A 230,686-nucleotide genomic window follows, 5' to 3' on the forward strand; every position below is an offset into this window, starting at 1 on the left:
CTTTGTTCACACCGTTAATTTTCGCAATGCCGTCAGCATCTTTCAATACATAATTTTCACGTTTAACAGCATCTTCTTTCAGAACAGCTTTACTGAATTTGATTTCAGCAATGAATCTTCCAGTATCAGTGTTTTGAGTAAGACTAGATGTCACAACCGTTGGACGAGTTGTATCCAGTGTTGGAGTAACTTTTGCATCAATATCCGCAGAGTTGTCGCTGTAGTCCTTAACTCCGGAAATGTGGATAGTATTTTCTGTGTAACCCAATGGTTGAGCAAATTCCAATGTCACTTTGTTGTCGTTAATTGTAATTTTGCTTGCTTTCACAGAAGAAACATTCGCGTAAGCGCCAGAAACGCTCTTGATTGTTTCGTCAAATTCAACGGTTACTTTTTTCAAATCATAAGATTTAGCAGATACAAATTTTGGAGCTTCAGTATCTTTAGTTACCGTAAATTCTTTAGCAACAGGAGCAATTGCAAGACCAGAGAAGTCTCTCACGTTGCTCACACGAAGTGTGTGGTTGCCTTCAGACATGTTAGTTACCACAATTGCAGTATCTGGGTAAGAGTATTTTACAGTTGCAGCGATTGCTTGATCGTCAATACGGAAGTTCGTAGAGATCATATCTTCTGGTTTAACCGGCTCGCTGAATTTAACTTTGAATGCTTGTGTGCCCAGACCTTTAACTTCTGTAACTTCCGGAGCTTTTACGTCAAGCGGAGTGAATTCCACTTTTTGCGTAATTGTTCTTGTACCTACTGAACCCTTCACATTGCTAACTTGTACGAAGGTTTTCTTTTGGTTTGTAAGAGTGCTGTCTTTGTCAAGCAAGATTGTTGCAGTCTTCTTGTCTTCGGAAACCGTTACGCTATCGATCGCTTTTCCATCAACAATATAGTTGTTAATGTTCTCAGCGGAAGCAGGATCAACAGTTCCGTCGAAAGTTACTACAACTTGCTTCAAGTTGGAAGCTTCAACAGTCGAAACTTTTGTAGCTTCATCAACTTTCCAAGTCACTTTTGTAGTGATTTTTTGTTTAGCTGCATTTTCGAATGTAACTTCAGTTTCTTTGTTAGGCTCAAGAGCTTTTTCCAAAGTTACTTTTACGACTTCACCAGTGTTCAGGGTGAATTCGATGTCTTTACCATTTTCAGCTACTTTGTAAGAAGCAACCGACAGGTTCAGGAATTGGTCAGCAGCGTAAGAAGCGTAAACCAATTGTTCGCGAGTAGCGTTACCTTGGAAGTTCCAATCTTTAGAGATCAGACCTTTATCGATTGCTACTTGTACATAACCTTTAGCCCATCCGGACGCTTTGTTGTCGCCTGCTTCTGGAGCTTCGATTTTCAAAGCGCGAACAAGTGCAGTAGCCATTTCTTCAACAGTTACTTTACCGTTGTAGTTGAAGATTCCTTTTTCTTTGTCTTGACCTTCCATAACACCTGCAGCAGTTACTGCTTCAATGAAAGGGAATGCCCAGTTCTTTTTGTCATAACCTTTGTCCTTGTAAGAAGGCGTAGCGTCTGGAAGTTCTTTCAGTCCGAGCAATTTAGTCAGGACTTTCGCGAACTCAGCGCGAGTCATGTCTCTTTCCAAGTGTGCTTGTTTGTCTGGGTAGCCGTTGAATACACCTTTAGCTGCCAGAGCGTCGAATTTTTGTTGCGGAGTTACTGCGGAATCACCGAATGCTACAGAAGCAAACATAGAGAATGCCATTGCTGTAGACAGAGCGACTGTCAAAATTTTCTTCATAACCTTTTGTTCTCCTCCTTGAACTTTCATCACATTAGAGTTTTCTTTAAATGGGTAGCTCGTGTTACTCATATTGTCGTGCACCCCCTTTCCCGAGTTGAGCAGAGTTTCATATAAATGATGTCTGTGACGAGATCACAGAAACTGGTAAACTTGGAATACGACAAAAAAAGAGTAGATTCCTAATCCTACCTAAGTATTATACAATGGGGTCAAGATGTCGTAAAGAACATTTTTCTAATTTATAGACATTTTTCTTGTACAGGTCATCTTTGGTACGCCCATCGTAATTGACTCTACATCTTAGACGCACGAGTTTCTAAAAAGTTGCACCTTTTTTTAAAAAATTTCAATTTTGTTACCCGACTTTCTCATTATAACGAAAATAATGACTTGTACAAGAAATATATGCCATCTCAGGATGATCTGCCCGTCCCTTATTATATGGCAAGAAAAAAGAACGCCCGCAGGCGTTCTTGGATGTAAGTATAATAGTTACAAAAACTTAACGGATTTTCATAGCCAGTTCAATGATCTGGGCACGCATTTCAGGACTCGTATTCAAGTTCTGGTACATTTGCTCAATCGGCTGTTTGTTCTCGCGGTATGTTTTCTCGTGTTTGATCGTCGAATGGGACCACTCGATCAATTGGTTTTCGGAAAGAGTCAGTTCATTAAAGGCATCATGAAAGCCCGTCTCCATAACAAGGCCTTCCATGACTTCTTGAGTAATCTCTCTCGTCTTGCGAGTCAGCTCAATTTTCTTCTCCAATGTGCTGGCCTTATTCTCAAATTTGGTTTTTGCACGCAAATAGTCCAATTGAGCTTTGGAATAGATCGGTTTCATAAGATAGCCTTCACCCTTCAAATTATAAATTGTATTCTACGCCATTGTATCCTAAAGATCGACAAATTACAAAGATATGTAATTGGAAATTAAAAAAGGTCCACTTTAGTTAACGGTAAAAGTAAGATTATCCCTGGCCTTCGACTGCTTAAACAAGTGCCTGTATTAAATCAAAAACAGGACTTAGTTTTACTATCCTAATATTCAGAAATATTTACGATAACGTCCCGAAAATAATAATAATTTATGCCAAAAAGAAAATACTATAACAAATATTTACATAGAAATTGTTTACATATTTTATACTTATATGGTATATTTCGAGTATGGTTGGCCAACCACCGTTAAGAGAAGAATTATTTGACATCTTATGTTTCACTTTTCAAATTAAACAGGATTGCTAAGTCCTAGTAAAATTGGAGGTTTGAACATGAAGAGATCAAGGAAATTCTTTGCATCAGTGGCATTGGCTGCTTGTTTGACGGTATTCAGTGCTTCTAATTCGGCATTTGCAGCTTACGGTTGGGGCGACACAATGGAAACCGCGCAAGTGATGTACTCAAACGTTCAGCAATCCCCTTACTATAGTGCGACAATCCCTTTACATGGTATGGATGATAACGACTACTATCTCGTTGATAACACACAAGGATCTTCCGGGTTCACATACACTGTCATTGTAACTCCACCGGAAAATTTCGATATTGCTCTTGGAATTGTTCAGATGAGAGAAGATGGTTCAATTACCTATCTTGATTTTCTCAATGGCAATGGCAGAGGATATCCTGAAGCTATTAGCGCGTACATTCCAGCAGGCGAGAAAGTCTATTTCCGGGTGCTTGATAACGGCATTAATAATTACGATAAACCGTATACGATTCAGTTCACAAAAACAAGTTAATATTAATGCAAAAAGGAGAGCCTCTGCTTTATTAGCAGAGGCTTCTCTCTATTCTTGAACAAATCCATTCCTTAGCTCAAGTTTTTAGGGAATACTTTGGTGCCTTTTTTGAGCAGTTCTACGGCAATTTTACCCGCTTCGGCGCGAGTCATGTTTGCTTTCGGATTAAAGTTGTATTGCGGTTTCTTTTGTCCCGGCTGGGTCACTGGCGATCCGGCCATGATTTTGGCTTTGGTGACAGCCTGAATCGAGGACAAGGCGTATACGTCTATTTTGCCGGAATCCAGGAATGACTTCGCCAAGGCGTCTTTCAGCTTCTGATCGGTAGGAGCAAGCTTCAGTTTAAGCGCTCTGGCGATCATAACCGCCGCCTGTTCTCTTGTAAGCGGTTGGTCCGGAGCAAACACCCCGTCCGTCAGTCCCGTTACAATGCCGGCTCTGGCCGCCGTTTCAATATGTTCGTAATCCCATGTCGCCGAACGGGCTGTCGGCACGAGATCGACAAAGGTGTTCTTATCGTCGTAATTCAGAGGCAGGTTGAGCCCTTTAACCAGCAGCGTCGCAAATTCGCCTCTTGTCGTTTGGTCGTCGGCCCCGAATTGCTCGAAGCGGAGATTATTCATGAAACCTTTGGAATAAAGAGCGTTCAGGATATTCCGTGCCCAAGCATGGTTGGTCACATCGGAGTAACCGCGGCTCATTTTCATAACCGTATAATAACCAAACTGATCAAATGGAACCGTGATGGTGTGATTCTTCGCATCCGCTTCCCCGCCGATGTTCTCCCATTCGCGTTTCGCGTTATAACGGAAAACCGTAATCGTATATCCGGCTTCATCCACGACGCTCGGGTTGTAAGACAGCGTCAGCGTTCCCCGCTGCGATGGGGTGACTTTCCGTTCGGCAGGAATGGTCGGATCACCGAACAGTCCAGAAACGGAATATGGCGGAAGTCCATTGGTAGCCGGTGAATATGGCGTCGTTGTTTCGCCCATGCCGCCGCTGATCCAATAAACGTTCGACACGCGTACAAAGTTATTCGTATTTCCGGTAGAACCGAATCTCAACATGTATTCGTCCGGAATGGACCAGGTCGGCTGCCCGCTGTCTTCGCCCGTACCCGGGAAGCCGATAATGTTGCCGTAGTCGTTGCGGCGTTCCACGATACCGTTCACCGGATCGGCGATACCGAACAGCAGCTTCGTTTCCGGATAATATTTTTTAAGTCCCCGGATATCGGTGCTTTGCATCACAGTTCCTTTCGGGAAGCTTAATTGAACCGCTTTGTTGAATACCGTATATTTATTGGCTACTTTCGGCGCCATATATTCGGCATCGACGTCAACGATACCGCTGTAATAAACCTCGATGGTATCCGTATTCGTAACTTTGCCTCTAGTAATCGTAATTTTAATTTTATTGGATTTGTCCTGTTTCAGTCCGACATAATCCAATACGAAACGGTGTTCTCCAAGATCGGTGCGTTTCTTGGCCTCTTCTTTGTCAATTTTCACCGAGTCGGCTCCCTCAGCTTCAATATCGAAGTGCAGGAAGTTTTTGGTGACCACGTATTTGCCGCCAACCGTAGGCTGCGGGGAAATAATTCTGTACGCACTTTCTTCACGTACCAGTTCCAGCTTCTGACTGGTCTTAGCACCAGTTTCATTAATGAGTTCCAGCGTATATACATATGTGCCCGGCATATTGGACGTAAAATCCTGGATCCGCATCACAAAATCTTTCCGGCTGCCGGCAAATTCATACGTATATCTCTGATTATTATCCGCAAACGTGACTTTTTCATTTTCAGTAAAGTTTGCTGGGATGTCTACTGAAAGAATGTTTTTGGTGCCGAGGTTCAGGTTGGCCTTAACGGCGCCGCTGCCTCGGAGCACGATATCGTATGTTTTCAGACTAGTTTTGAACTGAGTGTCCTTATACACGAAATCAGGCGTCAAGTTGAAGATTTTGGCCAGCTGTTCGTTCTTATCGTCAAAGTCGCGCGCAGGGAACGCAGGGCGGTCTTTGCCAAGCGCCGGCTGGAACTTCATGATCGTGGATACGTTCTGATCCAGAATGTAAATGCGCAGTTCTTTTTTGATTTCACGGGTTTGGCCTTTGTCGTCTTTGGTAGTACCTAACAGGACGATCCGGTTCTCACCGTATACGAGCGGACCTTTCTTCGCATCGACCACAGGTGCTTGATTGAAGTTGCCTTGGCCGTCAAGCCATGAATTATCGGATGTAATTTTGGTGCCGTTCACGTAAAGCGAAGCCGTAAAATACGGGCTCTTCAGGTCGAAGTCAATGTATTGACCTTTAATCGGGAATGTGTTGGTGCCGCTTGAATCCATTTTGTAAGATTGTCCGTCGGTCAAATTGGATACATAGATGTAGCTCTTGGACGCAAAGGAAATAACGGCGTCCTTATATGCGCTGGAACCTTCGTAATTAAAACGGACAGTCTGGTTCCCGTTCTGGAAGTCGCTGATTTTATAAATGTATTTCGTATCCGATACTTTGGAAACATAACTTATCGCGATCGACTTTGTTCCCAAAGGCAGATATTGGGCTTGCAGTCTGGCTGGATCGCTTGGGGTGCTGTTGGTTGATACCAGGATATAAAAATCACTGGAGTTTACCTTGGCCCCGTTCAAAGGTTCGCCTGCAGGCACTTCGCCTGTGCCCGTATATCCGGTCAAATATTTCAGATCCGTAATGACGGTTTTGCCTTGCATGTACTGAAATTCGATTTTTTTGGCGATCGTTTTTGTGCCATAAGTGATAGACAAGTTATGCGTTTGATTCAACGAAATATCACCGTTGGCTTCTTTATTGAAAGTAAGCGGATCAACAGAGAATGTCACCAGGCGGTAAGATGGCGTATTCTGCGAAACGGAAGGAATGAAAATTTCCTGTCCCGGCGTTTTGTTGATTTTTGCTCCATCCAGCTTGATATCCTTATAATATTGCAATCCTGGTGCAGGGCTGCTGTTCATCTGCACGTTTGCGCTGCCTTCAAAAGGGCTTCCGCTGTCCGGAACAAGCAATTGCACATAGAGCCTGCCGCTGTCTTTGTTTTCGGTAAACACAGGCACTTCATTCAGCAAGCTCTGGCCGTTATCGGCAGAGTCCGCCAAATACATGCTTACAATCGGACTTTTCTCATCATAATAATAGAGCTGATAATTGAAGGTCAGGGAATCGGATGAATTCTGCACAACCAGCTTCAGATCATTGATACCCGGTTTCAGCTGAAGCTGCGGCGTAAAGAAGGTTCCGTCCTGCAGCAGCGTCGTTGCCAGTGCCGAACCGCCGTTGGCTGCAATGGTTACTTTCGTTGCATTCTGGGCTTTACCTTCAATCGTGATCTGCTGAACCGGCACAACGATTTGCGCGCCTTCGTTCAGATTCAGCTTGTCCGAACCGCCATGCACCGTAAGCTTCTCTACAAAAGGAACGGTATCAAACAATACATAAAAGGTTTCGGAGCGCTCGTTAAACCCTTGAGAGCCTGTAAACGTAATTTTGTTAACCCCTTGATACAAGGTCAAGTTGGCTTTAAAACGGTTATCCGGACGTTCCATGTCCAGCGTAATCACCCCTGGAGTGACGTGCGTAGGACTTGCAACCCATTGGCCGTTATCCCAGTTGAGCTGCTGCACGTTAACGCCCAAGGTAGATCCGGTTACTTTGGTGTATGTACCCGTAACGGCCAGTTGGGAATCCTGTACTTGATACAGCTTCTCGCGCGAAATAAAGGCTGGACTGCTGCTGTTGGTTTCCTCTTGTTTTAATGCTACTGTATTTCGAATGCCGCTGATGTCAGGTGTAAAATAACTCGTTTGCGCGTCGGGCAATGTATCGGCATATGCTACAGAGGCTATGCTTTGCGGCATGACGGATACAACAAGCGCCATTAAAACCATCCATATGAATGATTTCTTCATTCGTTGCATGCGTTTATCTCTCCTTTTTGACCATGTTATTTTCTTTATCGGTTTCAGCACTTTGATTTTGAAGAAGATTTAATAAAAAACCCCCTCTTCAGGGTTACTTTTTTTCCCTTTTATTGAAGATAAAAAAAAGCATCCGCCATTCCTAAGAATGACGAATGCTCTATTTTAGATAGAAACGAAAGTATAATAGCTAAATCTTTTTGGAGATTATTTCGAACTGCGCTCCGCGCTGACTTTCATTCGAAGCCTTGCTATCAAATCCAGAATCGGACGTTTCGTCTTGCCGACAAGACCGATGACCTCGGCGCCGATCTGCATGAAAAACATCATGACGCAGATGACGACGAAAGTGACCCAATTCGCTTCATACATCGCGGCGGAAGACTGAATGACAGCCAGTACGCCGAAAAATGCGGCAATGCCGTATACGATGAGAACAGACTGGCGGTGGCTGAAGCCAATTTCCCGCAGGCAGTGATGCAGGTGGCCTTTGTCCGGAGCAAAGATCGGTTTCTTCTGGATCCAGCGCCGCACAATGGCAAAGAATGTATCCGACAGCGGTACGCCGATAATAATCAGCGGTGTAATAAACGATACGATTGCGATCTGCTTAAATCCGAGCATCGACAGCATCGCCAGGCTGAAGCCCAAGAACAGCGAGCCCGTATCGCCCATAAAGATCTGCGCCGGGTGGAAGTTAAAGAACAGGAATCCGACGACCCCTCCCAGCAGAAGCAAGCACAACAGGGCGACTGTGAGGTTGCCCATCAGTAGGGCCATGACCAGGATCGTTCCGATCGCGATACCCGAGACGCCTGCTGCCAATCCATCCAGACCGTCAATCAGATTGATGGCGTTCGTGACGCCGACAATCCAGAAGATCGTAAGCGGGATGGCAATCCAGCTTTCGAGTGACGAATAGGTATTATTAAAAGGTATATTTACAAAATCAACAGTGATGTCAAAGCCGAAAACAACGATACATGCGGCGACGATTTGTCCGAGCAGCTTCACCTTAGCCGATAACTCAAAGCGGTCATCCAAAGCGCCGATCAGCACGATCACCGACCCGCCAAGCAAAAAGGCCTTGATAAAGTTTGCATCTCGCATGGAAAACAGATCCCATACAAATGGCAGAACTGCAAACATGGACAGCATGAATGCCAGATATATCGCCAGACCGCCTAGCCGCGGCATAATTTTGGTATGCACTTTACGAGCGTTCGGGACGTCGACTGCTCCGATTTTAATCGCCAATTTCTTCACCAGCGGCGTTAGCAGCAGTGCCAAGGCTAATGACACAATACATCCGATGATGGCTATCATTAACATTTGTACGTTCAACCCCCATTTTCTTCACCGGATTGAATTATACTCTCATCAAAAAAATAAAACCAATCCTGTTTTTCAGCAAAAAATCGGGTTTTTGCGGTTCAATATAGGCTTTTATCTCGGTTTTGTCACGTTTTCTTTATCCCGCAGCACTTTTAAGGCGAATTTCGGCAGCGCAAGCATTCTTGCTGCCCGCGTCGGCTGCGTCAGCAGGCGATAAAGCCATTCCGCACGCAGCTTTTGGAACAGCTTCGGCGCTCGTTTCGTTTTGCCCGAAATGACGTCAAAGCTTCCGCCGACCCCCATCATCAATGGGACGCCAAGTTCCTTTTTATGCTGGGCAATCCACGGTTCCTGGGTATCCGCTCCGCGCGCAACGAACAGCATGTCCGGAGCCGCCTCGCGGATTTGGGCGATCACTTCCGCATCCTGGTCGGACTTGAAATATCCGTCACGGTATCCCGTGATTTCAACGCCCGGATATTGCAAATGCAACCGCTCTGCGGCCGCCTGAATCACTTCCGGCGTCGAGCCGAGCAAAAACACCTTCCAATGATAGTTTTCTCCGACTCGCATAAGTTCATGTAAAAGGTCGAATCCGGCGACGCGCTCCTGCACGGGCGTTCCCACTTTGGAGGCGGCCCAGACCACGCCGGTACCGTCAGGGACGAGAAGTTCCGCATTTTTCATCACCCGCATGTAATCCGGCTCTTCCAGAGCTTTCATCACCATGATCGGATTCGCCGTAATCACCTGAAAAGGCCTGTGCTCCTCCGACTCGATCACTTGGGTCAAATACTTGACTGTGTCTTCCATCCCCCATTTGCATACCTGCAAACCATAGATGGAGACCGTAGGCACTTGTTCAAATTGGTTCACGGTGTCAATCCCCTTATCCATTACTGCTCAAAAAATCAATAATATGCCGCGCAGGCTCCTGCGCTTCCTGTTTCAGCTTATCGATGCGCGGTCTGGCGGTTTCCTTCCAAGCCTCGGCCCCTGCCAGCAGACGCGAAATTTCCGCCGCTAGCGCCCCGGGATCGACCATGCTGCTGGTTCCGACCGGTATGATATCCAGCCTGTCCAGAAAATGATCGATCTTCGGATCGTAGGAAACGCCGATGAGCGGAACGATCTGATTCGCGGCATAAATCAAGCTGTGCAGTCGCATGCCGATCACCAGATCGCAGCGTCCTACCTCTGCCAGCATCTGTCGCGGATGAACCGCCTCCCTGCATACCGACACCTTGCATCCTTGCGCGCTGAGATCGCCAAGATTTTGAATGATTTCTTGCGAAGCCTTTTCATCATCCGGAAAATGAAACGGCAGGAATCTCAAATGCACGGGCTGCTTTTGGCATACTTTGCGGAGCCCTTCGGCGATCCCCTGCAGCTCCCTGCGCTCCTTATCCCAATATCGTACGGAAATGCCGATTACAGGCAGTCCGGGTTCGGACGATTCATGCATATACGGCGTATTTTCCTCATCAGGAGTAAGGCCCATGACCGGATCGGGTACGACCTGAATACGGCCACTCTGCAGTCCCATGCTTTGCAGCAGCTCCGCGGACTGGATGTCCCGGACTGAAATATATTCGCATTTTTTGAACGTGTTTTTGATCAAAGGATAGAACAGCTTCCGGTTCACGGGACCGATTCCCTGGGAATATACAAACACGGGTTTGCGCAGCCACTGCGCCAGCTTGATGACGCCCAGATAATACGGGATGGTCTTCGTGCCGGTGGCATCCTGCAATAAACTGCCACCGCCGCTGATCAGGCCGCTGCTCTCTTTGAGCGCCTGCTTTACTTCGCCAATTTTCATCCGGTGAACCGCCTGCACGGCGTACGTGGAGGCGGTCCATTCCGGATCAATGGAAAGCACGACGGGATTGATCCGAACGCCCGCCTGCTTGCCCTGCTGTTCCAGAGCCGTCAAGATGGACTGGAGCACAGCCTCATCGCCGCTGTTTTTAAAACCGTAATATCCCGAGATGACTATTGTCTTCTGAGGCGAGGTGACCATTTTTTCCAACACCCTTCAGCAATTTGCCATACGCCGATTGCGATCAGGCCGAGAATAAATCCGATTCCGAGACCAAGCAGGTCGCGGGCCAGGGAGATTTTCATCGGCGAGTGGATATGGGCAAAGGTATCCACCATCGAAAGTTGTCCGATCACGGCGAAAATCATGACATAGATCGCGTTCCGATACTTCACGGACAGGAACAGTCCAAGCAGGAACAACGGATGAGCGATAATTTCCTTATTGCGCGGACGCACATGGAACGTGTTCTCCAGGAATGGGCGAATGACCATTTCAATCGAGCTGACTTTGCCGCCGTTGCCTGTACGGCTCAGATAATAATATCCGACGCCGGCAACCGCTACGGCTGCGATAACCCACAGCAGCGTGATTGGCGTTTTGAACAGCTTGCCCATTTGCTGAAGCGGACGTCCGCCGCGGTACAATACGACAAACACGGCAATCAGCATGATTGGAGCCGCATGCAGCAGGCTTACGCCGCGGAACTGGCTCAATACCAGGCTGTACGTAATATTGTTCAGCAGTGCGACCACGAATGGAATAGCTGCCATGGAGATGATTGATGTCTTGATAAACAGCACAATCGAAAGCGAAACTCGCCGTCCCACCGCCATTTCGGGATCCTCGGCATTAACCGCATTGATTTTGCGTATCGCCAGAATCATCGCTATGGTCGGAGCACTGATGGCGACGATCAGAGCCAGCGCCTGTTCAAACAGCGTTGCCTTGAGTACGTACAAGCCCGCGCTGCCAATAAGGCCAAGCACAAAAGCCGGCACGGTCAGCGACGGAATGAAGAACGAAATCATCAAGGCGATAAAGGCAACTCCGCCCAGCACGACAACCATTTTAAAGTAACGCTGCAGCGAAGAATCATGAATATGGAAAGCTTCGGCACGGCCCATTGTAAAGCCGTTTTTCTCCATTTGCTTCACCGCATTGCCCGGCTTTTCCAGGCTCTTGATGATATTATCGATCGAATCGGTCACCATGGCCTTGGACGTGCTTTTGCTTGCCGATGTATTGATATAAATCATCCGGATGTTCCGGTCTTTCGTTGCCAGAGCAAACCGGTCCGCAATCGTATCCTCATCCAGCGCCTGGGCGTCTTTATCGCTAAGGGAATACAGACGGACCACATTATAATGGATGTAATACGAAAGCTTAGCCAGGCCGGCCTGAGGTTTCTTCGTATTTTCGATTGCCGCAATGCCGATGCCATGCTGGTTCAGCAGATTGGCGAAACTTTGCAGGCTCTGCTTCTTGGCGTTGTCGTTAAAGCCTTTAACCGAATCGCCCTCGAACAAAATGCGCTTAACGTCATTGGCTTCATAATAAGCAAGCAGCTTATCCATCGCTTCCTGATCATAAGGAAGGCTGTCCGACATCCGCGGAACGACGTGGAATCCTTTGCTGTGAAGCATTTCGAACGCAATCGGGTCCGGCTGCATCGGTTTCAGCGCGGCATCCTCCGGCGAGGTTTCCACAATCAGGCCTTTTTGTTTATGAAACTCCCAAGGCTTCACGTTGATGCCCAAACTCTTGAACGTATCTTCAATGAGAGGCGTCAACCGGCCCGCATTCTCTTCATTGGTAAACAGAATGTAAGTGAAATTCTCGTTCGTCGGAACAACGCTTTGCGTCATTTGCGCAATATCTTGGGCGTTATACACCATCAGCCGCCGGCTTTTCTTGAAATCATCCAGCGTGCTTTCAAACATCGCCATGCTGGTGATTCCAGCCGCCTTCAACTTATCCAACTGCTCGTCCAAAAATTGTTCCGGATGCGCCTGGTAAGAAGCAACCTCCGCTAAGCCGCGATAGTTGAACACGAGCTCCACATTGTTTGATGATGATTCCGTTTGGTATCGGTCGTACGCGACTGGAAGGGCGGCGATGATGCCCACAATGACCAGGATCCACAGCCACTTGCGCGATGCCGTGCCCCAATGCTGCCATTTTTGATGCACGAAAAGTACCTCCTCATAATAACTCCGCCCAAGCCGCCGCGTCTGTGCGGCGGCTTACACGGATATCCATCTCTCTGGTGATTCTAGATAAGTTGAACCAATGATTGTACGGATGAAGGCAGCCGGGTGGTTCATTTCTAACGAAACGTGATATCGCTATTTGCAACAAAAAGGGCTTTTTGAAATTTTAACGAAACAGGGGATCGCTATTAAGCTAAAAAAGTGCCCGTAAGCCTCATTTTACCCCTAATAACGATCTGTAGTTTCGTTAGATTTCATTTGCTCTTGTTTTTGAGACATTAGCGCTCTATAGTTTCGTTAGAGATGAGATACATCTTTAGAGAGCTTCCAGCTGCGCAAGAAATCATTTCCCCCAGACTCAATCTTCGGAAACGGATTTCTGTTGAAGATTGAACCCTCTTCCTTTTCCTTATCCGTTTCTTTTAGTTCAACTTATATAGGCTAGGCGTCAACGCGCGCCATGACTTCTGCCGCAAGCTTATCGATGCGCTCCTCAGCGTCCTGCAGCGAATTGCCGCGAACGGCAAAATAAACTTTAATCTTCGGTTCCGTCCCCGATGGGCGCAGGCAGAACCATGAGCCGTCATTCAGCATATATTTCAGCACATTTTCCTGCGGCAAGCCGTCAAGCCCTTTGGAATAGTCGAGAACCTCCGTCACGGCTGCGCCCGCAATCTTTTGCGGCGGATTCTCGCGCCAATCGGCCATTTTCGCCTGAATTTGGGCCAGGCCGTCTTTGCCTTTCAATGTGCGGGATTCCAGTTTTTCACGGAAATATCCGAACTCCGCGTACAATTCCTGGAGCACGTTATACAGCGTTTTGCCCTGCGCTTTGTAATAAGCGCCAGCCTCGCAGATCAGAAGCGAAGCAAGCACCGCATCTTTGTCGCGGGCATAGTTTCCGGCCAGATAACCATAACTTTCCTCGTAACCGAACAAATATGTATATTTGCCCGTCTGTTCGAATTCAGTCATTTTCTCGCCGATATATTTAAAGCCAGTGAGCGTATTGAAAATTTCCGCTCCATAGTGACGGGCAATGACCGCTCCCATTTCGCTCGTAACGATCGTTTTGATCACCGCTCCGTTGTCCGGCAGTTTGCCCTGCTCTTGGAGCTGGCTAAGCAAATAATGAATCATGACGGCGCCGGACTGGTTGCCGGAAAGCACTTCATATTCACCCGCATCATTCAGCACAACCGCGCCCATCCGGTCACAGTCCGGGTCGGTGCCGACCAGAATGTCAGCTCCTACCTCTTTGCCAAGCTTCATCGCCAGGGTGAATGCTTCACGTTCCTCAGGGTTAGGCGACTTTACGGTCGAGAATTCGGCATCCGGCTGCTCCTGCTCCGCAACAACATGGACGTTGGTAAAACCAACTTTGTTCAGTACGTTCCGTACAGGGATGTTGCCCGTTCCATGCAGCGGGGTATACACGATTTTAAAATCTTTACCCAGCTCGGAAGTTATCTTTTCCCGGTTGACGCTTACCCCGGCGACCGTTTCCGCGAAAGCTTCGTCTTCGGCATCGCCAAGCCATACCAAAAGTCCCTCTGCTTCCGCCTCGGACTGCTCAAGACGTTTGACGGACGCAAAAGAATCGATCTCCTGGATATATTGAATGACTTGTTCCGCCTGATGCGGCACAAGCTGTCCGCCTTCGGCGTTGTAAACCTTGTAGCCGTTATATTCCGGCGGGTTATGGCTTGCCGTAATGACAATGCCTCCGGTTGCGTTCAGATGACGCACGCTGAATGAAAGCTGCGGCGTTGTACGCAGGGATGGAAACAGCTTGGCCGTAATCCCGTTGCCTGCAAGCACAAGCGCGGCTTCAAGCGCAAATTCCGGTGAAAAATGCCGCGAATCATGGGCGATGACTACCGAAGGTTTCCCTGCTGCCTGGCCATGCTGCTCCAATATGTAGCGTGCAAAACCTTGCGTTGCTCTGCCGACGGTATAACGATTGATCCGGTTGCTGCCGGCGCCGATGACGCCGCGGAGCCCTCCCGTCCCAAATTCTAAATCTTTATAAAAACGTTCCTCCAATTCCTGAGGTTGTTCCTGCAGTTCTTGAAGCTCCCGTTTCGTCTCGTCATCAATCAAAGGATCGGAAAGCCAGCGTTGTACATTCTCTGCTGCTGTTTTGCTAAGCTCTGCCATACTCTTTCCCCTTTCCCCGTCTAAGCTGACGGCATCGATTATTAAAATTTAGGATGGGTCGGATAACGCAAACATGATTTCGCCTTCGGCGACAACCTTGTCGTCGACCTTGGCAACCGCATGCCCTTTGCCTATGCTTCCTTTTAACCGGGTAATCTCCACTTCCAAACGAAGCGTATCGCCAGGCACGACCTGGCCTCTGAAACGGAAGCCGTCAATTCCGGCCAAAAAGCCGATTTTGCCTTTATTGCTTTCCACTTGCAGCATGGCTGCGGCTCCGACCTGAGCCAATGCTTCGGTAATCAGAACACCCGGCATCACCGGATACTCCGGAAAATGTCCAATAAAAAACGGCTCGTTGATCGTCACGTTTTTAATGCCGACCGCACGCTTGCCGACCTCCATCTCCACAATCCGGTCCACCAGCAAAAACGGAGGGCGGTGCGGGATAATATCCTGAATCTCTTTTACGTTAAGCACAACAGCAAATCTCCTTCCAAATTAGGCATGATTTAAATGGCATCCTCCAGGCCGTCCACTTGGTGGATGGAGTAGGCGGATGTCTTCAAGGCAGCATTGCCTTTCTGAAGATTTAAGAAAGTATAGGCTTCAGGGATCTCACATCCTCATATCACAAGAAAAACATCCGCTAAATGCGGTCTGATTCTTATCATATGTTGAACAAGAGGCTAACTGACTGCCTTTTTGCATAAAAGCATGAATATACGGAAAAAACTATACGTATCCTTCATTATCTGCAGAAGTGAAGGTTCAGATAAGGGGCTCTTCTCCGCCAGCCGGATTCCTTCGTGGGTATCGGCCCGGACGGGGCCCTTTTGGCTTACTCAAGTCCCCCATCATTATACATTTTCCGAGTAAAAAAAGAAAACTCCCGCGCGTTAACGAAGGAGTTTTTGTCACTCTGTTGCTAAAAACCGGCCTTTTTGAACTCGCCCTTTTACGGAGCGAAAACCAGGTCAATGACATGCTGCCATGTCTTCCAATCAAACACTTCGGACAAGCTCTGCTTGCCGATGATCACATATCCGCAGATCATTCCGCCGGCCAAAGCGAGCACCAAGAACAGCGGAATCATCCAGCGCATGACAACTCTCCAACGCGCCGTTTTTCTTCTGGCAGGCTCCATCCAGTCGTCCTGATCGGCACCCGGCTGGCCGGATGCCTCTTTCCCGTTCCGGACTCTCGCCAATTGGTCCGACGGCTTTTTCGTATCATTCATAAACGCTTCCACCTAACCCCGCATATTGTTGGCCAGGTTCATCATCGTATCGCTGGAAGCGATCGCCCGCGCAGCCAGCTGATACGCACGCTGCATCTGCATCATGTCCGTAATTTGGCCCATATAATCCGCATTGGATTGCTCCAGATAACCGGAACGAATCGAGGTATCTTTCGGAAGTCCGCCCCCTGGGGGCACTTCAAACACTTGAGCTTCCGTCATGCTGGCCGGAACGACAAACAGATTGCCGTCCATCTGCTGCAGCGCATTCTCGCGGAGCGGCTTAAGCACTTTAAGCGTCGCCGCTTCCGAAATCACGCCTTTTCGATCCACCAGGACTTTGCCGTCAGCATCAATCGCAACCTTGCCATTTTTCGGCGCTTTGATGTGTTCATTATTCTCGTCAAGCACAAAATAACCTTGATTGTTTACAAGTACCATCGAATTAGGGTCGCTTGGATCCGGAACAAAATGGAACGCCCCTTCGCGGGTATATGCAATCCTACCGCCCGCTTCGACCGCGAACATCCCGCTTCCTTCAATAGCGAGGTCCGTCGGCTGGTTCGTTTGTTCCAGCGGGCCCTGCGTCATGTCGCGGAAGACATCTCCTGTGCGAACGCCATATCCGGTCGTATAGCCCGGCGGGGAGAATCTTCCCGGCTGCTTGAAATCTTTCGGCTGCTGCATCACCGAAGTCAGCGTATCCTCAAAGGAAGTATTCTTTTGCTTGTATCCCACCGTATCCACATTTGCGATATTGTCAGCGATGATATCCAGCTTCCGCTGAATGCCGTTCATGGACACCATGGCGCTGATCATGGAGTTATTCATCATAAACCTCCTTTAGGCCTCATATCCGGGTTTTAAACCTTGCCGACTTCGTTGACGGCTTTATCCAAGCTTTTATCGTAAAATTGAATCACTTTCTGGTTTGCTTCATAAGCACGGAGCGCCATATTCATGTCTACCACGACGTCGGACGGATTCACGTTCGAAGTCTCGATATAGTTCTGACGCACTTCCACGCGGTCTGTCCCGCCCATGGCGCGTACGCCGGCTCCCCGCGGATCATCGATCCGGAATACGCCTTCGCCGTCACGCACCATTTGGTAAGGCTGAGCAACGACGGACACACCCAAACGGGCGCCGCGAGCCCCGGTATCCGGGTTCCGAATATATCCCTGTTCGTCAACTTTAAGGCTGTCAACCGGTCCTGTCAATACAATCGGCCGATTATTGCTGTCTAATACTTGGTAGCCGGTGGATGTCAGCAGCCGGCCGGTCGTATCAACCTTGAAGCTGCCGTCTTTGGTATAGCGGATTTGCCCATCCTGTCCCTGCACCGTAAAGAAGGCCTCAGGTTTGTAGATCGCATCGCCGTTTGCGCTTATGTATTTACCCGAGCCGTCAAACTTAATAGGTTGACCGGTTGCCGGATCGTTCATCTCCATATCGGATACAAGCGCGAAATCTGTCGGTTTGGCGCTCTCCGTCACAACGCCCTGTTTGTAAATGGATAGAGCTTCTTCCGCAAACACCCCCGTGCTCAGCTTGCCGATCCTCGGCTCAGGAACTTCGCTGTTCCCGCCGACCATCCTCAGCAGCATTTCCGGAAAAGAACGGGCCACGCTGTTCACCTGCTTATACCCCGGGGTATTTACGTTAGCCAGGTTCTGCACCGCGGTGTCATGCCGGCTTTCCTGCGTCATCATGCCCGCAGCCGCCGTATAAAGTCCTCTGATCATTTGAGTGGGAGCCCCCTTTTTAATCCATTCGGTTCGTAATTATATTGTATTTATCGGCGACTCAGATCGATTTCTTAACGACTTTATCCAAATTATCCAGCATGATGCCCGTACCCTTCACGACGCAGTGCATCGGATCTTCCGCAATCAGCACCGGCACGCGCAGTTCCTCGGAAAGGAGCTCGTCCAATCCGTGCAAAAGCGCTCCTCCACCCGTCAAAATAACGCCGCGGTCGATAATGTCCGCCGACAATTCCGGCGGTGTCCGTTCCAAAACCGACTTGGCTGCCGCAACGATCGAGGAGACCGGCTCCCACAAGGCTTCCTGGATCTCGGCAGATGAAATCGTAACCGTCTGCGGCAGTCCCGATACCATGTCGCGGCCGCGGATATCGATCTCATCCTGGCGTCCTCCTGGACGTACCGTGCCGACTTTGATTTTGATATCCTCGGAGGTGCGCTCACCGATCAGAAGCTTGTATTTATTTTTGATAAATTTGATAATCGACTCGTCAAACTTGTCCCCCGCCATTTTAATGGAAGAGGCGGTTACGATGTCGCCCATGGAAAGCACGGCCACATCGGTTGTACCGCCGCCGATATCAACGACCATATTGCCGCTTGGTTCAAAAATATCCATGCCGGCGCCAATGGCCGCCGCCTTTGGTTCTTCCTCCAGAAATACGTCTTTAGCCCCACTGCGCTCGGCAGCCTCGCGAATCGCCTTCTGCTCCACCGATGTAATATTGGTAGGCGCGCAGATCAAAATACGGGGACGGCTGCTCCAAGTGCGGCCGCCAACACGGCTGATAAAATATTTCAGCATCGCTTCCGTAATAGCAAAATCCGCAATGACGCCATCCCGCAGCGGACGGATCGCCACAATATGCCCCGGCGTACGTCCTACCATTCTGCGGGCTTCTTCACCGACAGCAAGTACTTTCTTCGTGTCGCTTTCAATTGTAACTACGGAAGGTTCGTCAAGAACGACACCTTTCCCTTTCACATGAATAAGAACATTAGCCGTACCCAGATCAATTCCAATATCCTTGCCAAACATCATGAAAAGAGCCCCCAAAGTCATATTTTATGGTAAAAGAGTCCCTGGCTTAACAAAAAGTCCCTTTTCGACAAGATGCAGCAGAATGATGTATATAGGGAATCAGGGATCACATTTTTCGACCTCATACCATCTTTTAACATATCATACTTCAGGGGACGGATTCAATGGTTTAAAGCATCGGGCGATTTTAGGAATTATGATTTGGCAGATGCCACAGCTTCGCGTTTTTTCGACTTTTTGTATTTGATTTTGGTGGCTTCTCCTCCCCGCAGATGACGGATCGATTTATGATATTCGAGTATGTGCTTGACCTGGTCAGCCAGATCAGGATTGATTTCAGGCAAACGTTCGGTCAAGTCCTTATGCACTGTGCTTTTGGATACGCCAAATTCTTTGGCAATTGTCCGGACCGTGTGCTTTGTCTCCACGATACAACGGCCAATTTTAATGGTTCGTTCCTTGATGTAATCGTGCACGCTCCCGCCTCCCTACTGTGGATAGTTTGGTACATTATATGAGGGGCGTGCCTATATATTCGCGCTTTCAGGACCTGACAAGCTCCATAAGGCCCATTTATTTTCGCAAGACGTAAAATAACCCCACAAAGTGGAGCCTATGCTTCGATGCTTATTCCAAATACTTTGCGGGGACCCCCAAAAAACTTATAAATTCTATACTGCCAAAAAACCGCCAAGCCTGACGCCATTTTATAAACTTTATTCCTGATGCCTATCGGGGTTTCTGAACACGAAATAACCCCACAAAAAGTATCGGAAAGAAGTAAGGGCGCCCTTCAAAGAGGGGCGCTTTTGCGGAGCAAAAGTACGGAGAGTACCGGAAAGAAGTAAGGGCGCCTGAAGGGTGCTTTTGCGAAGCAAAAGTACTGAGTGACGTGTGGCCTTCGAAGTTTACTCCGATTACTTTGCGGGGACCCCCAAAAAACTTATAAATTCTGAAATCGCGAAAAAAGCAGGGATTCCCCTGCCTTTTTCATGGTTTATTTATTTTTTGGGAAGCAGCTTTTCCGGATTAACCTGAGTTCCCTTTTCAATCACTTCAAAGTGCAAATGGTTGCCAAGATCCTTCTCAATTTCATTGCGTCCAGCTGTCCCGATTGTATCCCCCTGCTTCACCGTATCGCCCTCTTTCACTTTTGCGTCGGAAAGGGATTGATATACGGTTTTCACATTGTTGTCATGCGTAATTTCAATGACCGTCCCTGTCAGAGGAGGGTTGAGTTCGACCCGGCTGACCTTGCCTGAGAGTGCGGCCTTGACGTCAAACGCCTTGTCATCCTCGCGACCTAAGTCCACGCCGACATTCGGGCTAAACGTGTCATTGTACTGCACCATGGCTGCCTGCTGGTTTTCGGCACTTTCATTCTCATCAAAGAAAGGCTTCACGACTTTGACTTCTTTGGCGTCGGCCACAGGCCATGCCATGTCTTTCACGGTTGCGGTTACTTCCTGGGCTTTCGGCTCTTTGGCGGTTTCCTTATCGATTTTTCCTGTGGCAGGTACCGATGCGGTTTCCGTCACTTTAGTAGGGTCATGTGCGAGTCTCTTCTGGCTGACATCCTGGTAGACCCAAACTAAGGTTAGTATAATTGCTGCTGCGGCCACATAAGCTGCCGGGTACACCCACCGTTTGGACAACAGCTTCTTCCATGCAGATGGCTGGCTTACCAGCTCTCCCTGTGATTTTTTAGGAGTTTCTCCATGGTTTTGATTACTTTTGTTTTGTTCATTCATATGGTTATCACCTCAGTAATCATTGTTACCGGGGCATAACCTTTTATACGTATCTCTTATATTATTTTTCAAAAAAATATTTTGGATAGTACTCTCTTTTGAACCTCTCATGACTAAAGTCACGAGATTCTTGGGAAGAGAGCATACTTGATCGATCGTGGCATACACGACAATCAGCGGTTTCTCTTATTTACCAAGCTATCCCCGTAGTACCTACGGTTCTTTGTGTCTGGTCTATGATAGAGCTTGTATTCTCAATCCTTCAACCAAGATATTTTTGCTCGCATTGATATCACGGTCGTGATGGGTATGACAAATGGGGCAAGTCCATTCCCGAATGTGGAGCGGTTTCTTTCCATCTAGGTGTCCACATTCAGAACAAATCTGGCTTGAGGGAAACCATGGATCTACCTTTACAATTTGACGACCGTACCAGTCGGCTTTGTATTGTAACTTTTCTACAAAACTAGACCAGGATACATCAGAGATGCTTTTCGCTAATTTACGATTACGCAACATACCTTTTGTGTTTAAGTCCTCTATACAGATCACATCGTGGTTTTTGATGATTTCTGTACTTAACTTATTTACTGTACATGCCAAAATTCACTGTAATGAAATGTAAAAAGAGACATCCTTGATTCTCTCTGTGTAAAATAGAAGTGCGACCAACCACTCTACGCAGAGGAGAACAAGAAATGTCTCATACGTATACGTTAACACAGCATCGCAATTGGTACAATATCTTTCGGCAATGGAAACTCCCGTTGTATTTTTCCAAATCTGTAATGAGTCACATCACTCACTTTGTAGATGGCATGTTGTCATCTGGATTTACAGGTACCTTAACAGACATACATCGTGAAAGCTTGCACCATCGGGATCGCAGAAGCTTAAGCCATTTTTTATCCCATGGGAAGTGGGATGAACAGTTCCTGAAGGACATCGTACGTAATATCGCCTATCAGCAAGTCAAATTCAGCGCCAAACACAATAACAGTCCGATCTTTGTCCTCGTAGATGATACGGTGTGTGAAAAAACCAAACCTTCGTCACAGGCGGTTGACTCGATCCAGGGATCAGCCTTTCACCACTCTCATCTCAAGGGCAAGAAGGTCTATGGTCATGCTGTAGTGGAAGCCATGCTTCGGGCGGGTGATGTCGTATATCCTTTTGCAACAGAACGTTATGAATCCAAAAGCAAGAGCAAGATTGATCTGGTTTGTGACATGATTCGGCAAGTGCCCAGGTCTCATCACCCTACGTACGTATTAATGGACTCGTGGTATCCTTCAGCCTCTGTTCTTCAGGTGAGTAGCGAGCAAGGATTCCATGTCATTAGTGGTCTGAAGACCAATCGCATCATTTACCCCCAAGGGATTCGCCAATCCATTAAAGAATTTGCTTCGTTTATTTCGAAGTCTGATACCGATCTCGTGACCATCGGAGTAGACTCTTATCGCGTTTATCGATACGAAGGAAAGCTCAATTTGCTGGATAATGGAGTCGTTCTTTTCTGCTGGAAAGAAGGAGAAGAACTGAACCCAAAGCAAGTAAAAGCTTTTCTAAGTACAGATGTTTCTCTAACCAACAAGCAAATTCTGAGCTATTACAGCAAGCGATGGTCGATTGAAACGTATTTTCGAGCGGCGAAGGTCCACCTCGGCTTGGATCGATATCAGGTTCGATCTACGAAAGCGATCGATCGCTACTGGGCGCTGCTATCTTTTGTTTCGATGTGCTGCATTTACAGCGGTCAGGGCAATCTTTTGGATGGATTGCACCAATATCGACGAGAAAAAAAGCAACATTGGATTGAGTATGTCTATAAACAAGCTCTATCCGGAGTAGCTCTCGCTCAAATTCAAACACAGCTTAGAGCTGCATAGGGATACTGTCAGCTTTTTTGAATTTACAATTTCTTGAAGTGTTTATTGGCATGTACAGTTATTTAGAAAATCGGTACGTTGATTCATCACTTTTTCGTGGAGTCTAGCGACTTTTCGCTTTTGTTTTTGGTAGTTCTCTGCTTGAAAAAGGTCGATTCCCTTCTTTTTAGCCAGGAAGGCACGACGTGACAACTTGCGCTGTTCTCGTTTCAGTTTCTTTTCCATCTGGGCAGTGAATCTATGGTTATCTTTCTTCTGACTATCCGATAGAATTGCAAAATCTGTGATACCTAAGTCAATACCAATCGCGGAATTCACTTTCGGTAGTTCATCGATTTCTTCCTCACACAGGATGGAGACGAAGAATTTTCCACTCGCATTTTTACGAAGGGTAGCGTTAAGTATACGTCCTTTCGGTTCTCGGCTTTTAGCCAACTTTACGAATCCGAGTTTAGGTAGCTTCACGTAGCTTTCTTTGATTTCAATGCTTTGATTCACGTTCTTCGTAGTATAGCTTTGAACGGGATTCTTTTTACTTTTGAATTGAGGCCTTTTATTTTGTTTTTTGAAAAAACGAGAAAAAGAATCCGCTAAGTTTAAAAGAGAGGATTGGAGTGCGATGCTATCGACTTCTTTCAACCAACAAGTCTCAACGTCCTCCTTCATTTTGGGAAGCATAGCAGAACAAGAAGGGTAAGATAGACCTTTTCCTGTATTTGAATAAGCTGTATTCCACATATTTAGAAAGTGATTGTAGACAAATCTGGAACAACCGATAGTTTTAGCGATTAATATTTGCTGTTCTTGATTTGGATAGATCCGAAACTTATAAGCTTTATGTCGAAGCATGGCATTCACCTCACTTCTTATTATTTTTAAGCTTAACATACGTCAGTTGATTAACATAGCTAAAGCTATACCTCAACTGAAGCCGATTCATCTGCATGACTAAAGTCACGAGTATTCTCGGCTAATTGATAAAAGTTGAAGCAATGATTATGAACGGGAAGGAGGCAGCCGGGTGTAATGTTCTTTCGATCGCTGCCCGTTCCCAGATTTCTATGATTTGAACCTGATCTATGGTAGAAATCCGCTCACAAAGCATGCGCTTACGATGCTATATAAGTTGAACCAATGATTTGCACGGATGTAGGTAGCCGGGTGTAATGTTCTTTCGATCGCTGCCCGCTCCCAGATTTCTTTGATTTATACTTTCATGGTTGAAATCCGCTCACAAAGCATATGCTTACGATGCTAGCTTTCCTTCGGAAAGCTTTTAGGCGAACTCCTCGCTTCTCCGTAAATCTTTCTCCTAGGTGCAATATTCTAAAATGGTTCTCCATTAGAATATTGAACCCTTTTGCCTATCCCCTATGCTTTTCTTTAGTTCAACTTATATAGCTTTCCTGCGGAAAGCTTCTAGACGAACGCAGCACAGGCTTCCGACGCAGCTTTTTACCAAAAAGCTTTTAGCTTCTCCGTAAATCTCTCCCCTAGGTACAACATTCTAAAATGTTCCTCTTTCGAATATTGAACCCTCTTGCCTATCCCTTTTCATTTTCTATTGTTCAACTTATATAGATATAAAGGAGCTTGGAGGGTCCTGCACCCTTATGTCGCAAGAGGAACTTTCACTAAACGCGGTCTGGCTGGGCTCATTTCACTTGCTCTTCGATCTTCTATCGTCTTTCGTTCAACCTTCTATCTACTGCGGTTTTCTGCGTTTTTCCGTTTTCCTAGTAGCTTGGCAGATATCAATAAACAGATTCTTAAATAAAATCTTTCTATAAAATGCAGCAAAGAGTGAACTTTTTTTAAGGCATATGCGTCCAACTAATAGGAGGAATAATTGTCTCTTTGAGCTTAGGTCGCTGAAAACACGAGATTCTAAAGTTTTACTGCAATGTTGAGGGGTTTCGGACTCTCTCCACATCACTTCTTTTTAGTTGAAGGAAATTTTCGAATCAGCAATGCTGCGAGAATGTCTTTAACGCTTGTGATGATTATGGTTAGCAACACTTTAATATCATATTCTATGACAGTACATGCATGGTACTCTGAAGACTGTACATATTATCTATTATTTTGATTTCCGTCATGACTTTAAGCCAATCATAAGATTACGGATATATACATTGTCTTGTGATAAGAATTGCTTTAGCTAAGGATCTTGCAAAATCGATTCCAAGCGCCTGGTCTCTTTTGGGATATTCAAAATCCTCACTTCAGAAAATCCGAAGCTTTCGAAAATTGGACGCCGGTATAGTAATGTTTCAGAATCTGGGTTGCGGTATAACCTTCTTTGGCCATACCTTCCGCTCCCCACTGACTCATGCCTACGCCATGTCCATAACCATAGGTTGTAATCAAAACATCGCTGCCGGAAGTCTTCCAGCTGAATACACTGGAGCGGAGACCCAGCTTCTCCCTGATCTCCCGTCCGCTGAATTTCATGCCGCCGATAGAGATTTCCTTAATCCGGTGCCCTGCTGTTGTTGAGAGAATTTGAATGAAAGGCTGATGTTCGCCCGTCGCCGCTGCCGGAACCGCTTGCCCGGCTAATCCAAGCTTGGTCAAAAAGGCTTCCCGGCTCATCTTGACCGTCTCTTCATATCCCGGAGCCTGCTTGTCCCAAGGGCTGGACACGCTGCGCAAATACGGAATCTTTTGATTCCAGTAATCCTCCGAGTTTTCGGTATAACCGTTGCCGCTAGAGAAAAAGGATGCGGTGATCGGTTTGCCTTGATAGGTCATAATCGTATTGCGGCTTTCTTCCACGGCCCGTTTCAGCTTAGCCAGTTCAGCTGTTTTGCTTTTCCACTGCTTTTCGAGCTGTTCCTTGGAAATGTAAGCTTGATGGTTAACCGTATCCGTTACATCTGCCTGCTTGTCGGGAACACCGCTGCGGTCCCCGTCGGCGATCCGGCGCATGATGAAGGTCCGTGCAGCTACCGCCTGGGCTTTTAATGCTTCGAGATCAAACTTGGCCGGCATTTCGGCCGCAAGCACGCCGACGACGTAATCTTCGAGCGGCAGCGTCTCCACTTTACCCGTCTTCGACAGATAGACGGACACCTCCGGCTGTGTGAACACCTGGGGCACAGCCGGGGTTGCCGGCGCGGGCGCGGGTACGGGCGCCGGCGCCGGATCAGGCCGCTGGTGCGTCGTCACCACCAGCGCCGGGATCAGCAGCGCCAAGGCGAGCAGCCCCCCCGCCCATACGGCGGCGGGGGGCTGCCTGCGGGCGCTGCCCGGGCCCTGCGGCCGCCAGGCCTTGCGGCGGCCGCTCACGGCGGACGGCGCGGCCCATGGCCGCCGCCCGGGAGCGGGCCGGGCGCCTGCTGGCGCGCCCGGCTGCGGATGCCGGAGCGCTTCGCGCGGCTCCGGCGGCTCTGGCGCAGCGGCCTGCGGCGGCTGCGCGGCCCCGCCCGGCAGCACGCTTAGGCGCTGCCGGCTCTCTATCGGGCCGGGGTTCCGGCCCGGTGAGGTCCCGTCGGCCGGGCTATGCTGCCGGCCGGACTTTGCTTCCGCTTGTACGTCCGGTTGATCTATGGAAATATTCGGCTCCGCCGCTTCATTTCTTTGTGCAACCGATACCTTGATTTGCGTTCGCGGGTCGTTCATATTCTTTCAACCTCCATTGGTTCTTGATCATCCGTTTTGCTGATAGAGTTTGTTCGGTGAACCGCCGTCAATGGCAAGCCTCAAAACCGTACGTTGAAAGCTGTGCAGCGATTTCGGTTCCATATCGAGTGCCAGGGTGACGCTTCTAGCTCCCCTGTCTCTCTTTGCCGATATTTATAGTTATGAGCTTTTTGCAGATGATAGAACCGCTTTTTAAGAGAAAAGAAAGATTCATATGAATGGCCACGCCGCGCCAATTGGACTGCAATCATTATATAGACAAGAGATTCCTCGTGTATTTCTTGCAGCGCCGTTAGGAAATATCGATCGATACCTTCTCCGGTTTATACCGTCAGCTGGATGTAGATCTGCGCTTTCGTTGCCAAAACGGTCATCTTAATCGGGAAGCTCCAACAGTGGCAGCGTTGGCAGCGCTAAGCTGTCATTTAATCGACACTCTCCGTTTTTGCGGAAATGACGAAAAAGGATCTATATACGAACTAAGAAAAAAACAACTAAGGAAAAAAAACGAACAAAAGAAAAGAATAAGGAATAGGCGAGAGCGATCCATATTCAAAAGAAGAACCATTTTATAATTTTGAACCTGGGGGAAAGATTTACGGAAGCTGTAGCTTTTTTTGAAAAAAGCATCATCGATGGAAAACATGCCGCAATCTGCAGTGCTGCTATCCATCCTTATAAGGAGAAACAGCCGAAACGTAAAACCATGCAAAACTTTAAGGGACACAGCGGCCGCTATAGAGTCCAATTTCGACCATTTTGATTTCTAACGGACACAGATGCAGCTATTTTGAAAAAAATCTCCTTTTCGCGGTATTTCGGAGCAAATAAGCGCTGTGGTGACCGTTACATTTTTAAAATGGCTGTTTTAAGCCACTTAGCGGCCGTGATGTCCGTTAGAAGTTGTGCGCAGATCCCGCGAGCAGTGTGGTGTTGTATAACGGGGGCTCGCTACTAGAAGTTCCACGCAGATCCCTGCGAGCGGTGTGACGTTGCTTGACGGAGGCTCGCCACTAGAAGTTGCGCGCTGATCCCTGCGAGCAGTGTGGCGTTGTTTGACGGAGGCTCGCCTCTTAGACGTTGTGCGCAGATCCCGCGAGCAGTGTGGCGTTGTATAACGGGGGCTCGCTACTAGAAGTTCCACGCAGGTCCCTTCGAGTGGTGTGACGTTTGACGGAGGCTCGCCACTAGAAGTTGTGCGCTGCTCCCTGCGAGCGGTGTGGCGTTGTTTGACGGAGGCTCGCCTCTTAGACGTTGTGCGCAGATCTCGCGAGCAGTGTGGCGTTGTATAACGGGGGCTCGCTACTAGAAGTTCCACGCAGATCCCTGCGAGCGGTGTAGTGTTATATGACGGGGGTTCGCCATTTTCCAGTCCTTATTCGGCGGTATTCGCAATAAGAAAAACGTCTATCGACGTACTTTCAGGTAGACAGACCGCTTTTAACAGATATCTTTCTTGCGATATCAGGATGCCCCTCCCCGAAGGTTACGCTGTCTGATATCTTAAACAAAAAGAGCTGCCTCAGGTCAGATGACCTTTGAAGGCAGCTCTCTCGCTACTCGCTATATCGAACTCTGTTACAGTCCATGTTCTTACTCATTCCGGCACAATGTTATGAAAAAACAGAAAATGTAATGCAATCAACCGTTATACCCAAGTCGGCTGAATGTTGAATAACGGAACCTCTTCTTCCACTTCCATCTTTTTCTTGGTTGTCTCCAATGCCTTTTCTTCGATGGAGACACGCCATATATCGGCGCCAAGCGCAGAAAGTTTCTCTGCCAAATCCACGTAACCGCGATCGATATGATGGACTCCGCTTACTTCAGTCGTACCTTCGGAAACGAGGCCTGCAAGAATCAGCGCCGCACCAGCGCGCAAATCCGTTGCGCAAACTTTGGCGCCCTTCAGGTTGGCTCCTCCCGTGACAATCGCCGAACGTCCTTCAACCTTGATTTCCGCATTCATGAGTTGGAACTCATCAACATGCATAAAACGATTTTCGAATACCGTTTCGGTTACAACACTCGTCCCTTCCGATTTCAACAACAGCGCCATCATTTGCGACTGCATATCGGTAGGAAAGCCAGGGTAAGGAAGGGTTTTGATATCCACTGCCTTCAGTGGATGATTCGCTGTCACGCGAATGCCGTTTTCATCCGGCTCAACCGTGACACCCATTTCTTCCATCTTGGAGATGACTGGTGCAAGATGGTCCGCAATCGCACCTTCCACATAAACGTCTCCGCCGGTAATTGCAGCAGCTACCATAAATGTGCCTGCTTCAATCCGGTCCGGGATGACCGTATGCTCGGTTCCGTGCAGCTTCTCAACACCTTCAATGCGAATTACGCCGGTACCTGCGCCGCGAACCTTAGCGCCCATCCCGTTCAGGTAGTTGGCCAAATCGACAATTTCCGGCTCTTTCGCCGCATTTTCGATCACGGTCGTTCCTTCAGCCAAAGTGGCAGCCATCATAATATTTTCAGTAGCACCTACGCTGGCTACATCCAAATAGATTTTAGCCCCGCGCAATCTGCCATTAATTTTCGCTTCAATATAGCCTTGTCCAAGACTGATCTCGGCCCCCAATGCTTCGAAGCCTTTCAAATGTTGGTCGATCGGTCTGGTTCCAATTGCGCATCCTCCGGGCAAAGAAATTCGTGTATGCCCCATTCTCGCAAGCAGCGGACCCATCACAAGAAAAGAAGCGCGCATTTTTCGCACCCATTCATAAGGTGCTTCGCAAGAGGAAATAGCTTGGGCATTGACCCTCATTACATTATTTTCATATGTAATGCCTGCACCTATGGATTCCAACACTTTGCTGATTGTAATTACATCGTCAAGAGGAGGTGCGTCGACAATGACGCTTACTCCTTCTTCCCCAAGAAGAGAGGCAGCGATGATCGGAAGAACTGAATTTTTTGCTCCGCTGACTTTCACGCTTCCGGTCAGTTTATTGCCACCGCGGACGATAAATTTGCTCATCATGATTCCCTCCGCGTTCATTTTTTTCCACAAATTCTTTATTTTCAAGAATTACATTCTGAATTCCCTAACCTTCATCTTAACACCGACCAATTCACAGATACAAGCGTTTTTTAGCGAATGAGGCCCAGAACACAATTTTAACTAAGTCTAAAGACCTACTACTAATTTCAGCCGGGTTTTTTTAATGAATACGGAGGGATTCTGATTTGTACCGATTCTGCTGTGTTAGTCTCTCGGCAGCCGTTCAGTAGGTATTTTCCAAGCATTAAAATCTTGTTGTATTCATTGTTGACATAAAAAAATGTTATTATTCGACAAACATATCGTTGGTTCGACAAACCTGTCAAAACAAAAATCTAACTGACTTATACCCAAATCAGCCCGCGTTAAAACATATACTTGATCATTTGGCTCCAATTCAAATAGTCCAGCAGAAATCTCGCAACGAAGTGCCCCAATATGATGGCCAGCAGCAAATGGAGAAGCTTGCCTTGAGCACTCTTCGGAAAGCGGATAAACAAATCCAGCTTCAAATTTTGCAGTGCCCACCAAGATAGGCCAATACAGATCAGAGAGACAATAATCGAAATCAAACCGTTGACGCCTAAACTGCCAACCAACTGATTACCGAAGTTTGAATCCACCTATGACGCCCCCATCCTTATTAGCCTTAAAAGAATAATTCAAAAAGTCCGCTTTTGATAAGAAAAACGTCTATCGATGTACTTTCTAGGAAGACAGACCGCACTTAGCGGTACTTTTTCTTGCGATATAAGGATGTGAGATCCCCGTAGTTTATACTTTCTTATATCTTAAGAAAAACGTCTATCGATGTACTTTCTAAGAAGACAGACCGCATATAGCGGATGTTTTTCTTGCGATATAGAATTCCATCAGCGTAGCTAGAACTTGTAAATTCTATATCTAACACGAAGCGAATCAGGAAACCACCCGACATCGAATCTTGAATTCAGCTGGGCCTAAGCAGATGCTTTCGAAGTATGTTTCCTTCGGAAATATTTTAGGTATTCACACCTGATTGCAGGCAGATGCTTCCGAAGGGGTTTCTTCGAAAACGTGTAGCTCCGCTCCTCAGTCCCTAGCTTCATCCAACTAAAGCGCGCGCAGCTCCCAGCGCGCGGTGCTTCGCTACATGACGGCGGTCGATTGAACCACGTTTTGAAAAACCGCGATTCGGAAGCATAGGCTTCGGTGCTGAAAGCCGACCTTTTTGAACTTCCCATAAAAATATTCCCAGGACCTATTATATAATACTTGGCTTCGCACTAGGAAATCCAGCTTCAAATTTGTTAATTTTAATTTTTTTTAAAAAAAGCGCTTACTTCCTGGCGATTGAACTATAATTTCCTCGGAAATATTTCCTTTTTTTGCGCTGTAGCCAAATGATCCAGCTTGTTTCGACAATTTCCTTAAGGTTTCGTCGTCCATAGAATATGCTGAATTTCAATAAAACAGCCCGTCTCCATCATAGAGAGACGGGCTGCACGGCTTATTTATTGCTGCTGTAAACCTTGATTCGGTTCATGGCTTTTTTCAGAGACAGTTCCGCGCGGCGGAAATCAATCTCATCCTGTTTGTCTTTGAATGCAAGACGACGTTCTGCGCGTTCTTTGGCTGCTTCAGCCCGCTGCAAATCGATTTCTTCCGCTGCTTCGGCGCTTTCCGCGAGTACAACAACTTTGTCCTTGCGGACTTCTACAAAACCGCCATTGACCGCGATATAGCTGGTTTTTTTGGCAGTTTTGATCGCAAGCGGAGCGACCTGAAGCGGGGTAACCATAGGAATGTGTCCCGGCAGGATTCCGAGTTCGCCTTCCACACCCCGAACCGTCAGGCTTTCTACCTCTCCGGAATAAGCCAAGTGATCCGGCGTCACGATTTCCAATAAAAAGGTACTCACTTTCATCCCTCCTGAACAGCTCGCATCGGAAGCTCAAAGCTTCCCTCTGCAGGACTTATTCCAGTGTTTTTGCTTTTTCTACGGCCTCTTCAATCGTTCCTACGAACAGGAACGCTGCTTCAGGAAGATCATCATGTTTACCCTCGAGGATTTCTTTGAAACTACGGATCGTTTCTTTGACAGGTACATACGTACCCGGCATGCCGTTAAATGCTTCCGCAACGTGGAACGGTTGAGACAAGAAACGTTCCACTTTACGCGCACGCGCAACGATCATTTTGTCGTCTTCACTCAGTTCATCCATACCGAGGATCGCGATAATATCTTGAAGCTCGTTATAGCGCGCAAGCAGCTGCTTAACGCCTTGAGCTACATTATAATGCTCTTCGCCGACGATTTCCGGCGCCAGGATACGCGAGCTTGATGCGAGCGGATCCACCGCTGGGTAAATACCTTTTTCAGAGATTTTACGCTCCAAGTTCGTTGTCGCATCCAAGTGGGCAAACGTTGTTGCCGGAGCCGGGTCAGTATAGTCATCCGCAGGTACGTAGATCGCTTGGATCGACGTTACGGAACCTTTTTTCGTGGAAGTGATACGCTCTTGCAGTTGGCCCATTTCCGTTGCCAGTGTAGGTTGGTAACCTACCGCGGAAGGCATGCGGCCGAGCAAGGCGGATACTTCGGAACCCGCTTGGGTAAATCGGAAAATGTTGTCGATAAAGAGCAGCACGTCTTTGCCTTCTTGATCACGGAAATATTCAGCCATGGTGAGGCCTGTCAGCGCAACGCGAAGACGCGCGCCTGGCGGCTCGTTCATTTGTCCGAATACCATCGCTGTTTTCGAGATAACGCCGGAATCGCTCATTTCATGGTACAAGTCATTACCTTCACGGGTACGTTCACCAACGCCCGCAAATACGGAAATACCGCCATGTTCTTGTGCGATATTGTTAATAAGCTCCTGGATTGCAACGGTTTTGCCTACACCGGCGCCTCCGAACAATCCGATTTTACCACCTTTTTGGTAAGGGGCCAACAGGTCGATAACCTTAATTCCTGTCTCCAGCATTTCAGCTTGAGTGGACAGTTCATCATATTTAGGGGCCGTGCGATGAATTGGGCTAGTGACTTCAGTAGTTACTTCGCCTGCTTCGTCAATTGGCTCACCGAGTACGTTAAATACGCGGCCAAGTGTAATTGGACCTACCGGTACGGTGATTGGAGCGCCAAGATCGACGGCTTCCATACCGCGAACCAGTCCATCTGTGGAGGACATGGCAATACAACGTACAATGTTGTCACCCAGATGGTTTGATGCTTCCAGGGTCAGGTTGATTTGGCGTCCGCCTGCGACCGAACCCTCAATTTTGATCGCATTGTAGATTTCCGGCAGTTGACCTCGTTCGAACTCGATGTCGACAACCGCACCCATAATGCTGACTACGCGTCCTTTGTTCATCTTTTTTTGTTCCCTCCTACAAGTCTGCTTATATGCAAACCTTCATCGTAAGCTGCAAGTAGCTTTAGGCCATATTCCGTTCATGGTTATTCCATACAAAATAAAACTTCGTTTTATTGTTGAGCGCTGGCTCCAGCCACAATCTCCGTAATCTCCTGAGTAATGGCTGCCTGACGTGCACGGTTATAGGTAAGCGTCAATTCGTTGATAATCTTGGTCGCATTTTTCGTCGCCGAGCCCATCGCCGTCATTTTCGCTCCAAGCTCACTCGCCTTGCCGTCCAGCAATGCGCCAAAAATCAAAGTTTCCGCATATCTCGGCAGAAGCGCCTCAAGCACGACTTCCGGAGACGGCTCGTACTCATAACTTGCCGTTACGCCGGTTGCTTTGCTTTCCACGTTTTCCATCGGCAGAAGCTGATCCACTTCAGGAATTTGAGTCAGTGCGTTCACGAAACGGTTGTAACAAATAAACAGCTCGTCGATCTGAGAGTCTTCAAACTGACGTACCGCTGCATAAGCGATGGATTTGATATCCGAGAAAGAAGGCGTATCGGAAAGATCCGTAACCTCCTGAACAACCGGCATCTCCCGGCGGCGGAAGTAATCACGGCCTTTGCGTCCGATGATGAAAATGACGTATTCGTCGGAAGACTTGTGCTTCTCTTTGATCGTCGCCATCACTTTCTTTAAGATGTTGGCATTGTATCCGCCGCAAAGACCGCGATCTGAGGTAATCACCAGATAACCGGTCTTTTTCACGGGGCGTTTCTCAAACATCGGATGGCTGATGCCTGTCGTACCGGAAGCGATGCTGGACACCACTTCTTTCAGCTTATCAGAGTAAGGACGGGCATGCTGTGCCATCTCCTGGGCTTTTCTGAGCTTGGAGGCAGCGACCATTTCCATCGCTTTCGTGATTTGCTTCGTACCTTGAATACTCTTGATCTGACGTTTAATTTCACGCAATCCTCTTGCCATGTTTTCACCACCTTCAAGCTTTGGCAAAGCCAAAGCTGACTTCGTAAGCATGAGCTAAACTTTGGCAGAGCCAAAGTTACTTCGTAAGCATTCGCTTAGCTTTGACTGAAAGCCAAAGCTGCCTTCGTAAGCATAGGCTTAAACTTTGGCAGAGCCAAAGTTACTTTGTAAGGCCCGTATATTCTTGAAAAAGATGAACCCGAGCCTTGCGGCCCGGTTCATTCTTATTGACTTACGCCATTACAGCAAAGCCTCTTTTAAATTTCGCGATAGCCTCTTTCAAAGCTTCTTCATTTTCAGCAACCAAATCTTTGGTATCGCGAATGGAAGCCAGAATTTCCGGATGGTTCGTATCCAGGAATCCGAGGAATTCTTTTTCGAAACGGCGGATATCGCCTACCGGAATGTCGTCCAGATGGCCTTTAACTGCCGTGTACAAGCTCGCAACCTGCTGCTCAACCTTGAGCGGCTGGTTAACCCCTTGCTTCAGAATTTCCATCAGTCTTGCACCGCGGTTGAGGCGGGCAAGCGTGGATTTATCCAGATCGGAACCGAACTGGGAGAACGCTTGAAGTTCGCGATATTGGGCAAGGTCGAGCTTCATACCGCCGGCAACTTTTTTCATAGCTTTAATTTGAGCGGAGCCGCCTACACGGGATACGGAAATACCCACGTTGATCGCCGGACGTTGACCGGCATAGAACAACTCGGACTCCAGGAAGATCTGACCATCCGTAATCGAAATTACGTTGGTCGGAATATATGCGGATACGTCGGATGCTTGCGTCTCGATGAACGGCAGTGCGGTCAAGGAACCGCCGCCAAGCGCATCGCTCAGCTTCGCTGCGCGTTCCAGCAAGCGGGAATGCAGGTAGAATACGTCACCAGGATAAGCTTCGCGGCCTGGAGGACGTTTCAGCAGCAAGGAAAGTTCGCGGTATGCCGCTGCTTGTTTAGACAAGTCATCATAGATGATCAGGGCATGCTCGCCTTTGTACATGAAATATTCACCCATTGCACAGCCCGCGTATGGAGCGATGTACAAGAGCGGAGACGGCTCGGAAGCCGATGCGGTAACGACGATGGTGTATTCCAAAGCGCCATGACGGCGAAGGTTTTCTACCACGTGCGCAACCGTCGATTGCTTCTGGCCGATTGCTACATAGATACATTTCACGCCATTGCCTTTTTGGTTAATGATCGTGTCGATTGCGATTTGCGTTTTACCTGTTTGGCGGTCACCGATAATGAGCTCGCGTTGTCCGCGGCCGATCGGTACCATCGCGTCAATCGCTTTAATACCTGTTTGCATCGGTTCATGAACCGATTTGCGTTCGATAACGCCCGGTGCGTTATTTTCTACGGGACGGAATTCGGTTGATTCAATCGGGCCTTTGCCATCCAGCGGCTGACCCAGCGGGTTAACGACACGGCCGAGCAAGGCTTCCCCTACAGGAACCTGCATGATGCGTCCGGTACGTTTTACTTGATCGCCTTCCTTGATTTCAGTGTAAGGGCCGAGGATTACGACACCTACATTGCTTTCTTCCAAGTTCAGCGCCAGGCCTACGACACCATTGGAGAACTCTACGAGCTCACCGGCCATGACGTTGTCGATGCCGTGAACGCGGGCAATACCGTCGCTAACTTGAATAACGGTACCAACTTCGGATACCTCGATCTCTGATTTATATTGTTCAATTTGACTTTTAATCAGCGTACTGATTTCTTCAGGTCTGATACTCAAGTGTCTTCACCCCTATCTACTGTGCTCGTCTATTAAAAGACTGTTCAAGCCGTTCCAGCTTCCCTGCCAAACTTCCGTCATACAGCTTGTCGCCGATCATGACTTTGATGCCGCCGAGCAGGCTCTTATCAACCACGTTATTCACGCGAATTTTCTTGTTAGCCAAAACTCCAAATTGTGCAGCAACGATTTCCCGTTCCTGCTCACTCAGCGGATAAGTGGAGTACACCGTAGCATCCGCAATTCCAAGGCTTTCGCCTTCGATCCGAATATAGCTATCCAGAAGATCTGAAAGGAGATCAGCTCTGCCCCGCTCAATGAGCAGTTCAATCGTATTCACGACCGGCTGGGATACTTTACCTTGAAGGGCTTTCTTCAGCACATCCACTTTCACGGAGACGGAAATGTTAGGCGCGGAGATAAACTTCTGTACATCGTCGCTTTGAAGAGCCTCTACGACGCTTTTCAGCTCCTGCTCGACTTCCAGTGTTTTCTGCTGCTGCGCAGCCACTTCAAACAGCGCCTTTGCATAACGCTTGGCTGCTAGTGTTTCCCGGCTCATGGTCTGCCTCCTACCTCTTTAAGGTATTTGTCCACGAGCTCTTCCTGCGCGCTGTCGCTGCTTACTTCCTTCTCAAGCAGCTTGGAAGCGATCTTCACGGAGACGGCGCCAACTTCGTCGCGCAGCTCCTGAACCGCTTTTTTCTTCTCATTAGCGATATCGCGGACAGCTTCTTCTTTAAGGCGCGTTGCTTCTTCTCTTGCTTCAGCCATTAACTGATCAGCCTGTTTGCCGCTCGTTTTCTTGGACTGTTCGATAATTTCGTATGCTTCCTTGCGAGCGGCTTCGAGGGCTTGCTTCTGCTCCTCTACGTAAGCGACTGCCTGCTCGCGGGTTTGCGAAGCTTCGTTCATCTGCTGCATCACCAGCTCACGGCGTTTCTCCATGACGGAAAAAAGCGGTCCGAAAGCATATTTGTTGAGAAGCAGATAGAGAATCACGAATGCAATGATCGCGAGTACAAAAGACGCGTAGTTAATACTCAAATCTAGTCACTCCTTTCCGGTGCACGTACACTGCCGTTCACTCTCGCTTCCTACAGATTAAAATCTGGCGACTAAAAAGAAGGCGTGGATGGCCGTGGCCCTCCCCGCCAAACCCTGCATGGTATTATGCGCCTGCGTAGAACAGGAACGCGAGTACGACACCGATGATTGGAATGGCTTCGACCAGACCGACACCGATAAACATTGTTGTTTGCAGAGATGATTTCGCTTCCGGCTGACGGGCGATACCTTCAACCGTTTTACTGATGATCATACCGTTACCAAAACCTGCGCCAAGCGCGGCCAGACCTACTACGATGGCTGCTGCCAAATATGCCATAACTCCCATTTGTAAATCCTCCTTAGAGATTGTTTAGTTGTATGAATTTATGATTAGTTAAGAGTGAAGCCTAACTCCAAGCTTAACTTTGAACCTAATGATCTTCATGCGATTCCGTCAATTGTGAAATATAAACCATGGTCAGTATCGTAAATACGAAGGCTTGGATGGCTCCTATGAAAACACTGAAGCCCTGCCATACAACCAGCCCGAGTATCGATGCAACCCAGCCCACGGCACCTAACGCGCCCAATTTCAGCAGAACGGAGATCAGAACCTCGCCCGCAAAAATGTTGCCGAATAGACGCATGCCCTGCGTGAGCAATTTGGCTAATTGCTCCATAAGATTGATCGGGAAGAAGAACCAGTAAGGCTGAAAATAATGTTTGAAGTAACTCTTCGTATTTTTCGTCATTCCGAGGAAATGCGACAGCACGAATACTATAAGCGCGAGCGCCATCGTGACGGAAGCGTCAGCTGTCGGTGATTTCCACCATGCCACGCCCACTTCCTCAATTCCCGGTTTGTCGGCAAATTCCTTCGTCACGGAGACAATCTCCTTGCCGAAGATATGGGCATGCTCCGGACTATGGTAGTCGGTAACGATGCCGAACGGCAAACCAAGCATGTTTGCTACGAAGATAAACATGATGAACGTAAGGCCGAGAGACAGGAAGTGTTTCCCTTTCTTCCAATCCATCGTGCTTGTAATCAAACCCTGCACGAATTCAACTGCCCATTCCATGAAGTTTTGCATCTTGCCAGGATTTTCGACCGACAAATTTCGAGTTGCCAGCTTGGCAATCACAAACACGATAACGCAAGTCACAATGAGCATCAGGATAATGGAAAGGTCAAATTCAATGCCGCCCAATTCTATAATCGGCGATTTATGCATATGTTTCTCACCCCTTTCTCAGTTGACAATCTACTCTTGTTTACGAGAGAATCGAATTCCTATGAATAAGAGAAGGAACTGCGACAAGACCAGGGTAGACGCAACGGCGTACAAATTGAACTTATCCGGCTTTTGGTACGCAAGTACGATCGCCAGCACGCTCACCGCTGCACGGGTCATGAACCCTATGTTCACCATTTTGCTTTCTCCGCTCAACGCTTGATCTGTTACTTTCCGTACTTTGTAGCTTAGATAAAAGCTGTTGAGCAGACTGACGCATGCGCCCAGCGCCATGCCCAGCGCAATGCTGCGGTATTCCGGGAAGAAAGCAGCCCCCATAAAGCAAAGGGCAATGAAATAAAGTGTGGTTCTGGTCAATACCCTCCGGTATTTCCATAATTCATTCATCACTTTCCCCCATTACTGCCTTGGTAATCATAAAAACGCTTACGCCACCGATAAGAAGCCCGAGAAGCACGCCGAAGGCGATCCAAAGCCCGGAACCTCCCCAGATCTTGTCCAGCCAGGAGCCTAAATAAAAGCCCCCCAAAGTACATGCTGCCAGATCTATTCCGATTGCGCTTACAAGCCCCATATATTTCATAGGTCTCGCAGCGTTTTTATTGGTTTTTTGTGGCTTTTCAGGTTTACTCATTGTAAGTCCACCCTCATAATCCCAGTTAATTTTACTGAATCCAACAAGAGTTTGTCAATTGAGCAAATCCATATCATTTCAGCCTGAAAATATGAAAAAAATCATAGCAGGGCGCCTTAATTCCGTTAAAACCGTACAGTTTAACTGTATGCTCTGCGTTTCGCTCCAAGAATATGGGGCGGTATTAATTTGTGAACATTTTGTGAAATTGCTCCGGAGCGTCTTCTCTAATCCCAAAATGATGCAAAATCGCCTGGACAATCCGTTGCGACGCTTTGCCGTCACCATATGGATTAGCCGCCTTGCTCATCGAATCGTAAAGCGTCTGATCCGTCAGCAATGCTCTGGTTCGCTCGTAAACATTTTGCTCATCCGTTCCTACCAATTCGAGTATGCCTGCATCAATACCTTCCGGACGTTCGGTCGTATCGCGGAGCACGAGCACGGGGACACCAAATGAAGGGGCTTCCTCCTGAAGTCCACCCGAGTCTGTCAAAATCAGGTGGGTGTGCGGGTAGAAATTATGCAAATCCACCACATCCAACGGATCGATCAGCTTGATTCTCGGATGTCCGCCAAGAACGGCATGCGCCGGTTCCTTGACTGCTGGGCTTGGATGCACCGGATAAACGATGGCGATATCCTCAAATTCATCGGCAATTCGTTTGACCGCCCGGAAAATATTCATATGCGGCTCGCCTTGGGATTCACGGCGGTGCGCTGTCATGAGAATGAGCTTTTTGCCGGCCGCCCACTCCAGCACCGGGTGTTGGTAGTCGGGCTGTACCGTATATTGAAACACATCCGTTACGGTGTTGCCTGTGACATATATTCTTGATTCATTTTTGTTCTCTTTTCTCAGGTTGCCCGCAGACCACTGCGTAGGGGCAAAATGAAGGTCGGCCAAAACGCCTGTAAGCTGGCGATTCATCTCTTCCGGATAAGGCGAAAGCTTATTCCAGGTCCGGAGACCCGCTTCCACATGACCCACCTGGATTTGCTGCAGGAAAGACGCGTAGCTTGCCAGGAAAGTCGTCAGCGTATCGCCATGCACAAGCACGATATCCGGCTTCGCCTCTTGAAGCACGGGCTCTAACCCTTCCAGCACGCGAATGGTAATTTCATTCAATGTTTGACGGTCCTTCATGACATCCAGATCATAGTCCGGTTTGATTTTAAATACTTCGAGAACCTGATCAAGCATTTGGCGGTGTTGGGCGGTAACGCAGACCACCGATTCGATATGTTCCGGATGTTTTTCGAGCTCCAGAATGAGCGGGGCCATCTTGATGGCCTCCGGACGGACGCCGAAGATGGTCATTACTTTTATTTTTGACATAAAATACAACCCTCTTTTCGCTTACTTGGTTCCGTACAAACGGTCTCCCGCATCGCCAAGGCCTGGTACGATATACCCATGGTCGTCCAATTTTTCATCGAGCGCGGCAACGTAAATATCCACATCGGGATGAGCTTCCTGAACGGCCTTGACACCTTCCGGCGCGGCAATCAGATTCATCATTTTAATTTGGGTACAGCCCCGTTTTTTCAAAACGTCAATCGCTGCAATCGCGGATCCGCCCGTCGCGAGCATCGGATCGATCACGATCAATTCACGTTCGGTTACGTCTGTGGGCAGCTTTGTATAATATTCCACAGGCTGCAGCGTTTCCGGATCGCGGAACAAGCCGACATGGCCTACCTTAGCTGCAGGAATCAGTTTTAAAACGCCGTCAAGCATGCCAAGACCCGCACGCAGGATCGGAATCAGTCCAAGCATACGTCCGGCGAGAACTTTGCCGTCCATTTCGGCGACAGGTGTTTGAACTTTTACAGTTTCAAGCGGAATCTCGCGCGTAATCTCATAAGCCATTAAAGAAGCAACTTCATCAACAAGTTCACGAAAATCCTTTGTGTTTGTTTGTACATCACGGATAAAAGTCAGCTTGTGTTGAATCAAGGGGTGATCGCAAATCACCAATTTTCCCATTGTTTTGTCCCTCCGGTAATTGTAAGTCTTGAGTAGCTGCCAGTGCCGGTTTGCGCTTACGTAAATACGTGCAGGTAGCATCCATTTCATAATGGATTCATTCGAGTATTTGAAGCCGGATATATCAATTCCAAATCGTTTCCGATCCATATCCAGCCTGAATCCAGGCAACCAACGACATTATGAAATGGATTCAGTGCACAAATCTTTTATATTATATCATTCCCTTAAATGAAATTGCACCTTGGCCCAATATGTTTTATTTTCGCCATAATCCGGAGATATCTAAACCTTTTCAGGCCCATAAACCGTTGGAGAATACCTGCCGTTTGAGCAAATCGCATCCAGCCCTGCGCACTTACTTGTTGACCTAAAAACCGAAGAAAAGAAAAACGTCTATCGATTATATTTCTAAAAAGACAGACCGCTTTTAGCGGAAGCTTTTCATGCGATTTTAGAATGCTGAAGCTCCGCTTAAAACTTATAGATTCTATAATCTAACCAAAAGAGCTGCCCCCGGCCAACCGACCTTAGAGACAGCTCCTCTTTCCTATATAAAGAACAGGATCAATTAGGCATATCAAAAAAAGTGAATCAGAATTGCATGGAAAATGCCCGTCATTACGCTATCAGACTAATCGAATGCTCTATTCTTTTTTGATCGCGCCTTAATAGTTCAGTTCCGGGTACAGCGGATATTGATCCGTCAATTCCTTCACCATCGCGGCAGCCTTTGAAAGCACAGTGTCGTCTTTAGGCTGTTTCAGCGTCATGGCGATGATCTTGCCAATCTTCACCATCGCGGCTTCATCCATGCCACGCGAGGTTACGGCCGGCGTACCGATCCGGATTCCGCTGGTTACGAACGGGCTGGTCGGATCAAATGGAATCGCATTTTTATTAACCGTAATGCCGATGGAATCGAGAACCTTCTCGGCGTCTTTACCCGTGATGTTGACGCTGCGGGTATCCACCAGCATCAAGTGGTTGTCCGTTCCGCCGGAAACCAGGTTCAGTCCTTCGCTAACAAGCGTTTCAGCCAGTACTTTGGCGTTTTTCACGATATTTCCGGCATAGGTCTTGAAGGAAGGATCAAGGGCTTCGCCAAGCGCCACGGCTTTCGATGCAATCACATGCATGAGCGGTCCGCCTTGGGTGCCCGGGAATACCGCCTTGTCGATCGCTTGCGCCCACGGTTGTTTGCACAGAATCAAGCCGCCGCGCGGACCGCGCAATGTTTTATGCGTTGTGGTCGTGACGAAATGGGCATGCGGCACAGGGCTTGGATGAAGGCCTGCGGCAACCAGACCCGCAATATGAGCCATATCGACCATAAACAGCGCCCCCACATCATTCGCGATGGAAGCTAAGGCTTCGAAATCAATGATGCGCGGATACGCACTGGCGCCGGCTACGATCATGCGCGGACGATGTTTGAAAGCCGCTTTGCGGACTTCATCGTAATCGATCAGGAAGCTGTCTTCCTGCACGCCATAGGCCACGAAATTGTACAAAAGGCCGGAAGCGTTGACAGGGCTGCCGTGAGTCAGATGGCCGCCATGGGCAAGATTCATGCCCAGCACTGTATCGCCGGGTTTAATGGCCGCAAGATATACAGCCATGTTCGCTTGTGCGCCGGAATGCGGCTGAACGTTGGCATGCTCTGCTCCAAACAGCTCCTTAGCCCGGTCGCGGGCGATCGTTTCTACGATATCGACGCGTTCGCAGCCGCCGTAGTAACGTTTGCCAGGATAACCTTCCGCATATTTATTCGTGAGGACAGAGCCCATTGCTTCCATAACCGCTTCGCTGACGATATTCTCCGAAGCGATCAGTTCGATATTGTTCCGCTGGCGTTTCAGCTCCAAATCCATGGCATCCAATACAGCCGGGTCTTTCTTACGCAATTGATCCATCATTCCTTGTTCCTCCCTTAGGTTATCTGTTCTTGTACGATTAATCGCAAAGATGAGCATCGCCCTCTTTCGGCTGCACATCCAGCGTATAGACCGCCCGCTCTCCGCCGATCAGCTTCGGCCGGGTAAAAGCAGCATTGACGCGTGCCTTTCCAATATAACGTACCTGCGTCCGGTAAGGAACGGCCACACGCCGCAAATGCATGCCGATCAGCGTCTCCCCGATATCGATCCCCGCATCCGCTTCGATCGTTTCGGCGAGGCAAGGTTCCTTCATGGCACGGTAAGCGCCGCTGGCCATGGAACCCCCGGCTTTGGGAATCGGCACGGCCGCCACTTCGGTCAGACGCAGTCTGTTCAGCAAGGACCGTTCCATCACCAATGCGCGGTTCAAGTGTTCGCAGCACTGATAGGCTACCTCAAAACCAAATTCGTCCTGAACCTCGCGGATTCCTGCCAGCAGCTCATTTGCCACTTCAATCGCACCCGAGGTGCCGATCCGATGCCCGGCCACCTCGCTGGTACTGGTTCCGACAACGACAACCTTGCCCGGCCCGAGCCCCGCATGCTTGGCTAACTCACGTAAAACGCTTGATGCCTGCTCCCTGATTGACACTCCCGATGCAATGCGTTGTTCAGAATTTTCCATGGCGAATACCTCCTTATTGCTGCAGATAGCGGCTTTCGATCGCCTTGATCTTGTTGACGCGTCCGATATGCCGCTCGCCTTCGCTAAATGGCGTACCGATCCAAATTTGTGTTATCTCCCGGGCAAGGCCAGGCCCGATGACCCGTTCGCCCATCGCCAACACATTCGAGTCGTTATGCTCTCTGGTTGCTTTCGCCGAAAATGTATCATGAACAAGCGCGCAGCGGATGCCTGGTACTTTGTTGGCGGCGATGCTCATGCCGATGCCGGTACCGCAAATCAGAATGCCGCGATCAGCTTCACCCGTGACAACCTGCTCGCATACAGGCAGGGCGTAGTCGGGATAATCCACGGAATCAGCGCAGCTGCATCCCACATCCACAACCTCATGTCCCATTTCCTGAATGACGGCGATGATGTCTTCTTTTAAACGTACTCCCGCGTGGTCTGTTCCGACAGCAATCTTCATCTTTTGAAAAACCTCCCTGAATTTCGTGCTTTTGTGATTTCTCATACCATTATACCCTATTTTGAAGTCACAAGACGAAAATCCCCCGGCAAGAAGAATCTTTCTGAATCCTTCCCGCATGCTTGGCGGAGACCCGCTCAAAATACAAAAAAGAGCAGTCCGCGGATATCCGCAGAATTGCTCTTTTGCCCAGGCGACCGGCCGTATATTCCGATGCTCCATCGTGGTTGATCCACATTTGTCGCCAGTTACACCGGAACCGAAGTTTTTCACAATCATCATAAAGCATTCGCTGCCGAAATGCAACGGCTGCGAGGCGAAAGAACGCTTCATTTTTCAACTTCCTGCTTTCACCGGCGGGTAAGCAAAGAAAAAGTTACTCTTCATTCCATTTATCCAACAAACGTTCAATGGCCGTGCGGATTTCCGCCGCCGCCATATCGTAATCCTCGCGGGTGCCGCCGAAGGGGTCCGATATATCAAAGCTCGGGATACGCTGCTGAATTTCAATCAGACTTTCCCGTTCCTCATCGCTCAAATCCTGTCCAAGGGACCGCTTAACCTCCCAGGTCGCATACAGGCCGTCCAGCTCCTTGAGATCATTCAGCACACCCGGATCGTTCTCGGCATATTCCTTCAGCGTAAACACTTTGCCCGCTGCCTCCGGAAAACTCCGGATCACATGCTGCTTATGCCCCTGAGTCAGCGTGAGAATCAAATCGGACCAACGCACCGCTTCCTGGCTTAAAGCTTTGGATGTCAAACATTCATCGATATGATGATCCCGCAAAACCGCTTCCGCATGCCGGGACATCGGCATCCCGTCCATGGCGGCAACACCGGCTGAACGCGCCTCCACCCCGAGCCCGCGTTCCTTCGCCATTTTGCGGAGAAGAGCTTCCGCCATCGGGCTGCGGCACGTGTTCCCTGTACACACAAACAAAATATGCTTCACGCTTTACGCACCTCCCGGATTATTCTTTGGCGTTTATTGTATCAGAAGATAAATGCGAGGCCAAATGCCAGCAGGATCGCACCTCCCAGCGCCTCCCCGTAATCGCCCAAATTGCGGCCGGCCCTCCGCCCAAGCAAAAGCCCAAGCACCGACATGAGTCCACCAAAGAAACCAAAAGCAAGCACGGTCAGAACCAAATTGCTCCGGAACATGCCTAAGGAAACCCCAACGGAAAAAGAATCCACGCTCACGCTTAAGGCAAATAAAATCATCCCCGGCAGCGAACGGTGGTCGATCATGCGGATTTCCCCGCCTTTAAACGAATTCCATACCATATGAATCCCGAGCAGGATCAACAGCCCTCCCGCGGCGTACGTTGTCACCTGTCCCAGCAGGGAGCTGACATAATGACCGGTAAACATGCCTAAAAGCGGCATAACGATATGGAAAATTCCAATCAGCAGACTGATCTTCAGCACATGCAGCAAACGGATTCCCTTCATGCCGATCCCGATGCCCAGAGAAAATGCGTCCATTCCCAAAGCAGCGGCCATAATCAAAATCGCAATCAGCTGCCCCAAATCGGCAGATGTCTCAAGCATTTGAACGCCCCCAAGTCCGTTAGGTTCTTGTACAAACATATGCGGACAAGAGGACAAACATGACTTGTACATGCGGTCAAGCTTTGGATGTGCGGCATGCATGGCGTGCCGTTACCACCGAACGGTGAGAAGACAAGCATGGACTTGCACATCAGGTAAAGTTAACGCGCCTGACTTTCGAGACGAATCACGGTTTGACCCGCGGCTTTGCGGAGCCGGTTCATAATCGCTGCCCCAAGGCCGTCCTCCGGGCAAGCCTCAGCCAAAATAAAATCGATATGCTCCTCATCCATGCGCCGCAGGGCAGCATACAGCCGGTGCGCGGCCGTGCCCAAATCGGACAGGCTGCCGAGGGTTTCGACGCAATCGGCATGATAGCGGCTGATATGCTCGTCAAATGCGAGCACACCCGTCCGTTCCCCGCGTGCCTCTGCTTCCTGCAAACTGCGGCTGATCCAATCGGATACCTCAGCGGCTGATTCCCCGGCAACGATGCTCAGCGTGCCTTGCGGCGCATAATGGGTATATTTCATCCCTGGCGCCCGGGGAGCCGGAATATCCCCGCTCCCAGCTTCCGCCATCAGCGCAGGGTCCATTTTTACGGGGGCTCCGGCAACCTGCGCCAACTGCTCCAACGTCACCCCGCCGGGGCGCAATACGGTAACGCTCCCATCATCCAACACCTGGACGACTGTCGATTCCAGGCCAACGCCCGTCGCGCCGCCATCGACGATACCGTCAATGGAACCGGCCAGATCCTCCAGCACATGGCTGGCGAGCGTGGGGCTTGGACGCCCGGAACGGTTCGCGCTCGGAGCCGCTACCGGGCAGCCGGATGCCTCGATCAAGGCAAGCGCCACCGGATGGTCCGGCATGCGGATGCCTACGGTATCAAGCCCTGCCGTTACGCGATGTGACAGTACGCCCGGCTTAACCGGCAGCACAACCGTCAGCGGACCAGGCCAGAAAGCATCCATTAGCTTTCGAGCTGCAGGATTTACCTGCTTAACCAGCCCATCCAGTTGGGAAACCTCGGATATATGTACAATAAGCGGATTATCCGACGGTCTCCCTTTGGCTGCAAATACCGCTTCAACCGCCGATGTCAAACGCGCGTCCGCGCCGAGGCCGTAGACGGTTTCGGTCGGAAACGCGATCACACCGCCGCCGCGAAGCGCATCCGCAGCTTCCTTCAGCCCTTCTCTCAATTTGCCCGGATCGGCCATCATCTCCGGATCGATCCGCCAGTATGGAGTGGATGGCCGGTCCGTCCCGTTTTCATTGTGTGTAAGCGCCATTTCTATCCCGTCTTTCTATCGATTAATGATCCGCATATTCGAAGAACCTTCTTCAAACACACGATAACCTGAGATGTCATTATCAAGAATGAGAAAAGCCAGCATGCAGCAATATACCGCGTTCTGGCTGTGCCTCAGCGTGTTCGTAAACCGTTCGAAAAGCTGCTTTACATATGTTTTTATACGCTTTGAACAGCAGCAACTCGCAATAACAAAAATTCCTGCGTTTATGCAACTATTTCGAGTTTTTTTATTGAAATTTGAATAAATTCCTGCAAAAGTGCATCTTTTCATCAGGTATTCTGCCAATTCGGCTTGCAAAACCGGAAATACTTGCACTTTTGCATGCTTTTCATTTAGAGCAGGAAAATTCCGGGAAAAAGATGCAGTTTTGCAAGTTTTTAAGTTACTTGATTTTGTCCTGCCGGTTTTCACATCCACTTAACAGCCGCTATTTCGCAATTACCTGCTTTAAAGCCACTTAACTTCGAACTACTACTATTTCGCAACTACCGGATTTTAAAGCCACTTAACTTCGGACAACTACTATTTCGCAATTACCGGATTTTAAAGCCACTTAACTTCGGACAACTACTATTTCGCAATTACCTGCTTTAAAGCCACTTAACTTCGAACTACTACTATTCCGCAATTACCTGCTTTAAAGCCACTTAACTTCGAACTACTACTATTCCGCAATTACCTGTTTTAAAGCCTCTTAACTTCGGACAACTACTATTCCGCAATTAGCGGATGTTAGTCTGCTTTATTTTCAAATACTGGCTTTCTAGCGATAGATTTAACCAGCCGCTGTATTTCCAATCACCCGATTTTTCAACTAATGTATTTCCAACCTACTTTATTTCCAGCCGCCTTGTTTCCAACCGCCTTGTTTCCAACCGCCATATTTCCAAATTGACCCATTTTAAACTATATAAGTTAAACCAATGATTTTGCACGGATAAGGGCAGCCGGTTGAAATGTTCTTTCGATCGCTGTTGCTCCCAGATTTCATTGATTTAAACTCATTCATGGTCGAAATCCGCTCACAAAGCATACTCCTACGATGCTAGCTTTCCTGTGAAAAAGCTTTTAGCCGAACGACTCGCTTCTCCCTAGATCTTTCTCCCTCTTGCCTATTTCTTATCCTTTTATTTTGTTCAACTTATTGTAGACGCCGGTCCATTAATTTCTTCAAGATTTTATTCAAACATTGCATTTACATAATCAACAATTTAACTAACAATTTATACACAGTTCTAGTTTTCTATCTATCGCAAGCAATTCCGCCAAAATCCTGATCTCTTTCACAACTCCGCTCACTCCCCCTAAAACAGGGATTTAAACCAACCGATGATCCCCTCAAACAGATCCCAAAGGAAAAACCGCACTTCCGGTTCGGAAGCCTTGGCCGGCGTCAATCCTTCAGCCCCTGGCGTCTGACCTTTCGCTTTTGCCGGGCTGTATGCCGTTTGTTCCTGGGGCCCCGAAATCAACCGCGAAGCATGAGCTTCACTTTTTGGGGTGTTTTTAGCCTGAACGTTCTTCCTCGTTGCCTTGCCTGCCTCTGCATCGCCCTTCCCCTTACCTGTCTCTGCCTTGGCCGCTGCAGGCTCTGCCACAGCATCGCCGCTGCCTGCATCGATAAAGCAAAGCGGCGGGAACAGCACACACCACCAGTTTTGGCCCTTACCTGCGCCAAGCGTAATCCGCAGCGCTTCATAGTTTCCTGCCGGATACAAGGTGCCGCCGTATAATTTCGTCGGGAACGGAACAACCCCCAGCTCCACCTGATAATCGTAACCGATGCCCTTCTTCTCGAGTTCTTTTCCTACCAAATCATTTAATTCCGGAAGATGGCGGCGAATCGTCTCGCGCGCATCATCCAGACTTTGCGGATTTTCCAGGTCCTGAACCCAGCTGTTCATCTGATCGACTACCCTATCCCGGATTTGGCGCTTGACAAGCTGATCATCGGGATTATCGGAATTCGCCAAAATGCGAAGACGGATGGAATCCTGCGGAATCGGTCCCCCGGCTACAGCCGCGTCCGTTTTTTGAGCTTCCCAGGTCATTGCCAACATAAACATTATACAAAAAATAATGGCGGTATTCTTTACCAAAGACCGGAGACGGTCTTGCTTTTGCTGATCTTGAAACATGCCGTTTCAGCCCCCTCTATCGAATCCTTCTATGATACTGACCAGTATGTCCGGATCTGATAGAGTTTAAACCTTGCGGTTTCTATGAAACTAGCATAATCAACGAAACGGACCGTTCCTCCAGCATCTCGTTAAAAGATCCGGCGAACGGTCCCTGTTCATATTTTCAAAAAATCAGGCTTAAGCCTCTTTGGTCTTGGCTGATGTCATCTTGGATGCCGTCGGCACGATAATATCATCGCTAACTTCATGGCCGTGAACGCGCACGCTCAAGGCGACCCCAATGCTTGCCACATTGATAATAAGCGAGGTGCCGCCGTAGCTGATAAAAGGCAGCGTAATCCCGGTCAGCGGCATCAGCCCGATAAAGGCGCCGATATTTTCAAAAATCTGATAGAGCATCATCGACACGATCCCGACAATAAGCAAAGGCCCGGCTCGGTCTCGGCACTCCAGACAGATCAAGATCATGCGGTGGATCAAAATGAAATACAGCAGCAGCACGACAGATGCGCCGACAAAACCGAATTCCTCGGCAATTTCCACAAAAATGGAGTCGGAATACGTATATGGAACGCGGCCCGATTGCACCGATGAGCCCTTCATGTAACCTTCGCCCATCATGCCGCCGGAGGCGATCGCCAGTTTGGCGTTTTTCGTATGGTACGAGGCCTTTGGCGTCGCTTTGTCCGGAACCAGCCAAGGGTCGAGCCGTTCGGTCCAGTGCTCCCGGCCGATGCTTTTCATAAAGTTCTCGATATTATCGTGAAAATGGATATACGAGAAAATGCCGCCTACGGCAACGGCCCCCAATATGATTAAGGCAAGAAAAGCATGCAGGAACTTAATATTGCCAACCCACAATAAACCAAGCAGGATCAATACATAACTGAGCGCATTCCCGAGGTCATTCTGGATCATAACAAGCGCAAAGGGAATAAACGTCAACCCGCCGATCGGCAGCACATCCCTCCATAAGGATAGCTTGGCCTTGGGCCTTTTCATCAACAAGTACGTCAAGAAAATGATCAGTATGAGCTTAAACAGCTCGGCAGGCTGAAGACTGAAGCTCCCGATCTGAAACCAGCCTTGGGCCCCGTTGACGTCCGATCCGAAGAAATTGACCGCGATCAGCAGCGCAATCCCGAACAAATAGATATACAGCGCGTATTTGATGAGCCATTTATAATCCAATAGAATGAGCCCAAAAAAGATCACAAAGGCCAATATATAGAAATATAGCATTTTGATGTGGGAGCCTTCGAACTTGGTTCCCATCGTCACGCTGTATATTGCCATAATACTGATGCCCATAAAAATAAAAAGTATGAACACGATGACATAATCCACTTTTTTCAGCTTCTGAAGCATGTGCTATCCCCCTGTAGCAGGGCCTCTACGCCCTATCTTGCCTTGATGCCTATTAAACTCACCTGTCTATTGTATAGGAATAGCAGTACCATATTCAATTCCTGATAAATCCTTTACGAATGCGCTGCAAGGTTTTTCCAAACCAACTTCCTTGAACAGGCTGCCCGGGAAGCGGAAACGCCTCCTCTTCTTCCTGGCCGTGGATCCGGATGCTCATCACGATGCCGACGCTCATCATATTGATGAGCAGCGAGGTTCCCCCATAACTGATGAAAGGAAGCGTGATGCCTGTCAGCGGCATCAGCCCGATAAAGGCGCCGATATTGATGAAAATCTGATAGACGAACATGGAAATAATCCCCGTAATCAGATAGGGTCCCGCCCTGTCGCGGCAGTCAGCCGCAATCAGGATCATCCGGTGAATAAGAATGAAATAAAGCAAGAGCAGCACCGAAGAGCCGATAAATCCGTACTCCTCCGCAATTTGCACGAATATGGAATCGGCATAAGCCAGCGGAACCCGTTCGGACTGAATCGTCGTCCCTTTCATGTACCCCTTGCCTTCAATACCGCCTGAGCCGATGGCCAGCAGCGCGTTATAAGTCTGCCAGCTGACGTCGCGGGAAGCAAGGTCGGGCACAAGCCATGGATCAAAACGAGCGATCCAGTGTTTTTTGCCGAGTTTCTCGCCGATAAACTCGACCGCCTTGTCATGATAATGGATATATGCCTGAATACCGCTGAATATAGCGGCAAAGGCGATGGCCAGAGCAATAAAGGCTTGGGTGTACTTGATGTTGCCGATCCAAAGCAGCCCTGCCAGAATGACCATGTAACTGAGCGCATTGCCCAGGTCGTTTTGCGCCATTACGAGCAGCCACGGCACAAACGTCACGATGCCCAGCGGCACGACGTCGCGCCAAAAGAGCAGCTTGCTGCGCCTCTTTCGCAGCAGCATAGCAGAAATGAAAATAATGAGGAACAGTTTAAACAGCTCCGCAGGCTGCAAACTCAATCCGCCCGGAAGCGTCATCCATCCTCTTGCCCCGTAATACTCATTGCCGACGAACAAGACCAGTACCAGCAGCGCAAGACCAAAAAGATAGATGTACAATGCATACTTGATCAGCAGCTTATAGCTGACCAAGGAGAAACCCAAAAACGCGACAAAACCGACAACATAATAAATAGCCATACGCTGCGCATAATGCCCGATTTTTTCCCTGCCTACAGTCACGCTGTAAATGGAAAACAGACTGATGGCCATTAGCGCCAGCAAGACCAATATGATCGACATATCCATTCGTTTGAATTTCTGCAGCATGCCCCGTCCTCCAATTGATTTCGGGATTCAAAGCGATCAACCCCGACCTTGAATACCTCTATTGTAATTTAAACCGGAAGCAAAGGAAAATTACCGCGTTACGTTAGAGATGCCAAGTACATGGCGCTCGATGCCAGCCAGGTCCGGGACGATGACAATCTCGTCCCAATGGCCCGCCGCGCGCAGGAGTGCTGCCACATCCTGCGCCTGCCCCTGCCCGAGCTCAAAGGCGATGAGCCGGGGCGGGGCCTGGAGCAGCGCCAGCTGCTCCATCATGATGCGGTACGGCGCGAGGCCGTCTGTACCGCCATCCAGTGCTGTGCGCGGCTCATGGTCGCGCACCTCCCGCTGCAGGCCGGCAATGTCGGCCGCAGGGATGTACGGCGGGTTGGACACCACGATGTCCAACCGCTCGCCCGCAAACGGCTCGAGCAGGTTGCCTTCGCGGAAGGCAACCTGGGCGCCGTTTGCGGCGGCGTTGCGCGCGGCCACTTGCAGCGCGCCAGCCGAGATGTCGCTGGCGCGGACATGCCAGCGCGGGGCCTGCAGCGCCAGCGTGACCGCGATGGCGCCGCTGCCTGTGCCGATGTCGGCGCACGCGAGCGGACGCTCGGCGCCGTCATCGCAGGTGGCGCCGCCGCTTGGCGCGGCGCCCTGCGGCCACAGCCGTTTGGCCTGCGTCAGCACGGCCTCCACGAGCAGCTCCGTTTCCGGCCGCGGAATCAGCACGGCCGGCGTTACCTCAAACGGGATGCCGTAGAATTCCTGCATCCCGATAATGTATTGCGCCGGCTCCCCGGCGCCGCGGCGCGAAACCGCCCGCTCCCATGCCTCACGCCGTTCGGCGGGAAATTGCTCGGGCAGTGCCATGTAATAGGCAGCCCCTTCAAGCTGCAGCACATGCTCAAGCAGCAGCTGGGCGCTGCGCTGCGGCTCCGTCACGCCGCACGCGCTTAAAAAAGAGGAAGCCTCTACATAGGCTTCCCGTATCGTTAGCTTTGGCGTCATCACGAATGTGGTTTCTTGCAAAGCATTATTCCCCTTTTTCCATCAATTCCGCCTGCTCGGCAATATTCAGCGCGGAGATGATTTCCTCGATTTCACCGTTCATCACTTGATCGAGTTTATGCAGCGTCAGGCCGATGCGGTGATCCGTTACCCGGCTTTGCGGGAAATTATAGGTGCGGATCCGCTCGCTTCGGTCTCCCGTACCGACTTTGCTTTTGCGCTCGCCGGCATATTTCGCTTCTTCTTCCTGGCGTTTCATATCGAAGATACGGGCGCGCAGCACCTGCAGCGCCTTTTCTTTGTTCGAGTTTTGCGATTTGCCGTCCTGACAGGTTGCAACGATTCCCGTCGGAATATGCGTAACCCGCACGGCGGATTTGGTCGTGTTGACGGATTGTCCGCCCGCGCCGCTGGAACAGAAGGTATCCACGCGGATATCCTTGTCTAGAATTTCGATATCGATATCCTCAACCTCCGGCATAACAGCTACCGTGGAAGTCGACGTATGGATCCGTCCGCCTGATTCCGTCGTCGGAATACGCTGTACGCGATGCGCGCCGCTTTCGTATTTCATCTTGCTGTAAGCGCCGCGTCCGTTGATCATGAAGATCACTTCCTTGAAGCCGCCGAGATCATTGGTATTGGCATCCATCAGCTCGACCCGCCAGCCTTGACTGTCGGCATAACGGGTGTACATGCGGTACAAATCGGACGCAAACAACGCCGCTTCATCGCCGCCGGCCGCGCCGCGGATTTCCACGATCACGTTTTTGTCATCATTCGGATCTTTCGGAAGCAATAGAATGCGGATGCGCTCTTCCAGCTCCGCCCGGCGGGCGGAAAGCTCCTCGATTTCCATTTTCACCATTTCGCGCATTTCGTCATCCAGTTTTTCGCCCTGCATGATTTTGGCTGCTTCCAGCTCTTCCGTTACAGTTTTATATTCATTGTAAGCCTCATAGGCGGGCTGTAAATCTGATTGTTCTTTGGAATATTCCCGAAGTCGCTTGCTGTCATTTACAACATCTGGATCACACAGCAGCTCGCTCAGTTTTTCATAGCGGTCTGCCAAGGCTTGCAATCGGTCCAACAAGGGGGTTCACCTCTCCTGTTTTTTATTATATCGAACCCCGCAAAGTAATCGGAATAAGCTTCAGAGGCCATTACGTCACTTTGTGGGGTTATTTTAAGTGCTTTCAGTAATGAATGAAGAAAACGCCGTTCATCCCTTTCATTAAACCATGGACAGACGACTTTTTATTATACCATGAAACATATATATTTACCAGTTATCAATTGGGTGAGAAAATGTTCTTAGTCGCCTTATTGACTTCATGATCCAGGCACAGGATATTTATTATTGCTTTTAGATAAAGGCCCCGATTTTATAAAAATAACTGCATCTGTGTCCGTTATAAATCATAATGCTCGAAATTGACCTTCATACCGGCCGCTGTGTCTGTTAGAGAATCACAGTGGGTAATTACCTCAATAGCATTCGCTGTACCCATTAGAAACCATGATGGTGAAATTCCCTCAATAGCGGCCGCTATGTCTGTTGGAGGCTAAGTGCTTGCCCCCATTATGGTCATTTAGCAGTGAACAAGAGTTCCAATTAGATTTTACCCGCACCTAACGGACACCATGGACGCTAATTGGCCCAAAACAGCCATTTTCAAATTCTAACGGACACCACAGCGCTTAATAGCTGCAATTTGTCGTCCAAAATGGTGTTTTTCACGAAATAGCTGCAACTGTGTCCGTTAGAAATCATAATGGTCGAAAATCCCCTCAATAACGTCCGCTGTGTCCGTTAGAAATCATAATGGCCGAAACGGTGTCCGTAGAAATCATAATGTTAGAAATTAATCTTTATAACGGCCGCTGTGTCCCTTAAAGTTAGAATAGTGATATGATCAAATTGTTTCTTGAAAGTCGCTTTTTTTTTTTGCAAAATTCATACTTAAGAAAATCATAGAGTATCGCACTTATTCAGACGCTTATTAAGCGCGAATATCCATGCTTCTTTGATTGCCCAAAAAATTTTCAAAAAAAGTTTGCAGGGGTCGAAAGTTATGCGGCGTCAAACCTAATGTAACAGGAGGAGGGGGAGAAGACTGGAAGAGTTGCAATGGGTCCGGGCCGTCAAGGCCGGCCATCAGGAAGCTTATAAATTTCTGGTGCAGCGATACCAAAATATGGTGTATCATGTGTGCCTCAAAATAACATCCGATGACGTATCGGCCAAAGACTTGTCGCAGGACATCTTTATGAAGGCTTATTCGGCGCTCCCCGCCTTCCGCGAAGATTCCTCCTTCTCGACTTGGCTTTACCAGATCGCCGTCCGCAAATGTCTCGACTGGAAACGCGCGCAGCAGCGCGAGCAGGCGCGGCGGAGTCCGGGAGAGGTGAGTGAAAACGATTGGGTCACAAATGAAACGCCGGAACAAATTGTGTTATCCGATGAACGGAGCCGAAGGCTCCGAAGGATCGTCGATGAACTGGGTGAACCATATCGGTCGGCCGTTCAGATGTATTATTTTGAACAATGTTCTTATCAGGAAATTGCCGAGCGGCGCGGGGTCACCCTTAAAACCGTGGAATCCCAGCTATACCGTGCAAGGGCGATGATGCGGAAGAAAGGAGAGGAATTACGATGAAATGTGAATTAATCCAATATCAACTTGGGGCTTACACCGCAGGAGAACTGCCGCCCGAATCCTCCCTTTATATCAAGCAGCATCTGCTTGTCTGTCCTGCCTGCCAAGCATGGCACAAGGAATTGCAAGAGCTGTCCGGCATCTGGCAACAGCCTGAAACCGACTCTAATTTTCCCGATATGACCGCGGATATCATGAATGAAATCCGGCAGATGCCGCCTCTATATACGCGTGAGGTTTCGCGCCTCAAACCAAGGAATTCCCGCAAGTCTATGATCGCCCATTTCGGGCTTGCAGCATGTCTGGCGTTCTGCCTGTTCCAGTTCGGCGTATTCGAACATTTGAGCTCTGGCATTTCACAGGCAACGCAAAAGTTTTCATATTCAGTGAATCATTTATTTAAGGAGGGTAATCGATGATTAAGAAAAGAAGATGGCTTACGTTTTTGCTCGCGATGATTCCCGGGCTCGGCCACCTGTACCTCGGTTTTACCAAACAAGGGCTGCAAATCATGATCGGCGCCTGCACCAGTATTATTTTAATTTCGTCCATCCCCATGATTTTCTCTTTTGCGCTGGCCATTCTCTGGTGCTACCAGTTGTTCGATGCGCTGCAAAAAGCCGCTTGGATGAAAGCCGCAACCCTTGAACATGAACGCATGATGATGAATCAGGATACGTTCGGGTATCCCTGGACGATGCAGGATTTGATGGCTGCCGGCGGATATCCGCGCGATAATCAGCTGAATCCGTTCTGGACCGGCGTAGGCTGCGTCATTGTAGGCGGCATGGTGCTGCTTATGACCGTCTTCCCGGGGTTTTGGGACTGGCTGATGCATGAAAATGCAGCAAGCATTCTGCTGGCCCTCGTATTAATCGGGTACGGCCTAACGCTTCTGTTCAAAAAAAATGATCGAAAAGGAAATGAAATTTTATGAACACTCCCGACAACCATCCCCAGCCGACCATCAAAGTCGGCAGGTGGACCTCCGCCATCGGCCTGATCGGCATCGGCGTGATTATCTTACTGCAATTTAATCATGTTTTATCGTTTAATTCCTTGAAATATGTATGGCCTGTACTGCTCATCCTGCTTGGCGTCGAAGTTGTGATCGCCAACATCATCTACTCCAATAGAAAGGTCCGGCTGGGCGGCTTCAGCGTAACCATAATGATTATCCTTCTGCTCGTCAGCGCGGCCCAGACTATGATTCCAAACTTGGGCACTTTGTTTAACCAAGGATACGTAAGCTCGGTTCACGGTGCAACAGAGATCGGCAGCAATATCAAACGCGTTGAAATTGTCGTGGATCATGGAAAAGTCGACGTGACCGGTTCGGACAATGCCAAGGTAGCGTATGACGGCAAGTTCCGCTTCCATGACGCCTACAACCAGAAAGACGCGGACCGCATGATTGAAGAAAGATGGAAGGTTAATACGGAGGGTGATACGCTTGTCCTTTCGCTGAATGATAATTCGGTTTCATTTATTAACATCGGATTCGGCATCGGGGAGGAGTATTTGAATGTTGAGGTCCCCAAAACGCTTGAAGTCGAAGTGCACACCAAAGACAACTCGATTAAAGGCAGAGAAATTGCTGCCGGGTTTACGGCCGTGACCACCAATGCTTCCATCACTTTGGAGCAAATTGAAGGCAGTGCCGCCGCAACAACAACCAATGCTTCCATCACTTTGGAGCAGATTAAAGGCAATGCTTCAGCATCAACGACCAATGGATCCGTACGCGCGTCCGATATCGGCGGATCTGCACAGCTTAAATCATCCAATGGCTCCATCACAGTGAATCAGATCGCTGGCGGATTAACAGCCAAAACGACGAACGGTTCCATCAAGGGCGTATCCGCTATTGGCGGCGATTGGAACTGCACCACTTCAAACGGCAGCTACTCACTGAACATTCCGGAGAATACCAGTGCCGAAATCAAAGCCCGCACAACCAATTCGTCCATCAAAGGCGATATACCTTGGAACCTTGAAGACGGCGACGAACGGGGTCACGCCAAGATTGGCGACGGTACTCACAAGATTGAGCTGGCCACCACCAACGGAAGCATTAAAGTGAATTACGGAGACAAAGAATAAGCCTTGGGTTGGAATGAAGTGCTGCCGCTAACGGCAGCGCTTTTTATTTTTGGCTGAATCAATTCATAAGCAATTTGAAGAAAAAGAAAAATTCACAAAGTGGATGATGGGAAAATCGCAAAATAAAAGAAATTCTATCGATGCACCTTCTAAGGAGCCAGACCGCATTTAGCGGTAATTTCTCTTGCGATTATAGAACGCTTAAGCTCCGCTTAAAACTAACAATTCTATAATCTTAAGAAAAATTCTATCGATGCACCTTCTAAGAAGCCGGATCGCGGTTAGCGGTAATTTTTTTGCGATATCGGGACCCGTTTACCGGAAGGTTATACATTCTGATATCTAAAGAAAAAATCTGCATCAAGATTCAATATCTTGATAACCCGATTTTTGCTAATAAGGCCGGCTTGCAAAATCGCTCCTACGATGCTGATTCGTTTTTTTCCTGAACTCCTCTCCTGCTCGTTTATTCATCGACCAATTCCAATAAATAGTCGGTATATTCCTCCTCGCTCATTTTCGAAATCGCAGCAACCAGCTTATCCTGGGCTTGTTCGGCCGGCAGCTGCTCATAATCGGCTTTCTTTATCTTAGCCATCCGCGCCCGATATTCAGGCGTGCTGTTCTGCTCAATATATTGAATGACCTGCTGCAAAGGCATTTTCTTGAGCGTCCAGATACTGATGTCATGACTCAACTGATACTCCCCCTTTAACTTATAAACACCGCTTCTCCTATAGTGTCCGATCGCCAATGCACCCATTCCATGTTGTCAGCGTCATCGTCACCGCAGCTCTGATTATCGCAAGCATTCGCTTAGATTCAAGGCAGGCAATCACTTATTAAATCATGCCGGTTGATATAGAATATAGGATTGATCTTGAAGCGAATAGCTTGGATGGGTGGTAATGCGAATATTTCTGAAGTCAACATGGAAGGGAAAGAGTGCAAAAGTGCGGTTTTTCTTGATAAAATGGCTTCACTTGTAGGAAACGCTTGCAAATCTGCAGGCTTTTTCGTCGATTTAGGCTAAAAGCGAAGATCCCTCTTAAATACTTGCACTTTCGCAACAATGATCCTCGTTTTTCAAAGGCGTATCAAAAATAAATGTACAATAAATCAATTTCATAATGAAAAATATTAAGGGTATTTCAACAGCGGCATTAATGAAATGGATTCTTGAATTCGCTTTTTGGTTTTAGCAAAATCCTACATGACAAAAATGATTGGCTGATCGGCTGTTCCATCTGAAAAGTTGCAAAAGTACATCTATTTTAGCGTTCCAGGCAATGATGGCCAGAAAGCTTGCAAAAATACATCTTTTCCCCAGCTTTTAGGCATAAACAGACGATTCATGGTCAAATGGATGTACTTTCGCAACAATTTTCCATTTCACGCTATGAAATGCCTGAAAAGGATGCACTTTCGCAACATTTTCCTGATCACATGATGACCTGTCTGAAAAAGCTTGCGTCCTGAATCAATTTTATAATCGATCTATATCCCTCCACCCCAAAATGCCGCCTGTCCAGCTCCCTGCCGAAAAGCGAAAAAAAGCCGCCCCTATTGCGGGCTGCACCTCATTGCCAATCACATGACTAACAATCGGGTGCAGCGCACTGTTGGGACAGCCCTTAAAGTCCATCTCTAGTATTACACGTTAAAACGGAAATGCATTACATCCCCGTCAGCGACGACGTATTCTTTGCCCTCCAGGCGAAGCTGACCGCGCTCTTTGGCTGCGTTCATGCTGCCTGCGGCCAATAGATCATCATAAGAAACGACCTCGGCGCGGATAAAACCACGCTCGAAATCCGTATGGATGACGCCCGCCGCCTGCGGCGCTTTGGTCCCCTTGCGGATCGTCCATGCACGCACTTCCTGAACGCCTGCCGTGAAGTACGTATACAAGCCAAGCAGACGGTAGGCCGCTTTAATGAGGCGATTCAAGCCGGATTCCTCCAGACCCATCTCCTCCAGGAACATAGCTTTGTCTTCCCCTTCAAGCTCGGCGATTTCCGCCTCAACCTTGGCGCTGATCGGCACAACCTCGGCATTCTCCGCCGCGGCAAATTCTCTGACCTGCTGCACGTACGGATTGTTGTCCGCATCGGCTACTCCGTCTTCACTGAGGTTGGCCGCATAAAGAACCGGCTTCAGCGTAAGCAGATGCAAGTCGCGCACGATAGCTTTCTCGTCATCGGACAGCTCCACGCTGCGCGCAGGCTGATCGTTGTACAGCGCTTCTTTTACACGCTCAAGCACGGCCACTTCCTGCTCGTATTGCTTGTTGCCGCCCTTCATGTTTTTGCGGGCGCGTTCGATCCGTTTGTCGACGCTCTCCAGATCGGCCAGGATCAGCTCCAGATTGATGGTCTGGATGTCGCTGACAGGATTAACCTTGCCGTCGACATGGGTAATATTTTCGTCTTCAAAACATCTGACCACATGCACGATGGCGTCCACTTCACGGATATGGGCCAAAAATTTGTTGCCCAGCCCTTCGCCTTTGCTTGCGCCGCGCACGAGGCCGGCGATATCTACGAACTCAAAAGCGGTCGGAACCGTTTTGTTAGGCTGTACAAGCTCTGTCAGCTTGTCCAGACGCTCATCCGGTACTTCCACCACGCCTACATTCGGGTCAATCGTACAAAACGGATAGTTGGCGGATTCCGCACCCGCCTGCGTAATCGCATTAAACAAAGTGGATTTGCCGACGTTCGGCAGTCCCACGATACCTGCTTTCAAAGCCATGGATGATGACACTCCTATTTCTTATTAGAATGGGCTTGCACGCCTGAATTGAATCTATCAATAAAATGGATGTTTTTGCACCGAAAGGCACAATCCTCTCAATCCTACCCATTATATATTAGAACCTTGGGGGCATCAAGATAAGAGCAGGGTCACCCATCAGCCGGATCAACGGCTTTAAGAGGGTGTTCAAAAAGTCCGCTTTTGATCACGAAGTGAATTAGGAAGCAAGCTCGGCATCGAATCTTGAATTCAGCCGGGCCTTCCGGTGCTCACGTACCCCAATGTACGCTCCGCTCCTCAGTCCCTATCTTCATTCAACTGAAGCGTTTTGAAAAAACGCACATCGGAAGCATAAGCTTCGGTGCTGAAAACCGACCTTTTTGAACACGCACTTTAAGGCGGGCAAACGGTCCATCCCGTAAAATCGCGGCTCTCCCCAAAGATTCAATCTGCCAGCATCGGCTCCGGACTACACCATGTTCCGCGCCAATCGCGTGGTTCCCCGAAGTGCCGCGATATCTGCCGCTCCGATGCCGAACATGGCCGTGCGAAGCTCGAATTCCACCTGCTCTAGAGCGGCATGCAGCGCTCCCTCAGATTCCACCGCCGGTCCCAGCACGCTGCGGCCAAATCCGGCCAGATCGGCTCCGAGCGCCAGCACTTTGGCAGCGTCCACGCCGCCCTTCAGACCCCCGCTGCCAATTAAACCGGCTTGCCGGGACACCTTTCGCACTTCAACGATGCACTCCGCCGTCGGGATGCCCCAGCCGGCAAAAGCCTCCGCCGCTGCCCGCCGTACCGCATCCTTATTCCGGAACTTCTCGACCTGGCTCCACGAGGTGCCCCCGGCTCCGGCCACATCTATAAAATCCACTCCGGCCTGCAGCAGCCGTGATGCGGTCTCGCCGTCAATCCCCCAACCGACCTCTTTGACGCCGACCGGAACATGCATCTGCTTGCACACCTGTTCGATCCGTGACAACAAACCGCCAAAATCGGTATTGCCTTCAGGCTGAAATACCTCCTGCAGTCCGTTCAAGTGAAGTACCAGCATGTTGGCTCCGGCGATTTCGACCGCGCGGCGGCATTCATCCGCTCCAAAGCCGTAGTTGAGCTGAACCGCACCCAAATTGGCGATGACCGGAATCGTCGGGGCATGCTTGCGTACATGAAAGGTATCCGCCAGCTCTTCCCGTTCTACGGCCGCCCGGATTGAACCTACGCCCAAGGCCCAGCCGCGCTCCTCGGCAACCGCCGCCAGCCGTTCATTGATCAATCCCGTCGCTTTGCTTCCGCCCGTCATTGAGCTGATAAGCAGCGGAGTGCGTACTGGGATGTCCAAAAAAGATGTTTTCAGCGAGATCCCATTAAAATCCGTCTCCGGCAGCGCGTTATGCCGGAAACGGTATCTTTCCAGCCCGGACGTAATCCCCACGCCACCCACTTCTTCATTCAAACAAAGCCGCACATGTTCCATTTTCCGTTCACCCGTTGGCGCTTCCGGCAGAAGCGATCGGTTTCCGGCAATTTTTCCGTCCATTACGTGACCCCTTTCCACACTAATTCCGGTTTATCAAACCAACCTATTTAAGAACAAACATCCGTCCAATAATCTTAAAAACATATTATACCTTATATGCATCGATATATTCACCTACAAGTCTGCCCGCAAGCGTCACAAGCGGCGTGCTGCCGCCGAAATAACCGATCCCGCCGACAAACCAGAGCCCCTCCACATCCTTGCTGCGGTGGCCCGGACGAAAAAAAGTTTGCCTTAGCGAATTGTAGGATATGCCATAAGCGGACCCTTTATAGGCCAGCGTGTCGGCCGCAATATTCTGCGGGGTGTAAAGCTCCACAACATCGTATTTATCAATATCGGTTAGTCCATAGTTTTGGAGATCGGACAAGATGTTTTCACCGTATGATTTCGCTTCCTTCTCCCAGTCGGTCAAGGGAGTCAGATACGGCACTTTGGCTGAAATATACAGGTTGCTGCTGCCTTCCGGAGCCAGTCCCTTTTCGGAATAGCCCGAATAGCAAACATACAAAGCGGGATGACGCGGAGGCTGCCCGTACTCGAAAATCTCCTGAAATTCCCTGGTATAAGATTCCGGAAAAAAGATCGTATGATGCAGCAGCTTGCTGTATTGACGGGGTACGCCGGCGAGCAAAACAAAGCTTGAATGCGAAAGCTTGTAACTTCTGATTTTGTCGTCGCGCATGGAAGGACGGTCCTTCTCGTCGAGCAAATCCCGGTTCATCGTCAGCAGGTCGCCGGCCGCAATCACCGTATCGGTCCCGTAAAATCCGCTGTCGCTCTCAACCCCGGCTACTCTGCCTTTACGAACTGCAATATGCTTTGCTTCCGATCCGGTTATGATCTCCACTCCGAGCTCCAACGCAAGCCTGACCATCGCTTCGACTATCGAATACGTTCCCCCGCGAACTCCGTGAACCCCCATCCGGGCCTCCACGTGACCAAGCAGGGCAAATATGGATGGCGACTGCTGCGGCGAGGAGCCGGCAACCGTCGAATATCGGCTGAGCATGGCCAGCGTATTGGGATGATTGAAATACCGCCGAAGCAGGCTCTGCAAGGAAGTCGCCGGCCTGGCTCGCAGAAAATTGCGCAGCATCGCCGGATTTGCCCTTTCCTTCCAGTTTGAAAGCAAGCGGTTCATGAAATGCTCCTCTGACAGCTGATACAGCTCGGCGGATTCCCGCAGGAAACTTTCATATTGAAGTGCATCGGTCGGACTGAAGGTCGATATTTGATCTTTCATTTTTTCGGCGTCCCTGCTCATGTCCACAACGGATCCGTCTGCAAAAATATTCCTTGATCGCGGTTCCAGTTCGTATAATCCGATATAATCCTCCAGGTCTGCCCCCGCCTTTTCGAAGAGGCTGCGGAACATATGCGGCATCGTAATCGAACTGAGGCCACGGTCGAACGTATATCCTTCCCTTTGGATGCGCTGCAGCTTCCCGCCCGGCGCTTGCTGGCGTTCAAGCACTTTAACCTTCCAGCCTTTGGAAGCAAGGATAATTGCACAAGCCAATCCGCCAAACCCCGCACCGATCACAACGGCTTGATGTCTCATGTATACCGCCCGCCTTTCCTAACCAAGGTTCGTTCCCCCGTCTGTTATACAATCGCTCCAAATGCCCGCAAACAAACCAACCAACAAAACACATTAACCAGATAATACCAGTCATAAAGGAAAGCGTAAATACAAAAAGACACATACATACGGCAAAAAGGCGCTCCGCACAAAGCAGAACGCCTTTTGACCGTATCCGTTATTTCTTACGAACGATGATTGCATCCAATGATTGCGGCAAACCATATCATAGGCCGGGCGCGGGCCCTGCTACAAAAGCGGGGACATTAGGCGGGCCAGCGATTCCAGAAAACGCTCGGATATCTTTTTCTTCATAACCTTGTCCATCATAATCTGCTTCGCGTAGCTGAGATCACGCTCGAAATCAGCCATGATCCGCTGAACGCTGTCGGTCTGCACCAAAAGCGCGTTAACCTCGAAATTCAGGTGAAAGCTGCGCATGTCCATATTGGCCGTGCCGATCGTCGCTACTTCCCCATCAATAACCAGCAGTTTGGAATGCAGGAAGCCTTTTTCGTATTCGTAAATTTTGACGCCCACATCCAAAAGCGCCGGAAAATAGGAATGGGATGCCAGAAACGGCAGCCATTTATCCGGTTTGGCAGGGAACAAAATACGGACATCCAGGCCCGACATGGCGGCAACGCGCAGCGAGGTCAAAATATCTTCGTCAGGTATGAAGTAAGGCGTAGCCAACCAGACCGATTTTTGCGCGGAAGTAATCATGGAGAAAAAAATATTTTTGAGCACGCGGCGGTCATTATCGGGTCCGCTTGGGATAATCTGCACGGCGCCGTTGTTATGCCCGGACCTAAGCGGCGATAGATATTCGGCTTCCGTTACCTTTTCGTCTGTCATATAATGCCAATCCTGCAGAAAAATGGTTTGCAGCGTTCTGACGGCCTCTCCCCTGACGGACATATGCGTGTCGCGCCAAAATCCGTACGTGGAGCTGCGGCTCAAATACTCATCCCCTACGTTCAGGCCGCCGATGAAACCGACGTTTCCGTCAATGACCACGATTTTACGATGATTGCGAAAATTTACCCTGGACAGAAAAAACGCCTTGGAGCTTCCGTAAGCGGCCACTTTCACTCCCGCATTCGACATTTCCTGCAAAAAGGATTTAGGCAGCTGCATGCTGCCCCAGGCATCGTACATAAAACGAACGTGAACGCCTGCCCTGGCCTTCTCGATCAAAATTTGCTGAATCCGTGAACCGATATCGTCGGCGCGGTAGATATAATATTCCATATGAATATGATGCCTGGCCTTTTGCAGCTCATGCAGCAGCGTGGAAAAGGTCTCCTGCCCGTTGGTCAGGATTTTGGTTTCGCTCGAAAACGAAATGGGCGTCCGCGCAAGCCTTTGCGACAAGCGCATCAACTGCTGCTGCGTCGGACTGTATTCCGATAGTCCCTGCTGACCGCGCGCACTCTCCTCTTCCAGCTTTTCGTAAATCTTCGAATCCTGCTCGGCTTTTTTATCGAACTTGCGGCGCTTGAAATAGTTTTGTCCGAACAAAAGATAAAAAAACAGCCCCACGACCGGCACCAGCGCAAGCAATAAAATCCAGGCCATGGTTGAGGAAGGGTTCCTGTTTTCCATAAATATCATAAAACCAAGCGATACGACGGTCATCGTAGAGAAAATACTGACGATCGTACCTGCGGTTTTGCCGAAAAAGCCGAAGCCGAAATAATACAATGCAAATGATAAAGCTGCCACCAATACAGTCAGTATTGCTTTTCTCATATCTTCCCTCACTTTTATATCGCTTTGATCGCAAAGGTTATGCATATTCAGCTAGCAAGCTATATTCTACATGAACAAACCCAATCTTCCTATAGATTACCGGCAAAAAAACAGCATTTGATAAAATTTCAAGTAAGATCCTGACGAAAAAAACAGAAAAAAGCAGAAACTTTTAAAATCCCATTTCAAAAGTTCTGTTTCGTAGCCCTTGACAGGAAAATCATTTCGTGAAAAAATATTACCTAACGAACGTTAGTTAGTTAAGTGGAGGCGATGATATGAATGCAAAACGCTCGCTTTTGGATACCGCGCTTACCCATTTTGCACGCGAAGGTTATGAAGGAGCTTCCCTGCAAAAAATAGCTGAGGACGTCGGGATTAAAAAACCTTCCATATACGCTCATTTCAAAGGGAAAGATGATCTGTTCCTCTGTTCGCTGAAAAATGCCCTGAAAGAAGAAAAACGGCGGATTGTCCGCTATTTCTTCAGCCGGAGAAACCTGCCGCTGGAAAAAAGCCTTTTCGAGATGCTGGAATTTCTGCAAGAGGAATATACCCGCAGCAGCGAAAGCAAATTCGTGCTCCGGATGTCCTTTTTCCCGCCTTCTGCCCTCTATGATGAGGTCATGGAGCTCATCCTGCCATTCATTGATTCCATGGAAAGACGAGTGATCCAATTAATGGAGCAGGCTCAGGCGGAGGGATCGGTAACCATCTGCGATCCGGAGGATGCCGCGGTTGCTTATATGACGCTTACGGACGGCATTCTTGTAGAGATGGTATACGGAGGGGTTGCGAGTTCGAAGCGGCGGCTGAAGGCAGCCTGGCCTATTTTCTGGGCCGGGGTTCAAGCTTCCAAATGATATGAAGAGTAAAGAAACGCTTCATTGTTTCATTCTTTGCACATAGGCGCGATCAAGTAAAATGAGCAGCTATTTTCTTGATCGTCCTAACATACCGCGTTTTGGGCGCGGAATTTTTAAATGGCGATATCGTAGATAGGGGGTCAAAAGCACACCCCGATATCGCTTTAAGGAGGAGAACATCATGAACCGGCATTGGTTATTAGTTGTACTGAGCGGCGCCGTGGAAGTGTTATGGGTAACCGGCCTCAAGCATTCTACTCACATCTGGGAATGGCTGCTCACGGCACTTGCGATAGCGATAAGCTTTTATCTCATTATTAATGCCTCGAAGCATCTCCCTGTGGGCACGGTTTACGCGGTCTTCACAGGTCTTGGAACAGCCGGCACGGTGCTGACGGAAATGATCGTTTTCGGCGAACCGTTCAGTTGGTTGAAGACACTGCTTATTCTCGTGCTGCTCGCAGGCGTTATCGGACTGAAACTGATCACGGGGCAAGAAGCGGCAGACACCAAGAAGGGAGCGGATGCGTAATGGCTTGGGCAGCAGTTGTGCTTGCAGGAATATGTGAAGTGATCGGCGTCATCGCCATCAAAGGGGTCACGCAAAAGAAAGGCTGGACCGCTTACGCGATGCTGTTCGCATCGTTTGCCGGAAGCTTCGCGCTCCTGTCCTACGCCATGAATACCCTGGCGATGGGAACGGCGTATGCGGTGTGGACCGGGATTGGAACGGTCGGAAGCACGCTAACCGGCATGTTTCTGTTCGGGGAACCGAAGGAATGGCGCCGTTTATTGTTTATCTCCATGATTCTCGGTTCGGCCGTAGGTCTGAAATTAATTTCGTAATTCATGTCACAAAATCAGAGTCTATTTTGTCTTCCTTATGTGAAAATAAAGGAGGACTGATTATAATGACACTAAGATTTAATTACCGGGCTGTAAGCCCCCATGTATATCAAGCAATGGTCAATCTGCAAAAAGCCGACTCGGCAAGCTCGATCGATCCGGTGCTGCGCGAGCTGATCAAAATCCGCGTATCCCAGATCAACGGCTGTTCATTTTGCCTTGATATGCACGCCAAGGATCTGCTCAAACTCGGCGATTATCAGGATCATATTCTGCTGCTGAACGTTTGGCGGGAAGCGCCCCTCTATTCCGGCCGCGAGCGGGCGGCTTTGGAACTGGCTGAAGCGGTGACGCGCATTTCTGAACAAGGCGTGTCGGAAGCGGTGTACAAACGCGTCAGGGAACATTATGATGAAAATGAATACATGGAACTTATTTTGGCCGTCAATACGATAAACAGCTGGAACCGGATCGCGATTTCGACAGGAATGTTCCCGGGATGCTTTTCATGAATTAAGCCGCTCCCGCCAAACGCCCGGCGATTCCTTTTAAAATAACCCCACAAATAGTATCGGAAAGAAGTGAGGGCGCCTCTCGCAGAGGGGCGCTTTTGCGAAGCAAAAGTACGGAGTGACATGCAGCCTTCGAAGCTTGTTCCGATTACTTTGCGGGCCCCGGAAGTTTAATAGGCGGAACCCCTGACCTTTCAATAGGTACAGGGGTTCTTGCCGCTCAAGTAGACAGCAAGGGAGGATTTCACGATGACGGAAGCCGTACATTTCGAATCGCTATACCGCACCTACCGTTCATACGCCTTGTCCATCGCTTACCGTATGCTGGGCTTGTATACGGATGCCGAAGACGTCGTTCAGGATCTGTTTGCCGAACTTGCGCTGAAGGATACGGCGGAAATTCGGAACATGAAGTCCTATATCGCCAAGTCTGTGACGAACCGCTGCCTGAATTTGCTTCATTCCGCGCAGAAGAAGCGCGAGGAATATATCGGCCAGTGGCTGCCCGAACCTGTAGCAGGCGCAGCCGGGCTGCCCGAGCTTGCCGCAGAGCAAAAGGATACTTTATCCTATGCCTACCTCTTGATGCTGGAGCGTCTGACGCCCACGGAACGGGCGGTTTTCCTGCTGCGGGAAGTGTTTGAATACGACTATGGGCAAATCGCGGACATAACGGACAAGACGGAAGCCAACTGCCGCAAAATTTACAGCCGGGCCAAAAAGCAGCTGCAGGGAAGTGAACTCCCCGCATCACCGGTTAGCAATGAACGGCAAAAGGCGGTAATTACGCGGTTTGCGGATGCTTTTCTTCATTATGATCCGAATACGCTGCTTGAATTGCTCGCCGAAGATGCCGTGTTTATCTCTGATGGCGGAGGCGTGGTGCGTACGGCCATCCATCCGATTTCCGGTCGCGAACGCATCATCAGACTGTTGACCTCGCCGAAAGCTTACCGCGATATGCGCAGCTGGAAGATTCAAATGTCCGAGCTTAACGGCGAAATCAGCCTTTTGTTCATCGACGGAACCGAGGTCAAATCCATCTTCTGTTTCCGCATGACGGACGCGGGCGACCGTTTGCAGGATATCTATAATCTCAAAAATCCCCTGAAGCTGGAACATTTGCAACCCATCATCTTTTGATTCGTATGTAATTTAAAAGCCAACCGTACCGCCTGCTTTTGGCGGTTTTTTCATTTCCGCTCCCTCGCATCCTTACATATCATCCCACGAAAAAACGAGACTGGCGGCGTGGATTTGAATCCACCCTCCTGTTTGTAATATAATCATTCTGACTACACGGTCAAAATGAGAACCGAAGCGTTCAGAAAGGAGTGAATGTATATTTGTCTGAGAAACTAGCGGACAAAAAGAAGCAAATTTTGAAGACTGCCCTGCAGCTGTTTTCCACCAAAGGAATCTCGTCCACCTCCATGCAGGAAATCGCCGAATATTGCGGGATGTCCAAAGGGAGCCTTTATCTCCACTTCAAGTCGAAAGAAGAGTTGGAACAAAGCATCTATCTGTACTGTGAAGGAATGATCCGCGATAGCGTCATGCAGGTGGAGCAGGAGCATCTTCTGACTCCCAAAGAACAGCTTCACAAGCAGGTGGAAGTTCTTCTGAACCGGCTGGAGGAATTGCGTGAATTCGCCATCATGCAGCTGCATGACCAGCATATGGGCGGCAAGAAACCCGCTATATCTCAATGCTTGCGCGAGAAGCACATCCATGCTTTCAATTGGTTCCATCATAAATTGGTCCAGATTTACGGTGAGGACATTTCCCCTTATACGATGGATCTGACGATGTTTATGACCGGAATGCTCACCGGATATATCCGCGCGCTGATGATTCCCGGGCTGCCTTTGAATGTGCACCGGATGGCGGAGCATCTGATCCATCTGCTGGATGACGTGGCTGCAAGCACGCTTCGTGATCAGAGGGAACCGCTCGTGTCGATGCAGGTGTGGTCGAAATGGGTGGAACAATTTATGGTGAACCCCGACAAGCCGCGGCATCCGCTGATGGTGACCAAACAGATGAAAGATCAGTTGAAAGACATCGCTATGGATGAATCCAGCCGGGAATTTGCTCTCGAGTCCATTCAGATTGTAGAAAAAGAGCTGCTTGAACTCGAACCGCGTAAAGCCATACTCGTCGGGATGATGAGCAATCTGGAACAAATTCAGGAGCTCGCTCCGCTGAGCGGGGAACTGAAGGACATCTACCAGCTTTATTTATCCTCAAGACCCGACCGTACATGAACGTTTTATTCAGTAATGCTGCATCAATCGCTGTTGGAAAGACATAAGGAGAGGAGTAGAAACCTGCGAAATGAAGGGAATCATTAATTTCTCGCTAAACAATAAGTTTGCCATCTGGATTTTGACGATTATCATCGCGGTAGCCGGACTCTATAGCGGCCTGTCGATGAAGGAAGAAACGATTCCGAATATTAACGTGCCGTTTCTAAATGTAACGGCGGTTTATCCAGGCGCGGCGCCCGAAGGCGTTGTACAGGACGTCACCGTTCCGCTTGAGCAGCGGCTGCGCAATGTGGATGGCGTAAAGACCGTCACCTCCACTTCCATGGAGAATGCCTCGAACATCGCCATGGAGTTTGACTATGGCACGGACCTGGATCAGGCGACCGCAGCAGTCCGTGAGGCGCTTAATGAGGTCAAGCTGCCCGATGAAGTGCAGAAACCTACCATATCGAAATTCAGCATGAGTTCTTTTCCCGTCGTCTCCCTGAGTGCGTCGGATGATTCCAATGATCTGGAGAAGCTGACCAAAAATATTGAAACCCAGGTTGAACCCGCTTTGGAAAAAATCCCTGGTGTTGCTTCCATATCTACTTCGGGCCAATTCGTAAAGGAAGTTCAGCTGAAATTCAATCAAGAAAAAATGGCCAAGCTCGGGCTTTCCGAAGATACCGTCAAAGGGATCGTACAAGGCTCTTCCATCCGTGCCCCACTGGGGCTGTTCACATTGGACCAGTCCTCGAAAGCCGTCGTGGTGGATGGCAATATCATCACCATGGATGATTTGAAAAACCTGGCGATTCCCGTGATCCCTAGTTCGGGCGGAGCCGGAGCTCAGGGCCAAGGGGCGGCAAACCCGGCCGGCCAAGCAAACGGAACGGGAGCGGCCGCTCCGGGAACAGCACAAAACCCTGGTTCCCAAGGAACGGCAAACGGCGCGGCGATGCAAGGACATCCGACGCAAGCCGTCCCTGCTGGCATCTCGACCGTTAAACTGAGCGACATTGCGGATATCCAAGTAATCGGCAAGGCGGAATCCGTATCCCGCACGAATGGCAAAACATCGGTCGGCATGCAGATCATCAAAGACAACGATGCCAATACCGTCGATGTCGTCAACGCCGTGAAAGAAAAAGCCAAAGAGCTCGAAGGCGAGTTCAAAGGCATGCACCTGACCATCATGCTCGACCAAGGCAAACCGATTGAGGACGCCGTATCCACCATGATGAGCAAAGCGGTATTCGGCGCATTGTTCGCCGTTCTTATCATCCTGATTTTCTTGAGAAACATCCGTTCCACGATTATCTCGGTTCTGTCCATCCCGCTCTCCCTGCTGATGGCGCTGCTGATCCTGTGGAGAATGGATATCACTTTGAACATGATGACGCTGGGCGCGATGACCGTAGCGATTGGACGCGTCGTCGACGACTCCATCGTCGTTATCGAGAATATTTACCGGCGGATGACCAGCGGCAGCGAAAAACTGCGCGGCCGCGAGCTGGTACGCGAAGCGACCCGCGAGATGTTCGTTCCGATCATGTCTTCGACAATCGTGACGATCGCCGTCTTCCTGCCGCTTGCTTTCGTCAGCGGTATGGTCGGCGAACTGTTTATGCCGTTTGCGCTTACGATGGTCTTCGCCCTGCTGGCTTCCCTGCTGGTGGCGATTACCCTGGTGCCGATGCTTGCGCATTCCCTGTTCAAGAAAGGCATCAAAACCAAATCAGCGAACAAGCATGACCATGACAAACCGGGCAAAATGGCTCGCGGTTATCAGCGCATCTTGAACTGGGCCTTGTCCCACAAGCTGATCGCTTTCGGACTGGCTGTCATCCTGCTCGTGGGCAGTTTATTCCTGACGCCGCTCATCGGTACCAGCTTCATGCCGGAGCAAAAAGATAAATACGTGATGATCACCTATACTCCGGAACCGGGCGCCCAGCTTGAAACCGTTGAGAAACGTGCGTTGGATGCCGAAAAATATATTCTCGAGCAGCCGGACCTGGATAAAATGCAATATTCCATCGGAGGAAGCGGCAACCCAATGGGCGGCGGATCCACCAACTCTGGACTGTTCTATCTGCAATATAAGAATGACACCAAAAACTTTGAAGATGTGAAGAAAAACCTGATCGAAGGACTGAAAAAACAGGTCTCCAAGGGCGAATGGACTACGATGGACATGACTGGCGGCATGGGCGGAAGCTCGCTCAGCATCAGCGTCTTCGGCAACAGTCTGGATGACATCAAACCGGTATCCGACCAGGTTCTGAAACTGGTTGAAGCCGATACGAAAAATTTCGAAAAAGCCAAAACAAGCCTGTCCAAAGCCTATGATCAATACACCATCGTCGCCGACCAGCAAAAACTGAGCTCGATGGGACTGACTGCCGGGCAAATCGCGATGAAACTCAGCCCTGTCAGAGAACGTCCGGTTTTGACCGAGATCAAGGTCGAAGACAAGAAATACAAAGTATTTATTGAAACGGACAGCAAAGAGTACAAGAGCATCGACGATATTTCCAATGAAACGGTGGCTTCCCCGCTGGGCATGAACGTGCCGATCAAGGATGTAGCGACCGTGGAAAAAGGCTCCTCTCCGGATACAATTACCCGTACGGACGGCAAAATGGTCGTTAACGTAACCGCGAATATTTTGACGAACAATGTGGGCAAAGCTTCCTCCGATTTGCAGAAGGAAATTGACAAAATCAATCTTCCTGACGGGGTGGAAGTGAAATTCGGAGGTACAACCCAACAAATTAACGATACCTTTACGCAGCTCGGTCTGGCTATGGCGGCAGCCATTGCGATCGTGTACTTCGTACTCGTCGTTACTTTTGGCGGCGGCCTGGCTCCGTTTGCGATCCTGTTCTCCCTGCCGTTCACGATCATCGGCGCTCTCGTCGGATTGTGGATTGGCGGAGAAACGCTGAACGTATCCTCTCTCATGGGTGCGCTCATGCTGATCGGTATCGTCGTAACGAATGCGATCGTTCTGATCGACCGCGTCATTCACAAGGAACGCGAAGGTATGTCGACGCGCGAAGCGCTGCTTGAAGCAGGCGCTACCCGCCTCCGTCCGATTCTGATGACCGCTCTGGCAACGATCGGGGCTCTGCTCCCGCTGGTTTCCGGCCTGGAAAACAGCGCCGGCATCATTTCCAGGGGTCTCGGCATTACCGTCATCGGCGGTCTGATCAGTTCCACGCTGCTGACGCTTGTGATCGTACCGGTCGTGTACGAATTCCTGATGAAATTCCGCAAACCTAAAGCGTCGGAAGAATAAGCTTCAGGCAAGCAGAAACAACAAAGACGCGCCCTATCCTCTATGCGAGGAAGGGACGCGTCTTTGTTACGTTCTGGCTGTTGCATTCGGACTTTTGCAAATCCCCAAATTAAGTGAGTTTGCGCATGATCCATTCAACCGGCCCGCGCGTCCATTTTTTTCTCCACCAATAAGAGAAGATCACCGCAAGCAGAAAATAACCGCAGCCATAAGCAATGGCGAAAGCCAAACTCCCGTTATCCAGTACCTTCACCGTCTCAAGCAGCCCTAATCCAATCAGCACATGTCCTAGATAATGCGATAAGGATAGCTGCCCGGTGTGGATAAATCCTCTTGTAATTCTGGATTCCCCGCTGCGCTCCACAATCATGAAGCTGAGCATGATAACCGCCACCGCCGAACAAGTCGATGACAGCACGTAAAGCATGGTGGGCGGCATCGGTTTTGTAGAAAATAAATAGTGGGCCGAATTCGCATCAAGCACCGGGAAGCTCCATTGGATCAGTCCCCATGACAGAAGTTCAAAAACTATCGTCCCTAAGACCGCAAATAACAGTATTTTTTTATGGTTGCCGCTGTACAGCCATTTTTGCCGGCCCATCCACATCCCTATCAGAAAAAAACATGCCCAAGGGAAAACCGGGTGAAAGCCGTTAAACAGCAGATTGCGGATAAATCCTGAAACCGTCCAAAATCCAGTATATTCATGAAAGGTCGGGTTCCAGCCTTGACCATAGTTAAACGATATTTGCATAACCTGCGCCGCAAGCAGGGTAATGACGGACATCACCAGAAACACCCGATCGGGCGCAACAATCAGCACCGATGCGACAAGCATAAAAAATGCGTAATAATGAAGAATGTCCGCGCTCCAGCCCGTCAACAAAAGGAGGACGCCTGCAACGAATAAAAAGGCCGCTCGCTTATATAAAGTTTTCCGCTGCAAACAGATGACTTCCCGATCCATGGAGTTTCTTGCTTTAGCGGTCATCAACGATACGCCAATGCCTGCAAGCACAACGAATAAGGCGGAAGCTCTGCCTTCAAAAATCCCGGAAAACATGCGCAGCAAGTATGATCCAGAACCGTCAGCACCCATGGCCAGTTTGTAATTCACCATAATCATGCCGAAAATAGCCCAAGCGCGGGCATAATCCAGAGCGGTTATTCTCTGTTTGGACATGTTCATGGGACGCGGTCTCCCTTGATCAAACTAAGCACGGTTACTTTCCATATGTCTTCATAACGGCATTCAAAACCATAACTCATAAAATTGTCCATTCCGTCCATAATCATGGTCAACATCTCCGCCCGGACCATAACATCTTGTTCCGGCAATACACCAAGGTCGACTCCATGCTGCAGAAGTTCCGCAAAACCCTTCGTGTAACCTTCCAAAATTTCAATCAGCATGCGCATGTATTTGGGTTCCCGGTATCCTAATGCATGGTACTGGTTCATGATCTGCAAATAATTCTGGTCCTGATGCCCAATCATATTCAAACCATCTTCAATAAACCGCTGCTCAAAATTTCCTTTCGTATATTGCCGCTTGTCAAAAAACCGGCTGAAATCAATGCCCCGACAAATTTCTTCAAACAATACATCGATCAACGCTTCCTTGGAGGCAAAATGATAATACAAAGCCGGCTTGGATATTCCCAATTCCTTGGCGATCATCGACATGCTTGTTTTTTCAAAACCATGCTCCGCAAATAACCGATAGCTGGTTTCGAGAATGACTTCATATGTCATTTTTTTATTCATATTCATATTAATCAACTCCCTTACTTACCGGTCGGTAAGTAGATCATACAAGAACTTAATTTTCTTTTCAAGAGCTTTTTATAACATTTGAATGATCGCAGCATCCTTTTCCCCAAAAAAAAAGCGAACGTCCTTATAGACATTCGCTTTATCTGTAAGTCAATTTCATAATGGATTTGAATCGAGTGGTTGAACCTAGATATTGGATCAAACGGCAATTGGCATTATGAAATTGATCTTTATTTAAGCCAATTCTCTCCGTAACACGCGGAGCATCTTCAGATCATATGGAATAAATTCCTCCAGGATGCGACTGATTTCCCGATACAGCGGGGTGCGGGCCAGAGCCGACAATTCCTTGGCCAGCTGCGGCGACCATTGGAGCAGATGATTTTCCAAAAAATCAATCTGCGTATCCAGCCACATGAGCTGGCAATCCGGCAAATCCCGCGTTTGATCCATAAATTCTCCGGCCACCGCTATAAACTCCAGCTCGATCGAGAGATGGTCGTCCTTTTCGCTGTCCAACTTGTTGAAGACAATACCGCAACCTTCGTATACAGCACGGATTTGCTGCATGCATCGCTGCCCGCTGCGCAAATCGGTGGAACGGTATACACTCTCACGGACGCTTGGAAGCAGGGCATCGGGCCCGGCAAACAGCCGTTCATATTCCTCCGTCTCACTCCGGCATACCTCATACAGCTCGCAAGGTTCCAGCTCTCCAAAATATTGCTGCAGCCTTCTTCCCCCTTCGGTAAGCACCATTTCCTCACGCAAAGCAACCTGGCGCTGCCACGGCGCGATCAGCGACAAACTCGGCGGATTCCCTAAAAAGTCGATCAAAAACTGGTATACCCAGCTCCTGCCTTGGAGCCATCGGGCCCCTTCCACAGTCTCCAGCAACGATGCCAATGTTGTCGTCATAGCTGAATCCTCCTTTATCAAGGTCCATAACATAAGCGTCTTCACCCTTATAACCCATTAAAGATGTTGTTCAAAAAGTCCGCTTTTAAAAGTGAATCAGGGAGCTGGCTCGACATCGAATCTTGAATTCAGCCGGGGCTTCCGGTACCGTCCTTTTTGAACTCGCACTTAACGAAAAGTTATCCTTCGTTTTGATCTATATACAGACAAGATAGCGCTTTCTTACTCCTAATTTCACCATACCCTAAAATAATCGGTTGATATGTGATATTATTCACATCAAAATGCGGAATCACACTTTTATTTTAAATTTTAATTGAATGTTCATAAACCGGACCATTTCCGTATCTCGTTCAGCCTAAGCGGGGTTGAATCAACAACCCCCCGCCTCTCCATCGCCCTGTTTCTCAACGGCTGTCCGGTAATCCTCCGGGCGGTTCATGTTAAAAAATACATGGCCCGCATCAATCCCCGTCTCTTGCAGCAACGTCTCTTCCGCAATGTAGCGAACACGAAGCATGTTCAGCCAGTCCGTCATCCGCAACCTGCCGGCATGCAAAGCATCCTCCAGCTCAGGTAGAGCGCTGATGTGATATGCGGCCAGCAGCGGCTGCGCCCTTCCATCCTCCAGAGGAATCACGGCTTGAACATTTTCTTCCTCAGCGTGAAGCCTTTCCTCTTCCGCTACAATTTTCCGCAAAAAGAGAAACAGCTCCGGTGAAACAAAAGGCATATCGCAAGCCGCAACGATGATCCATGGCGTTTTGACCGCATGCAGCGCCGCATGGATGCCGGATAACGGCCCCTGTCCAGGAAACCGGTCGCAGGCGATCTCCCGGCCTAACTCACGGTAGGCATCCGCAGTATGCTCATTGGCCGCAATCAGAATGTCCTGAACCGCTGCCGACATGGCGCCGATAATGGTCTCGATCACTTTTTCCCGGCCGACGGCAAGCAGCGCTTTATTCGCTCCCATCCGCCTTGACTGCCCGCCTGCCAACACGACGCCTGTGATTAAGGTCTCCATCATCCAATCCCTTCCTTTGTTTTCAATAATTAAATGTGAGTGTTCACAAACTTGAGCCATTTGCTGTTTAAAAAATACGTAACTGGTTATTTTATCAATTATTGGTTTGTATCCCTTTTCAACACATGATAAAGTGGGGATGGCGGCTTCTCTTAGGCCTCCGTCGATTTGCATTCGGTCGGAAAGGAATGTGCAACGTGCAAGATCATGTGAAAAAACAGTCCAAGCTGATGCCGCTCAAGGCTTTTAATTTTTTGATCTACGGGACTATGGTGATCTTCACCAGCTTTTTTCAATTATACCTGCAGGATGCTGGCATGAACAAATTCGAAATCGGCACCCTGATGGCGCTCGGCCCGTTGGTGTCGCTTTTGGCCAATCCGTTTTGGACCATTTGGAGTGACCGGCTGCAAAATACAAGGCGCATCCTGCTCGTCATGATGACCGGAACTTTGCTTCTCATCCAATTTGTGTTCCATGCGGGCACCTATAATATGGTTTACCTGGCGACGATCCTCTTTTTCTTTTTCCAAAGTCCTTTGTTCGCTCAGAGCAACACGCTGACTTTGGGGTATGTCGCGGATCAGCCGCAAAAATTCGGAACCTTCCGAAATTGGGGATCCATCGGTTGGGCAGTCGTCGCGGTTTCCGCCGGACTCCTCATTGACCAGATCGGCATTTCCCGGCTGTCGCTGCTTGTGACCGCCATTCTGCTCCTGGCTATGGGTACGGTTCTGCTGCTCCCTTCGCGGAAAATGCCTTCGGCAACACCGCCGATCCGCCTGAGAGGTTTCACCCACTTTGCCATTAACCGTTATTTCGTTGCTTTTATTTTACTTGGCATCCTGGTCTCAGTCCCCAATGTCATGAATAATACGTTCATGTCGCTGTATATTACAGAACTTGGCGGTTCGAAAACGATGGTCGGATTTGCCGTATTCCTGTCGTCTTTCCTTGAGATCGCCGTGCTGGTTCTCTTCCACCGTTTCCTGAAGCGATCCCTTGCCACGCTGATCGGATGTCTGGCCTTGGTGAGCATCCTTTTCTGCATCCGGTGGCTGCTGATGGCGGAAGCTTCGAATCCGCTTGAAATTGCGCTAATTCAGATCATGCACTGCATCACCTTTGGCGGATACTTCTTTGTCGGCACCCAGGTCGTCAGCCAGCTGGTACCTCCCGTGCACCGCGCATCGGCGCAGTCCTTGTTCACGCTGACCTGGAGCGGCATCTCCGCAGTCGCCGGCAGCCTGGCAGGCGGATGGCTGTACCAGAACTTCGGCGGTGCGACCATGTATAACATGGGCTTCCTGCTTGCCTTGTTCGGAGCCATCGGCTTTGGGGCCATGTGGTATTGGATCCGCGTGCAGGGGCATCATCCCAAAACAGATGTGATCGAAGAGGAAACCGAGGATTTATAAGAAAAACGTCTATCGATGTATTTTCTAAGAAGACAGACCGCATTTTGCGGATGTTTTTCTTGCGATTATAGAATTACTTAAGCTTCGCTTAAAACTTATACATTCTATAATCTAAAGACGCCTAGATTCCTGAACTTAAACGAAACATTATAAAAGCCAGCTCGCGAGAGAAATCTCTGCGGACTGGCTTTTATGGTTCATTGAAATTGTTCAGACCCCTAAGTTATTTTATTTAGGCAGCTTGAACGAGCTCTTCATCGATACGATCAAATTAAAGACCGGCTCTCCCGGCTTGGAATATTTCGGATCCACATTGAAATAGCCGTGACGGAAAAATTGGAATTTATCCTGCGGATTGGCTTCCTTCATCCCGGGTTCTACAAATCCTTGAAGCACTTCCAGGGAGTTCGGGTTGATTTCATCCAGGAATGATTTTTCGACCTTTTCCGTTTCTGCCGCTTCCAAGTTCTCTAGAGCTTGTTCAGCTTCATCTTCCTTAGGTTTGATCAGCGGTTCGTACATGCGGAACTCCGCCGGAACGGCATGGGTTGCTTCCACCCAATGGATCGTACCCTTAACCTTGCGTCCAGTAAAGCCCGAGCCGCTTTTGGTTTCAGGATCGTAAGTACAATGGATTTCAGTCACATTCCCGTTTTCATCCTTGACAAAATCATTGCACTTGATGAAATACGCATTCTTCAAACGCACTTCATTGCCTGGGAACAGGCGGAAATATTTGCTTGGCGGATCTTCCATAAAATCGTCCTGCTCGATGTAAATCTCGCGCGAGAACGGAATTTGGCGGCTGCCCATTTCCGGATTTTCCGTGTTATTTTCAGCTTCGAGCCATTCTATTTGGCCTTCCGGATAATTTGTGATAACTACCTTGAGCGGTCTCAGCACGGCCATCGTACGCGGCGCCTTCAGCTTCAGATCCTCGCGGACAAAATGCTCCAGCATTTGGAGGTCGACAAGGCCCTGGCTTTTGGAAATGCCCGTTTCGTAAACGAAGCTGCGGATCGCTTCCGGCGTGTAGCCGCGGCGGCGAAGTCCGGAGATCGTCGGCATGCGCGGATCGTCCCAGCCATCGACGATGTTCTCGTCCACAAGCAGCTTCAGTTTCCGTTTGCTGGTAAGCGTCTGCGATACATTAAGGCGTCCGAACTCATATTGATGCGGCGTGCTTTCCATTTCGCATTCGGCGATAACCCAATCATAGAACGGGCGTTGATCTTCAAATTCGAGCGAGCAAAGGGAGTGCGTGATGTCTTCGATCGCATCTTCGATCGGATGGGCAAAAGCATACATCGGATAAATGCACCACTTGTCCCCCGTATTGTGGTGGGTCGCATGGGAAATCCGGTAAATGACCGGATCGCGCAAATTGATATTCGGCGAAGCCATGTCGATCTTGGCACGGAGCACCTTTTCCCCGTCTTTGAATTCGCCTGCGCGCATTTTGCGGAACAGCTCCAGATTTTCCTCCACGCTGCGCTCGCGGTACGGGCTGTTTTGTCCCGGTTCGGTCAGCGTGCCGCGCGTTTCGCGGATTTGATCGGCGCTTTGGTCATCCACGTAGGCTTTTCCTTTTTGGATCAACAGTTCGGCGCGCTTGTACATTTCGTCAAAATAATCGGAAGCAAAACGTTTTTCGGCCCATTCATAGCCGAGCCACTTCACGTCTTCTTCAATCGATTTAACGAATTCCACATCTTCTTTTATCGGGTTTGTATCGTCAAAGCGGAGGTTCGTCATTCCGCCGAATTCCTGAGCAAGCGTAAAATTAATCCAGATGGCCTTGGCATGTCCGATATGCAAATAACCGTTGGGCTCCGGTGGAAAGCGGGTTATCACTTTCTGGACCTTGCCGGACTCCAGGTCATCTGTAATTACGTTTTTAATGAAGTTGGAGGGTGTGCTTGGTTTCTCCAATGTAATCAACCTTTCATCCTGAATTATTCCGCCTTGTCCTAATATAGAAGAAAGACGCAGTTTCCTGCAGCACTTGAATCAATTTCATATTGATTTCCTCTACATCTATTTTATAAGCGTGTTTCATTTAAATATACCTGTAATGTCCAGATAGTTCAATGATTCGACTATTTCTGCTTTGACTGCGGCTATGGATTAAGGTAGCATGGTAACGATAACCAAAAGCGCGGCAAACCGCATCTACTCATCCTGCACAGAAAGAAGGTTGAAATCATATGTTTACATATCCTCTGGACGATCATATTGAACTGAAGCCGCTCGCGCTGCAGCACGCCCGCCCTTTGTTTCTGCTGACCGACTCTTCCCGCGATACGCTGCGCCAGTGGCTCCCCTGGGTCGATTCCATTACGGAATTGGAACACACGGCTAATTTTGTCAAGAATGCTATAAAGCATGGAGCCGAAAACGGGGCCATTACCGCAGGTATTTGGGTGCATGGAGAAATTGCAGGCGTAATCAGCTTTCACGAGATCAATTGGCATAACCGCTCGGTTGGCATCGGCTATTGGCTGGGCGACAAGTTTGTCGGTCAAGGCATTATGAGCAGCGCTTGCCGCGCTTTCGTCGATTACGCGCTCATGGAACTGGATCTGAACAGGGTCGAAATCCGCTGTGCCACCGGCAATGAACGAAGCCGTGCCATTCCGGAAAGACTGGGCTTCGTTCTCGAAGGCATCGTGCGCGAAAGTGCGCTGCTGCCGCAAGGTTATGTCAATCTTGCAGTCTATGGCATGCTGCAGAGCGAATGGAAGCTGATGCGGTAAATGCAGACGGAAAAAGCCGCCCTTAGACCGGATCGATCCGGCGGGCGGCTTTTGGTGGGAGAGCAGCCGCCTGGCAGCCGCACCATAAGCATAAAACCTTTATATAATGGCTGTGATGCTCATTCCTCCCGCAATTTTTTAAATCTCATCATACCGGAAGAGCCGGCCGGTTTCAAAAAAACTTCACAGCGCTTCAACCAATCCGCCGTCAATCATAAGCATGCTGCCGGTAATGTACGAATTGGCTCCAGAGAGCAAAAACGCAACTGCCTTGGCAAATTCTTCGGGCTGTCCATAACGCCCAAGCGGTATCTCCTTTTGCGACAGTTCCCGAAACTGTTCGACTGTAATGCCCTGTTCCTTAGCCCTGTTCTCGTCCAATTTTCGGATACGGTCGGTGGCTATACGGCCCGGCGCAACGGAATTCACAAGAATGCCATATTGGGCCAGTTCCTGCGACAGCGTTTTGGTCATGCCTGCCACGCCCGTCCGGAACGTATTGGATAATATGAGACCGGGAATCGGCTGCTTGATCGAGGTTGACGTTACGTTAACGATATGTCCGCCTTTTTCTTTCATATGCGGCAGTGCACAGCGAATGGTGCGCACATAGCTGAGCAAATTGAGCCGGAACGCATTTTCCCAATCTTCATCCGTAAAAGACTCAAACGTGCCCGAAGGCGGACCGCCTCCATTATTGACCAAAATGTCTATTTGTCCGAACGTGTCGGCCGTATATCTTATCAATCCTTCGACTTCATGGGGAATGGTTATGTCGGCTGCGTAATATTCAACCTCCCCGCTGCCCAGCTTGACCAATTCCTGCTGTACTGACCTCAGCTTGTCGTCACTGCGGCTGCTGAGCATCACATCCGCCCCCTCCTTGACAAGCTCTGCGGCAATCGCCTTGCCGAGACCCTGGCTTGAAGCCATAACGAGCGCCTTTTTGCCCTGAAGCTGCAAATCCATAATACAACCCCTTTTCTGCAAGATTTTAGGAGAATGCCTATGAATCTTTTAAATGAAATTCCCCCTTTTTTCAGGCAGGCTCAATACTGAAATAAGCGAGTTGGCCGCTACGGTTACGGAGCGTTCTTCCGATCGCTGTTGTCTTCAAATTTCTTTAATTAACTTTCCAAAATGGTAGAAATCCGGAGACAAAGGCGAACGCTATCGCTTCTTCAGATCGATTCCGTCCCCTTCGCTACTTTCGCTTCTTTTTAAATACTGAACCTCTTTTCCAAGATAAAGAAGCTTATTCCCTGCCGATCGCGGCCGGGATAAACACCCTATGGCCGGTTTAGGGTGCAAAACAGTGGAGCCTATGCTTCGATGCCTATTCCAAATCCTTTGCGGGGACCCGAAAAAACTAAGGACCTCCACTTCGTGAAAGTCCAATCTATTTACTCTATTCATTTAAGCATATATCTGTTAACCAAAAATATCAAATTCAGGTTATTTATCCAGGAAATAAGCCATCCATATCGCATCCACATATCTGTCCTCGATCCAGAACTCCCGGAGCAGACGTCCCTCCTCTACGAACCCGCAGGTCCTGTAAAACTGAAGAGCCCCTGTGTTGGTCGAGAGCACGCGCAGCCTAAGCTTGAGCTTTCCCTGCCGCATGGCCCAGATTTTGGCTTCACTCAACAATCGGGTACCAATCCCCCTGCGCTGATAGGCCGGATGAACGGCAATATGGATCTCGTATACATGATCATTGCCTGCAATCCCTGTCGGATAGCGAAAACCGACATATCCGCATACGATCCCGTCAACCTCTGCCACCAGCTGCGAAGCCGGCGGACAGTGCTGGAGAAAATCCTCCCTGGACGGCCAGCACACCGGCTCAGGAGCCGTCCGTTCCGTCCATACCAGCGCATCGATATCCATCAGGGTCTGGGCATCTTTCATTTGGGAAAGCCTGATAATAAGCGTCTGCTGTTGAAGCTTCATGGCCCTAACACCTTCTTTTTCAAATCAAGATTTGCAGCATTTTTCGTATGAAGCCGGTCCGGAATTACTGCCATGCAATATTCAACCTTCGACCGACCCGCTGAACGACTGTCCCACCGCTTTATGGCGCAGCGCATGAATGACGAAGGAGGAAACGGCCAGCACCGCAATCGCGATGGACAGCCAGGCCACTGGAACAAGCCCGCCATGATCATATAGTATGCCCATGAAATAAGGGCCGATCATGCGGCCAAGCGCAGCCATGCCGCCTGTTAGTCCGATATAAAAAGGAGCGGCCCTGTACGCATGATCCGAAATATAGGCAGGGATCGCCGGTGATATGAGCATTTCCCCCAAGGTGGCAAGCACCATGGCAAATATCAGGCCGGGATAACTTGGCAGCAGTAGAATCACAATGTAAGCGAGCAGATAAAAGACGGCGCTAGCCGTCATTTGCGCCGAAGATTCCTTGGCGAACCAGCGTTTGATCAAGGCAGTCACCGGCTGGGCGACGAAGATAAGTATCCCGTTCAGCGTCCACAGGAAACCATAAGCCCGTTTCGGCAATCCTTCGGAGATGATATGCGGCGAAACCCCCGTATTCCAGATCGAGTTGCCGAACCACAGAAACAGGGAACCCAAACCGAGAAACAAATAGATCCTCGTATTGCCAAGCAGTGCGGGAATGCTTTCCTTGGCCCCTTCTTTGGTTTTTTTCTGCAAATGGACGGGACCCTCTTGTTTGTCCAGACGATTCAAATAATTCAGGAAGAACAGCGCGAATACAGCTGAGGTAACGCCATTCAGCACAAAGGTCAAATGATAGGAGACATCTGCCAGAAATCCGCTGAGCGCGGTGCCAAGCGCCACTCCGATGTTGTTGGCTACATAAATCACATTAAACAGCTCGCCGCGCCGGTCGGCAAAACGAAAACCGACGAAGGCTTGAATCGCAGGCATGGAAACGGCATTAAAAAGGCCGATCAGCCCCATCACGACCATATAAACAATCCAATAGGAACTGATAAAAGGCAAAGTAAACAACCCAAGCGCATTCAGCCCAAGCGAGCCGACGATCAGTCTTTTAACTCCTACGCGGTGGTACAGCGCCCCTCCCAGCAGTTGGCCGATAATGCCGCCGAAAGCTTGGATCATGACCACGAGCCCGGCATCGGCCATGCTTCTTCCGAGCTCATCGAACACATACATCGTGGTCAGCGGCCACATCAGCGATCCGCCGGCGGAATTGATCAGGCTCGCAGCAAGAAAGATTTTGACTTCCTTCGGGTAGGACTGCAAAAATTTCATATATTTTTCTCCTGTGGTGTATCAAAATTATGCGATCATTCGATTCGAAAGGTCATGCCCGGATCGTATCCGGACATGACCTAAACCGTTCCCCGGCATCTGCCGATATAAAAGATCACCTGGAATCAGTATCCGTCATATATAAGGTTTTCGGCAATGCCGCTCACTGACGCTTTACCTGGACAGCGGTCGAAAAGAACGTAGCCCCGCCGCCCATATCGGACAGCCGGTCAGCCGTCAAGGCATTGGCACGCTGTTTGCGTCCTTGGCCTTCCCACCATAACCCTTGGCTGATCACCGTTCCTGGAAGCATCTTGTCGGTCACTACCGCTTTCAGCTCCAACTTCCCGCGCTTGTTGTACACCACCACGCTGTCGCCGTCGCCGATTCCGCGCTCTGCGGCATCCTGCGGATGGATTTGCAGCTGGGGTTCCTTCTCCAGCCGCTGGTGTTTCTCCACATTGGCGAATGTGGAGTTCAAAAAATTATGGTTAGGCGGCGAAATGAACATAAGCGGATAAGGCTCATCCTTGCCCGGACGATGATTTCCGTCATATCCTTCCTGCAGCGGAACATATTCCGGAAGCGGCGGAAGTCCGGCTGCCTTCATGGCTTCTGAATACAATTCGATTTTGCCTGACGGCGTGGGCAGCCGGTCCAGATAGGATGCTTGCGGCGTCATGTCCAGCTTCACGAAACGCTGCTCCTTCAGCGCCGGAAGCGTTACGCCGTTCAGATACGGATTCTCCGGATAATTCAGCGCCCGGGCGATCATCTCTTCCTCCGTTTCCATGAAAGCTTCCTCGTCCAGCCCCATGGCGCGTCCTAACATCGCAAACAGCTCGACATTGCCTTTGGCTTCGCCGATCTTCCCAATCACCGGCTCCTGCAGCTGCACATAATGATGCCAATACGATGCATACAGATCGGTCGTCTCGAACGATGAAGCCGCTGGCAGTACGATATCCGCGTATTTGGCCGTATCGGTCATGAACAGATCATGCACTACCGTAAACAGGTCCTCCCGCGCAAAACCTGCCTGAACCCGCTCCGTATCCGGCGCAACGACAAGAGGGTTGCTGCAATACACGAACACGGCTTTAATCGGCTGCTCCTGCATATGCAGCGCTTCCCCGATCCGGTTCATATTGATCGAGCGCGCCTCGGGATTCGGCCGCAATTCCGGCCGTTCCAAATAGTCGCTGTCCATGGCGCCGTAACCGCCGTTCGTTTTCACCGCGCCGCCGCCTTGTTTTAACCACTGCCCCGTCAAAGCCGGCAGGCAGGCGATGCTGCGGACGTTCATGCCTCCGTTGTCGTGATGCTGAAGCCCGTTGCCGATCGCGATATAAGAAACGGAAGCTTCACCGTACATGCGTGCCAGCTTCTCGATGTCTTCCTCCGGCACGCCCGTAATAGCCGCAACATGGGCGGGCGTATAACTCTTCACATGTTCGCGCAGCTCTTCATAGCCTACGGTATACCGTTTCAGGAAGACTTCGTCCGTCCAACCGTCGCGGAACAGAACATGCATCACGCCAAGCGCCAGCGCCGTATCCGTTCCGGGGTAAAGCGGAATGAACCAGTCGGCCCATTGGGCGGTGCGATTTTTATGCACATCGATCACGACCACCTTTGCGCCGCGTTTACGGGCTTTCTCGGCAATGACCACCTGATGCATATTCGTACTGATCAAGTTTCCGCCCCAGACGATGATCAAATCTGCATATTCCGTATCTTCCGGGGAGGTGCCTCCCTTGAAGCCCATCGTATATTTCCAGCCGGCGTTTCCGGCAGCATTGCAGATCTTTTGATCCAGCCGGCTTGCGCCAAGCGCATTAAAAAAGCGCCGGTCCATGCCGTCTACGCTGAGGATGCCCATATTGCCGTAGAAGCTGTAAGGCAGGATGCACTCCGATCCGTATTCGGCGATCAGTTCCCGATACCGGCTTGCAATTTCGCTGACAGCCTCATCCCAGGATATGCGCTCAAACTGCCCGGAACCTTTCGGCCCCGTCCGTTTCAGCGGATAACGAATCCGGTCTTTATGATAAATCCGCTCGGTCATGTTGCGGACCTTGTTGCATATAGCCCCCTGCGTGATCGGATGATCCGGATTACCGGTCACCTTTACGATCTTCCCTTCTTCTTTATGCAGCAGCAGGCCGCATGTGTCGGGACAATCCAGCGGGCATACCGCCGGGAATACGCCGTTTTTCTCTTCGATCATTCCCGCTCTCCCTCCTCTGAAGTAACAAATTGCCTATCTCTCTACTCTCAATCTTAATCCGGGAATGTGAAATGCGCAAAAGGAAAAACGGGCAAACAGCGTTTCAGCCTTCCCGCATGAGGGTAACCATAGTATGAGAGCATCAGACATGGAACCACTTTTCGTTCCTCCCAGACTATGCCGTAACCATAGAACACTCCCAAAAAAATTCGCCATCTAAAGTTCGTTCCCCCCGGGCTTTAGAATGGCGAATTTTGTTTTAAATTTTTTTTGGACCAACCCTTCCGCCCGACCCCCAAAAAAAACCAGCCGCCCCCTTCTTTCGGAAACAGCTGGTTTTGATATGATGCTTTAGTGTTCGTTTACGCTTGCTTGCGCAGTGCTTCGGCTTTTTGTCCCCCGATCCGTTGATCGGCGGCAGGTGCTTCCCCCGTCTTCCGCAAATAAGCCACCCAATATGCGCCGGCCACAAATATTGCGCCTCCGACCATATTTCCAAGCAACACCGGCACAAAATTCATGAAATAATCGCCCCATGTAAAATGGCCCGCAAAAATCGCCGCCGGAATAAGGAACATATTAGCGACCACGTGCTGAAAACCGATAGCGACAAAAGCCATCGTCGGGAACCAAATGCCCAAAATTTTGCCGCTCATGCTGTCCGAGCCGTAACACAGCCATACAGCCAGCGCTACCAGCCAGTTGCAGCCAATCCCCGAAACGAAGGCTTGCAGGAAACTGTCATCCAGCTTATGACCGGCCATATCCACCAGTTTATCAAGATAAGGTCCACTCTCCGTCAGCCCGGTCACATGCCCGAAGAAGTAAGCCACAAACAACGCCCCAGCAAAATTGGCCACGAGAACCAGCGCCCAGTTGCGGAGCAGTTCGGAAACCTTTATCCTTTTCGCCATCCAGGCCAGCGCCACTGCCATCATATTGCCCGTCAGCAGCTCGCCGCCTGCCAGAAGAACCAAAACCAGCCCTACGGGAAAAAGCGCCGCCCCTACAAAGCCTGCAAATGAGCCCCATTCCTTGGGCGCGCTCGCAATCACGCGGATATCAAGCAAAAAACCGAGCGCGATAAACGCGCCGGCCAAAAAGCCAAGCACCAAAACCGTCAGCGCCGGATTATGGGCCTTTTTGGCCCCCGTTTCGACAGTAAGCTCCGCAATTTGCCCAGGTTTGTAAACAGCCATGTCATCCCTCTCCTTTATTTGCTCATAGAACCAATTTCATAATGGATTTAAATCGAATGGTTGAACCTTGATATCGAATCATCTAATCCATATCGGTCTATATTTAGCATGATTCCATACCGAATTGGCATTATGAAATTGATTACTTTTGAAACAGATTATTTTAAATTTTGACAAATCAGTTTTTAACAAATCGAGCATTCCAATCCCTCATCGGTCAATTCCATTGTAATGAAAATCGGCTTTCATTCATGTGAAAACAATCACTAGATGAGGAAGAGAAGAGAATTTTTACTTAAAATGATCGCAGAAACACCCCTTGATATCTTCGGGCAAATAGACAAAAAAAAGCTTTTACCTCCGCGGAAACGGAAGTAAAAGCGGTATCTAAATATCAGCTAACGGAACTGAGCAATGCTATTGCCGCTGAAGCATGATTCTAGTCACCAACGCAGCACCCGTTTTCTGCTAACCCATGAAATACGAGTCCGAATCGGCATCTGATTTCCGCTAACGAAACTGAGCAACGCTATTGCCGCTGAATCGAAGTCAAATGAAATCTAACGAAACTACGAATCGTTATTCGGCTGAAATTTGGCTTCACCACGTCTTTTTCGGCTAATAGCGATATCGAGTTTCGTTAGAATGCGTAGATGCTTGATTTTGCCTAAATAACGATTGCAGGTTTCATTAGGATACAGTCTCGATAGAGTGTAGCCTCTGGGTTGCAGCAGCATACGAATATCTAAACGATTTGCACCTTTTCCCGTCGCGCGTAAAGAACGATTGGTCGCCCTCACCCCGCATCCCGATGAAATTCAGTATGCGAGTTTCACCCCAAGATCATTCAGGAAGCAGACTTCCCGCGTTAGAAATCCAAATCCGGCTTAAAGAAACGTCTTAAAATAAACCGGATATCCGTCCGTCATCGTCAATGCTCATATGCACGGCGGCAGGAGACTTCGGAAGTCCCGGCATCGTCATGATATTTCCGGTATGGACCACGACAAAACCCGCTCCCGCGGATAGCGAGATCTCCCGCACCTGAACTTTGAAGCCTTCAGGGGCTCCAAGCAGCTTCGGCTGATCCGAGAAGGAATATTGTGTTTTGGCCATGCATACAGGGACATTGCCGTATCCAAGCTGCTCGATATCCTTCAGGCTTCGCAGGGCTGCCGGAGAATAACTCACCTCTGCCCCGCGGTAGATCTCACGGACGATGGTTTCGATTTTGGTGCGGATATCCGTATCAAGCGCATACAGCGGACGATAGTTGGACGATTCCTTCTCCAGCAGATCTGTTAATGCTTTTGCCAGCTCCAGACCGCCTGCGCTGCCTTCCGCCCATACATTAGATACTGCTGCCGGAACATTCATCGCGCGGCACTCGGCCAACACCCGCTCCACCTCTTCGGGCAAATCGTCGGCAAAATGGTTAATCGCCACTACGGCCGGTACGCCGAACTTCTTCAGATTCTCCACATGTCTCTTCATGTTGGACAAGCCGTCTTCCAGCGCCTTCATGCCCGTCTCACGCAGCCGGTCTTTGGCCATCCCGCCGTTATACTTGAGCGCCTTGACGGTCACCACCAGTACTGCGGCTGCAGGACTCAGGCCAGCCTGACGGCATTTGATATCCAAAAACTTCTCGGCTCCGAGATCAGCGCCAAAACCAGCCTCCGTCACAACAATCTCCCCAAGTTTCAGGGCGAGGCGCGTTCCGAGCACGCTGCTGCAGCCATGGGCAATATTGGCGAAAGGACCACCGTGAACGATAACCGGGGTGCCTTCAAGCGTCTGGACGAGATTAGGTTTGATTGCGTCCTTCAGCAGAATCGTCATCGCTTCGACAGCGTCAAGCTGTGCAGCCGTTACGGCCTCTCCATCCTGATTGTAGCCGGTAATGATCCGGCCAAGGCGCTCCTTCAAGTCGCCGAGACCCGTACTCAGACAGAGAATGGCCATAACCTCCGAGGCAGTCGTAATCAGGAAGCCGCCTTCGCGTACGGCGCCGTTACCGTCGCCAAGCCCTGTTACGATGCTGCGCAGACTGCGGTCATTCATGTCCATTGCCCGTTTCCAGACGATCCGCTGCGGATTCAGCCGCAGGACATTGCCCTGATGGATATGGTTGTCGATCATGGCCGCCAGCAGGTTATGGGCTGAGGTAATGGCGTGAAGATCTCCCGTAAAATGCAAATTGATATCTTCCGCCGGAACAATTTGCGCTTTGCCGCTACCCGTCGCTCCGCCTTTCATGCCAAAGCACGGACCGAGCGAAGGTTCGCGCAAGGCGGCGACCGTCCGGTGCCCGGCCGCGTTTAACGCCTGCGCAAGACCGATGGTGGTCAGCGTTTTGCCCTCCCCGGCCGGGGTTGGGTTCATTGCGGTCACCAGTACCAGCTTGCCGTCCTGGCGCGTACGCACGCGTTCCCACAATGAAGGGCTGAGCTTCGCTTTGTATCGGCCGTATAATTCCAGTTCCTCTTCTTCGATCCCGGCTAATGCCGCAACTTCCAAGATTGGTTTCATGACCTGATCGTACCTCCTATGTACTATAGTTCAAATCCCTAATTGCCCGGGGTGCCCGCCGAAAAAAGAGCCTGCCTCTTGCGGGCAGACCCCTATGACTTGTTTCCAAAGATGTTATATTCATGATTGCCAATGTTGCGGCAGCTGTTCAATCGCGTCTATCATGGCTTCCGGGTGATTCCCACAGCTTTCTGGCCAGCCGCCGAAATGACGGTTGAAACGCAAATAGACAGACGTTTTGCTTCCCCACCTTTCTTTTAGTGCGTGTTCAAAAAGGACGGTTTTCAGCACCGAGAAGGTTGAATGAAGCTAGGGACTGAGGAGCGGAGCGTACGTTTAGGTACGTGAGCACCGAAGGCCCGGCTGAATTCAAGATTCGATGCCGAATCCACTTCTTGATTCACTTCGTGTTAGATATAGAATTTATTCGTTATCAGCAGTGCTGATGAAATTCTATATCGCAAGAAAACCTACCGTGAATCGCGGTCGCTCATCCTTGATTGGCCTCGATTGGTTTTCTTATCAAAAGTGAACTTTTTGAACAACCTCTTTTAGCAAATCATTTATCTGCCCCTGTGCTTGGCTTTGGCTTTCCGGACGGCGATTTCACGCTTTCTGGCAGCCAGCGCCTCGCGCTGCTCCTTACCGAGACGGGATCGTTCTTGCTTGCGTTTTTCAAGCTCCAGCCTCATGGCTTCCTGGCTTGCGCTGCTGACTCCGCGGGATCTGGTTTCCCGGGCGGCCAATCGGGCCAGCCTTTTCGGATTGACAGCCTTGCGCGGAGCTTTGTTAGCGGTTACGCCGACGGACAGCCTCTCCACCAGCGCAGGCAGCTCCTGCAGGACAAATTCCCAAACCTGCTGAAGCGAAGGCTCTGCGCCGAAAGTATGCTTACCTGCCATTACCTTGCCCCCGCTTTCCACTTCAACGACTCCGACCCAATAAGGTTCATCAAAAAATACGGTTAATTTCATGGTGGTTCTCCCCTCTATTTTAACATCGGAGCGTTGGACATCCCGAGGGGGAAGGCTACTGACATGAATCGGTTTGGGGCATTTCGCCGCTTCATGCGTCCGGACTACCAACCGGACCGTGTTTTTACGTTCCACTATCATCATACACGAGTGAAAAACAAGTGCAAGCCGCCATTTATTTTGTTCACGCCTTATTCGAAAGTACGTTAGGCTGTTCCTTCATTGCCCACATGGTTCTTTGCACCGCGCCCGGCTTGAGATTTCCGGACCGGCGAATGCCAAATAACCGGAGGATGCCTTGAAGGCTCCTTCCGGTTATCACTTTCATTCTATTTCCGTCCCGATCTGCCGCCCCGGCGTCCGCCGGATTGGGCTCCGCGCCCGCTGCGGCCTTGACCGCGGCTGCTGCCTTCGGCTCCGCGTCCTGCCCCGCCGCGCGCATCTCCCTTGCGGGAAGACGAGCGTGACCCTTTATCCTCGCTGCGGGATTGCCTTTGGCCGGGCGGCTTGTCTCCGGCCCCTTGGCCGCGGCGACCGCCGGGTGACGGCCGCTGCTGACCGCGCCGGCGATCCGGTTCCTTCCGCCCGCCTCTGCCCGGGCTGACAGCGGAGGCTCTTGATGCGCCCGCCTCCACGATTTCGCCGTCTTTCTCATACCGCCGGCGTTCAATCGTATGATTGATGCCCTGCTCAATGCGCTGCAGCTCGCCTTTGTCCCGGGGCGATACCAGTGTAATCGCCATTCCTTTTCCTCCGGCACGGCCTGTCCGGCCGATGCGGTGGATATAGCTGTCAACTTCATGCGGGATATCGTAGTTGAAGACATGGGTCACGCCTTCAACGTCCAGTCCCCGCGCCGCTACATCCGTGGCTACCAACAGCTGGAGCTTCGCCTCTCGAAACCGTTTCATGACCTGCTCCCGCTTCGCTTGCGACAAATCTCCATGCAGTTCATCCGAAGCGTATCCCTGCTCCAGCAGCGCGGAGTTTAGCGTCGAAGCCCGCCGCTTGGTACGGCAGAAAATAATGGCCAGAAACGGCCGATAGGTCTCAATCATGGACACCAGCGCCTGCTGCTTGGTCCGGTCTGTCACCTCGACCGCCAGCTGGCGGATATGCTGCAGCGGCACCGGCGACTTCTCCGCTTTGACGGTCACGTCCACAGCATCGCGGGTGTAAAAGGAAGCCAACCGCTTGATTTCGGCCGGCATCGTCGCGGAGTACAGCAGCGTCTGCCGTTTGTGGGGCAGCGCCTGAATCAGCGCTTCAACTTCGTCCAGGAAGCCCATATGCAGCATCTGATCCGCTTCGTCAAGCACCAGCGTCTTCACGCCGCCAAGCTCAAGGGTGCCCCGCCGTAAATGGTCGTTCAACCGGCCCGGCGTACCGATGATCAGATGGCGCCCGCCCTCCAGCTTGCGCAGCTGCTTGTCTACATCCTGGCCTCCGTATACGGCCAATATCCGGATCTCCGTTCCCCGGGCAAGCTTCCGCGCCTCCTCGGTAATTTGCAGCGCCAGCTCGCGTGTCGGCGCAATGATCAGGGCCTGCGGATAAGCGCGGGCCGGATCCAGCTTTTGCATGATCGGCAGCAGGAAAGCGAGCGTTTTCCCGCTTCCTGTCCGCGCACGGGCAATCACGTCTTGGCCCGCCAACAGCAGCGGAATCGTCTCCATCTGTACCGGCGTAGGCACGGCGATGCCGTTCTCCCTAAGTGCCGCCACCCATTGATCCTGTAAGCCAAGCTCTATAAAATTTGGCAATCCATCCACCTCTAGTCTCAATATTCATCTCAGGATTTTGCAAAATCCTCATCTCTTCAAAACTTTCCCGACTTAAAAATAGAGTATAGCAGCCACACCACCATCAAAAATGCGACGCCAAATCCGATAGCTATGACCGGGAAATGCCATAGAATCGAGGATTGGCGGTTCATCGAGGAGCCGATGATCAGCCCCACCATGATGATGCTGAAGGCCAGCAGCACAATGCTGAACGACAGCCTGTTGCTGATCTGGTCCAGCTTGCGCATCAAAGATTCCATCTCGGGAACACTGATTTCCACCTTCAGCTTGCCTTTGCTGATCAGCGCGGACAGCTGTCTCGTTTGGGCGGGAATATCCAGCAGCGCTTCGGCCAGGCTGGCCGCGCCGCCGAGCAGCTTGCCGCGCAGGCGGCGGGCGCTGAACCGCTCCCTGGCAAGCTTGCGTCCGAAAGGCTCGGCCATATCGATAATGCTGAGCGAGGGATCAAGCTTCTGAATGACGCCTTCCATCGTCAGCAGCGCTTTGCCGAGCAGCGTCAAATCGGGAGGCATCACGATGGCATGACGCTGGGCAACGCCAAACAAATCATTAAGCGCCTTGCCGATGCCGATTTCAGAAAACGGAATATCATAATACTCGTCGCGTAAAATACCCAGATCCTTGCGCAAAGAGTCCATATCATTGTCTTCCGGCAGCAAGCCAAGGCGCAAAATGGCCCGGACCATGCTGTCGGTATTTTTACGCATAAGTGCGATAATGAGTTCGGATAAATGATGTTTCATGTCTTCACTAAGTCGCCCGACCATGCCGAAATCCAGAAAAGCCAAGCTGCCGTCTTTCCGGACCAATAAGTTTCCGGGGTGCGGATCGGCATGAAAAAAACCCTCGATAAACATCTGATGCAGCATGGCATTCACAAACCGCTTGGCGATAAGCTGCAGATCAAAACCGCTCTCTTCCAGCTGCTCCGACTGGCTTAGGGTCACGCCCTCCACGTATTCCATCGTCATGACACGCGAAGAGGTATACTGCCAGTGGATTTGCGGGATAAAAATATGCGCGTCGTTTTGAAACTGCAGCGCGATTTTCTCCGTATTGCGTCCTTCCCGGCTGTAGTCCATTTCCGCCAGCAGGGATTTGGAGAATTCCTCTACAAGTCGGACCATTTGATAACGTCGGGCCCATTCCCATCGCTTTTCCGCCAGCACCATCAGGTTCCGCAAGATGCCCAGATCCCGCGTAATGGTCTGCAGCGCGCCGGGACGTTGAATTTTCACTGCTACTTCTTCACCGGACTTCAGCCTGCCTAGATGAACCTGTCCAATAGAGGCGGCCGCCACCGGTATGTCATCAAACCGTTCGAAAATCTCTTCGACCGGCATATCCAGCTCTTCTGCCAAAATGCTTCGCGCAGCCTCCGACGGAAACGGAGGAACCTGGTCCTGCAGCTTCACCAGCTCTTGGATGATGGAATCCGGCAGCAAATCCGAGCGCGTGCTGGCAAGCTGCCCCAGCTTCACAAACGTCGGGCCGAGATCCTCAAGAACAAGCCGGATGCGCTCTCCAAGCGTCTTGGTTTCCGGTGACTCATGTTTAACCCAGCGCCGGGGCATGGACAGCAGCTGGAACAGTCCCAATTCCTCCACCATGTAGCCAAAGCCATGACGCATGAGCGCCATGGCGATCTCCCGGTAGCGGCCGGTATGTCTGATACGCACCGCCATATTATTGATTATCCGTTTCGGCGTTTATTACCCCGCCGGTTTCCTCGAGTTCGGCAATCCGCTTTTCCAATGCGGCTATACGCTGTTCCAGGCTGGCCACATCGTTTTCGGAAGGTACATGAAGCTCTGTTAAAATCCGCTGGATTTGCTCGCGCAAATAATCCTTGAATTGGGATTTCTCTTCTTCGCCGCGCTCGACAAGCCGTTCAATCAGCTCCTTGGATTCCGTAGGCGCAAGTTCTCCTCGTTTGACCAGCTCTTCAACCGTTTTTTCGATCTTCTCCTTGCTGACTATCGTAAGACCCCATCCTAACGAAATTGCCTTTTTCAACAGATCACTCATGTTTTATTCCCTCCCAAACGATATTTCCCTTATTATACCCTGAAATCTTTGCCAATATGAACAGACGGAATCAGCTTGGCAAATGTGCCGCCCATGCAGCAGCCTGCAGAATCAGCTTGCGGACCTGCGGGTGCAGGAACGTGGGCTCATGGTGTCCGGGCATGAAGTATACGACCCGGCCCAGCCCGTATTCATGTTTCCAGGCTGCCGGATGCCAAGTATCGCCCAGCTTGTATTCCAGCAGCACCTCCTTCTCCGTAAATGGGTCGAACTCGATTTGGTAAGGTTCTTCGTCCAGCTCGAACGGTTCGACGCCGGCCGTGATCGCATCCTCCCCTTTCGTGCGGAAAGAAAGCGTCTGGATCGGCGGATGCCCATTAAAACGGCCGCCCAACAATTGGGCCAGTTCGAAGCGGCGGTTCCCCAGCGATAATCCGTTATGGAGGACAAGCAAGCCGCCCCCCTGGCTTACATAAGACAGCAGCCCGGAAGTTTGCTGCCTGGACACTTGATCGTCCCAAAGATCGAAATAACATATGCACAGATCAAAGGGCTTCAGATGTTCCAGCAACAACAGGTTTTTATTTTCGCTGCACTGTACCGAAATCACTTCGTTTAATATATGGCTGACTTGAGCATCCACCCCTTGCAGAGGATGGAATTTCGGATGAGTGTAGTCACCAAGCAAAATGCTTTTTTTATTGTACAAGGCTTATTCCTCCTTCTATTGCACACTGTCCGTGATTTTCTATTTTGTATCATTCCACATTTTTCAAATGATTAAAAAGGCTGGGTAGACCGCTTTTTAACGGAAGCTTTTCTTGCGATTATAGAATGCTTAAGCTCCGCTTTAAAACTTATACATTCTATAATCTAAAGAAAAAGGGATGCCGCTCTTCTTCGCATCCCTCATGAAGCAAACAACAAAACGATTTATCCAAAGATAATTTCAATTTCATATATTCGCGGACTGAAAATATCGCGCCAGCTCGACGATCATGCTGCCCATCCGCTCGTCTTCCGGCGGATACACCACGCGCGTGATGCCTTCCTCCAGCAGTGCCTGAGCGGTTATTTTACCGACGGCCGCAGCGACTACAGGGCCCTGGAAGGCCAGAACCATATCCTCCAGTTTGCCCTTGCTGCGTGCATATTCCGCCAGATTCCGAATTTGCGGAGCGCTCGTGAACGCAGCCGCATCAATCGCTTGTTGGAGAATGTCATCCAACAGCCGTTCAAGCTGCTCGGCTTCTGGAGGAATATGCCGATACGGCAGAACCCGGCGTACAAGGGCACCCTGCTCCTGCAGCCAAGCCTCCAGCTTGGGTGCGGGATCCCCGTGCAACTGCAGCACCGCTTCCTTGCCTTGAAGATGATGTTCCGCCAAACCGCGGATCAGGCCGGATGTACTGCCGTCGTCATCGCGCACGAGCGGTTCCAGTCCTCTTTTGCGAAGGCTGTTAACGGTTTTGTAGCCTCGAGCGGCTACATGGGATTGCCGCAGGGCTTGCAGCAAATCATGCTCCGCATTCATGCCGGCCGCTACGCCGAATAAAGCATCCAGCCCCATGCCCGTTGTCAGAATGGTCCATGCCGGAGGGCTCGCCATCCATTCCTCCAAACTTTTACGCGTCTCCACATCGTCCAGGAACACGGTCCCCTGCGCCGGACGGATCAGTGCCGTCCCTCCCATTTTCTCCACGATTTTGGCCATGTCTTCCGCTTTGCGCGGGCCTGTCAACGCAATTGTCTTACCCGTCAATCGATATGCCAACCTCGCACCTCCTTAATGATGAAGCAGATCTGTTTTGAACAGTATACTTGACCACGCCGAAGGAGTAAAAGTTATTTTCACATCGTTGCGCCGGCTCTTTTGGATAGCCGATGTCTTTTGCGCTGATTGTAAAGGTATTGAACCACAAAATAAGAAGCCACGCCAAGCACAAGCCCAAACACGGACATTCCAATCAAAACATCGAGCCCTCCCTGCAGCAAATGCTTGAAAATCGTGAAATCGCCATGCATCAGATTGCGCCAGGCATGTTCATGCATTGGCACGGCGATCATCCTTTTTGGAAATAACCATTCTCCAATTTTTTTGGCAAAAGGTAAAAGAATGATCGGCAAGAACGTCAGTTTACCAATCACATTGCCGATAATAGCGGCTGGAAGCGAACCTCCGGAAAGCCTTACGGCAGGATAAAAAACAAGGTATACGAGCGATCCGGTCGATATGACGACCATTTCCAGACCGAAGCCGACCGCAAAGCCTAGCGATACCTTTCTTGCTCCCCCAGGCGAGCGAAACAGCTTGATCATGTTAAACTTGATTTTTCGGGAAAACTTGTGAAACAAATTATATTTTTTCTTTTTCAAAGTAATCACCCTTCATAGCCCAAAACGACGCTAGGCCGCATGGGGAGCCGTATCATCCTGGCCGCCCTTAAGCACATTGTATCATTTTCGGGCCGCTTTTTCTAAGCGAACATTACCCAGATGTCCCGTTCTCTTCGGGTCTTTCACAGGACGGTGGATAGCAAATATCAAGAGCGGCAGAACGAGAATAAAAAAGAGGGCGATCAGCGTCCATTCCTTATTGAAATTAAACAGTTCAATGGAACTGGAATAGAACCACAAAGCGCAGCTGAAGGCGAACAGGCCGATCGGGGCGGCCATCATTTTTCCGGATAACGACGGCAGGATCATTTTCATTCCGTAGCAAATGATGTACAGGCTGATCGAAAGGTTAAGCAGCACCCCCGGAAACCACAAGGCAACCACGATCAGGTCAAAACGGTCCAGAAAATCGGTAATCCGCAGCTGGCGCACCAACTCGTATGTCGGATACATCATCCTTCCCGATACCTCAACCCCGAGCAGAAGAATGATCATAATGACCAGACCAGCCAAAATACCGGCGGCGATCAGCATGGAATAAAAGCCGTATTTGAATTTGTAATCCTTGCTGGAGAAAATAAACGGGAGAATGATCATCTGTCCCAAATAAGCAACGGAAATCCAGCTCCCTTCAAAAGTCTTCTCCCAATTGACATGCAATAAAGGCCTCATTAGACCGAAATTGAAATCCCGGAATACGATAATCGGCATCAAGGCGAACACGATGATAATGATCGGTCCGTACAGCTCCGTAATGCCTAGCACCGTCTTCGCCCCGCCCCTGGCGATATAGATGACGGTCGCTGTAATGCAAAGCGCGATAATAAGGGATGGAGTAATCGGAAGCAGCACGACATTAGTAAAATCGGATATGATGCGGATATCGCGCACGAGAACCATAAAGTAAAACAGAATATACAGTACGACGATGACTTTCCCGATGAACGGAAAACGGCTTGTCAGCGACTGGAACAGGTCCTGGCCGGGAAAACGCAAGGAGCTTCTGGTCAGCAGGAACAGCATGAGCAGAACCAGGGCGCCGGACAGCAGATAGCAAATAAAGGCATGCTGATGCGCCCTGGTGATAAGCTGGCTCGGCACATTCAACATTGTCGTATTAATGACATACATGATCCCAAGCAGCACGATTTGGCGCGAGGTAATTTTTTGCATGGCAGGCGTTTCTCCTTATCTGACAGGATATTCTTAAAGTGCGTGTTCAAAAAGGCCGGTTTTCAGCACCGGAGCTGCTTCCGATGTGCGTTTTTTCAAAACGCTTCAGTTGAACGAAGATAGGGACGGGGACCCCAAAAGACTTTAATTTTTAAAAAGGCACCAACGGGCTCAGCCATTTCTGCAGCCAAGCCGAAGCATATACAACATGGTTAATCTGCAAGGTGTAGACGAAAACCCCCATGCCCGCAAGCAGGAATACGTACGTAAACCAGCGGTTTATTTTGGGAAGATCGCGGATCACCTTATAATCCACAAGCAGAATGATGGCCGCCGCCACAATGTAAAAGATCCAAATTTGGCTCATTGCTCCAGCTCCTTGTCTTTTCTGCCGAACGGCTTGCTTACAGCTCCGATGTTTTCTACATGCAGATTGGTGTTAATCACAACCTTGACGTTTGGATACAGCTCATACCAACGATTCTTGAACCGATCCCAGGCACGCGGATTATTTTGGCGGATCGTGCGGCCAAAGCCAAAAACATCCGAGCGATAATGCTCCTGAATCTGACGGAGACCGGAACGGATTTGCCCGATCATTTCCTTGCTTGCTTGCCGCTCCAGCTTTTTCATATGCTGCTCGTTGCCGAGATCATAGTCCGAATTATTTTCAATCACGGCCCCCTTGGCCAAAATATTCATGTGCATTGTAATATCATCGCCTTGAATGAAGGGTTTGAACGTAACCAGATTTTCCGTAAACAAGATGGTAATATGCCCTGTCCCGGTAGGGCTGGGCACTACCACATCCGAAGTGGTTGCTTGCTTCAACCCCAAAGTGACCATTTTCACTTCCGGGCCTTTCAGGACGCCTACAAGCTCGTCATTCTTAAACAGCGCCAAACCGGTAATTTGGATGTTTTTCTTGTCATTTTTGTCTCCTAAATCCTTTGGCACCGCCTCCTGCAGCGAAATATACGGCAGGGAAACGTCGACTCCTTCCGTGAGCATGTCATTGGCGAGATATTTGAGCGTAACCGGTTTTTTCGCGAACTTGACCATCAGTTCCCGAATCATCTCGCTGGGGAACTGCTCCATTGGCGCGCTAGCGTTAATGATTTTATAAGCCGGACCCGACGTTATAGCCACCAGGGTAGAAAGCCGGTTTTGCGGAATGCGGGCAAACTGGTCAAGCATCGGGCCGATTCCCCCTTTGGCAAACTCCTCGCCGATCAGCAGCGTGCGGCTGTGGGCAAACGAAAGTTTTCTGGAGTTTCCAGCCTGTACCTCAAAATTGGATCTGTGGAGCGTAATCCCGGTCTTGGATTCCAGATAATACTTTTTATTTCCCGCCGTTCCGCCGCCTCCGCCCTGACTCCCGCTTCCGCCCAGATTGCCGGGAAGCGCGATTTGCAGCGTGCTCCGGTACAAACCGCCTTCTTTATCCACACAGGAGCCGATGACAAACGCCATGTCGTTAATCTCGGTGCGGTCCCAGCAGCCGGTAAGCCCTATCGACACGCACAGCAGCAAACCTGCGGTATAAAACCTTTTCATCTGTGCATCACCATACCTTGTCGGAGGCGGGTGTGCCGTTGATTTCCGGCTTTTCCCGCTCCTGATTTTTCTTCGACAGCCAGGATGGCCGTCTGCCCATTTTCCACCACGGAGTCCGGACGAAAATATCCTTATGGTCCTGCTCATGGAACGGACTGACTCCCGACATGTACGGAACGCCAAAAGAAGTCAGCTGCGTCACGTGAACCAGAATCCATGTAATGCCAACGATGATGCCGAACAGACCGAGTACGCCAGCCAGCAGCATCAACGGAAACCGCAGCAGACGTATCGTAATCGCCAGATTATAATGCGGGATGGTAAAGGAGGCGATGCCGGTCATCGAAACGATAATCACCATCGGCGCCGAGACAATCCCCGCCTGAACGGCTGCTTGGCCGATCACGAGCGCCCCGAGAATGCTGACAGCCTGACCTACCGTCTTTGGCAGACGCACGCCCGCCTCCCGCAGCGCTTCAAAGGAGATCTCCATCATTAACGCTTCCACCAGCGCAGGGAAAGGAATGGCTTCCCGCGCCGCGGCGATGCTCAGCACAAGAGTGGTCGGCAGCATGTCCTGGTGAAAGGTCGTCACCGCAATATAAAGAGAGGGCAGAAACAAGGCCAAAAACAAAAAGCCATACCGGATCCATCGGATAAAATTCGTTATAAAATACCGCTCGTAGTAGTCTTCTCCTGCCTGCATCAACTGAAAAAAAGTCACGGGTGCAATCAGGACGAAAGGCGTCCCATCAACAAAGATGGCGCATCTTCCTTCAAGAAGCTGGGCAGCGACACTGTCGGGACGCTCCGTATACATCATTTGCGGGAACGGCGAATAGGGATGGTCCTCGATAAACTCTTCGATATAACCCGATTCGAGTATACCGTCGATTTTGATATCTTTGAGACGCTCTTTCACATCATTGACCATTTTAGGATCGGCAAGCCCTTCAATATAAGAAACGACGATATCTGTTTTGGTATTCGCCCCAAGGACCATGCTGTACATCTTAAGATTCGGCGTCTTGATCTTGAAGCGGAGAAGCGCCGTATTGACGCGAAGCATTTCGGTAAAACCTTCACGCGGTCCGCGGATGACAGATTCCGTTTCGGGCTCCTGTACCATACGCCGGATGCCGGCTTTAATGTTAAAAAGCTGCACCTCGTCCAGGCCATCCACAAACACCGCCACACTGGAATTCAAAATGCCTTCGACCGCATCGATCCACTTTGATGCACTCTTGACCTGGGACAGAGAAATACGGGTATTTTCCAGCGGTTCCAGATCAGATGCCTCCACTTGCTCGGGTGGGTCGGCATTTTGCATTCGCACATACGCTTCGATAATCGGCTCCAGTATATGGGAATCAAGTTCAAGGGACATGACGATTCCCTCAACATAAACGATAAAAGCACGAATACCCGGAGCGATTTCGATCGAGCGGTAAATCATGTCCGAGCAGTCTCTAAAAATCGTTTTCAGCGTCTGGACATTCTGATCCAGACTTTTTTGGATATTCAGCTTCTCCCACGGCGGAGAAGGAAGCCCGAGCGGTATGCCGGACGGCAGCGCTGCAGGTGTGCTGCCTGAATTCAGTTTACGTCTCCTCATTATGCTTACCCCCTCGTATTCCGGCTTTCTTTCTCTGGATCAGTCACGCCATAGCTTGTGCCAAAATTGGATAAATTATGTGATGATGGGCCAGATAAAACTAAAATAACCCCACAAAGTGACGCATGGCCTTCGAAGCTTATTCCGATTACTTTGCGGGGAACCCGGAAGGAAGTTAAAAAAGAAGCGGCCAGGCCATATCAAGGCCTGCCCGCTTCTTTTGGAGTCATGAAGATCTTATATCGATGTTATATTTTAAATTTGTCCACCAGTTCCTGCAGCTTCTCAGCCAGCCTGCTTAGATGCTCCGCCGATGAAGCAACCTCTTCGATGGATGCAAGCTGCTCCTGGGCGGAAGCCGACACAGACTGTGTATTGTCTGCCGCAATTTCCGACAGGCTCCGGATATGGCGAATGGATTCGACTGCGTTTTCCCCATTTCGCGCCAGCTCCTGGGAAGCTTCCGCCGCAGAATGGATGCCTTCCGCCGCTCCCTGAACAGCCTCGCGAATGCGGGTAAAGGATTTGCCTGTAAACTCCGCAGCTTCCATTCCCTCAAACACCCTGCCTTTGGCATCGCCCATCGCGCCAAGCACCCGCTGCATCTCTTCATACATGCCTCTTACCAATTCTTCAATCCGCCTTGCAGAATGTCCGGACTGCTCCGCCAATTTTCGCACTTCGACCGCCACGACGGCAAAACCTTTACCATGCTCTCCGGCACGCGCCGCCTCGATGGAGGCGTTAAGCGCAAGCAGATGCGTTTGCTTGGCGATGTCCGCCATCAAGGTGACGATTTCGCCGATCTGACCGGCACGTTTGTTCATGTTCGCGACCGTATGGTCCAAATCGCTGACGGTCGTATGTATTTCCTGAATTTTATCCGTAACGCCCACAACGGCCGCATAACCCTCTTCCGCCGAAACGGATGTATGCGACATTTTGGTCGAAGCATCCTCCATATGGCTGCGGATGTTTTCCGATTGCATAGACATGACATCCATGCTTTCCATGCTCTTCTCGACGCTGCGCAGCTGCTGATCGCTTCCGGCCGCTACTTCCTGTATAGCCTCGGTCACGGTCTCAATGGCTTTTGTCGTCTGATCGGCGCCTGCCGACAATCCTTTCGCAGACTGGCTGACCTGAGCAGTGATTTCCTGCACGTTTACAATCATCGTACGCAGGCTGTCGACCATCGCTTGAAAATGGCGGCTCAAGTTTCCGATCTCATCCCTGCTTGATGTATCGATATCCTCTCTTAAATCTCCCTGGCTGATCCGCTCCGTCGCTTTCGTCAATCTGTCGATCGGACGGATAATCGACCGGATATTGAGGAAGATGATCACAAGTGCCGCCAGAATGGAAATGACCATCACAATCGACACCGCGTTTCGGATACCCGCTGCCGAAGCTTCAATTTCGTCCTCATACATCGAACCGGCAATTTTCCAGCCCGTCAGCTTATTGGTCGAAAAAGCCATTCGCTTGGCCGCATTCTCGAATCTGTATGAAAACCGGCCTTCGGAGCTCTCGTAAAGTGGTTCCAGATAATCGCCTTCCGCTTTCTGCCCCGTATATTTCGGATGCACGACATAATTTTTAGCCTGATCAGTTATGAAGATGTAACCCTTGGTCCCAAGCTTCATGTTTGTCAGCGTTCTAATTGTATCAAGGTTCAGTTCGATAGAGAGAACGCCTTTACCGGAGGGGATGGTTTGCGAAATAGAAACCGCCATTTTCCCGTTGGCTGCCTTAAATACCGGAGAAATGGTCGGCGTCTTGCCCTGTTTGAGCGCCCGGATATACCAGTCCTGCTTCGTAACGTCATATTGCTCCGGCAAAGGATCTCTGGAAGCGCGCACAAAATATCCGCCATCGATGCCGACGATGACGTCTTTGACATCTTTATGCAGTTCCATATATTGATCCAACTGCGCCTTAAGCTCCCCGCTTTTGCCGAGAGGATCATTGACAGCACGCTCTACATAAGGCTGCTTCAGCAAATAGGCTATATCATCCATTTTCGCCTGAATATTTTGGGTCACGATATTGTCAGCCGATTTGGTGCTTTCCAGCGCGCTGTTCATCATATCCTCGGCATTTGCTTTTTTTGCCGATTGATAGGACAACATGCCGATCATAATGCTGGGTACAAGCAAAACGATGAGATACGTGAGCAATAACTTTCTTTTAATGGTCATTGTAAATCGTTTCACAAAGGCATTTTCCTTTCCGCTTATTGAAACTGCGGTCCTGGGACCCAAATATTTTACGGTGGAACATAGTAGTATAAAGGCAATCGTTCTTAGAACATCGGAATATTGCACTATTTCTTCTACTAATATCCATTTACAAAATATTCTATCATTATCCGTAACATAGGCAAAGAGGCCCAGGCCTTGAAACATAATTTTTTCTTTGAAATTATGCCAAGATTTTTAACGCACGACCTATTTTTTTGAATTCCATCCCTCTAAACGACAAAAAGGACAACCCAATGAACTCTGGGCCGTCCTTATTCTATTTCTGCATCGCTTGATAAATTCGTCCGCTGAGCCCGGCCAATTCATCTCTGACTTTGGTCATTTCCGAAATTTTATAGTCAACCAGCTTCAGCTGTTTTTCCACCGCTTCGGCCATACGATCCAGCTCTGCCTGGCGCAGGGCTTCATCCGAAGATGAGGAGGCGTTGCTGCGGTGCTTTATGACCTGATCGTGAATCTGCAGAAATTCCTGAATTTCCTGCAGCGAAAAACCAAGCACTTTTTTGGCCAGAACGATATTTTTCAGCTGCTGCACGTCTTCTTCCGTATATAATCGAATGCCGCCATCGGACCGCTCCGGCGATTTCATCAGGCCGATCTCTTCATAATACCGGATCGAACGCTTCGTCAGCCCCGTCTCTTTGGCAACATCATCGATTTTAAGCCAATCCATTGCCTGTCTCCCCCTATATTGTCAAAAGGTATACCTTAAGTATATCCTTCCCCGGAAGCGAAAGCCAATGCCTTGTACTCAGGACCGAGCTTCCTCGGCTGAAATTTTGCCGATCATCCCGTTTTCCAAGAAACCTTTGTTTCTTTTTAAGGGCAAGTGGAAATAAATAGAATGAAATACTTTGAGGAGGATATGCCATGAAACCATCTGATCCCGTTTCCCGATCACTGCCGCAGTTTCCCGAGTCGTTGTGGAGAGCCACGACGGAGTTGCCCTCCTTCCCGCCGCTGACCGAAGATATTGAGGTTGATACCGCGATTGTCGGGGGAGGCATCACCGGCATCACGACCGCCTATCTACTGGCACGCCAAGGCTGCAAGGTTGCGCTGCTTGAGGCGGGGAGCATTCTGAACGGCACGACCGGGCATACCACCGCCAAGATTTCTGCTCAGCATGGTTTGATTTATGACGAGCTCTTGAATCATTTTGGCGAGGAACAAGCAAAGATGTATTACGAGGCCAACACGGAAGCCAAGAACTTTATTCAAAGGACGGTATCCGAGCTCAGCATCGAATGCGACCTTCAACCGGAAAGCGCCTATTTGTACATGGAAACCGATAAAAAGCTGCAGAAGCTGCAAAAAGAATTCGATGCCTACATCAAACTGGGCATTCCCGGACAATGGAGGGATAAACTTCCGATTCCGCTGGCCGTTAGCGGAGCGATCGAAATGCCAGGGCAAGGCCAGTTCCATCCGCTGCATTATTTGAAGCAGTTGGTGAGCGAAATGGTCAAAGCCGGGGTTCGCCTCTACGAAAATACGACAATCGCCTCCCTGGACAAAGACGGCCCGCTCAAGTTAACGACCTATCGCGGCAAACATAAAGTACGCTGCAGCCACGTCGTTTCGGCTTCCCATTTTCCATTCGTCGACGGCCCCCGCCTGTATTTCTCGCGGCTGCATGCGGTTCGTTCGTATGCCGTGGCGATCCGGCCGGAAACTCCTTTTGCAGGCGGAACGTATCTGAGCGCGGATGAACCTAAACGTTCGCTGCGCTCGGCAAACTGGAACGGCGAGGAGGTCGTCATCGCCGGGGGGGAAAACCACAAGACCGGCCAAAGCCAGTGCACCCATAACCATTATGAGGAGTTGGAGCATTTCGGCAGCAAGTTGTTCGGAAACAACGGCATCCCGTTCCGCTGGTCCGCTCAGGATCTCGTTACACTGGACAAGGTGCCGTATATCGGGCAAATCACGGCTGCGGACAAGGGCATTTACGTAGCGACCGGTTTTAACAAGTGGGGCATGACTCACGGCACGTTATCGGGTATGATGCTGTCCGATCATATTTTGGGAAAAGACAATCCATATACGCTGCTGTATACTCCTTCCCGCTTTAAAGCCGATCCGTCCATCAAAACTTTCGTCGTGCAAAATGCCGACGTGGCCAAACATCTTGTTGCAGGCAAAGTCGGCCTCGTTCAGCGCAAAGCCGAAGATCTGCAGCCTGATGAAGGCGGCGTAGTCACGCATAACGGCAAACGTGCCGGGGCTTACCGGGATGCCAAAGGCAATTTGTATTTGGTCGATACGACGTGCACCCATATGGGCTGCGAAGTAGAGTGGAACGAGGGGGAACGCAGCTGGGATTGCCCATGTCACGGCTCCCGGTTCAGCTACGAGGGGAACGTGCTTACAGGTCCGGCGAAAAAGCCGCTTGAGATATTGGATTCGCACGAGTAACTTGTCTCATCGCGGTCAAGGCGGAAACGATGCCATTCTCGGCGGATCACAGCTAAACCAACACAAGCTTTCTGTCAGCCCGCTTAAACGCTGCAGAGCAACCGCAGAAAGATGTAAAAGCGTCCCTGATGCCTGTATAGACAAGCTTCAGAGACGCTTTTTCATATTTTTAGGGTCAACTGTAAATCAGGTCCCACTGCTTAAATAAATGATAGAAATGCAGCAAGTTAGTAGTAGTCAGTGCTTAACGGGATATATCGTTAATCTCCGATCTTTTCAGAAAATTAGGAAAGACCAGCGTATTGTCGTAAGAGTGATGGAAAATATGCGTCGTGGCCGGCGATATCGGCGGTATAAGCCAATTCCAGTACCCGGTCAGCGGACGCCCGCATTCGGCCTCCCGCTGTTCAAACAGCTTGAATTGCGCGGCCGCGGTATGATGATCGACGATGCTCACGCCTGCTTGCTTATAGGAATGCAGGACGGCAACGTTCATTTCAACCAGCGCGCGATCACGCCATAACGTCGTTTCGCTTGCGGTTGAAAGCCCCATCAGCTCGGCGACATGCGGAAGAGCATTATAACGGTTTTCGTCCGCGAAATTGCGGGCGCCGATCTCCGTCGCCATATACCAGCCGTTAAACGGGGCGGCCGTGTAGCGGATGCCGCCAATGACGAGCAACATATCCGAAATGATCGGTACCGCGTACCATCGCAGCCCCAGATCCCCGAACGACGGATAATCGGGATGCGTCAGCGGTACCTCCAGCACCAGCTCGTCCGGAATATTGAAGAGAACCGGGTCGCTATCGCCGGATTGAATCAGAAGCGGCAGCACGTCGAAATCCGTTCTGTTTCCGTTCCAGCCCATATCCAAACAGGTTTTCGTAAACGTAACGGAAGCGGGATCGCCGATGATTCCGCTTTCCGTTTCATAACCCGCATAGCGAATCAGCTGATGGTTCCAAATGCGGACCCCTTCACTGTTTGGACCTGGGGGCTTAAATACCGAAATGGTCGGAATGATTTTGCCGCCGTTCGTCGCTGATTCGATATGGTTCAATAGCGACGCATAGATGTCTTCGGGATGCTCCAAATGCCGCTGATCCCGCACGACCATCGAATCCCAGAACAACCTCCCGATGCAGCGGTTGCTGTTGCGCCAAGCCATTTTGGCTCCATGCTCCAGCTCCTCGAAGGTATGCTCATACGTTCCGCCCTGGTCAATTTCCTGACGGATTTCCTCCAGCCGGGCGCATGTCTCCTGTTCCGTTTTTCCCAGCTCCGTATAACATGTTTTTATATAATCTTCCGCTTCCTGAAGCAGAATATCTCGTGCTTTCATCGGTCCATCACCTCATCTGGGTTGTGAAGCTATAATTTCATATTATAGCCATAAATAGGGGCGCCGGGCCGCGTCAAACTTGATATCTTCGTGAACCCTGCTTTTATATTTCTATCTGATTTCCGTATGCGCGGCCGATTCTTGAACCTCAGCATGCTTCGATGGCCAGAAAGCCCAGGACCCAAGCAGCGTGGTGATTGCCGGAACCAGGAAAGGCCGGACGATGAAGGTATCCAGCAGCACGCCTACGGCCGTAATAATGCCGAACTGGACCAGAACCTGGATCGGCAGCGATGCAAGCACTGCAAATGTCCCCGCCAATATCAGACCTGCTGACGTAATCACGGAACCCGTCTCGCCTACGCCTTCCTTGATCGCCTGCTTGAAAGGCATCTCTTTTTTCTTTTTCCAAATGCTTGAGATCATAAAGATGTTGTAATCTTCCCCTAGAGCCACCAGGAATACGAAAGAATATAGCGGAATCGCACCCTGGATTGCGTCTGCTCCAAGCCCGTAATGGATGATGATCCAGCCGAGGCCAAGCGCCGAGAAATAAGATAAAATGACGGTCAGCACCAAATAAACGGTAGCTGTGACCGAACGCAGATATACGAGCAGCAGCAGCGTGATCATGCCGATCACCACCGGAATGATGACGAGCGTATCCCGGTCGCCGGTTGCTCTCGTGTCATATTGGATGGCGGTTTGGCCGCCGATCCATACCTTATCCTCAGGCGACGCGATCCCCGCTTCCCGCAGGGACTGCTCGGCGGCTTCGCGCAGCTTCGGTATCGAATCTATCGCCTCGGTCGAATATGGATTCATCTCAAGTTCCATATCGTAAGCGAGAATATCGGAATTTTGCCCGCCCTTTTGCGGCTTGGAAACTTTATCGATATAGGGAAGCTCTGCAAGTTTGGCCCCAAGCGCATCCGCATGGCTTCCCGCCTCCGCCATCAGTTTAACCGGAGCCAGTACTCCCGGGGAAAACTGTTTGCCGATCATGTCATATCCTTCCCTAGATTCCATGCTTTTCGGAAAAGAAGACATGATATCGTAAGTGAATTTTACCTGACCGGAAAATGAAGCGAGCCCTCCAAGCACGACCAGCGTCACGATGACAATCATCCAAGGCCGGGCAATAACCAATCTGCCGATAAAGCTTTCTTTTTGTGGTTTCGGTTGATAATACTTTTTGCCTTTGCGGCCGGCACGTTCCTCTTCCATTGCCGGCGTGCGCGGGATAAACGGAAAAAACGATACGCGTCCGAAAATGGCCAGCAGCGCCGGTACAAGCGTTAAGCTTGCAACCACCATGACCAGGATCGATACGCTGAACGGAACGGCAAAACGATGATGGGCTCCGTACCGGGCCAGCAGCAGCGCAAGCAGCGACAGCACCACCGTAAACCCGCTCATGGCAATGGCCCCCGAGGTTTCGGTAATAGCCTGCAGCAGCGCCTTGCCTTTGCTTTCTTCCTCTCTCAGCAAATGCCGGAAATGGGAGACAAGGAAGAGGCAGTAGTCCGTGCCTGCACCAAACAGCAGCACCGTCATGATGGATATGGCCTGCGAATCAACGGTGATCCAGCCTTTTGCCGCCATCAGGCCAAGCAGCGGGCTGATCGCGCCGTAAGCGAATCCGACGGCAACGAGCGGAATCAAAGCCAGAATCGGCGAGCGGTAAATAAGCAGCAGAATCACCAGCACAAGAATAACGGTAGCCATCATCAGTTTGAAATCGGCATTCTTGAACAAGCCCACCGCATCGATGGAAATGCCGACAGGACCTGTCACCCGGGCGCTCAGTTCGCTTCCGGAGGTTTGGCTTGCCGCAAAGGGATCACTGCCGAACTCCCGGGCGGCCTGATTCTTCAGCTGTTGTACGCCCTCCTTCAGATGATCGCTGGCGACGTCGCTTCTAAACAATACCGGGGTTACCAGCGTGCTTTGGTCCTGGGAGAGTTGCGCGCGCAATGCCTGCACAGGCATTTTATCAAAAGGAGGGACGCTGTCCTGATACGGAACCGGCATGGTCGCCCATCCCCCAAACAACTTCTGTACATGTTGGAGATCCTCGTCTTGCAGTCCGCCCTCGCGGTGCCAAACCAATAACGCCGGGACCGATCCGCTGCCGAATTGCTCCTTCGCCACTTTTGCGGCCTGAACCGATGGCTGGTCGTCCGGTAAATTTGCGGCATTGTTTTGAACCTCCTTGTTGACCATCGGCCACATTGCGCTGAGAACGCCCACGATGAGAACCCAGGTCGCCAGCGTAACCCACTTGCTTCGCTTTCCGGCAACAAAACGCCCCCATCCTTGTTCATGTTCCATAACTCTCCTCCTCACCCGTACCCCGGCATGCATGGTATAGTATATGTATTGTTTTGCAATGCTTAAATCAAGATGTGATCAACTTCACGCAGATTAATTATATATACCGGAAGGTTAATTATCAAACATATATTTTAATTCATGGAGGAATATTCATGACGAATTCACCGATGAAACCCAAAACTACCCGCCCTCCAGGCAGGCCGAAACGGCAGGCCAACGAACAAGCGACAAACCTTTTCATTCTGAAAACGGCATCCGATCTATTTATGGAATACGGCTATGAACCGGTAACCTTGCAGCAAATCGCCAAGGTATGCGGGGTAACCAAAGCTTCTATATATTATCACTTCGAAAATAAAGCCCAGCTATTTACGGCAGCCGTCACAGCCATGATGGAAAAAGCCAAAACGACCTCACAGCAGATTATACAGCAGGAGGACATGCCGCTGTACGACCGGTTAGTGATGCTTGCCGAGCGAAAATTGCGGTTTCCGCATGGTGATTTTGAGGCGATTCTGCGCAAAGCTTCCGATTCTCTCTCCAAAGAACAGCTCAAAAGCATCCGCGAAAGCGAGGAAAGCATATACAAAGTGCTGACCGTCAGCCTGACGGAAGCGATCGAAAAAGAAGAGATTCGTCCGCTGCATCCGCTGCTGATGGCGCATACGCTGGCATCAATGCTCATGTTGGGCAACCGGGAGATTGCCAAAGAGATTGCGCCCTCTTCAAAAGAGCTTGCGCATACGATCGTCGATATGTTCTGGAACGGTGTCGGACTTCGTACGGAACAACAAACCGGCGGGCCAGGGACAATATAACCCGCGGACCATCTGACAGCCGCCTGCGGTTTTCCACGCGAGTCGCCATTTCTTGCACTGTCTGCAAGTCCTATAACCGTCCAGGTCTGAACCTTTGCCTCCTTCCATGCATAGGGTATAAAAGCCCAATACCGTTGTAAGGAGGTTTACCACCTTGATGCCATACGAGTTCTATTACCGTCCCTCCACCAATCCGGATGCCGCATTGGCAGGAGACCTGATTAAAGCGATCAATGGCGAATACAGCGCGATCATTTGCTATGATCAGCTTGCAAAGCTCGCCCCTGCCGGGGAAGCCAGAAGCCGCATCCTTGAAATCCGGAAGGACGAAATCAAGCATCTGCATTTTTTCCAGCAGGAATATACGCGCGTGACCGGCCAAACGCATCAGCCCGTTCAGACGGAGGCCTGCCCTGAAGACTATAAAGCAGGACTTGTATCTTCTTTTAAAGATGAACAAGAAACCGTTGACTTTTACTTGGGTTTATCGGACCGCGCTCAGGACCCCCGCTTGAAAGAGCAGCTTCGCCGCATTGCCATGGATGAACAGAATCATGCCGTTTGGTTTCTGTATTTGATGAGCAACCAGTAAGAAAAAGGGCTTCCCGCTTGGGAAGCCCTTTGTTTGCCCATCTCCTGGCCGGTTCTGCGCAGGTTATGGCAGCATGGCTGCATATTTTCCGTATACAAAAGCGGTTTTGCCTTGATAAACCACCTTGAGCCAGCCATAAGGCGCGGTGCCGATCACGTCCAGCACGGTTCCTTTTGGCACGGAGCCCACGATCTTCGCTTTCTCGGAAGCGCCCGCGCGAACGTTCAGGTAGTCGGCCGTAATCTTGGCCTGCTTGACCGCCGGTTTGGCTGGGGTTACAGGCTTCGCAGGCTGCGTTACCTCCGGTTTGCCCGTTGCTGCAGGCTTGTCGGTTGCGGGCTTGTTTGGCGTTTCCGGTTTTTCGGCAGGCGCCGGTTCGGTTACCTCCGGTTTGGACGCTGCTTTCACCGCGGCATTCAACTTGTGATACAGCTCGCCGGTGGTCTTGGCATCCGCCAGCAGCGCAGGATCCACGCCCGCTTTTTCAGCCAGCTTGGCTGCGTCCTCGGCAGTGACCGGATCCAAAATGTTGATCGAGGCAATGTTAGTGTACTTGCCGTCTTCGGTCGTTGGAACGCTCAGAATGCCTGCATTCATCAGGTCCACCACATCGGCGCGTTCCTTGGATGCAGTATCCACGCCGATAATCTTCCAGTTGTTTTGGACTTTGGCCTCGTATTGGCCCTTCATGACGTCCTTCAGGTACGCAATCGCCCGGTTGCGGATCGTTCCGCCGGTCTCGCCAAAGGCGCTTTCGGCCTTGGAGGACCACAGCTTCTCGAACTTGCGGCCTTCGAGCGCGCCGCCTTTGGCCACGAGAGCGTCCATGCGGTAGGAGTTCATTCCCAGGGTCAGCGTTTCATTCATTTGGATCGGCGTGCCGTCCATATGGCGCAGGTTGACGATGCGGCTGCCGTATGGCTTGGACAGATCGATTTCGTATTTCACGCCGCCGAAGAAATCGTCGGTGCTGTACTTCGACGATCTGCGCTTCGGATCGAAGCTGACCGTCACGTCGCCCGGACGGGTGCTGTTGAAATAGCCCGCAGACCATTCCATGTAATCCTTCAGGTCCTTACCCGTCACCTTATAGTTGGTGATTTCGCCGAGGGCGTATTGGTAGTTGTAAGCAATATCCTTTTTACGGATCGGGCCAACGTCGAGCTTGGCCTTATCATTGTCGATCTGGTGCGCGACGACGTCGGCCTTGCTGTAATGAAGCATCACTTCGCTGAAGAAATCCGAGAGCGGGGTTTCCTGAATCTGCACGGCAGGAATGCCCTTGATCTCATTGTCCGGAACCATGTTGGTTTTCCCCACCAATTGGCCGACGACGATGTTGGCGTCCTTGCGGGCGAATTCATGATACGGCTGCAGCTTTTTTTCCAGATCCGGATCGGAAACGGCCGGCGTGCCGTCCGCTCCCTTGACCGGGATGGCGGTGGCGACCTTGTCCTTCAGCACCATTTTGCCATCCTGCTTCACGAACGTCAGATCGATGCGCGAAACATGCGTGCCGTACTTGTCCGGCTCTCCGATCAGGACGCCGTTGACGGTCTCGCTTTTGATGAGCTTATGCATATGTCCGGCAAATATCGCCGTCAGCTGCGGCACTTCATTGGCGATGTCCGCCACGCCGGTGCCCGGCAGCGCATTTTCGTTTTCCAGCCCCATATGCATGAGGCCGATCATCACGTCGGCTTTGCCTTCCAGCTCCTTTACGGCCTTCTTCGTTTCGTCGATCGGGTTTTTAACTACCAGGCCGTTCAGGTGATCCGTATCCTTCTCGAAATCGGTGATCAGCGGGGTCGTCATCCCGATGATCCCCACCTTGATGCCGCCTTTTTCCACGACGGTCGTTGCAGGAAGAAAACGTTCGCCGTTTTCTTTGTACACGTTGCCCGCCAGCTTGACCGAATGGAATTGATCGGTGATTTTGTTGAACGTATCGATGCCAAAATTGAATTCATGATTGCCCATGGCCCAAGCATCGTAGCCCATCTCGTTCATCGCGACCATCATCGGCGACTGCGGCTGGTCATTGAACAGCTCCGCGGAGTTGTCCTGAATCACGTCGCCCGCATCAAGCAAAATAGTGTTCGGATTCTCGGCGCGAACCTGCTTGATCAGCGTATACAGCTGCGTGAAGCTTCCGTTCGTGTTCGCTGTGTCCATCGCGTAGTCCCATGGCATAAAACGGCCGTGCACGTCGGAGGTGGCCAGCAGCGTGATATGCGTTTCCTTGTCGTCTGCGGCTTTGGCGCTTGCAGGCTGGAGGGTTGCGGCTCCGGATACCGTCAATGCAGCGGCGAGAGCAAGTCCCGTCAACTTTCTAAAGCTTTTCATCATGTGATTTCTTTTCCCCTTTTAAGCCATATGTAATGCTTGTTTTTGGAAAATGGTAACGCTGCCATAGCTTTTCCAAAGGCCTATTGTAATCTAAAAAATTCTATCCGTAAACCTTCATTCGCACAAAACAACCCTAAAAAAAAGTATTGGAAAGAAGTCCGACGCCTCTCAAAGAAGGGCGCTTGGGTGGAGTAAAAGTACTGAGTGGGGCCTATGCTTCGATGCTTATTCCAAATACTGCGGGGGCAAAAAAATTCCATAATAATCGAGTAGGAGGGGGTGACGAACCCCCGTCCTCTCACACCACCGTACATGCGGGTCCGCATACGGCGGTTCCAAAAGGTTAACAAAGTTCCAAATAACGAGAAAGCAGACTTTTCAGCCCTTTCGCTTCCCAATAGGATGTCGGAAGGGCGTTATTCATGTTTCGGGACATTTCCCAAGCTCCTCTGCGGGAGTTGGCCATGATGAAAGTGGCCCAGTCTGGCACGCCCAAGGCCCGGAGTTCTCGGATACGCGTACGTACTCGCTTCCATTGTTTCCATAGGCACATGCGCAATCTTCTTCGGATCCATTTGTCCAATCTCTCGTAGTGTTTCTGGGCTGAGGCCAGACGAAAGTAGCCCAGCCAACCCATCAGATAGCGATTGAGACGAGCAATCCTCTCTTCCATCGCTATCGGGCGGGTGCGGCTTGTGAGCTCCCGGATCTTCTCCTTCAATCGGTGTATCGTCTTGGGGGCTAGTCGAATCGTAGCCTTCTTGTTCGACAGAAAACTAAAGCCAAGAAACTTACGGTTCCATGGCCGGTCCACCGCGCTCTTCTCCCGATTCACTTTCAGTTTTAGCTTTCCTTCTACATAGCGTGTCACCGACTCCATCACACGCTCTCCTGCTCGTTTACTCGCGACGAAGATATTACAGTCGTCCGCGTAGCGGACAAACCGCAATCCTCTCCGGTGAAGCTCTCGATCCAGATCGTCCAGCAGGATGTTGGCCAAGAGTGGACTGAGCGGACCACCTTGCGGCGTTCCTTCCTCGGTCTTTTGGCAAACTCCGTTTTCCATCGCTCCGGCACTCAGGTAAGCTCGGATCAGCTTCAACACTCGCTTGTCCTTCACCTTCCGTGCCACCTTGGCCATGAGCATATCATGATTCACCTGGTCAAAGAACTTCTCCAGGTCCAGATCTACGACCCATCTTCGGCCGCTTTGGATATAGTGCTGCGCTTGCTTCACTGCGTCATGAGCCCGCTTTCCGGATCTAAAGCCGTAGCTGTACCACGAAAAGTGAGCATCAAACATCGGATTCATCACTTGTAGAAGCGCTTGCTGGAGGAAGCGGTCCATTACGGTCGGGATACCGAGCAGCCGTACGCCGCCTCCGGGTTTGGGGATTTCCACCCGTTTGACTGGCGCCGGCCGGTAGGTTCCCGCCAGAAGTTCGGCTTTCACCGTTTCCCAGTGAGTTTTCAGGTAAGCTTGTAGCTCGGCTACCGTTACACCGTCCACACCAGGACCTCCTCCGTTTTGGACCACCCGCTTGTAAGCGAGCCGAAGGTTATCTCCTTCGAGCATGTTCTCCAGCAGGTCGTTTTGGTCTTCGCGAGAGGAAGGGGCGACTTGTGCCGGTGAAGAGCTCGGCGCTCCAACATACCCTTGCGGCTTCACCGCTTCTCTCTGCTGGAAGCTCCCTTGCGGGATATTCGGCTGTCTTCGCTTTTCACTCGAACGCATCGGTTTCCTCTCTCCTTTCGGTTCGGCCCTTCCGTTTTCCGGTGTCCCGTACTCGCGTACTATGGCCTCTGCTGACTCCTGCGGGTTCAGCACAGCCGGAAGGCTGTGGTTACGAAGTGACTTCGCATTTTTTTCTCCCGCAGGTCTCCCCAGATAAGAACGTCATATTTCCGCCCGCGACCACTGGAGTTTACAGGAATAGCCTTTGGCGGCTTGGGATTTCGTTGTGTGAAGGCAACTCATCCGGCTATCCCTGCCTCGAATCCAGTTCGTGTACCTTGGCCCGTGCTTTTGCCTCCGGCTTCCTTCAGATTCTGCCTCGCGACAGACACCCTTGCCCTTGGCTAACGGTAGGCGCTCGCCAGCCCCCGTTCAGGACTTTCACCCTAGAGATGACGCCCATGCTGGGCGTACTTAAAAAAACAAGGACGCTGCCCCGACACGGGGACGTCCTTGTTTATAGGCCGGCTGATTGCCGCATTCTGCTTCTTTCCTTGCTGCACGCGGTTTATCCCGCCTCCTGCACGTTCCCCCCAGTAAACTGGCTGTTGTACAGATCGGCATAGAAACCGCCTTCGGCCAGCAATTCTTCATGCGTACCCTGTTCAATGACGCTGCCGTTATTCATGACCAAAATCAAATCGGCATCACGAATCGTGGACAAGCGATGCGCAATGACAAAGCTGGTTCGACCTTTCATCAGCCCGTTCATCGCTTTTTGGATGTAAATCTCCGTCCGTGTATCCACGCTGCTTGTCGCTTCATCGAGGATCAGGATGGCCGGATCGGCCAAAATCGCCCGGGCAATGGTAAGCAGCTGCTTTTGCCCCTGCGAAATATTCGAAGCTTCTTCATTCAGTACGGTGTTGTAACCATCGGGCAGGGTGCGGATGAAATGATCCGCATGTGCGGCCTTCGCTGCCTGGATGACTTCCTCATCGGTAACACCGCTGCGTCCGTATGCGATGTTTTCCTTGATCGTACCGTTGAAAAGCCAGGTGTCCTGGAGTACCATACCGAAAATACTGCGCAGATTGCTGCGCTTCATCTCCGTGATGTTCACCCCGTCAATGGTAATGGCTCCGTCACTCAGCTCGTAGAAACGCATCAACAGGTTGATCAGCGTCGTTTTGCCGGCGCCGGTCGGGCCGACGATCGCAATGGTCTGGCCTGGTTTGACGTCGATGTTCATGTCTTCGATCAGGGTTTCGCCTTCTTTATAACCAAACTTCACATGCTCAAAGCTTACCGAGCCCTTCGGCTCTTCCAGAACAACCGGTTCCGCTGCTTCAGGCACTTCTTCTTGTTCGTCCAACAGTTCGAAAACGCGTTCGGCGGAAGCTATGGTAGATTGAATGATATTGGCGATGTTCGCCGTTTGCATGATCGGTTGGGTAAACTGTCTGGCATATTGGATAAATGCCTGCACGTCCCCGATAGTGATGGTTTTATGGGTTACGAAAATCCCGCCGACAACGCAGACCAGCACATAACCGATGTTGCCGATAAAAGACATCATCGGCATGATCAAGCCGGAAATAAACTGGGCTCTCCAGCCCGAGTTGTACAGTTTATCGTTAATTTCGTTAAACGCGGCCATCGATTCGTCTTCACGCCCGAAGGCTTTGACGATTTGGTGGCCGGTATACATTTCTTCGACATGCCCGTTCAGTCGGCCGAGTGAACTCTGCTGGCCCATAAAATGCTTCTGAGAACGCGAAGCGATCATCCGGATGACGATAAAGCTCAGCGGCAGCGTCACGATCAGAATCAGCGTCAGCCACGGGCTGATCGTGAGCATCATGACGATGACCCCAACCAGGGTCACGATGGAGGTGATCAGCTGCGTCAAGCTTTGCTGAAGCGTCGTGCTGATATTGTCCACGTCGTTGGTCGCGCGGCTGAGAATTTCGCCATGCGTTCTCGAATCGAAATATTTCAGCGGCAGCCGCGACAGCTTGCGGTTGATCTGCTCGCGCATGTCGTACACGACCCGCTGCGCTACGCCCGCCATCAGATATTGCTGGAAATAGCTGAAAACTGCGCTGAATAGATATAAGCCGATCAACTTCAACAAAATTTGCGTAATATAATCAAAATCAATCGCCGCCCCCGGCACATCCTGCTTTATCGCCATGATGCCTTCAAACAGCTTGGTCGTGGCTTCACCCAAAATTTTCGGGCTTAAAATGCTGAACACGGTACTGAGAATCGCCATCAGGAAAATGACGGCAAGCGTAACCCGGCGCGGCCGTAAATACCCCAAAAGCCTTTTCAATGAACCTTTGAAATCCTTCGCCTTCTCCGCAGGCATCATTTGCCCGGGATGGCCGCCGGGATGGCGCGGTCCGGGAGGACGGCCTCCGGCATGCTTTCTTTCCTCGCTCATGCGATCTCCTCCTCCGACAGCTGCGAGGATACGATTTCACGGTATACGTCGCAGGTTTCCATCAACTCGCGGTGTTTGCCGATCCCGGCAATCCGGCCTTCATCGAGCACGATAATCCGGTCCGCATCCATCACCGTGCTGGCCCGCTGCGCTACGATCAGCACGGTCGCATCGGCCGTCACTTCCTTCAGGGCAGTCCGCAGCTTCGCATCCGTTTTGAAATCAAGCGCGGAGAAGCTGTCATCAAAAACATAGATCTCCGGTTTTCTGACCAGCGCGCGCGCAATGGACAAGCGCTGTTTCTGACCTCCGGATACGTTGGTTCCGCCTTGGGAAATCTCCGATTGAAAACCGTCTTTCATTTTGGAGATAAACTCGGTGGCCTGCGCAATTTCCGCAGCCTGGCGAAGTTCCTCATCGGTCGCATCCGACTTGCCGTAACGAAGATTGTCCGCAATCGTCCCTGTAAACAGAACGGCCTTTTGCGGAACATAGCCGATTTTGGCCCGCAGTTCCTCTTGAGTCAGCTCCTTGACATCAACGCCGTTCACCTTGACGCTGCCGGAGTCCACGTCATAAAAACGCGGAATCAGGCTGAGCAGCGTCGATTTGCCGGAGCCGGTCCCGCCGATGATGGCCGTTGTCTCGCCCGGGGAAGCGCTGAAGCTAATATGGCGAATCGCCGGTTGCTCGGCTCCCGGGTAGCTGAACGTCACATCCCGGAATTCCAGATAACCGCGCTCCTTCCCGCCTTTGCTTACGGATGCCGATTGGGCAGGATCAACGATTTGCGGCTCCATGTCAAGCACCTCGTTGATCCGGACTGCCGAAGCGGAGGCGCGTGGAACCATGACGAAAATCACCGATACCATAATCAGCGAAAACATGATTTGCATCGCGTATTGAATAAATGCCATCAAGTCCCCGACTTGCATACTTCCGTTTTCGATCCGGAAACCGCCGAACCAGACGATGGCGATCGTCGAGAAATTCATGACAAGCATCATGATCGGCATCATGGCCGCCATAATTTTATTGACTTTGACCGCTGTTTGCGTCAAATCATAGTTTGCTTCATTAAACCGTTTCTGCTCATGCTCAATCCGGTTGAAAGAGCGGATGACGCGAATGCCGGTCAAATTTTCGCGCAGGACCCGGTTCAGTTTATCCAGCTTGACCTGCATCGCCTTAAACAGCGGCAATCCTTTGCTGGCAATCAGGAAGATCGCTCCAGCCAGCACCGGAACGATAACGACGATAACCAGGGAAAGCTTCGCATCTTTGGATACGGCCATAATAATCCCGCCGATACACATCATCGGCGCACTGATCATCATGCGCAGAATCATGGTCAAAACTTGCTGCATCTGCGTGATATCATTGGTCGTACGAGTGATAAGCGATGCTGTTCCGAGCTTGTCGAATTCCTGCAAAGAGAAATTTTGCACATGCTGGAACACGCGGCTGCGCAAATTTTTGGCGAATCCGCCCGCAACCTTGGCGGACAGATAGCTCGCGCCAATGGAGCAAAAAACGCCCCCTAAAGCAACCAGCAGCATAAAACCGCCGATTTTCCATATATAAGGGATGTCACCGTTGATAATGCCTTTATTCACGATGTCGGACATTAAAGTAGGCAAGTACAAATCCGACATCGATTGGAAGAATACAAGTACAAACACAAACAGGATCAACATCCGGTATGGTTTTAAATTCCGGAATAATTTCAGCATGATTCTCCCGTTCCCCCTCCACATAGATCCGTTTTGGATTCATAGTAGGTGTAGGCTTTGGTCAGCAAATCAGCAAGCCGATTGCCCTCCCCTTCACCCAGATAAGCGACCAGGCCTGCGAAGGACTCTAACGTGGAATCTACAGCTTTTTGCACCACTTCTTCGCCTTCTTTCGTCAGGCTGATCCGGACCACCCGGCGGTCCGCTTCATCCATCGTTCGCTCCACCCAATTTTTCTTCTCCAGTCCCTTGATGAGCTGGGTTACGGTAGGCGACGTGACGCGTAAAATATGGCTGATCTCCGAAACCATCAGGCCGGATGAGCCGGATTCGACGCTTTTTCTTATCGTGAATAATAGACCGAGCTCACTCATCTTGACCCCTTCGATTTTGCGCTGGCGAAACTCGGCTTTGTTAAAACGCATGGTGGCCTGCATCAGCTTCAGAGCCGTACTTTGGCCAGTGGATGGCTCATCATTCATCCAGGGTTGCATCTCCTTTCCTTCACTTGTCATGACGCAGCAATGGGTCATTCCCACAAAACTTAGAAACTTAGTTATATGATTTATTAATTAGTACGCCTAATTATATTCCTTCCCGAAAATCTATGTCAAATCTTCCATATAGGAAGCCCTGTTTCTTGACCAAAATACACCCAATCCCTTAATTAATCGCCTACTCCTTCCTCCATCAAGATGCTTTTGGTGAAAGAAATCCACTCCCGCGCCGCAAATGAAAGATAACGGTCCTTGCGCCAAATCATGCCGAGCTGCCACGGAATGGAAGGATCAATGAGCGGTAAAATCCGGATACGCTGCTGATCGAGCTCACGGCAAATCGTTTCCGGCAGCAGCGCGATGCCCAAGTTGGCCGCCACCATGCCGCTGATCAAATCCCACTGCGAACTTTCATATATAATCCGGGGCTGAAAACCGACGCGGACGCATTCGGTAATGATCCGGTCATGCAGCGCGAAATCCTCGCGAAACAGCACGAAGTTCTCATCGGCAAGCTCCGCGAGCGGTACCGCATCATGACCGCATAACCGGTGGGAAGGATGGACGAGCAGCATCAGGTTCTCCCTTACAAATGAAAAATAGTGGAACAAGTCGTCTTCGGTCGGCAGAACCGCCACTCCGACATCAAGCAGCCCGCTCTCGACGTCCTTCTCTACCTTTTTGGCGCCGTCCTCGAACACCTGCATGGTCACCTGCGGGTATTTATGATGAAATTGGCCGATGACTTCCGGAAAAAAGCTTGCGCCGACCATCGGCGGCAATCCCAGCCGGATATGCCCCTTTTGCAAATGTTTCAGATCGCCCAATTCGGCGGACAAGCTCTGGAAAGCTTTCACGATCGGCTGCGCCTGCTCATATATGATTTGTCCGGCATCCGTAAGCTCGATTTTTTTGTTGGAACGGTCAAAAAGCGTTACGCCAAGCTCTTCCTCGATGTGACGTATCGTCTTGCTGATCGTCGGCTGGGTGATATATAACGTTTCTGCAGCCTTCGTGAAACTTTGCAGCCGCGCTACCTCCATAAAATACTGCAAATGCCGAATATCCATCACACTGACTCCTTCCTAAACAGAATATTTGATATATCTATAGAAAAAAGGAATGATCATCATTCTTTTTATTCATTTTACTCATGAAAACAATTGATGTAAAATTTTCATTAACAATGAAAGGAGAGAGTCCCTGTGAGGAATATGATCAAAGGAACGGTGCAGGTTGCGGCACTTATGGCCTTTACCCTGCTGATGAATAAACTCGCCGGTCTTTTGCATCTGCCGATACCCGGCAGCATTCTGGGGATTATCGTGTTATTCATTCTACTCGAAACCCGTATTGTCCGCCTGGAATGGATCGATCTCGGCGCCAGCTGGCTGCTTGCAGAACTGCTGCTTTTCTTTATTCCGGCGGCGGTCGGCGTCATGAAATACATTCCCATGCTGGAGAGCGACGGTGTCCGCATTCTGATCGTTGTCATTTTTAGCACTTTCATCGTCATGGCCAGCTCGGGGCTGCTTGCATCCCGGATTGCCAAACAAAGAGAACGGAGGATTTCACGATGATCGGGTTTTTATGCTTACTCGCAACACTCGGCATTTACGCTGTTTCCAAACGCGTGTATGCCAAACGGCGCAAGGTGTATCTTTCGCCGCTGCTCGTTACGCCCATCGTCGTTATCTTTATTTTGATCTGGGCGAAGATTCCTTATGAAACCTATAACGATGGGGGCAAATGGCTAAGCAGTTTGCTGCAGCCGGCCACTGTCGCTTTTGCAGTGCCTTTGTACAAAAACTTCAAGGTACTTAAAAAGCACGCCACCGAAATTATCGTCAGCGTGCTTGCAGGCTCGTGTATTGCCATGATCTCGTCGGCCTTTTTGGCAAAATGGCTGCATCTGAGTTCATCGCTTGTCACAAGCATGATTCCGCGGTCCGTTACAACGCCGATCGCCATGAACGTATCGCAGGTTATCGGCGGCGTTCCGAACATTACGGCCGTATTTGTCATCATCACCGGCCTGCTCGGTTCCATTATCGGACCAATGGTACTGCGTATGTTTAAAATCGAAAATGACGTGGCCCGCGGCATCTTGTTCGGCACCAGCTCTCACGGTACGGGAACCTCGAAGGCGTTCGAGCTCAGCTCCCTGTCGGGTACCATCTCGAGCATCTCGATGATTCTGGCCGCGCTGTTTACCCTTGGCGTCGCGCCGTTAATCATGAACGTATTGATACACTAACATTCCGTAACATTGCTGATGCGGACCGGCTGGCCGGAAACGGCCGACTTCAGCGCGGCGCAGGTAACGGCCTGCGTCCGGAAAGCATCGGCATAATCAGACTTGATCCGGGAGCGGTCACCCGTGCGCAGCGCATGGAGGAAAGCTTCCGTTTCTTTTACATAGGGATTGGCTTGCTCGCGGTACTCTGTCTGTTCATCCGGACGCGCGAAGCGCACCCGTTTCATATCCCAATCCAGCACCCCCTGATCCGTATAGAAGGTCAGCCCGATATCGGTTAGATCCGTTCCTCCGGCCAACGCGCAGGTATTGGAAATATTGGCGACAAGCCCGCTGGCCAGCTTGAGCGTGACCGTACCCACGTCGGCTACCTCCATGTCCTCTACCTGTTCATGTTTGATACGGTTTCCGTAAAGCGCATACACTTCTTCCACCTCGCCGGCCAGATAACGAAGCAAATCCACCAAATGCGTTGTCTGCTCGATAAACTGCCCGCCCGATCCATTTTGCCGCCGCCACCAGGATACGCCTGGCATGCTGTCCATCCAGCGTCCGAGCATCATGCCTGTTCGCTGCTGCTGCAGCAGATCTTTCAGCTTGCCAATGCTTGACTGATAACGAAAATGATACCCGACAGAGGTGAGCAGCCGGGCGTCGCCAATCTGTTTCATTAAAACAGATGGTAGTTCGGTATCCAATCCAAGCGGTTTTTCCACCAAAAACGGGATGCGGCGCCGGATCAATTCCTCTTCAATAGGCCCGTGCGACATGGGAGGCACACAAATGTACACCGCATCGAGTCGCTCCTTATCCAGCATCGTGATTAAATCTCCGTAACCTGCAGCGCCATACGGCAAAGCTATCCGCTCCGCCTTTTCCGCGCTTGTTCCGAGAAAAGCTTTTACTTTCACGCCTTCCGCTCCCGCAAGGTTGCCGGCATGCACCTTGCTAAACCAGCCTGTCCCGATAATCCCGATCTGAAGCATCATGACAAAACCCACCCCTTCACGCATATTTTCCCTACATCATACAGAACGCCCTTGTGGTTGGCCATCCCTTTTTTCGGCCTTAGCGTTCATTATTCACCCTTTCCATTCTTCCGGAAGAAGGCTCCGGTAATGAGGGTGGTTGAAACGGTCATCAATCAGATAAAGCACGCCCTCATCCTCCTCTGAACGGATCAGCCTGCCTCCCGCCTGAAGCACCTTGTTTATACCGGGAAATACATATGCGTAATCATAGCCGCTTTTGCCTTCCCCATTAAAATAATCGCGGATCAAGTTCCGCTCCAGCCCAAGCTGGGGCAGCCCGACCCCGACGACAGCCACGCCGATCAAGCGGTCTCCCTGCAGATCGATGCCTTCCGAAAAAATCCCTCCAAGCACGGCGAAACCTGCCAGCGTCTCATGGTTATCCGCCTGAAAGGCGTCCAGAAAACGCTCGCGTTCTTCCTCGGCCATACCCGCTCCCTGCACAATCGTCCGGACTTCGGGATATTTGCCTTCGAAAATCTCATACACGTTTTGTAAATACTGATACGAAGGGAAAAAGAACATATAATTGCCGTGCTTGCCGCTAATCAGTTGGTGCAGCAGATCCGCAACCTCCTCTCCCGTGCGCTCCCGGTCGCGATAACGGGTAGAGACCGGGTGAATCCGCACATCCAGCTGCTCCCGCCGAAACGGGGAAGGGACGGAAATGCTGTAATCCTCCGCCTCCGCCCCGAGCATATCCCTGTAGTAGGATAGCGGCGACAGCGTGGCCGAGAAGAACACGGCCGACCGAAACCCTTTATCCGCCTGCGACAGCAAATAGGACGGGTCGAGGCAAAACATCCTGATCGTCACGTCATTCCTCAGAACCTCCGCGTATGTTATGTATCGGTCGTCATAAAGCTTCGCGGTACGGGTGAAATTTTGAGCGGCAAAATACATGTCGAGAAGCAGCTGCCGGTCCGTCCCGCCTGCGGCCAGCTCCCGTTCGGCTTCACCTGCAAAAGCTTCCAGCAATTCTACCAGCTCCTCCGGAGCTTCCTTGGTCACCTGCTGCCGTGCGTCGCCACAAGTTTTCCGCAGCTCGATGAAATACTTGTTCACGGCATCCGCTGCTCCGGCCACAGCCGGATTCAGTGATTTATACTCGCGTTTAAGCTGCAGAAAATCCGCTTTATAGATCGCGGCCGAGAACATCTCGCGCCCCCGGTCCACCAGATTATGGGCTTCATCCACCAGCAGCGCCGTGCGTTTCTTCTGTTCCTCAGGCAGGCGTTTCAACGAAACCCGCGGATCAAATATATAGTTATAATCGCAAATGACCGCATCTGCGGCATAAGCCAGATCCAGTGAAAATTCAAAAGGACATACCTTGTGCTTTCGCGCATATTCTTCCACCACCTGGCGGTTCATGAGGGTCTCATGCGAGAGGATATCCAGGACCGCCCCGTTGATCCGGTCGTAATACCCGTCTGCATACGGGCAAGCCTCCCGGTTGCAAACCGTTTCTTCCTGAAAACATATTTTTTCTTTTGCCGTAATCGTAATGGACTGCAGCCGCAGCCCCTTTTTCTCCATTAGGGCTAACGCCTGCTCCGCGGCCGTGCGGGTAATGGTCTTAGCCGTCAAGTAGAAGATCTGTGACAACAGCCCTTCTCCGATGGCTTTAACGGACGGAAACAGGGTGGACATCGTCTTGCCGATCCCGGTCGGCGCCTTGGCAAACAGCTTTTGCTTGTCCTTAATCGCCCCATAAACAGCCCCTGCCAGCTTTCTCTGCCCTTCGCGGTACGAGGCAAAAGGAAACGGCAGCGCATGTATGCTTTCATCCCTGAGCCTGGCATTCTCAATCCGAAGCGCGGCATACGGCGCATACCGCCCGATCACATCGTTGACGAACCCTTCCAATTCTGTCATGCTGCGGGTTCGGTTAAAACGTTGTTCCGCTCCCGTCCCGGCGTCTACATATGTCAGCTGAACACCGATATGTTCAAGCTTCAACTCCTGTGCCGCCATATACGCATACACTTCCGCCTGCGCCCAATGAACGGCATGGCCGCCATCCAGCATCTCCAAACCGGCGGAGGTGGATTTGATTTCATCGATGATCCATCCCTCTTCCGTTTGGATCAATCCGTCGCATCTTCCTTCTATATGGTATATAATTTCTCCAAACAAAATCTCCGTTTTGAGGTATACTTCTTTATAGTCGCCTTCTTGATACATGCGCTGCACCCGCTGATGGATTTTGGTGCCCTCATGCATGGCTGCAGCCGTATGGAAGCCGGAATCAATGCTTCCGCTCCGGAATACATATTCAACAAGCGGCCTTACCGAAATGTTGACGACTGTCATTTCCACACCTCCTCCTATCACGGGATCATTTGTTCCCCTTCGTTTTATCATACCATATCCTGAATATGCAGCCTATTTTCGCTTAAAATTTTAGGATAATTATCCCAATAAATTGTCTGAAATGTTTCAGAAAATAAAAAAATAAATTTTCAATGACTATTTAAAGTATTAAAGGGTTGAAGATTTCTGGCACTCTCGTGTATAATTTCTGTTTAAATACAGATTCATGCTTACAGAATGCGTAAGCACTAAGATCACTTAATGTTTTGCATTCTGTAATCTTGAATCTAGGAATAGGAGAGAAGCCAATGACATTTTTGCATGTAGAGTTACCCGCTGAAAAGAAAGCCAAGGCTTACGTGAACGAAGTCTTCGAAACGGTTTGCAAACGGAACCCGAACGAAAGCGAATTTCACCAAGCCGTAAAGGAAATCCTTGACTCTCTGGTTCCCGTGCTTGCCAAAGAACCCAAATATATGGAAAACGGCATTTTGGAACGTCTGGTTGAACCTGAAAGACTGATTATCTTCCGCGTACCTTGGGTCGACGATCAAGGGAACGTGCGCGTCAACCGCGGCTACCGCGTGCAGTTCAACAGCGCCATTGGCCCTTACAAGGGCGGACTTCGCTTTCACCCCTCTGTAAACTCCAGCATTATCAAATTTCTCGGTTTTGAACAGATTTTGAAAAACTCCTTGACTGGCCAACCCATCGGCGGCGGCAAAGGCGGATCCGACTTCGATCCTAAAGGCAAATCGGACGCGGAAGTGATGCGTTTCACCCAAAGCTTCATGACCGAGCTGTATAAATATATCGGTTCCGACGTTGACGTTCCTGCAGGCGATATTGGCGTAGGCGCACGTGAGATCGGATTTTTGTTCGGGCAATACAAACGGATCCGCGGCGGCAACGAAGCTGGCGTTCTGACAGGTAAAGGCATTCCTTACGGCGGTAGCTTGGCCCGTCCGGAAGCGACCGGGTACGGTACCGTTTACTTCGTGAATGAAATGCTGAAGGATAAGGGCGACAGCCTTGAAGGCAAAACAGTCGTTGTATCAGGCTCCGGCAACGTAGCTATCTATGCGATCCAAAAAGCTGCCCAATTCGGCGCCAAGGTCGTGGCATGCAGCGATTCCAGCGGTTATGTGTATGATCCGGAAGGCATCAACTTCGAGACGGTGCAAAAGCTGAAAGAAGTGGAAAGAAAGCGGATCAGCGATTACGTAAAAGAACATCCGGGCGCGCAATACTTCGAAGGCTGTTCGAATATTTGGAGCATTCCTTGCGACATCGCTCTTCCATGCGCAACCCAGAACGAAATCGATGCAGAAGCTGCGCAATTGCTCGTAAGAAACGGCGTCAAAGCGGTGGCGGAAGGCGCAAATATGCCTTCGACGCTGGCAGCTATTGACGTATTCCTGGAAAACGGCGTTCTTTTCGGACCTGCCAAGGCAGCCAATGCCGGCGGCGTAGCCGTATCCGCGCTGGAAATGTCCCAAAACAGCATCCGCACTTCATGGACATTTGAAGAAGTCGACGAGAAGCTGCATCAAATCATGATCAATATTTATAACAACAGCGCCCAAGCAGCCGAGCAGTACGGCTATCCGGGCAACCTGGTAGTCGGCGCCAACATTGCCGGTTTCGTCAAGGTTGCTGATGCAATGATCGCTCAAGGCGTGATCTAAAATCGATCTTATGTCTATATTAATGATAAGAGCATCCGGAAAACCGGGTGCTCTTATTATATTATCTCCTTTACAAAAAAGATCCGACACTTCAATTTTTCTTCGCACATGTTCTTTTTTCGAAATTTTGTTAAAATCGATCCGCCGCTTCAGGGGTACAATGAATGGATAAATCAAATTCTATCGTCTATATATAGACCATGCGTAAAGCGCCGTTTACAGTTTTTGTGGATCATTTTTGTCCATGTATGTAAAACAACCGCGGATTATATGCCCAAATGCCTTGTTTTCTATGAAAATAAACCTTTTTTCCAACTTTGACTTCTTATCTTCAGGGGGTCATAATACCTTTATTGATATAACCCTTAAGAACTGTTAGTCCTTTTGTATCGTCCTTGCCATGTCTTTTTCATGGCCGCCGGCTTTGGGTTGGCCGATTGTTTTGCAATGGAGGGAAACCGTATCGTGACACATAAATCTTTTGCCCGATTTTTCAAGAAGCCGTTCGTTCTCTTCACGATCATTTTGCTGGTGAAAGGATATCTCGCCTGGGCAGTGACGTTTGGAGACTGGTTGCCATGGAAGCTGCTGGTCACGGAAGTGCCTTTTATTTGGCTTTTATTTTGCCTGGTTGAATGGTCTGCCACCAAGCGAAAGCTGATGGCCTATACAATTGTGAATCTGATCCTAACCGGCGTATTTTTTGCGGTCATTATGTATTTCAAGTATTTCGGCGTTATTGTTACTTACCATGCCCTTGCGCAGGTCAATCAGGTCACGGAAGTTAAGGGCAGCGTCATTTCGCTTATGGATCCTTATTATCTGCTCGTTTTCGCCGACATCATCGTCCTGCTTGCACTGATGCCCAAAAGCCGCCGCATGAAGGAATGGAAAAGCAGCATCAAGTACAAGCCCAAAAAAAGCTACGTATTTGCCGGATTTATGGTGTGCCTGGTGATTTGCCTGTTTAATGTTTTGCCGAACCGGGCCAGCATGAACGAAATAAAAAAAGCCCAGCAGATGGGCATTCTCAATTACGAGGCCTACACGATTCTATCGCTTAAAAAGGAACCGCTTGTGCCGCTGGAGAACATTACCCAGGCTTCCATCAACAAGCTGAAAGGAATCGCTGTACCCGAGAATCCGAAATATTTTGGAAACGCGAAGGGAAAGAACCTGATTATCGTTCAGCTGGAGTCATTCCAGAATTTCCTGATCAACCTGAAAATCGACGGCCAGGAAATCACACCGAATATGAACAAGCTTGCGAACGAAAATCTGTATTTCACAAACTTTATGCAGCAGGTGGGACAAGGAAATACATCGGATGCCGAATTCGTCGTCAACACGTCTTTTTATATTCCGCCCGACGGCGCCGCGACCCAGAGATACGTTGATAAAAAACTGCCGAGCCTGCCGCGGCTGTTGGAGCAGCACGGGTACAACACCTTGACTTTGCATACGAACGCCGTGCAGTTCTGGAACCGCGGGGAGCTGTACTCTTCACTTGGCTTCCAGCATTATTATGACCAATCCTTCTTTGGGCAAGAGGATCCGGTGTTCTTCGGAGCTTCGGATGAAGTGCTGTACGCAAAGTCAACTGACAAGCTTCGGGAGATGGACCGTGAGGATAAGCCGTTTTATGCCCAAATCATTTCGATGTCGGCGCATCATCCGTTTACCATTCCGGCAAACAAACACAAAATGGAGCTGCCCAAACGCTATCAAGGCACCTTCGTCGGAGATTATATCCGGGCTCAGAACTATGCGGATTACGCGCTGGGGCAGTTGATCGACGAGCTCAAGCAAAAAGGCCTCTGGGAAGACAGCCTGATCGTCATTTACGGGGATCATATGGGGCTGCCGATTTATTCGCTCGATCATGATGACAAACAGCTGATGGAGGAAATTTACGGACAGGAATATTCATATACCGACATGCTCAATATTCCGCTCGTCATTGCCGGCAGCGGCGTACCGCATGAGCAAATCCGCGATGAAGTTGGCGGGCAGGTGGATATTATGCCGACGGTAGCCAATTTGCTGGGTATCTCCATGAGGGGTTATATTCATTTCGGGCAGGACCTTCTTAACCAGACTTATAATCTGCTGCCCGAACGCTATTACCTGCCGACAGGTTCTTTCCTGAACGATAACGCCATGTTTATGTCAGGAAACGGCTATGAAGACGGCACCCAATATCCGCTGACCGGTCAGAGTTCCATTGGTCAAGGCACGACGGAGGACGAATACCACCGCGCCCTGAAGCTGCTGAACTTATCCGACAGCTATGTAAACCAGCAGCCGAAGAAATAGTTTCAAGGAATTTGGCAGCGGTAGAAAAACGGTCTATCGGCGTACTTTCTAAGAAGCCAATTGCCCGCAAAGAAGCCTCGCCCTGTATGGGACGAGGCTCCTTTTATTCCGAAAGACCTATCCGAACCCAATGCGGTTCATTCGCTCATTTCTTCAGATATCGATTAATAAAGCCGCTTATGCGCTTGACATACTCTTGTTTATTCACAAAATATGCGTTGGCATGTACCGCTCCGGGTACCACGTACAGTTCCTTTTCTCCTCCGGCTGCCGCGACCAGGGGGTGAACCATCGCAAACGGAACAAAGCTATCCTGATCCCCGTGAATAAACAATATCGGCAGCCGTGTTTTAGCCACCTGCGTGAGCGCCGATCCCTCTCCGAAAAAATAACCCGAGCGCAGCTTGCAGATCAGGCTGGTCACCGGCAGCAGCGGAAACGGCGGCAGCTTGTACATTTGTTTTAGCTGATACGTCAAAATATCCTTCACCGAGGAATAAGCGCAATCTGACACAATGCATTTGACCTGCTCCGGCAAATCTTCGCCGCTAGTCATCAGCACCGTGGCTCCCCCCATCGAAACCCCATGCAAGGTTATGGCCATGTCCGGCCCGCTCCGCTGCAGCAGATAACGAATCCACTGCATGATATCCCTTCGGTCGGGCCAGCCAAAACCAATGTAGTCCCCGCCGCTTTGCCCGTGTCCCCGGTTATCCGGCATCAGCACATTGAAGCCCATTTCATGATAAAACTTGGCGAATGCCCCCATTTCCCTGCCCTGGCTGGAATAACCATGGACCACGATCACGGTTCGTTTCGACGGCTGCGCCGCCGGGATATAGTAACCTGTTAACGGAAGTCCGTCTTCGGCCTTGATATGTATGATTTCAAGCGGCTGGCTGTTCAGCCACTCCTCTTCCTGCTCCCAGGGATGATCCACTTTAGCCAAAGCCGGATCTTCGTCCAGGAATACCTTGCGGCTCCGTCTAATGCCGACATGATAAAAATACATACCAGCTGCCGCAAGCATCACCAGTACGATTAAAATGACACATGCGATCACCGTTGCTGCTGTCGTCATGTTTCCCTCCCACTGACCTTTGAATCATTGCTGACATATATTTGATGGAATCAATCACCATTTTAAAATAACATCCGCCGCCGCTTTATGACAAATAGAATGTTCTATATGAGCAAAGTAACCCCACAAAGAGTATCGGAAAGAAGTCCGACGACTCTCGAAGAGGGGCGCTTTTGCAAAGCAAAAGTACTGAGTGACGTGTAGCTTTTGAAGCTTATTCCGATTACTTTGCGGGGACCCCGGAAGTTTATACTTTCTGCTATGTCAAAAAAGCAGCGTGCAAGGCGATGCCCGCTGCAGCTGCTGTTCACTCCATTTTTCGAAACAAAGTTCACTCATGGAGTATCTTTGGGATCCTCTTTGCCACGTGCCATCGCCCGCAATGCTTGGCGATAGGCTTCATCGGAGCTGGGCTCGGGCTGCGTGGAAACTTCCGGGCCGCGCTTTTCCGTATCGGGAGCATACCCTGCAAATTTGCGGAGCGCCTCTCGATAAGCCTGATCATTGCCGCTCGCGGACCGGTGCGCTTCAAGCTCCGCTTCCTTCAGCGCCGTTTGATCCAAAGCCCTGGGGGCTGCCGCTTTCATGGCATGCCTCATCCCGGATTCAGACGGAACCTCCCCAGTCGTTTTTCCCGCTGGCAGCTCCGCAGGGGCCGCCTTTGTCTCTGGGCCATCGGGGCGGACCGGTTCATCCTCGATCTCGACCCGTTTCCCGGCTTTTCTGGAGACGCGGGAATTATAAATGAACAGAAAAATAAGCGCCGCGACAGCCAGGACAATAAATGCAATTACCATATGCCATTCACCCTACCTTGCGGCAGATGACGCAACCAGCTTTCCGGTTACCTCAGCTACTCGTCTGCCCAGAGCGCGTCCAAGAATCAGATCGTTGTCGCTTGGCAAATTTTTCGGATCTTCATCCGACAGCTCCACGGGGCAGGTAACGCCAACGCCGTAATAGGAACCGTACAAGGCATTTTCCGGAATGTTCCCAGGCAGCCCGACGATGATCATCCCGTTATGAAGCATAGGTGTAATGAGGTTGATTAATGTCGATTCCAAACCGCCGTGAACCGTAGCCGTCGTGCAGAAGACCGCGCCTACTTTTCCGATCAGCTTGCCTTGGGCCCATAAATAACCCAAGCGGTCGATCCAGGTTTTGAGTCCGGCGCTGATGGTGCCGAAATGACCCGGGCAGCCCCAAATAATAGCATCCATTTCCTCCAGCTTGTAGACATCGGCCTCATTGACATGAGCCACCTCCGTCTGTGCCCCTTCCACCTCGCTTGCGCCCTCAGCCACGGAACGTGCAAGCGCTTCGGTATGTCCATTTTCGCTGTCGTAAACCACATAGATCTTCATGCGGAATATCCCCCTGTTCATGCTTTGATTTCTTATTTATTCCCATAAGCTCCCCGATTATCCTTGGATGCCCTTGAATGCAAGCAAAATCCGGCGCAGCTGAATATTCGTTTTTCTTTTAGGGGATGCTCAGTTTAATTGGCAATACCCAGCAACCATTTTAGGAGGAGAACTCACGTATGAACTCTCGCGCGCTTCTTGTCAATGTCATCGTCGTTATTATCGTACTCGCGTTGGGCGGGGCGGCGATCTACTATTACAATCAGACATCCAGCTACGTTAAAACAGATAATGCGCAAGTGACCGGGCAAGCCGTATCTATCGCCGCTCCGGTAGCTGGCAAGCTGGACAGCTGGAACGGGCAAGTCGGGCATTATTATAAAACGGGCGATGTGGTCGGCAGCGTGGTTGCGCAGGGAACCAAAGTGAATATCACGTTTCCCCTCAGTTCCACGATCGTGCAGCAAAACGCAATTCCTCATTCCTTCGTGGCGCCGGGCACCTCGCTGGCAAGAGCTTTCAATCTGGATAATCTGTGGATTACCGCCAATATCGAAGAAACCAAGCTGAACAAAATCAAGGTCGGCCAAACGGTCGACGTATATGTGGATGCATACCCTGACACAACGCTCTCCGGCAAAATCGATCAGATCGGCTTGGCTACAGCCTCCACGTTCTCCATGTTTCCAAGCACCAACGCAACCGCCAACTACACTAAAGTCACGCAAGTCGTACCCATTGTGATCAGCATTGAAGGTTATAAAGGTCTCGGACTTGTCCCAGGCATGAGCGCTACCGTCCGAATTCACATCTAGAAGGGGGAAGGTTCCTGCCATGGCAAATGAACAAGAATTTCATATGGGGCGCACGCTGACCGTGCTGATGCTTGGAGCTTTCGTCTCCATTCTGAACCAGACGCTGTTGAACGTGGCCATCCCCCATTTAATGAATGAATTCAACGTGTCCGCGACTACCGTGCAGTGGCTCTCCACCGCCTATATGCTGGTTAACGGCGTGCTTGTGCCTGTAACGGCTTTTTTGATTGAATCCTACGGTACGCGGGCGCTGTTTATGACCGCTATGGGGCTTTTTACTGCCGGTGCGGTCATATGCGCAACCAGCAGTTCATTTGTCCTGATGCTGGTCGGACGGGTGGTCCAGGCCAGCGGTGCAGGCATCATCATGCCTGTGGTAATGAACGTGTTCCTGACGGTTTTCCCGCCCGAAAAGAGGGGCACAGCGATGGGAACGATGGGGATTGCCATGATGTTTGCCCCCGCGCTCGGTCCTACCCTGTCCGGCTGGATCGTGGAGCATTACACATGGCGTATTTTGTTCATTATGGTCATTCCTCTGGCGGTACTGGACATTCTTTTTGCTTTCCGTTGGCTGACCAACGTCAACCGGCTCACCAAACCGCAGTTCGATTTTTGGGGAGTCGCCTTTTCGACGCTCGGCTTTGGTTCGCTTCTGTACGGCTTCAGTTCCGCGGGCGATAAAGGCTGGGTAAGCGCTACTGTGCTTGGTTCCTTGTTTGTCGGTGCCGTTTTTATCGTTCTATTCGTCGTACGCGAGCTGAGGATGGAAGTGCCGATGCTGGACTTTCGCGTATTCAAATACGATATCTTCACCTTCTCGACGATTATCGGCGGCCTGGTCAATATGGCGATGTTCGGCGCGATGCTGCTGCTCCCGATCTATCTGCAGAACATCCGCGGCTTTACGCCCCTTCAATCCGGCCTATTGCTCCTGCCGGGAGCGCTGCTGATGGGGGTGATGTCACCGATCTCCGGCGCGATTTTCGATAAGACCGGAGCGCGTCCGCTGGCGATTGTCGGACTCGCCATTACAGCGATCACGACATTCGAATTCAGCAGGTTGACCTCGGACACCTCTTTCACCCATCTGATGCTGCTATACACTATTCGCAGTTTCGGCATGTCGCTGATCATGATGTCCGTGCAAACCGAAGGGCTGAATCAGCTCCCGCCCCGACTCGGGGCTCACGGCACGGCCATGTCCAACACGATGCGGCAGGTGGCGGGATCAATCGGAACCGCACTGCTCGTCACGGTGATGACAACCCGTTCGACGCTGCATATCGCGGAGGCAGGCAATCACTATACGCCCGACAATCTTTTTCTGACTGAGGATCTGGCGGCGCTTGGGCAAAATATTGCCGCCACCGCCGGAGTTCCTGCGGAAGCGGGATACGGCCTGGCCTTGCAAAGCGTATTCGGGATCGTTACGCAAAAGGGTACGATCGAAGGGATCAACGATGCTTTTATCGTCGCCACCTGGATTGCCGTTATCGCCTTGATCCTCTCCTTCTTCCTGCGCAGGGCCCGCAAGCCCAAGAAAACCAGGCACGCCAAATAACGGCGTAATACCAAAAGCCGCTCTGTACGAAAAGAGCGGCCTTTAGCTTAATATTCAGCTTGGTTTTATGCTATTGATTTGCTCCGCCTATTTCTTGATTCCCCATAACTTCAAAATCGCGTCATGCACATACGTATTTTCATGCACCCCTGTGAAGAGCTCGGCTCCGCTACCCATCGCTGTCAGCGGAATGTCCACGCCGGTATGGCCTGCTGTTGTCCAATCCACGTAAAACTGCTCTTTGGAGCCGTAGATCGTAAACGGTCCGTCTTCCTTCGAAATCCCGTCGCCGGACTCATCCTTGTCATCCGCAGCTTCCAGGGCAAAACCGCCGGTTTCATGGTCAGCCAACACCAATACCAGCGTATCCGGATGTTTCTTGGCGAATTCCTTGGCCACGCCTACGGCCTTGTCGAGTTCCTGTCCGGCTTTGATGGTCAGCTTGGCGTTGTTTTCATGCGCCATTTCGTCGGTTCCTTCCTCTTCAACCATCAGGAAAAAGCCCTTTTTATTCGTGGAGAGCGTATCGAGCGCTTTTTGCGTCATGTCCTTCAGCGGCACGACTGGATTGTAGATATCCCCTTCGCCTTCGGGTTTTTGCTGGAACATCTCTTCATTGGCGAATAGGCCGAGGATTTTGCCGTTTTTCGCTTTTTGCAATTCTTCCTTGCTGGTGACATATTGATAGCCGAGTTTTTGGGCATGCTCGACGAGATTTCCTTCCGTACCTTTGCTTTCCTCGGACGGATCTTCAGCTGGATGATCCGGGAATTTTCCCGGGCTGCCTTTTGGATACCAGAAATCTTCTCCGCCCCCTAGCAGCACATCCACCTTGCTGTTGTCCAAATACTGCTTCGCGATTTTGCTTTGCTGCGAACGGTCCTCTACATGGGAACCGAATACCGCCGGCGTCGCATCCGTGATCTGGCTTGTCGTAACAAGACCTGTGGATTTGCCGAGATCTTTGGCAACTTCAAGCACGGTTTTGACCGGCTTTTTATTCACATCGACGCCTACGGCGCCGTTATACGTTTTAACACCGCTCGCAATCGCCGTTCCCGCAGCGGCCGAGTCGGTGACAGCCACCGTAGAATGCGTGCGGAGAAACGCCGAATAAGGCATGTCATCCATCTGAAGTTTGCCGTTTAAACCGACTGTATTCAGGCGGATGGCATCACGCTGCGCCGCTCCCATACCGTCTCCGACAAAAAGGATCACATTTTTCGCTTTCACGGGCGCCGCGTTCCCTTTAGCTTGAACGGTTCCTCCGGCAATAACCAGACTTGCAGCCGCCGTAAGGCAGAATGCAGCTTGTACAATGCTCCGTTTCTTTCTTTTCATCATTTTTCCTCCTTCAGATGAATGCCAATAAGAAAAACGTCTATTGACGTACTATCACAGCAGACAGACCACCTTTAGCTGTAGTTTTTCTTGCGATATCAGGATGCGTTTCCCCTGAAGTTATACTTTCTGATATCTTAAGAAAAACGTCTATTGACGTACTATCACAGCAGACAGACCACCTTTAGCTGTAGTTTTTCTTGCGATATCAGGATGCGTTTTTCTTAGAGTTAGTCCTCTCTTATATCTTAGAAACAAACCATTAAAATAAATGCTAATAAATGTTAATTTTATGTATGATCTGCACTTTTTTCGCTTTATGGGAGGTTTCCCTTTCCTCAAATTTCATAAATCTCATTTTAACTGGTAGTGAGAGTATGATATATTTCATATCAGGCGGGTCTATTTCATCAAAAGGATTGCTTGGAAGTGGACCTCTCGAATTGAATATGAACTCACGAGTGGTGAAGGAGGAAATGCAAGTGGAATTCAGAGTTGAAAGAGACACCATCGGTGAAATTAAAGTTCCTGCGGACAAGCTGTGGGCAGCCCAAACGCAGCGGAGCTTTGAAAATTTCAAAATCGGCACGGAAAAAATGCCGCTTGAACTGATCCGCGAATTTGCGATCCTGAAAAAAAGCGCGGCTCTCGCCAACAAAGAACTGGGCAAGCTGGACGCTGAGAAGGCAGATGCCATCATTGCGGCCGCCGATGAGGTTATCGAAGGCAAGCTGAACGATCACTTCCCGCTGGCTGTATGGCAAACCGGAAGCGGCACCCAGTCCAATATGAACGTAAATGAGGTTATCGCCAACCGCGCCAACCAAATGCTGCAGGAAAAAGGCAGCGAGCAGCGCATTCACCCGAACGATGACGTCAACAAATCGCAAAGCTCCAACGATACGTTCCCGACAGCGATGCATATCGCGGCGCTGATTGCCGTGGAAGAGCAAGTGCTTCCGGCCATCGCCAAATTAAAGGAAACGTTCCGCACGAAAAGCGAAGAGTATATGGATATCATCAAAATCGGCAGAACGCATCTGCAGGACGCTACTCCGCTTACGCTTGGACAAGAAATCAGCGGCTGGCACCGCATGCTGGAAAAAAGCGAAGGCATGATCCGCGCCAGCATCGAAGCACTGCGTGAACTCGCCATCGGCGGAACGGCTGTAGGTACAGGCATCAACGCCCATCCGAAATTCGGGGAAATGACGGCGGCCAACATCAGCAAGCTGACTGGCAAAACCTTCACCTCCGCGGCCAACAAATTCCACGCGTTGACAAGCCATGACGAGCTCGTATATGTTCACGGCGCGCTGAAAGCGCTTGCTGCTGATCTCATGAAAATCGCCAACGATGTGCGCTGGCTGGCCAGCGGTCCACGCTGCGGCATTGGCGAACTGACCATCCCTGCCAACGAGCCGGGAAGCTCCATCATGCCAGGTAAAGTGAATCCGACTCAAAGCGAAGCGATGACGATGGTTGTATGCCAGGTGATGGGCAACGATGCGGCTATCGGTTTTGCCGCCAGCCAAGGCAATTTCGAGCTGAACGTATTCAAGCCGGTTATCATTTATAACTTCCTGCAATCGGCACGTTTGCTGGCTGACGCCATGGTTTCCTTTAACGACCACTGTGCGGTGGGTATCGAACCGAACCGTTCCGTGATCGACCGCAACCTGAACCAATCGCTGATGCTGGTTACGGCGCTCAACCCGCATATCGGCTATGAAAATGCCGCCAAGGTAGCCAAGCTGGCTCATAAAGAAGGCCTGACGCTTAAGGAAGCCGCCTTGAAGAGCAATCTGCTGACGGAAGAGCAGTTTGATGCCGTCGTGCGTCCGGAGCAAATGATCCATCCGAAAGAGTAGGCTTGTTCACTTCAATCAAGTCCCACTTAATAATTATAATGACATCCTTTATAGAGCAAGCTGGTCCGGTACTTATGCCGGAGCCAGCTTGTTTTGTTTTCTCTGGGGCGTTCCTCTCTACTTCTCGTCTTGACTCTCCAGCAACAGGAGACTTTATACTGATAATCAAGAAAAGGAGGCGGAATAAACCAAGGTGGAAAAATACTACTCAATCGGCGAAGTATCGAAACTGACCGGAGCGACCATAAAAACAATCCGCTATTACGATGACATTCATCTGCTTTCGGCTTCCCATGTCAGCGAAGCAGGTTATCGATATTACAATCAGGAAGACATATGGCAGCTTGAGCTGATTTTGTTTTTGCGGTATTTAGGATTCAAAATCAATGAAATCAAGCAAATGCTTCAACATGAACTGCCTGTGTCCACATCGATCAAGTGGCAGATCGAAGCAATCCAGCATCAACTGGACCATCTTGAGCGGATGAAACGGATCCTGATTCAGGCCGATCAACAGCATCAACCCGAATCCCAGCTGCAATTTTTGCATGACATCTCGGAGATCATCCATAAATCGAGCCGGAAACGCAAAGATTTTATCGCAGCAAAAATGCACCAAGCCTTCGTAGAGCCGGAGCTTTCCCCGGATTGGCGGGAGCAAATGCTCGCTGCTTATATCGATTTTACGCCTGAGCAGCAGGATTTAACCGAAATCCAGCTTGCCGCCTGGACCCGAATGAAGGCGATGCTGTCTGATACAACCTTTACCGCAGAAATCAGACAGAAGCTAAGCCCCTTCTGGGAGGCTGTCCGGCAGAATCACATCGACGCTTCGCCATGGCAGACAAAATACAAGCAAGTAACGGACGCCGTCATTTCGCTTATACAAAAAGGGGCGTCGGAACAAAGCCCGGAAATGCACAGAGCCGCATTGGATTACATCTCATTATTCCAAAACGCCGATGTGCCGCTGAACCTGGAACAGCTGCGGTTGTTTATCGAGCAGGCCAATCGCATGACCTCCGCGCGCATTCAGGAATGGTGGGAACTGGTCGTAACTCTTAGCCCTTCGCTTGTACCTTTTTTCGACTCGCAGACGATGATCCGCCAGACTGTTGAATGGTTAATCGCAAACCCTGAACATATCAATCTTAGAGGTGAAAGATAATGAGCATAACCCCACTCCATGTCTCTCTGCCTGAGGGCAATATACATATTGCTGTTTACGGTTCGCAAAACAAGACTCCCGTCATTCTTTTGCATGGTACGGCTGCCTATCATTACTGTTGGCGGAATGTGGCTGCCCATCTCGCTCAATCTTACCGTGTCTATTGTCCGGATATGTTGGGTGCCGGATTCAGTGACAAACCGATAGACGTTCCATACTCCAAGCGCGCCCAAGCATTACGTCTGATATCGGCAATCGAATCTCTTGGGTGCGGTCCTGTCCATTTGGCCGGGCATTCCCTTGGAGGAGAGGTTGCGACTCATATCGCGCTGGAAGCTCCCCATCTGATCCAAAGCTTGATGCTGATTGCTCCCGATGGCTTCAGGCAAGGCGTTATCCCTCCCGTCAGGTGGGCCGCCCGAAAAGGTTGGATGAACGGCATGTTCCGCAGAGCCATGCGCAGTCAGATGAAGCCCAAAACATTATCCCGAATACTGGCGCTTCCACTTGACCGCATCACTCCGGATTTCATGGAAAATTGGACTATGCCGTACACCCACCCAAACACTCCGGATATCATTGCCAAATCGCTTGCCGATGACGATACAGGAGTCATATCTGATCATGTACCCCAAATTACGCTCCCATCCCTGCTGGTTTATGGCACAAAGGATCGGATGATACCTAAGCGGGTTTTTGCCAAGTATCAGGCTCATTTGCCTAATGTCCGCACGGAGATTTATGAAGGTTATGGACATGTGCTTATGGAGCAGTGCCCCGAGCGTTTATCGGAAACGATCGACAGTTTTGTGAAGGAAAATCTCTAGTTTATGCCGCTAACGAATCTGGGAACCGCTATTCCCCCAAAAACGGGGCCTTTTCAAATGTAACGAAACTCCCAATCGTTATTCGGGCGAAACCCGGCTTCATCACGGTTTATTTTGATCAATAGCGATTCCAGGTTTCGTTAGATTATTTTAAAGGGCCATTTTGCCTAAATAACGATTGCTGGTTTCGTTAGAACAACAAAATAACCCCACAAAGAGTATCGGAAAGAATTCCGACGACCCTCGAAGAGGGGCGCTTTTGCGGAGCAAAAGTACTGAGTGACGTGTAGCCTTTGAAGCTTATTCCGATTACTTTGCGGGGACCCCGGAAGTTTATACTTTCTTATATGTCAAAAAAAGCGGCCCCCAAAAGGTCGCTTTGCATCTCGCCGAATATAATCATCTACCGCACAACCGGTTATATGAACTATTTAGTAATCCTGGGGAAGACTCTCAATGGCAGTAAAAAACACTTCGAAAAGTTCCCTGTCAAACTTGCTCTTAACATAGTCCGATATTTCGTCAAGCTGCTCTTGATCGTCATATTCCAGGCACGGCCGTCCTTCACACCACAGCACCCTGCACTCAAACTCCTGTCTTACCTTCTCAATCACGTAATCTTGCTCCGTCACTCCACCGCTGGTCGCCAACGACTTACGCCCCCTCCACAAGTGGTTTCCTTCATCGTAGTTGTTCCCTTATATTATTTAAAATTTAGATACATTTTTCCGATGACATTTATCACACCTGCGTGAAAAGAAGAGCGCCCCTACTTGACCTCAATCGTTCCCGATCGGCTTTTGACATACAGCGAGTTCTCCCCGGCGCCGATCGTCCCGCTGACATCCTTGTTCGTTTCATTTGCCGTGGATAGACCGCCCAAGTTAACGGATGTATCGCCTTTCGCATTCTCTACCTTGACCTTTAAATTGGACGGCTCTGTTCCATAGTCGACCCCAATATCACCCGTTTCGGTTTTGATGTTCATTTCGCCTTTTTCGTCAGTGCTGAAATTAGTTTTCGGCATTGCACGAATTGGTCGCTGCGGTTACGGACCGTTCTTCCGATCGCTGCCCGCCTCCAAATTTCAAACAAAAAGCACCCCTTATATATCGAGGTATGGGTAAGACAAAGTCCACAATTCCCGAAAAATAAGAAGTGCCCGTTTGTATATGATTGTTTATGTCATGTGTTTTATTGCCCTAACTTCTTTATTCATCCTCCGTAAAGACCGGACGGATCTCCATTTCGAAGGTGAACGACTTCTCGTTGAACTGGTATTTATCAATCAGCCGCGGTCCGCAAGAGTTGGAGCCGACGCCGCTCATCTTGTAATCCAGATGCACGATCGTTTCGTCGCGGCGGACCAATTCGACATTGTGCTGAGCGGCCGTCAAGTCCTCCGGCGTGTAATGGCTGGCGTTGAAGGAGAAGGTATCCTTCGCCGTGAAAAGCAGGCCCACGCCCAGCTGATTGCCGACAACCGCCCATTCCGTATTATAACGGGAGCCATTTTCCTGCGGCATAATATAATCCTTATGCATTTGATCGACACTGAGGCGATATACATCCCGCTTCACGCTGAGCTTCTTATCGACATAACTTTCATGTGGTCCAAGGCCATAATAAGTAACAGCCTCGTTGCCCCTCGGCATGGTAAGCTGAAGTCCGAATCGCGGCAGGAAATCAATCGCTTCCTTCACCTCAACATCGGTTTTAAGCGTAATCGAACCGTCCCCGAGGAACGTCCATACAGCCGTTCCATGCAAAATATTGCGGATGGAATAACCGCCTAATGAGTAGCTGACCTTAATCGTAACCTGTCCGGCGGAAGGCTGTTCCCATGCGGCGCTGTAAATTTTGCAGACGGCCCGGTCAAGCCCATGGCTCATCCAGGCATGCTTCTCGTTGCGGTCATTGTCCGTCGGCGCACGCCAAACCTGAAAGCTTGCCGGCGCAGCAAGCATCTTCACTCCCTGCTTCGAGATGCCTGTGAGGGCGCCTAAGCTTAGATCAAACGTATGCTTGAAATCAAAACCTTCGATGACAAGGATTCGCCCATGCTCGGCGGCCTGGATCGTTCTCGAAGGACCTGCGGCATTCGCTGCGGCTTGACCTGCTTGCTTCGTACGGGATTTCACTTCAAACTGCCTGCTCGCCACTTCATGTCCAGCTTCCGCCCATGCCAGCTCCTCGTTCTGAACAAGGCTGAATTCAAGGTCGACGGCAGCTGTCACGGACGCGGGAATATTCATGTTGACGGCAATTTCCGCGCTGTCATGCGGAGCGATTTCCGGCAGGGCAATTTCCCCTTGCTGGAGCAGCTCACCTTCGGCGCGTAAAGCGTAGCGGAGGGAAAGCTCCCATAAGTAGGAGAAATCATACCGGTTCGTAATTTTGAACCGGCCCTTGGCGGCATCAATTGCTTCGATCGCTACCGGAGCGTAGATTTCCTTAAGCTCCAGCAAGCCGTTGTTCGGTTTGCGGTCCGGACTTACCAGGCCGTCTATGCAGAAGTTGCCGTCATGCGGCTTCTCGCCGAAATCGCCGCCATAAGCGAAGAAAGGTTTCCCCTCTTCGGTATACGTTTTGATGCCATGGTCCACCCATTCCCAGACGCAGCCGCCCATGAGTTTGGGATAAGCATACATAACCTCCCAGTAATCCTTGAGATCGCCCGGGCCATTCCCCATCGCATGGCTGTATTCGCAGAGAAACATCGGTTTTGTTTTGCTGTCGTCCTTTGCGTATGCCTCCAAATCAGGAACGGGCATATACATGCGGCTCTCCATATCAAGGCTGCTCTGATCATATACATGCTCCGGATCAAAGGATGCTCCTTCATAATGAACGAGTCTGGACTGATCGCGGGCTTGCGTCCATTCCGCCATTGCGACATGGTTTGGCCCATAAGAAGATTCATTGCCAAGCGACCAGATAATCACGCAAGCATGGTTTTTATCCCGTTCCACCATGCGGATCTGGCGATCCAGGAAGGCTTCCTTCCATTCAGGCAGCTTCGTTACCCCGTTGCCATCCTTTGCGACATAGTCGCCGTGGGACTCCAAATCCGCTTCATCGATCACGTAAAAACCGAACTCGTCGCACAGATCCAGGAAACGCGGGTCATTCGGATAATGGGATGTGCGGATCGTATTGACGTTATGGCGCTTCATGAGCTTCAGATCCTCAATCATATGCTGCAGCGGAATCGTTTGACCAAGCTCGGGATGGGAGTCATGCCGGTTCACTCCCTTCAACTTAATGTCTTGTCCATTGATGCGGAAGATGCCGTCTTTGATCTCGATCCGCCGGAAACCGATCCGAAAGCGCAGTACTTCCTCGCCGCTCGTCACATACACCTCGTATAGGTAATGATGTTCCGCGTTCCACAGTACTGGCGAGTCGATGTGGAATTCGAAAACTTGCTTGCCATCCACATTCCGGCACTCATTCAGCAGTTCTTGTCCAGGAGCGTCCATCAACTGAACCGTCACCGCCGCAGCGCCTGTTGTCTCCAGCTCTACCTGCAGCCGGGCGGATCTCAAATCCTCCGCAAGCTCCGTGCGGCAGAAAACATCGCGGACATGGGCTTTATCGCGCGCAAGCAGATACACGTCACGGAAAATACCTGTATAACGCCATTGATCCTGGTCTTCCAAATAAGAGCCGTCACACCATTTAAGCACCATCACGGCAATCTTATTGCTTCCTTGGCGTACATATGAAGCGATGTTAAATTCTGCGGGCACGCGGCTGCCTTGGCTGTATCCGACGTAAGCTCCGTTAATCCATAGATAGAAGCAAGCGTTCACACCCTCGAACATGATGTACGTGTCTTTACCTGACCAATTCTCGCCAACACGAAACTCCCTTACATACAAACCGGCAGGATTGTCGTCCGGCACATATGGCGGATCATAAGGAAATGGATAATTAACGTTCGTATATTGAAGCTGATCATACCCTTGTACCTGCCAGCAAGATGGAACAAGCAGATCATCCCAATCCGTCGTATCGAATGTTTCCCGGGTCCAATCGGTGCCGATATCTTTGGCCCGCCGGTTATATTGGAACTTCCAGCTGCCATTCAGTGTTTGATACCACGGTGAGCGGGCTCGTTTGCCCGTGCGTGCGCTTTCCACATCTCCATACGGAATATAGGAAGCGCGGGCTTGTTCGCGATGCTCTTGCAATATGGATGGGTTTTCCCAGTAAGGCTGTACGGTCAACTTTTCCGTCTCCTCTCAGCAAGAAAACGATGATAGCAGGCTTATTTTCCACCTTCAGCCGGATCTGATCATGCGAACGCTTAAACCTGTTCCCTACCGGAGGCGGCGTCTCCCTAAGTTTCATCGTTCCTTATCATTAGTTATGTTATATTAACATTATAAGATACCAATAAGCCTTGATGTAGAACGAAATATTCGTATTTACTTAACGATTTTCGCATATAGATAAAATGGAGGTGTAAAAGAATCATGGCAAACAAGCTTGGGTTTCTCATGCAAAGCGATACGATGATGCAGCTTCCGATTTATATGACGGGGGCGGGACATTGGAATCATCAGGAACCGATCCACCGGCCGGACGGCTACCCTCAGTTCCAATGGCTGCACTGTGTATCCGGCCAAGGCGAACTCAAGGTGGGCGGCCAGGCATACCGGGTAAAACCGGGTTCGGGCATGTTCCTATATCCCGACGAAGAGCATGCCTATTACAGTATGGAGAAGCCATGGGAAGTGTACTGGATCACGTTTATGGGACGGGATGCCGAGAGCCTTGCTCATTTGGCCGGTATAAATGCTTCCGGCGTCTATACAGTGCAAAGCCAAGAACTGATCCTGAATCATATGAAAAACGCGCTGTCCTTAACATGCTCCGACAAGCCGCTTGCGGGACTGGAATGCTCCAAGCTGGCCTATATGTTCCTCATTGACCTCATGACCGACAGGATGCATGCTTCCTCTACCGATCAAGGGTATTTGCGCCTGCAACCCGTTTTTGACTATATGGAAAACCATTATCAGCGGGATATTACGCTGCAGGAGCTCGCCGAACAGCTCAGGGTATCCACACAGCATTTATGCCTTCTTTTCCGCAAAATCCTGAACAAACGCCCCATGGAATACCTGAACCAGCTCCGCATCCAGAAAAGCAAGGAACGACTGCTGGAATGCCCAGATGCGCGGATCGGCGAAATCGCCGGGCATGTGGGGTTTACGACGCCGGGGTATTTTAGTACGCTATTCAAACGTATGGAAGGGATGACGCCGGAGGCTTTCCGCAAGCTGAATGGTATAAGGTGATTTTCTGCCTTGGTGAGATCTAAACTAGAAAAGGCATGGAGCCGCGTACGAAACCGTACAGACGTATCCATGCCATTGTTATTCTATCAGCCTAACTTTTGACTTTTCATATGTTGCAAATATCGGTGTGTCTCCGCCACAACTACCCCTGATAAACCTAATAGGGCAATCAAATTCGGCAGCGCCATCAGCCCGTTTACAATATCCGCAAGCAGCCAAATAGCCTCCAGTTTGATAAAAGCTCCAAAGGCGATCAAAAGGATAAATACAATGCGATACGGCAGGATGGATTTCACGCCAAACAGATATGTGATACAGCGCTCGCCGTAATAATTCCAGCCCAAAATCGTCGTAAACGCAAATAACATCAGACATATCGTCAGAATGATCGATCCGTACGGAATCGCGGCATCAAATGCCGCCTGGGTCATCATCGCCCCGCGTTCAGCTCCCTGCCAGACCCCTGTGACGATCAGGGTTAACCCCGTTAACGTACAAATAATGATCGTGTCAAAAAAAGTGCCTGTCATCGAAACGAGCCCCTGTTCCGCCGGCCACTTGGTTTTTGCGGCTGCCGCTGCAATCGGCGCACTCCCCAGGCCCGATTCATTCGAAAACACGCCTCGCGCCACCCCATTTCGGATCGCCATCATGACGGTTGCGCCAAGAAAACCTCCGCCCGCTGCCGCACCGTTAAATGCGCCCTCAAAAACAAGGGCTACTGCATGCGGGATTTGATCGGCAAATGTGATCAGCACGACAAAACTAGCAACGATATAAATGATGGCCATCACAGGGACAACCTTGGTCGACACTTGCGAGATGCTTTTGATTCCGCCCAAAGTGACTAATGCGGTCACCACTGTCATGATTCCCGCTGTCACGATCGCGGGGACTCCCCAGCTGGACTGCGTCGAAGATACGATCGCATTCACCTGCGGGAATGTCCCGATGCCGAACAACGCCACCAGAACGCCGCTTATGGCGAAAAATACGGCCAGCGGCTTAAATTTGCTGCCAAGCCCCCGTTCAATATAATACATCGGCCCGCCGGAGACCTGACCTTTATCATCCATCGTCCGAAACTTGACCGCTAATACCCCTTCCGCATATTTCGTTGCCATTCCGAAAAACGCGGCGATCCACATCCATAATAACGCTCCGGGACCACCAATTTGGATTGCGGTCGCAACCCCGACGATATTCCCTGTACCGACCGTCGCGGCAAGCGCTGTCGCCAAGGCGCCGAAGCTCGATACGTCGCCTTCGCCTTCATTTTTGGCCTTGAATATCAGTCTTAAGGCAAGCGGCAGCCTTATCACCTGCAGCAGACCAAGCCGGCAGGTCAGCCATATTCCTGTGCCTACCAATAAAATGAGCAGCGGAGCTCCCCATACCCATTGGTTTACCAGCTCTAATACATGCATTTCCTTTTCCCCCTCATGATGTTGCATTCTCCTAGACGACATGAAAAAGAGCCAAATCCAAGGATTTGACTCTGGGGACACATTTGCAGATCTTACGCACGCCAAGAATGTGAAACGATGCACATCTTGTGCGTGTTCAAATTCGGTAACCGATCCTGCAATCCCTGTCCTTTTACCTGAGAGTTTCCACACGTTATGGGATTCTTCCCCTCACGCGTATTGCCCCTTCGGTGCTCCATTGATGGAGTCTCTCCAGAGTTCTGTCCACTTACGGTCCTGCCTCCCAAGTCTGGGTACGATCCCAACTCTTTTGGCGCCTGAGAGTTTATGCCCCTTCGGCCAAGCTGCCGCTTGTCTCCCGTAAACTTCATCCAGTGTATATGCAATTTTTGATTGGTTACCATTATAGGATTGCCTGTACGATTTGGCAAGGATGTTTGTTTTATTGGATATAATTACCTTCCGAATGACTCAATGGCATGTGGTCCGTTTTGTACCGCCATTCGGGCAGAGGTTACCAGGACGATAGCTCCGTCCTTTTCCAGCTGTCTTTGGCAACGCAAACATATACATATTGATCGTCCCAAGCGATCTGCCCCTGACTGCAGGCTTCTTTGGACGAAGCAGGCGTATACTTGTTGCGGACGCGCAGCTTGTCCCCGTTCACATCAAGCTTGGTGTCGGGGTCGTCCGTGCCTATACCGACATTGCCGCCGCTGCGCTGCACGGTGAGTGCGGAATCGACCGCTTCGCCTTCATCGTCGTAACGGACAAACTGCAGGTCGGCCCCTGTATTTTCACCCGCTTCCTTCGAGCTGTCCGCCCGAACGGCCCATCTTGGCGTCGTCTCATTATCCTTGCCGGCTACGCTGAACTGAAGGTCCCGGTTCGTACCGGTTTCTCCTGCTACCCGCAAAATGCCGTTCATTACATTGAAGTTGGATGAGTGGGTGCGGATTTCGCTGACGTCAGTGTCATATGGGATTTCTAAACGAGTGAACAGCTGATTCGCGTATTCTCCTGTTGGCGACATCGTCGTCTCGAACGACATATGCTTATGATCATGCTGCTCCGGATTATTTGCTTTGTCATGGGAGATGATGGCTGTCTTGTCCATGCCTTTCTCATCGGCCCATGCGATCGCGGGTTTGGCCCGGTCCGCCGTCCATTGCAGCCGGATCATGTCGGACAGATGCCCTTCCTTCTCGATCCACTTCTGGTCGGTGGACAGAAGCAGACGCTCATTGTGCGGAACACGGATTTCACCGCCATCCTGCTCGGATTGTTCCGGGGTCACCTCTGCGCCCAGCTGTTTCGTCGTAAAACCCGTGCCCAACAGGCAGACGCCTCCCAATATCACCGTTGCCATCATCATCTTCGAGAATTTCATTGTTTCCCTCCCGTATCCGTCGCGATTGGAATTCATTAGCCTTTGCGAAATAAAAAGCTTGGACTGATCGTATATAAACATCGCTCGGCGCACAACCCATTTCGCGAAATGTCCCGAAAAAACGATGCTTTTCGCCTAGAACAGATAACCGGAAGACGATCATTGCAGGGAATGCTGCCAATGTCCCAGGCAGCATGCGGCATTGCTTTTAAGTACACTCTATCTCCCAACAGGGAAATCAACCCATTTAAACATCAAATTTCGCAATTTTCGTTTCTTATTTCCATTATATATGTATTTAGAATCATATTTCGGTTAAAATGTAAATAAAATAATGTGATATCTCTTGAAAGAGAGGAGTTCAGATGGCACAAGTACCATTTACACCTGAGAATTTGCCGTTAGGCAATGATCGTCTTAACCAGCTCATGTTCCTCCACGAGTTAATTGAAGCGAATAAAAAGGTTGCACAGTACCAAGTATTACTTCAAAATACAAAGCTTCCTTCACATCTATTATTAAATCCTGTTATGCTGAATGAAGCAGTACAATCGACTAAAATTGAAGGTACCCAAGTAACCTTGGATGAGGTCCTCGAAGTCGAGGCACACAGTAGAAAAAATAATAAAGATGTACAAGAAGTTCTAAATTATTATCATGCATTACGAGATGGAATGGATAGATTATCCATTCTCCCGATATCAACCAGACTATTCAAAGAAATGCACATAACTCTAATGTCCAATAATGTGCGAGGAAGCAACAGGTCCCCTGGTGAGTATAGAACGATACAAAACTTCATCGGACCCGAGGGATGCACTATTGAAACCGCTACTTATATTCCTCCACAACCTCATTTGGTCAATAGTTATATGAACAATCTTGAAATTTATATCAATAACCCGCAAGATGACCTTGATGAACTTGTAAGAATCGCCATCATTCACGCCCAATTTGAAACTATACACCCCTTTCTTGATGGGAACGGAAGAATAGGCCGAATATTAATTCCTTTGTACTTATATAGCAAAAAGGTAATTGACTATCCTAATTTCTTCTTAAGTGAGGCATTAGAACGGGATAAACACAAATATTATCGTTATCTTAACGACACTAGATATAAAGGAGATTGGAATCAATGGGTTCTCTTCTTCCTTGAAGCGATTATTCTTCAAGCAGACAAAAATATCAGGCTAATTAATGAGATCAACAAATTATATGATCACGATTTAGATGTAGCTCAATCACTCATCAACAGCAGCGGAGTCAAAAAGTTGATCGATGCTGTTTTTCAAAAACCGATATTTACAGTCCATACCATTTCATCCACAGCAGATATTTCAGAGGCAACCTGTAGAAGATATTTATCCATTCTGGAAGCAAACAGAATTATTTTTTCTGATGGCAAACAAAGGTTCAAAACATATTATTACTATAATCTGCTGGACAAATTACGGTAAGGCAAATTGAGAACAGTATAAAAAAAATCGAGTAGGAGGGGGTGACGAACCCCCGTCCTCTCACACCACCGTACATGCGGGTCCGCATACGGCGGTTCCAAAAGGTTAACGAAGTTCCAAATAACGAGAAAGCAGACTTTTCAGCCCTTTCGCTTCCCAATAGGATGTCGGAAGGGCGTTATTCATGTTTCGGGACATTTCCCAAGCTCCTCTGCGGGAGTTGGCCATGATGAAAGTGGCCCAGTCTGGCACGCCCAAGGCCCGGAGTTCTCGGATACGCGTACGTACTCGCTTCCATTGTTTCCATAGGCACATGCGCAATCTTCTTCGGATCCATTTGTCCAATCTCTCGTAGTGTTTCTGGGCTGAGGCCAGACGAAAGTAGCCCAGCCAACCCATCAGATAGCGATTGAGACGAGCAATCCTCTCTTCCATCGCTATCGGGCGGGTGCGGCTTGTGAGCTCCCGGATCTTCTCCTTCAATCGGTGTATCGTCTTGGGGGCTAGTCGAATCGTAGCCTTCTTGTTCGACAGAAAACTAAAGCCAAGAAACTTACGGTTCCATGGCCGGTCCACCGCGCTCTTCTCCCGATTCACTTTCAGTTTTAGCTTTCCTTCTACATAGCGTGTCACCGACTCCATCACACGCTCTCCTGCTCGTTTACTCGCGACGAAGATATTACAGTCGTCCGCGTAGCGGACAAACCGCAATCCTCTCCGGTGAAGCTCTCGATCCAGATCGTCCAGCAGGATGTTGGCCAAGAGTGGACTGAGCGGACCACCTTGCGGCGTTCCTTCCTCGGTCTTTTGGCAAACTCCGTTTTCCATCGCTCCGGCACTCAGGTAAGCTCGGATCAGCTTCAACACTCGCTTGTCCTTCACCTTCCGTGCCACCTTGGCCATGAGCATATCATGATTCACCTGGTCAAAGAACTTCTCCAGGTCCAGATCTACGACCCATCTTCGGCCGCTTTGGATATAGTGCTGCGCTTGCTTCACTGCGTCATGAGCCCGCTTTCCGGATCTAAAGCCGTAGCTGTACCACGAAAAGTGAGCATCAAACATCGGATTCATCACTTGTAGAAGCGCTTGCTGGAGGAAGCGGTCCATTACGGTCGGGATACCGAGCAGCCGTACGCCGCCTCCGGGTTTGGGGATTTCCACCCGTTTGACTGGCGCCGGCCGGTAGGTTCCCGCCAGAAGTTCGGCTTTCACCGTTTCCCAGTGAGTTTTCAGGTAAGCTTGTAGCTCGGCTACCGTTACACCGTCCACACCAGGACCTCCTCCGTTTTGGACCACCCGCTTGTAAGCGAGCCGAAGGTTATCTCCTTCGAGCATGTTCTCCAGCAGGTCGTTTTGGTCTTCGCGAGAGGAAGGGGCGACTTGTGCCGGTGAAGAGCTCGGCGCTCCAACATACCCTTGCGGCTTCACCGCTTCTCTCTGCTGGAAGCTCCCTTGCGGGATATTCGGCTGTCTTCGCTTTTCACTCGAACGCATCGGTTTCCTCTCTCCTTTCGGTTCGGCCCTTCCGTTTTCCGGTGTCCCGTACTCGCGTACTATGGCCTCTGCTGACTCCTGCGGGTTCAGCACAGCCGGAAGGCTGTGGTTACGAAGTGACTTCGCATTTTTTTCTCCCGCAGGTCTCCCCAGATAAGAACGTCATATTTCCGCCCGCGACCACTGGAGTTTACAGGAATAGCCTTTGGCGGCTTGGGATTTCGTTGTGTGAAGGCAACTCATCCGGCTATCCCTGCCTCGAATCCAGTTCGTGTACCTTGGCCCGTGCTTTTGCCTCCGGCTTCCTTCAGATTCTGCCTCGCGACAGACACCCTTGCCCTTGGCTAACGGTAGGCGCTCGCCAGCCCCCGTTCAGGACTTTCACCCTAGAGATGACGCCCATGCTGGGCGTACTTCGATAAAGGGCAGAATTTTTCTGCCCTTTTCTTTAGTTTTTTCCATATAACTTTCCAATACTTCACAGGGTAAAAGAGCAATTTAAGCTTTACTAATGCAGAAATCCAGCTTGATCAAAAACCTTCAGTATAATAGAATCGTACCTTTCTCTGGATGGAATTTATTGTTGATTCCATCTGAAGCAGCGATAATGATAATTTATTCGCTACAATGTCCAAACGATAGTTATTTAATAGCATTTGAAGCATACTTCTCTCAATTGATGTCAGTTGGTCCATAATATAATTTATATCAAATAAAGTCTCATCAAATGGAGGCGCCTCAAAACAATCTATTAATAAAAAATTCTCTTATTTGTTTAGGAATTTCTAGATAAATTGCTTTCCATTCCAACAGTTAGTAGTATAAACAATTATAGGACGATAATTTTATATAAAAGGCGGGAGATTAATGACAACCCAGCAACAAGCGGCTATGCAATCCATGATTGAATGGCTGGCGGATGAACATGAGCTCGGCCGGGAGCCTAGCAAAATCGAAATTGCCGGAGAATTTGATTTGCACGACATGCACTACTACATATTCAAGTATAAAAAATCGATGCTCGGAAAATGGCTGCTGGGCGTTTGCGGCGGTTATGAAGACCTATCCGATACGCAGCATTGCGGCCATGTGTTCAGCGAGATGCAGCCGTATGACCCGGCTACGGCGGAGCAAGAAGCAATAACTATCGTCGAAATGATCCGCGAGTATTGGATGAAGCAAGCGGCGGCGATCGAGGCGGAATCACAAAATGCAACATCGGAAGAGGAAGAAGCAGCCGAAGACGATTCATCCGGCATCTTTAACGGATTCGTTCTGCTCAACTCGTCAGAATGCGATCTGGAACAAATCAAAGCAAACCTGCTGCAGGATTGGGACATCTCTTGTCCGCCGCCGGAGGAAGAGGAGCAAAATGCCGCTAAAGAAAAAGACGGAACTCTTGTCTTTGACGTGGATGGCTTCATGTTGGCGGTCAGCTTTGTCGACGCTCCCGTACCGGATGGCGAAGCCGAATATTTCGCGCAGGCCAACTATTTGTGGAAGGATGCCGTCGAAGTCACCAAAACGCATGTCGCTCAGATCATATTAGCTGTCTTCACCCGGTCCGGCTCCCCGCTCGACAGCGCCAAACTGTACACGAAGCTTGCGGCCAGTTGTTTGAAACTTCCGAACGCCATCGGAATTTATACTTCAGGTACCGTCTTTCAACCCGAACTTTATCTGGAATTCGCGGACCTTATGAAATCCGATGATATGCTCCCTTTGTTAAATCTCGTGCATTTTGGCCTTGTCGGCACGGAAAGCGGTATGAGCGGCTACACCTACGGACTACGGGCCTTCGGCAAAGACGAAATCGAAATCTTGGACTCCCAAGCGGCTCCGAGCGAGCTGCGCGACTTTCTGATTGACGTTTCCGGTTATATCCTGGAACAGGACGTTACTCTAAGAGACGGGGAAACCATCGGGTTCTCGGCTGAGCAGAAGCTGCAAATAACCCGGTCCGAAGGGGTATATGTTAACGGAGATAGTTTGAAAATACAGTTCTAGTTCTATCCACCCTACCCAGGCAGATTCAATGGGACACAAGCCAAAGGACCTCAAATTCCGCAGCCTTGCGGGGGATGCGGTCCTTTAGTTTTTAATTTTCCTATATAAGTTGGATCATTTCTAACGAAACAGGGTATCGCTATTAAGCTAAATAAGTGCCGTTAACCCTGGTTTTATCCTAAATAACGATCTGTAGTTTCGTTAGATTTCATTTGTTCTTGTTTTTGAGGCATAGGTGGATATTGCATATTTTCTAATACAGCTATCTTTAAGCGTAATGTGGGCTCTTTTGGTGTCAAATGTACATTCTCTTCATCCTTTCGATCTTGAATAGAACAACTACACAGAATAAAGATACAGAACAAAAGCAGTAAAAAAGCCTTTTTAGTCATATAAAGCCCCTCTCTATGAATTTCCGTTGCTGTTAACAACAGTCTATCATTTTCGAGGCCTGCACTCTCCGTATATTTCCAATTTTGCTGTGCAATTCGACATGAAAGCCCACTTTGGCTAATTAATCAGCATTCATGATCAAATCGATCAATTGCTGCTCAATCCCGGTAATCTTATGGTTTTTCCGGTAGCAGATAAATTTCTCAAGCTCGCATCCGTGATGATCGATCACTTTGTAATCTCTTATCCCTAATGCGGCCATATCCGATTCGGGTATCAGGCTTACCCCCATGCCAAGCTGGCACATGCTGATCAAAGAATCCAACGCGGCAATTTCCACAAAATCCGTTCGGACCATTCGGCGATCCTCCAACAGTTGGTCGAACACTTTTTTGTAATAGCATTGACTGGAGGAAATAATCAGGTTCTCGCTTTGCAGGATAGAGTCCAGCGGCTTATCAATGTTTTTGCCGATCAACACTAGTCTCTCCGTCCCGTATTTCTTATAATGAAGCGGCCTGGCATCCGTTTTCCCTACTAAAAAACCGATGTCGATCATCCCGCTGGCAATTTCATCTTCAATTTTTTGCGTATTCCCTGTTTTGATGGTTACCGCCAAATTTTTATACTTGTCATATAATGTCCCCATCGCATGATTGAAATTTGGCGGATTCTTGCTTACCATCAGACCGATCCGCAGCATCGGGCTTTCTTCGCCCATCATGCTCCTGGTTTCTTCCCACAGCAATACGATCTTCTTCAATTGGGCATACAGCTTCTTTCCCTCTTCGTTTAACTCCATGCCCCTTGGCTTTCTGTAGAAAAGCTCTGTTTCAAATTCACTTTCGATCTTTTTGATTTTGGCCGTCATATTGGATTGCAGTTGATGCAGCTCTTGCGCAGCGGATGAAATGCTTCCATGCTCTGCGACCGCAATAAACGCCCTCATGTTCTCAATATCCAAATGACCTCATCCCTTACATATCATTTTTTTTGATATATAAATTAAATATATACATTATTTTTAATATCAAAGCAATATTATACTACTGCTAAAGACAGGAGGTTATTAAGATGAGGAAAATAAAAGTAGGCATTATCGGGGGATCCATTCGGAATCGATGGGCCAGTTCAACACATATTCCTGCTCTGCTCAAAAGCGAGCTTCATGAAATAACTGCCATTGCGACGACAAACATGGCTTCGGCCCAAGAGTCAGCAGATCAAATTGGAAAGGTCAAGGCTTATGACGATTATACGGAAATGCTTAAATCCGATGATGTCGATATGGTTATTGTCAGTGTGAAAGCACCTTATCATTTTGAAATCGTACGAAATGCGATCCAGGCAAATAAACACATATATTGCGAATGGCCATTAGCAGTTACAAAAAGCGAAATCGATGCCATTACGTCAGAGATCAGCCGCTCTCCGATCAAACACGCCATCGGTTTACAGTCGCGCCAGGCCGATGAAGTCAAATGGGTCAAAGAGCTGATCGATAACGATGAAATCGGAAGGATTCTGTCCGTAAACATGAAATCCTCGACGCAGGCTAAAGGGAACTGGGTGGATTCCGGCAGCAGCTACATCCTTGACCGCAGCAATGGAGCGACATTACTGACGATCAACGGCGGACATGCTCTGGATATTGTGAACTTCCTATTCGGGCATTTTACTGAGGTTCAGGCCAGTCACCATACTCACTATACCGAAGCCCGCATCACGGATCAGGATCGCACCATAAACAAAAACATAGAAGACCAATATCTCATCCAAGGAAAAATAAACAGCGACATCCCCATTTCCATTCATCTGCAGGGCGGAGCTTATCCTCAATTCATGTTGGAAGTCCAGGGCGAGCGGGGCATCATCCGGCTGTACCAGAACCGCTCCATCGGCCATCCGCAATACGGCGGTCTGAGCGTTTCCATGGCGAAATACGCTTCAAGCGGAGCGATTATCACCAGTCAAAATCATGATTTCACCGTTGTCATGGAGGATACGAAAGAGTTCCCCCTCACCAATGTGTATCGGGCTCATCAATCCTTTGCCGGAGACATCCTTACGGGCGGCCATCAGACCGCGGATTTCCATTATGCTGCATATTTGCATCGACTGATCGGCGCCATCGGGGAATCGGCAAGAACAGGCGAGAGAATAAGTCAGATTTAACATAAAAAAATCAACGCCAAAAGGGGCACCTCAAAGGTGTCCTTCTTTATAACTATTCCAGCCATAAACTCCCATCCCAATTTTATAATCCATTTACAAACCGAATGTATACTGTATGTACAAGCAGCTCATACTACATTGTTAAAAGAAAGGAATGAATAATATGGGAATCCATACGTATTTTCAATCGCTGACGGATTTAGAACGGATCATTCGTTGTCCAGGCAAATTCAAGTTTCAGAAGCATAGCGTATCGGAACATTCCTGGAAGGTCGTTCAATACGCAAAGACACTCGCGGACATTGAAGAAAGCAATGGGGTTACCGTAGATTGGAAGAAGCTGTACGAAATAACGAGCAGTCATGATTACGGGGAAATTTTTATCGGGGATATCAAAACGCCCGTGAAGCACTATTCGTTGGAACTGCGGGCCATGCTGCAGCAGGTTGAAGAAGGAATGGTCGCCCATTTCATCGATGAGCATATTCCTGCCGAATATCAGCCCATCTTCCGCAGACAACTGCGCGAAGGCAAAGACGATTCCGTAGAAGGGCAAATCCTGGAGGTTGCCGATAAAATGGATCAGATCTATGAAGCCTTCGCAGAGCTGCAGCGGGGAAATACGGAAAAAGAATTTATTACGATGTACCGCAGCGCGCTTATCAAAATCAAACAAATCAAGCTGCATTGCGTCGATTATTTTTTGCGTGAAATTTTACCTGATTTGGTTCGTGAGGGATCGCAATCTCCTATCGATATCGAACGGATTACGAATGAAGCGCTGGCCTCTGATCCCCGCTCCTAATCCCTCACGTTCTGCCCGGATTTTCCGCCTCATCATATCTTATAGGATGAATTCCTCTGCGCCGGTATTCAGCCGATAGCTGTGGGTTTGCCCAAAATAAGCTGTCATTCTGCCGGTTCTTTGCAATTTGCGGCCCCGACTCATAAGCATTCCCCAATGCTCTCATCTCTTCCGAATCCACGGCCGGATGGGTAACCAGCAAATACTGTCCAGCTCTCAGAGATTCAACTTGGTTGATGTGGTCCGCTACAGGGTCATCCCCATCGCTTACATCCAGGTCCTGAAATAAATAGTCCCCCCAATAAATAAGTCCTCTTGCAGAGCACCACGCACGAAGTTCATCCTCAAGCCCCGGAATGACCCAATCGGGCATCATATGAGTATCGACATAACGAATATGAAACCCCAATTCACCCAGTTTTTGAAACTGGGCTTCAAGTTCAGTCATCACCTCGGCCATGACAGGCGGATGCTCCTTGAAATATGAAGGGCTCTGGCTGAAAAAACCGCTGGTTTCAACCAAAGAAGGAACTGCTGCAGGGTCCGATACCGGACCCCATTTGATGTTGTCCCACTCCGCATTTAATACGAAGTGCAGTCCGAAACAAATATCGGTTCTTCCGGCAAACATCATCGCTGCTTCCTCAGCGGCAGGGCATGCCGCCATGACGGAGACATTCTTCAGTACGCCGCCTTCGAGCGCCTTCAGGATGCCCAAATTCGCGGAGTGATTGCTTCCGCAATCATCAGCTCTTGTGATCATGAAGATTGGTTTTTGCATGATACACCTCCAAGCGCTTACTCAAATCCCTGAGATATCACTTCACCGCACCCTCGGCAATGCCCTTGATAATGTATTTTTGAGCTATCGCATAGAAAATGACGACAGGAATAATGGTCAAGGTCAATCCGGCCATAGCCTGATTCCACACGATGGTAAATTCTCCGAAGAAGTAAAACGTCGACAGCTGAATAGTACGCAGTCCTTTATCGGAAAGGACGAGCGACGGAAGCAAGTAGTCGTTCCATGTACTGATGACATCCAAAATCGCTACGGTAATCGTAATCGTCTTTAACATAGGGAATACGATTCTCCAGAACACGCCGAATTTACTGCATCCATCTAAAGTCGCCGCTTCCTCAAGCGCAATCGGAACAGACTTGATAAACCCGTGATACAGGAACACGGCTATACTTGCATGAAAGCCAATGTTCATAAAGATCAGACCACCATGCGTATTCAGCATCGGGATATGAAGATGGGTCCGAATCCAGTCCATAACTTGCATCAAAGGCATCATCAACGTCTGAAAAGGAATCAGCATCGTGGAGATAAAAGCCATAAACATGAATTTACTCAATTTATTATCCGTTCTGACAAGCATCCATGCGGTCATAGAGGATAAAATGACAACGAAGACAACCGTACCGACGGTAACAAAAGCCGAGTTGCCCAAGACGGTCAGGAAGTTCATCTTCTTCATCGCTGCTTCAAAATATTGAAGGCTGAAGGACTCCGGCAGCGCCAGCGCATTATTATATAATTCCGCCCGCGTCTTGAAAGAGTTCACGATCATAATATAGATTGGCGACAAGAAAATAAGTGCAAGCACGACCAGCAAGATGGAGTAGATCGCTCTGCTTGTTCGTCTCATTACATCTGCACCTCTTTCTTTTTCGTAATGATCACCTGTGTCAATGTCACCAGGGCAACGATTAAGAAGAACAAAATAGCTTTAGCCTGCCCGACTCCATACCGTCCGTACCCGAATATTTCATTAAAGATGTTCATGGCGAACATTTCCGTCGAGTGAACCGGTCCGCCATTCGTTAGGGATAGGTTCACGTCGTAAATTTTAAACGCGCCGGACAACGTCATGAATAAGCAGATCGTGAAGGAAGGCATGAGGAGCGGGAATGTAATTTTGGTCAGCCTATGCCACCAATTCGCTCCATCGACCTTGGCCGCCTCCAACAGTTCATCCGGAATCCCCTGAATACCCGCGATATATATGATCATCGTGTATCCGGCCATCTGCCAAGTAAATACGATCACCAGAGCATATAGGGCAAAGCGGGGGCTGATAAGCCAGTTGAAGAAAATTTCCTCAAGCCCGGTCTTGCCGCCAAGAAACTTGAATCCATCCGTAAAAATAAACTTCCAAATGTAACCCAGGATCAAACCGCCAATCAGGTTCGGCATAAAAAAGAAGGTTCGCGCCAGCTTGCTTGTGCGCAGGCCGTTCGTCACCAACAGTGAGAAGGCAAGGCCCAGAAGATTCACGCTAACAAGCGCTAATAACGTAAATTCGAGTGTATGTCTTGCGGAAGAGAAGAACCGCTCATCATGAAAAATAGTCACGTAATTATCCAGGCCAACGAAAACTTTGGGGTTGGAGGCGATGCCATCCCAGCTTATGAAGGAATAAGCGACCCCTATGATGAACGGAATAATGACGACTGTCGTAAAAATAATGAACAAGGGCATCGTAAATAACCCGAACCAAAACTTGTCTTTTCTTTTCATTTCCACACACCCTCTCCAGCTCGGTTTATTTTGAAGCGGGGGGAATGAAGCACAAAAGCCTAACACTAGAAAATAGGGCTAGGCTTTAGTGTTTCATCCGCGATGTTCAGATTATGATTATTTGGCTGCTTTTGCCCATGCTGCGTCGAGATTCTTCAAGTATTGCTCTCCGGTCATATTGGCATTCAGGAAGAAATCGGCCGTTACAGGGGTCAGGTCATTTACGATAATGCCTTCAGGGAAGTGGTTCATCGCCCATGGAATCGTCTGGCCGCTTTTCGTCGCTTCGAATACAGCCTGGGACAATGGGTCCAAACCGTCTGCTTCGATATTGGTCATCGCCGGAATAAATTTAAACTCCTTCACGATGGCGTTTTTGCCGGTCTCGCTGGTATACAACCAATTCAGGAAAGCATTGGCCGCTTTGATTTCTTCAGGTTTGGCCCCATTATTAATGACCCAACCGCCTGGAATATCTACCGAAAGCTTGTTGTTTCCGGCAATCGGCAGCGGCATCATGCCAATATCGAGATTATCGTAATCCGCCAACATGCCGTAACTCCAGTTGCCTTGGTGTACCATAGCTGTTTTACCTGTTGCAAAGTCCCCCATCTGCGTATCATAGGTAACTTCCATCGGATTCACGGAATCTTTTTTAATCACTTCCATGAATTTGGCAAATTCCTGGAACTCTTTGGTATCCGCCATCTTGACTTCGCCTTTATTCAGCTTTTCGATAAAGGCCTGCGGATCCGCTTGCAGTGCAAACGGCGTATTCAAAATATGGCCGACCAGGAAATACGCTTCTTGGGAAAGACTCAAACCGTTGATGCCTTTGGCCTTCATGCTCTCCATCGTTTTGGTGAAGGACGCCAGATCGGTCACATCCTTGGGATCCACCAGGCTTTTGTTGTATACCAGGCCGAAACCTTCAACGCCTGTCGGAACACCGACGATTTTTCCATCTACCTCCAAAGCCATGTGAGGAGCAATATTTTTGACATAATCCTCATTGCTCATGTCGTAATAATAAGATTTGAATTTCTCCGTTTCCGCGCCGGATGCTACGCTAAAGATCGTAGGTCCTTCCTTAGCAGCCAGCTTGGCCTGCAGTTGTGTCATGTAGGCGTCGCCGGCGGAACCCCACACTTCAATTTCATTGCCGGTCTCTTCTTTATATTTATTTGCCAACTTTTCTAATGCTTCAGCAATTTCTACCTTGCTTTGGAAAAGCGATATTTTCGCCTGTTTTTCCGTTCCGTCAGACGTCTTCGGCGAATCCGAGCCTGAATCGGCGGAATCATTGCTTGTTTTGCCGCCGCAAGCCACCAGAGATGCAATCAATACCATCATTGCCAGGAAACCAAACGCTCTTTTTGTCCTTTTCATGCTTTCGCCCCCGTTAGATATTTTTGCAAAATCCATTCCAAAATCTTTTACGGATACAGCGGTTGAAAACCGGCGCGCATTTGTGTGATAACGTTTTCAAACTGCTGTTTTCCTTGCTTCTTATGATTCAATTATATTTTGGGTAAGGCTGTCTTCAATAGGTAAACTCTTCGCCTGAATAGGTAAAATATGAATCGAATAACCCCACAAAAAGTATCGGAAAGAAGTCCGACGCCTGAAAGGCGCTTTTGCGAAGCAAAAGTACTGAGAGTATCGGAAAGAAGTCCGACGCCTCTCACAGAGGGGCGCTTTTGCGAAGCAAAAGTACGGAGTGACGTGCGGCCTCTGAAGCTTATTCCGATTTGCCGTGACCCCGGAAGTTCAATGTCATGGAAAGCGGATTAACGCTCCTGCCGCTTCTTGCGATATTGCGAGGGGGATTCGCCGGCATGTTTTCTGAACACTTTGCCAAAGTAGTTGTCATCCTCATACCCTACGATTTGGGAAATCTCCAAGATGCTGAGATCCGAATGACTGAGCAAGGACTTCGCCTTGTCCATCCGCAGCCGGGTAAGATAGTTCATAATCGTCGTGTCATAGGTTTCTTTGAACTTCTTGGAAATATATTGCGGACTAAAATAAAACTTATCGGCAAGGAAAGTTAAGTTAATATTCTCATTTAAATGTGACTCGATATAATGCCGAATCGCATGTATGCTCCGGAGCGAGGATAAATTCTCCCCCTCTGACTCAATCATTAACCAGAAAATATGTGTTAAGGCTTTCTCCCATTCATCCAGATCACTGAGCCATAACGATAAGGGTTCAATATGATGTTCCTGTTCAAGCTGCCGGGAAATGCGCATAATCAGTAAATTGATTTCGATCGAATAATGCTGCAGCTCCTTTAATGACAAGTACCCCCGCTCCCGTAATTCCTTCACAAAGGAATGAATCAGTTCCTCCAAGTATTCTTTATCCTGTTTTTTCAGCGCTTCCAGCACTAATAATTCCTTGTCCATGAAGGTCAGAATTTTCCGCTGATCAACCAGCATCTGATGACCGCCAAGAACATTGGACTTCAGAATTTCTTTTTTCGCTTCTTTCACCCCGGCGAGAATGTCCGTATAACTATATTTCTGTTTGGAGAAACCTGAGAATGTCTCGATTTTAATGGCGGCCAACCAGGACTCTTCCAGCTTCCGGCGGTAATATTCCATTTCTGCTGCAGACACATCCCCTTGGGTCAAGATGCAAAGGAAAGAGTCAATACGGAAAAAATAATAATGAGCCAACGGTTTTAAAATATCCCTGATGATGTTTCGGACCGAAAACTGAAATAACGTTTCATCCCCCATAAAATATCGATCAATAACCGCTGCCCCGTTCCTCGGCAAAAACAGCAGGACATAAAAACCCTCCAAAGGGAACCCTGCCTCCGACAGCAATTGTCGAACCCCTTCGTGATTCGCGGCCTCGCTTTGCAGATAAGTCACCATTTTCTGTTCATTCAGCAACGTGTTCGCTTCATGAACCTGATGGTTCTTCCTCCATTCCTCGCTTTCATTTTGCTTGCTTTCAATGATCGATTCGACTGCTCTGGAAACGGTCTTATCCAGGTCGCTGATCTTGAAGGGTTTCAGCAGGTAATCCACACCGTTGGCAAGCAAGGTCGCCCGGGCATACCGAAACTCCTGATAGCCGCTTAATACGATAACCTGAGCGTTCCAGCCCTCTTCCCGGAGCGCCTCGAGAAAGGCGATTCCGTCCATCCGGGGCATGCTCATATCGCAAATAATCAATTCCGGATCTTCACGCCGAACGATGCCCAGCGCCTCCGCTCCGTCCTCTGCCATAAAAATTTCGGTGATATCGTATTTGGACCAATCGATGGATAATTCAACGCTTTCCCTGACATGCTGCTCGTCATCTACGATCAATACTTTCATAATCATCACGCTCCCTTTCCTGATGATATGGAATTTCTAAAGCGACGGTCGTTCTGACGAATGGCGCGCTCTCGATTCTCCACGCAAAACCTTCCCCATAATAAATTTGGAGACGCTTAAGCACATTGATTAGGCCAATCCTCGTTCGGGACTCCTGATTCCTAAACGGCTCCGAATATTGATGGTTTATTTCCCGGATGGTTTCTTCCCTGAAACCGCACCCATTATCAATGATTCGGATCAGCAGTTTCTCTTGAATCTCTATCTCAACGCTGATCTGTCCAATACCGTCACCTTTCTCAATCCCATGGATGATACTATTTTCAACCAGCGGCTGCAGGACCATCTTGGGTATAAGCACATCCAGCGCCTCATCGGAGCAAATTTGGTTGAACTGGATTCTGCTTTGAAACCGGCCGATTTGCAGGGAAATATAATGATTCAAATGATCCAGCTCGTCCTGCAAACGGACCTCTTCCGTATCGATATCCATACTGTACCGAAACATCGCTCCCAGCTCCGCCAGTTTATCGCTGACCTCCGGCGCGTTTTTCTTGATTGCAAGCGAGCCGATCGACTGCAGCGTATTAAACAAAAAATGCGGATTGATCTGGGCCTGCAGCATTTTCAGGCGGGCTGTCGATACTTCCAGCTGATACCGGTACTGCTGATTCCACAGGATATCGAGCTGCTTGATCATCTCCTGGAACCTGTCCTCCAGCACGCCAAGCTCATCTGAACTTTTGGAATGGATTTGAATATCGAAGTTGCCCATCTGAATATTTTTGATATGCCTAAGAATTCGTTTGACCCGGAACAATATAAAATAGGAAATGATGCCTGCCATCATCGTAATAAAAACGGTTACGACCAATTGAATGGTAAAGGATTCGTTTAACGCCTGTTTCCCCGCCTGATCAATCACGGATTTGGGTATAAATTTGACCAGTGTAATCGGAAGATTATAAGCGTCATCCTTGTAAAAAATATAAATGCCTTTCGAGTCATTGATCAATCCCTTCTTCACTTCCGACTGCTTGCGCAATTGATCCATCCAAGTTTCCCCTGCGGCCGCGCCAGGTGTAGCGTATAGCAGCTGCATATCATCTTGGAGAAAAATATACGTATCTTTATCTTCGTCAGTTCCCAGCGGATTGGCCAATTGCTTCAATGTCGTGTTCCGTACGATCATCGTCGTCATTCCAAGCAGTGCACGGTTCGAAGTATCGATAAAGGTCTTGTTAATCCGCAGCCTTCTCTCGCCATTAAACTGCACGACCGAATACTCCTGGTTAAATTCGTTTTCTTGCGCAGCAAGCGGATGATTGGCATAGTCAGGCATCGGTATGCGCTCATTCAGATCGGATTTGATAATAAACTGTTTGTTCGTCAATGCACTCTTGTAAATAATCGATCTGATTTCCGGATAACCTCCATAATTCTGACCGATTTTTTGTTTGATATATACGGATTCGGCCGGTGTTTGCACTTCTTTCCTGGTTAAGAGCCGCATTAATTCAGGATCGCTGTAATACGTATAGGAAAGCATCGACACGTCATGAATATACTTCGTTATCCCCGACATCTTGATCGCCATGGAGCTTTGGTTCAGCTGCACAAGCTGCTCTTTGACCGAACGCCCGATGGTATGATAGGAAATGTAATTGGTAATCAAAAGAGGCACCGTCGTCGTAATCAACATGCTCAACAGGATTTTGGCAAACAAACTCCGCTTCATCAAAAACATCCTAACCCTCCTCTATAACCAGTGAACGCGTACAGCTGTGCTCCCTTCTATTCTAGAACAAAAAAGATTCCCCCGTAATGGGAGAATCTTTCCGTATCAGATTAAAGGGAATTGTAACCTGCCTCTGTAGTTTGTGCAAGGATATCGGTAACTGCTGTGAATTGCGATGACCCTAATCCAATTTCTTCACTGGACGAAGCACCGCATAGCCATAACCTTCCGGAAAATGCTGCTGATAATCCTGCTTGATGTCTTCGTCCCACTCGTATCCCATGCTTTTCGGGTCAAAATTCCACGCTGCTTCTTCCACTATTCTCATCACTGCGCCGTTTTCCTTTAAATAATCAAAGGGCGGGTAATGGAAAATCAAATATTCGGATTCAGGAAACTCCCTGCACTCCATCCCGGCAGGAATCTTGCCATCATAGTCCAGTGAAACGGGAATGCCATAAAAATATCCTTTTTGTCCGTTCTCGTAAAACCAACCTGCGGTTTGCTCCAAGTGCCCGGGGAGCACCAGATTGGACATGCTTTCCAGAGTCCCGCAGATTTCGTCGCAGTCATGCCCGTTTTCCCAAAATTGCATGTAGCTTTGCGAGGATATATCCCAAACCCCAATGAACTTATGTGCCTGGATGAATTCTTTTCGGATCTCCACCTGCTGCAGCTGCCCCTGACTCATCTGATCCCGCTCCTTCATGAAATAGTGATAAGGCGAAAATACTTCCACGCGTTTGGCCAACGGAATCGGCCTTGGTGCTTTGCGGTAAGCGGAGGGAGTCACGCCAAAGGCTTTCACGAACGCCCGCGTAAACGCCTCCTGCGAAGAAAATCCATACTTCATGGCAATATCCAGCACGCGTCCATCCGTGTCACGGAGCTCCAAGGCGGCACGGCTGACCTTTCGCATCCATATATAGTCCCGCAAAGTCATCCCTGTCAGAGAATTAAATTGCCGGGAACAATAATAAGGCGAATAACCGAGATGCTTGGACATGTTCAAAAGCGAAGGATTTGCCGTCAAGTGACGCTCCACCCAATCAATCATTAGCTGCACCATCTCATTCCATTCGTACATGGAAGTATTCCTCCTTTCACGTTTGATGATATCAAAGCGCGTTTTCCGTTATTTGACTTGAGTTGCAAAGGGCCAAGAAAAAGGGACCGCTGAACCATGGGTTCAAACGATCCCTCATTATTCTTGCTTCGGCATGTCACCTGGGCATCATATCCTTGGAGCCATGGATCGGTTAGATCCTACTGTTTTAGAAATCAGATGCGTACAAACTGAGCTCCTGCGCTACCCCGGAAAAGACAATGCCTGATCAGCATAAGGATCAAAGCTTTGAATGGACATCGTAAGCCCGTTATAAAAAGTATAAATATCTCCCGTATACTTATCGATCCAAAAATCATACATAACGGGAGCCACATAATATCTGTCATTTTCCGAAACGATTTTGAGATGCGTAATCACATCCCGAAGAATGGCCTGATCATCGTCTTGACCCGGCTTTTCGCTCTTGCCAAGGGGAATGAATTTCCCGAATTTCTGTTCATAAGCGATAATTAATTCCTGTTTTAACTTGGCGATTGCCGCTTCTTTGGAAAGCATCTTTGCATCGCTTGGATATCTGCTGATCATGACATGAGGCAGTCTTGGCAGAATATGCGGCTGCGATAGATCTTTGCCATTAAAATAAGCCACTTTCGCATGCAAAGCTTCCGCAACGAATCTCAGAGGTACATAAGTGTAATGATGAATGATTTGGGGCGCGGCATCCATCTTGAATGTTTTACCGTTCATTTTGGCGTTCTTATGATCAATAAATAATTCGATCTTGCGTTTTGCGTTAGCATCGGTAATTGTTACTTTTTGCGTTTTACCGTCCCATTCGATCTGTGCCCCGAGCTGTTCGGCTACAATTCGGATCGGCAGCAAAGTTCTGTTGTTTTCAGTGATGATATTCGCGTTTTTGATGATAGACCCATTGATAAATAAACCCACAAAAGTTTTGCCAATGGACTCTTTGCCGGAGCCGCCATATTGGATGTAGAACTCGGCATCATCCCGATCCTCATAAGGATAAATGAAAGTTTGATCGATATTCGTCTTAGGTATTGTACCATCAGCCAAAGTATAACCGGGCAAAGCCATCATGAACATGATCAACAATATCATGGATACTGTTAAATTTTTCATCATGGTCAACATACCTCCAAATATTATGAAAATAACGATTCCTTTTATAGCCCCTCTATAAATTTAGCGCTTTCTTCGGCAATCATTCCAGGTTCGTGGTCGTGAATATAATGGCCGCAATCCAGCACCATATATTTCCCCTTGTTTGCAGCACCGACGTATGTAACTAGAAGATCCCTCCAATCGTCCAATGGCACTTCTTTGCCGTCCGATATAAAGAAATACATCGGGACATTGGGCACTCCGCCCTCTTCTACTTTTTTAGCGTTATCCCGGATCATTCTAACTTCGTCCATCATATTGGAGGTTTGCGTTTTTTGATAAAATATTGCACGGTACATCTTCTTTTCCTGCTCGGATAGAAGGTTTTCATGGATTGCAGCAGAAGAATTCGCGATGGCCGGAAAAAAACGGGTAAACCCAATGCGGGCGCCAAAGCTGGTAAGACTCATCATAGCATCCGACGGTAATGGATAATTCTCATATGCTGCCGGAACTGCAGGATCAAGTCCAATGATGCAGCTCACTTCAGCAGGATATTTTTGCGCCCAATATAAAGCCTCGATGCCTGACATCGAATGCGGGAACAGAATATACGGCCCTTGGATGCCTGCCAGTGATAAAGCAGTCCGGGTCTCCTCCAGGATGGTATCGATGTCGCGAGAAACAGCCGCCGTATCGCTATAACCGTATCCCGCCTTTTCAACGACTGCAATTTTATAATGATCGGATAGCTTCGAGTACAGCCCTTTAAAATCCAACACAGGCGAGGCCGTTCCCCCGCCCGACATAAAGACCAACGTCTTGGTACCGCTTCCCTCCGTGTATACATGCATTTGGTGGTTATTGACGTTCACCATCGTCCCTATTGGCGAAAGCATGGCCGACTCTTTGTTCAATTGAATTCGATGGTTAATGAAACTAATGGCAATGAATAATAGCAAAATACCGATGATCGTGATGAACACCCAAGCAAGCTTTCTCAGAATTTTTCTCACTTCACTCCTCCAGAAAATGTTAATGTAATCTCTTTATTTAACATACCTTTATTGAGACCTTGCTTCAAGGTAAATACGCTGCGCAAATAAGTCTTTAAATCCGAGAGTTTGTTTTTGATATATAAACTAAAGATTTTAGGCCTGGCGCCACTGCGCATGCGGATTATTCTTCCGACCTCTGTTGTCCTCAGATTTCTTTTATTTAGATATGGTATGGTTGAAATCTGAGGACAAAGGAGAACGCTTCGCTTCTTCAGAATAACTCCTCTCGTTCTGCAAGATCAGAAAATGCTCTCTTTCATTGCCAAGTACGGCAAATAAAAGAGAGCATTTTTTATGTCCAAATAATTATTTTTTTCGGACAGAAGCCTCTATCGTCAGAGTTGTTTTTTTCTCATCCCATTTAACCTCAGCCCCGAGCAATGAGGATATATCGCGGGCCATGATATATGAGACCCCTGAAAAAGTATAAAAATGTGTTACCGTTTTACCATCTATCATTGGCGCCTTTTTGGTACTGTCATAGCCTACATCAACTCCCAATAATTTGCTGACGGATCGCAATGAAACGTAAACAGTACCGTCAGAGAGTCGTCCAGGTTCTGCGGTTTTTCCATTCACATTTACTTGAACGACTGTTGCAACTGCGAAACTTCTCTCATTCGGGATTCGTGTTATGATGACATGGACTACTTCTTGTTCAATCAATTCAGGGGCGTTTGCCGGGTAAACCGCAACATCATGTTTGCCTGTAACAGAACCTAAAGTGGCCGTGACTGAAGCTTTTCCTAAGCCGATTGCCTGAATATTTCCCTGTACCGGGGCCTTTATAACCTTTGGATCTGTAGTTTCCCAAGAAGACAGCTCGGTTACATATGCAGTATCCCCATTATCGAAAACCGCCAGCGCATTTAGTTCCACGCCGCTATTTATGCTTAGCTTGAATAGATTAGAGGTAGGCGGGAGAGTCCCGCGAACAATTTCAATTCTTTTAGGAGCACCTACAAGAAGATGCGCAGAGGTTGTGCCATAACCCTGAACGAGGTTTCCTGCAGTATCCTCCAGCATAGTTCCCTTAGATATAATATTGATTAAAGTATCCTGGGTCTTGGCCTCTTTTTTAACCGTTAGGAAAAAGGAGGCAAACGCTTCATTGGTCGTTGAGTTGATCGTTTTGTTATTTAGCGCTGATATAGACAGCACCACTTCTTGCCTGCCATCGGCAGGGTTGGAATCCTCCGGATACGGATTTTCGATACGATAATCCGTAGTCTCGAAGGATTTGGAAGGAATGAAAAAAGTATCGTCTCTCCATATGTACTTCCCAAGATCATCATCGAAGCGTATGTTACCCTCGGTCGTAAACACATTTTCATCATAGCTTAGTACAACTTTGCCGGAATGAAGCCCGTTTCGACCGGAGGGAATATTCGAGATTTTGACACTCACCAAGACGCTTTGTCCAGGGACCAGGGTAGTATAATTGGTTGTAACATCAACGGATACCTTCTTAGAGTCCGATGCTGATGCTATACCTGCAAAGCCGGCAATCGACACTAGCAAAGCAAGCAGCACCGCTGTTGTTTTCCTTAAGAGATACATCTAAAAAAACCTCCCTCCATAATAAACAGTCAAAGTTTATATCGGCCGCTTGGAGGAATCTATGTATACATATATGTGCCGGATCATTCAATCCTTCCCTTTCTCCTCAGCTGCTCACATTCCTCTATCTTCTAATCGATCTTTATCTTCCCCAACTCGTCAAGGAGAGCAGGCCTATATGGATAATCGTTACGAAGCTGCTCAATAACTTCACCTGCAGGCACTGCACCGCCTGCTTTGATCAAGCTGCGAATCTTTTTGCACACTTTCTGGTATTCCTTTCGGTTTGTTGAGTTGGCCGCTTCCTCGGTAATAATCTGCGTAAACAATAGAAATACTTCTTCTGTATAATCACCAACCAAATGAGGATAGTATTGAAGCACAGACCATTTATTCTTGCGGACGTACTCCATCAGTCTCGATGTTTCCCCTTCTTCAACGAGAACTCGGGGGTATAATTCAGCAGCTCTCCAGTTACCAACGCCCTTAGCCTCAAGCTTATTTAGAAATTCTTCATATGCCGCTTGCCAGGCATCCTTGCCGTATAATTCTTGAAGTAATAAATAGTACTCATATTCTCCCGATAGGGCAAACTCCTCAGCCAGTTGTATTTGCTGTTCTACTTGATGAGTGAGCCCATAGATTTCGTAACGATACTCTTTCCATTTATGAACGAGACCAGGAAGCCCTTCAGCGGCATCTTTCCGTTCCCCCTGCTCGGCCAGTTCCAACGCTTTATTATAATCCCGATCGTGAATAGCTGATGCAATCGCTTTCTCACGAAAATCCTTCATGTCCAGATGGCTCTGAAGGAATTCAGCTGCGTTGTCTTCGCCTTCAAACTTCTGAATGACCTTATACCTAAGTTCAGCGGCACCTTCGAAGAAATAGCTGCTATAAAATGACTCATTCTTCTCTTGGTTCTCCATATTATCAAGTTGAGCACTCCACAAATCCTTCTCCGAGGTTGCCTTCATTACATAAATAGCGCTGTTCAGAAGAGAGAGTTTCCATTCACTCCAGCCCTGCAGATTGGGATGAAGAGCTTCTTCTAGAAGCATTTTAAATAAAACAGGTCTTTCCTTTGAGGCACTATTCTCTAATTCAACCGAAATATCATGAATTGAGCTCAGACACTCATGAATTAATCCTCCAACGATTCCATCGGAATCATCACAAAGCTGCAATAGATCCCCCATTTCATGGAGAATGGTAAATATAATTTCAGCAGCTTGAAGATGTTCGCCCTTTTTGGCCACCTCATTCGCTTTCTCCATCACTTTCTCGGCACCCGTCACAGCGTAAGGGACTTTCCGGTAAGTAACAAACCCATGACGATCCGCGTGCTGCTTAATGGAAGCCCGGATAATCTTCTTGTATTGACTCAAACTTTTCTTTCCGCCAACATCCATAAATTTCAAGGCAAGCGCTTGTTCCACTTCCCTGATTTCCTCAGAGAAATTTACAAGCAGCGTAATTAGCTCGTCCTTGCTAAGCTCTGCCAAATGGTCCGCGATACTCTTACTATTACTTTGATTAGATTTCACCGTACTGACCCGCCTCCCAGTTTTATCGACTTAACTCCATACTACCCAATGGAACACGAATCTAACAATAGAAAAGCTGATTTATCACATGGCAATTTATATCTGTCGATTTATACTTTCCGATATCTAAAGCAAAAACCCGCTCAATGAGCGGGTTTAAATGTATGGAGGCGAGGGAAGTTAAATGATTGTCCGAAAAGACAAGTGATATATAGCTTAAAGGGTGTAGTGACCTTTAAACTTCAACGATCCCTCGCCCGCCACTATTCAAAATTCAAATGATACCTGCAAAAGTTATTGATTGCGGATCATATAATCAAATGCGCCCAACGCTGCGGTAGCGCCGGACCCCATCGAAATAATAATCTGCTTGTAAGGAGAATTCGTGCAATCGCCTGCGGCAAATACGCCAGGGATGCTGGTTGCGCCATGACTGTCTACCACGATCTCACCCATGCGTGTGCGTTCAAGCGTGTCAGCCAACCAGTCCGTATTCGGAACGAGACCGATTTGAACAAAAACGCCTTGAAGATCGATATGCTTCGTTTCACCGCTCTCGCGCTCAATGTAAGTAACACCGTCAACTTTGTTGGTTCCGGTAATTTCTTTCACTTGAGCGTTTTTGATTACAGTGGTGTTAGGCAAGCTGTTCAGACGGTCCTGCAGCACAGAATCAGCCTTTAATTCCGGCATAAATTCAAGAACTGTGACATGTTCCGCGACTCCTGCGAGGTCAATGGCTGCCTCGATACCGGAGTTGCCGCCGCCAACAACCGCAACGTGTTTTCCAGCGAACAATGGACCGTCGCAATGCGGGCAGTAAGCCACACCTTTGTTCTTGAATTCGGCTTCGCCAGGCACGCCCAGGTTGCGCCAGCGGGCACCGGTGGAAATGATCACAGTCTTACTCTTCAGAACCGCGCCATTTTCCAATTCAACTTCAACGAGATCTTTCTTCTCCAGGCGTTTCGCGCGCTGTGCCTTCATAATTTCAATGCCATATTCCTTGGTATGCTCTTCAAGGCTTGCAGCGAGCTTGGGCCCTTCTGTGTATTTCACGCTGATAAAGTTCTCGATCCCCAGCGTATCGTTAACCTGTCCGCCAAAACGGTCGGCAACAATACCCGTGCGAATACCTTTGCGCGCCGCATAAATCGCCGCACTTGCACCAGCTGGCCCGCCTCCGACAACCAATACGTCGTATGGTTCTTTATTCTCGAACTCGGATGTGTCCGAGGTGCCAAGCTTGGCAAGAATATCGTCGATGGTCATCCGGCCGCTTTCAAAGAATTCGGCATTAAGGTAAACTGACGGTACGGCCATAATGTCTTTGCTTTCGACTTCGGACTTGAAAGCAGCACCATCAATCATCGTATGGGTAATGCCGGGATTAAGAATACTCATCAAGTTCAGCGCCTGCACAACATCAGGACAGTTGTGGCAGGTTAAGCTGACATAGGTTTCAAAGTGATATTCGCCTTTAATGCTCTTAATCCGATCAATGACGCTTTGTTCAACCTTTGGAGGTCTTCCGCTGACTTGAAGCAAAGCCAAAACGAGCGAAGTGAATTCATGTCCTAATGGAACCCCAGCAAATGTTACGCCAGTGTCTTCACCAACACGGTTTACGCTAAAACTAGGAGTTCTAGGCAATTGTGTTTGTTCAACAGCAATTTTATCTGACATGCTGGACAGTTCGTTCACTAAATCCAGCATGTCATTAGATACCGAATCGGTTCCGGCACTGACTTTCAGCAGAACATCGCCTTCCATAAGCTGAAGATATTGCTCCAGTTGTTGTTTTATGTCTGCATCCAGTTTCATGGCTTTGTCTCCTTAAATCTTGCCTACAAGATCAAGGCTTGGCTTCAATGTTTCGCCGCCTTCTTTCCATTTCGCAGGGCATACTTCGCCTGGATGTTTGCGAACATATTGAGCCGCTTTGATCTTGTCGATCAGAATGCTTGCGTCGCGTCCGATGCCGCCGGCATTGATTTCAACGGCTTGAATGACTCCGTCCGGATCGATGATAAAGGTACCGCGGTCTGCAACGCCTTCTTCTTCAATCAGTACGTCGAAGTTGCGGGAAATCGTATGGGAAGGATCGCCAATCATAATGTAAGTAACTTTGCCGATGGCTTCGGAGCTATCATGCCAAGCTTTGTGTACAAAGTGAGTATCCGTAGATACGGAATATACTTCAACGCCAAGATCTTTCAATGCTGCATATTGTTCTTGCAGATCTTCAAGCTCGGTAGGGCATACAAATGTAAAGTCTGCCGGATAAAAGCAAACTACACTCCATTGGCCTTTGAAGTTTTCCTCGCTTACGTTAATAAATTCGCCGTTATGATAAGCTTGTGCTTGAAACGGTAGTACTTCTTTTCCAATCAATGACATGGTATTCGTACCTCCCAGATATTTTGGTTTATAATATAGAAGTTGGACAGCGGATTACACTGTCTTAACTAGATGCACTAGTTATTTATATTTATTATTATATACTAATCATTCTCAATGTCAAACTTGTTCACCAACTCTTCAATATTCTTCTTTATAGGCGCCATCCCCCCTCTTCATTAGTTATGGTAAAACTTCTCAGCCTCTTCGACTATGTATTTCAACACAATTTGTGCAGTTTCCTTCCATAATTTGAAGTGTCTTTGAATTGTAGAATCTTCTTAATTGCTCGTACGGAGCTTGCCGTCGTTCGTCCCTGTTTCTTCTGACCCTGCCCGAGCGTCCCCTGGCTGATCTGAATGCACCTAACGAAACTAGGGAGCGTTAAAAGCGCAAAAACAATGCCGATTTAAATTTAACGAAACTACAAATCGTTATTTACACAGAATTCAGCCAAATGAACCTCTATTGGGCTAAATAGCGTTTCCCGGTTTCATTAGAAATATTCAATGCTCATTTTTGCCCGAATACGATTGTGGGTTTCGTTAGATAACGCTGTCGTATTCAAACCGGGGTTTCACCAAGCACAGTAACGTTCGGAAAATCACCCCACCCAGCCTGAAGGGAACACTCCTGGGACATCAAAAAAATACTGCTGCTTTCTCGACAGCCTGGATTACGTCCACTTTTGCTATTAAAACATGGGGGAGCTGCCTTAACGACAACTCCCCTGAATCTCACAAGTATATTGAGCTGCTGATAGAAAGCCAAGGCTACAACCGCGGATCTATCTCCTGCTCCTGAGCAACCTCAAACAGCAGATTGGCCGCGACTTCCTGATAAGCTTCATGTTCAGGCGCAATTTCATCATGTTTAATGCCAAGCATCCGGACGCCAAACTGGTATTCATTCAGCGAGGTCCGCAGCTTGCGCGTAATGCTTTTTTGCTTCATCAGCTTCCGGTATTTATGCGGGAATTTGTAATCATAACCGTAGATAATGGACAGGTAGTCCGGGTTGCGCACCTTCATGTACGGCACCGTCCGGCCGTCCCAAAGCTCGGGTTTGATTACGACGCCCTCCATATGATTCTCCATCGTCAGCTTCGCGAAAAATTGTTCTGCTTCCCCATAACTTTCCGGATCGGACAAATCAAGTTTGACGGACTCATCCTCAGACAGGAAATCATACATTTCGGAGGTCTTCCACTGCGGAATCTGCTCCTCGCCGCCGTTAAGCACGATTTTCAAAACCGCAAAAGGTTTATATTCCATGCTCCCCGCTTCCGCATACAGCTCAAGCTGCTTTTTATAAGTCTCATAAGCCTGGACATGCTCAGCCAGCGGTACATAGGTTTCTTGGATATCGTGAAGATACTTGTAATTTTGATAGACGCTGGAACCGTATTTTTCGCTGAGGACGCTTTTGGTCATACGGTATTGATCCTGTTCGAATCCGCTCGCCTGATATTCCCCGGTCAATGTCTGCAATGCAGATTCAAAACCGTTCTGCCGCAAAAACGCAAGCTCCGTCTCGAGCGCCTTCTCGATTGGCTTGAACTGACGCTGAATTAAACCTTCCCCAAGCGCATTCCACGGCATCAGCTCCCCGTCCAGCATCAGCATGCGGATATCCTGCTGCTCCATGTACGCGCTGAACTTGGCCAACAGCTTTTCATATACTTCCGTTAAATCCACCTGATTCACTTTATAGCCATTGCGGCTCACGGCAAAACATTGATCCAGCTCTCTGTGCAGATAAATATTGCAACGCGATCCCATATATTTCGGCTGCAGAACCACCTGATGAACGCCTTGCGCCTTAAAATAGTCTAGCCCCCGCTTCAGCGATTCCAGTTCATTCGCATCCGGGTCCTTATCCGCCGGGGACATGGTCCCGGAAATGAAATTGATCTTATGCCGGGAACAATAACGCAGCCGCCGGATGTCTTCCTCGCCCAGATCCTGCACCGAAACCTTCCGATTTTCCTTGAACAATACCGGCAGCTCCTCGCTCAAAACGGCATTGCGCGATTTATGCGACTTCATGAACGGTTTAAACGTGATCATAACAGACGTTAAACCATTGCCGTGCACCGCTCCGGTATCGAGATGGATTTTGTTGGCAATTCGGAAAGGGCGCCCTGCCGCTACATGTCCAAAGACATGAAACGGATAGTTCCTTACCGCCTCTTCCTGCAGGAAAACCAGCTGCTCTTCCAGCGGCGCTTCCCGATCGATTCTGAAATTGCGCTGGTGGCGGGCGGACTGGGTATCCAGCTTGCCGATATATTTGTTTTTGCAAGGTGCATGCGTTACATAATAAGATGGACCTTCCGTCCCCACATAGCGGTAAAACGGCTTCGCTTTCGCTGCCAAATGATTGAATTTTCGCAACAGCTCCGCATCCTTCGCAAGGATCTCCGCAGAGTCAAAATACGTGCGAAGAAGCTCCTGATCCACGCCGCTGATCTCGCCTTGCAGATACTTATAGACGAAATTCTCATGATTCCCCAGCACGAATAAGAAATGCTCCTGATTGTCATACAGAAATTCGATAATTTCTCGCGTCTGCTTCCCCTTATCGATCCAGTCCCCGGCCAAAATGATCTTCGTATCCCGCAGCTTCTCTCCCGCAACCAATTTATCTGACTCCATTCGATAGCCGTGGCTCTGCAGCAGGCCCTTCAGCTCATCCACGCATTCATGGACGTCCCCTACGATAATGTACTGCCGATCCTGTGGGAGAACCGTCTCCCGGTAAGCATCCAAATCCTCAATCACAACGCAGTACTCGGGATTTCTTTCCCCTTCATTAGGCAAGTAAAAATCTTTCGCGCGAATCTTATGAATTTTCTCGTATCCTTCCCGGGGCAGAGCGCCGAGCACTTCTTTTTTCAGACGGTTGATATGGTTCGTAATGAGCCGTTTGGAGCGCTCCGAGGCGTAATAATCTTCTCTTTTCCGGTAATCGAACACGATGACTTCGAGGTTATAGTGATTTTGCCGCGCAATATCCCGTACCTTTTCCCGAAAATCCTCCGCCAACCCGGTCGTGTCCACCACCACAAACTCCGCATTCACGGGAAATGAAGTGACCATTTTCAATTTTTCGAATAAGAGACGGAAAGCCTGCTCGCTTGCCTCCAGCATCACCTGATCGTATTTATCGTAATCATATCCGAGCACTTCCTGGCGGATCTGGTCCGACGACAAATATTGAATGTTCGCTTTTAGCTTGGTCTGGGCATCCTCTAATCGCAGTCCCGGCATCAATACTTCCTTGGCAAACGTCGTTTTGCCGCATTCCGTGGAACCGACGAGCATGAAGATGGTATGCATTTTTGTGCGGATTTCCATGGGTCTAAGCCCCCCTTCTTTTCAAAATAACGCCTTGCGTCGTCTGGATCTGGTCGACTCCATCCCCGATCGTCACAAACTCGTAATGCAGTCCTAATTCCCGAATGACCTCCAGCATCCACTGCCGAAAATCTTCCTGGCCCATCTCCCATTTGTGATCGTCGTGACGGAAGCCCTCTATTTCGTAGAATCGGTTAAAATCCGCATTCGGGGTCGTGATGATCAAATGTTCAAAATCAACCTCAGAAGCGATCTGCCGTATCAGCCCCGCTGCTTCCTCTAACCCCATATGTTCAACCACTTCGGTCAAAATGACATCCACCCGTTCGCCATTGTATTCCGCAAGGAAAAGATCAAGGGACCGGTAGGCCGCGATATTATCGATTTGTCTGGCATCCGCTTTGCGGACCATTTTGCCCAGAACCTCTTCATTGATATCAACGGCGTAATAGATGCCGTCAATCTTGCCGGCAAATGAGAGCGCGTAAAATCCTTCGCCGCAACCGACATCAAGAATCGCTTTGTCAAAAGGCAGTACGCTGCCGATGTAATTTCTGCGCTGCAGCGCAGTCCCTCCATACGCAAACCGGATTTCGTAGCGGTTCGTTGCCTCAAGCTCCGCTTTATATTTGTTGTACCGCATCTTGGAAGAGAGGAAATTGCGCATAAACAAGCTGCGGATGTAAAACGGCGCGTCGATGACGTTGATGCTCTTGATGTATTTATCCAAAACGCTGTCGGAAATATCGATATATTCGTTGCCGAACATGGACAAAAACAGGCATAATACGCTCACGACATGCAGGAGTTGGTATAGGCTTTTACGCGTCGTGACAGTCAATGAGTAGCTCTTATGCGCCAGATGAACGACTTCAAATGAGAAATCTTTGAAATGCTTTTCGAAAAATTCGATGTACCTGATGAGTTCAATATGGATCATGCCGATATAAAAAGTGTGCTCATATCCTTCCACATCGCGCTCGTCATGCGTTTTAAGCGGCGAGGAGAAGAATTCCCCGATCGCATTCAGCGGAAATAAAGGCGTGTTGTACCGCGACACGTTTAAATATTCAAAGTTTTCCTGCTCATGCTGTTTATATGAAATTTCATTGTCCGCATCCTTAAAATAGACGTTGAATGTCTGCTCATCCGTGTACCATCCATACGCCATTCCTTTTCGGATGCTTCGTAAAATCATGCCGGAATTCGGGTTCTTTTTAATCAGAAACGAAAAATTCGGATTCGTGGACTTCAATTGAACGATTGCCATCACGTTACTCTCCTTGCTCATCATTTTTCACATGTTTAGGTCATACGGATTTATGGATTTCAGTCACCGGTTCTTACCAGATGGTTTACCTGCCCAAGTCCGTTATCGCCTTGCTGTTGGTGTTATTATCATCGCTCATTTCCATTCCCGCGAACATGGCGTAAGTATTACAACCCGGAAATAACTTCCTTTAAGTTTTAACAGAATATATGTCTGTTTGTGCTTTTTAGGAAAAACCGAACATTTTACCCATCCGCCTCCCCTGTTACAATAGAAAGAACATGATATGGAAGAAGGAGAATAACAGATGGCCAAGGAGAGCTTCGATAAGGAGATACAGTTTCTGCGCATGCTGGTGCTGACAAGCGGGGCCTATAACAGGCAGCAGTTTGCGAAACGGCTGGGGATTTCCGTGAACACATTCGATAAAACGATCCGCCGCCTCAAAGAAATCGTCCAAGCGACATATCAACAGCTGCCGGAAGAAGAGGGCAAGGAATTTACCGAAGGCTTCCGTTACAATTACTATGATTCAGCTGATCCGATGCTGCTCTTCCTGTTCCGCGCCAAGTCCCTGAAGGAGTCCGAAAGCCAGCGGCTTTCCCTGCTTCTCGGTGCCTTGAACGCGCAGTCCCTGACCGTGCTCGAGCTGCTGGATTGCTGCATGAACGCACTTCCCGCCAATCTCCCTTTGCCGGATGAAAAAACGATTCGCAAAGACCTGAAATACCTTGAACAGGTTGGCGTCATTCAAAAAGATGGCGGCAGCCGCCCCTTCAAATATGCCATTCGAAATGAACTTCTACGAGAAATGACAGAAGACGAACTGCTTGATTTGTATGATTTTGTGGACGTGATGGCTAACACGCAAATTCCGTCCGTACAGGGCTACCTGCTGCGGGATGGGCTGAAAAAACAGTTGATCCGCAGCCATTCGGAAAAACATGCGGTCGAACCCTTTTTATATAAATATCACTTTCACTCCAGAATTCTAGATGAAGCCCACTTGTTCACCATTCTGGACGCCATACGCAAACACCGTAGAGTCCGGTTCCTGTATTTCTCGCCCAAAGCGAAAAAGAGTTATGCCTCCCAAAATACCAATCCTTTGTTCGAACGGGAAACGGAAGGAAAATCGGAGAAAATACTGCCGCTTAAAGTCGTCTACGATCATCAGTACGGCCGCTGGTATCTGCTTGCTCACGGACGGGAAGGGATTCGAAAGTACCGGATGGAAGGCATTACGCAGTTCGAAGAGGATGAAGCGGTTGATTCCGCATGGTTCGCGAAAAAGCAGCAGGAACTTCAAGAAAAGCTCCGTTTCAGTTGGCTGATCGATACAGGGGCTCCGGTCACCGTCCGCGCCAAGTTCTATAACCCCGGTCAAAATCCGAATTTCGTCAAAGAACGGGTGCTGCTGCAGGGGCAATGGGGACAAATTGTGGAGGACGACGACGAGTCCTTCACCTACGAGATTACCGTGAACGGAACGACAGAAATCAAACCGTGGCTGCGGAGCTTTGGTTCCAGCTGCGAGGTCCTCGAGCCGACCCGGCTGCGCCGCGAAATGATCGCGGAATGGAAGGAGATTCGCGCCTATTATGAATCTGTTTGAGAAAATTTTTAATTACCAAATCATCTCGCGGCTGGACGGCTCCGGCACCTTCATGGTCACCGCCCATGAACGCGCATGGCTTGCAGCAATGCTGCAGCATCCGGCCGCATCGGGCGCATTTACGCCTAAGACGCTGATAAAACTGCGGTCACTATTGGAACAGGATGAACCATTGGATACAAGTTCACATCTGATCGAAAAGGCGCGCAGCAGGGAAAAGCAGGTGTATCATCCTCTGCTGCGCCCGCTGCGCCGCCTCATCATGAACCGGAGCGGAATCCGGATCACCCACTGCCTCAAAAACGGCAAGATTTACTCCAACCAATTAGCCGTTCCTTATCGGCTGGAATATTCCATGGTGAAACGTGAGTGGTACCTGCTCTGGCATCATATCCGCAATCATGCATTCATGAGCACGAAACTGGACAAAATCATCTCCGTCACCGAAACTGATCTGCCCCTGGAAAGGGTGAACGACATTTTTGAACGGATCAGCCAAACCCTAGAAGGCCGCAAAACCGAGGTCCTAATTGAGATCATTCCACAATATAACGAGGAGCTGTCGCGGATTCTTTATGCGCTCTCCTGCTTCGAAAAAGAGGTGCAATACGATGCGCAGCAGGATTCTTATACGGTAAAAGTTTGCCTGCTTGGAGAAGAGCAGGAATTCCTGCTTTCCAAGCTGCGATTTCTAGGAAAACGGGTGAAGGTGCTTGAGGGGCATTACGTGAAAAAACGGATGTTTGAGGCATCTACGAAGGCGTTGGAGCGGTACGGGGCGTTGGATACGGTGAAGGAAGACTGAAAAGAAGGAAGGCGGCAGTGCAAAAAGGCAAGTTCATACCGCGGCATGGGCGGATCGAACTTGCCTTTTTCGTATTGAGCCTTACAAATTGATGATCCCTTTGCTCACGCCAAGGTTCGGATAATCGCGCATCGCCTGCGGCAGCTCCTCCAAGGTGAAACGATGGCTGATTAAAGGCTCTAAACTGATTCGGCCTTGGGACACGAGCGCGATCGCTTCCAGATGAGTGAAGGGATTGATGAAGGAACCCATGATACGAAGCTCTTTTGCGAATACATCGTATGGTCGGATGTGAATTTCCGTATCCGGCGAGGCAACGCCGAAGAGAAGAACTTGGCCCCCTTTACGGGCGGCGCCGACCGCCATTTCGACCGAATCCTTACGTCCAACGCATTCGATGACGATATCCGCGCCCGAAGCGAATTTTCCCGCAGCATCTGGATCTAGCGGCGATAACACCTCATCGGCCCCCAGTTCGCGCAGCCTGTCATGTTTAAATGCGGCCGGCTCGCTCACCGTAATCCGCGAAGCCCCGCTTGCCCGGACAAGCTGCAGGAATAACTGGCCGATAAATCCGCCGCCGATAATCAATATATGATCCCGCGGCCCGATCGCTAGCTTGCGAAAGCCATGAAGCACGCAGCCCAGCGGTTCAATCAAAGCCGCCTCCTCGAAACTCATCCGATCCGGAATTCGGTAACAGTTCGCTGCCGGGACCGCGCATAATTCCGCCATTCCCCCGTCCCGGGTAACGCCTATGGCCTGCAACCGGTCGCATAGATGGAGCTTGCCGCTGCGGCAATATTCACAGCTCCCGCAGTAAATATTGGGGTCGACCGTAACCCGGTCCCCCGCCGCGAGCGTATCCACGTCATCGCTAACGGCCACGACTACCCCGGCTAATTCATGCCCTAGCACGATCGGGGTATGGACCTCCGCCGATCCCGGATGACCATGATAAATATGTTGATCGGTTCCGCAAATGCCGCAGCTGCGGACGCGGATGACAACCTCACCGCTCCCAGGCTGGGGATTCGGGTGTTCCGTGCATACCATCTGCTCTTGTTCCTGCAATACTGCCGCTTTCATCGCTAGATCCCCTCTTCTCCGTATTGTGATTGAAGCCTGCCTTAGCCGCGGGCCGATCCGTTCAAAGCCGAAACCCGCAGCGTGTTCCAAGGAATGTCTTTACCGTCCCACTGTTTAATACGCAAGGTACGGGATTGTCCAGGGAGCAGATCAAAATAATTATCCTCCCACTCCACCCATTCCTCGTCAAGCTCCAGCTTGACCATTCGCGCCAACCGGCCTTCGGCCGAAACCGTCACGGTGCCGTTCTCCGGATTTACCCGGACTTGCAGACATGTGGGCCCAAAGTTCATGTCCTTGTGATCCATGAAGTAATAGAAGTTATCTTCCCCGGCCTCATTCTCCCATCGTAAGACGCATACCGCCTGGTCGGCACCCAACCCTTGAAGCATTTCTTCCAAGGAGACTTCGGCAATCCGCAGCTTGTCTCCTGCATGAATCGTGACCGGATAGGAGCGCTGGTACACGCACCGCCCATCGAGGCTGAACACCCGGATTTCCGCCGTTCGCTGGATCGTATGCAGAGTATCGTTGATACCCCACAGAATCATATGGGAGTCGCCTGGCGTGTATTCCGCGCATAACAGCACAGGATGATAAAACTTCCGTGCATAATGATAGGCTGCTTTCGGCAGGCCGTAGTAATCGACGACCGACCAACTCGTTCCGGGCCAGCAATCATTGAACTGCCAGAACAGCGCTCCGCTCGTTTCCGGTTTATTCCTGCGGTAGTGCTCGATGCCGTATTTCAACCCTTCGGCCTGGGTCAGCATCGAAAAGTTCATGTATTCTTCCAGGTCATTCGGAATTCCCGAATAGCCTTCCATCAGCATGATACCTTTCAGATGATTGATGTCCTTGTTCCGGTTCATCATTTCGCCGCTGCCCCATACAAGCTCGGATTCAGGGATATTCCGCTGCAGCGTGTAGCGTGTGGATGAGGCATGCATGCCGAATTCGCTGGCGAACTTCGTATGATCCTCCTTGAATTTTTTAAACGACAACCCCTCCACGCTATAATTCTGGCGCTGGGGCTCGCCAAAGACGCGGGGTTCGATATTGCCGTGCCAAACCTGCCAGTTATGCGTGTCCCCTTCGTCCCGGGAGTTGTGATCATTCCCACCAAAAGGCGAACTCGGCCAAAACGTCCGCGAAGGATCCAGCCGCTCAAGGAGGCCGGGCATAAGCTCGTGATAGATTTTCTCCCCGTAGAACGGATGCGGTATTTCTCCCCCCGCATGCAGCGCTTCATACAGCCAATCGTTTTCATTGTTGCCGCACCATAAGGCCAGGCAGGTCCGGCTGCGCAGCCGTTTGACCACCTGCTCCACCTCGCGCCGGACGTTGTCCATAAAGTTGCGGTTATAATCCGGATACAGTGCGCAGGCAAACATAAAGTCCTGCCATACCAAAATGCCTAAACGATCGCATTCATCGTAAAAAATATCCCTTTCATAGATCCCCCCGCCCCATACTCTCAGCATATTCATGTTGGCGTCGCGGGCCATGCGGATCAGGCGGGAATATCTTGAATCGGGAACGGCTGCGATAAAACTGTCGATCGGAATCCAGTTGGCTCCTTTCGCAAATACGTCGACCCCATTCAGCACGAATGTAAAGGATGGATCGCCTGCATCATTCCGCCGCTTCAATTCAAGGCTGCGAATGCCGAGCATTTGTGCGGAGCGGTCAATCGGTTCTCCGTCAGCAAACACGGTGACTTGCAGTTTATATAAATGAGGCGTCCCCAGGTCATGAGTCCACCAAAGCTTCGGATCAACCACTTTAAGACCGGTCGTTCCCGAGAAAAGAATGCCACCAGCCGCTCCGTCCCATGCCAGCCCCAGGCTAAGATCAATCTTGATCTCCGCCGAAGCCGCAACCTTGTCTTTCCCCTCATCGATGAGCTCCACGAGAGCCGTGTAGTCCCTGGCATCATCCCATGCCTTAAGCTCCAAAGAGATATCCACCAACGCTTGATCAGCGCTGATTTCCGCCGTGCGGGCATATACATGTTCCAGTTTGGCATACCGGGTTTTCTGAAGCCGGACCTCCTTCCATATCCCCGCACATACCAGACGCGGCCCCCAGTCCCAGCCAAAATGGCTCTGGTTTTTACGCGTCCAGACCCGCTCCTTGCTGAAGCCGGACCAGAACGTGGAGACCGCCTTTTCTCCCACCTTCGCATGAACCGGATCAAACTTGACGGCAAGCACGTTTTTGCCAAGCTTCAGCTCGCGGCTCACTTCAAACGTATGGCTGATAAACATATTATCGGTCGAACCCAGCTCCACCCCGTTCAAATATACGGTGGCAAAGGTGTCGAGCCCTTCAAAAACAAGCTCCATCCGCTCTTCCCGGCTCGGAAGCTCTGTTAGCGTGAATACCGTGCGGTACCACCAAATGCGTTCCTCGACCCAGCGGCATTTTTGATCGTTATGCCCATAAAACGGATCGTCGATTAATCCATGACGGTTCAAGGTCGTGTGCACATCTCCCGGCACTTCGGCCGACATCCAGAAATAATCGTCGTACAGCGGGGAGGCTACCTCCAAATCCCTGGCTTCCCCGATCCGGAAATCCCGCAGCTTCCAGTGATCTTTAATAATCATGTTATCCCCCTCTAGCTGGAAATACGTCTAAAACAGAAACGCCGAAACAGCATTAGAGCTGTTTGGCGTTCCTTGTTCGCTTGCATTTAGACTTTCGCTTCAATATATTCGAGACTGTCCAAAATTTCTTTGACGCTGAGTTCGGCACAGGCCATAGATGTATCCGCCACGCCGTAGAACATTTTGACCGTATCGCCTTCAACGATGGCCCCGCAGGAAAATACGACGTCTCCGAAAAAGCCCTGCTTTTCGTATTCGGCCTCAGGCTCCATAACCGGTTTCCCTGAACGGGCGATTACCCGCGTCGGATCGTTTAAATCAAGGAGAACCGCGCCCATACAGTATCTGTGGTCAGCCGTTGCACCGTGATAGAGCTCAAGCCAGCCTTTTTCCGTTTTAAAAGGAACCGCTCCCCCGCCGATTCGGCCGCTGTCCCACATGCCTTCCCGCAGGCCAAGCAAATGCTTGTGATTGCCCCAATAGAGGAGGTTGTCGGACTCGGCAATCCAGATTTCCGGGTTTCCGATGCTTTTCATCGTCGGACGGTGCAGCGCATAATATTTGCCGTTGATCTTTTCCGGGAAAATGAGCACATCCTTATTGTCGGGACCGAAAATCATGCCGTGATGGCGGATCGTCTTAAAGTCGGTCGTCGAAACCAGTGATTCCCCGATCCCGACCGGGGAAACGGCGGAAAAATAAATATAATACGTATCGCCGATCTGGGTTACGCGCGGATCCTCGATACCGAATGTTTCCTGTTCATTTGATGGATAAATAAAAGGTTTATCGTCAACCGTAAAGTGGTGGCCATCCCTGCTTCTGGCAATCCGGATATAGGAAAGCGATGTTAGGTATTCGAAAGTTCCATTTTTGGACTTGTTCCGAATCACGCGCGGATCCGAAAAATCATAACGGTCATCATCAGTACGGAAAGGAATGAGTTCAAGTTCGCCGGTTTGCGCGTTATACACCGGCGCTTTGATCATATTCGGGTCATTGCTGATCGGACGTTCCGCCACTCGGAGCAGCATCAGGGTTTCTCCCTGGTAATGCGCGATGCCGGCGTTAAATGCGCCTATGACCTCAAAATCTTCCCGGTGAGGTTTAACGTCTGCCGGCGTAATTAAAGGATTTTCTTCGTATCGGTATATCTTCATTGAGATCAGACTCCTTGATGTATAAACTAGGATTCGAATTTAACAAACGGATCAGGCAGCGTGAGGCGCTGCGCCTCGGCATCGCTTGTTCCCGCATAAATCACGGCTGTGCCATCCTTCCGGCGGATCAACCCTCCGCTGAATACGACGTCCCGAAGGTCTTTGCGTTTGGCCTGACCGGGCAGAAAATCTTTGCGGACGGCGATCACTTCCATATCGGAAATATCTCCGGTTTGCGGGTCAAGCGCGAATACCATCGGGTAATAATGGCGGTCGCCGGACTCGTCGTAACATGCCGTATGCCCGAGCACCCCGATCAGGCCGTTCTTCAGCACATGGGCTTCGTTGGCCCCGCCCCATTCTTCGGGAATGAATTGCCCTTCGAGCAGCGGTGCGTTTTCGATTCCTTCGATGCTGAGATCGTCCAAAGACGGAACCCTGAAATAGCCAATCTGGCCACGGCCGCCTTTTTCGCCCTGCGGCCGCGTGAACACGCCGACTCCCCCGTCTGGCAGTCCGATCAGGCGCAGATCCTTCATCCCGTCCGGGCCTGTAAAAAACAGCTCCAGGTCGGCAATTCTGCTGCCGCGGTAAAAGACGGTGCGCCACATCAAAGCGCCCGTTTGCTCAGGATGCGGATAAATTTGCACGCCTCCGACGATCAGTTCCCCGCCGATACGCGTATGAAAAGGATCCTGTAGTACCAGAACCGGGGCTCCTTCCCGCGGTACCCATTTCCCCTCTTTTTCCACAAAGAAAATCACTTCCGAATGTTCACTGTCACGGGACTCTACTCTGCCCGCAATTACCAGTTCGCCTTCATCCTCAAACGGAGCGGTAATGTTATACACATCCTTTGGGCCTACTCCGTCAAAGACCAGCTTCTCTGCGGCGAAAGCCCGGACTTGGCCCTTACGGCCTGCAACATACTGCTTTAAAAGCTCTTCGCATGTGATCACGTCGTTTTTTATCAATTTCAACACGAATATCCCCCTAAAAGGCCGCGTATTGGACCCTTCATCATTTTGTGCACGCTATTCGCATAACCAGACGGCCGCTTCATAAGGGTAAACAACCGTTGAGCACTGCCGGTCCCCCCTCGCTTCAGGCGTGCTGGACAGGAGAAGCCGGCATATGCCTGTGCACTGCTCTTGCAGCTCCAGGTGGGCCTGGTCATCCCCGAAATTCAAGGCGACAAGCATCCGTTCTTCCTCCGATTGAAGCATATAGTAGATCAACTCATTTTCCTGGCGCAGCAATACATAATCTCCGTTGTGAAGCGCAGAATGATCCTGGCGGAGACGGATGAGAGCCCGATAGAACTCATATAGCGATCCGTTTTTCCCCCGCTGGTTTTCTACATGAACGTCCCGGAATGAGGAGCTCAGTGAAATCCACGGCTCCCGCGTGGAAAATCCGGCATTGGGAGAAGCATTCCACTGCATGGGCGTCCGGGAATGATCACGGCTTTTGGCAATCGCTGCTTCCAAAGCTTCTGCTTCAGGCATGCCGGACTCTTTGGCGATCCTGTAAGCCGTCAGCCCTTGGATATCCTTCATTTCGCCGATATGCGCCGGAATGAAATCGGAAATCCCTATCTCATCCCCGTAATAGATGAACGGAACCCCTTTGGCGGTAAGCATCAATGCGGCCATCAGCTTGGCCCGCCGCCGGCCCGCCTCTTCTTCGCCGCTCGAAAACCTGGATATATGGCGCGGCATATCATGGCTGCTGAAAAACAGCGTCGGCAGCTGGTCTGGGCCGTGCAATTCCTCCATATGTTTCAACTCATGGAACAAGTCTTGAACATGAAGTTCTTTGCGGCTTCCGAGATTAAAATTAAACACGACGTCAAGCAGGCTTCCGCCGCTGTATTCCCGAAGAACGGCCATATCCTCGGACCCGACTTCCCCGACCATAAACACGGATTTCCGGCTCCGGACGAAATCGCATATCTCCCGGATGGCCTCCAAAATCCCCTCTTGATTCTGATCGTATCGGTGCTCCTGCACACCCGATGCATCAACCGGGTTATCCGGAAATTGCCCCGACACCTTCAAAAAATTGATGACATCGAGCCGGAATCCGTCGATCCCGCGATCCAGCCAAAACTTCATGACATCCTTCATCGCCTGCCGGACTTCGGGATGGGCCCAATTCAGGTCGACCTGCTCCTTTGCAAACGCATGGTAATAATACTGGCCGGTCGCCTCGTCCCATTCCCATGCCGGTCCGCCGAAGAATGATTCCCAGTTGTTCGGCGCATTGCCGTTAACGGGATCTTTCCAGATGTACCAATCCCGCTTGGAACTCGATCGCGATGAACGGGATTCGATAAACCACGGGTGCTTCGAAGATGTGTGGTTCAACACCAGATCGGCGATGACTTTGATTCCGCGCCGGTGGGCTTCGCTGACCAGCCGATCGAAATCGGCAAGCGTTCCATAGTCCGGATCCACTTCGCAATAATCGGAAATATCATAACCATTATCGACTCTAGGCGAAGGATAAAACGGGGTGAGCCATATCCCGCCGATCCCCAATTCCTGCAAATAATCAAGCTTCGAGATCAGTCCCGGAAAATCTCCGATACCGTCCCCGTTGCCATCGCAGAAGCTGGGCATATAGATTTCGTAAAAAACAGCATTTCTCCACCAGAGCATTTCTTTTTGAGTTTTCTGCTCTCCCATCCCTATCAGCTCGCTTTCTAAATCGATACCATTTACTTCAGGCTGACCTGCATGCCCTTCTGGAAGTTTTTACCGAAGATGATAAAGAGAATGATGATCGGCAGCGACAGCAGCACGGATCCGGCATACAAAGGACCCGGGTAGGTTCCATACGGACCGAACATCTGCGAAAGGAGAACGTTCAGCGTCAGCATTCCGTCGCTGCGGACCATGATCATATCCCACAGCAGCTCCGTCCAGCGTTCCATCAGCAGGAACAGGAACACGACGCTCGTGATGGACTTGGACATCGGCATCATGATTTTGTACAGAATTTTGAAATCCGTAGCCCCGTCCAGCTTCGCCGCTTCAATAAACACCGTCGGAACGGCTTTGAAAAAGTTTGTGTACATAAAAATCGCCCACAGGCTGACGCCTTTAGGAATAATCAGCGCCCAATACGTGTCGTACCAGCCCAGCTTTTGAATGATCAAAAAGCTGGGAATCAGCAAAATGATGGCCGGAAAAAACATGTGAAACAAGATAAAGTTGTTGACGGTGTCCCGGCCGCGCCATTTCAGCTTCGAAAGGGCATAAGCCACCATAACCCCAAACATCATCATCAGGAAGGTCGACAGAAGCGACACGATCACGCTGTTCAAAAAAGCTCCCAGCCACGGCCGCGTAATCCCCGTCTCTCCCCCGGTAAACAGCCAGGAATAGGACTTCAGCGTATACGAGTTCGGGATCAGCTTCCGGTCCACCTGGGCCCAATCCGCGAACGAATTCAGCACCATGTATAAATACGGATACACCATGACCAGAAGAAGCACTCCTGCAATCGCATACCGGATCGCCAGCTTGGACTTGCTGCTTCGTTTAGACCCAACCATTTCGCGCACCCCACTTTTCGAGCAATTTCCGGATAATAAAAATCGAAATGAACGTCGCTACCGATGCAAGCAGCGCAATTGCCGATGCATACCCGGCCTGAAGGTTTTTAAATGCTTGACTGTAAATTTCCATTTGCCAGGTATTTGTCGCGAACTTCGGTCCGCCGCCCGTAAGCTGGTACACCTCCGTAAAAATGCCGAAGGTTACCCCAAACGCCAAAATCAGCGTCGTGTATAATGCGGGATAAAGAAGCGGGAGCGTAATTTTCCAGAAACGTTGGCGGCCGGTAACGCCGTCGATGGCAGCCGCCTCATATACTTCATGATCTATGCTTTCCAGGCCCGATGTCAGAATCAACGCATAGTACCCGGTAAATTTCCAAGCCATGATCAAACCGACGATCAACAGTGCCGACCACGAGGTGCCAAGCCAGTCGATATTGATACCGATTTTGCGCAGTGCCGTGTTAATCGGACTGTTATAAGACAGAAAACCTTTTACGATGAGCGACGATACGACGCCCGAAGAAAGATACGGAAGGAAAAAACCGATCAAAAACAGACTTTTGAACCGCGGCAGGCTGTGTACCAATATGGATACGATCAGCGACATCACCACGACAAGCGGAACAAATATCATCATAAATTTGTAAGTGACCCAAAAGGCGGCGTGTACGCCGGGGGATTTGAGCGCCTTAGCGAAATTGCCAAAACCGACAATGTCATAATCAGGCGCAATCAGATCCCAGTTTGTAATAGACAGATAAAAAGACCAAACCAATGGAATTAGAAAAAACACAATGGAATAAATGAGGTAGGGGCTGGCGAACAGCCAGCCCAACCGGTTATTGTTTTCTTTCATGCAGAAGACCCCTTTTATTGAAGTTCCCCTTCAATCGCTTTCTTCATGTTTGCCCATCCTGTTGCCGGGTCAATTTCACCGCGGACCACTTTATTCCACGCTTCTTGACCAATAAAGGTTTGCAGATCGTTGTATTTCGGATTATCCATTGGAGGTATCGCATTCGGCACGTTTTCCGCGTACGGTTTCAGTTCCGGATTTTTATCCAAAATCGCTTTGAAGGATTCGTTGGTCGTCAAGTCGTCGCGTGCAGGCGGAAGTTTCGTTTCGTCGAACCATTGAGCATCGTTTTTGGCATCCGCGTATACCCACTTAATGAAATCCATCGCGGCCTGCTGTTGTTCCTTGGTAGCCGATGCATAGATGACAAGTCCTTTCGTATCGGCGAATGTTTTGGATTCTTTCGGATCGATTCCATCCGGTACTGGAGGCATGCTTAACGTGTAGTTTTGGTTGTATTTCATATCCGGGAATTTTTCAGCCCAATTCGTAAACGTCCAAGGTCCCAGATCAATAAACAGGCTGGTTCCCGTTTCGAACGGATCGGCTACGTTTTGAGCAAGAATGCCCTTATCTTTCCGGAGATCATCGACAAATTTAAGAGTTTCCACTCCTGCTTTTTCATCTCCGACAAACTTGCTGCCTTCAATAAATTTATTGCCTCCGGATGCCGCATCGTACAGCATGAAGAAGTCAAACCATCTCTTCCAGGCGGTCGGATCGGCCAAATCGGCTTTAGCCCAGAAATATTTATCCGGATATTTTTCCTTCAGTTTCTTATTGGCTTCAAGCGCTTCACTGTAGGTTTTCGGAGGTTCTGCATATCCAAGCTCTTTCAGAAGATCGAGACGCCAACCAAACAGCATCGCATTAGAGTAAATTGGAAGCACGTATTGGTGGTCATCGGCAAATTTCCACGGCTCGATCGTATTTTTCATATTCCGGGTGGTGACGATATCGTTAAAGCCATCCAGCGTATCCAGCGGAACAAGGGCTTTGCTGTTAGCCAGCTGCGCGGCAAAACCGCGGTTGATGTTCTCCGATATCGTCGGGGCGCTTCCCCCCGCAATCGCTGCCTGAATGCTCGCTTCCGAGCTTGGCGATTCCTTGATTACGCTGACGTTGATTTTAACTTTGGAGTTTGTCTGTTCGTAAGCTTTCGCCATCTTCTCCCAGAACGCTTGCTGCGTCGGGTTGGCCGCCGCCCAAAATTCAATGGTCGTTACGCCATCCGCAGTTGTCGCACTTTCCTTTTTGGAGCCGCAGGCTGCAAGCACAGAAAATGCAAGTACGAGTGCTACAAGCCCGAGAATTTTCTTTTTCATCGAATTATTGACCTCCTTAAAATGTTGTTTCGAATGATTGAAATAAACATTTTTGACACAAGCCATCTTTTGTAACGTTATAAAATAGAATTACTTTTTAATTTGTAAGCGCTTGTGTAACCTTATTATTTAACATTACAAACTTCTTGTCAACACCATTTCAAACATTGGATAATGTTTTTAAATAAAGCTCTTTACTTGTGATTCTTGTAACGTTACAATTTATTGTAATGTTAGTCACGAAAGCAGGCTTTCCTAGTTTCTAAACAATGAACCAAATTTATACAGCCAAAAAGATCGGGGTGTACATATGAAAGATAAAGTAACGATGCAGGATATTGCGGAGCGGCTTAATATATCTAAAAATTCAGTGTCCCAAGCTTTATCGGGGAAAGACGGGGTAAGCGAGGAAACGCGGAAATTAATTCTCGAAACGGCCCATCAAATGGGATATGTGTATTCGCAAAACCGGAAAAGACGGTCTTCCGATGCCGAACCAACCGGCAATATCGCCTTGATCGCTTCCGATTTCGCTTTTTCCATGAAGAGCTTTTTTGGGGAAATTTATTTGAGTATTGAGCGGGAAACGGTTAAAAGAGGCAAAAATCTGCTCATTCAATCGGTGAATAAACATGCCGCCGAGAAGCTGATTCTACCCTCTTTTCTGCAGAATCAATCCGTTGACGGCATTCTTGTCTTGTCCCACATTACAACAGACTATATAAACACCATTACAGGTACAGGAAAGCCGACGGTGCTAATTGATCACCACCACCCTTCTATCCATGCGGATTGCATTTTGACGAACAATCGCTTCAGCGCTTATGAGGCAGTCCGTCACTTGACAGAACTTGGCCATCGAAAGATCGGCATTCTATCCAATACGTCCTTTTCGCCAAGCTATTATGAACGTTGGGAAGGTTATGTGCTTGCGATGAACGATTTCGGACTGGAAATCCACAACCCTTGGGTCATAAAAGATGCAAGGGAAGAGTCCGATTACATGCTTGATAAATTGAAATCGCTCGACCAGCTGCCGACTGCATGGTTTTGCGTAAATGACGGGCTTGGGTTTTATCTGAATTCTGCTCTCCAGCAGCTTGGGCTGAGGGTACCGGAAGACGTATCTGTCGTCAGCTTCGATAACGGGTACTTATCTCAGGTATCCACGCCGCAGATTACAACGATGGATGTCGATTTGAAGCTTTACGGGCGCAAAGCCGTTGAGCAGCTGTTCTGGCGGATTGAACATCCTGAGCATCCGTTTACCGAATTGCTCCTCCCTACCAAGCTGCTGAAGAGAGGATCCAGCGGTCCGGCGCCGGATTGACGGAAGAGTCTCTTGTTTAGAGTGTAAATGACTATTAGCAAAATCCTGAAATAGAAAAGGCCTCCTTCGCGTTTGTTCGTGAAGGAGGCTTTTGATACAGCAATGAAGCTGGAAAACGCTACTTATGGGCCATACGCCAAGCGTCGAGTTGTTTTTGCACCTCAGCCCGAACCTCGTCAAGCCCCGCCTGCTTAAGTTCCTGGTTAAACTTCGGAAGCTCGGTATTCACGTCGACGCTTCCTGTCATCAGGCTCGGATAATATTTTTGCCAGACCATCTCGATATTTTGCAGCTGAATCGGCATCATGGATAAATCGGGCGTAAAGCCAAGCAAGCCGGATTTGACGACTCTTGCGTTGGAAGAGCGGAACTGCTCCCATTTGTTTATCGGATCCGGGTTTTTACCGCCCATCGTCTTCAAAATGAACCAGTTGCCCTGGGTGTACGTGATCCCTGTATACCTTGGCGAAGCATCCGGGATGGGATTTCCGTTAGCGTCCTTTGCGGGAATAGGCACAACTTGATCATTGCTGTCCAAGGTATAATGCACTCCCTCTATGCCATAATTGAACAGGTTGCGCAGTTCGGGATCCGTATTGAGCAGATTCAAGAACTTTATGCACTCTACGGGATGCTTCGTATCCGAACTGACGGCCATGATGCCTCCACGCAAGGATTCCGTCGTGGCCAACTCAGGCGTGACGGGATGCGCCACAACCTTGTAGCCGCGATCTTTGCTCCAGCTATTTTCTGCGAGCGGGCCGCCGTCCGAAGCTTTCCAGAACACCTTCACACCTCTTTTAAGCTCCTGGTTCTCCCGAAGTGCAGCATCTTCATTGAGATAGCCTGCCTTGTAATAGTGCCGAAGTGTATTCAGCACCTGCCGCGCTTCTTTGGTTTCGAATATATTCACTACCTTAGAGGAGGAATCCAGAGACCGTACCATTAGAGGAAGCTTCTTGTCAATGACATGCTCGTAGCCGTACAAGGCAAAGAAGTTCTGGGAATCCTTGTCCAGCTCCATAGGCAAATAATCGGGTTCCTTTTGCTTGATCATCTGAAGCAACGGCTCGAGCGATTCCAAGGTGTTATATTTTGTAATATCGATGTTATACTTCTTCACCAGTTCTTCCGGATACATCCATTGCTGGCGAACAGCCAATTCTTTATTGGTGGGTATGCCGTAAATGCCTCCATCGTCCATACGCACACCCTGCCAAAAAATAGGGTCGATGATATCGTACATATCCTTGCCTGTGTTGGATAGATAGTCATCCAGCCGCAGCCACGCCCCCCGTCTTACATAAGCTGTAAAGTCAGTAGCAAAAGCAATGTCGAAAGGAGTTCCAGCTGACACCATCGTGTTCAGCCGGTCTTCATACTCCTGCCATCCTACCTTAATGTATGTGATGGTAATCCCGATCTTTTTAGCTAAGACTTCATTGATTTTGTCATTGACCATTTTAATATCCTTGTCCGGCTCCCCGATCGTGTAATAAACCAGATTGACCATGTCCCCATGGGGCTCCGTATCCTTATCAGTGGCAGAGGACGGGGAACAGCCTGCTGCAAGCAGTGCTATTATGCCAGTTAACACAATATATAAGGTGATGCGGCCGAAAAAAGAAGGTTGCTGCATATAAAAGTCTCCTTTCTGTCTAGGAGCCTAACCCTTTTTCCTGAGCTCCGAAGGCGACTTGCCAAAGTAACCTTGAAAATGGGTGTAAAAATAGTTGAGATTCGGGTATCCCACTGAAAGGGCAATGCTGGAAATTTTCTCATCCGTCGTCAGAATGTATTCTCGTGCTTGAAGCATCCGGTAGGCCATCAAATATTCTGAAAATTTCATGTGCGCTTCCTTTAAAAACAGCTGCCCAAGATAAGTACTGTTCATGCGAAAACGCTCGGCCACCGATTTTAAAGTGATATTCTGGGCATATTCCGCCTTCACCATCAGCAGGATACGGTTGGTCAGTTTGGATAATTGATCGTATGGAATACCCAATATCGGATCGGTGTTCATGTCTTCACTGCTCATGCCGTTCAAGGTGCCGTGCAGATCTTCTACAATGATTTTCTCAATGACCATCTGGAGTTTGGAACGCTCGACGGGCTTCAGCAGATAATCCTTCACACCGCAGCGAATGGCCTCCTGGGCGTACTCGAATTCGCTATAACCGCTCATAATGATATATTTCGTAGGAAGACGCAGCTCATTGAGCCTGTTTATGATTTCGTAGCCACGATCGGTGCCAATGCACACATCGAAGATCGCGATATCCGGCAGCAGCTCCACCGCTTTTGAAACAGCGTCATCTTTGGTTTCGCTTGTCTCGATCCGGTGAAAACCGTAGCCCGCCCAATCCAAAGTCCGTTTCATCCCTTCCAGAATCTGAGGTTCGTCATCCACGATCAGAAGCTTATACATGCCTAGTCACCCCTTTGCGATCATCACTGTAATCTTAACTCCTGCCTCCTCGTTATTATCAATCTCCATGGAAAAAACCTCTCCATAGAAAAAGTGCAGCCGAGTATACACATTGTGCAATCCTATGCTCCGCACGGGAGCATCATCATGGCTGATAAGGTTGCTCCTAACTTCATTCAACCGCTCCTCGGGTATCCATTTTCCGTTGTCCACAAATTCCAACACGTAGCGTTCATCCGTTTCCCAGCCATTCACGACGAGCAGATTGAATTCATTACCCGGGTTGAAACCATGGACGAAAAAGTTCTCCGCCAGAGGCTGCATCCAGAATTTTACGGTTGAAATAGGCAAAAGCGCCTGATCCACATTAAGCTGATAATAAAACCGCCCCGGGTATTTAAGCTCCATAATTTTTAAATATTTTTGCAATAGCTCCAACTCGCTGCCGATGGAAATAATATTCTCTTTTTTCACGATATCCCGGTATAGCGCACCTAAGGTCGCAATGGCATCGGCGGTGTTCACGTCACGGTTCACTAAAGCAGTAGAGCGAATAGCCTCTAACGTGTTATATAAAAAATGCGGATTGATTTGGTGTTGAAGCGCCTTCATCTCCGTTTCCTGCTGCTTCAGCTTCAATAAATATTCGGTGCGAATATGCTTATCAAGCTGCAGGACCATATCGTCCAATTCACGGGCAATCATGCCGTATTCGTTCCGCTTGTAGCGGGCGGGAGAGTTCGACGTAAAATCCGCGGTTTTCACGCGTTTGATAGAATGGATAATGCGCTTAAGGAATCTCGCGTCATCGCGCAAATTGTATACAATAAGCAGCAGCACGCTGATCATGGCCATCAATACAATCAAAAACACGATCCCTATGATGCCGGCATTTTGGCGCATGAGCGAAGGCAAATCCACGAGCACGACGAACTGGTAATCGAATTTGGTTGAGGAAAAGGTCATAAAAAATATACTGTTCAGTCCGCCCTTTGAAAGATAGCCGCTGTTTTGCCGATCCGCCGCCGCTTGAAGAGCCAGTTCCTCCGTATCGCGATCCTCCCCGGAAATCATGTACACTTCACCGGAAGCGCTTACAGCTGCGGCGATGTCCAATTTGTAACTGCGCACTTTGCTGAACAACTGATCGCTGCTGACCAAGAAACGGAACTCCCCGATCTGGCGGGAAATCTGGTTCGGATCGGATAACTTTTTACGGTATACGAATCCCTTTTGGATGGTCTCGCGGAAGGTTTCGTCCGTGTTTGGAAGACAAAAGAGAAAACTGTCATTGCCGTTGCCGTCAAATCGAACCACATTGCCCCGAGATTCGGCATGCAGGCTGATCTGAGTAATGTCTCCCTGCACCGAGCTGTACAAAAAGGCCTTCATATCTTCAGGGAAGGAGACGAGCGGTTCGTTATAGTGACTATTTTGCAGCCTGCCTGTGAGGTAACCCTCCGCGCCATTGCCCAAAAAGTAACGGACATCGGTCATCAGACGATTGTTGGAATATATTCGCTGCATGTAGGCCTCAATCCGATCAGCATCATACTGAAGCTCGCTTTCAGTACGGGCAAAGGCGCTGACAGCCTCGCTTCGGGCGTTCTCAATCCACTGATACAGAAGCACCGCACAGGTCAGCGCGCCCAGCGTCAGCCCTATAGATACCACAAATATCGTATAAGCAATGAATTTGCCGCGGTATATCTTAATCTGCAAAAAGGAACTCATAAGGGCGCCTCCTTTGTTATGTGTCATGCGGCTCTGACTCCATCATAAAATGCGCCTGCGAAATAATTCAATTCCATTTGAATCCATTTTCTAACCATTCGCGGCCTTCGAAACTTATTCCATTTTAATTTACCGGGGATCCCGGAACTATGTAAATTCTATTGGTACAAGAAAGCCCGAACGGGCAGATGACTCTTCCGTTCGGGCCTTCAAGCAGAGCGGCCTGTAATATTACTTACTGAAGTATGCGTCAATCTGCTCTTGGGCGGCCTTCATAATGGTATCCATGCCTGCCGCTTTTAGTTCAGAAACGATCTTCGGCACCATCTTCTCCGGATCGGATGCGCCTGTAAGCAGTTCATAGCGGTATTTATCCCACACAGCCTTGGTATTGGCTACTTCAGTAGAAAGTTTGGAAATATCCATTGAAAAGCCGAGCAGGGATGAAGCAAACGCCTGTTCATTCAGCTTCTGAACCTGCTGCCATTGATCTTCAGGGGCACCCTTGGTTGTTGCCATATTGAAGAATGTGCCTTGCGTATACGCAGCCAGCGGCCAAGTGTCCGTTGTACGCTCGATAACCTTTTCACCATCGATTTTCTTGTAATCTACGCCCTCTTCACCAAATGCAAGCATGTTGCGCAGTTTCGGATCGGTGTTGACCAGTTCCAGGTATTTCAATGCTTCTTTCTTATACTTCGAGTTGGCGGATATCCCATTTAAGGAACCTTGAATCGTCGAAGTCATGTAGATTGGACCGTAGTTCTGCACCATATCGTACTTCTCTACACCCTCGTTGATTTGCCAGCTGGTTTCTGCGCCAGGGAACCCTTGCGCACTAAAGAATGGACGACCTTTGTCCGGTTCAGATTTGGTAGGTGCATCCGGGTTGATAATGCCATCTTTGTACCATTGGTGCAAAGTCTTCAAATTATCCATGACATCCGGCTGCTCCAGGACAGAGATGACTTTGCGGGAAGCGTCATCCGCTTTCACACCAATAGGAGGAAATCCCATAGCCATATCGTCATACCCGTTAAAGAACCCATTTAAACCTTCGCTCTGGGTCATCGGCACTGGATAGAAGCTCTTGCCTTCACCGGCTTTCATATCATGGAGAGGCTTATCCAGATCCTTTAAAGTCTTGATGTTATTTACATTAAATCCGTATTTATCTACATACTTATGATCGAATACCCAATACTGGGTCAGGGCCGAGTCTTTATAAGTAGGCACGGAGTAAATCTTGCCGCCAATCTTGGTGCCATCCCATACCTTTTCAGGAATCAATTTGTACAAATCCGGCGTTTCACTCTGTACGAGATCGGTAATATCGGCAAGTGCGCCCATCGAAACTTGCTGGTTGTATTTGGTGTTGTTAGTGAACAAGATGTCGAAAGGTTCACCCGTATTTACGATCGTGTTGATTTTGGTGTCCCATTCTCCCCAGCTCGCCACCTTGATGTCAACCTTGACGCCGATCTTTTCCGCTGTGTACTCGTTCATAGCTGCGATCGCCTTATCAAAGTTGTTCGGAACCTGACCGCCAATCGTCCACCATACCAAAGTAGGCACTTCAGCAGTAGATTTGGAAGAATCGGGAGCTTTTGAATCTGATGTGTTTGAATCAGAAGCGGATGGTTCCGACTTCGAGCCGCAGCCCGCAAGCGCGGACATGAGAAGTGTCGCCATGCAAAGACTGGAGATAACCTTCAAAGATCTTTTCATTGATATTTCCCCCTTTTTAGTAGTTCTGCGCCGCTATTAGCAAACGGCGATGTTATTAGAAAAGCTTCTATTCGAAGCCTTTTCCACGATGAATGACCGCTTATTTCAAATTACCCTTTGACGGCGCCTACCGTTAGACCGGAAATAAAGTACCGCTGAAAGAATGGATATGCAAAGGCCACAGGAAGTACGATGACGATGGCCACCGCCATACGGGCAGATTCTTTAGGCATCGTCGCTGCAAGCAATGCGTAGCTGACGCCCATGCTGGCAGCGTTCTTGGCAAGCGCGTCCACGTTGCTCATCAAGTTGTTGAGCAGAGCCTGCAAGGAATACAGATCCTGATTGTTGATATACAGCATCGATTGGAACCAGTCATTCCAGTAACCAAAGCACAGAAACAATCCGATGGTTGCAAGTACAGGCAAAGATATTGGCAAAACGATCGAGAAGAAAATGCGCAGCTGGCTCGCTCCGTCTATTTCCGCGGATTCGATCAAACCATCCGGAATCGTACTCTTAAAAAACGTTTTGCAAATGATCACGTTAAAAGAGGAAACCGCCAGCGGCAGAATCAACGCCCAAATCGTGTCCTTAAGTCCCAACAAATTCGCGTTGATATAGTAGCTGGAAACCAAACCGCCGTTGAACACCATAGGGATAAATACGATCCATGTGAGCAACCCTTTTAGTTTGTAATTCGGCCGGGAGATCACATAACCCATCGAGGCGGTGAGCAGCACGCCCAGCACAGTGCCAATGATCGTGACGAATAGGGATACGCCAAGCGCACGGAGGATCATGGTACCCTGCTTAGCGATATAGCTGTAAGCCTCGCCGGAAAGCGCAGCCGGAAGGATGTGATATCCCGTTTGGCGGATGGATTCCTCGCTGGATAGCGAAATGGACAGCACGACCAGTATGGGCACGACACAAATTAACGCAAGCAGGATAAATATGAGATTGAAAATGATATTAACGCCTTTGCTGGGACGATTGAATCTATCCAGGCCGCTTTCGTATACCGTTCTCGTTGCCATAAACGCCACCCCCTTATATCATCGCGCTGTCCGGATCTATTCTGCGAACGACCCAGTTGGCAGTCAAAATCATCAAACAGCCCAGCACGGATTGAACGAATGCGGCTGCGGAAGCCATGCCGACAGTTGCGGTTTTCAATTGCTTATATACCAATACATCAATGGTTGTGGTCACGTTAAACAGGGAATTGGAATCCCGCGGCACCTGGAAGAATAACCCGAAATCCGTATAGAAGATACGGCCTACGGCCAAGATGAACATCATGACGATGACCAGCTTCATCAAAGGCAATGTAATAAACCGCGTCTGTTGCCAAATGGAAGCGCCATCAATAACGGCCGCCTCATAGTAGGTTTTATCGATGCCGGTAATCGTCGCCAAGTAAACGACCATACCATAACCCAAGCCCTTCCAAACATTCATAAAGATCAAAAAGTACGGCCAGTATTTCGGCTCCATGTACCAATTAATCGGCTCGCTGCCCATGTTAACAAGCATTTGATTGACGATTCCCTTGTCAAAGCTTAAAAATGCCCAACCTACCGCTGAAACGACGACCCATGACAGAAAGTAGGGCAAAAACATCATCGTTTGATATACTTTCCCTGCTTTGCGGTTGTGAAGCATACCGATCATTAGCGCCAGAGTAACCGGAATCACAATACTCAGGATGATAAATATGATGTTGTACCCCAGCGTGTTTCTAATAATGATCCAAGCATCGTTGGACTTGAATAAAAATTCGAAGTTTTTGAAACCCGACCAGGGGCTATTAAGCACATTGCTCAAAAACCCGCCGCTGATTTTGAAATCCTTAAAGGCGATGATGATCCCGAACATCGGCAAGAAACAGAAAAGAATGTACCACACGGTAGTCGGCAGCGCCAAAAACGTCAGCTCGACATCCTGTTTGCGCCAACGCGTTCGTAAGCGCTTACTTTTAGCCTTGGTGTCCATGTCCCCCACCCTTCCGTTAGCGTTTATTGCTTGTTGTAAGTTCATTCTATAGGAAATAGAGCGCTTTCATCCAGACAACAAACTTGATACTGTAGTCAACAAACGTTAGGTTTTATAAGACAAATTGATGTATGCACAAGAAAAAGCGTGGCCAGAACCAAGTGGTTACCCGGCGGGTTGAAAGTTTTCGATCAGATTATGTAGGCGCCTTAGCATGAAAAAACGTTAGATACACACCTCTACAGTGCATGTCTAACGTTTTTAAACTCCCGAAGTTAATCCATCCTCACGGGCTCGATCACTTCAAATAAAAATGAATTGCCTTTCAAATATTCTCTTATGTATGCTTGGGCGTATTTTTGTTCATCGATTAAACCGGCTGTTTCTCTTGGATCGGAGGAATGATGGCTGTAGTTCCCGATCATGATCATGACGAAAAAACATTCCAGATACCGGACATAGTCCGCCTCTATCTTTCTTACACTCTCGTAGCCTTGGATTAACATCCATCGATGCTTCGGCCAAAGCTCCAACATGATGGCTGCCATATCATAGAGATAATATCCGTGACCGCATCTTCCGAAATCAATCGGGTAGGGATGATCACCAACGAAAATAATATTGCCAGTGTGTAAATCGGCATGAATGAGTCCATAATTTAGATCGTTCCTAGGAATTACAGTCAGTTCGGATAAAACCTTCTCAGCTGCCTTTTGATACAACTTCCATGCCTCATCCGACAAAAAACGCTCGTAATACCGCTCCAACTTAGCCATTTCACGTCTAAAACTGTCTGGTCCCCATGTAGGTCGTACAAAATCAGGGGGCGGATTGAAACCCTCAGCTGTTTCATGAAGCCTGCCCGTCAATACACCCATGTTATAAGCGCAGCTATCCGTCATTTCTTCTCTTGCATGTCCCTCTACCCACCGCATTATCGTGACATAAGGACGCTTATATCCCATTTCTGCTTCGATTTCTAATACATAAGCGCCGTCACAACTTGCTATCCCTTCCGGTACATTTAGATCATTCGCTTTGTTTAATGCCTTTAGAAATATTAGTTCCGAACGGATCTCCTCTTTGCTCAACCGGTCTGAATGAATACGAAGCAGATAACTGTCCCCCGTATTCGTCTCAATTTTATACGTGATCGTATCGGATAACCGGATAAATTGAATGCGTTTCCATTCCAGATCATACTGTTGTAGGGCTGATAAAGCGACTTTCCCTGCTCTGATTAATAAAGACCGCCTTTCTTCATCCGTATCAAATTTAAAAAAATCCAACATTTGTTGTCCTCCTACGATATACATAAAGCAATAACCGCACATTGTTTTATATTTATTGTAACAACAACATTGCTTTTAAAAATATATATCAAACTATTATAAAATGTGTTTTACTTAGCAAAATCCATTAAGAACTTGCTGCAATATGTCTATCATATTTTTCAAAATAATACTTAATGATATAAAATACCCTTAATTTTACTACCAAATCCTTCCTATCCCTGATAGACTAACGAGTATATTTATATATTCCAAGGGGGAAACATGAGGAACTTTACAAAATTTCTATCTATTTTATTCGCCGCAGTGATTATATTATCTGGATGCTCAAGTAATAATGCTGCGGATTCGCAGGATCGATCTGCGGATGAGAAGCTGGCACTATCCTATGTAACGGACTACTACAATGGAACAAAGAAAGAGGACAGATTGAAGTTTGTTGATGAGAATGTGCACCCCGATGTGCAAGGTAAACTCCGTCAATGGGCTAAGTTAGGGGCTTCGGAAGACCAGAAGCTGAAGGAGCCGAAGGTTGCAGAATCTGTGCCATATGAAGACGAAGACTCAAAAGGATCATTAGTACTCATTCAATCGGCAAACGATAAAGAAATGATCGTGATGATTATCGATAATAAAGTTTACATGGGTTTGACTCCATCCGGGAACGATGGGGATTCGTACTCAGAAATACGTAGTTCATTTAAAACAGCTAAATAAATGGTAAAGTAGACAGTAAAATAAAATGATTAAGCTGCCCTAGCTCGTACTTCCACCCGGGCTGTGGCACTAATGAAGCAAAACCCGCTCGCTGAGCGGGTTTTTATGTATGGTGGCGAGGGGAGTCCACAAGCGTATCCCAACCCCGCCATTAATATTAACTTGAACCATGATGTCCCATTGTATAAGGCTTTATTGGGGGTCAACCGCCGGCATCAGATCCCGATTTCCCTCATTTTCGCCGCTACTTTCTCGACTCTGCCATCCATATCCGTCCCGTTAAACTTTGGAAGCTTCAAATCGCTGACGATGGTCCCGTCGCGCATAAACATAATACGCTCCGTCCGCGCCGCAACCATAGCGTCGTGGGTGACAAGCATAATCGCAGTCCCCTCCGCGTTGATTTCGGAAAAGATGTCCATAATCTCCTGCGCCGATTTGGAGTTGAGCGCACCCGTAGGTTCATCGCCGAAAATAACTTTCGGGCTGTTCATAAGCGCGCGGCATATTCCCGCACGTTGAAGTTGACCACCCGACACCTGCGTAATGTCGCGTCTTTCAAGCTCCGCAATACCTACCCTTTTCATAAGCGCTCTTGCTTTTTCCGTCATTTTTGCGGCGTTTTTTCTGTTGCCCCGCATGGATGGAAGAATAATGTTGTCGAGGATATTCAGATTTTTCAGCATCGTCGGCTGTTGAAACACAAACCCCATTTTCGTTCTGCGTATATCGGAAAGCTCATTCTCGCCAACCTCCGATAAATCCCTGCCGTCAACAACTACTTTTCCGCCATTAACGCCATCCGTCCCGCTCAGTACAAACATCAGCGTTGATTTTCCTGAGCCGGAAGGTCCCATCACCGCGACGAACTCGCCCTCGTTTATTTCCACGGTCACGCCGCCCAGAACATTGCGTTTTTCATCGCCCTCGCCGAAAGATTTTACGATATGATCACCGATAATAATCTTCTTCATATGCCTACTCCTTTATATGTTCGGAAATTTTGATTCGTCCCGCGCCCGAAGTGCCGATGATTGTTGCGATAAGTACCGAGCCTATCATCAGAAGCGGACTGAACAGGTACGCAGAAAGCGGATTGACCGTAAAATGAAACTTCGACGCCCCAAAGGAGGATATCGCCGCGCCAGCAATCATCTCTCCAAGAGTGTTAGCCAAAAGCGTACCGAGAACAATTCCGACAATCAGTACGAATACCGAACGCGAAACATACTGCGCCTTCATATCCGAGTTGGTAAAACCGAACGCTTTCATGACGGCAATGGAATATCTGTCTTTTGCGACAAGCATTTTCATAAACAACAGCGTAACCAATACCGTTATAATCAACGCGACGACAATTGCAGATTTGGACGCCTTGCCGACGGAGCTTAATGTCGAACCGTATGTCTGAGCCATATATTCATCAATGTCCGAAACCTTTGCATAATCAAACCTTTTCGCATATTCTGAAACCTTGCTGCCGATAAGGATTGGATCCGAAAGCTCGGCATAGATCACGTACCACATTGTGTTCGCCGAATGGTCGGTGAACACAGCCTTTGCCGTTTTGCCTCCGTTGGTAATGTCGGAATAAATGCCGCTTACCGTGAGATTTTTTTCCTTCCCCTCAATCACCAGTGTAATGGTTTCGCCGACCTTTTTGCTCAGCTCATTGGCGTTCATAGCCGAAAGCGCAATTTCGTCCTCTGCGGCGGGTGCTCTGCCCTCAGAATATACTAGAGGGAATATGGAATGATCGCCGAGCTCAATTTTCAACCTTTCCTCCAAACCGTCTTTCGTCTTTGTTTTGAATGTTTTTGTCGTAAGCACAGCATACTTGGAAACGGCACTGTCGCTGCTCATCGTTTTTATAATTTCAGCGGCCTTTTCAGGCATATTGTCGGTCTGCTGAATGTCTATGCGCATATCGCTGTTGCCGATCCCCATATATTTGATGAAGCTTTTGGAGGAAATCGTGTTGTGCAGGTTCTGCGGAACAATAATGATAAATGCCGAAATCATCAGCACTGCAAGCATTGTAGCGTAAAGTTTTTTTCTTGCCAGAACATCTTTGACACCGAGAAAAATATTTGTATTAAACATTCTGTTTCCGCTCAGATTAAAACGCTTTGCGCCCGTGGTCTTTTCTTGTGAAGTGCCAAAGCGGATGGCCTCGGCGGCAGATATTTTCCGAAAGCGTCTCAGCACTCCGTTGACATAGGCAATCATTGCAAGGAATACAAGCAGTATGCCGATGATACCGAACAACAAGGCAAAAGAGGAATTTTTGCTTTCACCCATATGAAGCCGGATATTTGCAAGAAGCATCCCTTTGAACGCAAAAGAAAGTGCAAACCCGAGAACACAGCCTACCGCCGATATCGCCGCGTACTTCGCTAGATAAATCTTCTTTATGTAGGAGATCCGCAGCCCGATTGCCTTCATAACGCCAATTTCGCGGTAATCGTCTTCGACCTTCGCAAGGAGCGTAAAGCGTATGCACATCAATGCGATTGCAACGACAAGCACGCTTACAAGGAGGATGACCCCAATCATCATTCCATCGGATATCGCGTTAATCGTTTTGAAAAGCGGATATGTAATCATTGGCCCGTTCGTTTCAAGCCCCGCTGAAGCATAAGCCGTTTCGAATTCGTTGAGCTTCGACAAATCCTTTAATCTGAACTCAATCAGATACTCGATACTTCCCAGATTTTTTAGATCCTCGAAATCATGTTTACTGATCAGAAATCTTTTGGAAGAGGCTAGCATGGAGTTCATCTGCGAATCTCGAAGAAAACCCGCGACAGTAAATTCCTTCCCGCTTACGATAGCCTTGTCGCCAACCTTTGCGATGCCGTCCTTCATGTAGCTGATTGGAACATAGAGCTCTCCATCGGAGGCGTTTATGACACGACCTTCAAGATCAAGAAGATAATCGAACTTCTCGCTCTGGATGCTGAACCCATTATCCTGAACACTATTGGCAAGCGAACGATCGCCAAATCGAATTTGCGAGCCGTCCATGTTAAGAAATTCAAGCACCTGAAATTCATCGACATTGGAATTTTGCTCCGCAAAAGCCTGAAGGTGCTCAGAATCGATCTCGCCTGAGTGCATTTGCATAAAATGCGGCGTTTTTGCCGTAGTCATGAGTTCGTTTAGCGCCCCTGAAAGATTGACGAAGAGGATTGCGGCAAGGGACACAAGCATGGCTGCGGCAGCGACAAATATCGTTGTTGTCAGCGTTATTGCTTTGCTTTTTAGAATATCATTGCGGATTATCCTGTAATACATAAGTCACCTCTGTTTTCGAGCTTTTTCCCCCGAACTATTCATCGACTCCCCTATTACCGTTGCCAAACACCTTCATGATGTGCATCAAGCTCCCGCTTTCGGCTCCAAGCAGCCTTTCGATGTTGAAGACAAATGCCTGTATGCGTAAAACACGCTCTTCATTCGTCATTTGAACCATATCGTCATCAAAAACGGTATTCGCATAAATCACAACCATTTCCATGCATTCATATGGGAACGGCGTGTTGAACAATCCCTGCTCTAAGCCCTCACGGATGATTCCCGTCAGGATCGGCGTAACGCCATTGATGATGACCTTTTGTATTTTCTGATGCATAAGCGCGTTCTGAGGTTTGTGAATGTGATCCATAATTTCATTGCTGCTTCCGCCGCTTATATTCAGTGCCATAACAACGTGGATAATCCGCTCGACTACGGGGATGCTCTTGTCTGCGGCAATTTCCTCCGCCGCACCTAAAAGTCGAACATTATACCGCTCTATTAGCGCGTCCATAATATCCTCCTTCGACTTGAAGTGATGATACAATGTTCCCCGTGCAATTCCGACCTTTTCGAGAATATCGTTTGTACTTGTGCCGTCAAAACCCTTCTGGCTGAAAAGCTCATCCGCCGCATCAAGTACTTCATTCCTGCGTTCCTCCGCTTTTTTTACGACTCTCATTTTTATGCCCTCCTTTAAACGACCGACTGCCTGTCTATTAAATGGTAGCATGTTATTTTTTGATGTCAACAATGTTCTAAACGTCGCCAATAAAATGCACATTACAAACACCAATAAAATAACCCCACAAAGAGTATCGGAAAGAAGTAAGGGCGCCCTTCAAAGAGAGGCGCTTTTGCGGAGCAAAAGTACTGAGTGAAGCCTATGCTTCGCTGCTTATTCCAAATACTTTGCGGGGACCCCGGAAGTTTATACTCGATATGTTAAAAAAAGCCCGGACCGCATGAGGTCGAGCTTTCATGATGGAGGCGATCCATGGCTGTACAAAACCACAATTCCCCGCTGCGTGTTATTGAGATTGTTTCAGAAGGTGCATGGGTACCGTATGGCACACGTTCTATTCATTTTATACTTTAAACTTCATCACGAGAGCTTCCAAGCTTCGGGAATCTTTGCTAAGCAAGTCCGTAAGTGAAGCTACCTCCTGAACCAAGGAGCTTTGCTTTGCAGTCATATCGTTCACTGCTTTAACTCCGGTAAGCGATTCTTCAGCTATAGTTGCCATTTCGGTAACAGATGCTGCAATTTCTTCAGAGCCTGCCGCCATTTGTTCGCTAACAGCGGAAACCTCCTGAACTTGCCAGGCCACTTTCTGAGTGGATTTCAAAATGTTTTCAAATGATTCAATCGCTTCTTCCATCTTCTTTTGCCCCGTCAATACTTCATTCGTCACTTGCTGCATCGCATGTTCAGTTTCTTGAGAATCTTTCATAATATCTTGCAGCAATCCGAATATTTGCCCTGCTGAGGCAGAGGAATGCTCCGCCAGTTTCCGGATTTCGCCGGCCACTACAGAAAAACCTCTTCCATGTTCGCCTGCTCTTGCCGCTTCAATGGAAGCATTTAACGAAAGCAAATTCGTTTGATTCGATATTTCCGTGATGGCACTAACAATTTTCTCAATATGAGAAGAGCGATCTTTCAAATTGGATACGATTTCTACCGTTGAACTTACAGAATCGCTAATTTGGGCCATCTGCTTGCTAACTTGCTGTATAAAGTTAACACCGCTTGCTGCCTCTTTCTCCGTCTCAGTTGCGACATTAGCAAGATCCTCCGCGGATACGGCGATACGCTGCACACCTACAGACATTTCATTGATCGCATGCGAAGCATCCATCGTGCTCTGCACTGATGTTGTCGCCCCTTGCTCGATACTGGTTCCCTGTCTCGTAATTTCCTCTGTCGTACTTGCAGTTTCCTTCGTATTTTCAACCAATTTACTGGATGAACTCAATACACTGCGGGAGGCATGACGGACATCTTTTATAATGGATTGCAGGGTCTCCAACATAGCATTTAAGGAGTTCGAGATTTCTCCAATCTCATCCTTGCCGGAGTAATCCAGTCGTCCCGTTAGATCACCCCCGCTCAGCGCAATTTCGGCGATCTTTTCATTGACTAACTTAAGCGGTTTCAACTTCACAAAAATTATAATAAATATTGCAAGTAATGCCCCAAATGTAATTATAAGCAAAAGAACAGTTATCGTAAGCATCAGGCTTGCTTTTTGCTTTGCGGCGTTTGCTTCATTTTCCGCTCTAGCATTCATCTTCTGTTGAAATTGCTGCAGCGGCTTCGTAATGGTCTTTTTCATAGCATCGTAATTGCTGTCAAACATGAGTTCCCGGGCTTTGGTAAAATCTTTGTCCGCCACAGCTTTCATTGCCGCATTTTCTGTCTTGACAAGAGTATCCGAAATTTGTTTTGACTGTGATATAAGATCCAGCTCTTCTTTAGGCGCACCCAATGCAGTTAATCTCTCTACTACATGATCTCTCGTTTTAGTCTCGTTTACTTCCTTCCAGTAGTTGTCATAGTGGACTTTATCTCCGAACTGCACGAAAGCTCTTGCTTCGTTAGTTAAATAGTCCGAGGAGTTGGCTAAATCGATTCCTAATTGCTTGAATTCCGCTTGCCTTTTTACTGTGGTGCGTTCCTGCGCTACGCTCTTTTGAAGGCTATAGACACTAACTCCGTTCAGAACCGTCAGAAAAATAAAAGCTCCACTCATCGCTTTAAGCCAGGTAGAAATCTTCATTATAAGCCCCACTCCTTTATTATTAAATAACCCCACAAAGTGGAGCCTATGCTTCGATGCTTATTCCAAATACTTTGCGGGGACCCCCAAAAAAACTTATAAATTCTATACTGCTAAAAAAGCCCTTATTAGATTTTATCGGTCGACCTTATTCGACAAAAAATAGGTCTTTATATCTATTTTAAAAGATATGGCTGTTAATCCCATTTGAAACTTTAGTATCAAATACGTAGGTTTATGTACTTTTGAAGCTAATAAATATATGCCTCTTAGAACGTTACTGATTTTCTATGTGAATCCTTGGTAACGGCCCCTTTTATGAAAAAATGAATAAATTTTTAAATAATTACAATAATGAAGAAGGAGAATCAAAACGAATACATAATAAAAGATTTAAGAAAGCCAAAACATAGGAGGTTTTTTTATCATGGGCAGAATGGTTCATTTCGAAATTCATGTAAATGATATGGAACGTGCTAAGAAATTTTATGGTGAGGTATTTGGATGGACATTTGAGGATTGGAGCGATTATGCTGGAATGCCCTATTTCGGAGCTGTGACGGGCGATGCAAATGAACTGGGAATTAACGGGGCTTTGATGCAACGTCAAGGCGCTGCCCCAGAATCAGGTCAGGCCTTGAATGGCTATGCATGTACAATGGGAGTGGAAGACTACGATTCTACTGAAACCAAAATTCTTAATCTTGGAGGCAAGCTCGCATTGCCAAAGTACGCATTGCCTGGAATGGCATGGCAAGGGTATTATATTGACACTGAGGGGAATACTTTTGGTATTCACCAGCCGGATAAGAATGCAAAATAGGATTATTTATGTGTAAAGAAAAACCCGACCGCTTGAGCAATGTCATTAAGATAAGGCGTGGGGCCAAAAATCAAGGACGAGAGCAGGTTATCGAAAAGATAGCCCGCTCTTTTTTTGTATAAAAATGAGAAATAGAACTTGACAAGCAGTTGGAAATGTGTGGCGCAGCCCCTTGGAAAAACGAGGAGGCTACTCCAACGAATGAGTGTGCGAATGCGCTAAAACAAACGCTGACGGTCCATTCACATTATCAATCGGGTAACTGTTTGTGTTGACAGTAATGATCTGCCGGGTTGAGCTAAGCTTTAGCGGGTCTGTAGGTTACCAAGAGGGAACCAACCTTAAGTGTTTTGACGTCCACGAGATGGAATTCCTTCTGCTCATTAAGATTGTCAAACAAATGCTCACCTACGTTGACCACAACCGGGTGCATGACTATCTGATATTCGTCAATAAGATTTGCGTTTGCAAGTGACCGCACGAGCGTTGGGCTACCGAAAATAACAATGTCGCCACCGTCACCATTTTTTAGGTCCTTAATTTGCTCTTCTATATTACTGCCGGTCAATGGTTTTGGAGCTTCAAATTCTCCCCATTTTAGATTTTCGTGTGGGCGGGCGCTTGTTACAACGAGTTTGTGGGCGTTGTTTATCTTATCACCCAGGCTTGAACCTCGAGTATTCGGCCACTTTCTAGAGAGGTCTTCGTAGGTTCCACGGCCAAGCAAAATGGTATCCGCTGTCTCGAAAATTTTTAATAGATACTGAGAACCTTCCTCAATCCCGGCGCTATTTCTCCAGACCGCCCAGTTGGTTTTGTCCTCGCTTGGATCGCCAGTGACAACTCCATTAATTGAACTGTGAATGAAGAGAATGATTTTACGCATAAACTATCATCCTTTCTATCTTTGATAATCGTAATTTTGCTTCTCATTTATTTAGACGAAATTAGATTACGATATTCATCGGTGTATTTGTGCAGGAAGCCCAAATCGGGAAAATAATTTTGTATTAATGAAATTTTGGACGTGGTATATGTGCTTGTCCTTGTTAACTCAGGCTTTAAGTTCTCAAATAACTGAAGCTCTAATGCTGTTTCGTTCATCTTGGCCTCCTTTTGACGGGCGAAACACCCTTTTCACACACGCCACAGAACCGATCGTCTCCATTTAATAAGCCACTTATTCGTCTTTAATAAAATGAGAAAGCACTACAACACCTCTTTCGATAAACCTGACAAAGGAAACCGTCCCTCTAAGCATCGGTATACAATAGCACGGAGAACAGGGCAATATCAGATTATTAATGTTTCCCTTCCTCTAATAATGCTATATTTAAGTTAAAAGCGAAATTAATGTGAAGGATGATATCATGTTAGAACCAACACAAGTAAAATCGTTTATACTACATCCCGATAAGTTAATAAGCAATGCTGCAGTTGAATATTTTTCAGAAGGATGTCTTTATGATCAAGAGTTGATGCCTCTTCTTATCGAGCGAATGCAGAACACTAAATCATTGGAGCAACTGCATCTTTTTTATGCGGAAAAATTCCCTCAAACGAACATGACGCTTGAAGCACTATTCAATTTCCTAGAAAACTCCACTCTGCATATCAACACGAAATTTCAAATCTTTAAAATCATATCTAACAGTGATCTTCAGCTTCTCGAAGCATTTCAGCACAAACTAAACCTGCTTCCTACAGGATATCAAGAACAGATTGAGCATCGGTTTCAGCTATCTTCGATGACCACATCTACTTTGTGGGACCAACTTCGAGAATTATGTCTAGACGCAACAGGGAAATATGTTAATGAGTTTAACTATGGGTACGGAATCCTGATCATTCAAGAGATGTCAAAGCGGTCTGACTTGGATCCCGCAGAAATATTAAGCATCTTGAATCCTGCGAATGAAAGTTATGAGCTGGAGTATGGAATACTGTTGGCAGGCGAGAAAAAGCTGCACGAAGCAATTCCAGCTCTGGTCAACCTTTTAGGACATGAGGGGGATCTAGTAACCGAAAATGCTGTAACCGCGTTAGTTCGTATTGGTTCCTCCGATGTGGTAAGTGAGATTGTCTGTAGGTTCCCTAAGGAGAGTTGGGATTTTCGTCTGTTTGCCAGCGATGTACTCGGCCGCTTGAAACAGCCTGAATCGGAAAAGGTAATTCTAGACCTGTTACCTGTAGAACAAGATCCAACTGTCGCCACTTCGTTGGCTTATGGACTTTGTACATTGCTATCAGTTGAGGGCATCCCATTAGTTTCACACCAAATTGGACAAGGATATGATAGACTGGTTGACCTAGAAGAATCTCTATATGTCAACTGCATCATGAATAATGTTCACTTACCCGAACTGGAAAGATATAAACATAAAATAGAGCAAAAAGAAAGAGAACAAGAACTTCTTGCCCGTAAGCAGGAAAATGCCAAACTGGGAAGGAAATTACAAGGGGTAAATCCAACTAATACTAATCGATTTGGTCTACCGTCCAACGTCCCGTATGTAGCTCCGGAAAAGGTCGGTAGAAATGACCCCTGTCCCTGCGGAAGTGGTAAAAAATACAAAAAATGCTGCGGTGCATAGAGTAGCATCGATCCCTTTTAGATCTGCACGTTTATTCATCAAATGAGATTCACAAATCAAAAAGACACCTGACATGTGTCTTTTTGATTTGACTATATGAAGGTGTAGTTTGAGCATTCAAGCTTAAATGAGATGCTATCGATGCAGAAGATGACCTTCCATGCAGTTTATACACTCGTTCGGAAAGCGTAAACCTTCACTCGTGTAATATTCAAGATTCGTCTCGTCAAATATAAAAAATCCTCCACATGACTGACACGCCAGAAAAATCGGGTCTTGTGAGCGAATGATCAGCGATTGAGCCCGCTCGGACAATAACTGCTTCCATTTTTCATCATCCATATCATCGCTCTGTTTCAGGGCTTGAATGACATTACGAATTTCAGCCTGCACTTTTTTAAAATCGATACGTTCCCATAAAGTCAAAAATGGAATATACTTTTTATCCCTGGAACATAAAATTTTGTACAAGAACAAAAATATCATGCCCCTATTCCGTTCTTTCAAGTACTCCATGTTAAGCGGCGTTACGTTATTTTCCAGCCAGCGATCCCATTCTTGTACGAACTCTTCAGCTCGCCTTTCTCTCTCGATCGCCCATCCTCGCGGAGTAAATATAATTGTGGGAAGTTTACCATTGAGCTCCGTTTCCAGAAAACCTGTTCGAATCATGTGATCCACTTTATCCATAATCTGTTCCAATGTAAGGTCTTTATAATAACCATAAGAAGGGTTTCGATCTAAGCCAAGCTCTAGCAGCTTTCGTTCCTTTGAACCTTTCAAAATTTTTGAAAGAAGCGTCCTTCCGCCTTCGGCAATGATATCGTCCGCAGCTCGCAGAATAGCCCTTAGTTCAGGATCTGGCAATGGTTTAATGCGTTTTTTCATTAGGCCCTCCACCTCCACGCTCCGGCCTTTCGATAACTAACCAGTACTCATCCGTATAAAAATGTGGGTCCTGGGTCTGATGAGGGAGCGTATTGTCAAGGCTGTACTTGACACTTTTCTTTTATTCTTCCCCAATAACCCCCTCCCACATCCACTATGTATTTAAGTCCTTATTATTTAGTGGATATTAAAAAGAGAGCTTCTAAAGCTCTCTGTAGGCTGACTGTATCATCCCTTGAGTGGGTTGATCCTCTTGATAGTCATAATATTGCGACTGAACCGTCTCATGTATTTGTGGTTCCACTGGCACTGACGGCTGCTGATATGGCTCATCCACATACATGATTCTACGCTGAATTTGCATGAGCCCATTCACGACGCGAAGCGCGCCCCAAAAAAGTACAAGGCCAACTCCTACATACAGCAGATATTGCTGATTATAAGTCCAATCTATATGAAAATAACTAAACAAGCTATTCTCTAAAATATCGAGCTGTATTTCATTCATCAAAATGATATGCACGACTGGAAGAGCAATAAGTCCTAGTCCTAGTGAAATCGCCGTGACCATAATAGCAAAAAATACAATGCCTGTTACAAATCTTAGGAATACGAGCAGCAGGTTTCGAATGAATAGCCCCCCGTCAAAACCTTTCATCATTCGCTTCAACCAGTTCTGCCCAGCTTCAGACTGTCGATTTTGCGTATACGAAACAGGAGGAGTAGGTAAACCTAAAATTTGTCTAATCATGTTTTGTTCAAAATTCACAATCCCATTCAACAGCTTAGCTACTCCAAAAAACAGCGGTATTCCGATAAATATTGGAGTTAAACCGATTGATAGTGCAAGTCCCGTTACTGCTACTGTAAAATAGATAATCCCTAACGGGAGAGATAGCAGTAAATAGAGGATCGTTGCATAGGTTTTTGGATTAAACAGCACCCAATTCACCTTACCTGCCCGCTCCGTTGCAGTCCCTTCTATTGCCTTCATATCCAAACACTCCTTTGTTTCATAAGTCACGCTCCGAGTTATAAATCCATTATATCCGCCTTACTCGCCTGACATAACCGTCTTAAGGGGGGATCTGAAACTAGACTTTAGGCTAGGACGACCGGTCCTGACCAATTAATGAGTATTGATCATCGCGAGTAGTGGAAGTGTACTTTTCCCAGCTCCGTTGGTTCCGGCAAAAGCCGTCATGATTGGTTTTCAATTAATCATGGAATTCTAATTCCTGCAATCAACAACACTCCGTACAAACTCAGTCATAGCAAGGCATTCTAACCGCAATGTACCCTGCAACAAACCCGTAAAATGCAGTGAGGCCACCTTTTAAGGTGGTCTCACTGATATTACATATGGAGGCGAACCATAGATTAGTAAATCCACAATCCGCCGATAGACTATTCGTAAGAGACAGCTGATGTTCATTCCGTTCAATGCGTCATACGCTCTACCTGCGGGATTCGATGATCGCTGCAAATCCGAGCGAAATTCCCCAACAAAGGAATAAAAAGTACCAAAAGTATCCCCATACCGCCATTGGGTGTGCATCCATTGCAGTAAATGCGGGAGCCGGCACGACACGTCCGATCGCGTACAGAAACTGCATTACAAAGAAGGCAAAGCCCCATACGGACAACAGAATACATCCTATCCACGCGAGGATGAGCTTCAACCTCCTTGGCAGTTTGTCACCCCATGGATAAACGAACGACAAGCCATACAGGGAAGCGATAACGGCTGCCGTCCCCAAAAACCAATAACTGAATAATTGTGACGCTATGTCATCTGGCGCTGCCGTAAAATCTTCCGGGTAACCAAACGATATCCCGAGTCCCCACCAGTAGTGCGGAAGAGCATATAACAAACCGCATATGCATGCGATATACCCTGCCCAATTTCTTTTCTTGATATTCAATCTTATCACCTCATAGCCATACTACCACCCGTAGGTTGGCATTCAGGTGACCTCAAATTTAAGTTTTGTTTAATTTCAACGAGGGTGCGCTGATATATACGGTTGTCCCGGTGTTCCTGGAGTCAATCTTCCACTGCAGCTTCATTTCCTTTAGCATGAGAGCTACAATGGATAGACCGATCCCCGCTCCTTTCGCATCCGAACTTTGAGTCATGCCAGGACCATGATCATGTATCGCGACAACCGCATCGCCATCTAATTCACGGTAATCAATGCCGATATACCGCCCAGATTTGGCGTGCCGAATCACATTTTGAAACAGATTTTCAATGATCATGCGAAACCAGAATGGGTCAATGCACCATATGACTGATTCCTCCGGCAGCTCGATTTGAATATCAAAACCTTCTGCTTCAAAGACCGGATACCATTCCGCAGCCGCATCGCGAAGCTCGTCCAGAATGTCAGTATCCTTCAATTCCATCGGATACTTGCCTGCCGATAATAAAGTATAAGAAAGCAAATTATCCATGAGCTTGCCGATATCATCTAGTTTCCTATTGATGACATTGAACGAATCGTGAGATGGATCAGAAGATGCGCTATGGAGTGTATGCACATGCTGCCTGATCACCGTCAACGGTGTCCGCAGATCATGCGACAAGTTGGCAATCAGCTGTTTTCGCAGTTCCCCCTCCTGCTTCTCGTTTTCTCTCATCATCTTCAACTGACTGCTCATTGTATTAAAAGATTGTTCAAGCCGACCGATCTCGTCATTACTGCCGGAGATTACACTGTTTGGAATGCCGTCCTCTCCTTTCACGGTCATAGCCACTTCTAACCGAACCAGCCGACGGCGAATGCGATAGAAAAATAAAAAAGAAATCACCAAAAACAATGTAAACACCACGACCATAAAGGTAATCAGAGCGACATTTTGATGGGGTGGAAGATCACTCATGCGAATATCGGAAATAAAACTCGGCAAATAAAATAGAACAGGTGCAAGAGGAAACAGAATTAACGCCGCGCAAATAAGGAACATATACCGAATAAGCAGAGATGTCCCCTTCCTCATAACTTGACCCGATAGCCGACGCCGCGTATGGTTTCGATAATAACCGGATTTCCGGGATCGATCTCTATCTTTTCTCGCAGGTGGCGGATATGTACCATTAGGGTTTTATCTCCTTCAAAATAAGGTTCTCCCCAGACAGACTCAAACAGTCTTTTCTTGGTAAGAATGCGGTTGGCATTACGGAACAGCTCCATGAAAATGTGATATTGCTTGCCAGTCAGCACGATGTCTTCTCCAGTATGAGCATTTGTCATGCGGTTGCTCGCTTTGTCGATGATCATATGCCCCAGTTGGACCTGGTCCGCCTGGATGTCACCCTTTCGGCGCAGTAAAATTTTGATCCGCGCGCACAGCTCGTCGGGATGAAAAGGCTTGGTCATATAGTCATCGGCAAATGCCAGTCCCTGAAGCTTGTCCTCGATGGATGTTCTCGCCGTCAGCATCATGATCGGGATACTGGGGTGCCTTTTCCTTATGCGATTCCCCACTGAGTACCCGTCCAATCCGGTAAGCATAACGTCTAAAATCACAAGGTCAACCTGCAGCATATCTTCTGTCAGCTCATTCGCTGATTTCAGCCATTTCACTGCGTATCCGTTACCGGATAAATAATCTGCAAGCCAAGAACCAATCTCATCGTCATCTTCGATGTACAGGATCTTTGGTGTCATAAGACTCCCCTTTCTAAGCATATAAAGCTCGTGTTGCATTGAATTTGTGTTTTATCGAGAATTCAGTTTTTTCCCCTTCCAAATGCATCGCTATCTAAACGCCATTGAAACTTAGTTTTTCGGTCTTTAGGCTCAATTCCCCTAATTTTACTTTCTCGGCTTGCCAAAAGTTAAGGTTCTCCATTTTCAATGGTTTCTAACTATATTTTACCATGTTTTAAAACGATATATTTTAAATTGCCTTTCTAAGTGAAGTGAACACTATTGCCCGTCAGATCAGTAAAGGATTCCGAACGGACAGCTTTAATGAAGGATCAATTAACTTATGCAATAAGCAAAAAATACACCAAGCAGGTGTATTTTTACATGTTTTTTGTTCAGGCGATTCGTGGCTAAGCAAAACCACATTTCCCTTCAATCGATAGCGCCGCATTGAAGACAAAGGCGATAAATCCTTCATTCGCGAAAACAAGAATCTTGTCTTTCATTAATCGGCGGCCTAAGTCCCGATCTGAAGGATGGTGTTGATATGCTATACAATTACTTTTCGTCCACTTGGACGGTGAACGCCATGACCATTGTGTTCTTCATTTATTTTACCAGCAGGCACTGCCCTTTCTTTTCCCCAAGTACGTATCGTCTCAATCTGTTCTGGGCTTGTTTGTGATAACGGCACAACATTTGTAAAGAAGTTTATAAAAGTTTCATCTGTAATTGAATTGTCCCCTTTTACGTATGCTTGCTTCACAACATCTCGAACAGCAGCTTCCAAATCCGCACCGGCAAACCCCTCTGAAACCCTTACCAAATGTTGCAATAAATCATTTGATATTGTTCTCTTCAATCCTTTTTCAATATAAATCTTTATAATCTCTTCGCGTTCACTCGCAGTTGGCAGATCCACAAAAAATAGCTCATCGAAACGTCCTCTGCGCAGCAGTTCCGGAGGCAGCTTGGATACATCATTTGCAGTTGCAACAACGAAGACTCTAGCAAGGCTTTCCTGTAACCAATAAAGGAATTGGCCAACAAGGCGAATGGATGTGCCTCCATCTCCTCCGCCCACTTGCTGTTACCTCATGGACAACATAAATGAATTTTATTATAACGCTGCACTCGTAGCGTGAGAAAAAATAAACACCTTCAAGAGAATGCCAACCATATCGTAAGATATGGAGACAACCTTGGAGGTGTTTTTATGTTGGCAACAGGAGCTAGCTACCCGGCATTTGCCGCCATCGTATCTGTAAAACCAAAACCTTCCGTTCCTAAAGCGCTTTAAAATAAATAGGCTCTTTTCCAAAGTGAAAACAAATCTACCATAAGTTGCGGGTTTTGCTCAGTTTTCGAACTGTCGTTTCCCATAGTGAAGCAAATTCATTTTATTCGCTAAACTTTATAGTTTCTTCCACTCGTTTTCCTTCGTGTGATATCCATTCTATTACCCCGTATAGTTTATCTTTATTTATAAAGGTAATTTTTTCGCCTTCGTTATTCATTGGCACTTTTAATTCCGCTTTACCTGTATCTTGTTTATTGAAATTTCTTCCCGAACTTACGATTTTCATTTCTTGTAGAACAATTTCTTTATCATCAATTACTGCAACCATCTTAAACGAAATATGATCAGTTATTTTTTCATCCAATTTATAATGTAATTCACCATCTCCAGCAAAAAGTGTATCCCCTTCAATTTTCAATTTATATCCTTGCAGTTGCCAATGCTCGCTTTCACCATTTAATGTTGAAAGTTGGGTTACTTTATCGGAAGATGTTTTTTCAGAAAAACAGCCTGTAAAAAATAACAATAACAACGACATGATAACTAATAATTTTGACCCTTTCAAACAAAACGCTCCCTTTCAAATTTTTCAGTTCTCTCATCGGTTTCATTTAACTTTGATTTTTCTTGTGATATATTTTTACTGCAGAATCAAATCTCAAGGATCTTCTAGCCAGAATCCCCCAATGACTTACGGCGTAGAACTGAGTACGGCTTCGCGCCCAGTGCTGATCCGGAGTTAGGCCAGCGTCGGATCTATCCAAGATCAACAAACTCGCGAGTAATGACAATTATGCACGACATTCTATTAAAAGACGAATTGAAGTCGATTGCCAAGGGCGCCCGCTACTGAGGTATCCTAGAGATTAAGTCTCCTCGTGACCGCCCAAAGGTTTGTAATTGCAGCCCCTGCTTCTTCACTCAATAAATTTCCAAATATTATTTTTTATGAATATAAAATCCATCCTTTCCCTGTCTATATTATATACCTGATAAAAGGAAAATTACTACCAATGATGTCTTCTGAAATAACGAAACCACATCATAACATTTCCTTGAATATAGAAAAAAGACTGCTATCCGATTGATTCGAAAAGCAGCCTTTCTAATGACTACATAAATGGAGGCATGGGGAGTCGAACCCCTGTCCGAAGACAACGCCACATAAGCTTCTACGGGTGTAGTGACAGTTTTGATGTCACCCGAGATTCGTTTTGCTTACATCAATACCAATTTTATGAATAAACAAACTGTTCTGTCTGACTGTGTACGTCTCTTTAAACTCTCCGAATTTATAATTATATTCCTCATTCGAGACAATCTTAATATTCTCAATAGTAATACAACCCACCTCCCTTCTATTGTTAACAAATTTTCTTAAATCATTTACGTCGCTAAATCCATTAGTTATTCTTTCGTTTGGTTCTAGTTCATTCTCAGTAATAATATCTGTTAGCGATTTTATCCCTGCATATTTTATAACACCAACAATTTTTTCAGTGGCATTTTTATATCCAACTACAAAATAGTCTCCTGATTGTGGCTTAGCATTTGGAGCTAGTTTCTCAAAAGGCCAGTAACCATTTGGCCACATAAATGTAGCACCTATTACTCTACTCAAATCTGAAACTACTTGATCAAACCAATTACTATTACCTGTTAGTAAATATTGCTGTACTACCTTTAAGTCACGAACTTTTAGCTTACTATCAAAACCTTCATTCACTTCCTCTACAGGGTTAATTGGCTCCTCATTTTGTGTTTCTTTAACCTGTGTTCTGTAGTCGTTATATGTTCTAAAAATAGAATCAGCCAATCTAGTTCCTGTAGATACCAGTTTAGAAAGCACCCGAATTTGTTCCTTACATGCAACGCTATCAATTGATTGTGGATAATTAATTGAATGATCGATTTCTCCCCAGATTTCTTCAAAAAGCGTACGAACTTGAATTTCACAAATAATAGAGGTATCAACCTTTTGTTTTACTAGATAATGAATACTCGTATAATAACTCTCCTTTTGTTCACATCGTATACCTAAACCACTGAAAAAATTAACAGTTTCTGGATCCCAGGTATATGCTTTCGGGGATTCCACAAAATACCAATCTCGTGAGCTAACCTTATTCATTATTTTTTCATGTATAATTGGAAACTGATCCTGATACAAATGGAGTATACGTAAACCAGCCAAGTCGGTTACTCTACTAAATAAATTATTAGCATTAATAGGATTATCAGTAGAACTTTTTCGATTGACTTTTTCGGCTAAGTGCTCCTCATCTTTTAAACGATACTTTATAGAATGAATAACTGACTGCTTCGTATCATTAATTGGAGGATCCAGTTCAAAAAAATCACGTATTGAGTTCAAAAAAAGTTGAAATTGTTTTTTTTCTCTTCGATACAAATCTATACATTCTATAATAAGCTGATCTTTATTCATTAGTGAGACACCCCTCTATTTAAACTATGTCTATAGTACTTATTCTACAACAATAGACAAAAAACCTTCAGCTCGTCCATTTAGTTCCAATAAGCTAGTTTATTTAAGTTTGTTGAATTCACTGATTACCTTATTTCTAACTTGATAAAACAGATATAGTTGAAATTGAAACCTACTTCTTGCATGTATATTAATTCATGATAATAGCTTGAATTACTCTACTATAAATGTTAGATATACAAAAAAACAGTGAGCATACCTTTATCAGGCATGCTCACTGTTTTTTATGGAGGCGAACCGTATCTGAGTAAAACCACAGTTTGCCGTGATTACCATTCCCCTTCCCCATTCTTTAAACACATGCACACTTTGTTGGAAAATTTATCTCCCATATATTTAGCTAAAATGATCCTTTCTTCAATCGATATTCGGTTATAATCCAAAAATTCCAAAAACATTTTATAATCCTTCATTTCAATTTTGGGGAGTGAAGATCCCTTTTGCAATCTGAATAGTTTCTGGAGTTTATTCCAAAGCTTTTGTGCACCTTTCTTTTCAAAGCTTATTTTTTCCTCTTCTTCCATCCATCTTACCAATTGATGGTGATATTTTTTAGTCGCTTCATTTTTACCACGAGCAATCATCATTTTGAAACTAAGCGGCTTCACACGCTCAATAATTTCGTAATGATACCAGAATGGCTCTTCAAAAAGTTCATAATCCGTGACCGTTTGTATGATGTCATTTTTTTCTGTTTCCGCTACATCATATCCTCTTTCCAACAACAACTGAACAAGTAGATTATCATCTGTTTCAGACAGAACCTCAATGTAACATTCAAAAACAAATTCTCTGATCAAATCTTCGTACTTTTCCTCAAACCGTTTATGGAAAAAACCGATACCACTTACATAGCTAGCTGTAGATTGACCTGTATATTCATTAAAAAAGTCTTCAACACTATAATAATCACCAATTGAAAATGATCCATTTGTCCGATTCAGCATGCCCGAATAATCCCATGGAGGATCGTATCTATGAGTGATTCCATATTTGGGCGCGAACATGAAGTCATATGCCAACTCTTCTGCTAAATTAGCCAATAATACTGAAAACTTTGCATCAACCCTGTTCCTTATTTGTTCCGAGATACTTTCCACTGAAAGTTTCAATATTCTAACCCCCCCCAACAAAAAAAACCATGCTTAATAAAAAATTAGGCACGGTTCTTCCATAGAAAATATATAGCTATATTTATGACTATACCATACGTAAGGCTCTCAAGGCTTATCTCTTATAATTATACTTGAAAATAATGTCACTTGATTATCTGTACCCAATTAGAACAGTCCTTCTGCATCCTCACGAACTCGTTTGTTATTCTTTATATAGTAAATGGATTCATCTGACTCTCTGGCTTGCTTGCCTCATGCATCACATTGGTCGCGGAAACCAAATGCTCATTATTACGCCATAAAATCTGTTGAGCAATCAAAATAATCAAATGCTGGTCTTCTTCCAGAGTTATAACATCTTTCTCATTATACTCGATTGATAGGATCGCTGTATCATATAACGCTAGCTTTTGATAGACGCTTCCCAACGAACCGTGGCTGTGCAAAACCACAATCCGCCGGAGTGCGATGAGTCAGATGTTCGGTATAAAAAATAGTGAACATTCAGTGAACATTCTAAGAATTTATGCTTCTGCCTCTTGTCAATTTTCACCATACTCCATATTCTATAATTAGAACAATCGTTCAAAAGAATATCCAAGTCCTTGAGAAAGGAGTGCACCTTGAGTAAACGACGTTACGACAGTGAACAAGCCATGCACGTCATTGCGGATCAAGCAGCCATACTGTTCGCCATGAAAGGCTATGCCGGTACTTCAATCGATGAGTTAGCACGTGCATCCGGCTACAGCAAAGGACATATTTATTACTACTTCAAGAATAAAGAAAATTTATTCTTGCACTTGGCCCTGAAAGGAATGGCCGATTGGGCCTACAAATGGGAACGTGCTTCTGCAAACAGCCAGACAGCGACCGAGAAGCTCTATAAGATGGGCGAACATGTCATGAACAACTACGAGACACCTCTTCTGAAGGCAGGCCAAGAGCTCGCGGCAGATCCCAACACTAAGCCTGAGACCGTACAGCAGCTATACGGGCTTGCCGTCACACCTCTGAAAGCCTACACCGATATTTTGCTGCTAGGCATTGCGAACGGAGAGTTTCCGCCTCTGGATGTAGAGCATTATGCGCTCCTCCTTGGCGCCTGGCTCGGCGGCCTGTGTTCCTTCATTAAAACCCTGCCTCAGGAACAGCTCGCGCATATGTTTCGGGATACGATTACGATCTTTCTGAGAGAAATTCAAAGAGACCCTCGTACATAATCAAGCCTAGGCCAAGTCACAACCAGCTCTGAATAAAGCGCTTCTCCTCACAGAGCTGTAGGCTAATTAGAACGATTGTTCAATTTAAGAGTGGGAGATGTTAGCATGCAAATTCTATGGTACATCCTTGGTTCGATCAATGTCATCATGTGGGGATTCGGGCTTCTGCTTGTACAACAGATTAAAAAGATAACGATTCTGCGGAAATATGATCCGCCAGCCTTGACCGAACCACCTCTAGTATCCGTCATCGTAGCTGCACGAAATGAGCAGAAAGCCATCGAGCGCTGCGTGGATTCCTTAATGGCTCAATCCTACGGCAAGCTGGAAGTGATCGTCGTCAATGACCGCTCCACCGATGATACGGGAAACTGCCTTGCAAGACTGCAATTACGCCACCCTTCCTTACGTATCATCACGATCGGACATTTGCCCGAAGGCTGGCTCGGTAAGAACCATGCGCTATATCAGGGCACGCTTGCCGCAAAAGGGGAATGGATTCTCTATACCGACGCCGACATTCTGTTCGCACCTCAGACTCTGGAAAAATCCATCGCCTATTCCATCGAACATCAACTGGACCATTTGACGCTAATCCCTGCTTTTACCGGATCCCATCTCGTGTCGAAATGGTACTCCACGTTTATTTTCTTAAGCGCTTCTGCATTCGGCATGCTGTGGAAGACCAAAGACCCTAAAGCCAAAAATTCCTTAGGCGTCGGCGCCTTCAATTTATTGAAACGTTCCGTCTATGAACAGATCGGCACCCATCAAGCCTTTGCCATGCACACGACTGATGACGCCAAGCTCGGGGAGCTCGTGAAGAGGCATGGATTTAAGCAGGAAGTGGTGTATGGAAGGGATCTCGTGGAGGTATGGAACTACTATGAGAGTACGACCCAGTTGATCCGCAGCGTGGAGAAGAACGTTTTTACCTTTCCGAATGCCATCGGCGTCACCATTTCTTGCACCTTAACGATGATCTATCCATTCTTTGGCCTATTCATCGGTCATACAGGGCCCCGAATCCTGTGCGCCATTGCGGTTCTCTGCATCCTTCTGATGTATGCAATCTACTCGACCTATGCGAAGAGCCGATTCTGGTATGGATTATTTCACCCCTACGTCGCTTTCCTGCTCATTCTTGGCGCTCTAAGAGGTGCATCGGTTTCCTCCCGTGGCGGAATGACATGGCGCGGTACGGTATATAGCCGTGAAAAGCTCAATCAGAAATAACTGCGAAATAAAATACGCATGCAAAAATACCCTCAACACATCCACATCTGATGCACTTGAGGGTATTTCCATGTTATCGGGTTTTGTGAAGTCATCGCCTCAACTCGGGCGTGGTTCATAGGTTCCTTCGGATATGAAGCGACCCCTGTCCTTCCAATTCAGCGGAACTGCAGTTGGACTTTGCCCACCCTTCTATCGAAGAAGTTTGGGGTCTTGAGTGTGGTGGCTGAGGGGCAATTTGGGGATTTATTCGCAAAAGACTCGGATTGAAGAAGAGGCAGTCAGAGCAGCCGGCCCTTCCTAATCGCTCGATAGCCGAGTTATAGGAGAGGCTTTCGCCTTATAAAATAAGCTGCGCAAGTCCAAATCCGATTGCGACCGCAAGCACGGTTGCGATTAATCCAGGAAGCATGAACGAGTGGTTCAGCACGTATTTGCCGATCCGCGTCGTTCCTGTACGGTCAAAGTTGATCGCCGCAATGACGGTCGGGTAATTCGGAATAAAGAAGTAGCCGTTCACTGCCGGGAACATGGCAATGAGTGCAGCAGGCGGCAAACCTAAGGCAATGCCAAGAGGCATGAGCGCACGTATCGTTGCGGCTTGGCTGTACAGTAGAATCGACAGGACGAAGAGCGCAATGGCGAATAGCCACGGAGCAGCAGTGACGCTGTTTTTAATCCATATACTGATCTGATCCATGTGACCCGCGAAGAACGTGTCACCAAGCCAAGCAATCCCGAAAATGCTAATAACAGCCTGCATCCCGGCGAGGAAGACGTTGCTTTTGATTAAGTGAGACGCATTGACCTTACAGAAAAGCAGGATTAGCGCCGCAATCGACAGCATCACAAGCTCAATCGCATAGGCCATACTCAGCGGGACAAGCTTGCCGTCTGTTACCCAAGCTGGACGAAGCTGCGGCAGCGAGCCGAGCAATACGACCAGCAAGACACCGAAGAGGAATAAAACCACAGATCGTTTGGCATAAGGTTTTGCCGCTGCTTCTCGCTGCTCGGCATTGGTATCCAGCGTTTCTTGGACAAGTCCATCCTTTACGCGCTGCTGATATTCAAGGTCGTCATTTAAGTCTTTGCCGACCTTGGTCATGACCCAAGCGGTAATCATACAGCTAATAAACGTAGCAGGGACGCTGATCATCAGAATGTTTATCAGACTGATTTGATAACCTGCGAGCAGGGAGACGAGCGCTACGGTTGCTGCGGAAATAGGACTTGCAGTAATCGCCTGTTGAGAAGCGATAACGGATATGGATAAAGGCCGCTCTGGGCGAACACCGGACTGGCGTGACACTTCGGCGATCACAGGGAGTATGGAATAGGATACATGGCCTGTCCCTGCGCAAAATGTAAATATATACGTCACGATTGGTCCCATGAACGTAATGCGGCTGGGATTTTTGCGAAGAGCTCTTTCCGCTAGGGAGACCAAATAATCCATCCCGCCTGCAGTTTGAAGAGAGCCGGCAGCAGTAATGACCGCGGCAATCATAAGCATGACATCAATCGGAGGTGCAGTTGGCTGCAGACCGAATCCGAATGTCAGAACGGTTAGTCCAAGCCCTCCCATGACCCCAAGTCCAATTCCGCCTAGCCTTGCTCCGACGAATATGGCGAGTAATACAATGAGGAGTTGAATCCAAAACATCAATCTTTCACATCGCTTTCAGCTAATTCTAAGGTGCAATTTTTCACAATATGAATTGTATCATTATACGACATTGTGTCACACCTGTCACATTGCTATTCAGAGAGTCGGTATATTCTTTACTATGGTTCATAGAATGTAACAAGAGTTATAGATTCTAACCATGGTGAGGAGGATGTACTTGATTATCAAATATGGTACATACCCCAGATACCACTAGCACACTTAATAACATTTAGCGGTATTCCTAAATGAATTTATATCCAACATTAACGCCAGTAGAAACATGCTAATCAGATGCAACCTTTCTCAAGACCGAAGTTGTATTGGCTGTAACCATCAATCAAATTAATAGGACCCAAGCCTGCTCTACGCTTGAGTCCCCGCCAAAATGCTTCAAGAATAATAATTTCTCATGAAAAACACATAGCACTTCACATACATGAAATAAGTAAACAATTGCTATTTTTCCATTGCTGTTGTAAACAAATTATCTACAATATAGTCAATAAATTGACCATAAAATATCTGATGTCTAAAAATGGCCTACAATTTTGCTCTTAATAAGACAAAAACCCGCTCCAGGAGCGGGCTCTTAGAATGGAGGCGAGGGGAGTCGAACCCCTGTCCGAAGACAACGCCACATAAGCTTCTACGGGTGTAGTGACAGTTTTGATGTCACCCAGTCAGGCTCCCCGTCACCGGATCCCAAAAGGGTCAGCCTGTTTGTCTTCTTCAGCTAGCCGCAGGCGGAGACTAGACAGCGTATCCCACTAAGAGTGAGCCCTCATCCCGGCACATGGGCGATGCAGAGCGAGAGCACGTCTGCAGGTTATTAAGCTGCGAGAGCGTAGTTGTTTTGTTGTTTGCCAGTTATTATTGGCGTTAGCGTTGATGAAGCGGACGCGTCCCCACTACCCGCTACTCATGCTCGAACTGTCCCCGTCGAATCCAAGAACGCCCCCTTATTATAAAGGGCTTCTTCGGATTAGATGAGCTGCTCAGCAGCATAAGAAGCAATCTATTCCGCATCCTTTCCCTCCATAAGAAAGGACGACCAGAAGCAAATTCATGTTCCATGTAAAAGATCGCGTTATGCAGCATCTCTTACATCATTTATTATATCACACCATCCGGCCAAAATAACACAGACGATGCAAGGAAACACAGGTGAAACTTGCTAAGTTTTCGTTTAACAGGACATTACCGCGCAATTTTCTGCTTTTCGCGCAGCGCACGCTGAATATCGCGTTGTGCATCGCGTTTTGCCGCCGATTCGCGTTTGTCGTACTGCTTTTTACCGCGGCCGAGACCGAGCAGCAGCTTGGCGTAGCCATTGCGGATATAAATTTTAAGCGGAACGATCGTATAACCTTCCTGGTTCGTTTGACCCAGCAGCTTATGAATCTGTTCCTTATGCAGCAGCAGCTTGCGCGCTCGCGTCGGGTCGGTTGGGTTGTACCGGTTGCCTTGTTCGAACGGGCTGATGTGCATGTTGTGAATATGAATTTCCCCATTGCGGATTGTCGCAAAAGCGTCGCCGATATTGGCTTTCCCGTTACGGATCGATTTGATCTCGGTCCCGGTCAACACAATGCCCGCTTCGTACGTATCCTCGATGAAATAATCATGGGAAGCTTTCTTGTTCTGGGCCAGTACCTTCCCGTCACTCTTCTTACCACCCATGTCTTTCACTCCTCACCCATTACAAAATATCCAAACTTCCGGCGCAAACCACATCCATCAAAGATGCACCGTACCAGAAGTCCATTGTATCAACTGCTCCGGGCAAAATCAAGGCAAAACAAGGCTTGAGACAATTCTCGAGAAGCAGCCGCATCTCAAAACAAGGTCATAATCAAAAATTGATTTTGCCACTTATACAAAATACATCGATACGATAATGAAACGAAAGTATTCACATTTATCCTCATCTAAATCCGGATCACACCATTGAAAGTTACTTATAAAACACCTTTGGTGGCCATTTTAGGCGAGCATAGCATCTTTCATTCGTCTAAATCCCCGTTTTGCCGCTTTATTCTGGCGATGCCCTTTCAAAAAGATGCAAAAGTGCAATTTTTGTAGCTAACTTTCATTCCTAACGATAAATTCGTGCAAAAGTGCATCTATTTCCTCGATTAAATGCCAAATATTCATAAACCACGTAAAAAGGATGCATTTTTGCAGGTTTTCTCTAAAATAGAGGTCTCCTCACATGAAAAAGCCTGCACTTTCGCATCTTTTGGCGACTAAATGATAGTACTTAGGTAATTTGATCATACATCCGGTGATTTAATCGCCCCTGAAGAGTTCTACTCGTAACAAAAAGTAATATTATCACATACCTGAAGTGCTTTAATCACAAAGTCAGGGTCATTAATCACCCAACTTGAAAAGTTTAATCATTAGCACTTGAGGCGCTCAGCTTAGTTCACTGCGCACCTAGACGTTTTTGCACCAGAATTGCTAAAGCATATACGATCCGCCATCGTGCAGCTTCGGTACGCGCGTTGGGAACTAGGGACGGTACCAACCAAACTTGTATGGCTGTCCAATCGACTCAATCAATCCAATTCACCGTCTAGTTCCTAACACAACAATCGCGTACCATGATCAAAACACGAAACAAGGCTTTACTTTTTCTTCTTCCGCACAAAAGCCGCTGTGGCGTTTTTGGATGCGCCTTTTTTCTTCTTGCGTTTGCGGAAGCCGCCCTCGCCATTGCCATTGCCTGCTTCCTGCTCACCGCCGCGGCGTTTCCGCCGCCCTGTCTCCTCCGGAGCAGAAGCCCCGCCTTCGCCGATGAAAATGCCGCTGCCGGACGTTTTTTTCCTACGTCCGCCGCTGGCATTTTCACCCGACTCCGGCGAGGTGTAGCCGCCCTTTCCGGAGCCGAAGCTGAACGACATCGGCCGATTGGCCTCGACGTTCGTCTCCAGCGGCTCCGCGCCACGGCCGCCGCCAGCGCCACGCTTGCCGCGTTTGCCACCCGCGCCCGCGGCTCCCGCGGCTGCACCGCCGCCGGCAGCCTCACCGGCGGACGCTGCGGCCCGCTCGCGCTTGCCCGGCCGCCCGGCCTTGCCGCTGGCGCCATTGCCGCCTTTGCCGCGCCCGCCGCCGCGCGCAAAACCGTTGCCGCGTTCACCGCCGCGGCCGCCAAACCCGCCGCCGCGATTCCGTTCGCGGCGCGGCTTCATATCCACCATCTCAAAATCGATGGTGTGATCATCCATGTTCACGCGTGCCACACGGATTTTCACCTCATCGCCGATGCGGAATATCTTCGATGTCCGCTCGCCGATCAAAGACATGGATGCTTCATCGAAGTGGTAATAATCATCGGTCAGCCCGGCCAGACGGATCAAGCCCTCAACCGTGTTCGGCAGCTCGATGAACATGCCGAATCCGGTCACGCTGCTGATGATGCCGTCGAACTCCTCGCCGACCTTGTCCAACATATATTCCGCCTTTTTCAGCTGATCCGTATCTCGTTCCGCTTCTACCGCCACGCGCTCGCGCTCGGAGGAATGCTGGGCGATATCCGGCATCCGGGAAGCCAAATATTCCTGCCGGTTCTCGGGCAGAACATTATTGCTTTCAATCACTTCCCGGATCACGCGGTGAATGGCCAGATCGGGGTAACGGCGGATCGGCGACGTGAAATGCGTATAGTACTCGGCCGCCAGACCAAAATGTCCCGACATTTCGGCATCGTATTTCGCCTGCTTCATCGAACGCAGCATCATCGTGCTGATCACGGTCTGCTCTTTGGTATCCTTAATTTCCTCCAAAAGCGTCTGCAGCGCCCGCGGATGAACGGAGTTGCCTCTTCCCTTCACGTGATAGCCGAGATTTTCGGCAAAAGCAAGGAAGTTCTGCATTTTCTCCGGATCGGGATTTTCGTGTACCCGGTAAATAAACGGCACCTTCAGCCAGTGGAAATGTTCCGCCACCGTTTCGTTGGCTGCCAGCATGAATTCCTCGATAATCTGCTCGGCAATCGAACGTTCCCGTTTGATGATGTCGACCGGTTTGCCGTTTTCGTCCACGATGACCTTGGACTCGACAAAGTCGAAATCCACAGCGCCCCGATTCATCCGCTTGGAACGAAGTCTAAGCGCCAGCTCCTTCATGAGATGGAAATCTTCCACCAAATCCTTGTAGCGTTCCATCAGCTCCGGATCTTCATCCTCGAGGATTTTGCGCACATTATTATAGGTCATCCGCTCTTTGGTCTTGATTACGCTGGTGAAGACGTCATGTTTAACGACCTTCATATGTTCGTCGAATTCCATTTCGCAGGACAGCGTCAAACGGTCCACCTTTGGATTCAAGCTGCAAATCCCGTTCGACAGGCGATGCGGCAGCATTGGAATTACCCGGTCCACCAAATAAACGCTGCAGCCCCTGTTATAAGCTTCTTTATCAAGCTCGGACTTCTCCCGCACATAATAGCCTACATCGGCAATATGGACGCCGAGACGGTAGTGGCCGTTTTCCAAACGCTCCACGTTAACGGCATCATCAAGGTCTTTTGCATCTTCGCCGTCAATAGTAACGATTTTTTTGCCGCGTAAATCCCGCCGGCCCTGCTTCACGATTTCCTCTTCCGTAATCGAGTCCGGGGCTTGTTCCGCTTCAGCCATCACCTCATCCGGGAATCCTTCCGGAAGTTGGTGCTTACGGATAATGGACAGGATATCCACACCCGGATCATCCTTATGCCCGAGCACTTCAATTACTTTGCCTTCAGCCGCCGCGCGGCCTTCCGGATAACTCACGATGTCTACGACGACCTTGTCGCCGTCCACCGCGCCGCCAATCGATTCCTTGGGAATAAAAATATCGCGGACAATCCGTTTATCATCCGGCAGTACAAAACCATATGCCTCATGGCCCTGAAACACGCCCACGACCTGGTTAACCGCGCGGGTTATGATCTTCACGACCTCGCCTTCGAGTTTGCCCCCGGCAGGGCCGCGGGTCGTTATGCGTATCAGCACTGTATCGCCGTTCATTGCGCTCATCAAGTCATTCGCCCCGATATATACATCAGGGTGTTCTTTATCTTCAGGAAGCAGGAATGCGAAACCTTTCGTATGCACCTGCAGCCGCCCGCGCAGCAAATCGAGACGCTCGGGAAGACCGTACCGGTCTGAACGCGTCATCATGATTTTCCCTTCCTGCTCCAGCTTGTTGAGCAGCTTTAGGAACTCCTTGAACTCCACGCTGTCCGCAATAGCAAAATGTTTCTCAAGTTCTTGATAAGTCATCGGTTTATAGTCCGGTTCCTGCATTAAATCCAATATGATTTGTTCCGTTATCATGATTATCTCCTCGGTTGACTCGCGTAGGATGGATTCAGGTTCTCCCCCGCAAGGTATCTATGTATTGATTCAAATGCACTTACATGCAATTTTTCCGATTTACTATACACATACCCTAGTATATACGGATTTAATCTTTTACATCCCTAAACGGTTCTCCAGGCGTACTCCTTAGTACCCCCGGCGTTTATAAAATATTGGCTTGGTCATTTCATTAATGCGTAGCAAACAGGGAAAGTAACGGAGGGGACGGAATTGAAGAACCAAATATATATTAAAAAACCCCCGCTCTTCTTCATTGCAAGAGCGAAGGTTCAAAGTCCAGCTATGTTATTTCGAAAAAACGGCCACAAGAATAGACACAATAAAGAACCCGGCGGAGATAACCACCGTTGTGCGCTGCAGGATCAAGTCCATACCGCGTGCTTTCGTTTTTCCGAAAAGATGTTCTGCGCCACCGGAGATGGCACCTGCCAGACCTGCACTTTTCCCTTTTTGCAAAAGAACAATAACGATCAATGCGATCGAGAAAATGACAAGCAGCACTTTCATAAAGATATCCATTCGTTCCACCTCCTAATAGCATCAACATCATGTATATCAGAATTTTTGCAAAACCCTCTAATAAATGCAAGAGCATCGTCCAATTAAACAGCATTTTTATTGTACCATAGCCTATTTCCTAAAACAAGAACTTCCCTCTCCCTTTTGGGACAAAGCGCCCTTTTCCTGTTAAAGGTACGCATTCCAACGAAACTGGAGATCGTTGTTTGAGCTAAATCAACCTTCGATATTTTCTAACGAAACAGGATAACGCTATTGAGCAAAATATATGCGGTTCAGACTGGTTTTTGCCTAAATAGCGATTGGGAGTTTCGTTAAATTCTCATCACCATTGTTTTTTGCGCTATAGCGTTTCCCAGTTTCGTTAGCTTGCATTCAGTACCGTACTCGCACTCCGTTTCCATTACTTCTTTTTTCAATTAGCTGTTTTAACATCATAGGCCGGGCCGTTTCCGAGTCTTCAGATGCCTTATCCGCACACTTCCCCTAGTTAAGGCCATATCAAAACCCTCTACGCCCCGATAAAAACAAAAGCTGCCCCGGCACGCAAGCCGGGACAGCCATTTCATCTACAGCGTTAAAGCCGTATTATCTTTTCAGGTTGTAGAAGGATTTCAGGCCGTTGTATTGAGCCAGTTCAGCCAATTCGTCTTCGATGCGAAGAAGTTGGTTGTACTTCGCAATACGGTCGGTACGGGAAGGCGCACCTGTTTTGATTTGGCCTGCGTTGGTTGCAACAGCGATGTCAGCAATCGTGCTGTCTTCGGACTCACCGGAACGGTGGGATACAACCGCAGTATAACCGGCACGTTTAGCCATTTCGATCGCGTCGAAGGTTTCAGTGAGCGTACCGATTTGGTTTACCTTGATCAGGATGGAGTTACCGATGCCATCATTGATGCCTTTTTCAAGACGTT

General features: G+C 48.7%; 181 protein-coding genes, 1 other RNA gene, 2 pseudogenes and 2 riboswitches (2 of these 186 only partly in view). Of the genes and pseudogenes, 40 read left to right on the top strand and 144 right to left on the bottom strand.

Translation table 11 applies throughout. The features are described from left to right. Both L6442_RS30610 and L6442_RS30615 read right to left on the bottom strand, forming a co-directional pair. Positions 1-1,828, bottom strand: the 5' portion of a protein-coding gene (locus L6442_RS30610) for an S-layer homology domain-containing protein (protein ID WP_212979492.1). 1,637 nt of this gene lie to the left of the window's left edge; only the first 1,828 of its 3,465 coding nucleotides appear in the window; the start codon lies at positions 1,826-1,828; the stop codon falls past the left edge of the window. Between the two features lie 433 nt (positions 1,829-2,261). Further along, positions 2,262-2,603 (bottom strand): hypothetical protein, encoded by a 342-nt coding sequence (locus tag L6442_RS30615; protein ID WP_212979491.1) that lies wholly within the window; start codon positions 2,601-2,603, stop codon positions 2,262-2,264. A gap of 430 nt (positions 2,604-3,033) precedes the next feature. Here L6442_RS30615 and L6442_RS30620 point away from each other — a divergent pair, with 430 nt between their 5' ends. Next, positions 3,034-3,504, top strand: coding sequence for a hypothetical protein (locus tag L6442_RS30620; protein ID WP_212979490.1), 471 nt, complete (start codon positions 3,034-3,036; stop codon positions 3,502-3,504). A gap of 71 nt (positions 3,505-3,575) precedes the next feature. Here the strand turns inward: L6442_RS30620 and L6442_RS30625 are convergent, their stop codons facing one another. From L6442_RS30625 to L6442_RS30690, 14 genes and pseudogenes are all read right to left on the bottom strand, one after another. After that, the gene (locus tag L6442_RS30625) at positions 3,576-7,463 is read right to left on the bottom strand and encodes an S-layer homology domain-containing protein (RefSeq protein WP_212979489.1); all 3,888 of its coding nucleotides are present in this window, start codon (positions 7,461-7,463) and stop codon (positions 3,576-3,578) included. Between the two features lie 207 nt (positions 7,464-7,670). Then, a complete protein-coding gene (locus tag L6442_RS30630; protein WP_194234037.1) occupies positions 7,671-8,795 on the bottom strand; it encodes a glycosyltransferase family 4 protein in 1,125 nt (374 codons plus the stop codon). 114 nt (positions 8,796-8,909) lie between these two features. Continuing rightward, positions 8,910-9,695: a WecB/TagA/CpsF family glycosyltransferase gene (locus L6442_RS30635; protein ID WP_212979488.1), complete on the bottom strand. Its 786-nt coding sequence runs from the start codon at positions 9,693-9,695 to the stop codon at positions 8,910-8,912. Continuing rightward, positions 9,688-10,821: a polysaccharide pyruvyl transferase CsaB gene (gene csaB / locus L6442_RS30640; RefSeq protein WP_212979487.1), complete on the bottom strand. Its 1,134-nt coding sequence runs from the start codon at positions 10,819-10,821 to the stop codon at positions 9,688-9,690. The genes L6442_RS30635 and csaB overlap by 8 nt, the downstream gene beginning before the upstream one ends. After that, positions 10,794-12,812, bottom strand: a complete 2,019-nt coding sequence (locus L6442_RS30645) for a DUF5693 family protein (RefSeq protein WP_212979486.1) — start codon at positions 12,810-12,812, stop codon at positions 10,794-10,796. The genes csaB and L6442_RS30645 overlap by 28 nt, the downstream gene beginning before the upstream one ends. A gap of 462 nt (positions 12,813-13,274) precedes the next feature. Continuing rightward, complete coding sequence (locus L6442_RS30650; protein WP_212979485.1) at positions 13,275-14,993, bottom strand: phospho-sugar mutase; 1,719 nt, start codon at positions 14,991-14,993, stop codon at positions 13,275-13,277. 48 nt (positions 14,994-15,041) lie between these two features. Further along, the gene (fabZ, locus tag L6442_RS30655; RefSeq protein ID WP_194234032.1) at positions 15,042-15,473 is read right to left on the bottom strand and encodes a 3-hydroxyacyl-ACP dehydratase FabZ; all 432 of its coding nucleotides are present in this window, start codon (positions 15,471-15,473) and stop codon (positions 15,042-15,044) included. Between the two features lie 478 nt (positions 15,474-15,951). Further along, positions 15,952-16,233 (bottom strand): DNA-directed RNA polymerase subunit beta, encoded by a 282-nt coding sequence (locus L6442_RS30660; protein WP_373871825.1) that lies wholly within the window; start codon positions 16,231-16,233, stop codon positions 15,952-15,954. 12 nt (positions 16,234-16,245) lie between these two features. Further along, positions 16,246-17,064 carry a flagellar hook-basal body protein gene (locus tag L6442_RS30665; RefSeq protein ID WP_212979556.1) on the bottom strand — a complete coding sequence of 273 codons (819 nt, stop codon included), beginning with the start codon at positions 17,062-17,064 and terminating at the stop codon, positions 16,246-16,248. 32 nt (positions 17,065-17,096) lie between these two features. Beyond that, positions 17,097-17,978, bottom strand: coding sequence for a flagellar hook-basal body protein (locus L6442_RS30670; RefSeq protein WP_194234030.1), 882 nt, complete (start codon positions 17,976-17,978; stop codon positions 17,097-17,099). Positions 17,979-18,039: 61 nt separating this feature from the next. Then, a complete protein-coding gene (gene mreB, locus L6442_RS30675) occupies positions 18,040-19,038 on the bottom strand; it encodes a rod shape-determining protein (protein WP_212979555.1) in 999 nt (332 codons plus the stop codon). A 197-nt stretch (positions 19,039-19,235) separates the two neighbouring features. Beyond that, complete coding sequence (spoIIID, locus tag L6442_RS30680) at positions 19,236-19,517, bottom strand: sporulation transcriptional regulator SpoIIID (RefSeq protein WP_194234029.1); 282 nt, start codon at positions 19,515-19,517, stop codon at positions 19,236-19,238. A 525-nt stretch (positions 19,518-20,042) separates the two neighbouring features. Beyond that, positions 20,043-20,792 carry a M23 family metallopeptidase gene (locus tag L6442_RS30685; RefSeq protein ID WP_194234028.1) on the bottom strand — a complete coding sequence of 250 codons (750 nt, stop codon included), beginning with the start codon at positions 20,790-20,792 and terminating at the stop codon, positions 20,043-20,045. A gap of 234 nt (positions 20,793-21,026) precedes the next feature. Then, positions 21,027-21,383, bottom strand: a pseudogene (locus L6442_RS30690) (RNA-guided endonuclease TnpB family protein); the annotation flags it as partial. A gap of 107 nt (positions 21,384-21,490) precedes the next feature. Between L6442_RS30690 and L6442_RS30695 the strand changes: the two are divergent. Beyond that, positions 21,491-22,681: an IS701 family transposase gene (locus L6442_RS30695; protein WP_237100135.1), complete on the top strand. Its 1,191-nt coding sequence runs from the start codon at positions 21,491-21,493 to the stop codon at positions 22,679-22,681. A 63-nt stretch (positions 22,682-22,744) separates the two neighbouring features. Here the strand turns inward: L6442_RS30695 and L6442_RS30700 are convergent. The 27 genes and pseudogenes from L6442_RS30700 to prfA form a co-directional block, all read right to left on the bottom strand. After that, positions 22,745-23,530 (bottom strand): annotated as a pseudogene (locus L6442_RS30700) (RNA-guided endonuclease TnpB family protein); the annotation flags it as partial. 1,371 nt (positions 23,531-24,901) lie between these two features. After that, on the bottom strand, positions 24,902-26,305 hold the full coding sequence (gene spoIID / locus L6442_RS30705) for a stage II sporulation protein D (RefSeq protein ID WP_212980509.1): 1,404 nt from the start codon (positions 26,303-26,305) through the stop codon (positions 24,902-24,904). Between the two features lie 1,669 nt (positions 26,306-27,974). Further along, positions 27,975-29,318, bottom strand: a complete 1,344-nt coding sequence (gene murA, locus L6442_RS30710; protein WP_212980559.1) for a UDP-N-acetylglucosamine 1-carboxyvinyltransferase — start codon at positions 29,316-29,318, stop codon at positions 27,975-27,977. 389 nt (positions 29,319-29,707) lie between these two features. After that, positions 29,708-29,965: a DUF1146 family protein gene (locus tag L6442_RS30715; RefSeq protein WP_194234026.1), complete on the bottom strand. Its 258-nt coding sequence runs from the start codon at positions 29,963-29,965 to the stop codon at positions 29,708-29,710. Positions 29,966-30,831: 866 nt separating this feature from the next. After that, positions 30,832-31,242, bottom strand: a complete 411-nt coding sequence (locus L6442_RS30720) for a F0F1 ATP synthase subunit epsilon (RefSeq protein WP_194234025.1) — start codon at positions 31,240-31,242, stop codon at positions 30,832-30,834. Between the two features lie 55 nt (positions 31,243-31,297). Then, entirely contained in the window at positions 31,298-32,701 is a 1,404-nt protein-coding gene (gene atpD / locus L6442_RS30725) for a F0F1 ATP synthase subunit beta (RefSeq protein WP_212980510.1), read from the bottom strand. A 113-nt stretch (positions 32,702-32,814) separates the two neighbouring features. After that, on the bottom strand, positions 32,815-33,681 hold the full coding sequence (gene atpG / locus L6442_RS30730) for an ATP synthase F1 subunit gamma (protein ID WP_194234023.1): 867 nt from the start codon (positions 33,679-33,681) through the stop codon (positions 32,815-32,817). A 232-nt stretch (positions 33,682-33,913) separates the two neighbouring features. Continuing rightward, positions 33,914-35,428 carry a F0F1 ATP synthase subunit alpha gene (atpA, locus tag L6442_RS30735; RefSeq protein ID WP_212980511.1) on the bottom strand — a complete coding sequence of 505 codons (1,515 nt, stop codon included), beginning with the start codon at positions 35,426-35,428 and terminating at the stop codon, positions 33,914-33,916. Positions 35,429-35,444: 16 nt separating this feature from the next. Next, positions 35,445-35,990 carry a F0F1 ATP synthase subunit delta gene (locus tag L6442_RS30740; RefSeq protein WP_194234021.1) on the bottom strand — a complete coding sequence of 182 codons (546 nt, stop codon included), beginning with the start codon at positions 35,988-35,990 and terminating at the stop codon, positions 35,445-35,447. Beyond that, on the bottom strand, positions 35,987-36,475 hold the full coding sequence (gene atpF / locus L6442_RS30745) for a F0F1 ATP synthase subunit B (RefSeq protein WP_212980512.1): 489 nt from the start codon (positions 36,473-36,475) through the stop codon (positions 35,987-35,989). The genes L6442_RS30740 and atpF overlap by 4 nt, the downstream gene beginning before the upstream one ends. 124 nt (positions 36,476-36,599) lie before the next feature. Continuing rightward, complete coding sequence (gene atpE / locus L6442_RS30750) at positions 36,600-36,824, bottom strand: F0F1 ATP synthase subunit C (RefSeq protein WP_194234019.1); 225 nt, start codon at positions 36,822-36,824, stop codon at positions 36,600-36,602. Positions 36,825-36,909: 85 nt separating this feature from the next. Continuing rightward, positions 36,910-37,713 carry a F0F1 ATP synthase subunit A gene (atpB, locus tag L6442_RS30755; RefSeq protein WP_212980513.1) on the bottom strand — a complete coding sequence of 268 codons (804 nt, stop codon included), beginning with the start codon at positions 37,711-37,713 and terminating at the stop codon, positions 36,910-36,912. A 30-nt stretch (positions 37,714-37,743) separates the two neighbouring features. Beyond that, complete coding sequence (locus tag L6442_RS30760; protein ID WP_194234017.1) at positions 37,744-38,121, bottom strand: ATP synthase subunit I; 378 nt, start codon at positions 38,119-38,121, stop codon at positions 37,744-37,746. Next, the gene (locus tag L6442_RS30765) at positions 38,114-38,368 is read right to left on the bottom strand and encodes an AtpZ/AtpI family protein (protein ID WP_194234016.1); all 255 of its coding nucleotides are present in this window, start codon (positions 38,366-38,368) and stop codon (positions 38,114-38,116) included. The genes L6442_RS30760 and L6442_RS30765 overlap by 8 nt, the downstream gene beginning before the upstream one ends. Before the next feature lie 184 nt (positions 38,369-38,552). Next, on the bottom strand, positions 38,553-39,707 hold the full coding sequence (wecB, locus tag L6442_RS30770) for a non-hydrolyzing UDP-N-acetylglucosamine 2-epimerase (RefSeq protein WP_212980514.1): 1,155 nt from the start codon (positions 39,705-39,707) through the stop codon (positions 38,553-38,555). A 21-nt stretch (positions 39,708-39,728) separates the two neighbouring features. Beyond that, on the bottom strand, positions 39,729-40,358 hold the full coding sequence (upp, locus tag L6442_RS30775) for a uracil phosphoribosyltransferase (RefSeq protein WP_194234014.1): 630 nt from the start codon (positions 40,356-40,358) through the stop codon (positions 39,729-39,731). Between the two features lie 668 nt (positions 40,359-41,026). Continuing rightward, complete coding sequence (locus tag L6442_RS30780; RefSeq protein ID WP_272880301.1) at positions 41,027-42,277, bottom strand: serine hydroxymethyltransferase; 1,251 nt, start codon at positions 42,275-42,277, stop codon at positions 41,027-41,029. Positions 42,278-42,314: 37 nt separating this feature from the next. Beyond that, a complete protein-coding gene (locus L6442_RS30785; RefSeq protein WP_212980515.1) occupies positions 42,315-42,923 on the bottom strand; it encodes a TIGR01440 family protein in 609 nt (202 codons plus the stop codon). Positions 42,924-42,936: 13 nt separating this feature from the next. After that, complete coding sequence (gene rpiB, locus L6442_RS30790) at positions 42,937-43,392, bottom strand: ribose 5-phosphate isomerase B (RefSeq protein WP_194234012.1); 456 nt, start codon at positions 43,390-43,392, stop codon at positions 42,937-42,939. 180 nt (positions 43,393-43,572) lie between these two features. Then, positions 43,573-43,654: riboswitch (ZMP/ZTP riboswitch) on the bottom strand. 114 nt (positions 43,655-43,768) lie between these two features. Continuing rightward, positions 43,769-44,347: a low molecular weight protein arginine phosphatase gene (locus L6442_RS30795; RefSeq protein WP_212980516.1), complete on the bottom strand. Its 579-nt coding sequence runs from the start codon at positions 44,345-44,347 to the stop codon at positions 43,769-43,771. A 41-nt stretch (positions 44,348-44,388) separates the two neighbouring features. After that, positions 44,389-44,949 carry a manganese efflux pump MntP gene (locus tag L6442_RS30800; RefSeq protein ID WP_212980517.1) on the bottom strand — a complete coding sequence of 187 codons (561 nt, stop codon included), beginning with the start codon at positions 44,947-44,949 and terminating at the stop codon, positions 44,389-44,391. A 161-nt stretch (positions 44,950-45,110) separates the two neighbouring features. Continuing rightward, entirely contained in the window at positions 45,111-46,178 is a 1,068-nt protein-coding gene (locus L6442_RS30805) for an L-threonylcarbamoyladenylate synthase (protein WP_373871847.1), read from the bottom strand. A 1,397-nt stretch (positions 46,179-47,575) separates the two neighbouring features. Continuing rightward, positions 47,576-48,409 (bottom strand): stage II sporulation protein R, encoded by an 834-nt coding sequence (gene spoIIR / locus L6442_RS30810; RefSeq protein WP_212980519.1) that lies wholly within the window; start codon positions 48,407-48,409, stop codon positions 47,576-47,578. Positions 48,410-48,589: 180 nt separating this feature from the next. Then, the gene (locus L6442_RS30815; protein WP_194234006.1) at positions 48,590-49,780 is read right to left on the bottom strand and encodes an FtsW/RodA/SpoVE family cell cycle protein; all 1,191 of its coding nucleotides are present in this window, start codon (positions 49,778-49,780) and stop codon (positions 48,590-48,592) included. Positions 49,781-49,874: 94 nt separating this feature from the next. Further along, positions 49,875-51,104, bottom strand: coding sequence for an FtsW/RodA/SpoVE family cell cycle protein (locus tag L6442_RS30820; RefSeq protein ID WP_194234005.1), 1,230 nt, complete (start codon positions 51,102-51,104; stop codon positions 49,875-49,877). A 90-nt stretch (positions 51,105-51,194) separates the two neighbouring features. Then, positions 51,195-52,112 carry a peptide chain release factor N(5)-glutamine methyltransferase gene (gene prmC / locus L6442_RS30825; protein ID WP_212980561.1) on the bottom strand — a complete coding sequence of 306 codons (918 nt, stop codon included), beginning with the start codon at positions 52,110-52,112 and terminating at the stop codon, positions 51,195-51,197. Positions 52,113-52,137: 25 nt separating this feature from the next. Next, the gene (gene prfA / locus L6442_RS30830) at positions 52,138-53,205 is read right to left on the bottom strand and encodes a peptide chain release factor 1 (protein WP_194234004.1); all 1,068 of its coding nucleotides are present in this window, start codon (positions 53,203-53,205) and stop codon (positions 52,138-52,140) included. A gap of 1,033 nt (positions 53,206-54,238) precedes the next feature. Between prfA and L6442_RS30835 the strand changes: the two genes are divergently transcribed. The 4 genes from L6442_RS30835 to L6442_RS30850 are packed head-to-tail and all read left to right on the top strand — an operon-like array spanning position 54,239 to position 56,875. Beyond that, a complete protein-coding gene (locus L6442_RS30835; protein ID WP_212980520.1) occupies positions 54,239-54,772 on the top strand; it encodes an RNA polymerase sigma factor in 534 nt (177 codons plus the stop codon). After that, positions 54,769-55,191 carry a zf-HC2 domain-containing protein gene (locus L6442_RS30840; RefSeq protein WP_212980521.1) on the top strand — a complete coding sequence of 141 codons (423 nt, stop codon included), beginning with the start codon at positions 54,769-54,771 and terminating at the stop codon, positions 55,189-55,191. The genes L6442_RS30835 and L6442_RS30840 overlap by 4 nt, the downstream gene beginning before the upstream one ends. After that, positions 55,188-55,709 carry a hypothetical protein gene (locus L6442_RS30845; RefSeq protein ID WP_212980522.1) on the top strand — a complete coding sequence of 174 codons (522 nt, stop codon included), beginning with the start codon at positions 55,188-55,190 and terminating at the stop codon, positions 55,707-55,709. The genes L6442_RS30840 and L6442_RS30845 overlap by 4 nt, the downstream gene beginning before the upstream one ends. Continuing rightward, a complete protein-coding gene (locus L6442_RS30850; RefSeq protein ID WP_212980523.1) occupies positions 55,706-56,875 on the top strand; it encodes a DUF4097 family beta strand repeat-containing protein in 1,170 nt (389 codons plus the stop codon). Before L6442_RS30845 ends, L6442_RS30850 begins: the two co-directional genes overlap by 4 nt. Positions 56,876-57,341: 466 nt before the next feature. Here the strand turns inward: L6442_RS30850 and L6442_RS30855 are convergent, their stop codons facing one another. The 5 genes from L6442_RS30855 to cls all read right to left on the bottom strand — a co-directional run bounded on the left by L6442_RS30855 (position 57,342) and on the right by cls (position 64,512). After that, positions 57,342-57,572 carry a hypothetical protein gene (locus L6442_RS30855; protein ID WP_212980524.1) on the bottom strand — a complete coding sequence of 77 codons (231 nt, stop codon included), beginning with the start codon at positions 57,570-57,572 and terminating at the stop codon, positions 57,342-57,344. 956 nt (positions 57,573-58,528) lie between these two features. Beyond that, entirely contained in the window at positions 58,529-59,629 is a 1,101-nt protein-coding gene (gene ychF, locus L6442_RS30860) for a redox-regulated ATPase YchF (RefSeq protein ID WP_194233998.1), read from the bottom strand. Between the two features lie 472 nt (positions 59,630-60,101). Next, positions 60,102-61,172 (bottom strand): type 2 isopentenyl-diphosphate Delta-isomerase, encoded by a 1,071-nt coding sequence (gene fni, locus L6442_RS30865; protein WP_212980525.1) that lies wholly within the window; start codon positions 61,170-61,172, stop codon positions 60,102-60,104. Between the two features lie 85 nt (positions 61,173-61,257). Further along, on the bottom strand, positions 61,258-62,736 hold the full coding sequence (locus L6442_RS30870; protein WP_212980526.1) for a phytoene desaturase family protein: 1,479 nt from the start codon (positions 62,734-62,736) through the stop codon (positions 61,258-61,260). A gap of 270 nt (positions 62,737-63,006) precedes the next feature. Continuing rightward, positions 63,007-64,512, bottom strand: a complete 1,506-nt coding sequence (gene cls, locus L6442_RS30875; RefSeq protein WP_212980527.1) for a cardiolipin synthase — start codon at positions 64,510-64,512, stop codon at positions 63,007-63,009. Between the two features lie 278 nt (positions 64,513-64,790). Here cls and L6442_RS30880 point away from each other — a divergent pair, with 278 nt between their 5' ends. From L6442_RS30880 to L6442_RS30910, 7 genes are all read left to right on the top strand, one after another. Further along, positions 64,791-65,375, top strand: a complete 585-nt coding sequence (locus L6442_RS30880) for a TetR/AcrR family transcriptional regulator (protein ID WP_212980528.1) — start codon at positions 64,791-64,793, stop codon at positions 65,373-65,375. 184 nt (positions 65,376-65,559) lie between these two features. Next, the gene (locus tag L6442_RS30885) at positions 65,560-65,910 is read left to right on the top strand and encodes a DMT family transporter (protein WP_212980529.1); all 351 of its coding nucleotides are present in this window, start codon (positions 65,560-65,562) and stop codon (positions 65,908-65,910) included. Continuing rightward, the gene (locus L6442_RS30890; protein WP_194233992.1) at positions 65,910-66,224 is read left to right on the top strand and encodes a DMT family transporter; all 315 of its coding nucleotides are present in this window, start codon (positions 65,910-65,912) and stop codon (positions 66,222-66,224) included. Before L6442_RS30885 ends, L6442_RS30890 begins: the two co-directional genes overlap by 1 nt. Positions 66,225-66,289: 65 nt before the next feature. After that, positions 66,290-66,736 (top strand): carboxymuconolactone decarboxylase family protein, encoded by a 447-nt coding sequence (locus L6442_RS30895; protein WP_212980530.1) that lies wholly within the window; start codon positions 66,290-66,292, stop codon positions 66,734-66,736. Positions 66,737-66,985: 249 nt separating this feature from the next. Continuing rightward, positions 66,986-67,879, top strand: a complete 894-nt coding sequence (locus L6442_RS30900) for a sigma-70 family RNA polymerase sigma factor (protein WP_212980531.1) — start codon at positions 66,986-66,988, stop codon at positions 67,877-67,879. Between the two features lie 203 nt (positions 67,880-68,082). Then, complete coding sequence (locus tag L6442_RS30905) at positions 68,083-69,003, top strand: TetR/AcrR family transcriptional regulator (RefSeq protein WP_212980532.1); 921 nt, start codon at positions 68,083-68,085, stop codon at positions 69,001-69,003. Between the two features lie 70 nt (positions 69,004-69,073). Continuing rightward, positions 69,074-72,292, top strand: coding sequence for an efflux RND transporter permease subunit (locus L6442_RS30910; RefSeq protein ID WP_212980533.1), 3,219 nt, complete (start codon positions 69,074-69,076; stop codon positions 72,290-72,292). 109 nt (positions 72,293-72,401) lie between these two features. Here L6442_RS30910 and L6442_RS30915 read toward each other — a convergent pair whose 3' ends face one another. The 4 genes from L6442_RS30915 to mobA all read right to left on the bottom strand — a co-directional run bounded on the left by L6442_RS30915 (position 72,402) and on the right by mobA (position 76,016). Continuing rightward, positions 72,402-73,481 (bottom strand): DUF418 domain-containing protein, encoded by a 1,080-nt coding sequence (locus tag L6442_RS30915; protein ID WP_212980534.1) that lies wholly within the window; start codon positions 73,479-73,481, stop codon positions 72,402-72,404. Further along, positions 73,478-74,065, bottom strand: a complete 588-nt coding sequence (locus L6442_RS30920) for a TetR/AcrR family transcriptional regulator (RefSeq protein ID WP_237100138.1) — start codon at positions 74,063-74,065, stop codon at positions 73,478-73,480. The genes L6442_RS30915 and L6442_RS30920 overlap by 4 nt, the downstream gene beginning before the upstream one ends. Positions 74,066-74,302: 237 nt before the next feature. Beyond that, positions 74,303-74,986 carry a TorD/DmsD family molecular chaperone gene (locus tag L6442_RS30925; protein ID WP_212980535.1) on the bottom strand — a complete coding sequence of 228 codons (684 nt, stop codon included), beginning with the start codon at positions 74,984-74,986 and terminating at the stop codon, positions 74,303-74,305. A 373-nt stretch (positions 74,987-75,359) separates the two neighbouring features. Further along, the gene (mobA, locus tag L6442_RS30930; RefSeq protein ID WP_212980536.1) at positions 75,360-76,016 is read right to left on the bottom strand and encodes a molybdenum cofactor guanylyltransferase; all 657 of its coding nucleotides are present in this window, start codon (positions 76,014-76,016) and stop codon (positions 75,360-75,362) included. Between the two features lie 185 nt (positions 76,017-76,201). On the opposite strand from mobA, the gene L6442_RS30935 reads away from it, so the two are divergent. Then, a complete protein-coding gene (locus L6442_RS30935; RefSeq protein WP_212980537.1) occupies positions 76,202-77,431 on the top strand; it encodes an MFS transporter in 1,230 nt (409 codons plus the stop codon). 228 nt (positions 77,432-77,659) lie between these two features. Here L6442_RS30935 and L6442_RS30940 read toward each other — a convergent pair whose 3' ends face one another. Then, a complete protein-coding gene (locus L6442_RS30940; RefSeq protein WP_212980563.1) occupies positions 77,660-79,363 on the bottom strand; it encodes a glutamine--tRNA ligase/YqeY domain fusion protein in 1,704 nt (567 codons plus the stop codon). Between the two features lie 275 nt (positions 79,364-79,638). On the opposite strand from L6442_RS30940, the gene L6442_RS30945 reads away from it, so the two are divergent. Further along, a complete protein-coding gene (locus L6442_RS30945; RefSeq protein WP_212980538.1) occupies positions 79,639-80,187 on the top strand; it encodes a GNAT family N-acetyltransferase in 549 nt (182 codons plus the stop codon). A gap of 183 nt (positions 80,188-80,370) precedes the next feature. Here L6442_RS30945 and L6442_RS30950 read toward each other — a convergent pair whose 3' ends face one another. The 19 genes from L6442_RS30950 to L6442_RS31040 all read right to left on the bottom strand — a co-directional run bounded on the left by L6442_RS30950 (position 80,371) and on the right by L6442_RS31040 (position 103,898). Beyond that, positions 80,371-81,156, bottom strand: a complete 786-nt coding sequence (locus tag L6442_RS30950; protein ID WP_194231730.1) for an SDR family oxidoreductase — start codon at positions 81,154-81,156, stop codon at positions 80,371-80,373. Between the two features lie 486 nt (positions 81,157-81,642). Beyond that, positions 81,643-82,143: a GNAT family N-acetyltransferase gene (locus L6442_RS30955; protein ID WP_212980539.1), complete on the bottom strand. Its 501-nt coding sequence runs from the start codon at positions 82,141-82,143 to the stop codon at positions 81,643-81,645. 81 nt (positions 82,144-82,224) lie between these two features. Beyond that, positions 82,225-83,451 (bottom strand): MFS transporter, encoded by a 1,227-nt coding sequence (locus tag L6442_RS30960; RefSeq protein ID WP_194231733.1) that lies wholly within the window; start codon positions 83,449-83,451, stop codon positions 82,225-82,227. A gap of 163 nt (positions 83,452-83,614) precedes the next feature. Then, positions 83,615-85,681 carry a molybdopterin-containing oxidoreductase family protein gene (locus tag L6442_RS30965; protein ID WP_212980540.1) on the bottom strand — a complete coding sequence of 689 codons (2,067 nt, stop codon included), beginning with the start codon at positions 85,679-85,681 and terminating at the stop codon, positions 83,615-83,617. 362 nt (positions 85,682-86,043) lie between these two features. Beyond that, a complete protein-coding gene (locus tag L6442_RS30970) occupies positions 86,044-86,880 on the bottom strand; it encodes a formate/nitrite transporter family protein (RefSeq protein WP_212980541.1) in 837 nt (278 codons plus the stop codon). A gap of 900 nt (positions 86,881-87,780) precedes the next feature. Then, positions 87,781-89,412: a formate--tetrahydrofolate ligase gene (locus L6442_RS30975; protein WP_212980542.1), complete on the bottom strand. Its 1,632-nt coding sequence runs from the start codon at positions 89,410-89,412 to the stop codon at positions 87,781-87,783. Positions 89,413-89,975: 563 nt separating this feature from the next. Next, positions 89,976-90,386 (bottom strand): YjdF family protein, encoded by a 411-nt coding sequence (locus L6442_RS30980; protein ID WP_212980543.1) that lies wholly within the window; start codon positions 90,384-90,386, stop codon positions 89,976-89,978. Positions 90,387-90,715: 329 nt separating this feature from the next. Further along, positions 90,716-92,149: a DEAD/DEAH box helicase gene (locus L6442_RS30985; RefSeq protein ID WP_212980544.1), complete on the bottom strand. Its 1,434-nt coding sequence runs from the start codon at positions 92,147-92,149 to the stop codon at positions 90,716-90,718. A gap of 56 nt (positions 92,150-92,205) precedes the next feature. Then, complete coding sequence (locus L6442_RS30990; RefSeq protein WP_212980545.1) at positions 92,206-93,876, bottom strand: ABC1 kinase family protein; 1,671 nt, start codon at positions 93,874-93,876, stop codon at positions 92,206-92,208. Position 93,877: 1 nt separating this feature from the next. Then, complete coding sequence (locus L6442_RS30995; RefSeq protein WP_212980546.1) at positions 93,878-94,219, bottom strand: phasin family protein; 342 nt, start codon at positions 94,217-94,219, stop codon at positions 93,878-93,880. A 70-nt stretch (positions 94,220-94,289) separates the two neighbouring features. Beyond that, the gene (locus tag L6442_RS31000) at positions 94,290-94,928 is read right to left on the bottom strand and encodes a ThuA domain-containing protein (RefSeq protein ID WP_194231742.1); all 639 of its coding nucleotides are present in this window, start codon (positions 94,926-94,928) and stop codon (positions 94,290-94,292) included. A gap of 246 nt (positions 94,929-95,174) precedes the next feature. After that, entirely contained in the window at positions 95,175-95,993 is an 819-nt protein-coding gene (locus L6442_RS31005; RefSeq protein ID WP_212980547.1) for a uroporphyrinogen-III synthase, read from the bottom strand. Between the two features lie 77 nt (positions 95,994-96,070). Further along, positions 96,071-96,601 (bottom strand): DUF2062 domain-containing protein, encoded by a 531-nt coding sequence (locus L6442_RS31010; RefSeq protein WP_212980564.1) that lies wholly within the window; start codon positions 96,599-96,601, stop codon positions 96,071-96,073. A 75-nt stretch (positions 96,602-96,676) separates the two neighbouring features. Next, the gene (locus tag L6442_RS31015; RefSeq protein ID WP_212980548.1) at positions 96,677-97,789 is read right to left on the bottom strand and encodes a GerAB/ArcD/ProY family transporter; all 1,113 of its coding nucleotides are present in this window, start codon (positions 97,787-97,789) and stop codon (positions 96,677-96,679) included. A gap of 151 nt (positions 97,790-97,940) precedes the next feature. Further along, positions 97,941-98,156, bottom strand: coding sequence for a hypothetical protein (locus L6442_RS31020; protein WP_212980549.1), 216 nt, complete (start codon positions 98,154-98,156; stop codon positions 97,941-97,943). After that, on the bottom strand, positions 98,153-99,346 hold the full coding sequence (locus L6442_RS31025) for a Ger(x)C family spore germination protein (protein WP_212980550.1): 1,194 nt from the start codon (positions 99,344-99,346) through the stop codon (positions 98,153-98,155). The genes L6442_RS31020 and L6442_RS31025 overlap by 4 nt, the downstream gene beginning before the upstream one ends. A 7-nt stretch (positions 99,347-99,353) precedes the next feature. Continuing rightward, on the bottom strand, positions 99,354-100,961 hold the full coding sequence (locus L6442_RS31030) for a spore germination protein (RefSeq protein ID WP_212980551.1): 1,608 nt from the start codon (positions 100,959-100,961) through the stop codon (positions 99,354-99,356). Positions 100,962-101,209: 248 nt separating this feature from the next. Then, positions 101,210-103,177, bottom strand: a complete 1,968-nt coding sequence (locus tag L6442_RS31035) for a methyl-accepting chemotaxis protein (protein WP_212980552.1) — start codon at positions 103,175-103,177, stop codon at positions 101,210-101,212. A gap of 304 nt (positions 103,178-103,481) precedes the next feature. Then, positions 103,482-103,898: a MerR family transcriptional regulator gene (locus L6442_RS31040; protein WP_212980553.1), complete on the bottom strand. Its 417-nt coding sequence runs from the start codon at positions 103,896-103,898 to the stop codon at positions 103,482-103,484. A 197-nt stretch (positions 103,899-104,095) separates the two neighbouring features. Here L6442_RS31040 and L6442_RS31045 point away from each other — a divergent pair, with 197 nt between their 5' ends. Further along, on the top strand, positions 104,096-105,643 hold the full coding sequence (locus L6442_RS31045) for an FAD-dependent oxidoreductase (RefSeq protein ID WP_212980554.1): 1,548 nt from the start codon (positions 104,096-104,098) through the stop codon (positions 105,641-105,643). A 244-nt stretch (positions 105,644-105,887) separates the two neighbouring features. Here the strand turns inward: L6442_RS31045 and L6442_RS31050 are convergent, their stop codons facing one another. Then, on the bottom strand, positions 105,888-106,988 hold the full coding sequence (locus L6442_RS31050) for a nitric oxide synthase oxygenase (RefSeq protein WP_212980555.1): 1,101 nt from the start codon (positions 106,986-106,988) through the stop codon (positions 105,888-105,890). Positions 106,989-107,099: 111 nt separating this feature from the next. Further along, positions 107,100-109,322: an MMPL family transporter gene (locus tag L6442_RS31055; protein ID WP_212980556.1), complete on the bottom strand. Its 2,223-nt coding sequence runs from the start codon at positions 109,320-109,322 to the stop codon at positions 107,100-107,102. A 155-nt stretch (positions 109,323-109,477) separates the two neighbouring features. Between L6442_RS31055 and L6442_RS31060 the strand changes: the two genes are divergently transcribed. Next, positions 109,478-110,143, top strand: coding sequence for a TetR/AcrR family transcriptional regulator (locus L6442_RS31060; RefSeq protein WP_212980557.1), 666 nt, complete (start codon positions 109,478-109,480; stop codon positions 110,141-110,143). Between the two features lie 157 nt (positions 110,144-110,300). Then, the gene (locus tag L6442_RS31065) at positions 110,301-110,735 is read left to right on the top strand and encodes a ferritin-like domain-containing protein (RefSeq protein WP_212980565.1); all 435 of its coding nucleotides are present in this window, start codon (positions 110,301-110,303) and stop codon (positions 110,733-110,735) included. A gap of 63 nt (positions 110,736-110,798) precedes the next feature. Here the strand turns inward: L6442_RS31065 and L6442_RS31070 are convergent, their stop codons facing one another. From L6442_RS31070 to cidR, 6 genes are all read right to left on the bottom strand, one after another. After that, entirely contained in the window at positions 110,799-113,081 is a 2,283-nt protein-coding gene (locus L6442_RS31070) for a 5'-nucleotidase C-terminal domain-containing protein (protein WP_212980566.1), read from the bottom strand. A gap of 346 nt (positions 113,082-113,427) precedes the next feature. Next, positions 113,428-114,819: a group II intron reverse transcriptase/maturase gene (ltrA, locus tag L6442_RS31075; RefSeq protein ID WP_237100139.1), complete on the bottom strand. Its 1,392-nt coding sequence runs from the start codon at positions 114,817-114,819 to the stop codon at positions 113,428-113,430. Positions 114,820-115,327: 508 nt separating this feature from the next. Beyond that, entirely contained in the window at positions 115,328-117,208 is a 1,881-nt protein-coding gene (locus tag L6442_RS31080) for an ABC transporter ATP-binding protein (protein ID WP_212981376.1), read from the bottom strand. Continuing rightward, positions 117,205-118,941 carry an ABC transporter ATP-binding protein gene (locus tag L6442_RS31085; RefSeq protein ID WP_212981375.1) on the bottom strand — a complete coding sequence of 579 codons (1,737 nt, stop codon included), beginning with the start codon at positions 118,939-118,941 and terminating at the stop codon, positions 117,205-117,207. The genes L6442_RS31080 and L6442_RS31085 overlap by 4 nt, the downstream gene beginning before the upstream one ends. Beyond that, positions 118,935-119,423: a MarR family winged helix-turn-helix transcriptional regulator gene (locus L6442_RS31090; RefSeq protein WP_212981374.1), complete on the bottom strand. Its 489-nt coding sequence runs from the start codon at positions 119,421-119,423 to the stop codon at positions 118,935-118,937. Before L6442_RS31090 ends, L6442_RS31085 begins: the two co-directional genes overlap by 7 nt. Positions 119,424-119,608: 185 nt before the next feature. Continuing rightward, positions 119,609-120,508 carry a cidABC operon transcriptional activator CidR gene (gene cidR, locus L6442_RS31095; protein WP_194231836.1) on the bottom strand — a complete coding sequence of 300 codons (900 nt, stop codon included), beginning with the start codon at positions 120,506-120,508 and terminating at the stop codon, positions 119,609-119,611. 135 nt (positions 120,509-120,643) lie between these two features. On the opposite strand from cidR, the gene L6442_RS31100 reads away from it, so the two are divergent. Both L6442_RS31100 and L6442_RS31105 read left to right on the top strand, forming a co-directional pair. Then, on the top strand, positions 120,644-121,018 hold the full coding sequence (locus L6442_RS31100; protein ID WP_194231757.1) for a CidA/LrgA family holin-like protein: 375 nt from the start codon (positions 120,644-120,646) through the stop codon (positions 121,016-121,018). Then, positions 121,015-121,695 carry a CidB/LrgB family autolysis modulator gene (locus L6442_RS31105; RefSeq protein WP_212981373.1) on the top strand — a complete coding sequence of 227 codons (681 nt, stop codon included), beginning with the start codon at positions 121,015-121,017 and terminating at the stop codon, positions 121,693-121,695. Before L6442_RS31100 ends, L6442_RS31105 begins: the two co-directional genes overlap by 4 nt. Here the strand turns inward: L6442_RS31105 and L6442_RS31110 are convergent. Both L6442_RS31110 and L6442_RS31115 read right to left on the bottom strand, forming a co-directional pair. After that, complete coding sequence (locus tag L6442_RS31110) at positions 121,692-122,684, bottom strand: Gfo/Idh/MocA family protein (RefSeq protein ID WP_212981372.1); 993 nt, start codon at positions 122,682-122,684, stop codon at positions 121,692-121,694. The genes L6442_RS31105 and L6442_RS31110 overlap by 4 nt on opposite strands. Positions 122,685-122,777: 93 nt before the next feature. After that, positions 122,778-125,042, bottom strand: a complete 2,265-nt coding sequence (locus L6442_RS31115; RefSeq protein ID WP_212981371.1) for an ATP-dependent DNA helicase — start codon at positions 125,040-125,042, stop codon at positions 122,778-122,780. A 308-nt stretch (positions 125,043-125,350) separates the two neighbouring features. Between L6442_RS31115 and gdhA the strand changes: the two genes are divergently transcribed. Together gdhA and L6442_RS31125 are read left to right on the top strand one after the other, a co-directional pair. Continuing rightward, positions 125,351-126,730 (top strand): NADP-specific glutamate dehydrogenase, encoded by a 1,380-nt coding sequence (gdhA, locus tag L6442_RS31120; RefSeq protein WP_194231761.1) that lies wholly within the window; start codon positions 125,351-125,353, stop codon positions 126,728-126,730. 447 nt (positions 126,731-127,177) lie between these two features. Then, positions 127,178-129,046 carry an LTA synthase family protein gene (locus L6442_RS31125; RefSeq protein ID WP_212981370.1) on the top strand — a complete coding sequence of 623 codons (1,869 nt, stop codon included), beginning with the start codon at positions 127,178-127,180 and terminating at the stop codon, positions 129,044-129,046. 145 nt (positions 129,047-129,191) lie between these two features. Here the strand turns inward: L6442_RS31125 and L6442_RS31130 are convergent, their stop codons facing one another. The 3 genes from L6442_RS31130 to L6442_RS31140 form a co-directional block, all read right to left on the bottom strand. Next, complete coding sequence (locus tag L6442_RS31130) at positions 129,192-130,127, bottom strand: alpha/beta hydrolase (RefSeq protein ID WP_212981369.1); 936 nt, start codon at positions 130,125-130,127, stop codon at positions 129,192-129,194. 335 nt (positions 130,128-130,462) lie between these two features. Next, positions 130,463-130,924: a hypothetical protein gene (locus tag L6442_RS31135; RefSeq protein WP_212981368.1), complete on the bottom strand. Its 462-nt coding sequence runs from the start codon at positions 130,922-130,924 to the stop codon at positions 130,463-130,465. Positions 130,925-130,936: 12 nt separating this feature from the next. Further along, on the bottom strand, positions 130,937-131,491 hold the full coding sequence (locus L6442_RS31140; protein ID WP_212981367.1) for an NAD(P)H-dependent oxidoreductase: 555 nt from the start codon (positions 131,489-131,491) through the stop codon (positions 130,937-130,939). Between the two features lie 179 nt (positions 131,492-131,670). Between L6442_RS31140 and L6442_RS31145 the strand changes: the two genes are divergently transcribed. Together L6442_RS31145 and L6442_RS31150 are read left to right on the top strand one after the other, a co-directional pair. Next, positions 131,671-132,306: an HlyD family secretion protein gene (locus L6442_RS31145; RefSeq protein ID WP_212981366.1), complete on the top strand. Its 636-nt coding sequence runs from the start codon at positions 131,671-131,673 to the stop codon at positions 132,304-132,306. 19 nt (positions 132,307-132,325) lie between these two features. Continuing rightward, positions 132,326-133,870, top strand: coding sequence for a DHA2 family efflux MFS transporter permease subunit (locus tag L6442_RS31150; RefSeq protein WP_212981365.1), 1,545 nt, complete (start codon positions 132,326-132,328; stop codon positions 133,868-133,870). Positions 133,871-133,957: 87 nt separating this feature from the next. Here L6442_RS31150 and L6442_RS31155 read toward each other — a convergent pair whose 3' ends face one another. Continuing rightward, positions 133,958-135,214 (bottom strand): alkaline phosphatase, encoded by a 1,257-nt coding sequence (locus L6442_RS31155; protein ID WP_212981364.1) that lies wholly within the window; start codon positions 135,212-135,214, stop codon positions 133,958-133,960. Between the two features lie 479 nt (positions 135,215-135,693). Between L6442_RS31155 and fumC the strand changes: the two genes are divergently transcribed. The 3 genes from fumC (at position 135,694) to L6442_RS31170 (ending at position 139,077) form a co-directional block, all read left to right on the top strand. Next, entirely contained in the window at positions 135,694-137,082 is a 1,389-nt protein-coding gene (fumC, locus tag L6442_RS31160) for a class II fumarate hydratase (protein WP_194231769.1), read from the top strand. 193 nt (positions 137,083-137,275) lie between these two features. After that, the gene (locus tag L6442_RS31165) at positions 137,276-138,250 is read left to right on the top strand and encodes a MerR family transcriptional regulator (RefSeq protein ID WP_212981363.1); all 975 of its coding nucleotides are present in this window, start codon (positions 137,276-137,278) and stop codon (positions 138,248-138,250) included. After that, a complete protein-coding gene (locus tag L6442_RS31170; RefSeq protein WP_212981362.1) occupies positions 138,250-139,077 on the top strand; it encodes an alpha/beta fold hydrolase in 828 nt (275 codons plus the stop codon). Before L6442_RS31165 ends, L6442_RS31170 begins: the two co-directional genes overlap by 1 nt. A 431-nt stretch (positions 139,078-139,508) precedes the next feature. Here L6442_RS31170 and L6442_RS31175 read toward each other — a convergent pair whose 3' ends face one another. The 3 genes from L6442_RS31175 to L6442_RS31185 all read right to left on the bottom strand — a co-directional run bounded on the left by L6442_RS31175 (position 139,509) and on the right by L6442_RS31185 (position 143,309). Beyond that, positions 139,509-139,727 (bottom strand): hypothetical protein, encoded by a 219-nt coding sequence (locus L6442_RS31175; protein ID WP_212981361.1) that lies wholly within the window; start codon positions 139,725-139,727, stop codon positions 139,509-139,511. A 119-nt stretch (positions 139,728-139,846) separates the two neighbouring features. Further along, on the bottom strand, positions 139,847-140,104 hold the full coding sequence (locus L6442_RS31180; RefSeq protein ID WP_272880303.1) for a DUF4097 family beta strand repeat-containing protein: 258 nt from the start codon (positions 140,102-140,104) through the stop codon (positions 139,847-139,849). A gap of 184 nt (positions 140,105-140,288) precedes the next feature. Continuing rightward, positions 140,289-143,309 (bottom strand): glycoside hydrolase family 2 TIM barrel-domain containing protein, encoded by a 3,021-nt coding sequence (locus L6442_RS31185; protein ID WP_212981359.1) that lies wholly within the window; start codon positions 143,307-143,309, stop codon positions 140,289-140,291. 249 nt (positions 143,310-143,558) lie between these two features. On the opposite strand from L6442_RS31185, the gene L6442_RS31190 reads away from it, so the two are divergent. Beyond that, entirely contained in the window at positions 143,559-144,386 is an 828-nt protein-coding gene (locus L6442_RS31190) for an AraC family transcriptional regulator (RefSeq protein WP_212981358.1), read from the top strand. A gap of 86 nt (positions 144,387-144,472) precedes the next feature. Here L6442_RS31190 and L6442_RS31195 read toward each other — a convergent pair whose 3' ends face one another. Then, complete coding sequence (locus tag L6442_RS31195) at positions 144,473-145,813, bottom strand: alanine/glycine:cation symporter family protein (RefSeq protein ID WP_212981357.1); 1,341 nt, start codon at positions 145,811-145,813, stop codon at positions 144,473-144,475. 154 nt (positions 145,814-145,967) lie between these two features. After that, positions 145,968-146,079: riboswitch (glycine riboswitch) on the bottom strand. Positions 146,080-146,327: 248 nt separating this feature from the next. Continuing rightward, positions 146,328-147,203: a hypothetical protein gene (locus tag L6442_RS31200; protein WP_212981356.1), complete on the bottom strand. Its 876-nt coding sequence runs from the start codon at positions 147,201-147,203 to the stop codon at positions 146,328-146,330. A gap of 365 nt (positions 147,204-147,568) precedes the next feature. Between L6442_RS31200 and L6442_RS31205 the strand changes: the two genes are divergently transcribed. Beyond that, positions 147,569-148,663 carry a Fic family protein gene (locus L6442_RS31205; protein WP_212981355.1) on the top strand — a complete coding sequence of 365 codons (1,095 nt, stop codon included), beginning with the start codon at positions 147,569-147,571 and terminating at the stop codon, positions 148,661-148,663. A 105-nt stretch (positions 148,664-148,768) separates the two neighbouring features. Here the strand turns inward: L6442_RS31205 and ltrA (L6442_RS31210) are convergent, their stop codons facing one another. Continuing rightward, positions 148,769-150,160, bottom strand: coding sequence for a group II intron reverse transcriptase/maturase (gene ltrA, locus L6442_RS31210; protein ID WP_237100140.1), 1,392 nt, complete (start codon positions 150,158-150,160; stop codon positions 148,769-148,771). Positions 150,161-151,027: 867 nt separating this feature from the next. On the opposite strand from ltrA (L6442_RS31210), the gene L6442_RS31215 reads away from it, so the two are divergent. Beyond that, complete coding sequence (locus L6442_RS31215) at positions 151,028-152,167, top strand: DUF4261 domain-containing protein (RefSeq protein WP_212979837.1); 1,140 nt, start codon at positions 151,028-151,030, stop codon at positions 152,165-152,167. A gap of 173 nt (positions 152,168-152,340) precedes the next feature. Here L6442_RS31215 and L6442_RS31220 read toward each other — a convergent pair whose 3' ends face one another. Together L6442_RS31220 and L6442_RS31225 are read right to left on the bottom strand one after the other, a co-directional pair. After that, positions 152,341-152,559: a hypothetical protein gene (locus L6442_RS31220; protein ID WP_212979838.1), complete on the bottom strand. Its 219-nt coding sequence runs from the start codon at positions 152,557-152,559 to the stop codon at positions 152,341-152,343. Positions 152,560-152,681: 122 nt separating this feature from the next. Beyond that, the gene (locus L6442_RS31225; RefSeq protein ID WP_212979839.1) at positions 152,682-153,524 is read right to left on the bottom strand and encodes a LysR family transcriptional regulator; all 843 of its coding nucleotides are present in this window, start codon (positions 153,522-153,524) and stop codon (positions 152,682-152,684) included. Positions 153,525-153,634: 110 nt separating this feature from the next. On the opposite strand from L6442_RS31225, the gene L6442_RS31230 reads away from it, so the two are divergent. Both L6442_RS31230 and L6442_RS31235 read left to right on the top strand, forming a co-directional pair. Then, positions 153,635-154,735 (top strand): Gfo/Idh/MocA family protein, encoded by a 1,101-nt coding sequence (locus L6442_RS31230; protein ID WP_212979840.1) that lies wholly within the window; start codon positions 153,635-153,637, stop codon positions 154,733-154,735. A gap of 163 nt (positions 154,736-154,898) precedes the next feature. Then, the gene (locus L6442_RS31235; RefSeq protein ID WP_194231781.1) at positions 154,899-155,540 is read left to right on the top strand and encodes an HD domain-containing protein; all 642 of its coding nucleotides are present in this window, start codon (positions 154,899-154,901) and stop codon (positions 155,538-155,540) included. A 4-nt stretch (positions 155,541-155,544) separates the two neighbouring features. On the opposite strand, the gene L6442_RS31240 is transcribed toward L6442_RS31235, so the two are convergent. From L6442_RS31240 to L6442_RS31310, 15 genes are all read right to left on the bottom strand, one after another. Further along, the gene (locus L6442_RS31240; RefSeq protein ID WP_212979841.1) at positions 155,545-156,321 is read right to left on the bottom strand and encodes a ChbG/HpnK family deacetylase; all 777 of its coding nucleotides are present in this window, start codon (positions 156,319-156,321) and stop codon (positions 155,545-155,547) included. Positions 156,322-156,358: 37 nt separating this feature from the next. Next, a complete protein-coding gene (locus L6442_RS31245) occupies positions 156,359-157,195 on the bottom strand; it encodes a carbohydrate ABC transporter permease (protein ID WP_212979842.1) in 837 nt (278 codons plus the stop codon). Then, positions 157,195-158,067, bottom strand: a complete 873-nt coding sequence (locus tag L6442_RS31250; RefSeq protein WP_194231784.1) for a carbohydrate ABC transporter permease — start codon at positions 158,065-158,067, stop codon at positions 157,195-157,197. Before L6442_RS31250 ends, L6442_RS31245 begins: the two co-directional genes overlap by 1 nt. Before the next feature lie 117 nt (positions 158,068-158,184). After that, on the bottom strand, positions 158,185-159,456 hold the full coding sequence (locus L6442_RS31255) for a sugar ABC transporter substrate-binding protein (protein ID WP_212979843.1): 1,272 nt from the start codon (positions 159,454-159,456) through the stop codon (positions 158,185-158,187). Between the two features lie 401 nt (positions 159,457-159,857). Next, positions 159,858-161,405 (bottom strand): response regulator, encoded by a 1,548-nt coding sequence (locus L6442_RS31260; RefSeq protein WP_212979844.1) that lies wholly within the window; start codon positions 161,403-161,405, stop codon positions 159,858-159,860. Continuing rightward, entirely contained in the window at positions 161,383-163,152 is a 1,770-nt protein-coding gene (locus L6442_RS31265) for a sensor histidine kinase (RefSeq protein ID WP_212979845.1), read from the bottom strand. The genes L6442_RS31260 and L6442_RS31265 overlap by 23 nt, the downstream gene beginning before the upstream one ends. 172 nt (positions 163,153-163,324) lie before the next feature. Beyond that, a complete protein-coding gene (locus L6442_RS31270) occupies positions 163,325-164,230 on the bottom strand; it encodes a helix-turn-helix transcriptional regulator (RefSeq protein ID WP_212979846.1) in 906 nt (301 codons plus the stop codon). 222 nt (positions 164,231-164,452) lie between these two features. Then, complete coding sequence (locus L6442_RS31275) at positions 164,453-165,358, bottom strand: copper amine oxidase N-terminal domain-containing protein (protein ID WP_212979847.1); 906 nt, start codon at positions 165,356-165,358, stop codon at positions 164,453-164,455. 41 nt (positions 165,359-165,399) lie between these two features. Then, on the bottom strand, positions 165,400-166,353 hold the full coding sequence (locus L6442_RS31280; RefSeq protein WP_237100141.1) for an alpha/beta fold hydrolase: 954 nt from the start codon (positions 166,351-166,353) through the stop codon (positions 165,400-165,402). Positions 166,354-166,701: 348 nt separating this feature from the next. Continuing rightward, positions 166,702-167,955, bottom strand: coding sequence for a stalk domain-containing protein (locus L6442_RS31285; RefSeq protein WP_212979848.1), 1,254 nt, complete (start codon positions 167,953-167,955; stop codon positions 166,702-166,704). Between the two features lie 131 nt (positions 167,956-168,086). Next, entirely contained in the window at positions 168,087-169,502 is a 1,416-nt protein-coding gene (locus L6442_RS31290) for a hypothetical protein (RefSeq protein WP_212979849.1), read from the bottom strand. Positions 169,503-169,796: 294 nt separating this feature from the next. Beyond that, positions 169,797-171,326 (bottom strand): alkyl hydroperoxide reductase subunit F, encoded by a 1,530-nt coding sequence (gene ahpF, locus L6442_RS31295; RefSeq protein ID WP_212979850.1) that lies wholly within the window; start codon positions 171,324-171,326, stop codon positions 169,797-169,799. Between the two features lie 12 nt (positions 171,327-171,338). Then, positions 171,339-171,902, bottom strand: coding sequence for an alkyl hydroperoxide reductase subunit C (gene ahpC, locus L6442_RS31300; RefSeq protein ID WP_194231804.1), 564 nt, complete (start codon positions 171,900-171,902; stop codon positions 171,339-171,341). 773 nt (positions 171,903-172,675) lie between these two features. Continuing rightward, positions 172,676-175,261, bottom strand: coding sequence for a metallophosphoesterase (locus L6442_RS31305; RefSeq protein WP_212979851.1), 2,586 nt, complete (start codon positions 175,259-175,261; stop codon positions 172,676-172,678). Positions 175,262-175,265: 4 nt separating this feature from the next. Then, positions 175,266-176,531, bottom strand: coding sequence for a class I SAM-dependent methyltransferase (locus L6442_RS31310; RefSeq protein ID WP_212979852.1), 1,266 nt, complete (start codon positions 176,529-176,531; stop codon positions 175,266-175,268). 307 nt (positions 176,532-176,838) lie between these two features. Here L6442_RS31310 and L6442_RS31315 point away from each other — a divergent pair, with 307 nt between their 5' ends. Next, positions 176,839-178,146, top strand: a complete 1,308-nt coding sequence (locus tag L6442_RS31315) for a helix-turn-helix transcriptional regulator (RefSeq protein WP_212979853.1) — start codon at positions 176,839-176,841, stop codon at positions 178,144-178,146. Then, positions 178,133-178,951 (top strand): WYL domain-containing protein, encoded by an 819-nt coding sequence (locus L6442_RS31320; protein WP_212979854.1) that lies wholly within the window; start codon positions 178,133-178,135, stop codon positions 178,949-178,951. The genes L6442_RS31315 and L6442_RS31320 overlap by 14 nt, the downstream gene beginning before the upstream one ends. A gap of 81 nt (positions 178,952-179,032) precedes the next feature. Here L6442_RS31320 and L6442_RS31325 read toward each other — a convergent pair whose 3' ends face one another. From L6442_RS31325 to L6442_RS31360, 8 genes are all read right to left on the bottom strand, one after another. Then, a complete protein-coding gene (locus L6442_RS31325; RefSeq protein ID WP_212979855.1) occupies positions 179,033-180,040 on the bottom strand; it encodes a zinc-dependent alcohol dehydrogenase family protein in 1,008 nt (335 codons plus the stop codon). 41 nt (positions 180,041-180,081) lie between these two features. Then, positions 180,082-182,652 (bottom strand): beta-mannosidase, encoded by a 2,571-nt coding sequence (locus L6442_RS31330; RefSeq protein WP_212979856.1) that lies wholly within the window; start codon positions 182,650-182,652, stop codon positions 180,082-180,084. 86 nt (positions 182,653-182,738) lie between these two features. Next, positions 182,739-183,812 (bottom strand): BtaManbiosPhlase, encoded by a 1,074-nt coding sequence (locus L6442_RS31335; RefSeq protein WP_212979857.1) that lies wholly within the window; start codon positions 183,810-183,812, stop codon positions 182,739-182,741. Positions 183,813-183,838: 26 nt separating this feature from the next. Then, the gene (locus tag L6442_RS31340; protein WP_212979917.1) at positions 183,839-184,792 is read right to left on the bottom strand and encodes an MTP-1 family protein; all 954 of its coding nucleotides are present in this window, start codon (positions 184,790-184,792) and stop codon (positions 183,839-183,841) included. A gap of 54 nt (positions 184,793-184,846) precedes the next feature. Beyond that, positions 184,847-186,502 (bottom strand): alpha-glucosidase, encoded by a 1,656-nt coding sequence (locus L6442_RS31345; RefSeq protein ID WP_237100142.1) that lies wholly within the window; start codon positions 186,500-186,502, stop codon positions 184,847-184,849. A 32-nt stretch (positions 186,503-186,534) separates the two neighbouring features. Continuing rightward, positions 186,535-187,374, bottom strand: coding sequence for a carbohydrate ABC transporter permease (locus tag L6442_RS31350; protein WP_212979858.1), 840 nt, complete (start codon positions 187,372-187,374; stop codon positions 186,535-186,537). Beyond that, on the bottom strand, positions 187,361-188,236 hold the full coding sequence (locus L6442_RS31355) for a carbohydrate ABC transporter permease (RefSeq protein WP_194231813.1): 876 nt from the start codon (positions 188,234-188,236) through the stop codon (positions 187,361-187,363). Before L6442_RS31355 ends, L6442_RS31350 begins: the two co-directional genes overlap by 14 nt. 14 nt (positions 188,237-188,250) lie before the next feature. Continuing rightward, positions 188,251-189,561: an ABC transporter substrate-binding protein gene (locus tag L6442_RS31360; RefSeq protein ID WP_212979859.1), complete on the bottom strand. Its 1,311-nt coding sequence runs from the start codon at positions 189,559-189,561 to the stop codon at positions 188,251-188,253. Positions 189,562-189,871: 310 nt separating this feature from the next. Between L6442_RS31360 and L6442_RS31365 the strand changes: the two genes are divergently transcribed. Continuing rightward, positions 189,872-190,891, top strand: a complete 1,020-nt coding sequence (locus tag L6442_RS31365) for a LacI family DNA-binding transcriptional regulator (RefSeq protein WP_212979860.1) — start codon at positions 189,872-189,874, stop codon at positions 190,889-190,891. A gap of 118 nt (positions 190,892-191,009) precedes the next feature. Here the strand turns inward: L6442_RS31365 and L6442_RS31370 are convergent, their stop codons facing one another. From L6442_RS31370 to L6442_RS31400, 7 genes are all read right to left on the bottom strand, one after another. Next, a complete protein-coding gene (locus L6442_RS31370; RefSeq protein WP_212979861.1) occupies positions 191,010-192,530 on the bottom strand; it encodes an ABC transporter substrate-binding protein in 1,521 nt (506 codons plus the stop codon). 27 nt (positions 192,531-192,557) lie between these two features. Then, positions 192,558-193,319 carry a response regulator transcription factor gene (locus L6442_RS31375; RefSeq protein ID WP_212979862.1) on the bottom strand — a complete coding sequence of 254 codons (762 nt, stop codon included), beginning with the start codon at positions 193,317-193,319 and terminating at the stop codon, positions 192,558-192,560. A gap of 6 nt (positions 193,320-193,325) precedes the next feature. After that, positions 193,326-195,053: a sensor histidine kinase gene (locus tag L6442_RS31380; protein ID WP_212979863.1), complete on the bottom strand. Its 1,728-nt coding sequence runs from the start codon at positions 195,051-195,053 to the stop codon at positions 193,326-193,328. A gap of 231 nt (positions 195,054-195,284) precedes the next feature. Continuing rightward, positions 195,285-196,781 carry an ABC transporter substrate-binding protein gene (locus tag L6442_RS31385; protein ID WP_212979864.1) on the bottom strand — a complete coding sequence of 499 codons (1,497 nt, stop codon included), beginning with the start codon at positions 196,779-196,781 and terminating at the stop codon, positions 195,285-195,287. A 110-nt stretch (positions 196,782-196,891) separates the two neighbouring features. Then, complete coding sequence (locus L6442_RS31390) at positions 196,892-197,821, bottom strand: carbohydrate ABC transporter permease (RefSeq protein WP_212979865.1); 930 nt, start codon at positions 197,819-197,821, stop codon at positions 196,892-196,894. A gap of 13 nt (positions 197,822-197,834) precedes the next feature. Then, the gene (locus L6442_RS31395) at positions 197,835-198,779 is read right to left on the bottom strand and encodes an ABC transporter permease (protein WP_212979866.1); all 945 of its coding nucleotides are present in this window, start codon (positions 198,777-198,779) and stop codon (positions 197,835-197,837) included. A 275-nt stretch (positions 198,780-199,054) separates the two neighbouring features. Continuing rightward, positions 199,055-200,071, bottom strand: a complete 1,017-nt coding sequence (locus tag L6442_RS31400; protein ID WP_212979867.1) for a phosphotransferase enzyme family protein — start codon at positions 200,069-200,071, stop codon at positions 199,055-199,057. 264 nt (positions 200,072-200,335) lie between these two features. Between L6442_RS31400 and L6442_RS31405 the strand changes: the two genes are divergently transcribed. After that, positions 200,336-200,788, top strand: a complete 453-nt coding sequence (locus L6442_RS31405; RefSeq protein ID WP_212979868.1) for a hypothetical protein — start codon at positions 200,336-200,338, stop codon at positions 200,786-200,788. A 215-nt stretch (positions 200,789-201,003) separates the two neighbouring features. Here L6442_RS31405 and L6442_RS31410 read toward each other — a convergent pair whose 3' ends face one another. From L6442_RS31410 to L6442_RS31425, 4 genes are all read right to left on the bottom strand, one after another. Further along, positions 201,004-201,762, bottom strand: a complete 759-nt coding sequence (locus L6442_RS31410) for an ABC transporter ATP-binding protein (RefSeq protein WP_212979869.1) — start codon at positions 201,760-201,762, stop codon at positions 201,004-201,006. A gap of 4 nt (positions 201,763-201,766) precedes the next feature. Next, positions 201,767-204,085, bottom strand: coding sequence for an ABC transporter permease (locus tag L6442_RS31415; protein WP_212979870.1), 2,319 nt, complete (start codon positions 204,083-204,085; stop codon positions 201,767-201,769). Between the two features lie 34 nt (positions 204,086-204,119). Then, positions 204,120-204,767, bottom strand: a complete 648-nt coding sequence (locus L6442_RS31420) for a TetR/AcrR family transcriptional regulator (RefSeq protein WP_212979871.1) — start codon at positions 204,765-204,767, stop codon at positions 204,120-204,122. A 406-nt stretch (positions 204,768-205,173) separates the two neighbouring features. Next, on the bottom strand, positions 205,174-206,868 hold the full coding sequence (locus L6442_RS31425) for a methyl-accepting chemotaxis protein (RefSeq protein WP_212979872.1): 1,695 nt from the start codon (positions 206,866-206,868) through the stop codon (positions 205,174-205,176). Between the two features lie 427 nt (positions 206,869-207,295). Here L6442_RS31425 and L6442_RS31430 point away from each other — a divergent pair, with 427 nt between their 5' ends. Beyond that, positions 207,296-207,691 carry a VOC family protein gene (locus L6442_RS31430; protein ID WP_194231828.1) on the top strand — a complete coding sequence of 132 codons (396 nt, stop codon included), beginning with the start codon at positions 207,296-207,298 and terminating at the stop codon, positions 207,689-207,691. A 298-nt stretch (positions 207,692-207,989) separates the two neighbouring features. Here L6442_RS31430 and L6442_RS31435 read toward each other — a convergent pair whose 3' ends face one another. Then, positions 207,990-208,577, bottom strand: a complete 588-nt coding sequence (locus L6442_RS31435; RefSeq protein WP_212979873.1) for a dihydrofolate reductase family protein — start codon at positions 208,575-208,577, stop codon at positions 207,990-207,992. Positions 208,578-209,061: 484 nt separating this feature from the next. Here L6442_RS31435 and L6442_RS31440 point away from each other — a divergent pair, with 484 nt between their 5' ends. Beyond that, on the top strand, positions 209,062-210,285 hold the full coding sequence (locus tag L6442_RS31440) for an SEC-C metal-binding domain-containing protein (RefSeq protein ID WP_237100143.1): 1,224 nt from the start codon (positions 209,062-209,064) through the stop codon (positions 210,283-210,285). A gap of 135 nt (positions 210,286-210,420) precedes the next feature. On the opposite strand, the gene L6442_RS31445 is transcribed toward L6442_RS31440, so the two are convergent. From L6442_RS31445 to L6442_RS31485, 9 genes are all read right to left on the bottom strand, one after another. Further along, positions 210,421-211,173, bottom strand: a complete 753-nt coding sequence (locus L6442_RS31445; RefSeq protein ID WP_212979874.1) for an RQC-minor-1 family DNA-binding protein — start codon at positions 211,171-211,173, stop codon at positions 210,421-210,423. A 202-nt stretch (positions 211,174-211,375) separates the two neighbouring features. Next, a complete protein-coding gene (locus tag L6442_RS31450; RefSeq protein WP_212979875.1) occupies positions 211,376-212,167 on the bottom strand; it encodes a sensor domain-containing protein in 792 nt (263 codons plus the stop codon). Positions 212,168-212,630: 463 nt separating this feature from the next. Further along, positions 212,631-213,107: a DUF3995 domain-containing protein gene (locus L6442_RS31455; protein WP_373871835.1), complete on the bottom strand. Its 477-nt coding sequence runs from the start codon at positions 213,105-213,107 to the stop codon at positions 212,631-212,633. 49 nt (positions 213,108-213,156) lie between these two features. Further along, positions 213,157-214,059, bottom strand: coding sequence for a HAMP domain-containing sensor histidine kinase (locus L6442_RS31460; RefSeq protein WP_212979877.1), 903 nt, complete (start codon positions 214,057-214,059; stop codon positions 213,157-213,159). A 113-nt stretch (positions 214,060-214,172) separates the two neighbouring features. Beyond that, positions 214,173-214,847: a response regulator transcription factor gene (locus tag L6442_RS31465; protein ID WP_212979878.1), complete on the bottom strand. Its 675-nt coding sequence runs from the start codon at positions 214,845-214,847 to the stop codon at positions 214,173-214,175. A gap of 532 nt (positions 214,848-215,379) precedes the next feature. Beyond that, on the bottom strand, positions 215,380-215,913 hold the full coding sequence (locus tag L6442_RS31470; protein WP_237100144.1) for an AAA family ATPase: 534 nt from the start codon (positions 215,911-215,913) through the stop codon (positions 215,380-215,382). Positions 215,914-216,229: 316 nt separating this feature from the next. Further along, positions 216,230-216,694 carry a hypothetical protein gene (locus L6442_RS31475; protein ID WP_212979879.1) on the bottom strand — a complete coding sequence of 155 codons (465 nt, stop codon included), beginning with the start codon at positions 216,692-216,694 and terminating at the stop codon, positions 216,230-216,232. 633 nt (positions 216,695-217,327) lie between these two features. Continuing rightward, on the bottom strand, positions 217,328-218,575 hold the full coding sequence (locus tag L6442_RS31480) for a nucleotidyltransferase family protein (protein WP_212979880.1): 1,248 nt from the start codon (positions 218,573-218,575) through the stop codon (positions 217,328-217,330). Positions 218,576-218,904: 329 nt separating this feature from the next. Then, positions 218,905-219,747: a hypothetical protein gene (locus L6442_RS31485; RefSeq protein ID WP_212979881.1), complete on the bottom strand. Its 843-nt coding sequence runs from the start codon at positions 219,745-219,747 to the stop codon at positions 218,905-218,907. A 626-nt stretch (positions 219,748-220,373) separates the two neighbouring features. Here L6442_RS31485 and L6442_RS31490 point away from each other — a divergent pair. Both L6442_RS31490 and L6442_RS31495 read left to right on the top strand, forming a co-directional pair. After that, on the top strand, positions 220,374-220,973 hold the full coding sequence (locus tag L6442_RS31490; protein WP_212979882.1) for a TetR/AcrR family transcriptional regulator: 600 nt from the start codon (positions 220,374-220,376) through the stop codon (positions 220,971-220,973). 105 nt (positions 220,974-221,078) lie between these two features. Continuing rightward, a complete protein-coding gene (locus L6442_RS31495) occupies positions 221,079-222,209 on the top strand; it encodes a glycosyltransferase family 2 protein (RefSeq protein ID WP_212979883.1) in 1,131 nt (376 codons plus the stop codon). A 340-nt stretch (positions 222,210-222,549) separates the two neighbouring features. Here the strand turns inward: L6442_RS31495 and L6442_RS31500 are convergent, their stop codons facing one another. The 6 genes from L6442_RS31500 to eno form a co-directional block, all read right to left on the bottom strand. After that, the gene (locus L6442_RS31500; protein WP_212979884.1) at positions 222,550-223,875 is read right to left on the bottom strand and encodes an anaerobic C4-dicarboxylate transporter family protein; all 1,326 of its coding nucleotides are present in this window, start codon (positions 223,873-223,875) and stop codon (positions 222,550-222,552) included. Positions 223,876-224,473: 598 nt separating this feature from the next. Beyond that, positions 224,474-224,840: a transfer-messenger RNA gene (ssrA, locus tag L6442_RS31505) on the bottom strand. Between the two features lie 238 nt (positions 224,841-225,078). Continuing rightward, positions 225,079-225,561 carry an SsrA-binding protein SmpB gene (gene smpB / locus L6442_RS31510; RefSeq protein WP_212979885.1) on the bottom strand — a complete coding sequence of 161 codons (483 nt, stop codon included), beginning with the start codon at positions 225,559-225,561 and terminating at the stop codon, positions 225,079-225,081. Positions 225,562-226,511: 950 nt separating this feature from the next. Beyond that, positions 226,512-229,205 (bottom strand): ribonuclease R, encoded by a 2,694-nt coding sequence (gene rnr / locus L6442_RS31515; protein ID WP_212979886.1) that lies wholly within the window; start codon positions 229,203-229,205, stop codon positions 226,512-226,514. Positions 229,206-229,535: 330 nt separating this feature from the next. Further along, positions 229,536-229,769 (bottom strand): preprotein translocase subunit SecG, encoded by a 234-nt coding sequence (gene secG / locus L6442_RS31520; RefSeq protein ID WP_194235007.1) that lies wholly within the window; start codon positions 229,767-229,769, stop codon positions 229,536-229,538. A gap of 588 nt (positions 229,770-230,357) precedes the next feature. Next, a protein-coding gene (eno, locus tag L6442_RS31525) for a phosphopyruvate hydratase (protein ID WP_194235006.1) crosses the window boundary here: on the bottom strand, positions 230,358-230,686 show its final stretch. The gene runs 958 nt beyond the window's last position; only the last 329 of its 1,287 coding nucleotides appear in the window; its start codon lies off the right edge, out of view — the gene reads right to left on this strand; the stop codon is at positions 230,358-230,360.

The sequence above is a fragment of the Paenibacillus azoreducens genome (genome assembly GCF_021654775.1).
GTDB lineage: Bacteria > Bacillota > Bacilli > Paenibacillales > Paenibacillaceae > Paenibacillus_AQ > Paenibacillus_AQ azoreducens.

Coding starts and splice junctions, on each gene's coding strand:
- L6442_RS31250 (WP_194231784.1), bottom strand. CDS start 158,067: ATGAAAAGAAAAGACAAGTTTTGGTTCGGGTTATTTACGATGCCCTTG.
- L6442_RS31150 (WP_212981365.1), top strand. CDS start 132,326: ATGGCAAATGAACAAGAATTTCATATGGGGCGCACGCTGACCGTGCTG.
- L6442_RS31500 (WP_212979884.1), bottom strand. CDS start 223,875: ATGTTTTGGATTCAACTCCTCATTGTATTACTCGCCATATTCGTCGGA.
- L6442_RS31360 (WP_212979859.1), bottom strand. CDS start 189,561: ATGAAAAAGAAAATTCTCGGGCTTGTAGCACTCGTACTTGCATTTTCT.
- L6442_RS31040 (WP_212980553.1), bottom strand. CDS start 103,898: ATGGATTGGCTTAAAATCGATGATGTTGCCAAAGAGACGGGGCTGACG.
- L6442_RS31080 (WP_212981376.1), bottom strand. CDS start 117,208: ATGAGCGAGGAAAGAAAGCATGCCGGAGGCCGTCCTCCCGGACCGCGC.
- spoIIR (WP_212980519.1), bottom strand. CDS start 48,409: ATGTTTCAAGATCAGCAAAAGCAAGACCGTCTCCGGTCTTTGGTAAAG.
- L6442_RS31345 (WP_237100142.1), bottom strand. CDS start 186,502: ATGGGAGAGCAGAAAACTCAAAAAGAAATGCTCTGGTGGAGAAATGCT.
- L6442_RS30765 (WP_194234016.1), bottom strand. CDS start 38,368: ATGAGTAAACCTGAAAAGCCACAAAAAACCAATAAAAACGCTGCGAGA.
- L6442_RS30780 (WP_272880301.1), bottom strand. CDS start 42,277: ATGATGGATCAATTGCGTAAGAAAGACCCGGCTGTATTGGATGCCATG.
- mobA (WP_212980536.1), bottom strand. CDS start 76,016: ATGATGGAGACCTTAATCACAGGCGTCGTGTTGGCAGGCGGGCAGTCA.
- secG (WP_194235007.1), bottom strand. CDS start 229,769: ATGGATATCTTTATGAAAGTGCTGCTTGTCATTTTCTCGATCGCATTG.
- L6442_RS31050 (WP_212980555.1), bottom strand. CDS start 106,988: ATGAAAGCACGAGATATTCTGCTTCAGGAAGCGGAAGATTATATAAAA.
- L6442_RS30620 (WP_212979490.1), top strand. CDS start 3,034: ATGAAGAGATCAAGGAAATTCTTTGCATCAGTGGCATTGGCTGCTTGT.
- L6442_RS31085 (WP_212981375.1), bottom strand. CDS start 118,941: ATGCTGAAATTATTCCGGAATTTAAAACCATACCGGATGTTGATCCTG.
- L6442_RS31215 (WP_212979837.1), top strand. CDS start 151,028: ATGACAACCCAGCAACAAGCGGCTATGCAATCCATGATTGAATGGCTG.
- L6442_RS30630 (WP_194234037.1), bottom strand. CDS start 8,795: ATGTTAATGATAGCCATCATCGGATGTATTGTGTCATTAGCCTTGGCA.
- L6442_RS30900 (WP_212980531.1), top strand. CDS start 66,986: ATGACGGAAGCCGTACATTTCGAATCGCTATACCGCACCTACCGTTCA.
- ychF (WP_194233998.1), bottom strand. CDS start 59,629: ATGGCTTTGAAAGCAGGTATCGTGGGACTGCCGAACGTCGGCAAATCC.
- L6442_RS30955 (WP_212980539.1), bottom strand. CDS start 82,143: ATGAAGCTTCAACAGCAGACGCTTATTATCAGGCTTTCCCAAATGAAA.
- L6442_RS31390 (WP_212979865.1), bottom strand. CDS start 197,821: ATGGCAACGAGAACGGTATACGAAAGCGGCCTGGATAGATTCAATCGT.
- L6442_RS30925 (WP_212980535.1), bottom strand. CDS start 74,986: ATGACGACAACATTGGCATCGTTGCTGGAGACTGTGGAAGGGGCCCGA.
- L6442_RS31275 (WP_212979847.1), bottom strand. CDS start 165,358: ATGATGAAAAATTTAACAGTATCCATGATATTGTTGATCATGTTCATG.
- L6442_RS31220 (WP_212979838.1), bottom strand. CDS start 152,559: ATGACTAAAAAGGCTTTTTTACTGCTTTTGTTCTGTATCTTTATTCTG.
- L6442_RS31495 (WP_212979883.1), top strand. CDS start 221,079: ATGCAAATTCTATGGTACATCCTTGGTTCGATCAATGTCATCATGTGG.
- L6442_RS31330 (WP_212979856.1), bottom strand. CDS start 182,652: ATGATTATTAAAGATCACTGGAAGCTGCGGGATTTCCGGATCGGGGAA.
- L6442_RS31435 (WP_212979873.1), bottom strand. CDS start 208,577: ATGCGTAAAATCATTCTCTTCATTCACAGTTCAATTAATGGAGTTGTC.
- L6442_RS31135 (WP_212981368.1), bottom strand. CDS start 130,924: ATGGTAATTGCATTTATTGTCCTGGCTGTCGCGGCGCTTATTTTTCTG.
- fni (WP_212980525.1), bottom strand. CDS start 61,172: ATGGACGGAAAAATTGCCGGAAACCGATCGCTTCTGCCGGAAGCGCCA.
- L6442_RS31410 (WP_212979869.1), bottom strand. CDS start 201,762: ATGAAGAAGATTATTATCGGTGATCATATCGTAAAATCTTTCGGCGAG.
- L6442_RS30665 (WP_212979556.1), bottom strand. CDS start 17,064: ATGAATAACTCCATGATCAGCGCCATGGTGTCCATGAACGGCATTCAG.
- L6442_RS31255 (WP_212979843.1), bottom strand. CDS start 159,456: ATGAAAAGGACAAAAAGAGCGTTTGGTTTCCTGGCAATGATGGTATTG.
- L6442_RS31125 (WP_212981370.1), top strand. CDS start 127,178: ATGGAGGGAAACCGTATCGTGACACATAAATCTTTTGCCCGATTTTTC.
- L6442_RS30845 (WP_212980522.1), top strand. CDS start 55,188: ATGATTAAGAAAAGAAGATGGCTTACGTTTTTGCTCGCGATGATTCCC.
- L6442_RS31090 (WP_212981374.1), bottom strand. CDS start 119,423: ATGAATGATGAGCCATCCACTGGCCAAAGTACGGCTCTGAAGCTGATG.
- ltrA (WP_237100139.1), bottom strand. CDS start 114,819: ATGCGTTCGAGTGAAAAGCGAAGACAGCCGAATATCCCGCAAGGGAGC.
- L6442_RS31320 (WP_212979854.1), top strand. CDS start 178,133: ATGAATCTGTTTGAGAAAATTTTTAATTACCAAATCATCTCGCGGCTG.
- L6442_RS30965 (WP_212980540.1), bottom strand. CDS start 85,681: ATGATCGAAGAGAAAAACGGCGTATTCCCGGCGGTATGCCCGCTGGAT.
- ltrA (WP_237100140.1), bottom strand. CDS start 150,160: ATGCGTTCGAGTGAAAAGCGAAGACAGCCGAATATCCCGCAAGGGAGC.
- L6442_RS31440 (WP_237100143.1), top strand. CDS start 209,062: ATGTTAGAACCAACACAAGTAAAATCGTTTATACTACATCCCGATAAG.
- L6442_RS31355 (WP_194231813.1), bottom strand. CDS start 188,236: ATGAAAGAAAACAATAACCGGTTGGGCTGGCTGTTCGCCAGCCCCTAC.
- L6442_RS31425 (WP_212979872.1), bottom strand. CDS start 206,868: ATGAAGATTTCTACCTGGCTTAAAGCGATGAGTGGAGCTTTTATTTTT.
- spoIID (WP_212980509.1), bottom strand. CDS start 26,305: ATGAACGACCCGCGAACGCAAATCAAGGTATCGGTTGCACAAAGAAAT.
- L6442_RS31055 (WP_212980556.1), bottom strand. CDS start 109,322: ATGGAACATGAACAAGGATGGGGGCGTTTTGTTGCCGGAAAGCGAAGC.
- L6442_RS30840 (WP_212980521.1), top strand. CDS start 54,769: ATGAAATGTGAATTAATCCAATATCAACTTGGGGCTTACACCGCAGGA.
- L6442_RS31400 (WP_212979867.1), bottom strand. CDS start 200,071: ATGTTGGATTTTTTTAAATTTGATACGGATGAAGAAAGGCGGTCTTTA.
- L6442_RS31235 (WP_194231781.1), top strand. CDS start 154,899: ATGGGAATCCATACGTATTTTCAATCGCTGACGGATTTAGAACGGATC.
- L6442_RS31155 (WP_212981364.1), bottom strand. CDS start 135,214: ATGATGAAAAGAAAGAAACGGAGCATTGTACAAGCTGCATTCTGCCTT.
- murA (WP_212980559.1), bottom strand. CDS start 29,318: ATGAGCAAATTTATCGTCCGCGGTGGCAATAAACTGACCGGAAGCGTG.
- L6442_RS30880 (WP_212980528.1), top strand. CDS start 64,791: ATGAATGCAAAACGCTCGCTTTTGGATACCGCGCTTACCCATTTTGCA.
- L6442_RS31200 (WP_212981356.1), bottom strand. CDS start 147,203: ATGAAATTCTCGAAGATGATGATGGCAACGGTGATATTGGGAGGCGTC.
- L6442_RS30870 (WP_212980526.1), bottom strand. CDS start 62,736: ATGAGACATCAAGCCGTTGTGATCGGTGCGGGGTTTGGCGGATTGGCT.
- L6442_RS30970 (WP_212980541.1), bottom strand. CDS start 86,880: ATGGCTGTTTACAAACCTGGGCAAATTGCGGAGCTTACTGTCGAAACG.
- cls (WP_212980527.1), bottom strand. CDS start 64,512: ATGAGAAAAGCAATACTGACTGTATTGGTGGCAGCTTTATCATTTGCA.
- L6442_RS30660 (WP_373871825.1), bottom strand. CDS start 16,233: ATGAATGATACGAAAAAGCCGTCGGACCAATTGGCGAGAGTCCGGAAC.
- L6442_RS30625 (WP_212979489.1), bottom strand. CDS start 7,463: ATGCAACGAATGAAGAAATCATTCATATGGATGGTTTTAATGGCGCTT.
- L6442_RS30885 (WP_212980529.1), top strand. CDS start 65,560: ATGAACCGGCATTGGTTATTAGTTGTACTGAGCGGCGCCGTGGAAGTG.
- L6442_RS30960 (WP_194231733.1), bottom strand. CDS start 83,451: ATGAAATTTTTGCAGTCCTACCCGAAGGAAGTCAAAATCTTTCTTGCT.
- L6442_RS31380 (WP_212979863.1), bottom strand. CDS start 195,053: ATGAGTTCCTTTTTGCAGATTAAGATATACCGCGGCAAATTCATTGCT.
- L6442_RS30670 (WP_194234030.1), bottom strand. CDS start 17,978: ATGATCAGAGGACTTTATACGGCGGCTGCGGGCATGATGACGCAGGAA.
- L6442_RS30890 (WP_194233992.1), top strand. CDS start 65,910: ATGGCTTGGGCAGCAGTTGTGCTTGCAGGAATATGTGAAGTGATCGGC.
- L6442_RS31265 (WP_212979845.1), bottom strand. CDS start 163,152: ATGTTTTTGATGAAGCGGAGTTTGTTTGCCAAAATCCTGTTGAGCATG.
- L6442_RS30785 (WP_212980515.1), bottom strand. CDS start 42,923: ATGGAAAATTCTGAACAACGCATTGCATCGGGAGTGTCAATCAGGGAG.
- L6442_RS31245 (WP_212979842.1), bottom strand. CDS start 157,195: ATGAGACGAACAAGCAGAGCGATCTACTCCATCTTGCTGGTCGTGCTT.
- L6442_RS30650 (WP_212979485.1), bottom strand. CDS start 14,993: ATGGCAGAGCTTAGCAAAACAGCAGCAGAGAATGTACAACGCTGGCTT.
- L6442_RS31020 (WP_212980549.1), bottom strand. CDS start 98,156: ATGAGCCAAATTTGGATCTTTTACATTGTGGCGGCGGCCATCATTCTG.
- L6442_RS31395 (WP_212979866.1), bottom strand. CDS start 198,779: ATGGACACCAAGGCTAAAAGTAAGCGCTTACGAACGCGTTGGCGCAAA.
- L6442_RS31060 (WP_212980557.1), top strand. CDS start 109,478: ATGACGAATTCACCGATGAAACCCAAAACTACCCGCCCTCCAGGCAGG.
- L6442_RS31325 (WP_212979855.1), bottom strand. CDS start 180,040: ATGAAAGCGGCAGTATTGCAGGAACAAGAGCAGATGGTATGCACGGAA.
- L6442_RS30980 (WP_212980543.1), bottom strand. CDS start 90,386: ATGAAATTAACCGTATTTTTTGATGAACCTTATTGGGTCGGAGTCGTT.
- L6442_RS30615 (WP_212979491.1), bottom strand. CDS start 2,603: ATGAAACCGATCTATTCCAAAGCTCAATTGGACTATTTGCGTGCAAAA.
- gdhA (WP_194231761.1), top strand. CDS start 125,351: ATGACATTTTTGCATGTAGAGTTACCCGCTGAAAAGAAAGCCAAGGCT.
- L6442_RS31430 (WP_194231828.1), top strand. CDS start 207,296: ATGGGCAGAATGGTTCATTTCGAAATTCATGTAAATGATATGGAACGT.
- atpG (WP_194234023.1), bottom strand. CDS start 33,681: ATGGCAAGAGGATTGCGTGAAATTAAACGTCAGATCAAGAGTATTCAA.
- L6442_RS31190 (WP_212981358.1), top strand. CDS start 143,559: ATGGCAAACAAGCTTGGGTTTCTCATGCAAAGCGATACGATGATGCAG.
- L6442_RS30990 (WP_212980545.1), bottom strand. CDS start 93,876: ATGGCGGTGCGTATCAGACATACCGGCCGCTACCGGGAGATCGCCATG.
- L6442_RS30945 (WP_212980538.1), top strand. CDS start 79,639: ATGTTTACATATCCTCTGGACGATCATATTGAACTGAAGCCGCTCGCG.
- L6442_RS31065 (WP_212980565.1), top strand. CDS start 110,301: ATGCCATACGAGTTCTATTACCGTCCCTCCACCAATCCGGATGCCGCA.
- L6442_RS31030 (WP_212980551.1), bottom strand. CDS start 100,961: ATGAGGAGACGTAAACTGAATTCAGGCAGCACACCTGCAGCGCTGCCG.
- L6442_RS31240 (WP_212979841.1), bottom strand. CDS start 156,321: ATGCAAAAACCAATCTTCATGATCACAAGAGCTGATGATTGCGGAAGC.
- L6442_RS31140 (WP_212981367.1), bottom strand. CDS start 131,491: ATGAAGATCTATGTGGTTTACGACAGCGAAAATGGACATACCGAAGCG.
- L6442_RS31205 (WP_212981355.1), top strand. CDS start 147,569: ATGGCACAAGTACCATTTACACCTGAGAATTTGCCGTTAGGCAATGAT.
- L6442_RS31285 (WP_212979848.1), bottom strand. CDS start 167,955: ATGTATCTCTTAAGGAAAACAACAGCGGTGCTGCTTGCTTTGCTAGTG.
- L6442_RS30805 (WP_373871847.1), bottom strand. CDS start 46,178: ATGATGGCCGATCCGGGCAAATTGAGAGAAGGGCTGAAGGAAGCTGCG.
- L6442_RS31365 (WP_212979860.1), top strand. CDS start 189,872: ATGAAAGATAAAGTAACGATGCAGGATATTGCGGAGCGGCTTAATATA.
- atpB (WP_212980513.1), bottom strand. CDS start 37,713: ATGCATAAATCGCCGATTATAGAATTGGGCGGCATTGAATTTGACCTT.
- ahpC (WP_194231804.1), bottom strand. CDS start 171,902: ATGTCATTGATTGGAAAAGAAGTACTACCGTTTCAAGCACAAGCTTAT.
- L6442_RS30815 (WP_194234006.1), bottom strand. CDS start 49,780: ATGCTTCAGAAGCTGAAAAAAGTGGATTATGTCATCGTGTTCATACTT.
- cidR (WP_194231836.1), bottom strand. CDS start 120,508: ATGGATATTCGGCATTTGCAGTATTTTATGGAGGTAGCGCGGCTGCAA.
- L6442_RS31110 (WP_212981372.1), bottom strand. CDS start 122,684: ATGATGCTTCAGATCGGGATTATCGGGACAGGCTGGTTTAGCAAGGTG.
- L6442_RS31480 (WP_212979880.1), bottom strand. CDS start 218,575: ATGAATAAAGATCAGCTTATTATAGAATGTATAGATTTGTATCGAAGA.
- L6442_RS31025 (WP_212980550.1), bottom strand. CDS start 99,346: ATGAAAAGGTTTTATACCGCAGGTTTGCTGCTGTGCGTGTCGATAGGG.
- L6442_RS31130 (WP_212981369.1), bottom strand. CDS start 130,127: ATGACGACAGCAGCAACGGTGATCGCATGTGTCATTTTAATCGTACTG.
- L6442_RS30950 (WP_194231730.1), bottom strand. CDS start 81,156: ATGGATTTGCAGCTTCAGGGCAAAAAGGCGCTCGTTATGGCTTCAAGC.
- atpD (WP_212980510.1), bottom strand. CDS start 32,701: ATGAACAAAGGACGCGTAGTCAGCATTATGGGTGCGGTTGTCGACATC.
- L6442_RS31405 (WP_212979868.1), top strand. CDS start 200,336: ATGAGGAACTTTACAAAATTTCTATCTATTTTATTCGCCGCAGTGATT.
- L6442_RS31350 (WP_212979858.1), bottom strand. CDS start 187,374: ATGGTTGGGTCTAAACGAAGCAGCAAGTCCAAGCTGGCGATCCGGTAT.
- L6442_RS31145 (WP_212981366.1), top strand. CDS start 131,671: ATGAACTCTCGCGCGCTTCTTGTCAATGTCATCGTCGTTATTATCGTA.
- L6442_RS31305 (WP_212979851.1), bottom strand. CDS start 175,261: ATGGAAATCCGCACAAAAATGCATACCATCTTCATGCTCGTCGGTTCC.
- smpB (WP_212979885.1), bottom strand. CDS start 225,561: ATGGGTGGTAAGAAGAGTGACGGGAAGGTACTGGCCCAGAACAAGAAA.
- L6442_RS30740 (WP_194234021.1), bottom strand. CDS start 35,990: ATGAGCCGGGAAACACTAGCAGCCAAGCGTTATGCAAAGGCGCTGTTT.
- L6442_RS30910 (WP_212980533.1), top strand. CDS start 69,074: ATGAAGGGAATCATTAATTTCTCGCTAAACAATAAGTTTGCCATCTGG.
- L6442_RS30995 (WP_212980546.1), bottom strand. CDS start 94,219: ATGAGTGATCTGTTGAAAAAGGCAATTTCGTTAGGATGGGGTCTTACG.
- L6442_RS31420 (WP_212979871.1), bottom strand. CDS start 204,767: ATGAGAGTCGTAAAAAAAGCGGAGGAACGCAGGAATGAAGTACTTGAT.
- ahpF (WP_212979850.1), bottom strand. CDS start 171,326: ATGAAACTGGATGCAGACATAAAACAACAACTGGAGCAATATCTTCAG.
- rnr (WP_212979886.1), bottom strand. CDS start 229,205: ATGATAACGGAACAAATCATATTGGATTTAATGCAGGAACCGGACTAT.
- mreB (WP_212979555.1), bottom strand. CDS start 19,038: ATGTTTGGCAAGGATATTGGAATTGATCTGGGTACGGCTAATGTTCTT.
- L6442_RS31335 (WP_212979857.1), bottom strand. CDS start 183,812: ATGAAGATATACCGATACGAAGAAAATCCTTTAATTACGCCGGCAGAC.
- L6442_RS30760 (WP_194234017.1), bottom strand. CDS start 38,121: ATGAATGAATTATGGAAATACCGGAGGGTATTGACCAGAACCACACTT.
- L6442_RS30800 (WP_212980517.1), bottom strand. CDS start 44,949: ATGCTTGAGACATCTGCCGATTTGGGGCAGCTGATTGCGATTTTGATT.
- csaB (WP_212979487.1), bottom strand. CDS start 10,821: ATGGTCACCTCGCCTCAGAAGACAATAGTCATCTCGGGATATTACGGT.
- L6442_RS31415 (WP_212979870.1), bottom strand. CDS start 204,085: ATGTATTACAGGATAATCCGCAATGATATTCTAAAAAGCAAAGCAATA.
- L6442_RS31310 (WP_212979852.1), bottom strand. CDS start 176,531: ATGGCAATCGTTCAATTGAAGTCCACGAATCCGAATTTTTCGTTTCTG.
- L6442_RS31045 (WP_212980554.1), top strand. CDS start 104,096: ATGAAACCATCTGATCCCGTTTCCCGATCACTGCCGCAGTTTCCCGAG.
- L6442_RS30695 (WP_237100135.1), top strand. CDS start 21,491: ATGTCTCATACGTATACGTTAACACAGCATCGCAATTGGTACAATATC.
- L6442_RS31450 (WP_212979875.1), bottom strand. CDS start 212,167: ATGAAGGCAATAGAAGGGACTGCAACGGAGCGGGCAGGTAAGGTGAAT.
- L6442_RS31460 (WP_212979877.1), bottom strand. CDS start 214,059: ATGAGTGATCTTCCACCCCATCAAAATGTCGCTCTGATTACCTTTATG.
- rpiB (WP_194234012.1), bottom strand. CDS start 43,392: ATGAAGATTGCTGTCGGAACAGACCACGCGGGAGTACGTTTAAAAGAA.
- L6442_RS30915 (WP_212980534.1), bottom strand. CDS start 73,481: ATGAACATGTCCAAACAGAGAATAACCGCTCTGGATTATGCCCGCGCT.
- L6442_RS30820 (WP_194234005.1), bottom strand. CDS start 51,104: ATGCTGCAGAAATTCAAACGAATGGATATGTCGATCATATTGGTCTTG.
- L6442_RS31180 (WP_272880303.1), bottom strand. CDS start 140,104: ATGCCGAAAACTAATTTCAGCACTGACGAAAAAGGCGAAATGAACATC.
- L6442_RS30975 (WP_212980542.1), bottom strand. CDS start 89,412: ATGAAACCAATCTTGGAAGTTGCGGCATTAGCCGGGATCGAAGAAGAG.
- wecB (WP_212980514.1), bottom strand. CDS start 39,707: ATGTCAAAAATAAAAGTAATGACCATCTTCGGCGTCCGTCCGGAGGCC.
- L6442_RS31015 (WP_212980548.1), bottom strand. CDS start 97,789: ATGCAAAAAATTACCTCGCGCCAAATCGTGCTGCTTGGGATCATGTAT.
- L6442_RS31115 (WP_212981371.1), bottom strand. CDS start 125,042: ATGACAGTCGTCAACATTTCGGTAAGGCCGCTTGTTGAATATGTATTC.
- upp (WP_194234014.1), bottom strand. CDS start 40,358: ATGGGAAAATTGGTGATTTGCGATCACCCCTTGATTCAACACAAGCTG.
- L6442_RS31445 (WP_212979874.1), bottom strand. CDS start 211,173: ATGAAAAAACGCATTAAACCATTGCCAGATCCTGAACTAAGGGCTATT.
- L6442_RS31195 (WP_212981357.1), bottom strand. CDS start 145,813: ATGCATGTATTAGAGCTGGTAAACCAATGGGTATGGGGAGCTCCGCTG.
- L6442_RS31260 (WP_212979844.1), bottom strand. CDS start 161,405: ATGAAAGTATTGATCGTAGATGACGAGCAGCATGTCAGGGAAAGCGTT.
- L6442_RS31370 (WP_212979861.1), bottom strand. CDS start 192,530: ATGCAGCAACCTTCTTTTTTCGGCCGCATCACCTTATATATTGTGTTA.
- L6442_RS31170 (WP_212981362.1), top strand. CDS start 138,250: ATGAGCATAACCCCACTCCATGTCTCTCTGCCTGAGGGCAATATACAT.
- L6442_RS31375 (WP_212979862.1), bottom strand. CDS start 193,319: ATGTATAAGCTTCTGATCGTGGATGACGAACCTCAGATTCTGGAAGGG.
- prmC (WP_212980561.1), bottom strand. CDS start 52,112: ATGACGCCAAAGCTAACGATACGGGAAGCCTATGTAGAGGCTTCCTCT.
- L6442_RS30895 (WP_212980530.1), top strand. CDS start 66,290: ATGACACTAAGATTTAATTACCGGGCTGTAAGCCCCCATGTATATCAA.
- L6442_RS30850 (WP_212980523.1), top strand. CDS start 55,706: ATGAACACTCCCGACAACCATCCCCAGCCGACCATCAAAGTCGGCAGG.
- L6442_RS31230 (WP_212979840.1), top strand. CDS start 153,635: ATGAGGAAAATAAAAGTAGGCATTATCGGGGGATCCATTCGGAATCGA.
- L6442_RS31315 (WP_212979853.1), top strand. CDS start 176,839: ATGGCCAAGGAGAGCTTCGATAAGGAGATACAGTTTCTGCGCATGCTG.
- atpE (WP_194234019.1), bottom strand. CDS start 36,824: ATGGGAGTTATGGCATATTTGGCAGCAGCCATCGTAGTAGGTCTGGCC.
- L6442_RS30685 (WP_194234028.1), bottom strand. CDS start 20,792: ATGAATGAACAAAACAAAAGTAATCAAAACCATGGAGAAACTCCTAAA.
- L6442_RS30920 (WP_237100138.1), bottom strand. CDS start 74,065: ATGAATATGAATAAAAAAATGACATATGAAGTCATTCTCGAAACCAGC.
- L6442_RS31070 (WP_212980566.1), bottom strand. CDS start 113,081: ATGAAAAGCTTTAGAAAGTTGACGGGACTTGCTCTCGCCGCTGCATTG.
- L6442_RS30635 (WP_212979488.1), bottom strand. CDS start 9,695: ATGGATAAGGGGATTGACACCGTGAACCAATTTGAACAAGTGCCTACG.
- L6442_RS31105 (WP_212981373.1), top strand. CDS start 121,015: ATGATCGGGTTTTTATGCTTACTCGCAACACTCGGCATTTACGCTGTT.
- L6442_RS31385 (WP_212979864.1), bottom strand. CDS start 196,781: ATGAAAAGATCTTTGAAGGTTATCTCCAGTCTTTGCATGGCGACACTT.
- L6442_RS31270 (WP_212979846.1), bottom strand. CDS start 164,230: ATGTACGAATGGAATGAGATGGTGCAGCTAATGATTGATTGGGTGGAG.
- L6442_RS31465 (WP_212979878.1), bottom strand. CDS start 214,847: ATGACACCAAAGATCCTGTACATCGAAGATGACGATGAGATTGGTTCT.
- L6442_RS30935 (WP_212980537.1), top strand. CDS start 76,202: ATGTGCAACGTGCAAGATCATGTGAAAAAACAGTCCAAGCTGATGCCG.